Source organism: Sphaerisporangium perillae (genome assembly GCF_023276435.1).
Lineage (GTDB): Bacteria > Actinomycetota > Actinomycetes > Streptosporangiales > Streptosporangiaceae > Sphaerisporangium > Sphaerisporangium perillae.
Map to the genome: position 1 here is coordinate 1 of NZ_JALLPO010000001.1, position 230054 is coordinate 230054.

At 70.8% G+C, this 230054-nt stretch carries 195 protein-coding genes, 3 tRNA genes and 5 pseudogenes (1 of these 203 running past the window's edge); 117 read left to right on the forward strand and 86 right to left on the reverse strand.

Going from position 1 to position 230054, the window contains the following annotated elements:
• Positions 1-743: 743 nt before the first annotated feature.
• Both MYF83_RS00005 and MYF83_RS00010 read right to left on the reverse strand, forming a co-directional pair.
• Positions 744-1784 carry a trypsin-like serine peptidase gene (locus MYF83_RS00005; protein ID WP_248958015.1) on the reverse strand — a complete coding sequence of 347 codons (1041 nt, stop codon included), beginning with the start codon at positions 1782-1784 and terminating at the stop codon, positions 744-746.
• A gap of 350 nt (positions 1785-2134) precedes the next feature.
• Positions 2135-3631 carry a trypsin-like serine peptidase gene (locus MYF83_RS00010; RefSeq protein ID WP_248958016.1) on the reverse strand — a complete coding sequence of 499 codons (1497 nt, stop codon included), beginning with the start codon at positions 3629-3631 and terminating at the stop codon, positions 2135-2137.
• A 289-nt stretch (positions 3632-3920) separates the two neighbouring features.
• Between MYF83_RS00010 and MYF83_RS00015 the strand changes: the two genes are divergently transcribed.
• Positions 3921-4613, forward strand: coding sequence for an SSI family serine proteinase inhibitor (locus tag MYF83_RS00015; protein WP_248958017.1), 693 nt, complete (start codon positions 3921-3923; stop codon positions 4611-4613).
• 136 nt (positions 4614-4749) lie between these two features.
• Here the strand turns inward: MYF83_RS00015 and MYF83_RS00020 are convergent, their stop codons facing one another.
• Complete coding sequence (locus tag MYF83_RS00020) at positions 4750-5097, reverse strand: type II toxin-antitoxin system PemK/MazF family toxin (protein ID WP_248958018.1); 348 nt, start codon at positions 5095-5097, stop codon at positions 4750-4752.
• Positions 5084-5314 carry a ribbon-helix-helix domain-containing protein gene (locus MYF83_RS00025; protein WP_248958019.1) on the reverse strand — a complete coding sequence of 77 codons (231 nt, stop codon included), beginning with the start codon at positions 5312-5314 and terminating at the stop codon, positions 5084-5086. Before MYF83_RS00025 ends, MYF83_RS00020 begins: the two co-directional genes overlap by 14 nt.
• Positions 5315-5400: 86 nt before the next feature.
• On the opposite strand from MYF83_RS00025, the pseudogene MYF83_RS44865 reads away from it, so the two are divergent.
• A pseudogene (locus MYF83_RS44865) lies at positions 5401-5556 on the forward strand (DUF4143 domain-containing protein); the annotation flags it as partial.
• 98 nt (positions 5557-5654) lie between these two features.
• Here MYF83_RS44865 and MYF83_RS00030 read toward each other — a convergent pair.
• Complete coding sequence (locus MYF83_RS00030) at positions 5655-6065, reverse strand: DUF2000 domain-containing protein (protein WP_248958020.1); 411 nt, start codon at positions 6063-6065, stop codon at positions 5655-5657.
• A gap of 97 nt (positions 6066-6162) precedes the next feature.
• Between MYF83_RS00030 and MYF83_RS00035 the strand changes: the two genes are divergently transcribed.
• Positions 6163-7122: an AraC family transcriptional regulator gene (locus tag MYF83_RS00035; protein ID WP_248958021.1), complete on the forward strand. Its 960-nt coding sequence runs from the start codon at positions 6163-6165 to the stop codon at positions 7120-7122.
• Positions 7123-7134: 12 nt separating this feature from the next.
• On the opposite strand, the gene ldt-CoaP is transcribed toward MYF83_RS00035, so the two are convergent.
• Positions 7135-7977: a L,D-transpeptidase gene (gene ldt-CoaP / locus MYF83_RS00040; RefSeq protein WP_248958022.1), complete on the reverse strand. Its 843-nt coding sequence runs from the start codon at positions 7975-7977 to the stop codon at positions 7135-7137.
• 273 nt (positions 7978-8250) lie between these two features.
• Positions 8251-9231: an Ig-like domain-containing protein gene (locus MYF83_RS00045; RefSeq protein WP_248958023.1), complete on the reverse strand. Its 981-nt coding sequence runs from the start codon at positions 9229-9231 to the stop codon at positions 8251-8253.
• 622 nt (positions 9232-9853) lie between these two features.
• On the opposite strand from MYF83_RS00045, the gene MYF83_RS00050 reads away from it, so the two are divergent.
• Positions 9854-10828: a zinc-binding dehydrogenase gene (locus MYF83_RS00050; protein WP_248958024.1), complete on the forward strand. Its 975-nt coding sequence runs from the start codon at positions 9854-9856 to the stop codon at positions 10826-10828.
• A 147-nt stretch (positions 10829-10975) separates the two neighbouring features.
• Here MYF83_RS00050 and MYF83_RS00055 read toward each other — a convergent pair whose 3' ends face one another.
• The 6 genes from MYF83_RS00055 to MYF83_RS00080 form a co-directional block, all read right to left on the reverse strand.
• A complete protein-coding gene (locus MYF83_RS00055; RefSeq protein WP_248958025.1) occupies positions 10976-11752 on the reverse strand; it encodes a PadR family transcriptional regulator in 777 nt (258 codons plus the stop codon).
• A complete protein-coding gene (locus MYF83_RS00060; RefSeq protein ID WP_248958026.1) occupies positions 11749-12543 on the reverse strand; it encodes a DUF4097 family beta strand repeat-containing protein in 795 nt (264 codons plus the stop codon). Before MYF83_RS00060 ends, MYF83_RS00055 begins: the two co-directional genes overlap by 4 nt.
• A 132-nt stretch (positions 12544-12675) precedes the next feature.
• Entirely contained in the window at positions 12676-12858 is a 183-nt protein-coding gene (locus MYF83_RS00065) for a DUF6104 family protein (RefSeq protein WP_248958027.1), read from the reverse strand.
• Positions 12859-12950: 92 nt separating this feature from the next.
• The gene (locus MYF83_RS00070; protein ID WP_248958028.1) at positions 12951-16649 is read right to left on the reverse strand and encodes a multifunctional oxoglutarate decarboxylase/oxoglutarate dehydrogenase thiamine pyrophosphate-binding subunit/dihydrolipoyllysine-residue succinyltransferase subunit; all 3699 of its coding nucleotides are present in this window, start codon (positions 16647-16649) and stop codon (positions 12951-12953) included.
• A gap of 365 nt (positions 16650-17014) precedes the next feature.
• A complete protein-coding gene (locus tag MYF83_RS00075; protein ID WP_248958029.1) occupies positions 17015-17680 on the reverse strand; it encodes a B3/B4 domain-containing protein in 666 nt (221 codons plus the stop codon).
• 162 nt (positions 17681-17842) lie between these two features.
• The gene (locus MYF83_RS00080) at positions 17843-20521 is read right to left on the reverse strand and encodes a glycoside hydrolase family 9 protein (protein WP_308201378.1); all 2679 of its coding nucleotides are present in this window, start codon (positions 20519-20521) and stop codon (positions 17843-17845) included.
• Between the two features lie 416 nt (positions 20522-20937).
• Between MYF83_RS00080 and MYF83_RS00085 the strand changes: the two genes are divergently transcribed.
• From MYF83_RS00085 to MYF83_RS00100, 4 genes are all read left to right on the forward strand, one after another.
• Positions 20938-21516, forward strand: a complete 579-nt coding sequence (locus MYF83_RS00085) for a winged helix-turn-helix domain-containing protein (protein ID WP_248958030.1) — start codon at positions 20938-20940, stop codon at positions 21514-21516.
• Complete coding sequence (locus MYF83_RS00090; RefSeq protein WP_248958031.1) at positions 21513-22814, forward strand: MFS transporter; 1302 nt, start codon at positions 21513-21515, stop codon at positions 22812-22814. The genes MYF83_RS00085 and MYF83_RS00090 overlap by 4 nt, the downstream gene beginning before the upstream one ends.
• A gap of 135 nt (positions 22815-22949) precedes the next feature.
• On the forward strand, positions 22950-24131 hold the full coding sequence (locus MYF83_RS00095) for an MBL fold metallo-hydrolase (RefSeq protein WP_248958032.1): 1182 nt from the start codon (positions 22950-22952) through the stop codon (positions 24129-24131).
• A gap of 178 nt (positions 24132-24309) precedes the next feature.
• Positions 24310-24888: a DUF305 domain-containing protein gene (locus MYF83_RS00100; RefSeq protein WP_248958033.1), complete on the forward strand. Its 579-nt coding sequence runs from the start codon at positions 24310-24312 to the stop codon at positions 24886-24888.
• Positions 24889-25005: 117 nt separating this feature from the next.
• Here MYF83_RS00100 and MYF83_RS00105 read toward each other — a convergent pair whose 3' ends face one another.
• Positions 25006-26064 carry an NAD(P)H-dependent amine dehydrogenase family protein gene (locus tag MYF83_RS00105; RefSeq protein ID WP_248958034.1) on the reverse strand — a complete coding sequence of 353 codons (1059 nt, stop codon included), beginning with the start codon at positions 26062-26064 and terminating at the stop codon, positions 25006-25008.
• A 220-nt stretch (positions 26065-26284) separates the two neighbouring features.
• On the opposite strand from MYF83_RS00105, the gene MYF83_RS00110 reads away from it, so the two are divergent.
• The 7 genes from MYF83_RS00110 to MYF83_RS00140 all read left to right on the forward strand — a co-directional run bounded on the left by MYF83_RS00110 (position 26285) and on the right by MYF83_RS00140 (position 34768).
• On the forward strand, positions 26285-27181 hold the full coding sequence (locus MYF83_RS00110; RefSeq protein ID WP_248958035.1) for an SDR family oxidoreductase: 897 nt from the start codon (positions 26285-26287) through the stop codon (positions 27179-27181).
• A gap of 238 nt (positions 27182-27419) precedes the next feature.
• Positions 27420-28592: an ROK family transcriptional regulator gene (locus MYF83_RS00115; RefSeq protein ID WP_248958372.1), complete on the forward strand. Its 1173-nt coding sequence runs from the start codon at positions 27420-27422 to the stop codon at positions 28590-28592.
• Between the two features lie 117 nt (positions 28593-28709).
• Entirely contained in the window at positions 28710-30218 is a 1509-nt protein-coding gene (locus tag MYF83_RS00120; RefSeq protein WP_248958036.1) for a sugar ABC transporter ATP-binding protein, read from the forward strand.
• The gene (locus MYF83_RS00125; RefSeq protein ID WP_248958037.1) at positions 30215-31339 is read left to right on the forward strand and encodes an ABC transporter permease; all 1125 of its coding nucleotides are present in this window, start codon (positions 30215-30217) and stop codon (positions 31337-31339) included. The genes MYF83_RS00120 and MYF83_RS00125 overlap by 4 nt, the downstream gene beginning before the upstream one ends.
• A gap of 48 nt (positions 31340-31387) precedes the next feature.
• Entirely contained in the window at positions 31388-32446 is a 1059-nt protein-coding gene (locus MYF83_RS00130; RefSeq protein ID WP_248958038.1) for an ABC transporter substrate-binding protein, read from the forward strand.
• Positions 32447-32462: 16 nt separating this feature from the next.
• Positions 32463-33647: a Gfo/Idh/MocA family protein gene (locus tag MYF83_RS00135; RefSeq protein ID WP_248958039.1), complete on the forward strand. Its 1185-nt coding sequence runs from the start codon at positions 32463-32465 to the stop codon at positions 33645-33647.
• Between the two features lie 113 nt (positions 33648-33760).
• Positions 33761-34768: a sugar phosphate isomerase/epimerase family protein gene (locus MYF83_RS00140; RefSeq protein ID WP_248958040.1), complete on the forward strand. Its 1008-nt coding sequence runs from the start codon at positions 33761-33763 to the stop codon at positions 34766-34768.
• Between the two features lie 77 nt (positions 34769-34845).
• On the opposite strand, the gene MYF83_RS00145 is transcribed toward MYF83_RS00140, so the two are convergent.
• Genes MYF83_RS00145 through MYF83_RS00155 form a run of 3 tightly spaced genes read right to left on the reverse strand, consistent with a single transcriptional unit; the run spans position 34846 to position 36644 of the window.
• Positions 34846-35931, reverse strand: a complete 1086-nt coding sequence (locus MYF83_RS00145; RefSeq protein WP_248958041.1) for a Zn-dependent alcohol dehydrogenase — start codon at positions 35929-35931, stop codon at positions 34846-34848.
• 25 nt (positions 35932-35956) lie between these two features.
• Positions 35957-36151 (reverse strand): ferredoxin, encoded by a 195-nt coding sequence (locus MYF83_RS00150; RefSeq protein WP_248958373.1) that lies wholly within the window; start codon positions 36149-36151, stop codon positions 35957-35959.
• Between the two features lie 40 nt (positions 36152-36191).
• Positions 36192-36644, reverse strand: a complete 453-nt coding sequence (locus tag MYF83_RS00155) for a pyridoxamine 5'-phosphate oxidase family protein (protein ID WP_248958042.1) — start codon at positions 36642-36644, stop codon at positions 36192-36194.
• 174 nt (positions 36645-36818) lie between these two features.
• Between MYF83_RS00155 and MYF83_RS00160 the strand changes: the two genes are divergently transcribed.
• Together MYF83_RS00160 and MYF83_RS00165 are read left to right on the forward strand one after the other, a co-directional pair.
• The gene (locus MYF83_RS00160; protein ID WP_248958043.1) at positions 36819-37460 is read left to right on the forward strand and encodes a class I SAM-dependent methyltransferase; all 642 of its coding nucleotides are present in this window, start codon (positions 36819-36821) and stop codon (positions 37458-37460) included.
• Positions 37461-37580: 120 nt separating this feature from the next.
• Positions 37581-38369, forward strand: coding sequence for an SDR family NAD(P)-dependent oxidoreductase (locus tag MYF83_RS00165; protein WP_248958044.1), 789 nt, complete (start codon positions 37581-37583; stop codon positions 38367-38369).
• A gap of 72 nt (positions 38370-38441) precedes the next feature.
• Here the strand turns inward: MYF83_RS00165 and MYF83_RS00170 are convergent, their stop codons facing one another.
• The 5 genes from MYF83_RS00170 to MYF83_RS00190 form a co-directional block, all read right to left on the reverse strand.
• Complete coding sequence (locus tag MYF83_RS00170) at positions 38442-39092, reverse strand: SRPBCC family protein (RefSeq protein ID WP_248958045.1); 651 nt, start codon at positions 39090-39092, stop codon at positions 38442-38444.
• On the reverse strand, positions 39089-39457 hold the full coding sequence (locus MYF83_RS00175) for an ArsR/SmtB family transcription factor (RefSeq protein WP_248958046.1): 369 nt from the start codon (positions 39455-39457) through the stop codon (positions 39089-39091). The genes MYF83_RS00170 and MYF83_RS00175 overlap by 4 nt, the downstream gene beginning before the upstream one ends.
• A 95-nt stretch (positions 39458-39552) precedes the next feature.
• A complete protein-coding gene (locus MYF83_RS00180) occupies positions 39553-40632 on the reverse strand; it encodes a prenyltransferase/squalene oxidase repeat-containing protein (protein WP_248958374.1) in 1080 nt (359 codons plus the stop codon).
• Positions 40633-40700: 68 nt separating this feature from the next.
• A complete protein-coding gene (locus MYF83_RS00185; protein ID WP_248958047.1) occupies positions 40701-41414 on the reverse strand; it encodes a class I SAM-dependent methyltransferase in 714 nt (237 codons plus the stop codon).
• 78 nt (positions 41415-41492) lie between these two features.
• Complete coding sequence (locus MYF83_RS00190; protein ID WP_248958048.1) at positions 41493-42785, reverse strand: glycosyltransferase family 4 protein; 1293 nt, start codon at positions 42783-42785, stop codon at positions 41493-41495.
• A 323-nt stretch (positions 42786-43108) separates the two neighbouring features.
• On the opposite strand from MYF83_RS00190, the gene MYF83_RS00195 reads away from it, so the two are divergent.
• Positions 43109-44134, forward strand: a complete 1026-nt coding sequence (locus MYF83_RS00195) for a GDP-mannose 4,6-dehydratase (RefSeq protein WP_248958049.1) — start codon at positions 43109-43111, stop codon at positions 44132-44134.
• Positions 44135-44180: 46 nt separating this feature from the next.
• Here the strand turns inward: MYF83_RS00195 and MYF83_RS00200 are convergent, their stop codons facing one another.
• Entirely contained in the window at positions 44181-45452 is a 1272-nt protein-coding gene (locus MYF83_RS00200; protein WP_248958050.1) for a mannosyltransferase family protein, read from the reverse strand.
• Positions 45453-45669: 217 nt separating this feature from the next.
• On the opposite strand from MYF83_RS00200, the gene MYF83_RS00205 reads away from it, so the two are divergent.
• Complete coding sequence (locus tag MYF83_RS00205; RefSeq protein WP_248958051.1) at positions 45670-47103, forward strand: serine/threonine-protein kinase; 1434 nt, start codon at positions 45670-45672, stop codon at positions 47101-47103.
• Between the two features lie 27 nt (positions 47104-47130).
• Here MYF83_RS00205 and MYF83_RS00210 read toward each other — a convergent pair whose 3' ends face one another.
• On the reverse strand, positions 47131-47934 hold the full coding sequence (locus MYF83_RS00210; protein WP_248958052.1) for an SAM-dependent methyltransferase: 804 nt from the start codon (positions 47932-47934) through the stop codon (positions 47131-47133).
• A gap of 168 nt (positions 47935-48102) precedes the next feature.
• On the reverse strand, positions 48103-49305 hold the full coding sequence (locus tag MYF83_RS00215; protein WP_248958053.1) for a cytochrome P450: 1203 nt from the start codon (positions 49303-49305) through the stop codon (positions 48103-48105).
• A 280-nt stretch (positions 49306-49585) separates the two neighbouring features.
• On the opposite strand from MYF83_RS00215, the gene MYF83_RS00220 reads away from it, so the two are divergent.
• From MYF83_RS00220 to MYF83_RS00255, 8 genes are all read left to right on the forward strand, one after another.
• Positions 49586-50461 (forward strand): fumarylacetoacetate hydrolase family protein, encoded by an 876-nt coding sequence (locus MYF83_RS00220; RefSeq protein ID WP_248958054.1) that lies wholly within the window; start codon positions 49586-49588, stop codon positions 50459-50461.
• Positions 50458-51771, forward strand: a complete 1314-nt coding sequence (locus tag MYF83_RS00225; protein WP_248958055.1) for an L-fuconate dehydratase — start codon at positions 50458-50460, stop codon at positions 51769-51771. The genes MYF83_RS00220 and MYF83_RS00225 overlap by 4 nt, the downstream gene beginning before the upstream one ends.
• Positions 51768-52514, forward strand: a complete 747-nt coding sequence (locus MYF83_RS00230; protein WP_248958056.1) for an SDR family NAD(P)-dependent oxidoreductase — start codon at positions 51768-51770, stop codon at positions 52512-52514. The genes MYF83_RS00225 and MYF83_RS00230 overlap by 4 nt, the downstream gene beginning before the upstream one ends.
• A 120-nt stretch (positions 52515-52634) precedes the next feature.
• Positions 52635-53690, forward strand: coding sequence for a sugar ABC transporter substrate-binding protein (locus MYF83_RS00235; RefSeq protein ID WP_248958375.1), 1056 nt, complete (start codon positions 52635-52637; stop codon positions 53688-53690).
• On the forward strand, positions 53687-55189 hold the full coding sequence (locus MYF83_RS00240; RefSeq protein ID WP_248958057.1) for a sugar ABC transporter ATP-binding protein: 1503 nt from the start codon (positions 53687-53689) through the stop codon (positions 55187-55189). The genes MYF83_RS00235 and MYF83_RS00240 overlap by 4 nt, the downstream gene beginning before the upstream one ends.
• A complete protein-coding gene (locus MYF83_RS00245) occupies positions 55186-56229 on the forward strand; it encodes an ABC transporter permease (RefSeq protein ID WP_248958058.1) in 1044 nt (347 codons plus the stop codon). Before MYF83_RS00240 ends, MYF83_RS00245 begins: the two co-directional genes overlap by 4 nt.
• 3 nt (positions 56230-56232) lie before the next feature.
• Entirely contained in the window at positions 56233-57216 is a 984-nt protein-coding gene (locus MYF83_RS00250; protein WP_248958059.1) for an aldo/keto reductase, read from the forward strand.
• A gap of 309 nt (positions 57217-57525) precedes the next feature.
• Entirely contained in the window at positions 57526-58113 is a 588-nt protein-coding gene (locus tag MYF83_RS00255; protein ID WP_248958060.1) for a superoxide dismutase family protein, read from the forward strand.
• A 31-nt stretch (positions 58114-58144) separates the two neighbouring features.
• On the opposite strand, the gene MYF83_RS00260 is transcribed toward MYF83_RS00255, so the two are convergent.
• Together MYF83_RS00260 and MYF83_RS43540 are read right to left on the reverse strand one after the other, a co-directional pair.
• Positions 58145-59644, reverse strand: coding sequence for a serine/threonine-protein kinase (locus MYF83_RS00260; protein WP_248958061.1), 1500 nt, complete (start codon positions 59642-59644; stop codon positions 58145-58147).
• Between the two features lie 93 nt (positions 59645-59737).
• Entirely contained in the window at positions 59738-60703 is a 966-nt protein-coding gene (locus tag MYF83_RS43540; protein WP_248958062.1) for an EamA family transporter, read from the reverse strand.
• 73 nt (positions 60704-60776) lie between these two features.
• Between MYF83_RS43540 and MYF83_RS00270 the strand changes: the two genes are divergently transcribed.
• Positions 60777-61838, forward strand: a complete 1062-nt coding sequence (locus MYF83_RS00270) for a LysR family transcriptional regulator (protein ID WP_248958063.1) — start codon at positions 60777-60779, stop codon at positions 61836-61838.
• Here MYF83_RS00270 and MYF83_RS00275 read toward each other — a convergent pair.
• The 3 genes from MYF83_RS00275 to MYF83_RS00285 form a co-directional block, all read right to left on the reverse strand.
• Complete coding sequence (locus MYF83_RS00275; protein ID WP_248958064.1) at positions 61777-63024, reverse strand: RNA polymerase sigma factor; 1248 nt, start codon at positions 63022-63024, stop codon at positions 61777-61779. The genes MYF83_RS00270 and MYF83_RS00275 overlap by 62 nt on opposite strands.
• Before the next feature lies 1 nt (position 63025).
• The gene (locus MYF83_RS00280) at positions 63026-63373 is read right to left on the reverse strand and encodes a YciI family protein (RefSeq protein WP_248958065.1); all 348 of its coding nucleotides are present in this window, start codon (positions 63371-63373) and stop codon (positions 63026-63028) included.
• A gap of 100 nt (positions 63374-63473) precedes the next feature.
• Positions 63474-64385, reverse strand: coding sequence for a LysR family transcriptional regulator (locus MYF83_RS00285; RefSeq protein WP_279338905.1), 912 nt, complete (start codon positions 64383-64385; stop codon positions 63474-63476).
• A gap of 75 nt (positions 64386-64460) precedes the next feature.
• Between MYF83_RS00285 and MYF83_RS00295 the strand changes: the two genes are divergently transcribed.
• A complete protein-coding gene (locus tag MYF83_RS00295; protein ID WP_248958066.1) occupies positions 64461-65309 on the forward strand; it encodes a glutamine amidotransferase-related protein in 849 nt (282 codons plus the stop codon).
• 37 nt (positions 65310-65346) lie between these two features.
• Here MYF83_RS00295 and MYF83_RS00300 read toward each other — a convergent pair whose 3' ends face one another.
• The 4 genes from MYF83_RS00300 to MYF83_RS00315 form a co-directional block, all read right to left on the reverse strand.
• The gene (locus MYF83_RS00300; protein ID WP_248958067.1) at positions 65347-66018 is read right to left on the reverse strand and encodes a FadR/GntR family transcriptional regulator; all 672 of its coding nucleotides are present in this window, start codon (positions 66016-66018) and stop codon (positions 65347-65349) included.
• 63 nt (positions 66019-66081) lie between these two features.
• On the reverse strand, positions 66082-67113 hold the full coding sequence (locus tag MYF83_RS00305) for an MBL fold metallo-hydrolase (RefSeq protein WP_248958068.1): 1032 nt from the start codon (positions 67111-67113) through the stop codon (positions 66082-66084).
• Positions 67110-68270 (reverse strand): steroid 3-ketoacyl-CoA thiolase, encoded by a 1161-nt coding sequence (locus MYF83_RS00310; protein ID WP_248958069.1) that lies wholly within the window; start codon positions 68268-68270, stop codon positions 67110-67112. The genes MYF83_RS00305 and MYF83_RS00310 overlap by 4 nt, the downstream gene beginning before the upstream one ends.
• Positions 68271-68617: 347 nt before the next feature.
• Positions 68618-69292, reverse strand: a complete 675-nt coding sequence (locus MYF83_RS00315; RefSeq protein WP_248958070.1) for a TetR family transcriptional regulator — start codon at positions 69290-69292, stop codon at positions 68618-68620.
• 203 nt (positions 69293-69495) lie between these two features.
• On the opposite strand from MYF83_RS00315, the gene MYF83_RS00320 reads away from it, so the two are divergent.
• The 5 genes from MYF83_RS00320 to MYF83_RS00340 all read left to right on the forward strand — a co-directional run bounded on the left by MYF83_RS00320 (position 69496) and on the right by MYF83_RS00340 (position 74481).
• A complete protein-coding gene (locus MYF83_RS00320; RefSeq protein ID WP_248958071.1) occupies positions 69496-70626 on the forward strand; it encodes an acyl-CoA dehydrogenase family protein in 1131 nt (376 codons plus the stop codon).
• Positions 70626-71780, forward strand: coding sequence for an acyl-CoA dehydrogenase family protein (locus MYF83_RS00325; protein WP_248958072.1), 1155 nt, complete (start codon positions 70626-70628; stop codon positions 71778-71780). Before MYF83_RS00320 ends, MYF83_RS00325 begins: the two co-directional genes overlap by 1 nt.
• 56 nt (positions 71781-71836) lie before the next feature.
• The gene (locus MYF83_RS00330) at positions 71837-72817 is read left to right on the forward strand and encodes a bifunctional MaoC family dehydratase N-terminal/OB-fold nucleic acid binding domain-containing protein (RefSeq protein WP_248958073.1); all 981 of its coding nucleotides are present in this window, start codon (positions 71837-71839) and stop codon (positions 72815-72817) included.
• Positions 72814-73224, forward strand: coding sequence for a MaoC family dehydratase (locus MYF83_RS00335; RefSeq protein WP_279338906.1), 411 nt, complete (start codon positions 72814-72816; stop codon positions 73222-73224). Before MYF83_RS00330 ends, MYF83_RS00335 begins: the two co-directional genes overlap by 4 nt.
• An 84-nt stretch (positions 73225-73308) precedes the next feature.
• Complete coding sequence (locus tag MYF83_RS00340; RefSeq protein ID WP_248958074.1) at positions 73309-74481, forward strand: lipid-transfer protein; 1173 nt, start codon at positions 73309-73311, stop codon at positions 74479-74481.
• 153 nt (positions 74482-74634) lie between these two features.
• Here MYF83_RS00340 and MYF83_RS00345 read toward each other — a convergent pair whose 3' ends face one another.
• On the reverse strand, positions 74635-77178 hold the full coding sequence (locus tag MYF83_RS00345; RefSeq protein WP_248958075.1) for an RNA polymerase sigma factor: 2544 nt from the start codon (positions 77176-77178) through the stop codon (positions 74635-74637).
• Between the two features lie 376 nt (positions 77179-77554).
• Between MYF83_RS00345 and MYF83_RS00350 the strand changes: the two genes are divergently transcribed.
• The 7 genes and pseudogenes from MYF83_RS00350 (at position 77555) to MYF83_RS00380 (ending at position 82897) form a co-directional block, all read left to right on the forward strand.
• Positions 77555-78646 (forward strand): ABC transporter ATP-binding protein, encoded by a 1092-nt coding sequence (locus tag MYF83_RS00350; protein WP_248958076.1) that lies wholly within the window; start codon positions 77555-77557, stop codon positions 78644-78646.
• A complete protein-coding gene (locus MYF83_RS00355) occupies positions 78639-79304 on the forward strand; it encodes an ABC transporter permease (RefSeq protein WP_248958077.1) in 666 nt (221 codons plus the stop codon). Before MYF83_RS00350 ends, MYF83_RS00355 begins: the two co-directional genes overlap by 8 nt.
• Complete coding sequence (locus tag MYF83_RS00360; RefSeq protein WP_248958078.1) at positions 79301-79975, forward strand: ABC transporter permease; 675 nt, start codon at positions 79301-79303, stop codon at positions 79973-79975. The genes MYF83_RS00355 and MYF83_RS00360 overlap by 4 nt, the downstream gene beginning before the upstream one ends.
• 38 nt (positions 79976-80013) lie before the next feature.
• Positions 80014-80934, forward strand: a complete 921-nt coding sequence (locus MYF83_RS00365; protein WP_248958079.1) for an ABC transporter substrate-binding protein — start codon at positions 80014-80016, stop codon at positions 80932-80934.
• A gap of 181 nt (positions 80935-81115) precedes the next feature.
• Positions 81116-81250: pseudogene (locus tag MYF83_RS00370) on the forward strand (ABC transporter ATP-binding protein); the annotation flags it as partial.
• Positions 81251-81303: 53 nt separating this feature from the next.
• Positions 81304-81783 (forward strand): flavin reductase family protein, encoded by a 480-nt coding sequence (locus MYF83_RS00375; protein WP_248958080.1) that lies wholly within the window; start codon positions 81304-81306, stop codon positions 81781-81783.
• A gap of 61 nt (positions 81784-81844) precedes the next feature.
• The gene (locus tag MYF83_RS00380) at positions 81845-82897 is read left to right on the forward strand and encodes a hypothetical protein (protein ID WP_248958081.1); all 1053 of its coding nucleotides are present in this window, start codon (positions 81845-81847) and stop codon (positions 82895-82897) included.
• Here MYF83_RS00380 and MYF83_RS00385 read toward each other — a convergent pair.
• The gene (locus tag MYF83_RS00385; RefSeq protein ID WP_248958082.1) at positions 82887-84350 is read right to left on the reverse strand and encodes an MFS transporter; all 1464 of its coding nucleotides are present in this window, start codon (positions 84348-84350) and stop codon (positions 82887-82889) included. The two genes, MYF83_RS00380 and MYF83_RS00385, sit on opposite strands and share 11 nt — an antisense overlap.
• 63 nt (positions 84351-84413) lie before the next feature.
• On the reverse strand, positions 84414-84911 hold the full coding sequence (locus tag MYF83_RS00390) for a MarR family winged helix-turn-helix transcriptional regulator (RefSeq protein WP_248958083.1): 498 nt from the start codon (positions 84909-84911) through the stop codon (positions 84414-84416).
• Between the two features lie 123 nt (positions 84912-85034).
• On the opposite strand from MYF83_RS00390, the gene MYF83_RS00395 reads away from it, so the two are divergent.
• Both MYF83_RS00395 and MYF83_RS00400 read left to right on the forward strand, forming a co-directional pair.
• Positions 85035-85556: an RrF2 family transcriptional regulator gene (locus tag MYF83_RS00395; RefSeq protein ID WP_248958084.1), complete on the forward strand. Its 522-nt coding sequence runs from the start codon at positions 85035-85037 to the stop codon at positions 85554-85556.
• 186 nt (positions 85557-85742) lie between these two features.
• Positions 85743-86213: a carboxymuconolactone decarboxylase family protein gene (locus MYF83_RS00400; RefSeq protein ID WP_248958085.1), complete on the forward strand. Its 471-nt coding sequence runs from the start codon at positions 85743-85745 to the stop codon at positions 86211-86213.
• A 45-nt stretch (positions 86214-86258) separates the two neighbouring features.
• Here the strand turns inward: MYF83_RS00400 and MYF83_RS00405 are convergent, their stop codons facing one another.
• Positions 86259-86732: a MarR family winged helix-turn-helix transcriptional regulator gene (locus MYF83_RS00405; protein ID WP_248958086.1), complete on the reverse strand. Its 474-nt coding sequence runs from the start codon at positions 86730-86732 to the stop codon at positions 86259-86261.
• Between the two features lie 73 nt (positions 86733-86805).
• Entirely contained in the window at positions 86806-87450 is a 645-nt protein-coding gene (locus MYF83_RS00410) for a TetR/AcrR family transcriptional regulator (RefSeq protein ID WP_248958087.1), read from the reverse strand.
• 128 nt (positions 87451-87578) lie between these two features.
• Between MYF83_RS00410 and MYF83_RS00415 the strand changes: the two genes are divergently transcribed.
• Both MYF83_RS00415 and MYF83_RS00420 read left to right on the forward strand, forming a co-directional pair.
• The gene (locus MYF83_RS00415; RefSeq protein WP_248958088.1) at positions 87579-88988 is read left to right on the forward strand and encodes an MFS transporter; all 1410 of its coding nucleotides are present in this window, start codon (positions 87579-87581) and stop codon (positions 88986-88988) included.
• Positions 88985-89671, forward strand: a complete 687-nt coding sequence (locus MYF83_RS00420; RefSeq protein WP_248958089.1) for an SGNH/GDSL hydrolase family protein — start codon at positions 88985-88987, stop codon at positions 89669-89671. The genes MYF83_RS00415 and MYF83_RS00420 overlap by 4 nt, the downstream gene beginning before the upstream one ends.
• A gap of 60 nt (positions 89672-89731) precedes the next feature.
• Here the strand turns inward: MYF83_RS00420 and MYF83_RS00425 are convergent, their stop codons facing one another.
• From MYF83_RS00425 to MYF83_RS00450, 6 genes are all read right to left on the reverse strand, one after another.
• Positions 89732-91423: a S49 family peptidase gene (locus tag MYF83_RS00425; RefSeq protein WP_248958090.1), complete on the reverse strand. Its 1692-nt coding sequence runs from the start codon at positions 91421-91423 to the stop codon at positions 89732-89734.
• An 82-nt stretch (positions 91424-91505) separates the two neighbouring features.
• On the reverse strand, positions 91506-93728 hold the full coding sequence (gene glgB, locus MYF83_RS00430; protein ID WP_248958091.1) for a 1,4-alpha-glucan branching protein GlgB: 2223 nt from the start codon (positions 93726-93728) through the stop codon (positions 91506-91508).
• 138 nt (positions 93729-93866) lie between these two features.
• Positions 93867-94457, reverse strand: coding sequence for a hypothetical protein (locus MYF83_RS00435; RefSeq protein WP_248958092.1), 591 nt, complete (start codon positions 94455-94457; stop codon positions 93867-93869).
• A gap of 80 nt (positions 94458-94537) precedes the next feature.
• Positions 94538-95968: a maltokinase N-terminal cap-like domain-containing protein gene (locus MYF83_RS00440; RefSeq protein ID WP_248958093.1), complete on the reverse strand. Its 1431-nt coding sequence runs from the start codon at positions 95966-95968 to the stop codon at positions 94538-94540.
• Positions 95965-97677: a maltose alpha-D-glucosyltransferase gene (treS, locus tag MYF83_RS00445; protein ID WP_248958094.1), complete on the reverse strand. Its 1713-nt coding sequence runs from the start codon at positions 97675-97677 to the stop codon at positions 95965-95967. Before treS ends, MYF83_RS00440 begins: the two co-directional genes overlap by 4 nt.
• 52 nt (positions 97678-97729) lie before the next feature.
• Positions 97730-99757 (reverse strand): alpha-1,4-glucan--maltose-1-phosphate maltosyltransferase, encoded by a 2028-nt coding sequence (locus MYF83_RS00450; protein WP_248958095.1) that lies wholly within the window; start codon positions 99755-99757, stop codon positions 97730-97732.
• Positions 99758-100187: 430 nt separating this feature from the next.
• Between MYF83_RS00450 and glgP the strand changes: the two genes are divergently transcribed.
• The 3 genes from glgP to MYF83_RS00465 all read left to right on the forward strand — a co-directional run bounded on the left by glgP (position 100188) and on the right by MYF83_RS00465 (position 106244).
• A complete protein-coding gene (glgP, locus tag MYF83_RS00455) occupies positions 100188-102791 on the forward strand; it encodes an alpha-glucan family phosphorylase (RefSeq protein WP_248958096.1) in 2604 nt (867 codons plus the stop codon).
• Between the two features lie 145 nt (positions 102792-102936).
• Positions 102937-105090 carry an amylo-alpha-1,6-glucosidase gene (locus tag MYF83_RS00460; RefSeq protein ID WP_248958097.1) on the forward strand — a complete coding sequence of 718 codons (2154 nt, stop codon included), beginning with the start codon at positions 102937-102939 and terminating at the stop codon, positions 105088-105090.
• 2 nt (positions 105091-105092) lie between these two features.
• Positions 105093-106244, forward strand: a complete 1152-nt coding sequence (locus MYF83_RS00465; RefSeq protein WP_279338907.1) for a glycosyltransferase family 4 protein — start codon at positions 105093-105095, stop codon at positions 106242-106244.
• A 10-nt stretch (positions 106245-106254) separates the two neighbouring features.
• Here the strand turns inward: MYF83_RS00465 and MYF83_RS00470 are convergent, their stop codons facing one another.
• Genes MYF83_RS00470 through MYF83_RS00480 form a run of 3 tightly spaced genes read right to left on the reverse strand, consistent with a single transcriptional unit; the run spans position 106255 to position 108105 of the window.
• Positions 106255-106992: a DJ-1/PfpI family protein gene (locus MYF83_RS00470; protein WP_248958098.1), complete on the reverse strand. Its 738-nt coding sequence runs from the start codon at positions 106990-106992 to the stop codon at positions 106255-106257.
• Positions 106989-107345, reverse strand: coding sequence for a hypothetical protein (locus MYF83_RS00475; RefSeq protein ID WP_248958099.1), 357 nt, complete (start codon positions 107343-107345; stop codon positions 106989-106991). The genes MYF83_RS00470 and MYF83_RS00475 overlap by 4 nt, the downstream gene beginning before the upstream one ends.
• A gap of 4 nt (positions 107346-107349) precedes the next feature.
• Positions 107350-108105: a hypothetical protein gene (locus MYF83_RS00480; RefSeq protein WP_248958100.1), complete on the reverse strand. Its 756-nt coding sequence runs from the start codon at positions 108103-108105 to the stop codon at positions 107350-107352.
• Between the two features lie 653 nt (positions 108106-108758).
• Between MYF83_RS00480 and MYF83_RS00485 the strand changes: the two genes are divergently transcribed.
• Complete coding sequence (locus tag MYF83_RS00485) at positions 108759-109697, forward strand: GlxA family transcriptional regulator (protein ID WP_248958101.1); 939 nt, start codon at positions 108759-108761, stop codon at positions 109695-109697.
• A 188-nt stretch (positions 109698-109885) separates the two neighbouring features.
• On the opposite strand, the gene MYF83_RS42300 is transcribed toward MYF83_RS00485, so the two are convergent.
• Complete coding sequence (locus MYF83_RS42300) at positions 109886-110017, reverse strand: hypothetical protein (RefSeq protein ID WP_279338908.1); 132 nt, start codon at positions 110015-110017, stop codon at positions 109886-109888.
• A gap of 906 nt (positions 110018-110923) precedes the next feature.
• Between MYF83_RS42300 and MYF83_RS44105 the strand changes: the two are divergent.
• Together MYF83_RS44105 and MYF83_RS00490 are read left to right on the forward strand one after the other, a co-directional pair.
• Positions 110924-111535, forward strand: a pseudogene (locus tag MYF83_RS44105) (DUF222 domain-containing protein); the annotation flags it as partial.
• A 672-nt stretch (positions 111536-112207) separates the two neighbouring features.
• Complete coding sequence (locus tag MYF83_RS00490; RefSeq protein ID WP_248958102.1) at positions 112208-112618, forward strand: HNH endonuclease signature motif containing protein; 411 nt, start codon at positions 112208-112210, stop codon at positions 112616-112618.
• A gap of 261 nt (positions 112619-112879) precedes the next feature.
• Here MYF83_RS00490 and MYF83_RS00495 read toward each other — a convergent pair.
• A pseudogene (locus MYF83_RS00495) lies at positions 112880-113532 on the reverse strand (aldo/keto reductase).
• A gap of 202 nt (positions 113533-113734) precedes the next feature.
• Between MYF83_RS00495 and MYF83_RS00500 the strand changes: the two are divergent.
• From MYF83_RS00500 to MYF83_RS00545, 10 genes are all read left to right on the forward strand, one after another.
• A complete protein-coding gene (locus MYF83_RS00500) occupies positions 113735-114271 on the forward strand; it encodes a hypothetical protein (RefSeq protein ID WP_248958104.1) in 537 nt (178 codons plus the stop codon).
• Positions 114272-114657: 386 nt separating this feature from the next.
• On the forward strand, positions 114658-115677 hold the full coding sequence (locus MYF83_RS43545; protein ID WP_248958105.1) for a DUF6395 domain-containing protein: 1020 nt from the start codon (positions 114658-114660) through the stop codon (positions 115675-115677).
• Entirely contained in the window at positions 115674-116516 is an 843-nt protein-coding gene (locus tag MYF83_RS00510; protein WP_248958106.1) for a M55 family metallopeptidase, read from the forward strand. Before MYF83_RS43545 ends, MYF83_RS00510 begins: the two co-directional genes overlap by 4 nt.
• 112 nt (positions 116517-116628) lie before the next feature.
• Positions 116629-118182 (forward strand): flavin monoamine oxidase family protein, encoded by a 1554-nt coding sequence (locus tag MYF83_RS00515; RefSeq protein WP_248958107.1) that lies wholly within the window; start codon positions 116629-116631, stop codon positions 118180-118182.
• Between the two features lie 3 nt (positions 118183-118185).
• Positions 118186-118710: a YbaK/EbsC family protein gene (locus MYF83_RS00520; protein ID WP_248958108.1), complete on the forward strand. Its 525-nt coding sequence runs from the start codon at positions 118186-118188 to the stop codon at positions 118708-118710.
• Between the two features lie 410 nt (positions 118711-119120).
• Positions 119121-121493, forward strand: coding sequence for a serine/threonine-protein kinase (locus MYF83_RS00525; protein WP_248958109.1), 2373 nt, complete (start codon positions 119121-119123; stop codon positions 121491-121493).
• On the forward strand, positions 121490-123586 hold the full coding sequence (locus tag MYF83_RS00530) for a serine/threonine-protein kinase (RefSeq protein WP_248958110.1): 2097 nt from the start codon (positions 121490-121492) through the stop codon (positions 123584-123586). Before MYF83_RS00525 ends, MYF83_RS00530 begins: the two co-directional genes overlap by 4 nt.
• 45 nt (positions 123587-123631) lie before the next feature.
• Positions 123632-124861 carry a serine/threonine-protein kinase gene (locus MYF83_RS00535; protein WP_248958111.1) on the forward strand — a complete coding sequence of 410 codons (1230 nt, stop codon included), beginning with the start codon at positions 123632-123634 and terminating at the stop codon, positions 124859-124861.
• Positions 124862-125198: 337 nt separating this feature from the next.
• The gene (locus tag MYF83_RS00540) at positions 125199-125978 is read left to right on the forward strand and encodes an electron transfer flavoprotein subunit beta/FixA family protein (RefSeq protein WP_248958112.1); all 780 of its coding nucleotides are present in this window, start codon (positions 125199-125201) and stop codon (positions 125976-125978) included.
• Between the two features lie 12 nt (positions 125979-125990).
• The gene (locus MYF83_RS00545; RefSeq protein WP_248958113.1) at positions 125991-126944 is read left to right on the forward strand and encodes an electron transfer flavoprotein subunit alpha/FixB family protein; all 954 of its coding nucleotides are present in this window, start codon (positions 125991-125993) and stop codon (positions 126942-126944) included.
• A gap of 191 nt (positions 126945-127135) precedes the next feature.
• Here MYF83_RS00545 and MYF83_RS00550 read toward each other — a convergent pair whose 3' ends face one another.
• Both MYF83_RS00550 and MYF83_RS00555 read right to left on the reverse strand, forming a co-directional pair.
• The gene (locus tag MYF83_RS00550) at positions 127136-128347 is read right to left on the reverse strand and encodes an MFS transporter (protein WP_248958114.1); all 1212 of its coding nucleotides are present in this window, start codon (positions 128345-128347) and stop codon (positions 127136-127138) included.
• Between the two features lie 340 nt (positions 128348-128687).
• Positions 128688-129179 (reverse strand): TetR/AcrR family transcriptional regulator, encoded by a 492-nt coding sequence (locus MYF83_RS00555; RefSeq protein ID WP_248958115.1) that lies wholly within the window; start codon positions 129177-129179, stop codon positions 128688-128690.
• Between the two features lie 76 nt (positions 129180-129255).
• Here MYF83_RS00555 and MYF83_RS00560 point away from each other — a divergent pair, with 76 nt between their 5' ends.
• Positions 129256-130416, forward strand: coding sequence for a cysteine desulfurase family protein (locus tag MYF83_RS00560; RefSeq protein WP_248958116.1), 1161 nt, complete (start codon positions 129256-129258; stop codon positions 130414-130416).
• Positions 130417-130463: 47 nt separating this feature from the next.
• Here the strand turns inward: MYF83_RS00560 and rplK are convergent, their stop codons facing one another.
• Positions 130464-130889 carry a 50S ribosomal protein L11 gene (rplK, locus tag MYF83_RS00565; protein ID WP_248958117.1) on the reverse strand — a complete coding sequence of 142 codons (426 nt, stop codon included), beginning with the start codon at positions 130887-130889 and terminating at the stop codon, positions 130464-130466.
• A 54-nt stretch (positions 130890-130943) separates the two neighbouring features.
• Between rplK and MYF83_RS00570 the strand changes: the two genes are divergently transcribed.
• Positions 130944-131888 (forward strand): helix-turn-helix domain-containing protein, encoded by a 945-nt coding sequence (locus tag MYF83_RS00570; RefSeq protein WP_248958118.1) that lies wholly within the window; start codon positions 130944-130946, stop codon positions 131886-131888.
• A gap of 58 nt (positions 131889-131946) precedes the next feature.
• Here the strand turns inward: MYF83_RS00570 and MYF83_RS00575 are convergent, their stop codons facing one another.
• A complete protein-coding gene (locus MYF83_RS00575; RefSeq protein WP_248958119.1) occupies positions 131947-132990 on the reverse strand; it encodes a DUF695 domain-containing protein in 1044 nt (347 codons plus the stop codon).
• Positions 132991-133141: 151 nt separating this feature from the next.
• Here MYF83_RS00575 and mnmA point away from each other — a divergent pair, with 151 nt between their 5' ends.
• Positions 133142-134212, forward strand: coding sequence for a tRNA 2-thiouridine(34) synthase MnmA (mnmA, locus tag MYF83_RS00580; RefSeq protein ID WP_248958120.1), 1071 nt, complete (start codon positions 133142-133144; stop codon positions 134210-134212).
• Positions 134213-134221: 9 nt separating this feature from the next.
• Here the strand turns inward: mnmA and MYF83_RS00585 are convergent, their stop codons facing one another.
• The 3 genes from MYF83_RS00585 to MYF83_RS42310 form a co-directional block, all read right to left on the reverse strand.
• Positions 134222-134857, reverse strand: coding sequence for an MBL fold metallo-hydrolase (locus tag MYF83_RS00585; protein ID WP_248958121.1), 636 nt, complete (start codon positions 134855-134857; stop codon positions 134222-134224).
• The gene (locus tag MYF83_RS00590; protein ID WP_248958122.1) at positions 134854-137064 is read right to left on the reverse strand and encodes a peptidase domain-containing ABC transporter; all 2211 of its coding nucleotides are present in this window, start codon (positions 137062-137064) and stop codon (positions 134854-134856) included. The genes MYF83_RS00585 and MYF83_RS00590 overlap by 4 nt, the downstream gene beginning before the upstream one ends.
• 128 nt (positions 137065-137192) lie before the next feature.
• Complete coding sequence (locus MYF83_RS42310) at positions 137193-137318, reverse strand: hypothetical protein (RefSeq protein WP_279338909.1); 126 nt, start codon at positions 137316-137318, stop codon at positions 137193-137195.
• A 170-nt stretch (positions 137319-137488) separates the two neighbouring features.
• Here MYF83_RS42310 and MYF83_RS00595 point away from each other — a divergent pair, with 170 nt between their 5' ends.
• The 8 genes from MYF83_RS00595 (at position 137489) to MYF83_RS00630 (ending at position 150080) form a co-directional block, all read left to right on the forward strand.
• Positions 137489-138499 (forward strand): methionine synthase, encoded by a 1011-nt coding sequence (locus MYF83_RS00595; RefSeq protein ID WP_248958123.1) that lies wholly within the window; start codon positions 137489-137491, stop codon positions 138497-138499.
• Between the two features lie 128 nt (positions 138500-138627).
• Positions 138628-139080, forward strand: coding sequence for a hypothetical protein (locus tag MYF83_RS00600; RefSeq protein ID WP_248958124.1), 453 nt, complete (start codon positions 138628-138630; stop codon positions 139078-139080).
• A gap of 163 nt (positions 139081-139243) precedes the next feature.
• Complete coding sequence (ligA, locus tag MYF83_RS00605) at positions 139244-141523, forward strand: NAD-dependent DNA ligase LigA (RefSeq protein WP_248958125.1); 2280 nt, start codon at positions 139244-139246, stop codon at positions 141521-141523.
• A gap of 563 nt (positions 141524-142086) precedes the next feature.
• Positions 142087-144153: a putative bifunctional diguanylate cyclase/phosphodiesterase gene (locus tag MYF83_RS00610; RefSeq protein ID WP_248958126.1), complete on the forward strand. Its 2067-nt coding sequence runs from the start codon at positions 142087-142089 to the stop codon at positions 144151-144153.
• Between the two features lie 158 nt (positions 144154-144311).
• Entirely contained in the window at positions 144312-144611 is a 300-nt protein-coding gene (gene gatC, locus MYF83_RS00615) for an Asp-tRNA(Asn)/Glu-tRNA(Gln) amidotransferase subunit GatC (RefSeq protein WP_248958127.1), read from the forward strand.
• Positions 144608-146098 carry an Asp-tRNA(Asn)/Glu-tRNA(Gln) amidotransferase subunit GatA gene (gene gatA / locus MYF83_RS00620; RefSeq protein ID WP_248958128.1) on the forward strand — a complete coding sequence of 497 codons (1491 nt, stop codon included), beginning with the start codon at positions 144608-144610 and terminating at the stop codon, positions 146096-146098. Before gatC ends, gatA begins: the two co-directional genes overlap by 4 nt.
• On the forward strand, positions 146059-147603 hold the full coding sequence (gatB, locus tag MYF83_RS00625) for an Asp-tRNA(Asn)/Glu-tRNA(Gln) amidotransferase subunit GatB (protein WP_279338939.1): 1545 nt from the start codon (positions 146059-146061) through the stop codon (positions 147601-147603). Before gatA ends, gatB begins: the two co-directional genes overlap by 40 nt.
• 218 nt (positions 147604-147821) lie before the next feature.
• Complete coding sequence (locus tag MYF83_RS00630; protein ID WP_248958129.1) at positions 147822-150080, forward strand: VanW family protein; 2259 nt, start codon at positions 147822-147824, stop codon at positions 150078-150080.
• Positions 150081-150128: 48 nt separating this feature from the next.
• Here the strand turns inward: MYF83_RS00630 and MYF83_RS00635 are convergent, their stop codons facing one another.
• Positions 150129-151256, reverse strand: a complete 1128-nt coding sequence (locus MYF83_RS00635) for a PQQ-dependent sugar dehydrogenase (RefSeq protein WP_248958130.1) — start codon at positions 151254-151256, stop codon at positions 150129-150131.
• Between the two features lie 82 nt (positions 151257-151338).
• On the opposite strand from MYF83_RS00635, the gene MYF83_RS00640 reads away from it, so the two are divergent.
• The 5 genes and pseudogenes from MYF83_RS00640 to ilvC all read left to right on the forward strand — a co-directional run bounded on the left by MYF83_RS00640 (position 151339) and on the right by ilvC (position 158894).
• Positions 151339-152247, forward strand: a complete 909-nt coding sequence (locus MYF83_RS00640) for a 2-hydroxyacid dehydrogenase (protein WP_248958131.1) — start codon at positions 151339-151341, stop codon at positions 152245-152247.
• Positions 152248-152499: 252 nt separating this feature from the next.
• On the forward strand, positions 152500-155154 hold the full coding sequence (locus tag MYF83_RS00645; protein WP_248958132.1) for a putative bifunctional diguanylate cyclase/phosphodiesterase: 2655 nt from the start codon (positions 152500-152502) through the stop codon (positions 155152-155154).
• A gap of 350 nt (positions 155155-155504) precedes the next feature.
• Positions 155505-157265, forward strand: a pseudogene (locus tag MYF83_RS00650) (acetolactate synthase large subunit); the annotation flags it as partial.
• Between the two features lie 64 nt (positions 157266-157329).
• Positions 157330-157854 (forward strand): acetolactate synthase small subunit, encoded by a 525-nt coding sequence (ilvN, locus tag MYF83_RS00655; protein WP_248958134.1) that lies wholly within the window; start codon positions 157330-157332, stop codon positions 157852-157854.
• 53 nt (positions 157855-157907) lie between these two features.
• Entirely contained in the window at positions 157908-158894 is a 987-nt protein-coding gene (ilvC, locus tag MYF83_RS00660) for a ketol-acid reductoisomerase (protein WP_248958380.1), read from the forward strand.
• Between the two features lie 185 nt (positions 158895-159079).
• Here ilvC and dacB read toward each other — a convergent pair whose 3' ends face one another.
• A complete protein-coding gene (gene dacB, locus MYF83_RS00665) occupies positions 159080-160645 on the reverse strand; it encodes a D-alanyl-D-alanine carboxypeptidase/D-alanyl-D-alanine endopeptidase (RefSeq protein WP_248958135.1) in 1566 nt (521 codons plus the stop codon).
• A 150-nt stretch (positions 160646-160795) separates the two neighbouring features.
• Positions 160796-161338, reverse strand: coding sequence for an FHA domain-containing protein (locus MYF83_RS00670; RefSeq protein ID WP_248958136.1), 543 nt, complete (start codon positions 161336-161338; stop codon positions 160796-160798).
• Positions 161339-161427: 89 nt separating this feature from the next.
• Between MYF83_RS00670 and MYF83_RS00675 the strand changes: the two genes are divergently transcribed.
• Positions 161428-161946, forward strand: a complete 519-nt coding sequence (locus tag MYF83_RS00675) for a PadR family transcriptional regulator (protein WP_248958137.1) — start codon at positions 161428-161430, stop codon at positions 161944-161946.
• A gap of 124 nt (positions 161947-162070) precedes the next feature.
• Here MYF83_RS00675 and MYF83_RS00680 read toward each other — a convergent pair whose 3' ends face one another.
• Positions 162071-163438: an MFS transporter gene (locus MYF83_RS00680; protein WP_248958138.1), complete on the reverse strand. Its 1368-nt coding sequence runs from the start codon at positions 163436-163438 to the stop codon at positions 162071-162073.
• Between the two features lie 226 nt (positions 163439-163664).
• On the reverse strand, positions 163665-164561 hold the full coding sequence (locus tag MYF83_RS00685) for a hypothetical protein (protein ID WP_248958139.1): 897 nt from the start codon (positions 164559-164561) through the stop codon (positions 163665-163667).
• 243 nt (positions 164562-164804) lie between these two features.
• On the opposite strand from MYF83_RS00685, the gene serA reads away from it, so the two are divergent.
• On the forward strand, positions 164805-166394 hold the full coding sequence (gene serA / locus MYF83_RS00690; protein WP_248958140.1) for a phosphoglycerate dehydrogenase: 1590 nt from the start codon (positions 164805-164807) through the stop codon (positions 166392-166394).
• A gap of 512 nt (positions 166395-166906) precedes the next feature.
• Here the strand turns inward: serA and MYF83_RS00695 are convergent.
• The 4 genes from MYF83_RS00695 to MYF83_RS00710 are packed head-to-tail and all read right to left on the reverse strand — an operon-like array spanning position 166907 to position 170845.
• Complete coding sequence (locus tag MYF83_RS00695) at positions 166907-167839, reverse strand: ROK family protein (protein ID WP_248958141.1); 933 nt, start codon at positions 167837-167839, stop codon at positions 166907-166909.
• Positions 167836-169029 (reverse strand): sugar ABC transporter permease, encoded by a 1194-nt coding sequence (locus MYF83_RS00700; RefSeq protein ID WP_248958142.1) that lies wholly within the window; start codon positions 169027-169029, stop codon positions 167836-167838. Before MYF83_RS00700 ends, MYF83_RS00695 begins: the two co-directional genes overlap by 4 nt.
• Entirely contained in the window at positions 169026-169745 is a 720-nt protein-coding gene (locus MYF83_RS00705) for an ATP-binding cassette domain-containing protein (RefSeq protein ID WP_248958143.1), read from the reverse strand. Before MYF83_RS00705 ends, MYF83_RS00700 begins: the two co-directional genes overlap by 4 nt.
• Complete coding sequence (locus tag MYF83_RS00710) at positions 169745-170845, reverse strand: sugar ABC transporter substrate-binding protein (protein WP_248958144.1); 1101 nt, start codon at positions 170843-170845, stop codon at positions 169745-169747. The genes MYF83_RS00705 and MYF83_RS00710 overlap by 1 nt, the downstream gene beginning before the upstream one ends.
• 186 nt (positions 170846-171031) lie before the next feature.
• Here MYF83_RS00710 and MYF83_RS00715 point away from each other — a divergent pair, with 186 nt between their 5' ends.
• The 3 genes from MYF83_RS00715 (at position 171032) to MYF83_RS00725 (ending at position 174664) form a co-directional block, all read left to right on the forward strand.
• Positions 171032-172189: an ROK family protein gene (locus MYF83_RS00715; RefSeq protein WP_248958145.1), complete on the forward strand. Its 1158-nt coding sequence runs from the start codon at positions 171032-171034 to the stop codon at positions 172187-172189.
• A gap of 81 nt (positions 172190-172270) precedes the next feature.
• Complete coding sequence (locus MYF83_RS00720) at positions 172271-173335, forward strand: 3-isopropylmalate dehydrogenase (protein WP_248958146.1); 1065 nt, start codon at positions 172271-172273, stop codon at positions 173333-173335.
• Positions 173336-173566: 231 nt separating this feature from the next.
• Entirely contained in the window at positions 173567-174664 is a 1098-nt protein-coding gene (locus MYF83_RS00725) for a branched-chain amino acid aminotransferase (protein ID WP_248958147.1), read from the forward strand.
• Positions 174665-174719: 55 nt separating this feature from the next.
• On the opposite strand, the gene MYF83_RS00730 is transcribed toward MYF83_RS00725, so the two are convergent.
• Positions 174720-175370: an O-methyltransferase gene (locus MYF83_RS00730; protein ID WP_248958148.1), complete on the reverse strand. Its 651-nt coding sequence runs from the start codon at positions 175368-175370 to the stop codon at positions 174720-174722.
• Positions 175371-175691: 321 nt separating this feature from the next.
• On the opposite strand from MYF83_RS00730, the gene cimA reads away from it, so the two are divergent.
• Entirely contained in the window at positions 175692-177266 is a 1575-nt protein-coding gene (cimA, locus tag MYF83_RS00735; protein ID WP_248958149.1) for a citramalate synthase, read from the forward strand.
• Between the two features lie 303 nt (positions 177267-177569).
• Here cimA and MYF83_RS00740 read toward each other — a convergent pair whose 3' ends face one another.
• Positions 177570-177773: a DUF397 domain-containing protein gene (locus MYF83_RS00740; protein ID WP_248958150.1), complete on the reverse strand. Its 204-nt coding sequence runs from the start codon at positions 177771-177773 to the stop codon at positions 177570-177572.
• Positions 177766-178587, reverse strand: coding sequence for a helix-turn-helix domain-containing protein (locus tag MYF83_RS00745; RefSeq protein ID WP_248958151.1), 822 nt, complete (start codon positions 178585-178587; stop codon positions 177766-177768). The genes MYF83_RS00740 and MYF83_RS00745 overlap by 8 nt, the downstream gene beginning before the upstream one ends.
• Positions 178588-178765: 178 nt before the next feature.
• On the opposite strand from MYF83_RS00745, the gene MYF83_RS00750 reads away from it, so the two are divergent.
• Complete coding sequence (locus tag MYF83_RS00750) at positions 178766-179293, forward strand: ATP-binding protein (RefSeq protein WP_248958152.1); 528 nt, start codon at positions 178766-178768, stop codon at positions 179291-179293.
• Positions 179294-179624: 331 nt separating this feature from the next.
• Here the strand turns inward: MYF83_RS00750 and MYF83_RS00755 are convergent, their stop codons facing one another.
• The 4 genes from MYF83_RS00755 to MYF83_RS00770 are packed head-to-tail and all read right to left on the reverse strand — an operon-like array spanning position 179625 to position 183389.
• Complete coding sequence (locus MYF83_RS00755; protein WP_248958153.1) at positions 179625-180821, reverse strand: ABC transporter permease; 1197 nt, start codon at positions 180819-180821, stop codon at positions 179625-179627.
• Positions 180818-181630 carry an ABC transporter ATP-binding protein gene (locus tag MYF83_RS00760; protein WP_248958154.1) on the reverse strand — a complete coding sequence of 271 codons (813 nt, stop codon included), beginning with the start codon at positions 181628-181630 and terminating at the stop codon, positions 180818-180820. The genes MYF83_RS00755 and MYF83_RS00760 overlap by 4 nt, the downstream gene beginning before the upstream one ends.
• Positions 181627-182772: a peptidoglycan-binding protein gene (locus MYF83_RS00765; protein WP_248958155.1), complete on the reverse strand. Its 1146-nt coding sequence runs from the start codon at positions 182770-182772 to the stop codon at positions 181627-181629. Before MYF83_RS00765 ends, MYF83_RS00760 begins: the two co-directional genes overlap by 4 nt.
• Positions 182769-183389 (reverse strand): hypothetical protein, encoded by a 621-nt coding sequence (locus MYF83_RS00770; protein ID WP_248958156.1) that lies wholly within the window; start codon positions 183387-183389, stop codon positions 182769-182771. Before MYF83_RS00770 ends, MYF83_RS00765 begins: the two co-directional genes overlap by 4 nt.
• Before the next feature lie 215 nt (positions 183390-183604).
• Between MYF83_RS00770 and MYF83_RS00775 the strand changes: the two genes are divergently transcribed.
• Together MYF83_RS00775 and MYF83_RS00780 are read left to right on the forward strand one after the other, a co-directional pair.
• A complete protein-coding gene (locus MYF83_RS00775) occupies positions 183605-184258 on the forward strand; it encodes a response regulator transcription factor (RefSeq protein ID WP_248958157.1) in 654 nt (217 codons plus the stop codon).
• A gap of 115 nt (positions 184259-184373) precedes the next feature.
• Positions 184374-185675: a sensor histidine kinase gene (locus tag MYF83_RS00780; RefSeq protein WP_248958158.1), complete on the forward strand. Its 1302-nt coding sequence runs from the start codon at positions 184374-184376 to the stop codon at positions 185673-185675.
• 110 nt (positions 185676-185785) lie between these two features.
• Here the strand turns inward: MYF83_RS00780 and MYF83_RS00785 are convergent, their stop codons facing one another.
• Together MYF83_RS00785 and MYF83_RS00790 are read right to left on the reverse strand one after the other, a co-directional pair.
• Positions 185786-187489 carry a heparinase II/III domain-containing protein gene (locus MYF83_RS00785; RefSeq protein ID WP_248958159.1) on the reverse strand — a complete coding sequence of 568 codons (1704 nt, stop codon included), beginning with the start codon at positions 187487-187489 and terminating at the stop codon, positions 185786-185788.
• A 358-nt stretch (positions 187490-187847) separates the two neighbouring features.
• On the reverse strand, positions 187848-188249 hold the full coding sequence (locus MYF83_RS00790) for an antibiotic biosynthesis monooxygenase family protein (RefSeq protein WP_248958160.1): 402 nt from the start codon (positions 188247-188249) through the stop codon (positions 187848-187850).
• Between the two features lie 132 nt (positions 188250-188381).
• Here MYF83_RS00790 and MYF83_RS00795 point away from each other — a divergent pair, with 132 nt between their 5' ends.
• The gene (locus tag MYF83_RS00795; RefSeq protein WP_248958161.1) at positions 188382-189158 is read left to right on the forward strand and encodes a fumarylacetoacetate hydrolase family protein; all 777 of its coding nucleotides are present in this window, start codon (positions 188382-188384) and stop codon (positions 189156-189158) included.
• A gap of 34 nt (positions 189159-189192) precedes the next feature.
• Positions 189193-190560 carry a glutamate--tRNA ligase gene (gltX, locus tag MYF83_RS00800; protein ID WP_308201385.1) on the forward strand — a complete coding sequence of 456 codons (1368 nt, stop codon included), beginning with the start codon at positions 189193-189195 and terminating at the stop codon, positions 190558-190560.
• A 249-nt stretch (positions 190561-190809) separates the two neighbouring features.
• On the opposite strand, the gene MYF83_RS00805 is transcribed toward gltX, so the two are convergent.
• The gene (locus MYF83_RS00805) at positions 190810-192804 is read right to left on the reverse strand and encodes a M3 family metallopeptidase (RefSeq protein ID WP_248958162.1); all 1995 of its coding nucleotides are present in this window, start codon (positions 192802-192804) and stop codon (positions 190810-190812) included.
• A gap of 217 nt (positions 192805-193021) precedes the next feature.
• Between MYF83_RS00805 and MYF83_RS00810 the strand changes: the two genes are divergently transcribed.
• The 3 genes from MYF83_RS00810 (at position 193022) to MYF83_RS00820 (ending at position 193596) form a co-directional block, all read left to right on the forward strand.
• Positions 193022-193093, forward strand: a tRNA-Gln gene (locus MYF83_RS00810).
• Positions 193094-193413: 320 nt separating this feature from the next.
• Positions 193414-193489: transfer RNA gene (locus MYF83_RS00815), tRNA-Glu, on the forward strand.
• 34 nt (positions 193490-193523) lie between these two features.
• Positions 193524-193596: transfer RNA gene (locus MYF83_RS00820), tRNA-Glu, on the forward strand.
• 140 nt (positions 193597-193736) lie between these two features.
• Here the strand turns inward: MYF83_RS00820 and MYF83_RS00825 are convergent.
• Together MYF83_RS00825 and MYF83_RS00830 are read right to left on the reverse strand one after the other, a co-directional pair.
• On the reverse strand, positions 193737-195377 hold the full coding sequence (locus tag MYF83_RS00825) for a hypothetical protein (protein ID WP_248958163.1): 1641 nt from the start codon (positions 195375-195377) through the stop codon (positions 193737-193739).
• A 178-nt stretch (positions 195378-195555) separates the two neighbouring features.
• Complete coding sequence (locus MYF83_RS00830; protein WP_248958164.1) at positions 195556-196272, reverse strand: IclR family transcriptional regulator; 717 nt, start codon at positions 196270-196272, stop codon at positions 195556-195558.
• Between the two features lie 138 nt (positions 196273-196410).
• On the opposite strand from MYF83_RS00830, the gene leuC reads away from it, so the two are divergent.
• From leuC to MYF83_RS00850, 4 genes are all read left to right on the forward strand, one after another.
• Positions 196411-197787: a 3-isopropylmalate dehydratase large subunit gene (leuC, locus tag MYF83_RS00835; protein WP_248958165.1), complete on the forward strand. Its 1377-nt coding sequence runs from the start codon at positions 196411-196413 to the stop codon at positions 197785-197787.
• Between the two features lie 12 nt (positions 197788-197799).
• A complete protein-coding gene (gene leuD / locus MYF83_RS00840; protein WP_248958166.1) occupies positions 197800-198387 on the forward strand; it encodes a 3-isopropylmalate dehydratase small subunit in 588 nt (195 codons plus the stop codon).
• Positions 198366-198626: an SCO5555 family protein gene (locus tag MYF83_RS00845; protein WP_248958167.1), complete on the forward strand. Its 261-nt coding sequence runs from the start codon at positions 198366-198368 to the stop codon at positions 198624-198626. The genes leuD and MYF83_RS00845 overlap by 22 nt, the downstream gene beginning before the upstream one ends.
• Positions 198627-198792: 166 nt before the next feature.
• Entirely contained in the window at positions 198793-199092 is a 300-nt protein-coding gene (locus MYF83_RS00850; RefSeq protein ID WP_248958168.1) for an HU family DNA-binding protein, read from the forward strand.
• Positions 199093-199194: 102 nt separating this feature from the next.
• Here MYF83_RS00850 and MYF83_RS00855 read toward each other — a convergent pair whose 3' ends face one another.
• Positions 199195-199398 (reverse strand): hypothetical protein, encoded by a 204-nt coding sequence (locus tag MYF83_RS00855; protein ID WP_248958169.1) that lies wholly within the window; start codon positions 199396-199398, stop codon positions 199195-199197.
• Positions 199399-199465: 67 nt separating this feature from the next.
• Between MYF83_RS00855 and MYF83_RS00860 the strand changes: the two genes are divergently transcribed.
• Positions 199466-200698, forward strand: coding sequence for an MFS transporter (locus tag MYF83_RS00860; protein ID WP_248958170.1), 1233 nt, complete (start codon positions 199466-199468; stop codon positions 200696-200698).
• 42 nt (positions 200699-200740) lie between these two features.
• Here the strand turns inward: MYF83_RS00860 and MYF83_RS00865 are convergent, their stop codons facing one another.
• Positions 200741-201496, reverse strand: a complete 756-nt coding sequence (locus MYF83_RS00865) for a TetR/AcrR family transcriptional regulator (RefSeq protein ID WP_248958171.1) — start codon at positions 201494-201496, stop codon at positions 200741-200743.
• A 237-nt stretch (positions 201497-201733) separates the two neighbouring features.
• Here MYF83_RS00865 and MYF83_RS00870 point away from each other — a divergent pair, with 237 nt between their 5' ends.
• Positions 201734-203443, forward strand: a complete 1710-nt coding sequence (locus MYF83_RS00870; RefSeq protein ID WP_248958172.1) for an MFS transporter — start codon at positions 201734-201736, stop codon at positions 203441-203443.
• Between the two features lie 78 nt (positions 203444-203521).
• Here the strand turns inward: MYF83_RS00870 and cofC are convergent, their stop codons facing one another.
• Entirely contained in the window at positions 203522-204205 is a 684-nt protein-coding gene (gene cofC, locus MYF83_RS00875; RefSeq protein ID WP_248958173.1) for a 2-phospho-L-lactate guanylyltransferase, read from the reverse strand.
• Positions 204206-204282: 77 nt separating this feature from the next.
• On the opposite strand from cofC, the gene MYF83_RS00880 reads away from it, so the two are divergent.
• The 4 genes from MYF83_RS00880 to MYF83_RS00895 are packed head-to-tail and all read left to right on the forward strand — an operon-like array spanning position 204283 to position 208455.
• Positions 204283-205002 (forward strand): lysophospholipid acyltransferase family protein, encoded by a 720-nt coding sequence (locus MYF83_RS00880; RefSeq protein WP_248958174.1) that lies wholly within the window; start codon positions 204283-204285, stop codon positions 205000-205002.
• Positions 205003-205041: 39 nt separating this feature from the next.
• Positions 205042-206049, forward strand: a complete 1008-nt coding sequence (locus tag MYF83_RS00885; RefSeq protein WP_248958175.1) for an NAD(P)H-dependent glycerol-3-phosphate dehydrogenase — start codon at positions 205042-205044, stop codon at positions 206047-206049.
• Positions 206050-206063: 14 nt separating this feature from the next.
• A complete protein-coding gene (locus tag MYF83_RS00890; RefSeq protein WP_248958382.1) occupies positions 206064-207299 on the forward strand; it encodes a trans-sulfuration enzyme family protein in 1236 nt (411 codons plus the stop codon).
• Between the two features lie 40 nt (positions 207300-207339).
• Positions 207340-208455, forward strand: coding sequence for a D-alanine--D-alanine ligase family protein (locus tag MYF83_RS00895; RefSeq protein WP_248958176.1), 1116 nt, complete (start codon positions 207340-207342; stop codon positions 208453-208455).
• A gap of 13 nt (positions 208456-208468) precedes the next feature.
• Here MYF83_RS00895 and MYF83_RS00900 read toward each other — a convergent pair whose 3' ends face one another.
• Positions 208469-208918: a DUF3515 family protein gene (locus MYF83_RS00900; RefSeq protein ID WP_248958177.1), complete on the reverse strand. Its 450-nt coding sequence runs from the start codon at positions 208916-208918 to the stop codon at positions 208469-208471.
• Positions 208919-208955: 37 nt separating this feature from the next.
• A complete protein-coding gene (locus MYF83_RS00905) occupies positions 208956-209189 on the reverse strand; it encodes an Lrp/AsnC family transcriptional regulator (protein ID WP_248958178.1) in 234 nt (77 codons plus the stop codon).
• A gap of 72 nt (positions 209190-209261) precedes the next feature.
• Between MYF83_RS00905 and MYF83_RS00910 the strand changes: the two genes are divergently transcribed.
• The 3 genes from MYF83_RS00910 to thiD all read left to right on the forward strand — a co-directional run bounded on the left by MYF83_RS00910 (position 209262) and on the right by thiD (position 212966).
• Positions 209262-210227, forward strand: coding sequence for a thiamine-phosphate kinase (locus tag MYF83_RS00910; protein WP_248958179.1), 966 nt, complete (start codon positions 209262-209264; stop codon positions 210225-210227).
• A gap of 1035 nt (positions 210228-211262) precedes the next feature.
• On the forward strand, positions 211263-212039 hold the full coding sequence (locus MYF83_RS43550) for a cellulose binding domain-containing protein (RefSeq protein WP_248958180.1): 777 nt from the start codon (positions 211263-211265) through the stop codon (positions 212037-212039).
• Between the two features lie 141 nt (positions 212040-212180).
• Positions 212181-212966, forward strand: coding sequence for a bifunctional hydroxymethylpyrimidine kinase/phosphomethylpyrimidine kinase (gene thiD, locus MYF83_RS00920; RefSeq protein WP_248958181.1), 786 nt, complete (start codon positions 212181-212183; stop codon positions 212964-212966).
• Positions 212967-213020: 54 nt separating this feature from the next.
• On the opposite strand, the gene rpmB is transcribed toward thiD, so the two are convergent.
• A complete protein-coding gene (gene rpmB, locus MYF83_RS00925) occupies positions 213021-213206 on the reverse strand; it encodes a 50S ribosomal protein L28 (RefSeq protein ID WP_248958383.1) in 186 nt (61 codons plus the stop codon).
• A gap of 258 nt (positions 213207-213464) precedes the next feature.
• On the opposite strand from rpmB, the gene MYF83_RS00930 reads away from it, so the two are divergent.
• From MYF83_RS00930 to tatA, 13 genes are all read left to right on the forward strand, one after another.
• The gene (locus tag MYF83_RS00930) at positions 213465-215078 is read left to right on the forward strand and encodes a DAK2 domain-containing protein (protein ID WP_248958182.1); all 1614 of its coding nucleotides are present in this window, start codon (positions 213465-213467) and stop codon (positions 215076-215078) included.
• Positions 215079-215190: 112 nt separating this feature from the next.
• Entirely contained in the window at positions 215191-217389 is a 2199-nt protein-coding gene (gene recG / locus MYF83_RS00935) for an ATP-dependent DNA helicase RecG (protein ID WP_248958183.1), read from the forward strand.
• Between the two features lie 546 nt (positions 217390-217935).
• A complete protein-coding gene (rsmD, locus tag MYF83_RS00940; protein WP_248958184.1) occupies positions 217936-218505 on the forward strand; it encodes a 16S rRNA (guanine(966)-N(2))-methyltransferase RsmD in 570 nt (189 codons plus the stop codon).
• A gap of 15 nt (positions 218506-218520) precedes the next feature.
• On the forward strand, positions 218521-218997 hold the full coding sequence (gene coaD / locus MYF83_RS00945) for a pantetheine-phosphate adenylyltransferase (RefSeq protein WP_248958185.1): 477 nt from the start codon (positions 218521-218523) through the stop codon (positions 218995-218997).
• A 48-nt stretch (positions 218998-219045) separates the two neighbouring features.
• Positions 219046-219618, forward strand: coding sequence for a YceD family protein (locus tag MYF83_RS00950; RefSeq protein ID WP_248958186.1), 573 nt, complete (start codon positions 219046-219048; stop codon positions 219616-219618).
• A gap of 1 nt (position 219619) precedes the next feature.
• A complete protein-coding gene (gene rpmF / locus MYF83_RS00955; RefSeq protein ID WP_248958187.1) occupies positions 219620-219799 on the forward strand; it encodes a 50S ribosomal protein L32 in 180 nt (59 codons plus the stop codon).
• Between the two features lie 268 nt (positions 219800-220067).
• The gene (gene rnc / locus MYF83_RS00960) at positions 220068-220781 is read left to right on the forward strand and encodes a ribonuclease III (RefSeq protein WP_248958384.1); all 714 of its coding nucleotides are present in this window, start codon (positions 220068-220070) and stop codon (positions 220779-220781) included.
• Between the two features lie 3 nt (positions 220782-220784).
• On the forward strand, positions 220785-221690 hold the full coding sequence (gene mutM, locus MYF83_RS00965; RefSeq protein WP_248958188.1) for a bifunctional DNA-formamidopyrimidine glycosylase/DNA-(apurinic or apyrimidinic site) lyase: 906 nt from the start codon (positions 220785-220787) through the stop codon (positions 221688-221690).
• A complete protein-coding gene (locus MYF83_RS00970) occupies positions 221687-221986 on the forward strand; it encodes an acylphosphatase (protein WP_248958189.1) in 300 nt (99 codons plus the stop codon). The genes mutM and MYF83_RS00970 overlap by 4 nt, the downstream gene beginning before the upstream one ends.
• Before the next feature lie 189 nt (positions 221987-222175).
• Positions 222176-222370 (forward strand): hypothetical protein, encoded by a 195-nt coding sequence (locus MYF83_RS00975; protein ID WP_248958190.1) that lies wholly within the window; start codon positions 222176-222178, stop codon positions 222368-222370.
• Between the two features lie 239 nt (positions 222371-222609).
• Positions 222610-226302 (forward strand): chromosome segregation protein SMC, encoded by a 3693-nt coding sequence (gene smc / locus MYF83_RS00980; protein ID WP_248958191.1) that lies wholly within the window; start codon positions 222610-222612, stop codon positions 226300-226302.
• A gap of 113 nt (positions 226303-226415) precedes the next feature.
• Complete coding sequence (ftsY, locus tag MYF83_RS00985) at positions 226416-227597, forward strand: signal recognition particle-docking protein FtsY (protein WP_248958192.1); 1182 nt, start codon at positions 226416-226418, stop codon at positions 227595-227597.
• A 187-nt stretch (positions 227598-227784) separates the two neighbouring features.
• A complete protein-coding gene (tatA, locus tag MYF83_RS00990) occupies positions 227785-228072 on the forward strand; it encodes a Sec-independent protein translocase subunit TatA (RefSeq protein WP_248958193.1) in 288 nt (95 codons plus the stop codon).
• A gap of 125 nt (positions 228073-228197) precedes the next feature.
• On the opposite strand, the gene MYF83_RS00995 is transcribed toward tatA, so the two are convergent.
• Both MYF83_RS00995 and MYF83_RS01000 read right to left on the reverse strand, forming a co-directional pair.
• Entirely contained in the window at positions 228198-229007 is an 810-nt protein-coding gene (locus MYF83_RS00995; protein WP_248958194.1) for an ABC transporter ATP-binding protein, read from the reverse strand.
• Positions 229004-230054: the 3' portion of a FecCD family ABC transporter permease gene (locus MYF83_RS01000; protein WP_248958195.1), read on the reverse strand. The gene runs 74 nt beyond the window's last position; 1051 of the gene's 1125 nt are visible here — the last part of the coding sequence; its start codon lies beyond the right edge, outside the window; its stop codon occupies positions 229004-229006. The genes MYF83_RS00995 and MYF83_RS01000 overlap by 4 nt, the downstream gene beginning before the upstream one ends.

Sequence of the window (230054 nt, forward strand, 5' to 3'; positions counted from 1 at the left end):
TCCAGAAGTCGGTGATCTTGTTGGCCTCGGAGGAGGAGGCCAGCGACACGGTCTTCTTGACCGGGGCGGTCGCGGCGTTGGCCGAGGTGACCAGGGTGGCACCGATCATGCTGGTGGCGGCGATGGCCCCACCGAGCGGGAGAACGAGACGCTTGACTCGGGTGTTCAAGGAAACTCCTTGGGCTGGCGTGGAACGCATCTTGCGCCCCATGCGTCAGTAAAGGGAATGCCATGAACATACAGAGGAGATCTTGTTCGCGGTAACCAAGAACGCGGGCATTTTTGGGGATCCGTCCCCGCGTGATCATTCTGTGACCGCCCTGTCGGCGCACATCTGCCGTCAAGATGGCGCAAATCGCCATCATCTGCGCAGCTCACGGCACAGGTGAGGCCAGTGGTACAGGTGTGACGAGCGTCAACCGATCGGCGACTCGAGGGCAGCCTGTGTGACGCAGATCACACTGATTGCAGGGAGCCAAACGGGCGCATGGCTACGTCTAACGGCCTCGCAGCTACCGTTAATCCGGCAAATCGGACACGCGGACGAGGGGGCGAAGCCTGGAACGGGGCAACTTCGGGAAGCCTTCCGGCGGGAACGGGCCAAATCGCGAAGGTTGTCGCCAGACCGTGTCCGCGTACTTACGAGGGGCCCCGGTGTCGCAGCGCCAGGAGGTTCGGTGCAATGCCAGAGGGGCCCGGCATCGCGCCGGGCCCCTCTCGGACATACAGGTTCTAGCGCCGGCTCAACCGGTCTTCTGCCGGGCCGCGTAGGAGTACACGAGATAGGTCGCCGTGTTGAAATACGGAGACGACACACCGTCGTAGCGGCCGTCGCCGTCCAGGTCCCAGGTAATGCTGTTCACGCCGTTGAGGTAACCGATGCGGCGCGACTGGCTGTACTTGATCACCCAAGGACCGCCGCTGGCTCCGGCCGTGAACGCGCATCCCCTGAAGAGCACGCCGCCGTCCAGCTCCCACTTCGGCGTGGAGATCTTCTTGGTGGCGCGGTTCAGGCACGACTCCATCGTCCGGCCGGTGTACGGACGGGTGCCGTCGGGGTGCGGGCCGGCCGGGTAGCCGAAGGCGTACGCGGCGACGGTGTAGCCCCTGTTCCAGGCGAAGCCCTGGCCGCCGACCTGGCTCTCCAGCCGCCCGGTGTCGACGGTCTTGTAGACCGGCTCGCCCTTGGCGTCCTTCTTGGGGGTGCCGTTCGCGTCCTTGTCGGCTTCCCAGCGGTAGCCCCGATGGACGGTGACGAAGGCGTAGTCGTAGTCGAAGTCGCCGGTCGCGGCGTAGGTCTCGTGGAGGTTCAGCGTGTCCCCGACGTAGATGCCGTACGGTGTCGCGCCGTCGCTGGCATAGGAAGGGATGAAGATCCAGTACTGGACGGGCTTGCCGTTCCTGACGTCGTACGCGCAGTGCCCGGCGGTGGCGACGACGTTGCCGTACTTCGAGTGCACGGACGAGGCGGAGCACCAGTACTCGGACTCGCCGTTGCGGAAGAACACCTTGCCCACCGTCAACGGCAGGTTCACGTTCTTGGAATTCACCGTCTTCGGGGCCGTCTTCGGCGGGATCACACCCGTGAGGGCGGTCGTCTTGCTGTTCGGGCTCTTGGTCGTGCTGCCGGCCTTGGTCGCGGCGGGTGCTACGGCGGCGGCGGTGCTGCTGGAGCTGGCGCTGGAAGTCCCGTCGGCGCCCGCGGCGGCGGTCTGCGGCGCGTAGCTGCTGGCGTGCTTCAGCCGCTCGGGCGTCCACCAGTCGACGACCTTCTGCATGTCCACGTCGCTCTGCGCCAGGGGAACGGACGTGATGCCCGCAGGCGCGGTGCGGGTTTCCGCATGCGCTCCGACGGACCCCGGGCCCGCGGAGAGGACCACACTCGCGGTCGCTAGGGCGCCGCAGAATGTGAGCGCGAACCGCTTCGCTCGGGGTGGCATTTCGTACCTTCCAGTGATGAGAAGTGAACGGACAACAGTGAAGGGCGATTTTTCCAGATCAACAGGCTGACGGCACTGTACTTGGCTGACCTGGAGTCACTTCGTTATGGGGGTGGTCGGTCGGGGGAGTGGACAGAGTGCGCCCGTAGGGGGCCGGATATACGGCCCGGCCCCCTACGTTGCCCTGCCGGCCGTCAGCTGGTCGTAAGCTTCCCGGTCCACAGGTTGGCGGCGTACTTGTAGATGCCGTAGGTGTCGCTGTTGAAGTACGGCGTCGTGATGTGGTCGTAGCGGCCGTTGCCGTCGGTGTCGAGGGTGAGGCTCACGACACCGTTGAGGTAACCGGTGCGCTTCGCGCTCTTGTACTCGATCAGGAACGGACCGCCGGTCGCGCCCGGGGTGAAGGCGCACTTGATGGCGAGCTGCTCCTCGGCCTTGTACTTGGCCACGACGGGGGCGGCGGCCGTCTGGCCGTAGCACCACTTCATGGTCTCGCCGGTGTAGGCCTTGTTGCCGTCGAGGTGCGAGGCGGTGGGGTAGCCGAAGCTGAACTGCTTCGCCTTCGTGCTCCGGTTCCAGGTGAAGCCCTGGCCACCGACGTTATCGCCAAGACGGCCAAGGCTGGTGAAGGTCTTCACGTAGAACTTCGTGATGTAGTACTCGGCGTCGCTGCCCGGCTTGACCCACTGCTTCACGAAGAAGCGTGTGATGAGGAAGTTCCCTGCGGAGTCCCTGTAGGAAGTTCCCTTGCCGACGTACTTGGGATCGTTCGCCTGCGACTCTGTGACGTTCTCGGTGGTGGTGTACGCCTTGGCGCCAGACTTTTTGACGTCCTGGCCTTCGGCCTGGTCGTACTCGTCCTTGGTGACTTCCTTAGGAGCGAAGACGGCTCCCTTGTAGTCAGGACCGACGATCTCTTGAGCCACCGCCTCCTTGGTGTAACCGACACCGCCGTGGCCTAGCCAGTCGAGGTAGTCCGCTTTGGAGACCTTCGTGTCGACGGCGTACTTCTGTGCCTTGGACGCGTCGAAGGTCTTCTTGTCGACCTCCTTCTCGCCGGTCTGCTTGACACCGTCATACACGTTGACGAAGGCGTAGTCGTAGTCGTAGTCCTCGTAGACCGTGAAGTCATCGTGGAGGTTGACCTTCGAGCCGACGTAGACCCCCCACGGTGCTTTGCCCTGGTAATACCCAGGGATGAAGACGAAGTCGTCGACATACTTGTTTTTGTCGGTGTCGTAGACGCAGTGGCCGGCGGTGGCAACCAGGTTGCGGTACTTCGACTGCACCGAGGTGCCGGAACACCAGTACGGCTTGCCATCGACCTGGAAGAACACCTTGCCCACATTGGTGGGGAGATTGACGTTCTTCGACTTGCCGGCGGACTGGCTTCCAGCGCCGGTCGGGGCGATCGAACCGGCCTTCCCGTCGGCTGAGGCCTTGCTGGTGCTCGTCCTCAGTTTCGCGGAGACCGAGGAGTCCTCGGCGTAGTGCTTCGCCGACTTGAGCTTGCCGGGTGTCCAGGACCCCGCGATGGCCTTCGCGTTGGTCCCGGAGGTCAGCGTGCCCGACTTCACAGGAGCCGGCTTCGCCTGCGCGCTGGCGGTGGTGGTGAGGGTCGCACCGATCATGCCGGTGGCGATGAGGGCACCACCGAGAGGGAGGATCAGGCGCTTTGCTCGGGTGTTCATTGAGCTCCTTCTATGTCATGGGATGCCCGGGAAGGACCCATGCGTACGTAAAGAGACAACGGAGACCGTACTCCGGCGATCTTGGCCATTGACCCCCAAACGGGACAAAACGACATCTCTGTTACCGGCTTGTTATGAAACCGGTGGAACCGGAGAGATACCTGATGCGTCGAATCTCGCTCTCGATCATGGGTCCGCCGGGCCCGCGATCCAGAGCCCGGCGCGTGATCGACGACCAAAGAGCGGGAGGACGACGACCGCCCACGCCATGCGAAATCGGGGGATTCACATGCGACGTCTCATCAAGGGCCTGACCTGCGCTGCCCTGCTCCTCGGCACGGCCGCTGCCATGCCACCCACGCCCGCGGCCAGGGCCGACGCCGACGGAGGTGCGCCCGCCATCCCCCGCCCCCTCCCCGGAGCCCCGGGCGTCCCCTGGTTCCCGATCTTGGGCACAGACCGCTGGCACCCGATCAGGGGAACCGGCCCCTGGAACCCGACCAGGGAAACCGGCCCCTGGAACCCGACCAGGGAAGCCGGCCCTTGGGTCTCCACCAAGGAGGGGAACTCCGGGACCTCCGCGAAGGAGGCCGGCTCCGAGAGCTCTGCCAAGGAGGCCGGCTCCAAGCGCTCCGCCAAGAGTGGTGACTCCTGGACCTCGGTCAAGGGGGTGAGCCGCGTCCTCCTGCTCACGATCGCGCACGGCGAATCGCCCACGCCCACAGATCGGGTCGCTCTCCTGCAGTGCTCCCCGCCCGGAGGCACGCATTCGAAGGCGGCGGATGCCTGCAAGCAACTGGAACGCGTCTCGGCGAACCTCAACGACCTGAACGTGTCCCCCGACGCCAGGTGCACCAAGGAGTACGACCCGGTAACCGTCTACGGCGCCGGGCTGTGGGACAGCGGCCGCCTGTCCTACGAGCGAACCTTCGGCAACCGCTGCGAACTCCGCGCCACCACCGGAGCCGTCTTCGGCTTCTAACGCCGGTAAGCGTCTTGGACCGGTGGCTGGGGAAGCACTGCATGACCCGAAGCAGCATTCCCGAGGTTCCAGACGTGTGGCCAGGGGCGTGCCGGAGGTGCTTTTGGGTGATGTCCGGATGCCGGGTCCGATGTCATTAGAGGCCGAAGTGGATGCGGAGGGCGGCGTCTAGTTTGGCGAGGGTAGAGGGGGAGAGGCTGCCGATGCGGGCGCCGAGTCGGTGTACGGCGACTGCTCGGAGTTGTTCGGCCTGGGCCTTGGAGTCGGTGGGAAGTCCGCATTCGTCGGCACGGAGCAACACTTGGAATGAGTAAATGCGGTCGACGTTGGAGGTGATGGGGACCACGGTCACCACGCCGCGTCCGTTACGGGTAGCGGCACGGTTGGCGGCGTCGTTGCTCACCAGAACGGCGGGACGGGTCTTGTTGGCCTCGGAGCCTTTCACCGGGTCGAAATCGACCCAGTAGAGATCACCGCGCCGCATCGGTCAGGCCGTCACCGGAAATCGATTCCCACGACTCGGCGTCTTCGCTTGTCCCCCACTCGGCGAAGGCGGCGGCGTAGGTGTCTTCGAGGCTGACCGTACGGAGCAGGTTGATCGCGTTGTGCAGGGCCGCGGACCGCGACGGGGCATCGCCGCGCTGGACGGCTTCGTCCAGGAAGACGACGTCCTCTTCAGGCAGGCTCACACTCACTTTCATACTTCGATGCTACCAGCGGTACTACCTGATGTCGGGTTGAGAGTGACTACTCGTCGGTTAGTTCCTGCTCGCCGGGGGATGGGCACGAGATCGACTTCTTGGTGGAGTCCGCTGACGGACGCGTCGCGGCTGTCGAGATCAAAGCCGCGTCCTCGGTCTCGCGAGCTGATCTCAAGCACATGTTGTGGCTTCGTGGGCGCCTTGGGGATCTCCGGGCCTATCTGCCTGGTGAGGGCGGGTGACGGGTACGACGTGTCATTGCGTCTCGGGGGCGGTGGGTGTCTTTCGCCTCCGTCGTTCCAGGGCCTGGAGTAGGCGGGAACCGGCGGTCATCTCGAGGTCAGGGGTGGAGCGGTAGGCCTTTGAGGGTTTTGTCGATGAGGTTGCGGGGGCCGTAGACGGCCAGGCCGACCAGGGGGAGGTCGTCGGCGGGGACTGCTGTCACGGCGGCGCGGTTGTCGTCGTCGTTGCCGGTCTTGAACATTTCTTCTATGTAGACCGCTGTGGGGATGCCCCGGGTGAGGGCGCGGGTGTGGACGCGGGTGAGCCCTTCGGCGTCGGCCGCGTAGATGAGCACTGGCTGGCGGAACATCGCGAGGTAGGCGTTGCCGGAACCGTCCGCGTACGGCTCGCCGATGACGTCCTCGGCTCCACCGGCGACGGCGCTCGCCAGGAACGCGGTCACGTTGAGCTTCTGCCAGACGGCCAGGTCCTCCCGGACGACGATGCCGATCTTCGTGTCGAAACGCATGATGGCAGCTTGGCGCGGTACGGGCCGCCGGGTCTTGTACGGCGGTGCGGGCTCTTGGAACTCTGGGTTCGCGGGCGGGGAGGAGGAGAATGGGGGGATGGCAGGGGACTGGTCGCGTTATTGGCGGGCGGAGGACCGGCCGTTGGAGGCGATGTACGCGCACTTCGAGCGGCACGTCTACCACCGGCACAGCCACGAGACGTACTCCTTCGGCGTCACCGAGGAGGGCGCGCAGAGCTTCACCTGCCGAGGGGAGGCCCATACGAGCGCGGCCGGCATGGTGATGGTCTTCAACCCCGAGGATCCGCATGACGGGCACGCGACCGACGAGTCCGGCTTCACGTACCGCATGGTGCATATCGGGCCCGCGCTGGTGGCGGAGGTGCTGGGGGAGGCGGCCGGGCGGCGGGCCGGGTTGCCGCTGTTCACCGACCCCGTTCTGAAGGATCCCGGGCTGGCCGGCGGGGTGCGGCGGTTGCACGGCGCTCTGCTCGGTGGGGCTACGGCGCTGCGCCGGGACGAGCTGCTCGACGGTGTGGTGGTGGCCATGGCACGGCGCGCGAGCATACGCCTGCCGGAGGGTGAGCCGGTGCCGTGGATGGGCGCGGGCGGCATCCTGGATGTGGGGCGCGAGTGGGGATCTCCCGGAGCCGGCCGCGGATCTGGCGCCGGTCGCGGATCGGGTCCTGTGGGGACGAACCACCGGCCGGCCGGTGCCGGCCGTGCGGCGGGACACGTGAGAACGGCGCAGGTCGTGCGGGAATTGCTGCACGACGCGGACGACGGAAGCATCTCGGCGGGTGAGCTGGCCACCGCCGCCGGACGTAGCCGCTTCACCGTGTACCGGTCGTTCCGGGAGGTGTACGGCATGGCGCCCAGCGACTACCAGCGGCAGCTGAGGCTCCGCACCGCGCGCCGGCTCCTCATCGAAGGTCACTCATTGGCGGATGTCGCGGCCATGACCGGGTTCACCGATCAAAGCCATCTCACCCGATGGTTCACCCGCTACTTCGGGGTCACCCCAGGCGCGTACCGCCGAGCCGTGGCGGCGCGCTGACATTCGCGCCCGTCACTCGCTGATGATGATGAGGGTGCCGAGGGGGAGGTGGGAGACGGCGTCCAGGCCGTCTTTGGGGAGGCGGACGCAGCCGTGGGAGACGGCCTGGCCGAAGATGCTCTTGTCGGGCCAGCCGTGCAGGCCGATGGTGCCCGGGCCGCCTTCGAAGGTCTGCAGCTTCTCCGAGTGCGCGCCGAGCGGCAGGATCACCGGGCTGTAGTCGACGCCGGACGGTGAGAGGGAGGCGAGCAGGAAGGTGCGGCCGACCGGGGTGGGCGTCTCCTTGGTGCCGATGCCCACCGGCCACGATCCCGTCTCCTGCCCGTCCTTGAGCACGGTGAGCCGCCGGGATGAGAGGTCGATGCGCACCTGGTAGGGGCTGCGGGTCTGCTTGGTCTTGCCGTCGCCGGTGTGGATCCAGCCGGTCGACCCGTTGGGCCTGCTGGGCAGGAGGACCCGCATCCAGTCCGGGCGGGCCTCGACCACGGGCAGCCAGGTGGGGGCGTCGAGCTGGGTGGCCGGGACCACCGCGATCGGCGCGCCGCCGGGGTCGGCGTACACGACCTTGGCGGCCTGCGGGTGCACTACGAGCCCGTCGTTGGCGGCAAAGGGCTGGGGATCGCGTTGCGCCTTGCGGATGGTGGTCCACGTCGTCGAGCGGGGGAGGGCGGCGAGCTGCTTCGCGGTCAGCTGCACCGGGGCGACTGGCTTGGCCGACGGGGCCGGCGGCGTGGCGAGCTCGCGGTCGAACTTCCAGTTGGTGAAGAGGACGAGTGTCGCCAAGCCGACCAGGACCGTGGCCGCCACCGCGGCGATGATGACAGTGGTACGAGTGGATCGACGGCGAACGTACATGGGACCCCCTGGAGTACTGGCTACTGCTCTTCGTGATCGGTGGAACGAAGGGACCGGGGCGGGGGGTTGGGGCCCGTCGGCCCGGCTGGGAGGTGTGGGGGTAGTGCTCGCGCTAGGTGCCGACGGCTCGGCCGTCGGGGTAGGGCAGGACCGGAGGGGTGGAGGCCCGAGGGCCCGACCGGATGGACCGGGCGGGCCCTCTGAGTTCCCGGGACGGTGGAGGGCCCGACCGGATGGACCGGGCGGGCCCTCTTGAGTTCCCGGGACGGTGGATCAACCCGTCACGGCGAAATGCTGGACCGGCCTGTGCACAGGCTTGTGGTAGTGCTTCTTGACCTGGTGCGGCTTCTCGTAGTGGTGCTCGTGCTCCGGGACCCACCGGTTGCGACGGGCGTCCCAGTGGGAGGAGTTGGAGTGGTGGCCGCCGCCCGCGTCGTAGAAGCCCTCGACGTGACGGCGGATGCCCCTGTCGATCAGGGTCGTGAAGTCCCTGTTGTGGTGGTGCCACCACTTCTCGCAACGGCGGCGCAGGTCGTCCCTGTCCTGGCGGTTCATGTTGTCGCCGGACGAGGAGTCCTGGTCGTCCTCGAAGTTGTGCTTGAATCGACGGCAGCGGTGACCGAGGTCCTCATCGTCACGGTTGTGGTCGGTGAACTTCTCGTCGTCGCCGTCATCGTCATTCTCGTCATCCTGGACATCGTCCTGCTTCTTCACCTCCTTCGCCTTCTTGGGCTCTGCCTTCTTCTTCTCCTCTTCTTGATGCTTCTTCCAGTCGTCTTCCTTCTTCTTGTGCCACCACTCTTCCTTCTTCTTGTCCTCCTCCTTCTTCATGTCGTCTCCATCGACCCTTACGGCCGTCGAGGAGGTGCTGGTGGCGAAGGAGGTGTTGCCCACGTAGGTGGCGGTGATGTTGTGCGTGCCCTCGTCCAGCAGGACGGTGAGGGTGGCCCGGCCGGCCCCTTCGAGCGGGACGGTGCCCAGGTCCCGGGTGCCGTCACGGAAGACGACGTTGCCCGTGGGAAGGATGTTGGTGCCGGTCCCCGCCACCGTGGCGGTGAGGGTGACCGGGTTGCCCCTGCGGGCCGGATTCTGCGACACGGTCAGTGTCGTGGTCGTCGTGATGGCTACCCGTGCGGTGACGGCGAACCCGTGCTTCACGGGCGCGGCCGGAAGCAGGGATGCCGCCTTCGTGCCGAGGTCCTGCGGGGCCGCGATCGCGCTCGCACTGCCAGGTGCCGCGGCGAGTGCGCCCATCGCGAGAGCGCCCGTGAGAGCTGCCGTCAGCCATGAACGACCGACATTACGTTGTAGAGAGCGTGGGTGACCGACGTCTATCATAAAGCGGTCCTTTTCTTTTTGCAGTTCAAAGTAAAGGAGCACCTCGATGCTGGCGCGCCTGCATGTCCGACCCTACTCATGGTCGACCTCAATACCGTTGTCCGACATGCGGGAGATTCGCGCTAGCAGCGAGGTAATGGTAAAAAATAGAAGGCCACTACTCTGCCATTTTTCCTGATAAATCGGGCGGCATCTCGCACTCCCCGCACGTCGGAACCCCTACGGCGTCGGGGAAAGCGTCGTTGAGTAAAAATCGGGCGACCTGGTTCAGCGAATCAGCGAGTCCGCTCGAATTTCTCGTGGTGCCCGCGTGTCCGGCCGGGCGCCGTGCGGCGATTTGGTGGGGATCGCGGTGTTATTCCGATAACCGCCGCAGGCATGGCGATCGCGCTGAAGTGAATGCGATGAGGCCGAGGACTGCTATCCGGGAATTCGCGGCGGGTCGCGGCGGTTCCTTCCGCGGGACCGGCCAGGGCGACCGCCCGCCTAAGGGGCGGCCTCAAGAGAGCGGGCCGCGGCGCGGGGATAGGGTTCGGCCATGTTCGCCGTAACGTGCACACGTACCGACCCCGACAACCCTCTCGCCGGGCTCACGCTCGGCGAGCACCCCGAGCCGAAGCTGCCCGAGGGGTGGACGACGGTGACCGTCAGGGCCACCGCGCTGAACCACCATGATCTGTGGACCCTCAAGGGCGTCGGCATCCGCCAGGACCGGCTCCCGATCGTCCTCGGGTGCGACGCCGCCGGCGTGGACGAGGACGGGAACGAGGTCATCGTCCACTCGGTGATCGGCACTCCGGTCAACGGGGACGAGACCCTGGACCCCAAGCGCTCGTTGCTGTCGGAGGTGCACGACGGCACGTTCGCCGAGCGGGTCGCGGTGCCGCGCGGGAACCTGGTGCCCAAGCCCGCCGCGCTGTCGTTCGAAGAGGCCGCGTGCCTGCCGACGGCGTGGCTGACCGCCTACCGGATGCTGTTCGACAAGGCGGGGCTGCAGCCGGGATCCACCGTGCTGGTGCAGGGAGCGGGTGGCGGGGTGGCCACCGCCCTCATCGCCCTCGGCCGCGCCGGCGGCTACCGTGTATGGGCGACGAGCCGTTCGGAGGAGAAGCGGGCCAGGGCGCTGGAGCTCGGCGCGGACCAGGTGTTCACGCCCGGAGCCCGCCTTCCCGAGCGGGTGGACGCCGTGATGGAGACCGTGGGGCAGGCCACCTGGGACCACTCCCTGAAATCGCTGCGCCCGGGCGGACGCGTCGTGGTCTCCGGCGCGACGAGCGGCGCGGTCCCCCCGGCCGACCTCAACCGGGTGTTCTTCCTCCAGCTCTCGGTGGTCGGCTCCACGATGGGGACGCGCGACCAGCTCGGGCGGCTCGCCACGTTCCTGGAGCAGACCGGCGTACGCCCGACGGTGGACCGGGTGCTGCCGCTGGGACAGGCCGAGGCGGGGTTCGCCGCACTCGAGCAGGGCGAGGTCTTCGGGAAGATCGTCTTCACGCTGCCCGCGGGCGGCTGACCGGCCTTCGGGCTGGGTCCTCTGAACGGGGGGTGGCGGGGGACGGGGCCTCCGCCACCGGCTGGACGGCTTCCGGCTCCTCGTCCCATGGTGCGCGCGGCTGCGGACCCAGTCGGAGCAGCGGGGGGCGGAAGCCGTACAGGATCATCATCGGAGTGCGGAGCGGATCCGGGTGGCGGCTTCGTACAGAGCGTCCTGGGCCGTGGCCAGGGCCTCTTCGCTCACCGATGAGGCCGCCGCCGCGCCGCGGATCTCCTCGACGAACTCCGCCAGCATCTGCCCGAGCTGGGCGTCGCGGTCCTGGGAACCGTGGCCCTGCCAGGTGCCTCCCCAGACGCCGCGCAGCCAGTCCTGCTTCCAGCGCTGGGACTCCTCCTTCCACACCCGCTTCTGGCGCTCGAACTCCAGCTTCTGCTCCTTCCAGGTCTGCTTCTGCTCGCGCCAGGCCTGGCGGTAGTCCTCCTTTGCGGCGCGGATGTCGTCCTTCGCGGCACGGACGTCGTCCCTGGCCTGGTGATGCTCCTCGCGGCCGCCCTGGCGCACCTCGCGGGCCATCTGGGTCAGCTCGTCGCGCAGGGACCGCACGGTGTCGCGGACGTCCTCCTTGACCTCGCGGGCGATGTCGCGGACCGACTGGGAGATCTCCTGCTCCAGCTCGGCCAGTTCGTCCATGCGGGCCGAAAGCTCGGCGCGGCCCTTGTCGGTGATGGTGAAGACCTTCTTGCCGTCCACGACCTCGTGGGTGACCAGGCCCTCCTCCTCCAGGCGGGCCAGCCGGGGGTAGATCGTGCCGGGAGAGGGCGAGTAGACGCCGAGGAAGCGGTCCTGCAGGAGGCGGATCACCTCGTAACCGTGTCTCGGGCTCTCCTCCAGCAGCTTGAGCAGGTACAGCCGGAGGCGTCCATGGGCGAAGACGGGGCTCACTGGTCTCTCCTCAGAAGCGTCACATCGGCCGACACAGTGGTGGCCGACAGGGAGGCCATCCCCCCGCCGAGCCGGCCGGACACCGATTTCGCGCCCGGGCGGCTGGAGTTGCCGAGGCCGGAGAACGCGGTGTGCAGCCTGCCCGATGTCGAGCGCAGGGAGACGTCGGTGTCGACCGACTGTGGCAGCCGTATGACGATGGATCCGGAAATGCTGTGCAGGGTGACGTGGCCGGTCGGCGGCAGCTCCAGGTCGGCCGTGATGCGGCCGGACACCGTGTTGGCGCGCAGGCGGCGCGGTGTCCCGCCGGCGACCGTCAGCTCGCCCGCCACGCTGGTGAACGTCAGGTCGCCCGCCAGGCCGCGGCTCTCGACCGCGCCGGACACCGTCTCGGCCTCGATCTCGCCGCTGACCCCGTCGAGCACGATCTCACCGGACACGCTCTTGACGTTCGTGCGCCGCTCGAAGCCGGCGACCACCGCGGAGGCGGAGATGACGCCCGCCTGGACCGGGCAGTCCTTGGGGACGGTGAGGGTCAGCGTGGTGTCGCGCCGGCCCGGCCGCAGCCAGCCGAGGATGCCGTCCCAGGTCAGGTCCTTGTACGCCACCGTCAGGCGGCCGTTCTCGTCATGCTCCACCATGAGCGGAGGTGTCCCGATGTCGCTCACCTCGAGGCTGGGCGGGCCGTCGCTCGCCAGCACGGCCAGGCGGCCGGCGACGATGCGGACGTTCAACTCGCTCACCGCCTCGAAGATCAGTGTCTCAGGCTTCTCGATGGTCCATTTGGGCATGGTCTCGCCCTTCGACGGCTCTGCACGGTCATCTGTATAAGACACGATATATCGCGTCGGCCAAAAGTCAAGATGTATCGCGTTGCGCCGTGGGAGGCCCGGGGAGACGCGGACCGGCAGGTGTGCGGGTGGTCAGTCGTCCTCGTCCTCGTCGTCGAGGCGGGCGAGCCAGGTGGCGAGCCGTTCGACGGGGATCTCGAACTCGGGGTTCAGGTCGACGAACTCGCGTAGCCGCTCGGCGAGCCACGTGATGCCGACCTCCTCCTCGCCGCGCCGCTCGACCAGCTCTTCGATACCCCTATCGGTGAAATACATCACATCTCCATGGCATAAGCGGATATATGGGGAAGTCCCCCACAGGACGATCTGCGGGGGACTTCCACATGCTGACGGTGACCGGCGTCCCGTTAGCCGAGGCTCTGCGTGACGATCTGCTCGAGCTCGGCATCGTGGGAGGCGTGTGAACCGGTCGCCGGGGAGGAGTTGGCCGGACGCGACACCCGGCGGAGCCGCCGGCCGTCGAGCAGGCCGGGGTCCTCGGTGAACTTCAGGGCGAGGTACGGCCACGGACCCATGTTGATCGGCTCGTCCTGGGCCCAGACCAGCTCGGTGTCGGCGCCGTAGCGGGAGAGCTCGGTGCGCAGCTCCTCGGCCGGGAACGGGTAGAGCCGTTCCAGCCGCACGATCGCCACATCCCCGCGCTCCTGCTTGTCACGGGCGCCCGCCAGGTCGTAGTAGACCCTGCCGGAGCAGAGCACCACGCGCCGGACGTTCGACGGAGTGACGGTGGAGTCGCCGATCACCGGACGGAACGCGCCGGAGGTGAACTCGGCCGACGCCGAGGCCGCCGCCTTGAGGCGCAGCAGCGACTTCGGCGTGAAGACGACCAGCGGCCGGTGGCGGTTCGACAGCACCTGCCAGCGGAGCAGGTGGAAGTAGTTCGCCGGGGTGCTCGGCTGCGCCACCGTCATGTTGTCCTGCGCGCATATCTGCAGGAACCGCTCGATGCGGGCCGAGGAGTGGTCGGGACCCTGGCCCTCGTAGCCGTGCGGCAGCAGCAGCACGATCGAGGAGCGCTGGCCCCACTTCTGCTCACCCGAGGAGATGAACTCGTCGATGATCGACTGAGCGCCGTTGGCGAAGTCGCCGAACTGCGCCTCCCAGGCCACCAAGGCGTCCGGGCGCACGACGCTGTAGCCGTACTCGAAGCCCATGGCCGCGAACTCCGACAGCAGGGAGTCGTAGACGTAGAACTTCGTGGTGCCCTGGTTGAAGGACTTCAGCGGCGTGTGGTCCTCGCCGGTGACCCGGTCGACCAGCACGGCGTGCCGCTGGCCGAAGGTGCCGCGGCGGGAGTCCTGCCCGACGAGGCGGACGGGACGGCCGTCGATCAGCAGGGAGCCGAAGGCCAGGGTCTCGCCCATGGCCCAGTCGATGGCGTCCTCGCTGACCATCTGACCGCGGCGCTGGAGCACCGGGGCCAGACGCGGGTGGACCGTGAAGCCCTCGGGCATCGTGAGCTGCGTCTCGACGACCCGCTTGATCGTCTCCTCGGAGATGCCCGTCGAGGTGTCGTCGTGCGACCACGGCACCACCTCGCCGACGGCGGGCTTGACGACCGCGCCCGGCTCCAGGGGCTTCTTGCCGGCCTCGCGGGTCTCGGTGAAGGCCCGCTCGAGCTGCTCCTGGTAGTCGCGGAGGGCCTGCTCGGCCTCCTCCACCGTGATGTCGCCCCGGCCGATCAGCGCCTCGGTGTACAGCTTGCGGATCGACCGCTTGGCGTCGATCAGGTCGTACATCAGGGGCTGGGTGAAGCTCGGGTTGTCGGTCTCGTTGTGGCCGCGGCGGCGGTAGCAGACGAGGTCGATGACGACGTCCTTGCGGAACGTCTGGCGGTACTCGTAGGCGAGCCGGCCCACGCGGACGACGGCCTCGGGGTCGTCGCCGTTGACGTGGAAGATCGGCGCCTGGATCATGCGGGCGACGTCGGTGGCGTACACGCTCGACCGCGACGAGGCGGGAGAGGTGGTGAAGCCGACCTGGTTGTTGACCACGACGTGCACCGTGCCGCCGGTGCGGTAGCCCCGCAGCTGCGACAGGTGGAGCGTCTCGGCCACCACGCCCTGCCCGGCGAAGGCCGCGTCACCGTGCACGAGCACCGGGAGGACGGTGAAGCCCTCCTCGCCGCGCTCCAGGAGGTCCTGCTTGGCGCGGACGACGCCTTCGAGGACCGGGTCGACGGCCTCGAGGTGGGACGGGTTGGCCACGACCGACGCGGCGATCTTCTTGCCGGTCGGCGTGGTGAAGTCGCCGGAGGCGCCGAGGTGGTACTTCACGTCACCCGAGCCGTGGGCGCTGCGCGGGTCCATGTTGCCCTCGAACTCGCCGAACACCTGGGCGTAGGACTTGCCGACGATGTTGGCGAGGACGTTCAGCCGGCCGCGGTGGGCCATGCCGATCACGACCTCGTCGAGCGCCTCCTCGGCCGCGGAGCTGATCACCGAGTCGAGCAGCGGGATCAGCGACTCGCCGCCCTCGAGGGAGAAGCGCTTCTGCCCGACGTACTTGGTCTGCAGGAACGTCTCGAACGCCTCGGAGGTGTTGAGCCGGCGGAGGATGTGCAGCTGCTCCTCGCGGCTCGGCCGGAGGTGGGGCTTCTCGACCTTGTTCTGGATCCAGGCCCGCTCTTCGGGGTTCTGGATGTGCATGTACTCGATGCCGACCGTGCGGCAGTAGGAGTCGCGCAGCACGCCGAGGATGTCGCGCAGCTTCATCAGCGGCTTGCCGCCGAACCCGCCGGTGGCGAACTCGCGCTCGAGATCCCACAGCGTCAGCCCGTGCGACTTGATGTCGAGGTCGGGGTGCTTGCGCTGGTTGTACTCGAGCGGGTCGGTGTCGGCCATGAGGTGGCCGCGCACGCGGTAGGCGTGGATCAGCTCGATGACGCGGGCCGACTTGGCCACGTCGTCGTCGTGGGTCGCCGAGATGTCCTGGACCCAGCGGATCGGCTCGTACGGGATGCGCAGCGACTGGAAGATCTCGTCGTAGAACCCGTCCTGGCCGAGCAGGAGCTGGTGGATGCGGCGCAGGAAGTCGCCCGACTGCGCGCCCTGGATGATGCGGTGGTCATAGGTGCTGGTCAGCGTCATGACCTTGCTCACCGCGAGGCGGTTGAGCGTCTCGGGGGAGGCGCCCTGGTATTCGGCGGGGTACTCCATCGCGCCGACACCGATGATCGTGCCCTGGCCCTGCATCAGGCGGGGGACCGAATGGACGGTGCCGATGGTGCCGGGGTTGGTCAGGCTGATCGTGGTGCCCGCGAAGTCGTCGACGCCGAGCTTGCCGGCCCGTGCCTTGCGGACGATCTCCTCGTACGCCGTCCAGAACTGGCGGAAGTCCATCGACTCGGCGCCCTTGATCGACGGCACGAGGAGCTGGCGGGTGCCGTCGCTCTTCTGCACGTCGATGGCGAGACCGAGGCCGACGTGCTCGGGCTTGACCAGGGTCGGCTTGCCGTCGACCTCGGTGTAGGAGTGGTTCATGTCCGGCATCGCGGCGAGCGCCTTGACGATCGCGTAGCCGATGATGTGGGTGAACGACACCTTGCCGCCGCGACCGCGCGACAGATGGTTGTTGATGACGATGCGGTTGTCGATGAGCAGCTTCGCCGGGACCACGCGGACGCTCGTGGCGGTGGGGACCGCCAGGCTGAGGTCCATGTTGGCCGCGGTGCGCGCGGCGGCGCCGCGCAACCGAACCTGCTCTGCCGCCGACGGGGCCGCCGCGGCGGGCTTGGCCTTGTCGGCCTGCGAGCTCGGAGCCGGAGTCGTCGTGGGGGTCTTGGGAGCGGCCTTCGCCGGTGCGACCGGCTTCGCCGGCGGTGCGGTGGTGGTCCGGGGAGCGGCGTCGGCCGTCGCGCCGTTGGACCCCGCAGGCGCCGCCGTGCGGCTCGTACCGGAATCGGGGTTGTAGTCAGCGAAGAAGTTCCACCAGGCACGGTCGACAGACTCCGGGTCCTGGAGGTACTTCTGGTACAGCTCGTCGACAAGCCACTCGTTTTGGCCAAAGTTGGTCAATGGGTTTGTCCGCGACGACTCAGACGACACGGCGGAAATCGCCCTCTTCCGCAGATCGGCGTTGTTGATTAGAGAACCTGTCCAAGGCTACTCGCCCAAATTAGTGGCGTGTGCGCTCTCGGGGTCGGCTCACGGACCCGATCATCCCAGGACCGTTCAAACTGGTCACGCTCGGGTAGCCAGTCCGGGGGGTGAGGGCATGCTTACCCCAAGGGCCGGTTCCTCTCGCGTCACCGGGTATGAGTGTGCCACCCCGGGACAGGACGAGGTCAGGCGGGGCCATGAGTCTCGGCCCGCGGCGCACCAGGGCGCGTCAGACGGATCTCACTGCGACTCGACGCGCACCAGGGCGCGTCAGACGGATCTCACTGCGACTCGACGCGCACCAGGGCGCGTCAGGCGGAGCCCACGAGCCGCGACTCGATGCGCACGCCGGGGCTGATCTCGCGAAGCAGCCCCGCGAGCTCGTCTCCCGCCGCCGACAGCTCCTCCAGCGACATCGGCGCGAGCCTCTCCAGCAGGAACAGCGCGTCGACGGTGCTCTCGGTGATGCGGGTGCGCACGCACTGGCGCCAGTTCCACCTGCGGCAGGTGATGCCACGGTCGTCCCGCCAGACCACCTCGCCGATCTCGGGGTGGTCGATGACCTGCAGGCCCTTCTCGACGGCGTCGAACGGCTCCTCGCCGCTCGCCCGCACGAGCCGGGCCGTCCCCTCGTAGTGGGACAGGTCCTCGCCGCCGATCGGCAGCACGTGGCGGATGCTGACCGCGTTGTACGCGTCCACCACCAGGTTGATCTCGGGAGGCGGCATCCGGCGCACGAGGGCGTCGACCGACGGGCGGGTTCGCTGCGGCTTGGCGCCGAACGCGCGGTAGGCGTCCTGCCAGGCGAGGATGTTCGCGTGGTCGGACGGCGCGGGCTCCGCCGCGGCCTCGGCCAGCCAGGCCCGCGAGCGCTCGTCGGACGGCCCGTTGGCGAGGCCGTACGCGCCGATGGCCAGCACGCGGAAGTCCGGACGCAGGAGGGTGACCGCCTCGTCGACCCAGATGGCACCGATCATGCGCATACCTTAGCCCGCGGCCCAGGCGCGCATGGCCGGCCCCGCGACGGCCTCAGGTCGGCGCGACCGGTGGCGTCCAGGGCCTGGTAGCGCCGGGCGTCGATGCCGGCGGGCCGCCACCGTGGGAGGCGGCGGCCCGCCGGCCGTCGTGGTGAGTGGAGATCAGGCGCAGGCGGCGCCGTTGAGGGTGAACAGCTCGGGGGCCGGATTGGCGCCCGGGGCGCTCTTGCCGGTGAAGCCGAACGTGATCGACTGCCCCGGCTTGATCTTGGCGTTGTAGCCCAGGTTCTTCGCGGTGACCGTCGCGCCGCTCTGGGTGAGGGCGGCGTTCCAGGCCTGGCCGGCCTTCTGGCCGCCGAGGAACGCCCACTTCAGGGACCAGCCGTCGATCGTCGTGGCGCCCGTGTTCTTCACGGTGACCTGGGTGGTGAACCCGTCGGGCCACTGCGCGTGCGTCGCGTACGTGACGTGGCACTTCCCGGGCGCCTTGACGGTGCCGTCGCCCTGGTCGGCCACGAACGCCGAGACCCACGCCAGCGGCGAGTTCCAGTTGATCGTCAGCTCGTTGGTGGCCCAGGAGTTGATGTCGTCGATGTAGCAGAACTGCGGCTTGCAGCCCTGCAGCTTCTCCTGCGCGACCGGGTCCTGGACGCCGGAGTTCGGGCCGCCCGCCAGGGTGCCCTTGGGCGGGTTCGGCAGGGAGGTGTCGAGCTGGTGGGAGTACCAGCGGCTGTGCTGGTTGTGGGAGGCGACCTCGCCGTAGCCGGTGACGTACGACTGGTTCAGCGCGTTGCGGCCGAAGATGTAGTCGAGGCCCTGCAGCACGCCGTCCCGGTACTTGCGGATGCCGGTGAGGTCGTAGGCGGCGGCCATGACCACCATGTTGTTCAGCACCAGGTTGTTGGAGCCCCAGTCGTAGGCCGGCGGGTTGTACGGCACCCCGTACGGGTGCGCGGCGAGCGTGGCGAGGTACTTCTCGGCCCCCTCGACGACGGACCGCCGCACCTGGTCACGGCCGGGCAGGGCGTTCGGCACGGTCGCGAGGTCCAGGCGGCCGAGCTGGGCCACGTGGCCCCAGTCGAAGCCGCGCGGCCCCCAGATGTCGGCGGTGTGCTGCGGCGAGGCCAGCACGAAGTCCTTGAACTCCTTCTCACCGGTGGTGATGTAGAGCTCGGCGGCGGCCCAGTAGAACTCGTCGCTGACGTCGGCGTCGTCGTAGGTCCCGCCGCCGGTGCCGTCGGAGGGGGAGGCGAGCCTGTTCGGGTCGGCCTTGGCCGCGGCCCACGCCTTGCGGGCGGCGGTCAGGTTCTTCGCCGCGAACGCCGGGTCGTACGGGGCGAACAGCCGGGCGGCCTGGGCGGCGGTGGCGGCCAGGTTGAGCGTCGCGGCCGTGGTCACCGGGTGCAGCATGCGCTTCTGCGCGTCCAGGTGCGGGAGCAGCGGAAGGCCGGTCCAGTTCTCGTCGTGGATCTTGTGGTGGGCCATCCCCGCGTACGGCTTGCCGTCGGGCACCTGCATCTTCAGCAGGAACTCCTGCTCCCAGCGCGCCTCGTCCAGGATGTCGGGGACGCCGTTTCCGCTCTCGGGCAGCGCGAGCGCGCCGTCGCCCATCGGCCTGGCCGTCGCGGCGTTCTTGGTGCGCTCGAACTCGCTCATGAGCTGGGCGACCGAGATGCCGCCGTTGACGACGTACTTGCCGTGGTCGCCCGCGTCGTACCAGCCGCCGGAGACGTCCAGGGAGTACTCGCAGACCCCCGGCTGGCAGGGCACGTTCGTGTCGCCCTGGTTCGGCGCGACCCCGACGTGGCCGGCGGGCCGGGCGTAGCCGGGACGCAGCGTGTCGAGGATCTCGATGCCGCTGCGCTGCGGGTAGTAGAACTTCAGCGCGTCCGAGCGGAGCGTCTCGTAGGCGGCGGCGCCGATGTCGAACGGGCGGCTGGTCTCGCCGTCCGCCGACAGCGTGTAGCCGGCGCCCGCCTTGCTATAGGAGCCGAAGTCGATGGAGTGGACGTTCTGTCCCGAGCTGTCGTCCACGCCGCGCGGCGTGGTCCGGCCGGAGGCGACGACCTTGCCGGCGGCGTCCTTCAGCTCCCAGGGCAGCGCGTCGGTCGCCTCGGTCACCACGGTGGCGTTCTTCGGGCCCTTGGGCAGATAGGCGACCTGGTTGACGCGGACGCGCGGTCCGGTGTCGGGCTTGTACACGTCGGGCTCGGCGCCGCCCTTGAGGCTGACGTCGTCCACGCAGAGCCGCCACGGGGTGGCGCTGCCGCCGAGCTGGAACACCACCTGCCCGTTGGTCAGGTCGACGGGCGAGGTGAAGGCGTAGGAGTAGGTGGCGCCGTCCGGGGTGAGCTCGGGGTTGGCGGTCAGGTACGCCGTGTACGGGTCGACGGGCAGCTGGACCAGCACCCGGCCGACCTTGGCCGGGTCGGCGGAGCCGTAGAGGCTGAACGCGTAGGTCTCGCCCTTGACCAGGGGGATGTCGTTCTGGCCGATGATGGCGTCCCACGGGTTCACAGTGCCGCCGGGGATGTCGGCGCAGAGCCGCCCGCCGCTGGTGCCGAAGGTGATGCCGTCGGTGTGCCACCAGGGGTCGCTGCCGCTGTCGAAGGTCCCGTTGACGATCTGCTCGGGGCCCTCCGGGTCGGCGGCCGAGGTGGCGGCCCGGGCGGTGGCGGGTGCGGTATTCGTGCCGGAGGCGGATGTCGTATTCGCGCCGGAGGCGGGTGTCGTATTGGTGCCGGACGCGCGCGCGGCCGGAGCGGACAGGGCGGACGCGGCCAGCGTGGCCGCCGCGGTGAGGGCCAGTGAGGCCGCCCATTGTCGGGATGGTCTGATCACGCGGTTTCCCCAGGTGTCAAAGATCGGAGCGCCTGCGGGAGCAGATGTGGGAGCGCTCCCAGAGCGACGGTTCACGCATGGTTCCAACGCATGTGAGGGCCGTCAATGGACCGGTGCCTCGCACCGCGACGGTCGCGAGCCCTCGCGGTGCCCCGCGCCCGTCGCCTAGGTGTGCCGATTACCCGCGGCGCTCGCCTCACGCCTCGTCCCTGGCGGTCCCGGGTTCCCTCTCCGCCATGAAACTTTCATCGTTCGGGGCTCGCGGCGGGGGTGCGGCCGGGGGTGCGTGCGTCGGGGGCGTCGAGGGCGTGCCGGGGCGCGGCGGGCTTGGTGACGGGCTCGGTGATCGGGCGGGAGGTGTGGGAATCTGCAAACAGGACTTTGCAAATGAGACTTTGCAAAGTTATGTTTGCATTATGAGCGAACCGTCTGGCGTCTACCACGTAAGCGACTCCCGGGTGCTGAAGGCCGTGGCCCACCCGCTCCGAGTGCGGCTGCTCGGCGCGCTCCGTCTCGACGGGCCCGCCACGGCCACCGAACTGGCCGCGAAGTTCGGCGAGAGTTCCGGCTCGACCAGCTACCACCTGCGGCAGCTCGCGCGATACGGCTTCGTCGAGGAGGACCCCGAGCAGCGCGACGCGCGGGAGCGGCGGTGGCGGTCGGTCCACCGCTACACCTCCTGGAACGAGCTGGAGATCGGCGACACCCCTGAAGGCCGGGAGGCGGCAGGGTTCATGCGGAACCGGCAGATCGAGGTCCTGCTCTCCGACCGCGAGGCGTTCGAGCGCGACCGCGAGTCCTGGGGCCCGGAATGGATCGAGGCCGCCGGAATGTCCGACGACATCGCCCGCCTCACGCCCGCGTCCGTCACGCTCCTGTACGAACGCATCTCGGCCATGATCCACGAGATGGAGGCCGCCGACGCGGCGAGCCCGCAGGCCGAGCGGGTGTCGATCCACCTCGCGGCCTTCCCGACCAAGGGATACGGCCGGTGAGCGCCGCCCGCCCGTCCGGGCCGTCCAACCGCGTCGATGCCTCCCCGGGTGGTTTCCCGGGGCTCTCTCCTCGCGCGGCGCTGCGGCGCTACGCGCTGGTCAGTTTCCTGACCTGGTTCCCGCCCGGCCTCATGATGGCGTCGATGGTCTTGCTGATGACCTCTCGTGGCCTCGATCTCGCCGAGGTGGGCGTCGTGACGGCCGTCTACGCGGTCGTCGTCGTGATCCTGGAGCTTCCCACCGGTGGCCTCGCCGACGTCGCCGGCCGGCGCACGGTGCTCGCCGCCTCGGCACTGGTCAGCGTCGTGGCGCTGAGCCTGCTGGCCGTGGCCGGCTCATTCTGGGTGTTCGTCCTGGTCTCGGTGCTCAAAGGCATCGCCCGGGCGCTGTCCAGCGGGCCCGCGCAGGCGTGGTACGTCGACACGCTGCACGCCGTCGAGGGTCCCGAGGCCGACCTCAAGCCCGGCCTGGCAAGAGGAGAGGCCATGGGCTCGGGGGCCCTCTGCCTGGCCACGCTCGCCGGCGGATTCATGCCGCTGGTCGTTCCCGGCGGCCTTGCCGCTCCGATGATCGCCGCCGCGGTGGCCGCGGCCGTGCTCTTCGCCGTCGTGCTCGTCGCGATGCCCGAGCCGCCCCGGCCGCGCCCCTCGATCAGGTCGGTCCTGCGGGACGTGCCGGTGACCGTCGGCTCGGGGCTGCAGCTGGGCCTCCGGCACCTCGGGCTCCGCCGCCTGCTGTTCGTCGCCTTCACCATCGGGATGGGGCTCAGCGCCATCGAGATGCTGACGCCGGGCCGGCTCGCCTCGCTGACCGGCACGGCCGAGTCCGGCAGCTCGGTGTACGCCGTCGTCGCGGCGGCCGGGTTCGGGGCGAGCGGCCTAGGGTCCTGGATGGCTCCCCGGGTAGCCCGGCTGCTGCGCGGGCCGATCGCGGCGGCGGTCGCCGGCACGATGGTCGGTGCCGTCGCGTTCGCGTCCCTCGCGGCCTCGGTGGTGCTTTTCGGGCCACTGGGTGTCGTGGCGGCCTGCGCCGCCTACGTGGTGATGTTCGCGGCCGTCTCCGTGGCCGAGATCATGCGCGTGGAGATGATGCACCGGCGGGTCGGTTCTTCGCGGCGCGCCACGCTGATGTCGGTGGATTCGCTGCAGCTCCAGCTGGGCGGCGTGGCCAGTGCGCTCGGCCTCGGGCTGCTGGCGTCCCGAGCCGGTACGGCCGCCGCCTGGTGGGTGGCGGCCGGCGTGCTGCTGCTCTCGGCCGTGCTGTACGTGCGGCTCCCGCCGGCCAGGATCGAGCCGTAGCGGAAGCGGGAGCGAAGGCGCTGACCACCCGCCTGTACAAGCCGCGACGCACCCCCGCGTAGAACAAGGTTCGGTAGTCGGGGCAGAATCGTGGCGTCGAAGGCCGTGGCGTCGAAGGCCGAAGGGAGCGCGGGGATGAGCGAGCAGGGGGCAGGACCGGCCGTAGAGGGCACGGGGTCGGCCGTCCAGGCGGCTGGGTCGGCCGTCCAGGGACCACGAGATGCGGCGGCCGAGCCGGGGAGGCGGGTCACTCCCGCCAACGAGGAGCAGCGAGAAGCCTGGATGGGCGGCGCGGTGCCGCCGGTGGAGCAGGTACGTCCTGGGCTGTGGTCGATCCCGGTGCCGATCCCGATCAACCCGCTCAGGTATGTCCTGGTGTACGCCCTCGAGCTGTCCGACGGGGTCGCGATCATCGACGCGGGCTGGAACACCGAGGAGGCGTACGCCGCCCTCGACGGCGGGCTGGCCGTGGCCGGGTTCGCGATGACCGACGTACGCGCGGTGCTGGTGACCCACATCCACCCCGACCACTACGGCCTCGCGGGACGGGTGCGCGAGGCGTCGGGCGCGTGGATCGGCCTGCACCCGGCCGATGCCGGGCTGCTGCACGAACGCTACGACGAGTCGAGGATCAACGCGCTGGTCGAGCGCGAGCGGGCCATGCTGGCGAGCAGTGGCGTGCCACCGCTCAGCTTGGACGAGCTGGCCGGGGCCTCGATGATGATCCGGCACCACGTGACGATGGCCGGGCCGGACCGGCTGATCGAGGACGGCACCACGCTCGACCTGCCCGGATGGGAGGACGTGCGGGCCATCTGGACCCCCGGCCACTCTCCGGGACACCTGTGCTTCGTCTCGCCATCGAGGCGCGTGCTGTTCACCGGAGACCACGTGCTCCCCAGGATCACGCCGACCGTGGCCGTCCATCCGCAGTCGGGTCCGGACCCGCTCGCCGACTTCCTCGACGCCCTGGCCAAGGTCAGGGATCTGGACGTGGACGAGGTGCTGCCCGCGCACGAGTTCCGCTTCCTGGAGCTCGCGGAGCGGGTGGACTACATGACGGCCCACCACCACCAGAGGCTCGCGGAGATCGAGGCGGCCGTGGCGAGCGGCGAGGGAGCCGCCTGCTGGGACATCACCACGCACCTCACGTGGTCACGGCCGTGGGACACCATCCTGCCGTTCATGCGCAGGGCGGCCACGAACGAGACCCTCGCCCACCTGGTGTACCTCGAGGCGCGGGGCCGCGCCCGCCGAGTCCCGGGCGAGCCCGGCGAGCCGGACCTCTGGTACCCGAAGGGCGACCAAGCACACTGACCCTGCCCCATACCCCTGGCCGCCGGCGATGACCGGGCTCTGCCTGACCGGCTAGCCGGTGGTAATCAAGGTGAACGCCACCGGCCAGACGTTCGTATCTCGGTACGAACGGGGCGCGGGCCCGCCGTGCCCGTGCCGAGCCGGCGTGGACGTCGTGTCAGGGCAAGGTGGAGTGCCGATGGGCAGATCGTTGAACATTCCGGCGGCCGCCCTCGTCGCGGCGCTGGCGCTGGCGCTGGTGGGGCTCACCGGTTGCGCCTCGGCGCCGGATCGCGCCGTCTCGGTCGCGGCCACCTACGACCTCCCGTACAACCTGACCGACGTGCTGTTCTCGCGGGAGATGATCCTGCACTACCGGCAGTCGATCACGATGGCGCGGCTCGTCCCGGAACGGAGCAAGGACGCGTTCGTGAAGAGCCTGGCCGAGAAGATCATCACCGAGGAGACCGCCCAGATCGACGTGATGGCGGGCTCGCTGAAGGCATGGGAGTTCGCGGTGCCGGACGCGGACAATCCGCCTGTGCACCAGATGGCCGGGATGCTGTCCCCGGCCCAGCTCCTGCTGCTCAAGGGCAGGTCCGGCCCTGAGTTCGACCGCCTCTGGCTCACCACGCTCGCCCGGCACACCGACTACGGCGTACGCCTCGCCGAGAAGGCCCGCGACGAGGGCAAGGACCGCGCGACCGTCGAACTCGCCCGGAAGATCGCCGCAGAGCAAAAGTCCCAACTCGCGGAACTCATCAAGCACCTGTCGTGACCTGAATCGTCAAGGGTGACCGGGTAGGGCTTTGGGATCTGGCGGCGGGCAGAATCCGACGAGCCGTGTTAGCGGTGTCGAGCTGTGCCGCGGGGTTCAGGGGAACACAGGGGCTGGTCAGGCGAGGCGGGTGGTGCCTCGGCCGGTGGTCAGGGGGAGGTCCAGGAGGGTGCGGATGCCCGGGGGGGCCGCGCAGACCGAGGCGATGGCGTTGACCGCGTGCGCGGCGGCGCCCGCCAGCCCGTGGGACACCTCGTCGACCTTCAGCATGAGCTGGGGGCGGCCCTCGATGTGGATGGCGAAGCCCGGCTCGGGCCACCGGCGGACCTTGGCGGCGTCGGCCTTGTACACGCATTCCACCGTCATGAACGGCCGCCCCCGGATGAGCCCGGAGAAGATCCACCGTGAGGCGCAGACGGTGCCCGGCCGGACGACCCCCGCCATGATCTCGAACTCCTCGGTGGCCAGTTCGTACTCGTCGGTCTCCTCCACCTCGTCCAGCTTGACGCCGAGCGCGCAGGCGACGAGTTGGACGCTCTCGGAGAAGAGCGCTCGCTGCACGGACCGGAAGGGGCGCACGGCCATGCCGTAGTCCTTGGGGGCGCGGCCGAACCCGATCAGGTCCATGACTATCTGCCGCGAGGGGTGCCCGAGGTAGTCGGAGGACTCGCGCACGTAGATGTGGTCGAGCCGTGTCGACAGCCCGGTCAGGGCCAGTGGCAGCAGGTCGCTCATGAACCCCGGGTTGATGCCGGTGCCGTACACCGAGGTGCCTCCCGCCCGGCAGGCCTCCTCCAGGGGCTCGACGACGCCCGCCCCGTACACCTGCGGGTAGACGAAGCCGGTGGTGGTGATGACGTTCTTGCCAGAGGCGAGGAGCGCGCACACCGTCTGCAGGTCGGCGCTGTAGTCTCCGCCGAAGTAGGCGGCGGGCAGCGGCATGTGCAGGACGCAGTCGGCTTCGGTGGCCAGGACGCGGTCGACGTCGTCGGCGCAGAGCACGCCGGTCTCGGGCAGCCCGACCAGGGGCCCGGCGTCCAGCCCGACCTTGTCCGGGTCGTACACGAGCACGCCGGCCAGTTCGAACTCGGGCCGGGTGATGATGCTGCGAAGCGCATAGCTGCCAACGGCACCCGTGGCCCACTGGATCACGCGGATGGGCGGCTGTGCGGGCATGCGCGGCCTCCAGCCCGGGGGGTCTCGGACGGGGCCGTGCGGAGATAGGGGTCGACGCTGACCCTCGCCCATGCAGGGCAGAAACTATAGCAGAATCTGCCTCATCTGATCACTATCCGCTACTTGCTCCGGCGTGTTGCCGGGCGGGTCTGGGGCGTGAGCGCGTCGCGCGATATTCTCGGCTCACTAGAATCTTGTTCTCCTGGAAGGGTTGGGCGACATGTCCGAACTCAGGTTCGACGGGAAGGTCGCGGTCGTCACCGGCGCCGGACACGGCCTCGGCCGGTCGCACGCGCTCCTGTTCGCCGAACGCGGTGCGAGGGTCGTCGTCAACGACCTCGGCGGCGCGCTCGACGGCACCGGAGCGTCCACGGGGCCCGCGGCCGAGGTCGTCGAGCTGATCGTCAAGAACGGCGGCGAGGCGATCTCCAACGCCGGCAACGTGGCGACCCCCGAGGGCGCCGAGGCGATCGTCCAGGCCGCCCGGGACGCGTTCGGCCGGGTGGACATCGTCGTCAACAACGCCGGCATCCTGCGCGACAAGTCGTTCGGCAAGATGACGGTGGAGGAGTTCGACGCCGTGCTGGCCGTGCACGTCCGCGGGTCGTTCCTGGTCAGCCGGGCGGCGTTCCCGCACATGAAGGAACAGGGGTACGGCCGTATCGTCAACACCTCCTCGCCCGCCGGCCTGTTCGGCAACTTCGGCCAGGCGAACTACTCCACGGCGAAGATGGGGCTGGTCGGCCTGACCAAGACCCTCGCCATCGAGGGGGCGCGCGCCGGGATCAAGGCCAACGCGATCGCGCCGATCGCCTGGACGCGGATGACCGAGGCGCTGCTTCCCGCCGAGTTCGAGCAGAAGTTCACCCCCGACCGGGTGAGCCCGGTGGTGGCGTTCCTCGCGCACGAGAGCTGCGAGACCACGGGTGAGGTGTTCAGCGTGGGCGCCGGCCGCGTGGCCCGCGTCTTCGTGGCCGAGGGCCCGGGGTGGCGGACGGACGATCTGACGATCGAGGCGATCCGCGACAACTGGGAGGCCATCCTCGCCGAGGAGCCCTACCTCCGGCCGACGACGCTGGGCGAGCAGGCCGGCGCTTCCATGAAGGCCATGTTCTAGAGGCCCGCCCTCTCATCGCGCCCGTCTCGTTCAGAGACGCGCGCCTCTTGCCGCGGCCGCGCCGTCACGGGCGAACCTCCTGTGACGGCGCGGCTTTCTCGTGGCGGTGACCTGGGTCACTCGCTTTCGTTGATAACGGCGAAAGTTATGAATTGTCATCAAAAAGGCCTTCCCGGCGCGGCGGAAGTGAACTAGCTTCGGCGTCACACCACTCCGCACCGGAGGCGCTGTGAAACGCATGCCCGTACGGCCCGACAACGTTCATCAGGCGACCCTGCTGCGCCTGCTGCGCGACGGCGGCCGGTCGCGCGCGGAGCTCGGGGACGTCGTCGAGCTCTCCCGCTCCAAGCTCAACCTCGAGCTGGACCGTCTCATCGAGATGGGCATGGTCGAGCCGGCCGGGCTGGCGGCCTCGCGCGGCGGCAGGCGGTCGGGCATGGTCCGGCTGTCGCCCCACATGAGGTTCGCCGCCATCGACATAGGCGCCACCTCGGTGGACGTCGCGGTCACCGACGGCGAGCTGGAGATCCTGGGCCACCTCAGCGAGCCGTGCGACGTCCGCGAGGGCCCGGTCGCGGTGCTGGGCCGGGCGATGGAGCTCCTCGGCAAGCTGCGCGAGGAGGGACTGTTCACCCAGCTCCACGGCGCGGGCATCGGCGTGCCCGGCCCGGTGAGCTTCCGCGAGGGCGTGCCGGTCGCGCCGCCGATCATGCCCGGCTGGGACCGCTACCCGGTCAAGGAGGCCGTCAGCCAGGAGCTCGGCTGCCCCGCCATGGTCGACAACGACGTGAACCTCATGGCTCTGGGGGAGCTGCACGCCGGCCTGGCGAGGCAGGTCGACGACTTCCTGCTCATCAAGATCGGCACGGGCATCGGCTGCGGCATCGTCGTCGACGGCAAGATCTACCGGGGCGTGTCGGGAAGCGCCGGGGACATCGGGCACATGCGGGTCGACGATCAGGGGCCGACCTGCACGTGCGGCAACACCGGCTGCCTGGAGGCGTACTTCGGCGGCGCGGCGCTCGCCAGGGAGGCGGTCAGGATCGCTCCGCGGTCGCCGTACCTGGCGGAGCGGCTGGCCTCGGGCGGGAAGCTGTCCGCCGAGGACGTGGCCGCCGCCGCGATCCTCGGGGACCCGGCCGCGATCCAGCTCATCCGGGACGGCGGGCGCCAGGCGGGACAGGTGCTCGCCGGCCTCGTCAGCTTCTTCAACCCCGGCCTGGTGATCATCGCGGGAGGGGTGGCCCGCCTGGGGCACGTACTGCTCGCCGAGATCAGGAGCGTCGTCTACCGCAGGTCTCTGCCGCTGGCCACCGGGAACCTGCCCATCGTGCTCTCGGAGCTCGGCGACACCGCCGGGGTCATCGGGGGCACCCGGCTCATCAGCGACCACGTCTTCACCGCTTCCTAGTCCCCCGTCCGCCTAACCTCCCCGTCCGCGTCCCCTGGCCGCACGTCCGTGATCCGCCGTCCGGCGGCCCCCCGCCGGCCGTTCCCCCGTACCGCACCCGCACTCCCCGGAGGCCCCGTGAGCGACCTGCTCGTCATGCGAGGGATCGTGAAGCAGTTCCCCGGCGTCCGCGCCTTGGACGGCGTCGATCTGGACGTCCGCGCAGGTGAGGTGCACTGCCTGCTCGGGCAGAACGGCGCGGGCAAGTCCACACTGATCAAGATCCTGGCCGGGGCCCACCAGCCGGACGAGGGCACCGTGACGTTCGGCGGCGAGCCGGTCCGGTTCGCCGGGCCCATCGCGGCCATCAGGGCCGGCATCTCGACCATCTACCAGGAGCTCGACCTGGTCGACGGGCTCTCGGTCGCCGAGAACATCTTCCTCGGCCACGAGCACGCGGCCCTCGGCTTCACCCGCAGGGGGCAGATGAACAGGGCCGCCGCCGAGTTGCTCGGCCGCCTCGGGCACGGCGAGATGCGTCCGACGATCGAGGTCGGACGGCTTCCCGCGGCCGGAAAGCAGATCGTCAGCATGGCGCGGGCCCTGTCCCACGACGCGCGGCTGATCGTCATGGACGAGCCGTCGGCGGCCCTCGCGCACGACGAGGTGGGCAACCTGTTCCGGATCATCCGGGAGCTGACCGCGCAGGGAGTGGCCGTCGTCTACATCTCCCACCGGCTGGAGGAGATCCGTGAGATCGGCGACCGGGTCACGGTCCTCAAGGACGGCAGGACCGCCGCCGTCGGGCTCGCGGCCCGTGAGACGCCCACCTCCACGGTCGTGTCGCTGATGACCGGCAGGGACGTGGAGTACGTCTTCCCGCCGCGCCCGGAGCCCGGATCGCACGACAACCGTCCTGAGGTGCTGAGGGTCGAGGGCCTGACGCTGCCCGGACGCTTCGCGGACGTCTCGCTCACCGTCAGGGAGGGCGAGATCGTCGGCCTCGCCGGGCTGGTCGGCTCAGGCCGGTCGGAGATCGTCGAGACCGTCTACGGCGCCCGCAAGCCGGCCTCGGGCCGGGTGGTGCTCGCCGGCGAACCGGTGCGCCCCGGCAGCACCTCCAGCGCCGTACGGCGGGGCATGGGGCTGGCGCCCGAGGAGCGCAAGTCGCAGGCCCTGCTGATGGACGAGAGCGTCGCGCGCAACATCACGATCGCCGGCCTCGGCAGGTACGCCCGGTTCGGCTGGATGGACCGCAAGGGCGAGAACGCCGCGGCCACGCGCCTGGTCGAGACGCTCGACATCCGCCCCGCGGACCCGCGCCGCCCGGTCAGGACCCTCTCGGGGGGCAACCAGCAGAAGGCCGTGTTCGCCCGGTGGCTCGTCGAGGACCGCAAGCTGCTGCTCCTCGACGAGCCGACCCGGGGCGTCGACGTGGGCGCGAGGGCCGAGCTGTACGCCGTGATCCGGCGGCTCGCGGACCAGGGCGTGGGCGTGCTGCTGGTGTCCAGCGAGGTCCCCGAGGTGCTCGGCCTGGCCGACCGGGTCCTCGTCCTTCGCGAGGGCAAGGTCATCCACGAGTCGGACGCGCGCGATCTCGACGAACCACGAGTCCTAGACATGATCATGGAAGGGAGCGCGTTGTGACGGACGCACGCGCCTCGGACGGCGGCACCCCGGCGGACGCACGCGCTGCGGGCGGCGACACCCCGATGGACGTCCCCGCCCCGGGCGGTACTCCGCAGGGCGGAACACCGCCGGCCGACGAGCGGGCCCGCGTCGAGCGGCAGGCGCGAGCGGCCCGCCCGGCGGGTCCCAGTGTGCTGAGCAGGGTGGGGCAGGCGCGCCACCTCGGCCTGGTCGTGGCGCTGGCCCTGCTGGCGGTGGTGGGCCTGGTGACCACCCCGGAGAGCTTCGCCACCTCCTCCAACTTCGTGAGCATCCTCGCGCTGGCCTCGACGATCGGGGTCATCACGGTCGGCATGACCTTCGTCATCATCGGCGGTGGCATCGACCTGTCGGTCGGCGCGATCATGGCCCTCGCCTCGGTCTGGGCGACGACGCTCGCCACCCAGTCGTACGGGCCGGTCGTGATGGCCGTCTGCGCGATCCTGGTCGGCACGGGCGCCGGGCTGGTCAACGGCTTCCTGATCTCCTACGGGCGGATGGTGCCGTTCATCGCGACCCTCGCCATGCTGGTGGCGGCGCGCGGCCTCGCGCAGCGCATGTCCGACCGCAAGACCCAGCTCGTCCAAGCCGACAACAGCGCCATCGTGGACCTGTCGACCACCCGGGTGCTCGGGCTGCCGCTGCTGATCTACATCTTCGCGCTGGTGGTCGCCGTCGGATGGCTCGTGCTCAACCGCACGACCTTCGGGCGGCGCACCTACGCGGTGGGCGGCAACCCGGAGGCCGCCAGGCTCGCCGGAATCAACGTGCGGCGTCACACGATGATGCTGTACGCGCTCTCCGGCCTGTGCTGCGGCATCGCCGCGGTAATCATCATGGCCCGTACGACCACGGGCTCCAGCACCCACGGCGATCTGTACGAGCTCGACGCGATCGCCGCGGTGATCATCGGGGGAACCCTTCTCACCGGTGGCCGGGGAACCATCATCGGCTCGATCCTCGGGCTGCTGATCTTCACGGTCATCACCAACCTGTTCATCCTCAACGGCCTCAACACCAGCGATCAGCTCATCGCCAAGGGCCTGATCATCGTGATCGCGGTGCTCCTGCAGCGGCGAAGCCTGGAAACCCGCACCTAGGGCTCGCCGGCCGGACCGCAACCCCCCGAACAGAAGGAGATACTCACCATGGACAAGCGCGTCGCCCGACGAGGGTTCCTCGTCAGCGGAGCCGTCGTCGGAGCCGGGGCCCTCGTCAGCGCCTGTACCGGCAACGAGCCCGCGGCGTCCCCCAGCTCCGCCGCCCCGCAGGCGGCCACGGCCGGCACCGACAACGACAAGCCGGGCACGAAGGTCGTCATCGGCTTCTCCGCCCCCGCCGCCGACCACGGCTGGATCGCGGCCATCGCCAAGAACGCCGAAGCCCAGGCCAAGCAGTACTCCGATGTCGAGTTCAAGCCGGTCGAGCCGACCAACGACATCAACCAGCAGATCTCGGCCGTCGAGTCGCTGATCGCGGCCAAGGTCAACGCCCTGGTGATCCTGCCCAACGACGGCGAGCAGCTCAACCAGGTCGCCCGCAAGGCGATGGACGCCGGCATCCCGGTCATCAACCTCGACCGGGTCTTCCCCGACAAGCTGTCGTACCGGACGTGGGTCGGCGGGGACAACTACGGCATGGGCGTGGCCGCCGGCTCCTACATCGGCAAGACCCTGAAGGACAAGGGCGTCTCCAACCCGGTGATCCTGGAGATCCAGGGCATCGCGACGCTGCCGCTGACCCAGGACCGCAGCAAGGGCTTCGCCGACGCCCTGAAGACCTACGGCTTCACCGTCACCGCCAAGCAGGACGCCAAGTTCACCGTCGAGTCGGGCACGCAGGTGGCCAGCAACCTGCTCCAGGCGCACAAGAAGATCGACGCCATCTGGAACCACGACGACGACCAGGGCATCGGCGTGCTCGCCGCCGTCAAGGAGGCCGGCCGCAGTGAGTTCTTCATGGTCGGCGGCGCCGGGTCGGCCAACGCCATGCGCGACATCGCGGCCGACAGCGGCGTGCTGAAGGCCACCGTGACCTACAGCCCGACCATGGCCTCCTCCGCGATCAAGCTCGCCCGCCTGATCGCCCAGGGCAAGGGGCTCAGCGACCTGGTCGAGCAGCAGGTGCCGCAGTCGATCACGCTGGCGTCCGAGACCATCACCAAGGAGAACGCGCAGAAGTATCTGCCGCTCGGCTTCGAATCCTAGAATCGGGGGTTGTTTCGTGAGTGACACCAGGGCCGCACTCGGGGTCGGCATGGTCGGGTACGCGTTCATGGGGCGCGTGCACTCCCAGGCGTGGCGCAGCGTCGGCGCGTTCTTCGACCTGCCGGTCACGCCGGTCATGGCGGCGCTGTCCGGCCGGAGCAGGGACCGTACGGCCGCCGCGGCCGCGGCCCTCGGCTGGGCCGCGGTCGAGAACGACTGGAAGGACCTCATCGAGCGGGACGACGTCGCCATCGTCGACATCTGCACGCCCGGTGACTCGCACGCCGAGATCGCCATCGCCGCGCTGGAGGCGGGCAAGCACGTGCTGTGCGAGAAGCCGCTGGCCAACACCGTCGCCGAGGCGGAGGCCATGGTCGCGGCGGCGGAGCGGGCCTCGGCGCGCGGCGTGCGGAGCATGGTGGCGTTCAACTACCGGCGGGTCCCGGCGGTCGCGCTCGCGCGGCGGTTCGTCGCCGAGGGACGCCTGGGGGAGCTGCGGCACGTCCGCGCCCAGTACCTCCAGGACTGGATCGTGGATCCCGAGTTCCCCCTGGTGTGGCGGTTGCAGAAGGACAAGGCGGGGTCGGGCGCGCTCGGCGACATCGGCTCGCACATCGTGGACACCGCCCAGTTCGTCACCGGGCAGACGCTGACCGGCGTGTCGGCCATCACCGAGACGTTCGTCAAGCGGCGTCCGCAGGCCGAGGAGTCGGCGGGGCTCGCCGCGGGCGCCGCCGGTGACGCCGGTCCCACGGGGACCGTCACCGTCGACGACGCCGCCCTGTTCATCGGCCGGCTCTCCGGCGGGGCCCTGGCCTCCTTCGAGGCGACCCGCTTCGCCGCCGGACGCAAGAACGCCATGCGCATCGAGATCAACGGTTCGCTCGGGAGCCTGGCCTTCGACTTCGAGTCGATGAACGAGCTGTGGTTCCACGACCACACCCTTCCGGCCGAGGAGGCCGGGTTCCGGCGCATCCTCGTCACCGAGCCGGGCCACCCGTACGCCGGGGCCTGGTGGCCGCCCGGGCACGGGCTCGGGTACGAGCACACGTTCACCCACGAGGTGAAGGACTTCCTCGAGGCGATCGGCACGGGCACCGACCCGGCCCCGTCGTTCGCCGACGGGCTGCGGGTCCAGCGGGTGCTCGCCGCCGTCGAGGAGAGCGCCGCCGGTGACAGCCGGTGGACCCCCATCCCCTAGCCCGATGCCCCCCGCGGGCGGATCCTGGTCGGGGGCCCCGCCGGCCGCCCTGGCGAGCGGACCCGCGAGCGCCCGCACGCACAGAACTCCTGCACGCATAGAAGGAGAACGGAATGACGCGACCGATCACCTTGTTCACCGGCCAGTGGGCGGACCTGCCCTTCGAGGAGGTGTGCCGCCTGGCCGGCGAGTGGGGGTACGACGGCCTGGAGATCGCCTGCTGGGGTGATCACTTCGAGGTCGACAAGGCGCTGTCGGACGAGTCCTACATCCCCCGCAAGCTGGAAGTGCTCGACAAGCACGGCCTGAAGGTGTGGACCATCTCCAACCACCTCGTCGGGCAGGCCGTCTGCGACAGCCCGATCGACGAGCGCCACAGGGGGATCCTTCCCGCCCGCATCTGGGGCTCGGGAGACCCCGAGGAGGTGCGCCGGCGGGCGGCGGAGGAGATGAAGGACACCGCCCGCGCGGCCGCCAAGCTCGGCGTCGGCACGGTGGTCGGGTTCACCGGCTCGTCCATCTGGCACACCGTCGCGATGTTCCCGCCCGTCCCGCCGTCCATGATCGACGCGGGCTACCAGGACTTCGCCGACCGGTGGAACCCGATCTTGGACGTCTTCGACGAGGTGGGCGTGCGCTTCGCCCACGAGGTGCACCCGAGCGAGATCGCCTACGACTACCACACCACCGTGCGCACCCTGGAGGCCATCGGGCACCGCCCGGCCTTCGGCCTCAACTGGGATCCCTCGCACATGGTGTGGCAGCAGGTCGACCCGGTGAACTTCATCCTCGACTTCGCCGACCGCGTTTACCACGTGGACTGCAAGGACGCGAAGGTCCGCGCCGCCGACGGACGGCGGGGACGGCTGTCCTCCCACCTGCCCTGGGCCGACCTGCGCCGGGGCTGGGACTTCGTCTCCACCGGCAGGGGGGACGTGCCCTGGGAGGACTGCTTCCGCGCGCTCAACTCCATCGGCTACGACGGCCCCATCTCGATCGAGTGGGAGGACGCCGGCATGGACCGCCTCGCCGGCGCCCCCGAGGCCCTGACCTTCGTCAAGGCCCTCAACGCCATCACCCCTCCGAAGGCCTCCTTCGACGCCGCCTTCTCCTCCGAATGACGCGAGCCTCCCGCGGACCCCTTCCTGCGAAGACGCCGTCTCCGTAGGAAGGGGTCGCCGATCTCGGGGCCTTCGGGTCAGTCGAAGACGACGATCTGGCGCAGGACCTCGCCGGACCGCAGGGCCGCGACGGCGTCGTTGAGGTCGGCGAGCTTGATCCGGGAGCTGATCATGCTCTCCAGGTCGAGCTTGCCGGCCTTCCAGAGGTTGGCGAAGAACGGGAAGTCCCGGCGCACGTCACTGCCCCCGTACAGCGAGCTGAGCAGGTTCTTGCCCTCGAACAGCAGGCTGAAGGCCGACAGCGGGACGATGTCGTCCATGGCGCCCGCGCCGACCACGATGACGTCGCCGCCCCGGCGGGTGGCCCGCCAGGCGGACATGATGGACGCCGACTTGCCGACCACCTCGAAGCCGTAGTCGAACCCCTGGCCGCCCGTCAGCGAGCCGATGACCTCCATCAGCTGGTCGGGGGTGCAGGCGTCGGTCGCGCCGACCTTCTTGGCCAGGGCGTGTTTGGACTCCAGCGGGTCGACCGCCAGGATGGTCGTCGCGCCGGACACCCGGGCCCCCTGGATGACCGACAGGCCCACGCCGCCGCACCCGATCACGGCCACGGTCGAGCCGGGCCTGACCTTCGCCGTGTTGATCGCCGCGCCGACGCCGGTGGTGATGCCACAGCCGATCAGCGCCGCGACCTCGTACGGCACCTCGGGGTCGACCTTGATCGCGCCCTGCCAGGGGACCACGATCTCCTCGGCCCACGTGCCGCAGCCCGCCATGCCGAACGCCGGCGTCTCGCCGCCGTAGCGGAACCGCGCCAGCGTGAAGCTCTCCATGACGTAGGTCATGCAGAGGAACGGCTGGCCGACGATGCAGTTCGGGCAGGTGCCGCAGGCCGGCGTCCAGTTGAGGATGACGTGGTCGCCGGGCTTGACGGTGGTGACGTGGTCGCCGACCTCCACGACCTCGCCCGCGCCCTCGTGCCCGGGGATCACCGGCAGGGGCATGGGGAGCACGCCCGACAGCACCGAAAGGTCCGAGTGGCAGACACCGGTCGCCTTGATCTTCACGCGGACGTCCGTCGGCCCCACGGGGGTGAGGGTGAAGTCGTCGCGGATGTCGAGCTTGTCATCGCCGACGGCGTGCAGCAGGGCGGCGCGCATAGGGGGGGACCTCCTTGAACGGCGCCTACTCCTCTTCGAGGGAGAGGGCGGCTTTGGGGCAGGATCGGACCGCGTGGCGCACGCGGTCGAGCATCTCCGGCGGGGGCTCGGGCAGCAGGACATGCAGGTTGTCGTCGTCGTCCACGTCGAAGACCTCGGGCGCCAGGCCCATGCAGACCGCGTTGGCCTCGCAGACGTCGTAGTCGACCTTTATCTTCATCATCGAAGCCCTTCTCCCTGATGTACGGCCTGTTCCGAGCCTAGGCCGAAGCGGGGGTCGAGAGCTTGCGGTGGTCCCACGAAACCACCCGTGTCGGCTCGACGATGTAGGCGACGCGCTTGCGGCCCGTGTGCTCGACGTACCCGCGCACTTCCGGCGTCACGTCCGCGTCGGCGAGGCCCGTCATCCGCTTGGTGATCTCCAGGCCGATGTCGAGGACGGCCTTCGGCTCGTCGATCAGGCGCGCGGTGCCGTACAGCAGGATGCCCCGCAGCTCGGAGTAGTCGTCGCCGGCCTCGATGAGGCACGTCACCCTGGGGTCCCGGTCGATGTTCCGCGTCTTCTGGGCCTTGCCGTACGTCCAGAAGGCCAGGCGGCCCTCGACGAGCCCGTAGAACATCGTCACCATGTGCGGTGTCCCGTCGGGGTTGATCGTGCCCAGCTGGAGCTTGCGGGACTCCCGCAGGAACGCGGCCACCTCGTCGTCGGACATCACTATGCGAGCACGCTGGTTCACCCGCAAAGTAGAACACGTTCCACCAGGTGGGGCAAGGGCCGTACGGAATATTGTTCGGGCCGCATGGATCACGGAACCGGGGCACGGTTCACAGGTGAGCGGCGTTGATAGATAGGGTGCACCAGCATTGCCGTACACAAGGGAAAAATCATGAATCACGTGTCCTTGCCGGCGGACCTGCGTCACGCGGCTGAGCGCGCGAAGGGGTTCATGCCGTCGGACGAAGGCAAAGCCCTGTTCGACACCGCGTGCGTGTACGGACCTCTCGGCCCCATCTGCGAGATAGGTACCTACTGTGGCAAGTCGGCGATCTACCTCGGCGCCGCGGCCCGGGAGGTCGATTCCGTCGTCTTCACCGTTGACCACCACCGCGGCTCGGAGGAGATCCAGCCCGGCTGGGCCCACCACGACCCCACCCTGATGGACCCGCGCTTCGGCAAGATGGACTCCCTGCCGTTCTTCCGCGCCGCCATCGCCTCCGCGGGACTGGAGGACCACGTCATCGCGATCGTAGGACGGTCCGAGACGGTGGCGCGTTACTGGCACACGCCCCTGGCGATGCTCTTCATCGACGGGGGCCACTCCGAGGGGCCCGTCACCAAGGACTACGAGGGATGGGCGCCGCACGTCATGGTGGGCGGGGCCCTGGTCTTCCACGACATCTATCCCGACCCCGCCAAGGGAGGACAGGCCCCGTTCAACGTCTTCCGGCGCGCCCTGGCCTCGGGGGACTTCAAGGAGGTCGCGACCGAGGGTTCCCTGCGGGTCCTGGAGCGCGTCGCCGCCCTCTAGCGCGGCGGTGAGACGCCGGGGGAACGATGAGTTCTCCGGCGCGGTGCGTCTTATGAGTGAGCCTCGTGACGTGCCGGCGACACGAGGCGCCGCACCGCGAACGGAAGAACGGGAAACCTCATGTCGCTCGAGAACAAGAACGCCATCATTTACGGAGCCGGTGGGTCGATCGGCGGCGCGGTCGCGAGGACCTTCGCCCGCAGGGGCGCGCGGGTCTTCCTGACCGGCCGGACCCCCGAGAGCCTGGAGAAGGTCGCCGGCGAGATCACCGCCGCGGGCGGGCGGGCCGAGGTGGCCGTGGTCGACGCCCTGGACGAGAAGGCCGTCGAAGCCCACGCCCAGGCCGTGGCCGACCAGGCCGGCAGCCTGGACGTCTCCATCAACCTGGTCACGCGGGGCGACGTGCAGGGCACGCCGCTCACCGACATGACCACCGCGGACTTCCTGCGCCCGGTCGTCACCGGGCTCACCACGAACTTCGTCACCGCCCGGACCGCGGCCCGGCACATGGCAGCGCAGGGGTCGGGCGTCATCTTGACGCTGAACAGCGGCTCGGCGCAGGCGAGCCCGATGATGGGCGGCACCGGGCCGGCCGACGCCACCATGGACACCCTCGTGCGCAACCTGGCCATCGAGATGGGGCCGCGCGGCGTCCGCGTCGTGGGCATCTGGACGGCGGGCCTCCCCGAGACCTTGTCCCGCGAGAAGCTCGCCGCGGTCAACCCCGGTCTCGCCCTCGACGAAGCGGCTTTCCAGGGCCTGCTGGCTCAGCTGGACCAGATGCGCATGCTGCGCCGCTCGCCGACGCTCTCCCAGATCGCCGGCACCGCCGCGTTCCTCGCCTCCGAAGACGCCGGCGCCATTACCGGGACCTTCGTCAACGCCACCGGCGGCATCTTCCCGGGCTGACCCGCCGGCGGCAGGCGGTGGGGCGTGGGAGGCCCCGTCCGCCGGCCCGCCGGTGGCACGCGGTGGAGGGGGTCAGGACTCGTCCGGCTCGGCGGGAGGAGCGGCGGTATAGGCGGCGATGGTGCGCTCCGCCGCGGCGCGCGCCACGGCCTCGTCCGTGCCGGCCGCCGCGTCCGCGTCGCCCCACCGCTCGCCGCTCAGCGTCATGAACAGCCTGCCCTCGTCGGAGGCGGCCCAGGCGGCGCCCGCCTCGAGGTCGACGGCCTGACCGCTCGACAGGTGGAGGGCGAGGCCCATGAGCCCCATCTCCCAGCCGATGCCCACCGCGCCGGGGCCGAACTCCCCCCAGTGGGCGCCAACGATGGCCGTGTGCTCCAGTTCGAACCGCGCCCGGCCGTCCGGCTCGGGGGACAGCCGGACCTCGATCCAGCTGGTGTCCCCGCCGAACTCCCAGGTGGCGGCGAAGCTCTTCGGCGGGTCGCAGCGCTCGACGACGCCGCCGGCGTTGCCCTCGAACTGGTAGCGGCCGTGCAGGCGCAGGTCGCCGGAGATGGGCAGGAACCACCGGGCGATGCGCTCGGCGTCGGTGCAGGCGTCCCACAGGTCCTCGACGGTGGTGTCGTAGGTCTGGCTGATGGTCACGCTGCGCGCCTCGCCCGCTTCGAGCGTGCGCGAGCCGACCTGCCGCCGTACGGCGTTGATCTGCTGAGTAACGTCGATCATGGAGTTTCCCTCTGGTTGGGTTCTTCGCCTGGGTCGCGGAGCCGGCGTTCGCGCTTGCCGCGGGCCAGCTCTGTCGCCAGCGCGTCCAGATGCGGAGTCCAGAAGCGCCGGAAGCGGTCGAGCCATGCGTCGATGTCGCGCAGCGGGTCCAGGTTCACCGCGTAGAGACGCCGGGTGCCCTCGGGGCGCACCGTCGCGAAACCGCCGTCGCGCAGCACCCGCAGATGCTGCGACACGGCGGGCTGGGAGATGCCGAACTCCTCCTGGATGATCGCGGACACCGCGCCGGAGGTCTTCTCCCCGTCCGCGAGCAGTTCCAGGATCCTCCGGCGGACCGGATCGCCTAGTACATCGAACGCGTGCACGAGAAATTTGTATCAATGCCAGCTTATATAAGTCAACCCTTTAGAAGGTTCTCGCGGTTGTCGGCGGACCGGATGCCGGTGCCGCGCGGCCGCGGCTACGTACGGCTGGAGGCGGGGGAGCAGCCGCAGGCGTCGGGGTCGATCACCGGGACGGTGGAGCGGCCTGCGTCGCGGAAGAGGGCGGACGCCGGGGTGGCGCCCGAGAGGGCGTCGGCGGCGAGGATGACGGCGGCGGCGGTGTACGCCGACTGCTCGTTCGGGAACCACGCCTGGTTGGCGAACTGCCATCCGGTCCAGTAGGAGCCGTCCGCGTGGCGCAGGTGCTGCATGTCGCGGTAGACCGTCAGGGCGCGCTCGCGGTCCCCGATCGCGTCGAGGGCGAGCGCCAGCTCGCAGGACTCCGCGCCGGTCACCCACGGCTGGTCCGACACGCAGCGGATGCCGAGCCCGGGGACGACGAAGGTGTCCCACTCCTCCTCCAGCCGCAGGCGCGCGTCCGGCCCGCGCACCGCGCCGCCGAGGACGGGGTAGTACCAGTCCATCGAGAAGCGGCTCTTGTCGGCGAAGGCCTCAGGGTGCGCGGCCAGCACGTGACCGAGCCGGTCGGCGGCCAGCTCCCAGTCCGGTTGCGGCTCGCCCAGGTGCTCGCCGAGCAGGACCCCGCAGCGGAGCCCCTGGTAGACCGACGAGCAGCCGGTCAGCAGGGCGTACTCGGCGGGCTCGCCGGCCGCCGAGCGCTCCCAGACGATCTCGCCGCGCGCGGTCTGCAGGTCGACAACGAAGTCCAGCGCCTTCCTGACGACCGGCCACATGGCGCGGGTGAAGTCCTCGTCACCGGTCATCAGCAGCTCGTGCCGCACTCCCACGGCGACGTACGCGGCGTGGTTGCTCTCCCCGTTGGCCTCGGCGGCCGCGCCGCGCACCATCTTCATCGGCCAGGAGCCGTCGTCCCGCTGGAGCCGCGCGAGCCAGTCGTAGCCCTTCCTGGCCTCAGCGCCGAGCCCGGCGGCCGACATGGCCATCAGGCACTCGACGTGGTTCCACGCGTCGACGTGTCCCTCCGGCCACGGCACGCCCCCGTCGGGCTCCTGGACGGCCGCGATGCTGTGCGCGGTCGCGAGGATCTGCTCCGCCGTGATGATTCCCGGCACGGCCGGGACGCGGCCTCGACGCATGGGGGTCCGGTGAGTGGAGGAGGAGCGGTCAGGGGACTTCCCGTTCGCCTCCGTCGCGACCGGTTCGGTCATGCGGGTTTCCGGACGTAGACCACCACGCTCTTCCCGATCAGAGGGTTGAGCAGGGCTTCCGCGATGCGGGTGGCCGGGGGGCGCTTCATGATGTCCCACACGAGCAGCTCGTGGTAGGCCTTGGCCAGCGGGTGGTCGTCGTCGTTCACGCCGACCGCGCACTTGATCCACCAGTACGGCGAGTGCAGGCCGTGGGCGTGATGGTGGGGGCCGACCGAAAGGCCGGTCGCCTTCAGCTTGGCGGTCAGCTCCGCCAGCGTGTAGATGCGCACGTGCCCGCCGGGCGCCGTGTGGTAGGCCTCGGACAGCGCCCAGCAGATGCGCTCGGGCAGGAAGCTCGGCACGGTGATCGCCGCCTGGCCGCCCGGCTTGAGCACCCGGTGGATCTCGCGCATCGCCGCCATGTCGTCGGGGATGTGCTCCAGCACCTCCGCCGCGATCACCCGGTCGAAGGACGCGTCGGGGAAGGGCATGGCGAGCGCGTCGCCGGTCACGGTCTCGGCGGTGGCCTCCGGCGGCACCTCACCCGCCTTGTCCATGGCGGCGAACATGTTGGCCACGCTCTCGAGCTCCGCCGCGTCCTGGTCGAACGCCACCACGTCGGCGCCGCGCCGCAGCACCTCGAACGCGTGGCGGCCGCCGCCGCAGCCCAGGTCCAGCACGCGGACCCCAGGCCCGACCGGAAGCTTCCCGAAGTCGACGGTCAGCACTTGCCGCTCCCCTTTCGCCAGCCGCGGGCACTCATCGCTCCGCCTTCGTCCGTGCCCGGCACACGCCTTCGCCGGGGCTCATCGGGCCGCCTTCGCCCTGGCGCGGGCCTCGATGGCCTCGCGGTACGCCTCGGCGGTCCGCTTGGCGACGACGTGCCAGGTGTACCGCTCCATTACGCGGTCGTATCCGGCCCGGCCCACCCGCTCCCGCTCCTCCGGCGAGTCGTGCAGCCGGCGCAGGACGGAGGCCAGCTCCTCGGGGTCGCCGGGGGCGACCTGGACGGCGGCGTCGCCGACGACCTCGGGGAGCGCTCCGGTACGGCTGGCGACGAGCGGCGTGCCGCAGGCCATGTGCTCGACGGCGGGCAGCGAGAAGCCCTCGTACAGCGACGGGACCACCGAGATCTCGGAGGTCGCGATCAGCTCGCCCAGCTCGTCGTCGGAGATGCCGTGCACGAACTTCACCCGGTCACCGAGGGCCAGCTCCTGGACGAGCTTCTCGGTCGGGCCACCGGCCGTGGGCTTGCTGACCACGGTGAGGTTGACGTCGCGCTCGGTGGCGAGCTTGGCGACCGCGCGCAGCAGGGTGGCGACGCCCTTCATGGGGGAGTCGGCGCTCGCGACGGCGACGATCGACCCCTTGCGCTTGGGCAGGTGCGGGCGCGGGTGGAAGTAGCGGGTGTCGACGCCGAGCGGGATGAGCCGCATGCTGCTCTGCGGCACGTTGAAGTCGCGGTGGATGTCGGCGAGGCTGGACTCGCTGACCGTGAGGATCGGCTTCAGGCGGGGCGCGACGATGCTCTGCATGCGCACGAATCCGTACCAGCGGCGCATCGACAGCTGCTTGCGGAGTGGCGCGGCCTTCAGCTCGATGCGCCGGTCCACGCTGATCGGGTGGTGGATGGTGCCGACGACCGGGAAGAGCTTCTGGATGCCGAGCACTCCGTAGCCGAGCGTCTGGTTGTCCTGCACGACGTCGAAGTCGCCCTGCCGCTTCTTCAGCTCGCGCAGCGCGCGCAGGCTGAAGGTCAGCGGCTCGGGGAAGCCCGCCGTCCACATCGTCGCGACTTCGAGCACGTCGATCCAGTCGCGGTACTCGCTGAGCCCGGGGGTGCGGAAGGGGTCCTCGTCGCGGTAGAGGTCCAGGCTCGGCACCTCGGTGAGCACGACCCCCTCGTCCAGCTCGGGGTAGGGCGGTCCGGAGAAGACCTCGACGTAGTGCCCGAGTGCGACCAGCTCGCGGCTGAGGTGGCGCAGGTAGACGCCCTGGCCGCCGCAGGTGGGCTTGCTCCGGTACGACAGGAGGGCCACCCGCAGCCTGCCCTCGGGGGATTCCCCTGCCTGGCCTCGCTCGTCGTCTGGAACCTCCACGGACACCCCTTTCGAGAGCGGTGCTCGGCAGTCGCCCACACCGGCATATACCGCGAAGCCGATCTTAGCCGCGAAGCCTACCATCTGGGTGTAGGCCCGTATCCAATCTGGAATTGTGCCTCACATCACCCTCACACCGTGCGAGCTGCGACGTTAGCTCGACCGAGCGTCACTCGGTAGAACGCGTTCTACCCGGATGGCGGGCAAGATCCTCAGCGCCCCATAGCGCTTGACGGGTCCCATGGCGGTACATTCGCGTCTTACAGCTCAAAGTTCGGGCTAAGCCGTACAAGCTGCCGAGCCCGAAGAACAAGGAGGACCCGTTGGCCAGGCGTGCGCTGATCACTGGCATCACCGGGCAGGACGGCTCCTACCTCGCCGAGCACCTGCTCGACCAGGGATATGACGTCTGGGGCCTGGTACGCGGCCAGGCCAACCCCCGGGTCGCACGCGTCCGCCGGCTCCTCCAGGACGTCCAGCTCGTACGAGGCGACCTCCTCGACCAGGGTTCGCTGATCAGCGCGGTGGAACGCGTCCAGCCCGACGAGGTCTACAACCTGGGCGCCATCTCCTTCGTGCCGATGTCCTGGGAGCAGGCCGAGCTCACGGCCGAGGTGACCGGCATGGGCGTGCTGCGCATGCTCGAGGCGATCAGGGTCTGCTCCGGGATCACCTCCTCGCGGGCGGCCGGCTCGGGCCAGATCCGGTTCTACCAGGCCTCGTCGTCGGAGATGTTCGGCCAGGTGCGCGAGACGCCGCAGAACGAGCGGACCCCGTTCCACCCCCGCTCGCCGTACGGCGTGGCCAAGGCCTACGGGCACTTCCTCACCCAGAACTACCGCGAGTCCTACGGGATGTTCGCCGTCTCCGGCATCCTGTTCAACCACGAGTCGCCCCGGCGCGGCGCCGAGTTCGTCACCCGCAAGGTGACGCTGGGGGTCGCGAGGATCAAGCTCGGCCTCGCCTCCGAGCTGCGGCTCGGCAACCTCGAGGCCCGTCGCGACTGGGGGTACGCGGGCGACTACGTCCAGGCCATGCGGCTGATGCTCCAGGCCGGGACACCCGAGGACTATGTCATCGGCACCGGGCACACGCAGTCGGTCCGCGAGCTGGTGATCGCGGCGTTCGAGGCGGCGCAGCTCGACTGGGAGAGCTACGTGGTCGGCGACCAGGCCCTGCACCGGCCCGCCGAGGTGGACCTGCTCTGCGCCGACCCGAAGAAGGCCCGCGTCCAGCTCGGCTGGGAGCCCACCGTGGCCTTCGAGGAGCTCGTCGCCATGATGGTCGAGTCCGACCTCAAGCTCCTGTCCGAAGGCGCCGACCCCGAGCAGGACTCCTCCTGGCCGTAGGCCCTGACCGCGGGGACGGCCGGTCGCGGTTCGCGTAGGCGCCGGCTCAGCCGATCCACGCGCCTGTGGTGAAGTTGCCGACGTTGATGGCCATGACGGGGACCATGACCGCCATGCTCACGTACCACACCCAGGGTCGCCGGACGCCGGCCACGCCGAGTGCCACCCACAGCGGGAACCAGGTCAAGGACGCGCGGCCGATGGACAGGTAGAACGACGACAGGGTGAGGAACGACAGCACCTGAGGGGCGATGTAGGCCAGCTCGGGCCAGCGGCGGCGTACCGCCAGGCAGATCGCCAGGACCAGCAGCACCGCGGCGGCGATCATCTCCTCGTAGTAGGACATGGTGAGCGTCGGGACGTCGTCGGACATGTTCCAGGTGTTGAGGAAGGCCTCCCACGGCCAGACGGCGTGCCGGCCCCAGAACCGGTCCTGGACGGTGTTGTAGGCCAGCCAGTCCCCGGTGCGGGTCCACTGGAAGACGGTGTACAGCACTATCGGCACGCCGGGCAGGGCCAGCCAGGGGAGGGCGCGCCAGCCGCCTGGCGCTTTGCGGCCGTTGGCGGCCACCAGGAACATGATCAGCAGGCCGAGGGCCAGGAACAGGCCGGAGATGCGCACCACGGTCGCCGCCGTGGCGCACAGCGCGGCGTCGTCCCACCGGCCGTTGCGGGCCAGCAGCCAGGCGCAGATCGCGAGCGCCAGGAACAGCGATTCGGAGTATCCGGTGTAGAGGAAGGCCGCGAAGGGGCTGAGGAACAGCGCCGCCACGGCGAACCGGCCGCTGCCCTTGGCGTAGGACTCGGCCAGCCGCGACAGCGCCACCGCGACGACCGCGCAGGCCACCAGGGAGATGATCACGGTGGCCAGGCGGCCGTCATGCACGACCGGCTTCATGAGCTTGATCAGCATCGCCATGCCGGGGAAGAACGCGGGCAGCTTGGCGCTGTCCTGCATGCCGGGCGGGCCGTCGTAACCGAACTCGGCGATGGCGATGAAGTTCTCGGCGTCCCAGCGCGTGAGCCGGTTCAGGAACGGGTCGGTGGTACGCCCCGGAGCGGCCAGGTAGGTGTAGATCAGGAAACCGACGTGGGAGCAGAACCAGATGAGCAGCGCCTGCCGGTCGCCGGCGTCGCTCAGGAACCGGGGCGTCCAGCGGCGCCTCCCGATGATCCCGCTCGGCTCGTCCGGGGATGGAGCCGGTGCGCCGGCGCCGGGGTCGGCCGTGGCGGTGGCCGTGGAGTCGCCTGGCCCGTCGGGCTCCTGGCCGGGGGTGGCGGTCTCGGCTCGCTCGTGAGGGGAGGTGTGTTCCAGCACGAACACACCCTCATATAGCGGTCAAAGTACTGGCAAGCGACCGCGCCTCATGCGATCGGGCCGTCCCGCAGGCCTCGGACGGCCACTCGTGCGACCTGGTGCGTGTCACCTGCGCGATGACCGGCCGGCTCCGGCCATCGAGTGGGCGGCGAAACTTTCCCTGCCGAAATATCGTCATCGATCCCCAAAATGGTGATGATCCGGGAGGATGTCTCCGATGGACGGGCAGCCTTCACTACACGAACCCACCGTGACCCACCGGCGGACGATCGGGCCCTATGTTCCCGTTCGCCGCCTCGGCGAGGGCGGCATGGGCATCGTGTACCTCGCCCACGACGCCTCGGGGCGCAAGGTCGCGGTGAAGGTCATGCGCCCGGAGCTGGCGTCCGATGAGGAGTTCCGCGGCAGGTTCCGCAAGGAGGCCGAGGCCGCGAAGCGGGTCGCCCCGTTCTGTACCGCTCCCGTCCTCGACGTGGGGCAGGACGGTGAGCAGCACTACCTGGTGACCGAGTACGTCGAGGGTCCCGACCTGTCGTCGGTGGTCGACGCGCAGGGGCCGCTGACCGGGTCGAACCTGGAAGCCCTCGCGGTCGGCGTCGCCACGGCCCTCGGCGCCATCCACCGGGTGGGGGTGATCCACCGTGACCTCAAGCCCTCCAACATCGTGCTCGCGCCCGTCGGCCCCCGGGTCATCGACTTCGGCATCGCACAGCTGGCGGACACGGTCGCCGAGCACGTGGGGCTGGTGATCGGCACGCCGAGCTACATGTCCCCCGAGCAGGCACGCGGGGAGCCGGTCACCGCCGCCGCCGACGTGTTCGCGTGGGGATGCGTGATCGCCTACGCCGGTACCGGCCGTCCGCCCTTCGGGCGCGGGCCGGCGTCGGAGGTCCTCTACCGGGTCGCCCACCACGTGCCCCGGCTGGACGAGCTGGACGAGCGCCTGAGACCGCTGGTCGAGCAGGCCCTCGACAAGGACCCGGCCAGGAGGCCGACCGCGCAGCAGCTCCTCGACCGGCTCGTGGGCCGGGAGGAGGTGGCCGTCGAGGCCGCCACCCGGATCGTCAGCGAGATCTGGACCACGCCGGCCGCCGCCGAGTTCGCGGGGACGGGCTCCGCGGGGACGGGCTCCGGGGGGACGCGCTCCGCGATGAAGCGCGGCTGGCGCCGGTTCGGGCCGCCGGTCGCCGCCGCCGGGGTCGCCGTCGCCGTCACCGCGGCGGTCCTGATCGTGGTGCTCGACCGAGAGCGGACGACGGCCGCCACCGGTCCGGTCGCCGTCCGCGACGGCCAGGTCGACGGCGACCCGATCCGGGTGACGATCGACGGGGTACAGCGACGGGGGACCTCCGTCAGCGTGCGATGGACGATCAAGCTGACCGGCACCGGAGGGAACTGGTACCCGAGGGACCTGTTCGGGAACGACGTCTCCGGGGCGAGCCTGCTGGACCCGCCCAGCGGGTCGAAGTTCTCCCCGGCGCGCAAGAACGACGCGTGCCTGTGCAGCGCGGTCCCGAACCAGTGGTACAGGCCCGGTGACATCCTGTCCCTGTACGCCTCCTACACGGGAGTGCCGGACGGCATCGAGACGGTCAGTGTCGACATCCCGGGGCTCGGCCTGTTCCCGGACCTCCCCGTCTCCACGGCGTGAGCGGACGGGACGCCCGCCGGGGAGGGGTCAGCGCTTGCGGCCGACGCCGGCGAGCACCCACATCTTCTCGGGGTCGACGGTCCGGGCGATCGGCGGACGCCATTCGGGCGCGATGACCAGGCCGGGCTCCACGAGGTCGAATCCCTCGAAGAACCGCGTCACCTCGGCGTGGGAGCGGGCGACGAAGGGCGCTCCGGCGCTGGTCGACACCTTGACCAGCTCGGCCGTCTCGTCGGGGTGGGGGTCAGGGGTCACGCTGGAGACGGCCAGGTAGCTCCCCGGGGCCATGACCTCGCGCAGGCGGGCCACGACCTCGTAGGGCCCTTCGGCGTCGGGGATGAAGTGCACAACGGCCACCAGCAGCACGGCCACCGGCCGGTCGAAGTCGATCAGCCGCCGCACGTCGGGGTGGTCCAGCACCTCGTCGATCCGCCGCACGTCGCCGCGGACGAAGGCCACGTCGCCGCTGGTGGCGACCAGGGCGTCGCCGTGCGCGACGACGATCGGGTCGTAGTCGACGTAGACGACCTTGGACTCCGGTGCGATCTCCGTGGCGACCTGGTGGACGTTCTGCTGGGTCGGCAGGCCGGAGCCGAGGTCAAGGAACTGGCGGATGCCGGCCTCGGCGGCGAGGTAGCGCACCGCGCGGCCGAGGAACGCCCGGTTCTGGCGGGCCATGATCCGCATCTCGGGGGCGAGGGAGAAGACCGTCTCGGCGGCGGCGCGGTCGGCGGCGTAGTTGTCCTTGCCGCCCAGCGCGTAGTCGTAGATGCGCGCGGCGCTCGGAACGTTGGGGTCGACGCCCTGCGGTGCCGGACGGTGGTCTGACATCGTTTCTCCTCTACCGCCGCCCCCATCCGACATGAGCCTGACATATGGGTTGATCGGCGCCCTGGTGGGGCGATCATAGCGGCGGCGCACGCCGCCGGGCGCGGCGCCGGCACGATCGTGCCGGGCCGGGGCCGGACGCCCCGGCGTGCGCCGTGCCCGGTGCCGGGGTCAGACCCCCACGGGAAGGTTCTTGATGCCGTTGATGAAGTACGACCTCAGCCGCTTGGCCTCGCCCGCCTGGCGGAGGTCGGGCATGCGCTGCGCGATCACCTCGAAGAGCACCCGAAGCTCGAGCTTCGCCAGGTGGTTGCCCAGGCAGAAGTGGGCCCCGCCGCCGCCGAAGCCGATGTGGGGGTTCGGGTCGCGGGCGATGTCGAAGCTCGACGGCGCCGCGAACACGCCCTCGTCCCGGTTGGCCGAGGAGTAGAACACCACGACCTTGTCGCCTTCCTTGATGTCCTTGCCGCCCAAGGTGGTGTCGCGGGTCGCCGTGCGGCGGAAGAGGTTGACCGGCGACACCCACCGGACGATCTCGTCCGAGGCGGTGCGCGCGAGGGAGGGGTCGCGGACGAGGCCCTCCCACTGCTCGGGGTGCTCGAACAGGGTCAGCATGCCGCCGGAGGCGGCGTTGCGCGTCGTCTCGTTCCCGGCGACGACCAGGAGCAGGATGAAGAGGTCGAACTCGTCCTCGCTGAGCACCTCGCCGTTGTCCCCAGGCTGGAGCAGCTTGGTGACGATGTCGTCGCGCGGCTCCTCACGGCGGCGCGCGGCGAGCTGGTTGGCGTAGGAGTAGACCTCCGCCGCCGCGGCCTGCCCCTCCTCGGGGGTGGTGGCGTAGTCGGGGTCCTCGCTGCCGATCATCCGGTTGGACCACTGGAAGATCTTGTCGCGGTCCTCCACGGGCGCGCCGAGCAGCTCGCAGATCACGTACAGGGGGAGGGGCGCCGCGATGTCGGTGACGAAGTCGACGCTCCCCTTGGCCATGGCCTGGTCGACCAGGCCGTGGCAGATGTCGCGGATGTGGTCCTCCAGCACGCCGATCTGGCGCGGAGTGAACCCGCGGTTGACCAGGGAGCGCCTGCGAGTGTGCTCGGGGGGATCCTGGTTGAGCATCATCATCCGCTGGAGCTCGCGCTGCTCCTCGGGCATCTCGTTGAACAGCGCCAGCTTCTTGCTGGAGGAGAACAGATCCGAGTGGCGCGAGATGTGCACGACGTCCTCGTGCTTGGTGACCGCCCAGAAGCCCGGCCAGTCGCGTTCCTGGTCGCCCTCGTGCCAGAAGACCGGATCGTTGGCCCGCAACCACCGGAGCTGCTCGTGCGGAACGCCATCCCGCGCGTAGTGATCCTGGTCGACGAGATTGATTTCCATATGACCACCCGGGGGAGTTGATCAAGCGCTTGGTTGGAGACGTTTCTGAAACGTGTTCTATTACGGGCGCAGGGGCACGTCAAGACGCGCTCAGGGTGTCATACCCCTCCCTCCCGTCGCCGCCCGCGCGCGGGCGTCACATTACGAGATGGCGATCGACTTGTCGTCTTGCAATCCAGGCATCCGATGAATGAAGACATATACCACGCAGAGGCTTGACGTCGGCCCATCCCCGCGTAGTCTTCTCTCTCAACACATCCGATGAATATGAGGAAGACGCGTGAAGCTGCTGCGAGTCGGACCCCCCGGAGAGGAACGTCCCGCCGTCCTGGACGGGGACGGACGCCCGCGCGACCTGCGAAGCCTGCTCGGGCAGGGCGCGGACCTCGACGGAGTCTTCTTCGCCACGGGACAGATCGAACGTGTGGCAGGCGCGATCCAGGCGGGCGAGCTGCCCCTCCTCGACGGCACGGCCGACGGCGGCGTCACCGGGCGCGTCGGGGCGCCGATCGCCCGCCCCGGGAAGGTCGTCTGCATCGGCCTCAACTACCGCGACCACGCGGCGGAGACCGGAGCGGCCCTCCCCGCGGAGCCCATCATCTTCATGAAGGCCCCAAACACCGTGGTCGGGCCGAACGACGAGGTCCTCATCCCGCGTGGCAGCGTGAAGACCGACTGGGAGGTCGAGCTGGCGGTCGTCATCGGCAGGACCGCCCGCTACCTCGACTCCCACGAGGAAGCGCTCGCCTGCGTCGCCGGGTACGCCATCTCCAACGACGTCTCCGAGCGGGAGTTCCAGCTCGAGCGCGGCGGCCAGTGGGACAAGGGCAAGTCGTGCGAGACCTTCAACCCGCTCGGCCCGTGGCTCGTCACCGCCGATGAGGTGCCGGACCCGCAGAGCCTGGGCCTGCGGCTCTGGGTCAACGGCCAGGCCCGGCAGGACGGCGGCACCGCGAACATGATCTTCACGGTCGCCGAGATCGTGCGCTACCTGAGCCACTTCATGGTGCTGGAGCCCGGTGACCTCGTGAACACCGGCACGCCCGCGGGCGTCGCGCTCGGCATGCCGGACCAGCCCTACCTGCGGAAGGGCGACGTCCTCGAGCTGGAGATCGACGGTCTGGGCCGCCAGCGCCAGATGGTGGGACAGGCATGAACGGCCTGCCGCTGATCACCGCGCTGGAGACCCACGACATCCGGTTCCCGACCTCACGGGAGCTGGACGGCTCCGACGCGATGAACCCCGACCCTGACTACTCGGCCGCGTACGTGGTGCTCAGGACCGACGGCGGCATCGACGGGCACGGGTTCGCCTTCACGATCGGCCGGGGCAACGACGTGCAGACCGCGGCGATCAAGGCTCTCGCGCCGTTCGTCGTGGGCAGGCGGCCGGACGATCTCGGCGCCCTGTACAAGGAGATGGTCCACGACTCCCAGCTGCGCTGGCTCGGCCCGGAGAAGGGCGTCATGCACATGGCGATCTCCGCGGTCGTCAACGCGCTGTGGGACCTCAAGGCCAAGATCGAGGGCAAGCCGCTCTGGCTTCTGCTGGGCGAGATGGCCCCCGAGGAGATCGTCTCGCTGGTCGACTTCCGCTACATCAGCGACGCGCTCACCCCCGGCGAGGCGCTCGAGCTCCTGCGCCAAGCCGAGCCCGGCAGGAAGGAGCGGATCGCCCACCTGAACGCCCACGGCTACGCCGCCTACACCACCTCCCCGGGCTGGCTCGGGTACGACGACGACAAGCTCCGCCGCCTCTGCGAGGAGGCGATCGACCTGGGCTTCACCCAGATCAAGCTGAAGGTCGGAGCCGACCTGCAGGACGACCGGCGTCGGATGCGCATCGCCCGCGAGGTCTGCGGCCCCGGCTACCGCATCGCCATCGACGCCAACCAGCGCTGGGACGTGGGCGCGGCGATCAGCTGGGTCAACGCGCTCAAGGAGTACGACCCGTACTGGATCGAGGAGCCGACCAGCCCCGACGACGTGCTCGGCCACGCCACCGTCGCCCGCGCCCTCGCGCCCATCAAGGTCGCCACCGGGGAGCACGTCCAGAACCGGGTGATCTTCAAGCAGATGCTGCAGGCCGGCTCGCTGTCGGTCGTGCAGCTCGACTCCGCCCGCGTGGGCGGCGTCAACGAGAACATCGCGATCCTGCTCCTCGCCGCCAAGTTCGGCGTGCCCGTCTGCCCGCACGCCGGCGGCGTCGGGCTGTGCGAGCTGGTGCAGCACCTGGCGATGTTCGACTACGTGGCGGTAAGCGGCAGCCTGCAGGACCGGGTGATCGAGTACGTCGACCACCTGCACGAGCACTTCGTGGACCCCGTGGTCGTCAGGAACGGCCGCTACCAGGCGCCGCAGGCCCCCGGGTTCAGTGCGGCCATGCGCCCGGAGTCCATCGAGGCGTACGCCTTCCCCGGCGGTCCCGTCTGGAGCGAAACCGGCATTCGAGGAGGTGCCCGATGAGCGAGTTCGAGGGTCTTGCCGCGCTGGTCACCGGCGGCGGCTCCGGGATAGGCCTCGCGACGGCCCGGCTGCTCGCCGAGCGCGGCGCCCGCGTCGCCTGCCTCGACGTCAACCCGCCCGGCGAGCCCTTCGCCGGCGTCAAGGCCGACGTCACCGACGACGCCGCGGTCCGCGCGGCCGTCGCCGAGGCCGCCGAGCGCCTCGGCGGCCTCGACATCCTGGTCAACAACGCCGGCATCGGCGCGGCCGGCACCGTCGAGCGCAACGGCGACGAGGAATGGCGCCATGTCCTCGACGTCAACGTCCTCGGCATCGTGCGGGTGACCCGGGCCGCGCTCCCGCACCTGCGCGCGTCCGGCCACGCGGCCATCGTCAACACCTGCTCGATCGCCGCGACGGCCGGCCTGCCCGACCGCGCGCTCTACAGCGCGTCCAAGGGCGCGATCCTCTCGCTCACGCTGGCCATGGCGGCCGACCACATCGGCGAGGGCATCCGCGTCAACTGCGTCAACCCGGGCACCGCCGACACCCCCTGGGTGCAGCGGCTGCTCGAAGCGGCGCCCAACCCGGACGCCGAACGCCGCGCGCTGGAGCGGCGCCAGCCCATGGGCCGGCTCGTGAGCGCCGAGGAGGTCGCCGCCGCGATCGCCTACCTGGCCAGTCCTCTCGCCGCGAGCACCACGGGCACCGTGCTGGCCGTCGACGGCGGCATGCACGGCCTCCGCCTCCGTCCCACCCCGTAGCCCCCCGCCCGGCTTCCGTCCCTCCGAGCCGGCCACCCGCCCCCATCCCCAGGCGCCGCACCGTTCTCCCTGAGGCGCCACACCCCCCGCATTTCCCGTGAATCGAGGCGACAAGTGAGAATGCGATCGTCGGCCACCATCGGCGTGGCACTGTCCGCGTTAACCCTGACGCTCGCCGCGTGCGGGTCGTCGACACCGTCGAGCCCTTCGGCCTCGGCCCAAGGCGGCTCCGCGGCGGCGGGGGGCAAGATCGGCATCGACTTCCCCCGCACGGACAGCGACTTCTGGAACTCCTACAACAAGTACGTCCCCAAGCTGGCGGGTGAGCTCGGCGTCGACCTGATGCCGCCCACCAACTCCCAGAACGACGTGGCCAAGCTGGTGTCCAACACGCAGGCGCTGGTCAGCCAGGGCGCGAAGGCCATCGTGATGGCCCCGCAGGACACCGGCGCGATCGCGACCACCCTCGACCAGCTCGCCGGCAAGAACATCCCCGTCGTCACCGTGGACACCCGGCCCGACAAGGGCAAGACGTTCATGGTCGTCCGCGCCGACAACCGCGCCTACGGCGAGAAGGCCTGCGAGTTCCTCGGCGAGCAGCTGAAGGGCAAGGGCAAGGTCGTGGAGTTCCAGGGATCGCTGTCGTCGGTCAACGGCCGCGACCGCTCCGAGGCGTTCGCCGAGTGCATGAAGGCGAACTATCCCGGCATCACGGTCTTCGCCGAGCCGACCGAATGGGAGGGCACCAAGGCGTCGGCCGCGCTGCAGACCCGGCTCACCCAGCACCCCGACATCAACGGCATCTACATGCAGGCCGGCGGCGTGTTCCTCGCCCCCACCCTCCAGCTGCTGAAGTCCAAGAACCTGCTGGTGCCGCCGACCGACCCCAAGCACATCTTCATCATCTCCAACGACGGCATCCCGCAGGAGTTCCAGGCCATCCGGGACGGCCAGATCGACGCCACGGTGTCCCAGCCCGCCGACCTGTACGCCAAGTGGGCGCTGTCGTACGCCAAGGCGGCCCTTGAAGGCAAGACCTTCGCCCCCGGCAAGACCGACCACGACAGCACCATCGTCGACGTCGGCGGCGGCCGCCTCGAGGACCAGCTCCCCGCCCCGCTGGTCACCAAGGAGAACGTGGACGACCCCAACCTCTGGGGCAACCAGGTCGGATGATGTCACCACCCGCCACCCCGGCCGTCGAGGCGCGGGGCATCACCAAGCGCTTCGGGCCGACGACCGCGCTCGACGGCGCGGGGATCGTCATCGGCGAAGGCGAGACCCACGCCCTCGTCGGCCGCAACGGGGCGGGCAAGTCGACGCTCGTGTCCATCCTCACCGGACTCCAGCGTCCCGACGAGGGCCAGGTGCTCTTCGCCGGCCGTCCCGCCCCGGCGCTCGCCGACCGCGACGGCTGGCGGCGGCGCGTCGCCTGCGTCTACCAGAAGTCCACGATCATCCCCACGCTCACCGTCGCGGAGAACCTGTTCCTCAACCGCCAGGCGGGCCGGGGGCCGATCAACTGGCGGTCGCTGCGGGCGCGGGCGCGCGACCTGCTCGACGAGTACGGCGTCGACGTCGACGGCGGGCGCCTCGCGGGAGACCTCGGCGTCGAGCAGCGCCAGCTCCTGGAGATCGCCCGGGCGCTGTCGTTCGGCGCGCGGTTCATCATCCTGGACGAGCCGACCGCGCAGCTCGACGGCCCGGCCATCGAGCGGCTCTTCGAGCGGATGCGGGCGCTGCGGGCGCAGGGCGTGACCATGATGTTCATCTCGCACCACCTGGAAGAGGTGTACCAGGTCTGCCAGTCGGTCACGGTGTTCCGCGACGCCCGCCACGTCCTCACGAGCGAGGTCGCCGACCTGCCGCACGACGAGCTGGTCGCCGCCATGACAGGGGAGGCCGCCGCCGGCTACCAGGCCCGGTCGCGCGCCTCCAGGAGCTCCGCGCCGATCGTCCTGAGCGCCGAGAAGCTGTCGCTGGCCGGCCGGTACCAGGACGTGGACCTCGCCGTGCGCGCCGGAGAGATCGTCGGGCTCGCCGGGTCCGGCAGCAGCGGCAAGGTGAGCCTCGCCGAGACGCTGGTCGGCCTGCACGCCGCCGACAGCGGCACGGTCACCGTCAACGGCGCCCGGCCCCGTCCCGGGGACGTCACCTCGGCGCTGCGCGCGGGGCTCGGCTTCGTCCCCCAGGACCGGCACAAGGAGGGCTTCGTGCCGCTGCTCTCGATCGCCGAGAACGCGACCCTGCCGATCGCCCACAAGCTCGGCCGGTTCGGCGCGGTGTCCCCGGCCAGGCGCCGAGCGCGGGCCGAGCGGATGATCGAGGAGCTGGACATCAAGACCACCGGACCGTCCCAGCCCGTCGGGGACCTCTCCGGGGGCAACGCGCAGAAGGTCGTCATGGCGCGGGCGCTCGCCGACGACCCCGGGGCGCTGGTCGTGATCGACCCCACCTCGGGGGTCGACGTGCGCGCCAAGCAGGCGCTGCTCGGCGCCGTCGAGGACGCCGCCGAACGCGGTGCCGGAGCGGTGCTCGTCTCCGACGAGCTGGACGATCTTCGCATCTGCGACCGGGTCGTCGTGATGTTCCATGGACGGGTCGTCAAGGAAGTGCCACGGGGCTGGGCGGACGCCGAGCTCGTGGCGGTCATGGAAGGTGTCGACGCACGATGACGGAAACGACCGTGACCTCTCCCGGCACCCCCGGCGGGCCTCCCGGCACGGCGGGCGGGACCGGGCGGGGACCGTCCGGGCTCCGGCTCGCGCGGTTCCGCGACCTCGCCCTGGTTCCGGCCATCCTGCTGCTGGTCGTCGTCGGCGCGCTGATCGAGCCGGCCTTCCTCAGCGGCGACAACCTGACCAACGTGCTGCAACAGCAGACCGAGCTGTCGCTCCTCGTGCTCGCCGAGGCGGTGATCCTCATCGCCGGGAAGTTCGACCTCTCGCTGGAGTCCACCGTGGGCCTCGCGCCCGCGTTGGGTGTCGCGCTGGTCATCCCGGCCGCCTCCAACGGCCTCGGCACCGACTGGCCGGCGGCCCTGGGCATCCCCATCTGCCTGCTGATCGGCGTGCTCGTCGGCGCGTTCAACGGGCTGCTGATCCTGCGGTTCAAGCTGTCGGCGTTCATCGTGACGCTGGGCATGCTGATCGTGCTGCGCGGCCTGCAGATCGGCTTCACCGGCGGTCAGAACCTGTTCGCGCTGCCCGATTCCTTCCTCTACCTCGGCAACGCCCGGTGGGTGGGGCTCCCGGCGTCGGTCTGGATCTGCGGGCTCGCGTACGCGATCGGCATCGTGGCCCTGGGGTACTTCCGGCACGGGCGCTCGGTGTACGCGATCGGCGGCAACGTCGACGCGGCACGCGCCGCCGGAGTGCGCACCGACCGGGTGCTCTGGACGGTCTTCATGATCGGCGGACTGCTGGCCGCCCTGGCGGGCCTGCTGATGACGGGCCGGCTCGGCTCGGTCGCGGCGTCCCAGGGCAACGGCATGATCTTCACGGTCTTCGCGGCCGCGGTCATCGGCGGGGTCAGCCTCGACGGCGGCAAGGGAACGCTGTTCGGCGCGCTGTGCGGCGTGCTCGTCCTCGGGCTGATCAACAACATCCTGACGCTGGCCGGCGTCTCGGCGCAGTGGATCCAGGCCATCTACGGTGGCATCATCCTCATCGCGCTCATGCTCGCCCGCGTCACCAGTGGGAAGGCGCAGGATTAGCGCATGACGACGGACGAAGGAGAAGCCATGCCGAGCCGGACCGTGGGGCGGGGCGCGCGGGTGACCAGGCTTGGATTCGGCGCGGCGCCGATCGGCAACCTGTTCTCGGCGATCAGCGACGAGCAGGCCAGGGAGACGGTCGACGCGGCCTGGGCGGCCGGCATCCGCTACTTCGACACCGCCCCGCACTACGGGCTCGGGCTGTCCGAGCGCCGCCTCGGCGCCGCCCTCCTGGACCGGCCCCGCGACTCCTACACCCTCTCCACCAAGATCGGCCGCCTGCTCGGCCCCGCCACGCGGCCGGGACGCGACGACCAGGGGTTCGACGTGCCCGCGACCCATCGCCGGGTCTGGGACTTCTCCCGGGACGGCGTGCGCCGGTCGATCGAGGAGAGCCTCGAACGCCTCGGCCACGACACGATCGACATCGTGCTGATCCACGACGCCGACGACCACTGGGCGCCGGCCGTCGGCGAGGCCTACCCGGCGCTCGCCGAGCTGCGCGACCAGGGCGTGGTCAAGGCGATCGGCGCCGGCATGAACCAGTGGGAGATGCTCGCCGGCTTCGTCAAGGAGACCGACGTCGACCTGGTCATGCTCGCCGGGCGCTACACCCTGCTGGACCAGTCGGGCGCGGCCGGACTTCTGCCGCTCTGCCAGGAGCGCGGCGTCTCGGTCCTGGTGGCCGGGGTCTTCAACAGCGGCCTGCTCGCCACGCACGAGGCGACCGGCACCTACGAGTACGCACCCGCGCCCGGCGCGCTGGTCCAGCGCGCACGGCGCATCGCGGCGGTGTGCGAGCGGTACGGCGTCACGCTCCCGCAGGCGGCCCTGGCATTCCCCCTGCGGCACCCGGCGGTGACGGCCGTGGTCGCCGGCGCCCGCTCGGCGCAGGAGGTCGAGCGCAACGCAGCCCTGGCCGCCACCCCCGTCCCCGACGCCCTGTGGACCGCCCTCGCCGAGGAGTCGTTGATCGCCCCTGCTTAGCCGGATCGTCCGGCTTTCATCGCTTTTGTTGGCTTTCTGTGCCGTCGAAACAACGCACCCTATGGGAAGCCATTTCTCGCCATTGGTCGTCGACGGATCCGCCTTTGCGGCAAGGATTCCCGCACTATGCTGAATCGCGGGCGGCGCAGGGGTTTTGGCCACTTGGATGGCGGGTCGACCTGGGGTTATTTGTGGTTAGTAGAGGTAATTGCCCACTCTTAGCGGGATATTGGACCGCTTTACTCTGAAGTCGGGTATATCGGCGAATGCGGCGGAAAGGCCGTCCGAACAGGGTGAGGGAGAAGTCCAATGATGGCGGTGCGCGCGGGAGTGGTCGCGATGGTGATGCCGTTGACGTTGCTGAGCGCGGGGGCCGTGTCCGCGGAGCGGCAGTCGCGACCGATGAGCCGTGACACGGACGCGGTCCTCGCGCTCGGCCGGTTCGGCGTCTACGGCCCCGGGCAGGCGGCCATCACCTACGATCCGAAGCTCGTCCCCACGGATGCCGCGGCCGCCGTCGCCTACGTGCCGGCCGCCGGCGGGGGCGGGAGCGTGCAGCTCCGCGCGCAAGGCCTGCTGCCCAACCGCGCGTACGGCGCGCACGTGCACACCAAGTCCTGCGGCGCGAAGGGCGACGACGCCGGCCCGCACTACCAGCACGTCCAGGACCCCGTGACCCCCTCCACCAACCCCAAGTACGCCAACCCGCGCAACGAGGTCTGGCTCGACTTCACGACCGACGCCCGCGGCAACGGCTTCTCGCGCTCCGCGCTGGAGCACGGGTTCGGCGACCGGCACCCGCGCTCGGTCATCATCCACACCGAGCACACCCACACCGACCAGGGTCACGCCGGCCAGGCGGGCGCGCGGCTGGCCTGCATCAACGTCGACTTCTGACCGCGGGTTCCGTTCGCGAGGGCCGGCCGGATCAGGTGATCCGGGCGGCCGTTCCCGCGTACCGTGGTGCGGCGTCCCCGGTCCCGGTGACGCGGAAAGCCAGCCGGTCGGTGCCCTGCGGAGAGAGCAGGACCGTTCCCGGATGGCACTGGTCGCCGCGCACCTGGTCGAGCCGGTAGGCCGTTGCCGCGCCCTTGGGGGCGAAGAGGGTCAGCCGGCCCGTGCAGTGCAGGTCGGCGCCCCACTTCATGGTCCCCGCCGTCGTGGTCTCCGCGAAGCGGATCTCCACGGGGAACACCCGCCCGGCCGTCGGATGCTCGGCGCTGCCGGTCCACCTGCCCGCGTACGAGAACGGCGTGGCGGGTTCCCCGGCGCCGGACCCCGGCCACCACCACGCGGCCGCGGTGACCGCTCCGGCCACCAGGAGGGCCAGCCCCGCCAGTCCGGCCATCCTCGCTCGCCGTCGCCGCGCCGGCCGATGGGAGGGGTCCGCCATCTCGTCACCGGCGTCCTCGTCCCGGCCCGAAGCGACGGTGACCGGAACGCCACCGCCGGCCGGGGCACCATCGGTGACCGGCGCGAAGGTGAGGGTGGCCGGGGCGTCGTCGTGGCCGGGGTAGCGGTCGAACGGGAGCGTCGCCGGGGCTTCCGGCTCACGGGTGAGCGGCCGGGCGGCCAGGATGGCCCCGGTCTCCAGCACGGCGCCGGACGCGGGGACGGCCGCGGGCCCTCTGCCGATGAGGTGCCGCAGCGCCTCCTCGGCGCTCGGACGGCCGGCGGGGTCGGGGTCCAGGCAGGCGACCACGATCTCGCGCAGCGGCCCCGTGAGCGGGTCCAGGTCGGCCTGCCCGAACAGGATGCGGCCGAGGATCGCCTCGAAGGAGTCCGCGGCGTAGGCGTGCCGCCCGCTGGCCGTGAAGGCGACCGTGAGCCCCCACCCGAACATGTCCGCCGACGGCCCGGCGCGCTCGCCCTTGAGCTGCTCGGGCGAGATGTACGCCGGAGTCCCGACGGGAACCCTGCCCGTCGTGGTCGCGGTGTCCATCAGCCGGGAGATGCCGAAGTCGATGACGCGGGGCCCGTCCAGGCCGAGCAGGACGTTCCCCGGCTTGAAGTCGCGGTGGACGACACCCGCCTCGTGGATGGCCGCCAGCGCGGTCGCGGTGCCCACGGCGATGCGGTCGAGCGAGCCTCCGGTGCGCGGCCCCTGGGTCGTGACGTGTTCCTGCAGCGAGACGCCGTCGACGTACTCGCTGACGATGTAGGGGCGGTCGCCGTCGAGGTCGGCGTCCAGCACCTGGACGGTGCAGAAGGGCGCCACCCGCCGCACCGCCTCGACCTCGTCGGTGAACCGGCGGCGGGCCTTCTCCTCGTCGAGCCGCGAGTGCATCAGCTTCACCGCCACGCGGGCGCCGCCGGGCGACTCCCCGAGGTACACGATTCCCTGGCCGCCCCGGCCGAGGCGGCCGACCAGACGGTAGCCGCCGAGCTGCCGGGGGTCTTCCGCGCGAAGGGGGACGGGGGTGGACATGTGCCCATGCCTACCACGGCCGCGCCCGTCCCGTGGGACGTTGATCGGCGGGACGGGGACGCGCCGCCGTCTCGCCCGGTGGCGGCCGCGAGGTCAGGGCCGGGCGCGGTCGGTCAAGGGCCGGAGCGGGCCGGCCGGCGCCGGGCGGGGGCCGGTCAGGGGCGAGCGCGGTTCGGCGAGGGGCGGGGGCGGGTCCGCGGGCTTCTGCCGCGTCCGTACGGCCAGCGTCGCGAGACCGGCCAGGACGACCGCGCCGCCGAGCAGTTCCCCGGTGCTCAGCTGCTCGCCCAGCCACACGCGCGCCGTGGCCATGCCGACAATGGGCACGAGCAGGGTGAACGGCGCCACGGTGGCGGTGGGGTAGCGGCGCAGCAGCCCGTTCCAGGCGCCGAAGCCCACGAACGTGGAGAGCACGACGACGTACGCCAGCGCGGCGAGGGAGCCGAGGTGGAAGGTGGTGAACGCGGTACGGATCCGGTCCGGGCCCTCGATCAGGCCGGAGAGCGCGAGCAGCGGCAGTGGCGGCACCAGGCTCGACCAGACGAGCAGCCCCGGGCCGGCCGGCGCCTTCGCCCGCCGGATGCACACATTGGCCACACCCCAGCAGGCGGCGGCGCCGAGGGCGAGCAGCAGGGGCGGTAGCGGCACGTGGGCGCCCCTGCCGAAGGCGATGACCACGATCCCGGCCGAGGCCACCGCGATGCCGAGGAGCTGCCGGCGGCCCGGCCGCTCGCCGAGGGCCATCGCGGCGAAGCACACCGTGAAGATCACCTGAGCCTGGAGCACCAGGGAGCTGAGCCCGGCAGGCAAGCCGAGGTGCATGGCGGTGAAGAGCAGGCCGAACTGCCCCGCGCCGAGGAACAGTCCCACGGCGACGATCCAGCGGGCGGGGATCGCCGGACGCGGGACCAGGAACACCGCCGGGAGGGCCACCAGGGTGAACCGCAGCGCGGCGAAGAGCAGCGGCGGGAAGTGTTCGAGGCCGATCTCGATGACGACGAAGTTGACGCCCCAGATCACGGCGACGGCAACGGCGAGGAACGCATGGAGGGGACGCACGCGACGAGTCTCGACGGAGGCCGATCGTGCAGTCCAGCTATTTCTTCTACCCCACTACCGGTAGATTCTCTACATGATCGAGGTACGACGGCTGCGCATCCTCCAGGAGCTCGACGCCCAGGGCACGGTCGCGGGGGCGGCCCGCGCCCTGCACCTGACGCCGTCGGCGGTCTCGCAGCAGCTCGCCGTCCTCGCCAAGGAGGCGGGCGCGGAGCTGCTCGAACGGGACGGGCGGCGCGTGCGGCTGACCGGGGCGGGACACGTGCTGCTGGCCCACGCCCACGCGGTGATCGCGCAGCTCGAGGCGGCGCGGTCCGATCTCGCCGCGCACGCCGAGGGCCGCATAGGTCTCGAACGGGCCGGCGGCTTCCCCTCGGCGATCCGCCACCTCCTCGCCCCGGCCGCGGCCGCGCTGCGCGAGACCCACCCCGGGTGGCGCACCGAGATCTCCGAGGTGGAGACGGAGGTCGCCCTGCCCCTCCTGGCCCAGGGCGACCTGGACCTGATCGTCGTGATGTCCTCCTCGCGCCTGCCCCGCCACGAGGACCCCCGCGTCCGCCTCGTGGAGCTGCTCACCGACCCCTTCGACGCGGCCCTCCCCTCCTGCCACCCTCTGGCCCGCGGCCACGCCGGACCTCCAGGCGTGCCGCCGTCTCCCGCCGCCCCGGCCCCCGACGCGATGACGCGGGACGAGCTCGATCTGGCCGCGCTGGCGGAGGACGACTGGGTGGTGTCCGGACCGGGGACCGCCTGCCGCGAGGTGCTGGAGGCGGCATGCCGGGGATCGGGCTTCCAGCCCCGAATCGCGCACTGCGCCACCGACTTCAACGCCGTCCTGGCTCTGGTCGGCTGCGGCCTCGGCGTGACCCTCGTACCGCGCATGATCGGCGCCGGGGACGCCCCAGGGGTGTGCGTGCGCCCGCTGCGAGGCCCGTCCGTCCCGTCCCGCCGCCTGTACGCCGCCCTGCGCCGCGGCACCGGCAGCACCCCGCTGCTGGCCGCGCTCCAGCGGCAGGCCGCCCGCCTGGGACGATCACCGGGGTCCCCTGCCGGACCTGAGACGGGTGCGGCGGTCAGTCCCCGAGCCGCGCGAGGCGTTCGGCGAGGAAGTCGCGTTCGAGGGCGTTCTCGGTGAGCAGCAGGGCCTCCTCGTAGGCCGTGCGGGCCTCGGCCGTGCGCCCGAGACGGCGCAGGAAGTCGGCGCGGGAGGCGGCGAGGTAGCCGTAACCGGCGAGCTGTGGTTCGGCGGCGAGCGCGTCGAGTTCCGCGAGCCCCCGGACGGGACCGGCGGCGAATCCCACGGCGACGGCCCGGTTGAGCGCCACCACCGGCGACGGCCAGATCCGTACGAGCAGGTCGTAGAGCGCCACCACCTCGCTCCAGTCGGTGGCGTCCCACGTCGGCGCCTCCGAGTGGACGGCCGCGATGGCGGCCATCAGCACGAAGCGGCCCGGCGGGCGCCGCCGTAGCGCCTCCTGGACGAGCGGGACCCCCTCGCCGATCGCGGTCCGGTCCCAGCTCGAACGGTCCTGCTCGGCGAGCGGCAGCAGGCGGCCGTCCCGTGCCACCCGGGTGGCGCTCCTGGCGTCGGTCAGCAGGATCAGCGCTAGGAGACCGGCGACGTCCGCGTCGTCCGGCAGCAGCGTCCGCAGCATGCGCGCGAGGTCGAGCGAGAGCTCCACGAGGTCGCGGCGGACCAGGGAGTCGCCCGCCGGGGCGGTGTGCCCGGTCGTGAACAGCAGGTGCACGACGGTGAGCACCGCGTCGATGCGCGCGGGCAGCGCCTCGGCCGGTGGCAAGCGATACGGGATGCGGGCGGCGGCGATCTTCTTCTTGGCCCTGGTGATGCGGGCCGCCATAGTGGGCTCGCTGACCAGGAAGGCGCGCGCGACCTCGGCCGTGGTCAGCCCGCACAGCAGGCGCAGTGTCAGGGCGACCCGCGCCTGCGGCGCTATCGCGGGGTGGCAGCAGGTGAAGATCAGCCGCAGCCGGTCGTCCGCCACCTCGTGCCCGCCCGTCTCGTCCGTCTCGTCCGAGGCTGTCTCGATCCGGTCGTCCAGCAGGAGGGGCAGGGACCTGCGCATCGTCGCGTCCCGGCGCAGCAGGTCGAGGGCACGGTTCTTCGCCACCGTCGTCAGCCAGGCCCCCGGGCTGGCCGGGACGCCGCGCGTCCCCCAGGTCGTCAGCGCCTTCGCGTACGCGTCCTGGACGCACTCTTCGGCCAGGTCGAGGTCGCGCGTGACGCGCACCGTCGCGGCGAGCACGAAGGCCCACTCACGACGGTGCGCGTCCGCGACCGCGGCGGCCACGGCCGGCGTCATGTCACTCGAAGATCTGCACCGGACGGACCTCGACGCCCCCGTACGGCGCCGGGACCTGCTTGCCCACGGCGATCGCCTCGTCGAGGTCGGCCGCCTCGATGAGGTAGTAGTCGCAGATGACCTCCTTGGTCTCGACGAACGGCCCGTCGGTGACCAGGAAGTCGCCGGAGGAGTCCTTGCGGATGGAGGTGGCGGTGGAGGTCGGGTGCAGCGCGTCACCACCGAGCAGCGCGGCCGCGTTGTTCTCGCCGAACGCGGTGTGCTCCTTGTAGGTCCGGTCGAAGTCCTCCGGGCCGGCCCCGGTCCAGGAGGCTTCGTCCTCGTAGATGAGAACCAGGTACTTCGCCATCATGCGGTCCTTTCGTCCTGTGCCCGGCCTGCGTCCGGGCTTGGTACTCCTACCGACGCGCGCCACCCGCCCAGATCGACAGAGCACGCGAAGATTTTCGCTACATGCTCCCCAGGGCCTTCACGAGCGCCGTCGCGGCCGGGGCGATATGGCGGCCGTGGAGGAGTTCGGTCCGGTGGACCAGGCGCGGCAGGGCCACCGGCACGGCCACGACCGAACCGGCGACGACGCAGTGGCCCGTGCCGGGGCCGGCCAGAAGGGCCGTTTCGGGGACGACCGCCAGGCCGTGGCCGGAGGCGACCAGCGCGAAGAGGGATGCCGTGTCGGTTCCCGCGTAGTCCAGGGAGACACGCAGGCCGTCGGAGCCCACCGCCGCGCGCAGGTAGGCGAGCGGCGCGGCCACGTCGGGCGCGTCGATCCAGCGGGCGTCCACCAGATCGTGCAGCCGCAGGGCACTCCGTGTGGCCAGGGGATGCCCGGCGGGCAGCAGCACCATGACGGGTCCCTCGGCGATCCCCATGGTGGTCAGCGCGCCGAGGTCGGACAGGTGGAGCGGGTCGCTGGGCGCGGTCACCCCGTCGACGAGCGCGAGATGCAGTTCTCCGGCCATGACGGCGGCGACGATGGCCTGGCGGCCCGCGACGCGCAGGGTGAGGTCCAGGTTCGGCGTGGTGCGGCGCATCCGTGCCAGGGCGCCGGCGAGCCGGTGCGGCACGGCCAGGGGCGAGGCGCCGACCGTCAGGCGGCCGGGCGGCTCTCCGGCGACCGCGGCCACGTCGGCGCGCGCGGCGTCCAGCCGGAGCAGGATCGGCGCCGCGTGCTCCAGCAGTCGCTCGCCGGCCTCGGTCGGGCCGACCGGCCGCCGGTGCAGCAGCGCCACGCCGAGATCGGACTCGAGCGCCGCCACGTGCTGGGACACCGCCGACTGCGTGTAGCCCAGCTCGCGGGCCGCCGCGGAGAACGACGCGCATCTGATGACGGCGACGAACGTGCGCAGGAGATGGGGGTCCATTCGATAAGTGTCTCTTATGCGGGAATGGGGAATCATCGTTGGCGCTTAACGGGCTGTAGGCGTGACGATGTCCTCATGTCACAGATCTCGCCGGAACCGGAGACCCCCGCCCCCGCTCCGGCCGCCGCCGTACCGGCCCCTGCCCCGTTCCTTGGCTCGCACGTCGCCCGCATCGCGATCGTCGGCGACCGTTCCGCGCATGTGCGGGCGCATGGGCGCATCCCCGTGCTGCTGGACGCGCTGCGCGAGCGGCACCGGCTCGACCTGGACGCGTACTGGATCCCGAGCCGTGACGCGGAGGACGAGCACGCGCTGGGCGGTTTTGACGGCGTCTGGCTGGTGCCCGGCAGCCCGTACCGCAGCGAGGCCGGTGCGGTCGCGGCCGTCCGGGCGGCGCGGGAGGGCGGCGTGCCCTTCCTCGGCACGTGCGGAGGGTTCCAGCACGCCCTGCTGGAGTTCGCCCGGGACGTCTGCGGCATGACGGGCGCGCGGCACGAGGAGAACCGCGAGGAGGACATGCCGCCGCCCGCGGGAGAGGGGCGCGGTGCCGGGTCCACCCCGGACGGATACACGCCGCTCATCGTGCCGCTGGCGTGCTCCCTCGCCGGGCACGAGAGCGCGGTGCGGATCACGCCCGGGTCGCTGGCCGAGCGGGTACTCGGGACGAACCGGACGATCGAGCGGTACAACTGCTCGTACGGGCTCGACCCGCTCCACCTGGGCACGCTGCGCGCGCACGGCATGCGCTTCACCGGCTACGACGACGAGGGAGAGGCGCGCATCGCCGAGCTGCCCGGCCATCCCTTCTTCCTCTGCACGCTCTTCCAGCCCGAACTGGCGGGCGACGGCACCCGTCCCCACCCGATCATCCGCGCCTTCGCCGCCGCGGCGACCGAGCACGCCCGGACGCTCGTGGCCACCTGACCGGCATGCTCGCCGAGCCGGGACAAAGGCGGCCGGGTCACAGGGCGCGGCGGAGCCATTCCTCGACGCCGGCGACGTGGACGGTGGCCCAGGCGCGGGCGACGTCGGGCTGGCGGGCGGCGATCGCCTCGTATATCGCGGCGTGCTGCTCCCTGGTCTTGGTGGTGGCCCCCTCCTGGGTGAGGCCGCGCCAGATGCGGGCGCGGGTGGTGGGGCCGGACAGGCTCTCGATGAGCGAGCAGAGCACGGTGTTGCCGGAGCCCTTGGCGATGTGCTGGTGGAACTCCAGGTCGTTGGCGACGAGTTGCTCGATGCTCGGTTCGTCGGGGAGGGCGTCGAAGATGGCCCGCAGCTCCTCGACCTGCCGCTCGCCCATCGCGACCGCCGCCATGGCCGTGGCGGCGGGTTCGAGGATGCGGCGGACCTGGAAGAACTCCAGCACGGTGTCGTCGCGGTGGAAGTCGACCACGAAGGAGAGGGCGTCGAGCAGGAGGTGCGGCTCCAGGCTGGTGACGTAGGTGCCGTCGCCCTGCCGCACGTCCAGCACGTTGATCAGGGCCAGCGCGCGGACGGCCTCGCGGAGCGAGTTGCGGGACAGGCCGAGCCGCTCGGCGAGGTCGGCCTCCTTGGGGAGCCTCGCGCCGGGGCCGAGCTCACCCGAGACGATCATTCCCTTGATCTTGTCGATCGCCGCGTCCGTGACCGCCACGGAGTCACCCACCTCTGGAGTTCAACCCACGCCCAGACATCCGATGTCTATGAGTGTATGGGGTCAATATGACGTGACTGTGAACCGTACGGGATCGCCGGGAGCGCCAGATGTGCGGTGGACCTCGTCACGGACCTCCAATGTCCGCAGGTGTGCCGCGGCCTCTGCGGCCGCCATGCCGCGCTGCGCCGGGCCGAGGTCGGACCATGGCCGGTTCCAGGTCATCCGCTCGGCGACCTCCCAGATCGTCAACGGCTCTCCAGGGAGCCCGGCCATCAGGTCGCGCAGCCGGAGGAGCTTGTCCTCGTGGTGGTCGCGGATCTCAGCCGCGCGGGCCGCCGCGTCGGGGAAGGTCCACTCGTGGGCGGGGAGGGCTTCGGTGTCTCCCAGTTCGGCCACCCGCGTGAGCGACGCCAGGAAGTCGCCGAGCGGGTCGACGTCCTGCCTGTCGTACGGATAAATGCCGATATGGGGAGTGATGCCGGGCAGCACGTGGTCGCCGGTGAACAGCCGGTCGGCGTCCTCCAGGTGCAGGCACACGTGCCCCGGCGTGTGCCCGGGCGTCCAGACCGTGCGCAGCACGCGGCCCGGCAGGTCGACCAGGTCCCCGTCCCGCAGCTCCAGATCGGGCTGCGCGGGCGCGTCCGGCCGGGCGGAGCGCTGGACGGCGTCCGCGTCGGACCCGGCGCCCGCGCGCCGCATCATCTCGGCCTGGAAGTCGCGGTGCGAGCCGTCGGGCAGGCCCCGGATGAGCCGTACGAGCGCGGCGTCCGCCTCGTGCATGGCGATCCAGGCACCCGACGCCTCGCGCACCTGCCCGGCGAGCCCGGCGTGGTCGGGATGGTGGTGGGTGACGACCACCCCGCGGACCGAGCGGACGTCCACGCCGACGGCGGCCAGCCCGTCCCGGAGCGCCGCCCAGGCGTCCTCGTGGTTCCAACCTGCGTCCACGAGCACCGGCCCGGCGGGGGACTCGATGGCGTACACCAGCGTGTACCCGAGCGGATTGCCGGGGATCGGGACCGGGACGCTCCACACCCCGCCGCCCAGGTCGGCGGGCCGCTGCGCGCTGTAGAGCCTGCGTCCGGTCTTCACGTGCGCTCGAGAACGGTGGCGGTGGCCAGGGCGCCTCCGGCGCACATCGAGACCAGGGCGGTCGAGGAGTCCGACCTCTCCAGCTCGTGCAGGGCCGTTGTGATCAGGCGCGAGCCGGTCGCGCCCACCGGGTGGCCGAGCGCGATGGCGCCGCCGTTGACGTTGAGGTGGTCCATCTCAGGATGATGCACCGACGCCCACGACAGCACCACGGCCGCGAACGCCTCGTTCACCTCGAACCGGTCGATGTCGCCGGCCGTCATGCCCGACATGGCCAGGACCTTGGCCGTGGCGTCCACGGGCCCGTCCAGGTGGTAGTACGGCTCGGAGCCCACGAGCGCCTGGGCGAGGATGCGGGCGCGCGGCCGCAGCCCGTGCCGGGTCGCGGCCTCCTCGCTCATCAGCAGCACGGCCGCCGCGCCGTCGGAGATCTGGGAGGAGGTGCCCGCCGTGTGCAGGGCGTTCTCGCCGAGCACCGGCTTGAGCCGCGCCAGCCCCTCGGCCGTGGTCTCACGCAGGCCCTGGTCCCTGGTGACCGTGTGGGTCTCGCCGGTCGGCTGCCCGTCCTCGCCCAGCACGGGCGCCGTCACGGGGATGATCTCGCGATCGAACCGGCCGTCGGCCCAGGCCTTCGCGGCGAGCTGCTGGGAGCGGGCGCCGAACCGGTCGAGCTGTTCCCGCGTGAGCCCGCGCCGCCGGGCGATGCGCTCGGCGGCGGTGAACTGGTCGGGCAGGTCGATGGACCAGTCGTCCGGCCGGGGGTTGGCGGGCAGCACGTTGCTGCCGAGCGGCTGGCGGCTCATGACCTCGACCCCGCAGGCGATGCCGGCGTCGATCACGCCGGCCTGGATCAGGGCGGCGACCAGGTGCACGGCCTGCTGGGAGGAGCCGCACTGGGCGTCCACCGTCGTCACCCCGGTCTGGTACGGCAGGCCGGCGTAGAGCCACGCGTGGCGGCCGATGTGCCCGCCCTGCTCGCCCGCCTGGGTCACGCACCCGGCGAACACCTGCCCGACGATCGCCGGGTCGATGCCCGACCTCTCCACGACGCCCTTCAGGGCCGCCGCGAGCAGCGCCTGAGGTTTGATCCCCGCCAGCCGGCCGTTGCGCTTGCCTATGGGTGTGCGTACGGCCTCGACGATCACCGGCGTGCCCATGCGGGGCCTCCTCAACGTTCGAACATTGTTCTGGTCGAGACTGTAACTTGTTCTATTTTGGTACGGAAGCCTTGCGGAGGCCCCGGCCGTGGGACGCCCCGAATACCTCGCGCGTCACGGCGCGGGGATGTCCGTTTCAGTCCGAGTCGATGGGGATGTTGCCCGTCAGACGCGCGGGTCGTAGTGCGGATTGGCGACGAAGGCGTCGAAGCTCTTGGTCTCGGGGTTGTACGACCAGGCTCCCCGGATGAATCTCCGATGTCTGACCCCCGGGCGGAGCCGGCGCGATCGCGGGCAGGCGAAGCGTCACGCTGTGCCGGGCACGGCGGGCCGGCGGCCAGAACGCGTCAGCCGTTGAAGCCGGCCAGCAGGCGCCCGGCGGCGATTTCGATGCGGCGCTGGATCTGCTCGTAGGTGCGCCGGCCGCGGAGCATCTCGAGCAGCTCCTGCACCCACACGCTCGCCAGCGAGCCCGCCAGGGCGAACTGCTCCTCCGAGGCCGACTCCGCCGTCAGGCCGTTGCCCGAGACGCGCAGAAGCAGGACGGCAATGCGGTCGCCGAACGGGACCTGAACCTCCGCCATGATGAGGGAACGGATCAGCGCGTCGGCCAGCTCGGGCTCGCGCATCAGGCCGCGGGTCGCCCGCATGAGCACGTCGACCGCCCGGCCGTCCGGGGTCTCGGCGCTGGGCGGGCGCCGCTCGATGCTGCTCTCGAGAAGGTCGATCTCCTCCCCGACGACGGCCACCAGGAGGTCCATCTTGGAGGGGAAGTAGCGATAGAGCGTTCCCAGGGCCACCCCGGCACGCTCGGCGACGGTCCTCATCTGCATGGCCTCGACGCCGCCTCGTGATGCGAGCGCGGCCGCGGCCTGGACGATGCGCTTGCGCCGTTGGTGCTGGCTGCGCGTGCGGACCCCGGAGGAGACCCGGGCCGCCGGAGGCGGGTGCACCGCGTGGTCACCGCCGTCGGCGCCGATGACGGCGGGGACGGCTGCGGTGCCGGCATGCGAATGGCGCATGAGAACACGTTACCGGATTAAGCGCAGGTAGGGCTTGTTACTCGTCAGTCACAAAGAACGCCTGTCTTGCATGACATTTGTGTTGCACGCAGATGTCCGGTGGGCGTCGCGTCAGATCACTCTGGACACAGATTAGAATCTGTTCTAGTTTGCGGCTGACCGGTCTCCACTGGGGCTCGGCCGGGCTCATGGAAGGCGCCGTGATGGATTTCGACCTTGACGAGACGCAGGCGGAGCTGAAGAAGCTGGCCGCGGGCCTGTTCGGCCGGGAGGCCGGCCACGACCGCCTCGTGGACCACGAGAAGAGCGGCCGCCCGTACGACGCCGCGCTCTGGGCGGCGGTGGCGCGAGCCGGGCTGATCGGGGTGTGCCTGCCGGAGGAGGCGGGCGGCGCCGGGCTCGGCGCGGTGGAGATGGCCGTGATCCTCCGGGAGGCGGGGGCGCGGGTGATCCCGGTCCCGCTCCAGGACGGCCTGGTGGCGGCGATGGTCATCGGGCGGTACGGCTCCGCCGGGCAGCGCGCGATGCTGGCCCGCCTGGGCGAGGGCGAGATCGTGCTGACCTCGGCGCCACTGGAACCCGGCCGCGACCTCGGCGCTCCACCGGGGACGACGGCCCGGCGCACCGGCGAGGGCGGACCCGGCGGGGCGGAGACGGGTGACGCGGCCGGGGACGGCGGCGGATGGGTGCTCTCTGGAAGCAAGACCATGGTGTCCTACGCCGCCGAGTCCGCGGCGATCGTGGTGCCCGCGTCGACCCCGCAGGGAGTCGGCCTCTTCCTGGTCAGGCCCGAGGCGGCGACGCTGCGGCCGGTGCCCGCCGCGACGGGAGAGCCCGTCTCGGCCCTGATCCTGGACGGCACCCCGGCCGAGCCGCTCGGCGAGCCGGACGGCCGGGCCTTCGCCACCCTGCGGCTGCTGACTCTGGTGGCCCTCACGGCGAGCGCCTCCGGCGTGCTGGCGGGGGCGCTGGAGCTGACCACCCAGTACATCAAGACCCGCAAGCAGTTCGACCGCGCGCTGGCGGAGTTCCAGGCGGTGACGATGCAGATCGCCGACGTCTACATCGCCGGGCGGGCGCTCGACGTGGCGGTCTGGTCGGGCGCCTGGCGCGTCGACCAGGGACTGGACGACGCCGAGCTGGACCTGGCCGTCGCCGCCCACACGGTCACCGACGCCGCGCTCGCCGCCCTGTACACCTGCCAGCACCTGCACGGCGGCATCGGCCTGGACATCACCTACCCACTGCACCGCTACTTCGCCTGGGGCAAGCACCGGGCGCACCTCCTCGGTGGCGTGGAGGCCCGGCTCGACACGATGGGAGCGCTCGTCTGATGCTCATCGACCTGACGCCCGAGCAGAAGCGGCTCCGCGACGAACTGCGCGAGTACTTCGCCACCTGCCTGACCGCCGAGGACCGGGGGAAGATCGCCCTGGACCCGTTCGGCGAGGCGTACATGGAGCACTGCCGCCGGCTCGGCCGGGACGGCAAGCTCGGCCTCGGCTGGCCGAAGGAGTACGGCGGGGGCGGCTACGGCCCGCTGGAGCAGCAGATCTTCGCCAACGAGATCGCCCGCGCCGAGGTGCCGTACCCACTGATCACGGTGCAGACCGTGGGGCCGACCCTGATGCAGTACGGCACCGACGAGCAGAAGGACTTCTTCCTGCCCCGCATCCTCGCCGGGGACTGCCACTTCGCCGTCGGGTACAGCGAGCCGGGCGCCGGCACCGACCTGGCCTCGCTGCGCACGACGGCGATCAGGGACGGCGACCACTACGTCGTCAACGGGCAGAAGATCTTCACTTCGGGCGCGCACTACGCCCACTACGTCTGGATGGCCGTCCGCACCGACCCGGAGGCCAAGAAGCACCGCGGCATCTCGATGATGATCGTCGACACCCGGGATCCGGGGTTCTCCTGGACGTCGATCGTGACCATAGACGGGCGCCATCACACCAACTCGACGTACTACTCCGACATCAAGGTGCCGGTGAGCATGCTGGTCGGCGAGGAGGGCAAAGGCTGGGACATCATCGTCAGCCAGCTCAACCACGAGCGGGTCACGCTCGGCCCGGCCGGCAACATCGCCCGCTTGTACGACCGGTTCGCCGCCTGGGCGCGGGCTACCGGCGCGATCGAGGAGCCCGCGGTACGCCGGGCCCTCGGGCGCGTGTACGTCTACTTCCGCACCAACGAGCTGCTCAACTGGCAGGTCGCGGCGAACATGGACCTCGGCTGGCTCGGGGCGCCCGACGCCTCCGCCACCAAGGTCTACGGCTCGGAGCGCATGCAGGACGTCGGCCGGATCATCGGGGAGACGCTGGCACGCTTCGGCGACCCGTCGGACCCGGAGACCGCCGCCTTCGTCGAGCAGCTCGACCGGTCGGTCAAGGGGGCGATCGTGCTGACCTTCGGCGGCGGGGTCAACGAGGTCCAGCGCGAGCTCATCGGGATGCTCGGCCTGTCACTCCCGCGCCCGCCCCGATGACGCGGCGGCAGCGCCGCCGAGCACGGGCCGCATCGGGCACGGACTGAGGAGAGAGATTGTCGACGACGGCTGAACCGGGCGTCGCGGAGCCGGCCGCGACGGGCGTCCACGAGCGGTTCACCGCCCTGGCCGAACGGCAGATCGAGCTGGGCGAGGTGCGCGGCGCCGCCGCCGCCGATCCGGTGAACCTGCCGATGATCCGGCACTGGACCGCCGCGATGGGGGACGCCAACCCGGTGTACACCGACGCGGCGTTCGCGGGCGCGAGCGTGCACGGGGAGATCGTCGCACCGCCCGCGATGGCGCAGGTGTGGACGATGCCCGGGCTGGGCGGCGGCAAGGGCGGGACGAGCCCGGTGGACGAGCTGATGGTGGCACTCGACGAGGACGGCTTCACCGGAGTGGTCGCCACCAACTGCGAGCAGACCTATCACCGGTACGCGCGGCTGGGGGAGCGGCTGGTCCCCGCCACGCGGATGACCGGCCTCGCCGGGCCGAAGACCACGGCGCTCGGAGTGGGATATTTCGTGACCTGGCTGGTCACCTGGTACTCCGAGGACGAACCAGTCGCGGAAATGATGTTCCGGGTATTGAAGTTTCGTCCCCGGGAGGAGAAAGCCGCGCCCGAGGAGCGCACGCGATACCCCCTCAGGCCGGCCGTCAACAGGGACACGGCGTTCTTCTGGGAAGGTGTTCAGGAAGGCGAACTACGGATCCAGAAATGCGGTGACTGTGGTGAGCTGCGGCACCCGCCCGGACCGGTCTGCCCCTCGTGCCGGTCGGCCAACCGGGTGTACGCCGTGGCGAGCGGGCTCGGCGAGGTCTACAGCTTCGTCGTGCACCACAACCCTCCGGTACCGGGGATCGAGACGCCTTTCGTGGTGGCCGTAATTGCATTACCCGAAGGAATACGCGTTGTCGGAAATGTCGTGGAATGTTCACCGGAAAAGGTGGGTATCGGTATGCCGGTACGCGTGGAATACCGAGAGATGGACGACGAGCTGACCTTGCCGATGTGGGTACCCCGGGAGTCATGATGCGCACCCTGACGGAAGACGACATCGAGTGCGGAACCGTGCTCCCCCCGTTGCACATCGAGCTGACCCCGACGACGGTCATCTCCACGGCCCTGGCCACCATGGACTTCACGCCGGTCCACCACGACACCGAGCGTGCGCAGGCCCAGAGCTCCAAGGACATCTTCCTGAACATCCTGACGACCATGGGGCTGGTGGAGCGCTACGTCACCGACTGGGCCGGGCCGGAGGCCCTGATCCGCGGCATCAACGTCCGGCTCGGCGTCCCCGCGTACGCCGGGGACACGCTCACGCTCAGCGGGACGGTCATCTCCCGCGAGGACGGCGAGGTGACGGTCCAGGTCCGCGGCGCGGTCAGCCTCGGCGACCACGCCACCGGCACCGTCCGCTTCTGCCTCCCCTGTTGACGCCGCCCCGGCCGCTCCGCCGCCCTCCTCGGACCCGCGCCCGCGCTCCCCGCTGAGGCGTCCGCCGTCAGAAAGGCCCATCACGTGCACTCGCTCTCCGGTCATACGGCCGTCGCGGGCATCGGCGCCACCGAGTTCTCCAAGGCCTCCGGCCGTACGGAGCTCCAGCTGGCCGCCGAGGCCGTCTTCGCCGCCCTGGACGACGCCGGACTGGCGCCCTCCGAGGTGGACGGCCTGGTGACCTACACCCAGGACGGCAACCAGGAGATCGCGGTCGCCCGCGAGGTCGGCATCGGCGACCTGTCCTTCTTCTCCCGGGTCGACTACGGGGGAGGCGCGGCCTGCGGCACGGTGCTCCACGCCGCCATGGCGGTCGCCACCGGCGCCGCCTCCACGGTGGTCTGCTACCGGGCCTTCAACGAGCGGTCCGGACGCCGGTTCGGCCAGCCGGACGCCCGGCTCGGCGGCGAGCCGTCGTCGCACGGCATGGAGATGAGCTGGCACGTCCCGTTCGGGTTGATGACCCCGGCCGCGTGGGTCGCGATGTTCGCCCGGCGGTACATGCACGCCTACGGGGCGACGTCGGAGGACTTCGGCCGCGTCGCGGTGGCCATGCGCCGGCACGCGGCGGTCAACCCGGCGGCCTGGTTCTACCAGCGGCCGATCACCTTGGAGGAGCACCAGGCGTCCAAGTGGATCGTGGAGCCGCTGCACCTGCTCGACTGCTGCCAGGAGAGCGACGGGGCCGTGGCGCTGGTCGTCACCTCCGCGGAGCGGGCCAGGGACCTGCGGCGGTCGCCGGCCGTCATCACCGCCGCGGCGCAGGGGTCGGGGGCCGGGCAGATGATGATGACGAGCTTCTACCGGGACGACATGAGCGGCCTGCAGGAGATGGGGGTCGTGGCACGCGGCCTCTGGGAGATGTCGGGAATGTCACCACGGGACATCCAGGCCGCCATCCTCTACGACCACTTCACGCCGTTCGTGCTGAGCCAGCTGGAGGAGCTGGGCTTCTGCGGCAGGGGAGAGGCCAGGGACTTCATGGCCGGCGGCGGCATCGAGATCGACGGCCACCTGCCGGTGAACCCGCACGGCGGCCAGCTCGGCGAGGCGTACATCCACGGCATGAACGGCATCGCCGAAGCCGTGCGCCAGATCAGGGGGACCTCCGTCAACCAGGTCGAAGGCACCCAGAACGTCCTGGTCACCGCCGGCACCGGCGTCCCGACGAGCGGCCTCATCCTCTCCCGCGAGTGACCCCTAGCGCTTCAGCCCCTCCGGCGAGTTCCCCCCAGCGCTTCAGCCCCCCAGCGAGTGACCCCCAGCGCTTCGGCCTCTCCCGTGACCGACCGCGTGACCGCGATCGACCGCGTGACGCTTCCGCGACGTCGGGCTGTGCGGCCGTGCCGGTCAGGGGGTGACGATCGTGGGGACCGCGAAGAAGACGAGCATCGCGATCGCGACACAGAGGACGAACCCGACAAGCTCCCAGAGCCAGTCGTAGTGGTGCTCGCCGAGCTTGATCGGCTTGAGCCGGTCGTGCCGGCGTGGCCGCGACACCCCGCCCCGGACCGACCCACCGGCCGGCTGCGCGCCACCGGCCACCTCCGCCGCCTCGACCGCCGTACCGGACCCCGCCTCGACCGCCGTACCGGACCCCGGCTCGCCCGTTGTGCCCGGTGCCTGCTCGACCGCCGTACCGGACGCCGCCTTGACCGCCGTACCGTACCCCGGCTCGACCGTCGCTCGGGGCACCGATTCGGACGCTTCGGGGATCGCGCGTGACATCGCGGGTGCCGGCTTGGACGCTTCCGGTCCGGCGGCTGTGGATGCCGGTCCGGAGGATGGGGGTGCGCTTTCGGGCGGTGCCTTGGGCATCGCCGGTGTGCTCGTGGAGGTCACTTCTCCAGTGGCGGGCGCGGTCGCCGCCTTGCCGGAAGCCGATGGCTCCTCGCGCGTCTCCGGTCCGGTGACCGCGGGCCGCTCGCCGGAGGCCGTACGCCCGCGCAAGGGCGGCACGGCCGGTATGGGGCTGGTGTCGTCGACCATGAGGGCGTCCCACCCCCAGCCTGCGTGACCCGGACCGTCCTGAACCGGGATGGCCGGAAGCGGGCCGCCGTGGCCCATGTCGCCCGGGCCGCCGTCGACGTCCCGGAAGGACGTGGGCGACGGCGGGACCTCGCGGGAGGGGAAGGGGGACGGCGGGAAGTCAAAGGCGGGAGAGGCGAAGGCAGGGACGTCCCGGATGGGAGTAGCGGGGGCCGGGTGCTCGCCAGGGGGAGAGGCGGGCGGCGGGAACTGGCGGACGAGAGACGAGGAGGCCGTGAGCTCTCGGGCTGGGGAGGCCGGGGGCGGGGTCTGCTCGGGCGTGGCGGGGAGGCGGACACGGGTGAGCGCGCCGCGTGCGACGGCGAGCAGCCTGGCGAGGGCCGAGGCTCTCTGCGTGCCCTGCGCCGAAGCCGTCTGGGTGCCCGGTAGCGAAGTCGTCTGGGTGCCCTGTGCCGAAGCCGTCTGCGTGTCCTGTGGCGAAGTTGTCCGGGAGCCCTGCTTCGCGCCCTCCTTCTCGGAGGGCTTGTCGGAGGCGGGCGTGGCCTGCGTCCCCATGGTGGCCCAGCCGGTGAGCTCCTGCTCGGTGACCTGCCCCGTGGGGCGGGCCGGCGGACCGGCGCTGAAGGTGCGCTGGAGGTTGGGCCACTGCCCGGTGGACAGGGCCTTGCTGAACGGCGACGCCTTCTCCTCGGCCGCGCCGCCCCTGCCGGCCCCGCGCCCCTTGCCGGCGGCACGTCCCTTGCCGGACGCGTGACCCGTGTCGCCGGCACCGGCACCGGCGACAAGGCGACCGAGCGTCCCAGACGCGCCGCCCTTGCCGGCCCCGCGCCCCTTGCCGGCGGCACGTCCCTTGCCGGACGCGTGACCTGTGCCCTCGGCGCCGGTGCCGGGGGCAGGGGGACCGACCATCCCGGACGTACCGGGCGATCCCGCAGTGCCGAACGATCCCGCAGTGCTGGGTGAACCGGACGATCCCGCGGTGCCGGGCGAACCAGGCGTGCCGAACGATTCCGCGGTGCCGGGCGTACCGGACCTGCCGGGCGAACCAAAGGTGCCGGGTGAGCCGAAGGTGGTGCCGGGGGTGGGGCTTGTGGTTCTGCGGGCCGCGCCTCGTACCTTCGGCATGGGCTCGGTGGTGGCCTCGTGCTTGGACCTGCGGCGGGGCTCGGGAGGCGTGAGCTCCTGGGCGGGGAAGACGCCGGTGTTGGTGAACGGGTTCGGCTCGGCGAGGGGCAGCGGCCAGCGCGGGGTGGTGGGCCACCGCTTCTCGTCCGGCCGTGTGGAGGCCCCGGCCGGGATCGGCTCCTCGGGGATGGCGCTGAGGATCCGCGCGCGCAGGGTGACGGGTGGCTTGCGCCAGGGGAGCCGGCCGAGCGCTTCCTCGGCGGGTGCGATGGCGAGCGCGTCGTACACCTCGACCACCCGCGCCGGGAGCACCGCCGTGCGGGCGGAGGTGATGGTCGCGGCGATGGAGCGGCTGAAGCGGTGGCGGGCGCTGATCACGAGCTGCTCGGCGGTGTCGGCGGCGACGTCCAGGACCCAGGCCAGCTCGACCGTGTCGAGCCCGCAGACCGCGGAGAGCAGGAGCACCTCGCGCTGGTGGGGGCGCACCTCGCGTACGACCCGCTCGACCAGCGCGGTGGCGGGGTCGACGGCGGGATCGACCGAGGGGAAGACGTAGGCGACGTCGCGCCGGTAGATCTCCCGGCGGGCGAGCGCGTAGAGCGCGGCGCGCGGTGGCTCGATGGCCGGGACGCCGGTGAGGACGGACACTAGTGCGTCGGCGGCGGAGGCGGTGTCACCGAGCTGGTCGTGGCAGTACGCGAACAGCCCGGCGGCGTGACGGTCGTAGAGCTCGGCGACCAGCTCGCCCCGAGGGCGCCGGTCGGTGAGCGATTGGGTCACAGCCGGTCCTCCGGAATCTCGTGCGGGTACGGGGGGTTGGTGTGACGGAGGAGGAGAGGGAGCTCGGGAGCCAATCATGCCAAGGCTCGCGAGGGGCCGCACTAATCGATGCCACTTTGATAGATATCGCGAAAGTACCAGGAAGAAGCCGCCGGACAGCGGGTATTCGCCCATTTCTGAAATGCCGACAAGTCGGCATAACGGCGGTGCTGGGGCGGTTCGGCCGAGATCCCCATAGGGTGTGTGGGGAAAGATCAAGTGGACCCGCGGTCGGACCGTCACCTACCGTGGGGGCTGCCGAGCGGGTGGTAGCCGCGCGCAGCCGACTCGACGATTCCGGGCCATACGGTCCCGGCCGAGAAGCACGAGGTCGTGCGTGATCACTTTTGAAGGCGTCACCAAGCGCTACGGCGACGGAACGGTAGCCGTCGACAATCTCAGCCTCCAGGTGCCGACCGGGGCGATAACCGTCTTCGTCGGGCCGTCCGGATGCGGCAAGACCACCTCGCTGCGGATGATCAATCGCATGATCGACGCGACGGAGGGACGCATCCTGCTCGACGACAAGGACATCCGCCAGATCGACCCGCCGACCCTGCGCCGGGGCATCGGCTACGTGATCCAGCAGGCCGGTCTCTTCCCACATCGCAAGATCGTGGACAACGTCGCCACCGTGCCGTACCTGCTCGGGTGGGACAAGAAGAAGGCGCGGGCGCGCGCGATGGAGCTGCTGGAACGCGTCGGGCTGGACACCAAGCTGGCCGGGCGGTACCCGTTCCAGCTCTCCGGTGGCCAGCAGCAGCGCGTCGGCGTCGCGAGGGCCCTCGCCGCCGACCCCCCGGTGCTGCTGATGGACGAGCCGTTCAGCGCCGTGGACCCCGTCGTACGCACCAGCCTGCAGGACGAGCTGCTCCGCCTCCAGTCCGAGCTGCACAAGACGATCGTGTTCGTCACGCACGACATCGACGAGGCGATCAAACTGGGTGACACGGTCGCGGTGCTCCGCGTCGGCGGTCACCTCGCGCAGATCGCCGACCCCTCGACCTTGCTCGCCGAGCCCGCGGACGACTTCGTCGAGGGCTTCCTCGGCAAGGACCGCGGCATCCGGCGGCTGTCGTTCGTGCCGGCCGGCGGCGTGGCGGTGCGTGCCGAGCGGGACGTGCCGGGCTGGTCGGTGGTGCTCGACGGCGACGACCGGCCCCTCGGCTGGCGCGCCGGCGGCTCCACCGGACCCACCGACACGCAAGCGGCCGGTAAGGACGGGTTGCTGCCGTTCGGGACGTTCGACCTCGAGAAGGACTCCCTGCGCGCCGCCCTGGACGCGGCGCTGCTGGCGCCGTCGGGCTGCGCGATCGCGGTGGACGGCGACGGCAGGTTCGCCGGCGTCGTCACCAGGGAGGCGCTGGACGAGGCGCTCCTGCGCGCCAGCGGGGCGGCGGGGCCGACGGGGGCGGGGTCGCATGGGTGACGGCGAGCCGCTGGTCCGCTGGGCCTGGATCGGCCGCAACTGGCCGAGCATCCAGCAACTCCTCGTGGACCACGTGATCATGGCGCTGCTCCCGGTGCTGCTGGGGCTGCTCATCGCGTTGCCGCTTGGCCTGGCCAGCGCCCGCTGGCGCGTCCTCTACCAGCCGACGGTCGGCCTGATGAACGTCGTCTACTCCCTGCCGTCCCTCGCGGTGTTCATCGTGCTGATCCCCGTCACCGGCCTGGCCGAGCGGGCGACGGTGATCATCCCGCTCACCTTCTACTCCCTCGCGGTGCTGATCCCCGCGGTGGTGGACGGGCTCGAGGCCGTGCCAGACCACGTGCGCCAGTCCGCCGTCGCCATGGGGTTCGGGCCGATGCGGCGGCTGCTCCAGGTCGACCTGCCCATCGCGGTGCCGGTGGTGCTCGCGGGCCTGCGGGTGGCGACCGTGTCCAGCATCAGCCTGGTCAGCGTCGGCGCGCTGATCGGGCGTGGCGGGCTCGGGTACCTGTTCATCGACGGATGGCAGCGCCAGTTCTACACGCCCATCGTCGTGGGCATCGTGCTGGTGGTGGCGCTCGCCGTGCTCGCCGACGGCCTGCTCGTCCTCGCGCAGCGCCTGCTCACGCCGTGGGCCCGGGCGAGGAGGGCCGCGTGAACTGGCTGATCGACTTCTTCGGGAACCCCGCGAACTGGTCCGGCCCCGGGGGCATCCCGGCCCGGCTGCTGGAGCACGTCGAGTTCTCCCTGGTGGCCCTGATCCTGTCCATGATCATCGCGATCCCGCTGGGCCTGCTGATCGGGCACACCGGGCGGGGCGCCGTGCTGGTCGTGGTCACCGCGAACGCGGCCCGCGCGCTGCCGACCCTCGGCCTGGTGGTGCTGATCGTGCTGCTCGTCGGGGTCGGCACGACCTGGCCGGTGCTGATCCCGCTGGTCGCCCTGGCGATCCCGCCGATCCTGGTCAACACCTACGAGGGCATCCGGGGCGTCGACGAGGACCTGCGCGACGCCGCGTACGGCATGGGCCTGCGCGGCGGCCAGGTGCTCATGAAGGTGCTGGTCCCGGTGGCGTTGCCGCTGATCCTGCTCGGCCTGCGCGTCGCGGCGATCCAGGTGGTGGCGACGGCCACCGTCGCCGCGTACGTCGGCCTGGGCGGGCTCGGCCGCTACATCATCGACGGGCTGGCGACCAAGGACTTCCCCAGCACGATCGGGGGAGCGGTCCTCGTGGCCGTGCTGGCACTGATCGTGCAACTGGCCTTCTCGCTGCTGCAGCGCGTGATGGTCTCTCCCGGCGTGAGCCGCAGAGCGGCCAAGGCCCGTTAGTCTGTATTACCCCCCGATAAAGAAGGGAATATGCACGTATGAGGCGGATCATCACCACCGCGGCGGTCGCACTGACCGCGGTGTTCACCCTAGGCGCGTGCGGCGGCGGAGACCCGCTCACCACCACCAGCAGCGCGAGCGCGGCCCCCAGTGCGTCCGGCTCCGGCGGCGCCACCAAGGTCGTCGTCGGCTCGGCCAACTTCCCGGAGAACGTCCTGCTCGCCTCGATCTACTCCCAGGCCCTGCAGGCCAAGGGCGTCCAGGTGGAGGAGAAGTTCAACATCGGCAGCCGTGAGGTCCTCTACGACCAGGTCAAGTCCGGCGACCTGACGGTGCTGCCCGAGTACAACGGGGCTCTGCTCAGCTTCATCGACCCCAAGACCACCGCCGCGAGCAAGGACGACGTCAACGCCGCGCTGAAGTCGAAGCTCCCCGCCGAGCTGGAGATCCTGGACTCCTCCCCGGCCGAGGACAATGACTCCCTCACCGTCTCCAAGGAGACCGCCACCAAGAACAACCTGACGACCATCGAGGACCTCGCCAAGGTGGCCAAGGACTTCGTGGTCGGCGGCCCGCCGGAGTTCAAGAAGCGCCGCGAGGCGCAGTTCAAGGACGTCTACGGCCTGACCTTCAAGGAGTGGAAGCCGACCGGTGACACCACGGCGGACGCCATCAAGAGCGGCGCCGTCCAGGTGGGCAACGTATTCACGACCGACCCGAAGATCCTGATCAACGGCCTGGTGCCGCTGCAGGACCCGAAGAACGTCTTCGGCGCCCAGAACGTCACGCCGCTGGTCAACAAGGCCGGCGTCGACGACACCGCGCGCACGACGCTGAACGCCATCTCGGCCAAGCTCGACACCACCGCCCTGACGGACCTGATGAAGCGCGTCGCGGTCGACAAGGACGACCCGCCCGCCGTCGCCAAGGACTGGCTCACCCAGAACGGCCTGCTCTAGCCCGATCCGAGCCGGTAACCGGCGATTGAGAGGTCTCCCGGGGCACGTCCCCGGGGGACCTCTCGCGTTATGCGCCGGCCGACCGCCTGCGGAGTCCCGCGCGCCGTCTCGGCCCAGGGCACCGTCAAGGCCAGCCCCGGCTCGGTCAACGTCCCCGTGGTCTGCGGCGGCCAGGTGGTAAGAGGTGGCCATCGACCTGCCGGACGAGCGCGACCAGCTCACCACCCGCTCCCTGCCCCGCTTCACCGAACTGCGGGCCCACGTCTACGAGCTCATCCAGCAGGCCAAGCGCGGCCATCGCCCTGCCCTTCCCTGAAGCGCCGAGTCCGGTGCGGCCGCCGGTGGCGGATGCTGGTAGGAGTGGTGGCCATGAACGAGTTCACGGAGGCGATGCGGCAGCTCGTCGCGGGGGTGGCCGTGGTCACCGTGCATGACGAGCGCGACGACATCGGCACGACGGTCACGACCTTCGCCTCCCTGTCGGCGGACCCGCCGATGGTGATGCTGAGCCTCACCTCCTCCGGCTACCTGTGCGAGGTCCTGCTCCGCCAGGACCGGTGGGCGGCGAGTCTGCTGTCCGGGACCCAGGCCGTGGTCGCCAGCCGGTTCGCCACCCCTGGGCGTCCCAGCGCCCGCCTGCTCCTCGCCGGGACTCCGCACCATCGCGGCGCGCAGACCGGGGCGTTCGTCATCGACGGCGGCGTGGCCGCCCTGGAGGCCGAGACCGCCCGGGTGATCCCCGGCGGCGACCACACCCTCTTCCTCGCCCAGGTGCTCCGTGTCGACTACGTCGACCCGGCACTCCCGCCCCTGGTGAGGATGCGCGGCCGTTACCGTGCGGTCAACTGACGGTGCCGTCAAGCTAAGGAGATCAACACCGGGGTAGGTCGTCTTCCGGGATGATCCCGTCATGCGATGGGTTGTAGCGCTTCTCGCCATCATGATCGCGGCTCTGTGCTTCGGTGCCTGGGAGTTGCTGTCCGACTCGTGCCCGCCCGAGGCGTGTGACAGCGGTCCGACGGTTGCCCTCAGCGTCCCCCTTCCCGTGGATTCCGCTCACTGGACGATGTCTCGCCACCGCCTTGATCAGCTTTCTGAGGACGCGACTGATTCGCCCGACATCGTGAAGCGGTTCGCCCGCGACGACATCTGGACGTTCAGCACGAGCGGCGGCGGTCTGGAGGTGACCCGCTGGGATGGGACACGCCGGCGGAGAATGACCCCGCCGCTCCCGGACGCCCTCCTGATCGAGGACATCACCGGTACGGGCTCCGACGACATCTGGATCTCAGGGTCGGACGTACGGCTGGGAGCGCCAGGCGATCGAACCGGTCCGGACGGGATACTGGCCCACTGGAACGGACGCGTATGGGAACGCGTCCCCGCCACCGCGAACGTGATCGATGTCGCCTCCGTGGCGAGGAACGACGTCTGGGCCCTCTTCGACGGAAAGATCATGCACGGGGACGGTCATACGTGGACTCCGGCCTCCGTGCCTGAGGTGCCGATGCCCGGCTCTCTTCACGGAGAAGCCCCCGAGAGCCTGTTGAGCGACATCATCGCGCTCGCCGCGAACGACGTGTGGGCGGTCGGCACGGTCACCACCTCCTTCTGCTGCGACAACTGGATCCACCACCGTGAGGTCGTCATGCACTGGGACGGGCACGCCTGGAACCTTCTCGACCTCGGTATTCGTGGCCTTCACTTCAGCCAGGCGGTCCCGGACGGGCACGGCGGACTGTGGATCGCCACCCGGCGTGACGGCGAACCCTGGACGCCCATCGCCATCCACTACCGCGGCGGACACTGGACCAAGAGCACGCTTCCACGGCCGGACGGGTACCAGAGTGTGCAAGCCGACCAGATCACGATTACGGACAAAGGAAGGATCTTGCTGAGCGCCACCGCGTATGCCGCCAAGGACGGGATTCCCACGACCGTGGAGTACAGCCTCACCTCGTAATCTCGACCCGCTTCTCTGGCCGGGTATCCGGCTTCGTGACGGCCCGCCGCCCGGGCCGGCGCAGCACGGTGGACGCGACGGCGAAGGCCGCGACCAGGAGCCCGGTGGCGATGGCGAACGCCAGGTGGTAGCCGCCGGTCAGCGCCTCGGCCTGGCTCCTGCCCTGCTCGACGAGGTCCCCGGTGCGGGAGGCCGCCAGCGTGGAGAGCACGGCCACACCCACCGCCATGCCGATCTGCTGAGTCGTGTTGAACAGCCCGGAGGCGAGCCCGGCGTCGTCGTCGCCCGCGCCGGACATGGCGAGCGTGGTCAGTGCCGGGAGGGCGAGCCCGAAGCCGGCGGTGAGCAGCATCGACGGCAGCAGATCGGTGAGGTAGTTCGCTTGCACGGGCACGCGGGCGAGCAGCCCGAGGACCCCCATCAGGAGCAGCAGTCCCGCCAGCAGGACGTTGCGCTCGCCGAAGCGGGCGTTGAGCCGCGCGGAGACGCCCAGTGAGACCGCCCCGATGACCGCCGCCGCCGGGAGCATCGCCACGCCGGTCGCGGCGGCCCCGTACCCGAGCACCTTCTGCAGGTACAGGGCGACGAGGATCTGGAAGGAGAAGCAGGCGGCGACCACCAGGATCTGGACCAGGTTGGCTCCCGAGACGTCCCGTGACCGGAAGATCCGCAGCGGCATGAGCGGGGTCCGCGCGGTGGCCTGCCGGACGACGAACGCGACGAGCAGCGCGACGGCGAGGGCGCCGTACCCGAGCGTGAACGCCGAGGTCCAGCCGTGCTCCTCGACCTTGACCACGGTGTAGATGCCCACCATCAGCCCGGCCGTGACCAGGAGGGCGCCGATGACGTCGGCGCCGGCGGCGACGCCGAGCCCGCGGTCGGCGGGCAGGACGGGCACGGCGACCGCGAGCGCCGCGAGCCCGATCGGCAGGTTGATGAAGAAGATCCAGTGCCAGCTGAGGGCGTCGGTCAGGACGCCCCCGAGCACCTGGCCGATCGAGGCGCCGGCGGCGCCGGTGAAGCTGAAGACGGCGATCGCCTTCGCGCGCTCCCTCGGCTCGGTGAACAGCGTCACCAGGATCCCCAGGCTGACGGCCGAGGCCATGGCGCTGCCCACGCCTTGCAGGAACCGGGCGGCGATCAACGTGGCCGGGGTGGTGGCGACGCCCGCCAGCACCGAGGCGGCGGTGAACAGGGCGCTGCCGCCCAGGAACAGGCGCTTGCGGCCGATCAGGTCGCCGAGCCGTCCGGCGAGCAGTAGCAGGCTGCCGAACGCGATCAGGTAGGCGTTGACGACCCAGCTGAGGCCGGCGGGGGAGAAGCCGAGGTCGGCCTGGATCGCCGGCATCGCGACGGTCACGATGCTGCCGTCGAGGATGGTCATCAGCATCGCCGAGGCGATCACCCCGAGGGCGATCCAGCGCGATCGGGGCACGGCGGAGGTTGCGGACATGGGCACTCCTGTCAGAAAGGCGACAGGAGGAACCGTAGCAGATGGTTTTTTAGTAGACGATCCCTAACGGATCTGATTTCCCCGCTGTCGTGCCCGCCGCACCGGCTGGGGGTTCTCCACCGGAGTGGACAGTGGCCCGGTGACCAGGAGGTTCATGGCCCGCAGCAAGATCTCGCGCTCGCCTTGGGGAATCGCCGCCAATGCCTGCTCGTGGACGCGGTCCACGATCTCCTGGCTCCGCGCGGCGACCCGCGCCCCCTCCTCGGTGACCGCGATGATGCGGGCCCGCCGGTCCTTGCTCGATGGGCGGCGCTCGGCGAGGCCGGCCTCCTCCAGGGCGTCGACCGTCACGACCATCGTGGTCTTGTCCATGTCGCCGATCTCCGCGAGCTCGATCTGCGTGCGCTCCTCTTCCAGGGCGTGGACCAGCACGCAGTGCATGCGCGCGGTCAGGCCGATCTCGGCGAGCGCCGCCGACATCTGGGTCCGCAGCACATGGCCGGCGTGGTCCAGCAGGAACGACAGGTCCGGTGCGGTGCGGGCGGGCGCCATGGCGGTCATGCCTGACAGCATAACAATTCGGTCCGTGACGGATTATCCGCTGGAAGACCCATTCCGGAAGACCCCTTCCTGTGGGCGCCCCGAGGAGGGTGAACCTGGAGGTATAATATCTAGTTTGTGCGGATGAGTGAAGGCGTCGAATGGGCGGTCCACTGCTGCCTGACGCTGGCATGGCTCGATGAAGACCGGCCCGTGCCGACGGCGAGGCTGGCGGCGAGCTACGAGCTGCCGCCGGCGTATCTCAACAAGCAGCTCCAGGCCATGGTGAGGGCCGGGATCCTCGCCTCGACCCCAGGGGTGAAGGGCGGCTTCCGGCTGGCCCGACCGCTCGAGAAGATCACGCTCATGGACGTCGTCACGGCCATCGAGGGTCCGGACGAGGCCTTCCAGTGCACGGAGATCCGTCAGCGCGGCGCGGGGGTGGAGTCTCCCGCCCGGGGGTTCCGCGTGCCCTGCGCGGTCACGACCGCGATGCGCAAGGCCGAGATGGCCTGGCGGCGGGCGCTGGCGGCGCAGACCCTCGCCGACGTGCGGGCGGCGGCCGACCGCCACGCGCCCCAGGCGGGCGAGAGCCTCCGGCGCTGGTACGCGCGCGGCTCGTCCTCGTCCCCCCCTTCTTCCCCCTCCTCGCCCTCGTCCGCCTGATCGTTCCGACGATGAGGCCTCCGCCTCGGCCTGGAAGCAGAAACTGGAGATCCAATGTCTAGATTATGAGCCCCGGCCGCCCCATGGCCGCAGGCCGTGGATTCCCGACGAGTCAGACGAACACCGACTTCACGTACGGCGGTCGCCGTACCCCCAAGCCGTACCTCATGAAAACGGAGAAAAGCGATGCAGTCACGGATGGACAACTTCGCCAAGGTCGCCGCCAAGGGCTACCGCGCGATGCTCGACGTGGGTGCCTACGTGGCGCGCAGCGGCATCCCGCACGCGACCCTGGAGCTGGTCAAGATCCGCGCCAGCCAGATCAACGGGTGCGGGTTCTGCCTGGACATGCACGGCCACGACGCCAAGAAGGCCGGTGAGACCGACGAGCGGCTGTTCACGGTCGCGGCCTGGCGCGAGGCGCCCTACTTCACCCCGGAGGAGCGGGCGGCCCTGGCGCTGACCGAGGCGGCGACCCGGATCGCAGACAACCCGCACGGGGTGCCGGACGAGGTCTGGGACGAGGCCGCCGACCACTACGACGAGGAGCAGCTCGCCGCGCTGGTGATGGCCATCGCCGAGATCAATGCCTGGAACCGCGTCAACGTCACCATCCGCGGTGTCGCCGGCTCCCACCGCCGCCCCGCCTCCGCCTGACCGGTGTATGGCGGGTGACCCGGTGATGGTTCGGCGGACGCCGTCTCAGTCGAGTCCGCCGAACCAGCCGGGGACGTCGAGGCGGAAGAAATCGGGCGGGGTCATCGCGCGCAGGCCGGATTCGATGGCGCGGAGGTGTTCCTCGCCGAGGGTCTCCGACCAGCGAGCCCGGATGTCGTCGAAGATGCGGGCCGACCGCACGAGGCTGTCCACGCCTCGCTCCGTGAGCCGCACGATCTTGCGTCGGGCGTCCTCGGGGTCGGTATCGCGCTCGATGTACCCCATGCGCTCCAGCGTGTCGATCGTCTTGCCGGCGGCCTGCTTGGAGACCCCCAGCCGGCGCCCGAGTTCGACGGCCGTGGTGCCGCGCGTGCCGATGGCCTGCATGACGAACCCGTGCATCGGCCGCATATCGGGATGTCCCTGGCGGGCCAGCTCGGCGTGGACCTCGTCGATGATGGTGCGGAACCCCAGGAACAGCCGGAGGGGCAGCTCGAAGCCCGGCGGGTTCGTTGACACGATGGGCGACCTCGCTCAGTGCGGACAACCGTGTTGACCATCGTACGCGCGGTGACCGGGACGAAGGCCGCGCTCAGGCCGGTACGGGGAGGATGGACGGGTCGGTGGCGACGGAGCGCAGCCGGGCGAGCATGATGGTCCGGGTCCTGGTGATGGCGCCGGGGTCGTCGTGGAGGAGCGCGTCGCCCCCACCGGCGCGCGCGTAGGCGTCCAGCTCGAAAGCCAGCCCCTCGACGTCGGTGTCCTCGGCGATCTCGCCGAGAACCTTCGCCTCGAGGATGTCGTCGGCGTTCTTCTTCCGCCAGCGGCGTAGGTGCGCGGCGATCTCGTCGCGCACCCGCCCGGGCCGGGTGTCGAACTCGGCGGTCGCGGCGTAGAAGAAGCACCCGCCGGCGAAGACCGGCCGAGACATGTAGCCGAGCCGGCGCTCGCACATCAGCCACACCCGTCGCAGGCCGGGTGGCACCTGTTCGGCGGGCCGCACGACCTCGGCGATGAAGATCGCCGCGGCGGCGCGGACGGTGGCGAGCTGGAGCTCCTCCTTGGAGCCGAAGTGGGTGAAGACGCCGCTCTTGCTGACCTTCAACTCGGTGGCCAGCCGCCCGATGGACAGGCCTTCCAGCCCGTCGACCGAGGCGATGTTCACGGCCCGCTGGAGGATCAGCCGCCGGGTCTGCTCCCCGCGCAGCAACCGGCCGTCGGTCTGTGTGCCGATCATCTTCACCGCCTTCGCCCTGTCCAGCCAAACTATACGACCATTCGTGCAGAAAGTTTGCCGAAGCGGTTGACAGAATGCTCGGCACTGAAAGAGTGTACGACCGTTCGTATAGTTTGATTGGAGCCCAGATGCCCCGCACGACGTCCGCGCCACCGGGAGGCGCCGCGCTCCCGCTGCTCGCCTCAGGGGCGACCTTCCTGGCGATGCTCGACGCGACGGTGACCAATCTCGCGATCGCCGACCTGCGGCACGATTTCACCTCCGCGTCCGTGGCCGGCTTGACCTGGGTCATCACCCTCTACGCCGTGCTGTTCGCGGCACTGCTCGCACCGGCGGGCCGGCTCGCCGACATCGTGGGCCGCCGCCTGCTGTTCCGGAGCGGTGTCGCCGTCTTCACCGGCGCGTCGCTTCTCTGCGCGCTAGCCCCCAGCCTGCCGATGCTCCTGGCGGCCCGGGCCCTCCAAGGGGCGGGTGCGGCCGCGATGATCCCCGCCTCGCTCGCCGTCCTGCTCCACGACACCCCCGCGGACCGCAGGGCCCGCGCGATCGGTCTGTGGACCGCGTCGGGGGCCATGGCCGCCGCCGTCGGCCCCAGCGTGGGCGGGGTGCTGGTGGACCTGCTGCACTGGCGGTCGCTCTTCTTCATCAACATCCCGGTCGGCCTGGCCATCATCGTCTGGGCCCGGGTCATCCCCGCCGGCGAGCGGACGCACGGGCGGCTGCCGGACCTGTTCGGCACGGCGCTGCTGGCCGGCGGCATCGGGGCGATCGCCCTCGGCGTGACGCAGGGACCGTCCTGGCACTGGGACGACGCCCGGACGATCGGCCTGCTCGCCGGAGGCACCGCCGGCACCGCGCTCGCCCTTTGGCGGTCCACCACGCACCCTGTTCCCGCCGTCGAGACGTCTTTGTGGCGCAGCCGGACGTTCGCCGTCGCCAACATCGCCTCGGCGCTCTACGGCGCCGCGCTGTACCCGTGGCTGCTCGTCGGCGTGCTGTACCTGACACAGGTCTGGCATTACTCGGAGCTGCGGGCGGGTCTGGCCGTGAGTCCGGGGGCGCTGACGGCCACGATCGCCGCGCTGGCCCTCGGCCGGTTCGGCGGCCGGTTCGGTCCGCGCGCCGGCGTCGTCGGGGGTGCCGCCGTGATGGCCGGCTCCGCGATCTGGATCGTCCTGGCACTCCCGGTGACCCCGCAGTTCCTGACGTTCTGGCTGCCCGTAGGACTCGTCGGCGGTGCCGGAATGGGGGCCCTCACCTACGGTGCGGCGAGCGCCGCCGCGTTGTCGGTAACGCCGCTGCGGTTCGCGGGGGCGACCGGGCTCAACACGACGGCCCGGCAGCTCGGCGGCGCCTTGGGCGTCGCGGCGCTCGCGGCGATCCTGCCCGCCCGGACCGGACTACAGGGCTTCACCAACGTCTACCTGTTCTGCGCGCTGGTCTCGGCCGCGGCCGCCGTCATCGGGATGGCGATCACGCTCCGCGCCGCTCCCGCCGCCGTGCCGGCGTCCACCCGGAAAGAGGAGGTCACGGCGTGAACGAGGCCATCGACCCGCACTGCCTGAGCGACGAACACGCGGCCGGGCTGCTGGCGCGAGCACCCTGGGAGCGCGTTGTGGGGATAGGGGACAGCGTCATCGAGGGGATCAGGGAGCCGGTGGACGGCTACCGCGACGAGAGCTGGATGGACCGGCTCGTCCGGATCCTGCGCCTGGTGCGGCCGACCCTCGACCACCTCAACCTCGGCAGGCGGGGCCTGCTCGCGGCGCAGGTGCGCGAGTCGCAGCTGGCACGGGCACTGGAGTTCCGCCCGGACCTGGCGGTCGTGGCCTTCGGCGGCAACGACACCTTCGGGCGCGACTTCGACGAGGCGGGGGTGGCGGCGGAGCTGGAGGCGGTCGTCTCGGCGCTGCGCTCCGCCCGCTGCCAGGTCGTCACCATCGGGCTCCTCGACATCACCCTGTCCGGGGTGGTGCCGGAGAAGTACGCGAAGACCTGGAGCACGCGGCTCGGCCGGCTGAACGCGCTGACGGCGGAAGTGGCCTCCAGGTTCGGCGCGATCCATGTCGACAACACCGGTCATCCGGTCGCCGCCGACCCGGGGATCTACAGCTCGGACGGCATCCATCTCAACGCGCGAGGCCACGCCATCGCGGCGGCCGGCACCCTGCGCCGCCTCGCCGCCGCGATCGACGCTCCCGCTGCGAGCAGGGCGAACTGACGGCGCCCTCACCGGTCCGCGCGGCGTGGTCGACGCGGACCGGCGGGGAACCGGCGTGGTTCAGCGGATGGTCCACCAGCCGGGGAGCATGAGGGGGCCGTACGCCGGGAGGCCGAGTTCGGAGGCCAGCCGGGCGAGGGGCCCCCACGCTTCCAGGCGCACCCGGCTGAGCGCGGCGGCCTTGTCCTCGCTGGAGTCGGGCGGGCGGAGCCGCTCCAGCGGATGCATGCGCGGATAGGTGCGCACCGTCGCGTTCTTGGGCAGGCCGGCCCTGCTCCTGGCGATCGCCAGCGCGTCCTCCAGGCCGCCGAGCTCGTCGACCAGGCCGCTGCCGAAGGCGTCGGCGCCGGTCCAGACGCGGCCGCGCGCCAGCTCGTGGGCCCGGTCGCGGCCGAGGCCCCGGCCGTCGGCGACCTTGCCCACGAAGTCGTCGTAGATGCGGTCGAGCCAGGCGTTGACCCGCTCCCACTGCGGCTCGGAGAAGCCCCGGCTCGGCGAGAACATCCCCGAGTTGGCGCCCACGTCGACCGACTCGGAGGTGACGCCGACGCGGCCGAGGAGCTCGCCCACCGACGGCTTGCCGCCGAACACGCCGATGGAGCCGGTGAGCGTGCCGGGCTGGGCGACGATCACGTCGGCGGCCATCGAGACGAAGTAGCCGCCCGACGCGGCGAGGTCGCCCATCGAGATGATCACCGACTTGCCCGCCTTGCGGGTGAGCACGACCTCCCGCCAGATGGTGTCCGAGGCGACGTACGACCCGCCGGGGCTGTCGACGCGGAAGACGATCGCCCGGACGTTCTCATCCCGGCGGGCGGCCCGGAAGGCGGCCGCGATCGTGTCGGAGCCCATGGCGCCCCCGCCGCCGAGCGGGCTGCGCCCGCTGCGGCCGAGGCGGATCTGGCCATTGCCGTGGATCAACGCGACGACCTGCTCGCCCGGGTGCGGCAGCTTTCTGGCGATGGCGCCCTTGGCGTACCGCGAGACGAACAGCAGCACGTCGTCCTCGCCGCGGACCTCGTCGTACACCTCGTCCCGGTAGGCGAGCCGGTCGACCAGCCCCGCCTCGACCGCCTCGGTCCCGATGAACGGGCCCTGGTCGATGAGCTCGCGGACGCGCTCCGGCGCCAGGCCGCGTCCCTCGGCGATGCCGGAGACGATCTGCTCGATGACCGACTCGGCGATGCGGGCGGCGGACTCCCGGTGCGCCTCGGTCATGTGGTCCTGGGTGAACATGTTGGCCGCGGTCTTGTACTCGTGCCGCTGGCCGATCTGGTACTCGACGCCGATCTTCGCGAGCGCGTTCTTCACGAAGCGCTGCTCCAGCGAGATGCCCGTCAGGCCGACGTCGCCGGAGGGCTGCAGGTAGACCTTCTCGAAGGCGCTGGCCAGGTAGTAGGGCACGGTTCCCGCGCCGAACTCGCCGAACGTCTCGGCGAAGGCCACCGTCAGCTTGCCCGCAGCCCGCAGCTGGACGACGGCCGTGCGCAGCTCCTGCACCATGGCGAGCCCGATGGGGCGTCCGCCGATCTTGACGACGAGGGCCTTGACGCGAGGGTCCTTGCGCGCCCGCCGCAGCCCTTCGAGCACGTCGGCCAGGCGGGTCTTGCGCATGGAGAGGATGGCGCTGAGCGGGTCGGACGGGGGCCCCTCGGAGAGCCCTTCGGTGAGGTCGAGTTCGAGAACGAGGGGAGCCGTGCGCCGCTGCCGGAACCGGTCGACGGTGTCCATGATCGCCTTTGTCGCGTCCATAGCGACACCCTAGGCGACGTTTCCAGTACGGAGGCGCACGCTTTCCTCTCGGCTCAGATCGGCTCGGCTCAGATCGGCTCGCTCACAGCGGAGGCCGGTCGCCGGCGTCCTGCGGAACTGCCGTCGTGCCCGCGTCGGCGGCGGGCGCCTCCGGGGTTCCGGCGTAGCGCAGGTAGAGGGCGCCGAGCGGCGGCACGCGCAGGCGGGTGGAGCAGGGAAGCCCGTGCCAGGGCTCTTCGACGGCCTCGATGGAGCCGAGGTTGCCGACGCCGCTGCCGTAGTAGGTGTACGCGTCGGTGTTGAGCACCTCGTCCCAGCGCCCTCCGGCGGGCAGGCCGAGCCGGTACCCCTCGTGCGGCTGCCCGGAGAAGTTGGCCACGCAGGCCACCATCGACCCGTCGGCGCCGTGGCGCAGGAACGAGAAGACGTTGCCGGAGGCGTCGTCGGCGTCGATCCACTGGAATCCGGCGGGCGTGTGGTCCTGGGAGTACAGCGCGGGCGTCTCGGCGTACAGCCGGTTGAGGTCGCGGACCAGCCGCTGGACGCCCTGGTGGGGCTCGAAGTCCAGCACCCACCAGTCCAGGCCCCGCTCCTCCGACCACTCGGAGCCCTGGCCGAACTCGCTGCCCATGAACAGCAGCTTCTTGCCGGGATGGGCCCACATGAAGGCGAACAGGGCGCGCAGGTTGGCGAAACGCTGCCATTCGTCCCCCGGCATCTTGCCGAGCAGGGAGCCCTTGCCGTGCACCACCTCGTCGTGCGAGAGCGGCAGCACGAAGTGCTCGGAATAGGCGTACATCAGCGAGAACGTCATCTGGTGGTGGTGGTACTGCCGGAACACCGGCTCGTGGTGCAGGTAGGCCAGGGTGTCGTGCATCCAGCCCATGTTCCACTTGAACCCGAAGCCGAGCCCGCCGAGGTGCACCGGACGGGAGACGCCGGGCCACGCGGTCGACTCCTCGGCGATGGTGATGATGCCGGGCGCCTCGCGGTAGGCCACGGAGTTCATCTCCTTGAGGAACTCCACGGCGTCGAGGTTCTCCCTTCCGCCGTAGACGTTCGGCGTCCACTCGCCCTCACGCCGGGAGTAGTCGAGGTACAGCATCGAGGCGACCGCGTCCACGCGCAGGCCGTCGATGTGGAAGTCCTTGAGCCAGTAGACCGCGTTGGCGACCAGGAAGTTGCGGACCTCCCGGCGGCCGAAGTCGAAGATGTAGGTGCCCCATTCGGGGTGCGTGCCGCGCCTGGGGTCGGCGTGCTCGTACAGGGGCGTCCCGTCGAAGCGGGCGAGCGCCCACTCGTCCATGGGGAAGTGGGCGGGCACCCAGTCGAGCAGCACGCCGATGCCGGCCTGGTGCAGCCGGTCGACGAGGTGGCGGAACTCGTCCGGGCCGCCGAAGCGGGAGGTGGGGGCGTAGTAGGAGGTGACCTGGTAACCCCAGGAGCCGCCGAACGGGTGCTCGGCGACCGGCAGGAGCTCCACGTGGGTGAAGCCCATGTTCGTGACGTACTCCACGAGCTGGGACGCCAGCTCCTCGTAGCTCAGGCCGGGACGCCACGAGCCGAGGTGCACCTCATAGGTGCTCATCGGGGAGGCGATCGCGTCGCGCTCGGCGCGCCGGCGCATCCACGCCTCGTCCTGCCAGTCGTACCTGGACACATCGACGATGGACGCGGTCGCCGGCGGCCGTTCGGTGCGGCGGGCCATCGGGTCGGCCTTGGAGCGCCACACCGAGTCGGCGCCGAGGATCGAGAACTTGTAGTGCTCCCCCTCGCCGATGCCGGGGATGAACAGCTCCCATACTCCCGACCGGCCGAGGGAGCGCATCGGGTGCGCGGCGCCGTTCCAGTGGTTGAAGCCGCCCTCCACGCGCACGCCGCGTGCGTTCGGCGCCCACACGGCGAAGGCGGTGCCGTCCTCGTCGTCGTGCCGGGTGACGCGGGACCCGAGGACCTCCCACAGGCGCTCGTGCCGCCCCTCGCTGATGAGGTGCAGGTCGACCTCGCCGAGCGTGGGCCAGTGCCGGTACGGATCGCCCGTCTCGTACGGCTCCGCGCCCTCGTAGGTGACCCGCAGCCGATAGGGCGGGATCTTGTCCACGCCGGGCAACGTCACGGTGAACACACCGTGGGCCTCGTGCCGCATCTCGTGGAGGCCGTCCTCGAGCACCAGCTCGACCTTCTCGGCCAGTGGCTTGAGCGCCCGTACGGTCAGGCCGTCAGGGGAAGGGTGCGCGCCCAGGATCGCGTGTGGATCATGGTGGGCGCCGCCGGCCAGCCGGTTCAAGTCCAGATCCGCGTTCATCGAATCGCTCACCGCTCCTCGGCACCGTGATTGTGGTTATGAGCTAACCCTGCCCCAGATCCTCCCGCCAACCCATGATGTCGGCCGGATCACACCATGGGGACGGCAAATGCGTGGTTCGGCGGTCACAGGGCCGTGTCACCACCTCAGCACGCGGACGCCTCCGGAGGACATGTCGACGACGATGCGCCCGATGTCGAGCTCCTCGCCGTTCGGGAACCACACGAACAGTTGCAGGCATCGGCGGGTCTCGCAGCCGAACCGCCGGAAGATCAGGGAGCGTACCCGAAGGTCCGCGGCCGATGTCAGTGGCCTGTGCGCAGCCTCGGCGTAGGCCCTGCGCACGATGGCCGCGAGCGGGGGGTCGGCGAGCAGGAACTCCGTCGCGCGCGCCTGCTCCGACCGGGTGGGGGCCGGCGGATGCCCGCCGTCGCGGGGATCGGGGGTGCTCGAAGGAAGGTCCGCGGGAGACGGAACCTCGGTCCCCCCGCCGCGACGGGCGCGGTTCCCCTCGCGGCTCCGGGAACTCGCCTCGTCCTCGTACCCCGGGTCGTCCACCTCCGGCCGGCCCGCCTGGGTCGGCCCGCCGAGCCCGGCGCCGGCCGTCCGCGGGCGCGACGCTCCGCTCCCGTCCTCGCCCGCCCAGAGCAGCGCCACCACGCCCGTGCACAGCACCGCGGTCAGGGTGGCGCCGCCCACGATGGTGATCGCGAGCCGCCTCAGCCCCATCAGCCCACTCTCTCACTTTCCGTGAATCCCCGATCACGGATCGTATCGGAGAGAGCGGCCCGGTGTGGTGCCGGCCGGTGTCAGCCGGCGGGGTGGGTGAAGGCGGCGAGCGGGATGGGCAGCCAGGCCGGGCGGTTGCGCGACTCGTAGACCACCTCGTAGGCGGCCTTGCTGAGCTCGAGCGCTCGGAGCAGTACGGCGTCGTCGCCGTGGATGCGCCCGCTGCCGGCCGAGTATCCGGCGATGAACGCGGCCCGGTTGCGCTGGGACCATTCGGCGGCCCGGGGTTCGAGCGCCTCAGCGTCCGGATGGCCGGCGAGCAGGTGGCGGGCCGCGTAGTCGAACGACCGGAGCATGCCCGCGACGTCCCGGAGCGGGGAGTCCAGGGCCCGGCGCTCCAGGAGCGGCTGGCCGGGCTCACCCTCGAAGTCGAGCACGACCCACTCGCTCGGGGTGCGCATGACCTGGCCGAGGTGGTAGTCGCCGTGGACCCGCTGAACGGTGATGGGCCTCCCCGTGTCGGCCAGCCTGTCGAAGGCCTCATGGGCGATGCCCGCGTGAGCGGCGAGATCGGGGACCTCGGAGATGGCCGCCTCCAGGCGGCGCCTGAACCCCTCGACCATCCGCTTGACCTCCGGCGCCTCCACCGTGCTCGTCGGGAAGGCGGCGGCCAGCTCCTTGTGCAGGTGGGCGGTGGCCATGCCGAGACGGTGCGACTCGGCGGCGAAGTCGCCTCCGGCGTCGCCCGCGGCCGTGCCGGGCAGCGACCCGTAGAGGTCGCGCACGCTGGTGAGGGCGAGGGCCCAGCCGTCGCTCGCGGTGCGCAGGAACTCCTGGGTGAACGCGAGCGTGGTGTTCTGGCCGTCGATGTCGGCCTCGATCCACCCGTACGGTTTCGCGATGTTCGGCGAGCCGCGCTCGGCGAGGGCGGACACCACTTCCAGCTCGGGGTTCACCCCGGGGATGATCTTACGGAAGAGCTTGCAGATGTAGGCGTCGCCGAACACCAGCGAGGTGTTGGACTGCTCCCCGCCGAGCACCAGGCTGCGCGGGGAGGTGTCGATCTCGGCGCCCGGCATGCGGCGGAAGCGGAGCGCGCCGATGTCGGCGTCCTCGGCGATGGAGAAGAGCAGGACGCTGGTGACGTCGGCGTCGTGGACGGCGTCATAGGCGAAGCCGTCGGGGGTCTCCCCGATCGCGACGTGCTGCAGCCGCTGGGGCAGCTCGGGGCGGAAGCCCAGCAGGAGCTGGTAGCGGTCCGTGCGTGAGTCCTGCCTGACCGTGATGACGATGTGGCGCACGGACACGCCGGCCTCGGCCGGCGGTCTCGCCGTGCCGTCCGTGGTGCCGCGGGACCCCGCCACATCGCTGTGGAAGGATTCCGCGGGACCACGAAGGGGGAGCGGCGTGGTGGCCTCGACGGCCAGGTCGGTGATCGCACGGCCCTTGCCGGCGAACCACCGCTGATGGGTGATCCAGCCGGCAAGTAGCGCTTCGAGAGTATGTCTCACGTCTCCTCGGCTGCTGCGCTCGTGGGCGGAAGGGTGAACCAATAGAACCCATGCCCGGGGAGCGTCAAAAGATACGGAAGTTCGCCAATCGGTGGAAAGGGAACTCCACCCGTGCACTCCACCGGGGTGGCTCCCTCGAACCGGCGCAGGTCGAGCTCCACCGGCTGAGGGAAGCGCGACAGGTTGTTGACGCAGAGCACCCGGTCGTCGCCGAGCTCGCGGACGAAGGCGAGAACGCTGGGGTTGGAGGAGTTGAGCTCGGTGAACTCGCCCAGCCCGAAGACGTGGTGCCGCTTGCGGATCTCGATCATCTTCTTGGTGAAGTGGAGGAGCGATCCGGGGTTCTTCTGCTGCGCCTCGACGTTGAGCGCCTGGTACCCGTAGATCGGGTCCATGATCACCGGCAGGTAGAGGCGGCCGGGGTCGCAGTCGGAGAAGCCCGCGTTGCGGTCCGGCGTCCACTGCATGGGGGTGCGGACGCCGTCGCGGTCGCCGAGCCAGATGTTGTCGCCCATGCCGATCTCGTCGCCGTAGTAGATCACCGGGCTCCCGGGCAGGCTCATGAGCAGGGCGGTGAACAGCTCGATCTGGTTGCGGTCGTTCTCCAGCAGGGGGGCCAGCCGGCGGCGGATGCCGACGTTGGCCCGCATGCGCGGGTCCTTGGCGTACTCGGTGTACATGTAGTCGCGCTCTTCGTCGGTCACCATCTCGAGCGTGAGCTCGTCGTGGTTGCGCAGGAAGATGCCCCACTGGCAGTTCTCGGGGATCTTGGGCGTCTGGGCCATGATCTCGGAGATCGGGTAGCGCGTCTCCCGGCGGACGGCCATGAAGATGCGCGGCATCAGGGGGAAGTGGAACGCCATGTGGCACTCGTCGCCGCCGGTCACCGGGTCGCCGAAGTACTCGACGACGTCGGCCGGCCACTGGTTGGCCTCGGCTAGCAGCACGCGGTCGGGGTAGAGCTGGTCGACCTCCTTCCTGATGCGCTTCAGGTAGGCGTGGGTCTGCGGGAGGTTCTCGCAGTTGGTGCCCTCCTGCTCGAACAGGTAGGGCACGGCGTCCAGCCGGAAGCCGTCGATGCCGAGGTCCAGCCAGAAGTTCAGCACCTCGACCATGGCGTCCTGAACGGCCGGGTTCTCGTAGTTGAGGTCCGGCTGGTGGTGGAAGAACCGGTGCCAGTAGTACTCGCCGCGGACCGGGTCGTAGGTCCAGTTGGAGGTCTCGGTGTCGATGAAGATGATGCGGGCGTCCTTGTACTGCTCGCCGTCCTGCGACCAGACGTAGAAGTCGCCGAACGGCCCGGTCGGGTCGTGCCGGGACGCCTGGAACCACGGGTGCTGGTCGCTGGTGTGGTTCATGACCAGGTCCGCGATGACGCGCATACCTCTTTTGTGGGCCTCGTCGACGAGCTTGATGAAGTCTCCCAGGTCGCCGAAGTCCGGGAGAATCTTCATAAAGTCGGAAATGTCGTATCCGCCGTCTTTGAGGGGGGATTCGTAAAGTGGCAGGAGCCACAGGCAGTCGACGCCGAGCCACTGGAGATAATCCAGCTTGTTGATGAGGCCGCGGATGTCTCCGGTCCCGTCGCCGTTGGAATCCGCGAATCCCCGGATGAGGACCTCGTAGAAGACGGCGCGCTTGTACCAATGAGGGTCGCGCGGCTTTTCGTGTGTGAAGGTGTTCGGGACGGGCTGAGGCGTCAAGCTCACCTGTGGACTCCCCGCTGTGCTGATGCGCGCTTTCCGCCGTTGTGGCCAGGCGTTACGGCTGGCTCGCCGGCGTCGCTCGCAGTGAGAGGACGTGGGCTGGGTTGCTGTGCGGATCGAGGCGCACGTAATTGGCATGCCGCCAGTGGTACGACTCGCCCGAGAGCTCATCGTCCACGACGAATTCGGCGCCCCAATCGAGGCCGAGGCCCGGCATGTCCAGCCAGACCGTCGCCTCGTGGGTGTTGTGTGGATCGAGGTTGACCACCACCAGAACCACATCGCCTAGGCCGTGCCGTCGTGTGGACGCGTCATAGGCACCGGGCAGCCGCTTGGAGAAGCAGATCATGTCCGGGTGGTCGATGTTGTGGAACCGTAGGTTACGCAGTTCCTGGACCGCCGGGTGTGCTCTTCGGAACAAATTGAGGGTCGTAATGAACGGAGCCAGGCTCCGGCCCTCGCGCTCGGCGGTGGCCCAGTCGCGCGGCCTCAGCTCGAATTTCTCGCTATTGAGATATTCCTCGCTTCCCGGTCGTACCGGGGTGTTCTCGGCAAGCTCGTAGCCCGCGTACACGCCCCAGGCAGGGGACGCCATCGCCGCCAGGACGGCTCGGATTTTGAACGCCGGCATGCCGCCGTTCTGGAGGTATTCGTGAAGGATGTCCGGAGTATTCACGAAAAGGTTGGGTCGCAGGTAATGCGCGGTTTCGTGAGACAGCTCCGAGAGGTAGCCCTCGAGGTCGGCCTTGGAGTTCTTCCAGGTGTAGTAGGTGTAGGACTGATGGAAGCCGACCTTGGCGAGGGCGCGCAGCATCGGGGGGCGGGTGAAGGCCTCCGACAGGAACAGCACGTCCGGGTCGATGGTCTTTACCTCGGCCAGCAGCCGTTCCCAGAACGCCACCGGCTTGGTGTGCGGGTTGTCGACCCGGAAGATCCGCACGCCGTGGTCCATCCAGTGCCGGACGACCCGCAGGACCTCGGCGTAGACGCCCTCGGGGTCCTTGTCGAAGTTCAGCGGGTAGATGTCCTGATATTTCTTCGGCGGGTTCTCGGCGTAGGCGATGGACCCGTCGGCCCTGATCGTGAACCACTCCGGATGCTCCTTGACCCAGGGATGGTCGGGGGAGCACTGCAGGGCCAGGTCGAGCGCCACCTCCAGGCCCAGCTCGCGGGCCCGCGCCACGAAGGCGTCGAACTCCTCGATCGTGCCGAGGTCGGGGTGGATGGCGTCGTGGCCGCCGTCCTCGGAGCCGATCGCCCAGGGGGAGCCGACGTCGTACGGCTCGGGGTGCAGGGTGTTGTTACGACCCTTGCGGAACGTCTCGCCGATCGGGTGGATCGGCGGCAGGTAGACGACGTCGAAGCCCATGCGGGCGACGGCCGGCAGCCGCTCGGCAGCAGTCCGGAAATTTCCGGACTTGGGGATCGTGCCCTCCTCGACGAGGGCGCCTTCGGAGCGGGGGAACAGCTCGTACCAAGAGCCGTACAGCGCCCGCCTCCGGTCCACTCTGACGCGGTGCCTCGGCCCGCGCGTGACCAGCTCACGCAGCGGGTGGACGGCCAGCGCGGCGGCCGTCTCGGGCAGCTGCGCCATCGCCAGCCTGGCCCGCGGATCGAGATCGTCGTCGCGCAGCCGGTCGGCCACCTCTTGCAGGATCGCGCGGTGGGCGCACTTGTCGCAGCCCGCCTGCCGCACGGCCTTCGCGGCGCGCTCGAAGATGCGCGCGCCCTCCTCGCACATGAGATCGGCGTCGATGCCACGAGGGATCTTGATCCCGGCGTCGTGCAGCCACGTGGCGACCGGGTCGCTCCAGGCCTCGACGCGGAACTGCCACTCGCCCTCCGAGGGCAGCGTCACCTCCACGGCCCAGCGGTCGGTGCCGGGAGCGGTCTCGCGCATGAGCTGCAGGCGCCCGCGTTCACCTTTGGGGTCGGTCAGCACGACCCCGGCGGCCACCGCGTCGTGTCCCTCGCGGAACACGGTGGCGCTGATCTCGAAGGTCTCGCCGGCCGCCGCCTTCGCGGGCCATTGCCCGCAATCGACAACAGGGTAAATGTCCTGTATTGGGATTCGTCCGATCATCGCGTCTCAAGGTAGCGGCGACGCGCCGGGCGCCACCGGGAGTTGTGAGGGCAGGTAATGATCTTGCTTTCAAGTAGGTGGTTCCGGCGGGATCGCCGGGGTGTGGGCGGGCATGGTGGTGTTCACCCCGAAGTGACGGACTCTCTCCGGGGCTGGAGGTGTGGTGAGGCTCTTACATGGGACTGCCCCCATAGTCGCTCTTCAAGCCTGCTTGAGGGAAGTCAGGGGATACTTGGGGTGGGTTGTGTCCCTTAACGTCATCCTGAGGGCATCACCCGGACATGATCAAGTTGAGATCACCGTGACGAGTCGTCTTTAGTGAGGTTTGAGCTGCTTGGGTAGCGGTGAGAGCGAAACGCATGAGATCTGGTAGGCGCACAAGAGTGTTTCGGTCGCGCGTCGTGGCGCTGAGTAACTAGGGTCTGGCCCCGTGAGAGCTATCCGCAGGTTCACCGTCCGTACCGTCCTTCCCGTGGAGCTGGCCGCCCTTGGCGAGCTGGTCCACAATTTGCGCTGGTCATGGCACCCCGAGACCATGGACCTGTTCGCCGAGGTGGATCCCGACACGTGGCAACGGGTCGGGCACGACCCGGTGGCGCTGCTCGGGGCGGTGGAGGCCGACCGGCTGGCCGAGCTGGCCCGTGATCGCAGGTTCCTCCGCAGGCTGGCCGACGCCGCGGACGACTTGCGGGAGTACATGACCGCGCCGCGCTGGTACCAAACCCTGCCCGACGCGCCGGCGGCCATCGGTTACTTCTCGCCCGAGTACGGCATCGCCGCCGCGCTCCCGCAGTACTCCGGGGGCCTCGGCATCCTCGCCGGCGACCACCTGAAGGCCGCGAGCGACCTGGGCGTGCCGATCCTCGGTGTCGGTCTGCTCTACCGGCATGGCTACTTCAGCCAGTCGCTGTCGCCCGAGGGCTGGCAGCAGGAGCACTACCCGAGCCTGGACCCCGGCGGCCTGCCGTTGAGCCTGCTCAAGGAGGAGGACGGCACGCCGTCCCGGGTGGCCATCGCGCTCCCCGGCGGCCGCGCGCTGCACGCGCAGATCTGGGTGGCCCAGGTGGGCCGCGTCCCGCTGCTGCTGCTCGACTCCGACGTGTCGGAGAACGACAACGCCGCGCGCGACGTCACCGACCGGCTCTACGGCGGCGGCACCGACCACCGGCTCATGCAGGAACTGCTGCTCGGCATCGGCGGCGTGCGGGCACTGCGGGCGTACTGCCGGATCACCGGCCGCACCCAGCCGGAGGTGTTCCACACCAACGAGGGCCACGCGGGCTTCCTCGGGCTCGAGCGCATCCGTGAGCTGACCGAGCACCGGCTGTCCTTCGACGAGGCGCTGGAGGCCGTCCGCGCGGGCACGGTCTTCACCACGCACACGCCGGTGCCCGCCGGCATCGACCGGTTCCCCGCCGAGATGATCGAGAAGCAGTTCGGCGGCGACAACGCCTGGCCGACCGTGCCCGTGGAGCGCATCCTCGCGCTGGGCGCCGAGCCCGGCACGCCGGAGGCCGCCGTCGGCGAGTCGGTCTTCAACATGGCCGTCATGGGCATGCGGCTCGCTCAGCGGGTCAACGGCGTCTCCAAGTTGCACGGCGCGGTCAGCCGCGAGATGTTCAAGGGCCTGTGGCCCGGGTTCGACCTCGACGAGATCCCGATCGGCTCGATCACCAATGGCGTGCACGCCCCGACGTGGGTCGCGCGCGAGGTGATGGAGCTGGCGGGCAAGGAGCTGCCCTCGCTGATCGAGAAGGCCCAAGGCTGGGAAGGGGTGCAGAAGCTCTCCGACGAGGACATCTGGGCCATCCGGGGACGGCTCCGCCGCCGGCTGGTCGAGGCGGCCCGCGACAGGCTCAGGGTTTCCTGGCGGGAGCGTGGCGCCTCCACCGCCGAGCTGGGGTGGATCGACGAGGCCCTGGACCCGGACGTGCTGACCATCGGCTTCGCCCGGCGGGTGCCCTCCTACAAGCGGCTGACGCTCATGCTGAAGGACCCCGACCGGCTGAAGGAGCTGCTGCTCGACCCCGAGCGGCCTGTCCAGATCGTCATCGCGGGCAAGGCGCACCCGGCCGACGAGGGCGGCAAGAGGCTGATCCAGCAGATCGTGAAGTTCGCCGACCGCGAGGACGTGCGCCACCGCATCGTCTTCCTGCCCGACTACGACATGGCCCTCGGCCAGGAGATGGTCCAGGGCTGCGACGTATGGATGAACAACCCGCTGCGTCCCCTGGAGGCCTGCGGCACCTCGGGCATGAAGGCCGCGCTCAACGGCGGGCTCAACTTGTCCATCAGGGACGGCTGGTGGGACGAGTGGTACGACGGCGACAACGGCTGGGCGATCCCCACGGCCGACGGCGTGGAGGACCCCGACCGCCGTGACGAGCTGGAGGCCTCCGCGCTGTACGACCTGATCGAGCGGGAGGTCGCCGACCGGTTCTACGACCGTCCTGGCGACGCGCACCCGCGGCGCTGGCTCGACATGGTCAAGCACACGCTCAGCTCGCTCGGGCCAAAGGTCCTGGCCGGCCGCATGCTGCGCGACTACGTCGTCGACCTGTACACCCCGGCCGCCAAGTCGGCGCGGGAGCTGTCCAAGGGCGAGCACGCCAAGGCGCGCGAGTTCGCGGCCTGGAAACTGCGGGTCACCCGCGCCTGGCCTGGGGTGCGCGTCGAGCACATCGAGACGTCGGGCATCGGCGACACTCCCGAGCTGGGGGCGGCGATGGAGGTGCACGCGACGATCGCGCTGGGCGAGCTGTCGCCCGACGACGTGAGCGTGCAGGCGGCGTACGGCAAGGTGGGCGTGCACGACGAGCTGCTCGAGCCGTCGTACGTCACGCTCTCGGCCGAGGCGCTCGGCGACGACGGCAAGGCCACCTACACCGGGATCGTGCCCCTCGACCGCACGGGCGCGTTCGGGTACACCGTCCGGGTGGTGCCCTCGCATCCGCTGATGTCGTCCCCGGCCGAGCTGGGGCTGATCGCCGTCCCCGAGGAGCCCGTCGGCATGACCAACGGCACGCTGCGCTAGAGGAACTCCCTCTGCGCCGTACCCTGCAGGGACGAATAACTACAAATCCGTCAAATCAGCATATAGACCTCGAATGTACTGGCCTCGAGTGGGCAGGGCTGACGGGAGGCGACGCGATTTCAGCCATGAAGGAGCGTGACCCGTCATGGAAGGCTGGACGTTCGAGGGACAGCCGGGGGAACTGGGCGACACCACGATCACCATGGTCGAGGGCGGCTCCTTCTGCGTCTGCCAGCAGAACGGCGACATCCTGCCCGGCGGGGCCGAAGGCGTGTACTACGCCGACACGCGCCTGGTGTCCCGCTGGGAGCTGCGCATCGACGACGCGCCCCTGGAGAGCCTGAAGGTACTGCCGGCGGAGCCCTACCACGCCACCTTTCTCAGCCGGATCCCTCCCCGGCCGGGGAGGGCCGACAGCACGATGCTCGTGATCAGGGACCGCTACGTCGGCGGGGGCCTGCGCGAGGACGTCACCCTGCGCAACCTCGCCGACGAGAGCGCGGGGTGCCTGGTCACCCTCCTCGTCGCCTCCGACGTGGCCGACCTGTTCGAGGTGAAGGCCCACCGCATCACCTACGCCACCGACATCGAGACCGCCACGGATCGCGGCGGTTTGCGGATCGTCTCCGCCAGCCGCTCCCGCGGGGCCAGGGTGACCGCGGACTGGGGGGAAGGCGAGATGGTCGCCGTCCCCGGCCTGCTGACGTTCAGGGTCGTCGTCCCCGCGCGCGACGAATGGCGGGCGACCTTGGAGCTGGACCCCATCCTGGACGGGGAGGAGGTGCCCGCCTGGTTCTCCCGCCGGCATCCGGTCGAGCGCGCCGAGCCCGCCATGCGCCTGGCCGAATGGGAGCGCGGCAGCCCGGCGATCACCACCACCAACATCACGCTCGCCCAGACCCTCCGCAGGTCCAGGACCGACCTCGGGAGCCTGCGCCTGTTCCGCCCCGACCTTCCCGACGCACTGCCGTCCATCGCCGCCGGCGCCCCCTGGTTCATGACCCTGTTCGGCAGGGACTCCCTGATCACGTCGTGGATGACCCTCCCGCTCGACCAGACGCTGGCCCTCGGCACCCTCCACCGCCTCTCCGAGACCCAGGGGACCAAGGTCAACCTGCTGAGCGAGGAGGAGCCCGGCAAGATCCTGCACGAGCTGCGGTACGGCGTGGAGCCCGGGATACCGTCTTCCGGCGGCGGCCGGCCGTACTACGGGTCGGTCGACTCCACCCCGCTGTTCGTCATGCTCCTCGGCGAACTGCGCCGCTGGGGCATGGACCCCGGCGAGATGCGCCGGCTGCTGCTCTACGCCGACGCGGCGCTGGCCTGGATCGAGGACTACGGCATGCGCGACGGGTTCCTCAGCTACCGGCGCAAGACCGACCGCGGCCTGGTCAACCAGGGATGGAAGGACTCCTTCGACGGCGTCACCTACGCCGACGGCAGCCTGGCCCGGCCCCCCATCGCCCTCGCCGAGGCGCAGGGGTACACCTACGCGGCCTACCTCGCGCGCGCCCACCTCGCCCACGAGACCGGCGAGGCCGACGTCGAGCGGCGCTACGAGAAGCAGGCGGCCGAGCTGCGCGGGGCGTTCAACGAGCGGTTCTGGATGCCGGAGCGCGGCTACTACGCGATGGGCCTGGACGGCGACGGGCGCAGGATCGACGCGCTCGCCTCCAACATGGGGCACTGCATGTGGACCGGCATCGTCGACGAGGACAAGGCGGCCTCCGTAGCCGAGCACCTGCTCTCGCCCGCCATGTTCAGCGGGTACGGCGTGCGCACCCTGGCCTCGACAATGGGCGCCTACAACCCGATGAGCTACCACAACGGGTCGGTCTGGCCGCACGACAACGCGCTCGTCGCCGCCGGGCTGATGCGGTACGGCTTCGTCGAGGAGGCCCAGCGGATCGCCGAGGGCCTGCTGGACGCGGCGCACGAGTGCGCCGGACGGCTCCCCGAGCTGTTCTGCGGCTTCGACCGCGACGAGTTCCCGACCCCCATCCCGTACCCGACCTCGTGCGCGCCGCAAGCATGGGCCGCCGCCTCGCCGCTCAGCCTCATGCGGACGCTGTTGCGGTTCGAGCCGTGGCTTCCCTACGGCAAGATCTGGGTGGCGCCGGTCCTGCCCGAGCGGTACGGCCGGATCCGCATGACCAACCTGCCCTTCGGCTCCGGCAGGTGCACGGTCGAGGTCAAAGAGCGCGGCGGCCCCGCCGTCATCACCGGCCTTCCCCCCGGCGTCACGGTGTACGACGTGCCACGCCCGCCCACCGCCACCTGGGTCCCGGACGCGGAATGACCATGCGACGGCAGCCTCACGGCAAGGGCTGGAACCCCGGCCTCGGTACCCGGCGCCGGTCGACCACGGCCAAGCACTCGCGTGGCGACGGGAGCCCCTGCCAGCTGCGCATCGCGATGGTGGCGCCGCCCTGGACGCAGGTGCCGCCCACCGGGTACGGCGGCATCGAGGCCATGCTCGCCGACCTGGTCCGCGGCCTGCGGCGGCTCGGTGACGAGGTGACGCTCATCGGGGCGGGCGCCACCACCACGGGCGCCCCCTTCCTGCGCACCTACCGGCGCCCCCCCTTCGAACGCATCGGCGAGGCCATGCCGGAACTGGTGCACGCGGCCCTGGCGGCCCGGCTGGCCGCCGGGGTGGACGCCGACATCGTCCACGACCACACCCTCGCGGGAGCCCTCACCGCCGCGACCAGAGCCGGCCCGACCGTGATCACCTGCCACGGCGCGGTCGACGGTGAGCTGGGGGAGTACTACCGCGCCCTCGGCGACGCGGTCTCCCTCGTGTCGATCTCCCTCGCCCAGCGGGCCCTCGCCCCAGACCTCAACTGGGTCGGGCAGGTGTACAACGGCGTCCACGCGCCGTCGTACCCGTTCGTGGAGCGCAAGGAGGACTGGGTCCTGTGGCTCGGCCGGTTCAGCAGGCACAAGGGGGCCCACCTCGCCATCGACGCGGCCCGAGCGGCCGGCCGGAGCATCGTCCTGGCCGGCAAGCTCATCGAGCCGGAGGAACACGCCTACTTCCACGAACACGTCATGCCGAGACTCGGGTCCGACGCGCGCTACGAGGGGGAGGCGAGCGTCGCCCGCAAGCACGAGCTCCTCGGCGCGGCACGGTGCCTGGTCTTCCCCATCACCTGGCCGGAGCCCTTCGGCATGGTGATGATCGAGGCCATGGCGTGCGGCACGCCGGTCGTCGCGCTCGGCCTCGGATCGGTGCCCGAGGTCGTCGTGGACGGGGTCACCGGTCTCATCCGGCACTCCCCGTACGAACTCCCCGCCGCCATCGAGGCCGCCGGCGCCCTGAACCCCCGCGACAGCCGCAACCACGTCGAACGGACCTTCAGCGTGGACGCCATGGCGGAGGGCTACCGGCGGATCTACCGAGAGCTCGTCACGCACGCCACCGCCCTCCCAGGCTCACACGCCCGCTGAACGCGGCGGCTCACGCGGGGGTGGTCTGGCGGGCACGCCCCCATCCTCGGGTGGCGAGATCCTCCGCGATGGCGGTCATCGAGGCGTTGAGAGCGCCGCTGAACACGCGCGCCTGGGCGGTCAGCTCGGGCCCGGCGCCCTCCGGAGACCCCGCCGTGAAAGGCGGCCGGGGATCGTATTCCATGATGAGCTGGGTGAACCGGGCGACGTCCTCGCCGAGAAGTTCGGCGAGCACCACCAGCCCGAAGTCCAGACCGGCCGTCACACCGCCGCCCGTGATGCGGTTGCGGTCGACGACCACGCGTTCGCTGACGTTCTCCGCCCCGAACAAGGCCAGGACGTCCCGTCCTGTCCAGTGGGTCGCCGCCCGATAGCCCCGGAGGAGCCCCGCGGCGCCCAGGATCAGCGAGCCGCCGCACACCGAGGTGACGTACTTGGCGCGGGCGCCGCGGTCTTCGAGGAAGGCCAGGACCTCCTCGTCCGCCGCCACCTCGTCCTGGGCGAGCCCTCCTGGCACGAACAGCACGTCCAGCTCGGCGGGGCAGTCCGCGAGAGTGGCCGTGGGCAGCACGGCCACGCCGGTGTCGGAGACCACGGGGTCCATCGTCTTCCAGACCAGGTGCACGTCCATCGTGCGGGCGAGGGCGGTATGCGGCGCGAAGAGGTCGAGCAGGGTCAGGCCCGGGTACAGCAGCATCGCCACCTGCGGGCGGGGCTGGGCGGCGCGGGCGCTACCGACGTCGGTCATGGGGATCCTTCCGGCTCGGCCGCGAGATCATCGCGGAGTGGCGTGGTGTGCGTTTCGTCTTGGGCAGGTGGAGAGACCCCGGCAGGGGTGGCGTTCAGGCGCCGATCGGCGGCGGCGAGCCGGCGCAGTGCCAGCAGGCCGCCGATACCGGGAATGAGGGCCAGGGCCTTCGCCATGCCGTCCGCCGCCGGCGCGCGGAGGGTCGCGGCGACGACGAAGAGGTAGGCGCAGCCGTGCGAAGGGCCCAGCAAGGAGGAGATCTGCGGGACGTGGGCGGTGGCCACGTTCAGCAGCAGAAGGACGAGGGTGACGGCTTCGGCGCGCGCGGCGAGCCGGAGCGGGCGTGAACGCACGAGGTCAGGCTCCTGTGGTGGATCCAGGCCGGACGATCATCAAAATGGTGACCGCCGCCCAGAGGACGTTGAACACGCCGGTGTACATGGCCAGCCGAACCCCGGCCCGCCCCCGAACGGCGAACCCGCTGGATGGGCCGTCGGGTGTGTCACCGGAAGTGCCGTCGGGTGTGCCCTGGGCGGTGCGGTCGGAGGTACGGCTGGATGGGACGTCGGAGGTACGGTCGGAGGTGCCGTGGGAGGTGCGGTCGGAGGTGCCGTGGGAGGTGCGGTCGGAGGTGCCGTGGGAGGTGCGGTGGGGTGTGCCGTCGGCGGCCCCCGCTTTCTGGTCCGCTGGTCGGCCCACTGCCCGGCCCACTGCCCGGTCCGCTGCCCGGTCCTCGTGCTGCGGGACGACGGAAGCCTCGTCCCGGTGCCGTAGGACGGCGAGTGCCTGCTCCTGGCGGGGGAGGACGGCGAAGGCCAGGACACCGGCGGCCGCGGCGGTCAGCAGGATCGATGCGATCAGCCAGGCGTCACCGAGCACCCCGAGAGCGCTCGCGGTGGCGAAGCCGAAGACCGGCACGGCGATGCCGGCTCCGGCGTAGACGCGGCAGATCCGATGCAGGGTCCGCAGCGAGGCCGGCGCGGCCGGGTGTTCAGCGGCGGAGGCCGCCTGGATGCGGCGCAGGGCCGGCGGGAACATGCTGGCGGCTACCGCGACCGGCCCCACCGCCAGGATGGCCGCCAGCACGTGCAACGACAGAAGGATCTTCGTCATGGCGTGCCGGTGCCCCTCACGCGGACAACAGGACGTCGCCGCCCGTGCCCGCGGCCTTTCTGCCGGTTCTCACCTTTGGCCTAAGGATGACTTCGGACGAGGTGGTACGGCCGTGGGGTGCAGGGACCATGGATGCTTTCCGTTTCATGCAGGCAGGATGTGCGGACGCCGTCGACGCTAATGATCGCGGCGCCGAGGAAACAGTGGCATTAATGCCTAAGACCCACGGAATATCGCCAACCGTTTCTGCGGCGTATCGGCGAACCTTGGGAGTGGTAGTCGGGACCTTGGGTGGCATGGTGGGGCACCGTGTGTCTCGCCAACCTGTGTGATCGGCCGACGACCTTGCGTGTGGGGGCGACTCTTTGGCCAGCGTGGTGAGCGCCGCGGACGGGGTCTCGCCCACCCTCTGCGACGTGGCGACGATCTTAAGGATGTGGTGGGAACCGCGCATGGCCTGGGTGATTGCGCATGGGGCTCGGCAACATGGTGTGGTGTGCCGATGATCGCGCGGGTCTCGGAGCGCGCGTGTGGGAGCTTGATGCAGCGGCGTTCGGTCAAGGCGTTCAGGTACTACGTCGCGGTCGCGATCACGGCAGTGGGGGAAGCCGGGTGGTGTTGGCGGTAATCAGCTGCCGTCGTATGTTTCCGCCATGCATACAGTGGCCGTGCTCGCCCTGGACAACGTCATCCCCTTCGACCTGTCCACGCCGCTGGAGGTCTTCGGCCGCACCCGGCTGCCCGGCGAGCGTCCCGGATACCGGGTGCGCGTCTGCGCCCCTGCATCGCACGTCGAGGCCGGGCTCTTCACCCTCCAGGCCCGCGCGGGGTTGGAGGCCCTGGCCGACGCCGACACCATCATCGTGCCCGGCACCGCCACTCCCTTCGCGCCCGTCCCCGATCCCGTGCTGGACGCGCTGCGCATCGCGGGAGCCGCGGGCACCCGGGTGGCGTCCATCTGCGCGGGCACCTTCACCCTGGCCCAGGCCGGGCTGCTCGACGGGCTGCGCGCGACCACCCACTGGCTCGTCGCCCCTGAGCTCGCGCGGCGATACCCCCGCATCGGCGTCGATCCGGACGTCCTGTACGTCGACAACGGCCAGATCCTCACCTCGGCCGGCGCCGCCGCAGGGCTCGACCTGTGCCTGCACATGATCCGTCGCGACTACGGATCGGCCGTCGCCGCCGACGCCGCGCGCCTGTCCGTCATGCCCTTGGAAAGGGAGGGGGGCCAGGCCCAGTTCATCGTGCACGAACAGCCGCCCGCGCCCCAGGGCTCCGCTCTGGATCCTCTGCTGCGCTGGCTGGAGGACAACGCCGGCCGCGAACTCACCCTCGACGAGATCGCCCGCCACGCCGGCATGAGCACCAGAACCCTGCTGCGCCGCTTCCGGGAGCAGATGGGCACCACACCCTTGCAGTGGCTGCACCGCGCCCGCGTCCGCCAGGCGCAGCACCTCCTGGAGACCACCGGGCACTCCGTCGAACGCATCGCCGCCCAGGTCGGATTCGGTTCTCCCACGGCCTTCCGCGACCGCTTCAAACGCATCACCGGCGTCACCCCTCAGTCCTACCGCCACGCCTTCCAGTAGACGGCCTGAGAAGCGCCGGAGATGGGCCCCGTCCGTGGCACAGGTCTCTTTTGCAAGCGCGACCTTCGTGCCCGGGCACCCTGCTTTCATGCGGATTGTGTGGATCTGAACGGCAGCTTCTGCGGACCCGTTGCGCGGAAAGGGTCGCCATCCAGAAGCCAGAAGCCAGAAGCCTTCGCTTGAGCCCTTCAAGAACGGCGTAGCAGCCGGATCAGGACGATAACGGCAAGAACGAACAGGACCGCTCCCAGGAATGCCGCGCCGCCGATGATCAGCTCGTATGCGCGCGGGATGAGTGGGCTGTTCGTCTCCTCGGACACGGTGTGCTCCTTGGTAAAGGGCGAGCCATCCGATGGTACGTGGACGTCCGCTGGAGCGTCGTGAGCGGCACTTCAGGAGGTCCGTGAGCTGGGCGTCTCGGCGTATGGGCGAACCTGACGACTATGGCGACCATGGCACGTAGTCATTGGTTTGTGTCGAAACCTCGCGGTCGCCGAGTGTGAACTTCCTGGCGAGCCCTTCAGGCAGGAAATATCCGTAATGGATGCCATTTAACATCGCGAATTGTCGGATTCCGGAACATTGCACCCGAGATGACGTTTCCTGGGGGGCTCGCAAACTCGTAGCCACCCTGACGCCTCCCGCTGCGCCCCTACCGTCACTACCACGACCAGGTCATCCGCTGCCAGATGCCGCCGATGCTCCCTATTCCGGCCAATTAGGTCAGCTGTGGCGAGGAGCCTTGAATTGTTCATCTCGGGCATTTAACGCCGGTGGAATCGGGTTGCGAGTTACCTCGGCGTGTGAAATTATTCGTACAGGCTTTCGAATGACATTGGAGGTGCGGCGTGGCTGATTCTGCAAGGCGTGATTGGTCACGTCCGCCAGGGCGCGGTGTGCTGGGTCCGGCGTGGTGGGCGGCGGTGGTCGCACGTTCCAGCGCTTGCTCTAGTGACGGCTCGGCTGCCCGAGACATCGATCCGCTGGTCGATCCGCTGGTCGAGCCGGGGGTTGATCCGCTCAGCGACGCGCATGACGCCCAAGCCCGTGACGTCCCTCCGCGTCCTCCTGTCGGTCTCAAGCATGCGAGTGCGGGTGCGGGTGCTGATGGCGCTGCTACCGGGGCTGGTGCGGGCGGCCGGGCGTCGTGGGTGTTGGTGGGACGGGTGCGGGAGGTCGCCGAGGAGTTGGCGGTGGCTGGGGTGCCGGAGTCGCCGGCGGTGTGCATGGCCGAGGTGGAGGATCTTTCGTTCGCACGTGATCGGCTGACCTCGGCGATCGCGGCGCGGGTGGGGCGGGTGCATGGGTCGGGTGAGGCCAGGAGCCGGGGGCATGCCTCGACCAAGACGTGGTTGCGGTCGGAGTGCGGGATGAGCATGGCCGGGGCGGGGCGTGTGGTCGGTTTGGCGGTGGAGCTGGCGCGTCTGCCGCTGGTGCGCGAGCGGTTCGCGGCGGGGACCCTGACCGAGGGGTTGGTGTCGGCGATCTGTGGTGCCGTCGCGCCGTTGACCGATGATCAGGCCCAGCTGTCCGAGCCGATCCTGGTCCGTCTGGCCGATCAGGCGAGCCCGGTGGAGGTGGCCCGGGCGGGTCGTTACCTGCGCGAGGTGCTCTCCCCTGACGAGGCGGCGCAGGAGGCCGACGCCGACTACGCGGCGCGGTTCCTCATCGTGCGCCCGACCGATTCGGGTGGGGTGGAGGGGGAGTTTCGGTTGCCGCGTGAGGCCGCCGGCCGGTTGCGGGCGCTGCTGGACGCCTACGCCAAGCCTCGGGCCGAAGGCGATGATCGCCCGCTGCGGGTGCGAAACGCTGATGCGTTGATCGCGCTTTTGGAGAAGAAGATCACCACTGAGCTGCTGGTCCTGGTCAACGCCGGTTCCCTCCCCGACGACCCTCCCGAGCCGACGTGCGCGGAGCACGGCACTCCCACAGCCCCCGATGCCGTCGCCTCGACCGAACCGACTCCAACATCCATGAAAGTCGTCAGGCCCTCTCGTTTCTCCCGGGGAGATGCGGGGTGTGTGGAAGGTGGCGGGGCTGTCGTGCCGCCTGCCGAGGCAGCGGGTCTCGTGGGTGCTGTCGGGTCTTCTCGGGTCTTGGTGGGTGGTGCCGCCGGGTGTGTGGGAGGTGGCGAGCCTGTCGTACCGCCTGTGGGCGCTGGGGGTTCCGTGGAGGCTGTGGGGTCTTCTCGGTTCTCGAGTGGTGATGCCGCCGGACGTGTGGAAGGTGGCGGGCTCGTCGTGCCGCCTGTCGAGGCTGCGGGTTCCGTGGAAGCTGTCGGGTCTTTTCGGTTCTCGGGGGGTGATGTCGGGCGTGTGGGAGGTGGCGGGGCTGTCGTGCCGCCTGTCGAGGCAGCGGGATCCGTGGACGCTGTCAGGTCACTCCGGTTCTCGCAGGGTGTGGGAGGTGGCGGGTCTGTCGGGTCGGCTTCTGGGGGTGCGCAGGCTGCACGAGTCGGCGGGGCTGTTGGTGATGGGTGCGGGAGGTGCGGGCATAGGGCGGATCGGTGGTTGCCTGGTCTCTTGGCGGCTACCGGGCAGTTGTTGCCGGTCGGGGATGTCCAGCGGCTGGCCCGCACTTCCACCTTGGTGCGGATCGTGATGGACGCCCAGGGGCAGGTGCTGGACATGGGTCGCAAGGTACGGCTCGCCACTCCTGCCCAGCGGCGGTCGGTGGTCGCGCGATATGCCACCTGCTGGGTGGACGGTTGCCCGCTCCCCGCCACCATGTGCCAGCTCGACCACGCCGACGGCTGGGCAGAAGGTGGACCGACCGACCTGGCCAACCTCGGACCGGCCTGCCAGTTCCACAACCGCGACCGTTACCGCCACCCCGACCGCTACCAACGCCGTCGTGTCGGTAAAGACCGCTGGAGCTACACCTATCTCGGCCGTACCCCCCGCCCACACCAGCGGACATGAGGTCCAAGCGGGTTGCGAACGCTGCAGTTCGCCAGCGGACATGATGTCCAGCGGGTCGTGAGCACCCCAGTTCCACTAGCGAACCGGCTGGGCTGGGTGATTGGCCGATTTCGGCGTGCCATCGCATGGGGGGCTGTTGTCGGTGGGCTCGCGACGGAACGTTCGGTTCGCGACGGATGACGGATCGTTCGGGACGTGACGGATCGTTCGGCAACGTGATCGTTCGGCAACGTGACAGATCGTTCGAGTCGTGACGGAGGGTCAGGCGAGCTTGTCCAGGGTGGTGATGTCGTCGCTGGTCAGGTGCAGGTGGGCAGCAGCCAGGTTCTCCTCCAGGTGGGCGAGGGAGGAAGTGCCAGGGATGGCGAGGGTGACCGGTGAGCGGCGGAGGAGCCAGGCGAGTGCCACTTGTGCTCGGGTGGCGCCGTACCGGTCGGCGATCTCATCGAGCGTTGTGAGCTGTTCGACGGTCGGGGCCATCCCGGGCGGGGCCTGCGAGAGGTCCAGGGCGGGGCGTAGCATCCCGGCGGCGAGGGGGAAATAGGGACGAACGCGATACCGGCGTCCTCGCACACGGACAGGACATCCGCGCTGGATCGGTCGAAGATGTGGAAGCGGTTCTGCACCGCCACCACGGGGGCGATCTCCAGGGCCTCGGCGAGCCGGCCTGTCGTCACGCCGCTGAGCCCGAGGTGGTGGATGAGCCCGCGCCGCCGCAGCTCGGCGAGCGTGCCGAACGACTCGGCGAAGGGCGTGTCGCCGGGGAACATGAGCCCGTCCCCGCCCGCCCGCAGGTACACCAGGTCGAGGCGGTCCTTGCCCAGCCGGACGAGGTTCTCTTCGACCTGTTCGCGGAGCTGCGCCGGTTCGCCGGCGGCGTTCCAGCTCTGCCACTCGTCTCGGACCACGCCCACCTTGGTGGCGATGACCAGGTCGCCGGGATAGGGGAGTGGCCTCTCGGGCCCGTCGCGGGCCGGCTGCCTCGTCCGTGAGCCGATCTCGCATCCTGTGAAGAGCCTCTGGGCGGCGCAGTCAGGCTTCCCTGTCAGGAAGCGTGATGGAACAGGAATCTTCGCGATTCGGGTAGATCATGGTTTGCCGTTAAAGTGACCGGCCATGGCGCGGTTCGTGATGCGTGTCCTGGCACCCCTGCGGGTTCGGCGCGCCGTACTCGGCCGGTTCGATGCCCGTTATGTCACGCGGGCCGATCACCGGCAGGACGTCCGGGATGCCCTCTGGGAGGTCCAGGCGGTCAAGCGTGAGATCGAGGCCCTGCGGCGCGAGGTCGAGCAGCTCCGCAAGGAGATCAGGCGCGGGACTTCCGCGTCCCCTGGCGCGGCCGCCGCCACGAAGGCCGAGGAGGCGCTTCGGCTCGCCACGGAGACCGCGTCGGCGGTGGATCATCTGCTCCAGGAGGAGATCCGGCTCTGGCAGGCGATCGACGGCATCCGCGAGGACGGCGCCGCTCCGATCGGTGAAGGCGCCGCTCCGGTGGATCAAGGCGCCGCTCCGGTCGATCAAGGCGTTGCTCCGGCTGCCGGAGATGCGGCTCCCTCTGACGCCGCTCCCCGTGGTGCCGCTCCCCGTGGTGCCGCTCCGAAGCGTGGCGGCAGAGCCGGGAGGGCCGCTCCCGGCGATGAGGCGGCTTCGTGAGGGCGAGCTGGGCATTCGAGGAGGGCCTCTGGCGGCTGCGCCTCCGGCTGGACGCCGGTGAGGAACTTGCCGGAACCGTCACCGATGGGCAGCGGGTCGAACTGGCCACTGACACGTGCCACGTGCGTCTGCCGCGTAGCACAGGCCCTACCGCTACCGGCCGCACCGCTACCGGCTCTGCCGCTATCGGCCGCACAGGAACCGGCTCTGCCGCTATCGGCCGCACCGCTACCGGCTCTGCCGCTATCGGCCGCACAGGAACCGGCTCTGCCGCTATCGGCCGCACCGCTACCGGCTCTGCCGTTAACGGCTCCGCTGCCGGTCTCGACTCGGTTCATCCCGATCTGCTGGCGCTCGCGGCCTGGACCGTCGCCGCGCCGTGGGCGGTGGGCCGCGTCGTCTTCGACCGGCCGATCTCTCCTGACCTGGCCGAGGCGTTCCACAGCGGCTGGGGGATCGAGGCGGGGCCCGTCGGTGGGACGCCCCGGTCGGGCACGCGGCTGGCGATCTCCTACAGCGGCGGCGCCGATTCGGCCGCCGTGGCCGCGATGCTGCCGGACGCGCCGCTGATCCACTTCCGCAGGGTGAGCCATCCCCGGATCCCGAACCGGTGGACGCACTACAGGTCGGACGTGCTGGCGGCGCTCGCGGAGAAGACCGGCAGGGACGTGACGCCCGTCGAGTCGGATCTTGAGTTCCTGCTGCGGTCCCCGCGCCCGGGGTACCCCGAGCATCACGCCGTCATGGTGGGCGCCATCCTGCTCGCCGATGCCATGGACCTGGGGGGCGTGGCCCTGGGCTACGAGATCGGCTCGCGGTGGCTGGGCGGTGGCCGGTACGTCCACCGGTTCACGCCGGACAACCCGATGTGGTCCGGGCACGGGCCGTGGGGCCGGCTCTTCGCCGCCGCGGGACTGCCGCTGGTGCTGCCGGTAGGCGGGATCAGCGAGGCGATGACCATGCGGCTCGCGCTCGGGTCCGAGCTGCGCGACCAGGTACGCTGGTGCTTGCGCGGCGACGGCAGCGGGCCGTGTGGCCGGTGCGGGAAATGCCTGTACAAGGAGCTCATCCAGGCTGCCGTCGAGCGGCGTCCGATGCGTACGACGATCACCGCCGACCGTCCGGTCGCCCGCAAGTGGCAGCAGCCCCCGCCCTACGGGGGCCAGGAGATGATCGAGTACGGCTGCGCCCACGTCCCGGGCATCGAGGACACCCCCTTCGCCCGTGCGGCCGAGTACCTCAAGGCCACGCCGGAGTCCACGCGGTGGCTGGAGCGGTGCTACCCTCCCGCCGTCGAGGAGATCCCCGCGCGGTGGCGGGGCACGATCGAGACGATCATGGCCCGCGAGTTCGGCTTCATGGAGGCCGGCGACGTCAAGCGGGTAGAGAGCTGGGGAGGGCGATGAAGGTCTATGTGTCGGTCGACATGGAGGGTGTGACCGGGCTCACCGACCCCGAGGAGATGCACACCGGAGGCCGCGGCTACGAGCGCGGTTGCGAGCTGATGACGGCGGACGCCAACGCGGTGATCGCGGGGGCCTTCGAGGCCGGCGCCTCGACGGTGACCGTGAACGACGCCCACGGCTCGACCAAGAACCTCCGCGTCGACCTGCTCGACCCGAGGGCCTCGCTGATCCGGGGACCGGGCAAGCCGATGCGCATGGCGCAGGGGCTGACCGCCGACTTCCAGGCCGCCTGCTTCGCCGGCTACCACGCTCGCGCCGGGGTCCAGCACGGTGTGCTCAACCACACGTGGATGGGCAAGGAGATCCAGAACGTCTACCTCAACGGCGAGGTCTGCGGCGAGACGCGGCTGGTGGCCGGGGTCGCCGGGTTCCTCGGAGTGCCGGTGGCGCTGGTCACCGGTGACGAGGCGGTGTGCGAGGAGGCGCGGGAGCTCCTCGGCGACGTGGAGACCGTCGCGGTCAAGAAGGGCATCGACAGGTTCGCCGCCGAGCTGCTGCCGCCCAGCGTCGCCCAGGCGCTGATCAGGGAGGCCGCGGCCCGGGCGATCAACCGGCTGAGCGACTTCCGGCCGTACGTGATCGCCCCGCCGTTCACGCTGGGGATCGAGTGGAACTCCACGGCCATCGCCGCGGGTTGCTCCCTCATCCCGGGCGTCCGGCAGGCGGGCCCGCGGCACATCGAGTTCACCACCGAGGACTTCAGGGACATCATGGCGCTGCTCGGCCTCTTCGCGATGATCGCGGGTCAGGTGGCGTGCAGCAGCGGCGTGTACGGCTGAGCCTGTGCGAAACGATGGCTTACCGGGGCAAGATGGCTTACCGGGGCAAAGGGATGGCCTGACGCGGCGGTCGCTGCTGGTCGGCATCGGCGCGGCCGGTGGCGCGGGCGCGATGTACGCCGCGATGGGGGCGCTGGGACTGGCCCCGGCGAAGGGCACGCCGCCCGTGCCGGTCGTCGGCGGGACGGCCGCCCCCTCGCCGTACGTCCCGCCGCAGCGTTCGGACTTCGCCCTGCGCGGCGGGCGCCCCGCGTCGGTGCTCGTGCTCGGCGCGGGCGTGGCCGGCCTGGCGTGCGCGTACGAGCTGGGCAAGGCGGGGTACGACTGCACGGTGCTGGAGGCCCGCGACCGGGTGGGCGGGCGCAGCCTCACCTTGCGCGGGGGCGACACCGTGACCGAGCTGCCCGTCCAGGGCGCGGCCGGCTCGGCGTCCCCGGGGGACACGCAGCGGGTGACCTTCGGGGAGGGCACGTACTTCAACGCGGGTCCCGCCCGCATCGCCCAGTGGATGGTGACGCTCGACTACTGCCGCGAGCTGGGCGTCCCGCTGGAGGTGTTCGTCAACTCAAACTCGGCCGCCTACGTGCTCACGGCCGGGATGAAGGCCCCCGTGCGGGTCCGGACGGCACGCGCCGACGCCTACGGGTACATCTCCGAGCTGCTGGCCAAGGCGGCCGACGCCGGGGCGCTGGACGCCCGCCTGACCGGCGCCGACAAGGAGCGACTGCTGGACTTCCTGTCCGCCTTCGGGGAGATCGGCCCGTCCCACGACTACACCGGGGGCGAGCGGCGCGGCTACCGGGTGAACCCGGGCATCGGGCAGGGGTCCGAGCTCGGCGCCCCTCCCTCGCTCACCGAGGTCCTGAGCCAGGGCCTCGGCCGGGTGCTGACCATGGACGCGGGCTACGAGCAGGCGATGCCGATGTTCCAGCCGGTGGGCGGGATGGACGCCATCGTCCACGCGCTGGCGCGGCAGGTGGGCGCCGATCGGATCAGGACCGGCACGCGCGTCACGAAGATCACGAACACCCCGGACGGGGTCGAGGTGGCGGTCGAGGGCGGCGCGCCGCTGAGGGCCGAGTACTGCGTCGCGGCCCTTCCTCCGCATCTGCTCGCCCGCATCCCGGGCAATCTCGGCGCCGACGTCCAGGCCGCCCTGGCCACTCCGGTCCCGCTGGCGGCGGGCAAGCTCGGCCTTGAGTACGGCCGGCGCTGGTGGGAGATCGAGGACCGCGTGTACGGCGGCGCCACGGAGACCGACCTGGACGTCGGCCACATCTGGTACCCCTCCCACGGCTTCCACGGCCCGCGCGGCCTGGTCGTGGGCTACTACAACACCGGCGAGGACGCCGATTCCTACAGCGAGATGACCCACGCGCGGCGCCTGCGCCGGGCCATCGCGCAGGGGCGCAGGGTCCACGGCGCGAAGTACGGCGCCGATCTGCTGGCGAGCGCCTCGGTCTCCTGGCGGCGGCAGCCGCACATCGAGGGCGCTTGGGTGCGCTGGCCGTCGATGGGCGGGTTGAGGCTGCTCCAGCGCCCGGCCGGGCGGGTCTACTTCGCGGGGGATTGGCTCACCCATCTGATCGCCTGGCAGGCGGGGGCCTTCGAGTCGGCCCGTAAGGTGGTCACCGAACTCCACCATCGCGTGCTGAAGGAGGCATGACCCATGAAGCTGGGCACGCTCGAGTGGGTGCCCGCCGGGGAACGGCCGGACCTGCTCGCCGACCCGGTCGCCCGCGCGGTCCAGACGATGACCGACGAGGTGGCGGTGGCGCCGATCGACCCCGCGCTGGCCGACACCGCCGCCTTCTGCGAGCGGTACGCCGTGGCGCTGGACGATTCGGCCAACTGCGTGATCGTGGCGGCCAAGCGGGGCGGTGAGACGCGGTACGCGGCGGTCATGGTGCTCGCGACGATGCGCGCCGATGTCAACGGGGTGATCCGCCGCCACCTGGACGCGCGCAAGGCCTCCTTCGCCCCGCAGCCGGACGCCGTCGAGCTGTCCGGCATGGAGTTCGGCGGCATCACTCCTCTCGGGCTCCCCGAGGACTGGCCCGTGCTGGTGGACGCCGAGGTCGCGCGGCGGCCGTACGTGGTCATCGGCAGCGGAATCCGGGGCTCCAAGCTGGCGCTCGCGGGCGAGGCCCTCACCCGTCTCAAGACCGCTGAAGTGGTCTCTCTCGCCCAGTGACCGGCCCTGGTCACAAGAGTTTCCCGTTTTGGGAAACCGATGGGCCTGGTTCAGCCGTTGTACTACCGGGAATGTCGCCTCTTGGTTCCTCTCATGGGCGGGGTTTAAGCCGGTATGGTGCTACGTGCCGTCAAGGGCTGCGAGTGCGCGGAGCGTGCTCGTGGCCACGCCGGGCTCAAGGGAGAGACCGGCGGCCGCGCGGGGGAGGTCGGCCGCCGGACGGCTGGCAATGGGGGTTGCCCGCCGCGAGGGCGTGCGGGTCCGCACCATGCGGATCCGTCGGTGTGCCATGCCATGATTCGCCGACCGGACCTTTCCGGTATGGGCATTGCACAAAGTGAGCGAACCGTGACAATTGGAGCAAGGCGCTTCCCTCCGGACATCAACGCCGGGGCACCGCCGGAGATCAGATGAATCAGGACGACCGATTGGGCCCCTACCGGCTGCTCCGGCGGCTCGGTGAAGGCGGCATGGGCGTGGTCCATCTCGCGCTCGACTCCCAGGGCAGGCAGGTCGCCGTCAAGGTGCTGCGTGCCGAGGTCACCGGAGACGACGTCGCGCGCCGCAGGCTCGCGCGCGAGGTCGAGACCATGCGGCGGGTGCGCAGCAGCCACATCGCCGAGGTGCTCGACGCCGACGTGACCGGCAGCCGTCCCTACATCGTGACCCGATACGTCCCGGGCAGCCCCCTGGACGACACGGTCAAGCAGGACGGGCCGCTGGAGGTCGGCCCGCTGCTCCGCCTCGCCCACGGCGTCGCCGAGGCGCTTGCCGCGGTGCACGCGGCCGGGGTCATCCACCGCGACCTCAAGCCCGGCAACGTGCTCATGCTCGACGGCGAGCCCGTCCTCATCGACTTCGGCATCGCCCAGGCCGTCGACGCCACCCGGCTCACCCAGACCGGCATGTTCATCGGCACCCCCGGCTACCTCGCCCCCGAGATCATCGAGGGGCACGAGGCGGGGCCCGAGGTCGACGTGCACGCCTGGGCGGGCACGATGCTGTACGCCGCCACCGGTCTGCCGCCGTTCGGCAAGGGCACGCTGGAGATGGTCTTCTACAACATCACCGCGGGCAAGGCCAACGTCGACGCCGCCCACGCCATCCTGCGTCCCCTGCTGCGCGCCGCGTTCCAGCGCGACCCGTCCAGGCGGCCCACCGCCGCCGAGCTGGCCGGGCAGCTCTCCCGGCTCGTGCCGCCGCGTACGGGGCAGGGCCGCGCGAGCGTGCCGGACGACATCCGCACCGAGCCTGACATGTCGGGCATGCCGGTCACGGGGACGTCGCTGTCCCGCCCCGACCTGCGCGCCGAGCCGCCCGGAGCCGGGCGCTCCCCGGCCCTCGACCCGCGCCTCGGCGCCGTCCCGTTCGTCCCGCCCGTCCAGCCCGAGACCCTCCCGGGCACGGCCGCGTCCGGCCCGCTTCCCGGGGCCGCCGCGGCCGCCGGCTCGGGTTCCGGCTCCGGCAAGGTGGGCGATCCGGGCGCCGCGTCCGGGGAGGAGTTCGTCTCCCTGCTCAGCGACGCGCCGCCGCCCCCCTCGGTGGGCGACCCCTGGCCCACGGTGCGAGTGACCGGCGAGGACCTCCGCAACGCGGGCATCGCCTTCGACCGCGCGGCGCGCACCCCCGCCTCCGGCGTCACCCCCGGCGCCTCCGGCGAGCGGGCGGCCGAGGGCGAGGTGCCCACCCGCTACGCCCCGCCGGCCCCGTCCCGTCCCTGGGATGCCGGCCGGCCCGGCCCGCTCGACCAGGGCGAGGTGCCGACGCGGCGCGTACGGCCCGAAGAGCTGAGCGAGCTCGACGGCAAGGCCAAGCCCTACGGCGCCACCCCCGCCACCCCGCCCGGCCGCCCCGGTTCCCCGGGTCCGCATGCTTCCCCGGGTTCGCATGGTTCGCACGGTTTCCCTGGACAGGATCCGCGCGGGTCCGCCCCGTTCCCGGGAACGGGCTCGCAGGGGTCCTCAGGGTTCCCGGCCGCGGGCTCATCGGCTTCTCAGGGCGCGCATGGGCCGGTGCGGCCGTACCACCAGGCGCTGTTCGAGCAGGCGCCCGACATCTTCGAGCAGACCCCGCACGTGCGTCAGGTGGCGGCGGCGCAGTCTTCGTACGTGCCGACCGTGCACCTGCCCCCGGAGGCCACGCCGGACTTCGGGTACCAAGGTCAGGGCGCCGGCGACATGCTGCGGCGCTCCCCGGTGTACACCGTGGCGAGCGTGCTGGCGCTGATCATCGTGGTCGGCGCGGCGGTCGTCCTGCCGGTCCTGGTGGCGGTGCTCGTGGTCCCCGCCGCCGTGCTTCTCAGGGCGGCGGACATCGCCCAGCCGGCGTTCGCCACCAGGCGCCCGGCACGGGACGCCGCGACCGACGTGCTGCGCGTGCTCGGGCGGCCCGGGGCGCTGCTCAAGTCCATCGGCATCACGATCGCCCTGGTGCCGTACGCCCTCATCCTCGGCGTGCCGGTGACGCTGGTGCTCACGTTCCTGATCGACAGCGTGCCACCGGGCACGGCGCTGAGCTGGGGGGTCGCCGTCTCCCTGTGGATCATCTGCGCGGGGCCGGGTGTCGAGGGGCCGGCCCGCCAGATGAGCAGGACGCTCGCCTCCGCGTTCCCGTCCAAGAACGCGGCCATGGCGCTCGCCTGGGTGCTCGGGGTGGTGGCCACGCTCGTGGCCGTCTATGCCGTGAGCACGCTCATCATGCCCGTTGGGGAGGCAGTCTGGAGTCCGGTGAACGTGGACACCTGGCTACAACGGTTGGAAGGCCTTCGGAGCAAGGCAGGATGACGGGGGAAACGGTGCCGGAGACGCTGGACAGACTCGGTCCTTACCGGCTGTTGCGCCGGCTCGGCGAGGGCGGGATGGGCGTGGTCCATCTCGGCCTCGACGGGGAGGGCAGGGAGGTCGCCGTCAAGGTCCTCCACCCGCATGTCGCGGCCGACCTGAAGGCGCGTGACCGGCTCACGCGTGAGGTCGAGACGATGCGCCGGGTGCGCAGCGCGCGCGTCGCCGAGGTGCTCGACGCCGAGCTCACCGCGGCCACGCCGTACATCGTCACGCGGTTCGCCCCCGGGCGCACGCTGGAGGAGACCGTCCTGACCGACGGCCCGCTGTCCGACCGCGAGGTCGTACGGCTGGCGCGGGGCCTGTCGGAGGCCCTGATCGCCATCCACGCCGCCGACGTCATCCACCGCGACTTCAAGCCGGCCAACGTCATGCTGGTCAACGGCGACCCGCTGGTCATCGACTTCGGCATCGCGCACCTGGTGAACGCGACCCGGCTCACCCAGACCGGCATGTTCGTCGGCACGCCCGGCTACCTGGCGCCCGAGATCATCAGGGACGACGAGATCACTCAGGCGGCCGACGTGCACGCCCTGGCCGCCACGGTGTTCTTCGGGGCGACGGGCAAGCCGCCGTTCGGGTCGGGCTCGTTCGAGTCCGTCTGCTACAACATCATGGAGGGCCGGGCCAACCTCGACCAGGCGCCGCCGTGGCTGCGCGGCTGGCTGCGCGCCGCCTTCGCGGTGAACGCCGGAGCCCGGCCGAACGCCCAGGGCCTGCTGGCGATGGCCAGGTCCCTCGATCCCCGCGTGACCGCCTTCCAGGAGACCGCGGCGCAGCCCGGGCACACCCGCAGGCTCGACAGCGCTCAGGCCAACGGGCGGATGCCCGACGGCACCCGCGTGCTCGGCGGGGCGGCGCCCGATCACCCCGCGAGCGGGTCCGCCCCCGACGCCACCCATGTGCTCAACGGCGGCGACCGCACGCCGGTGCTCAACGGCTCGGCGCAGGAGGAGCTTCCGCCGACCAAGCGCACCAAGCCGGCCTCCGAGGACAGCTACTCCGACCTGCTGCCGCCCGTGCGGTACGCCGAGCCCGAGCGCAGGCGCACCCGTGCCGACAGGCCGCCGCCCGGCCCGCCGGCCGCGTTCGCGCCGCCCCCGCCCGCCCCGGGCTACTCCCCGGCGCCGTACGCTCCTCCGGGGCAGTACGCTCCGGTGCCCTACCCCGACCAGCGGGTGGCCGGGCCGCCCCCGCCGGCCTATCCCGGGCCCACCCGCGGCACCGTGCCTCCGCCGCCCACGGCGGGCCAGTACCCGCCCGCCCAGGGACACGGCCCCTACGCTCCCGGCCAGGGCGGCGCGTACCCGCCCGACCGGGCACGCGGGCCGCACGCGCCCGAGCAGGAGCGCGGGCCCGAGCCCGACCGTCCCCGTTACCGCGCGGGGCACCCGGTGCTCGCCGCCCTGCTGCTGGCCGTGGCGGTCGCGAGCGCGCGCCTGCTTCCCGTGCTGATCAGCGTTCTGATGGTCGTCGTGGTGCTCTGCCTGCGCGTCGGGGAGCATCTCTGGAGCGATCTGGCGCAGCGCCGCTCGATCCGGGGCAGCAGCGCGAGCGACCCGCTGCTTGCCGTGCTCGGCACGCCGTGGGCGCTGATCAGAGCCACCCTCATGACGTTGGTGGTCACGCCCTTGGCCGTGATGTTCGCCATGTGCGTCTGGGGCGGGCTGCACTTCCTTGGGGGAATGACCACCGACTCCGCCGCCGCCTACGGGGCGTCGGCGTTCGTCCTGGGCCTGTTCCTGCTGCCGGGCGGCGGCGCGCCCCGCAAGGCGGTGGCGCGCACCCTGACGGCGGTGATCCGCAGTCCGGGCGCCGGGTTGATCCTGACGATCATCGTCGGCACGTTGGCGTTCTTCACGGTGGTGACCGCCATGTCCGCCGTCCCGTCGTGGATCCCCTGGCAGGCGCCGTCCAAGGCGATCGACGCCCTGGGGGAGCAGGCCAGGAGCAGCGCGACGGGGCTCATCGGCGGTCTGGTCGAAGATCTGATGAGAAACCTCGGAGTGGGCTTCCTGGCCTTCTGGGGCAGATGATCTCGGTAAGGCCGTCGACGGGCCGGGCGGGCCGGGAGGAGGGGCATGAGCGTTCCGGCGGCGGATCAGCTCGGGCCGTACCGCCTGCTGTCACGGCTGGGTGCGGGCGGCTTCGGCGAGGTGCACCTGGCGCTCGACCCCGAAGGCCACACGGTCGCGATCAAGGTGCTCCATCCGCACGTGGCGGCGGACGAGGCGGCGCTGGCCCGGCTCGCCCGCGAGGTCGACACGATGCGCAGGGTGCGCGGGCCGCATGTCGCCGAGGTGCTCGACGCCTCGCTCACCGGTCCCCGTCCCTACCTCGTCACCAGGTACGTCCAGGGCCGCTCCCTCGGAACCGTCCTCGCGGCGGGCACGGCGCTGCGCGGTGAGGAGCTCGTACGCCTTGCGCGCGGGCTGGCCGAGGCGCTGGCGACCATCCACGCGGCGGGAGTGGTGCACCGCGACCTGAAACCGGCGAACGTCATCCTGGCCGACGGCGAACCGCACGTCATCGACTTCGGCATCGCGTGCGCGCTGGACTCCGCGTCGGTGACCGCGTCGGGCGCCGTGCTCGGCACTCCTGGATACCTCGCGCCGGAGGTGCTGGAGGGCGGGGAGGCGGGCCCCGCCGCCGACGTCTTCGCCTGGGGCGCGACGATGGCCTACGCCGCCTCGGGACGCCAGCCGTACGGGTCGGGACCGGCGCCCGCGGTCGCCTACCGCGTCGTCCATCACGATCCCGACCTGGCCGAGGTGCCGTCCTGGCTGCTCCCGCTGATAGAGCAGTGCCTGCGGCACGACCCGGCGGCCAGGCCGACGACGGCCGAGCTCTGCGCCAGGCTGGGGGCGGCCGCTCCGCCGCCGCCGCCGCTCGCGGCCGAGCGGCGGCGCGCCACGGACTCCGTGGAGCCGCCGACGCAGGTGTGGCGGCGGCCCGGGCGGCGGGAGGCGGCCGGCGCGGTCGACGACGCGCGGGCCCGCCATCGTGACAAGGTGCGCCGGCGCTGGGTGGTCGGTTCGGGGGTCGTCGCCGGCTTGGTGGCCGCCGCCGTCCGGCAGTATGTTCCGGAGATGTCGCTGCTGGTCCTCGCGGCCTACGGCGTCGGCGTGCTGGTGGACGCGGGCATGGGCCTGGCCGCCAGGGCACGGTCTCGCGTGGTGTTCGACCTGGTCAGCGGGGCGGGTGCCGTCGGTTTGTACGCGGCGTTGATCGCGGTTTTCAGTCCCTTCACGCTGCTGCTGGCCCTCGCCACCGTGATGGTCGTCCTGGTGATGGTCGCCTTCGCCGGCTGAGGCCATGGGGCGCATGAGCGTCTGGAATTAAGTTCGGTATGGTGGGGGACATCAACGCCGTGCGAGCGCCGCAGGCCGTACAGGTACGATATTGCCGCTAAGCTACTAGTGAGTAACATAATCTGGAGGGTAAGGGATGGACTTCCGACACGGAAACCGTCCCGGGCCACCCAACGTCACGGCGCCCGTGGGCGCATGACAGTCTGAAGGCGGCTCTCGGTGCCGGTCACCGGAGCAGCCGTACGACGTGCGCGTACCCCGCGCGTACGTGCCGAGGAATTCGGCGCCAACCCAGCGATGCGGTGGCGCCTGTGAAACGGGAGGTCGGCCACCGGCCATGAACATCGTCGTCTGCGTGAAGCAGGTCCCCGACACGGCGACCGAGCGCAAGCTGAGTTCCAAGGACAACACGCTCGACCGTGACGCCGCGGACGGTGTCATCAACGAGCTGTGTGAATACGCCGTCGAAGAGGCGCTCAAGATCAAAGAGGCCCACGGCGGCGAGGTGACCGTACTCACCATGGGGCCGAGCAAGGCCTCGGACACGATCCGCAAGGCTCTGGCCATGGGCGCCGACAAGGCCGTCCACCTGGTCGACGACGCTCTGCACGGCTCGGACGCGCTCTCCACCTCCTACGCCCTGGCCCAGACGCTGAAGAAGATCGGGTACGACCTGGTCATCCTCGGCTCGGAGTCCACGGACGCGCGCACCGGCGTGCTGGCCGCCATGCTGGCCGAGCGCCTCGGCACGCCCCAGCTCACGCTGGCCCGCAAGGTCGACATCGAGGGATCCTCCGTCACGATCGAGCGGGTCACCGACTACGGCTACGACAAGGTCCAGGCCTCGCTGCCCGCCGTCGTCTCCGTGGTCGAGAAGATCAACGAGCCGCGTTACCCCTCCTTCAAGGGGATCATGGCCGCGAAGAAGAAGCCGGTGCAGACCCTCGGCGTCGCCGACGCCGAGATCGACACCGCCCAGGTCGGCCTGGGAGGCGCCTGGAGCGAGGTGACGGAGTTCGCCGTCGCCCCGCCGCGCGCGGCCGGCACCATCGTCAAGGACGAGGGCGACGGCGGCTCCAAGGCCGCCGACTTCCTCGCGTCGAAGAAGTTCATCTGAGGGGCGCGACCGATGGCTGAGATTCTGGTTCTCGTCGAGCACGTCGACGGTGAGGTCAAGAAGGTCACCCTGGAGCTGCTGACGCTGGCGCGCTCGCTGGGTTCGCCGTCCGCAGTCTGGGCCGGTCCCGGCTACTCCGCCGAGGCCAAGGCCAGGCTCGGCGAGTACGGCGCGGAGAGGGTCTACGTCGCCGACTCCGCCGAGATCGTCGACCACGTCGTGGCGCCGAAGGCCGAGCTGCTCGCCCAGCTCGTGTCCTCCGCCACCCCCGCGGCGGTCCTGGTGGCCGCCACCGCCGAGGGCAAGGAGATCGCCGGGCGTCTGGCGATCAAGACCGACTCCGGCGTCATCACCGACGCGGTGGGCCTTGGTGACGGCTTCGTCGCCGAGCAGTCCATCTTCGGCGGCGGCGTCAACGTCAAGTCGCGCGTGAGCAAGGGCACCCCGATCGTCGCGGTCCGCCCGAACTCCACCGCCCCCGAGGCCTCCGCCGGAGCGGCGGCCGAGGAGCAGGTGGCGGTGTCGCTGTCCGACGCGGCCAAGGCGACCAAGGTCGTCGAGCGCGTCAAGCAGGAGAAGGGCGCCCGGCCCGAGCTCACCGAGGCCGCGATCGTGGTCTCCGGTGGCCGCGGCGTCGGCTCGGCCGAGAACTTCTCCATCATCGAGAAGCTGGCCGACTCCCTCGGCGCCGCCGTCGGCGCCTCGCGCGCCGCGACCGACGCCGGATGGTACCCGCACCAGTTCCAGGTCGGGCAGACCGGCAAGACGGTGTCGCCGCAGCTGTACATCGCGGCGGGCATCTCCGGCGCCATCCAGCACCGGGCCGGCATGCAGACCGCCAAGACGATCATCGCGATCAACAAGGACCCCGAGGCGCCGATCTTCGAGCTGGCCGACTTCGGCGTGGTGGGCGATCTGAACCAGATCGTCCCGCAGCTCACCGAAGAGGTCGGCAAGCGCAAGTAGACCTCGCACGGGCGTTCACCGGAACGGCGCCGCACCCCGCTCCGCAGCGGGTGCGGCGCCGTTCCGCGTTTTCCGGCCCCTGGCGGCCCCGGATCGTCCGTGCCTCATAGCCAGCCCGGGTAGACGCCGATATCACGGCAAGCGGATGACTCCCGTGCCCCGGCGACATGACATCCGTCAGGCCGTACCGATCAGGCGGCGGTCTTCAGGGGCACGGGAGGCTGCAGCTCGCGGATCTCCGCGCCGGCCGTGTGCGGCTTCGGCAGGAAGTGGGCGGCCGCCGCGATGAGGACACCGAGGACGACCGCGATGCCGAGCGCGACCCTGAGCGTGGCGGCATGGGACAGGAACCCGATCACGACCGGGCCGAGGAGCAGGCCCGCGTACCCCATCGCCCCGGTCTGGGCGATGGCCGGCCCGGGACTGCCGGTCGCCGTGCCCGCGAGCGAGATCGCCATCGGGGACACCGTGGCGACGGTGAGGCCGATGAGGGCCATCCCGGCGACGGCGACCACGGGCGACGAGGTCGTGATCACCAGCGTGAAGGTGGCCGCCGTACCGAGGCCGGAGGCCATGATCAGGCGCCGGGCGCCGGCCCGCGAGCGCAGCCGGTCGCCGGCGAGCCGGGCGATGAGCATGCCGCCCTCGAAGATCGGGTACCCGAGGGCGGCGACCGCCTCGGGGGCGCCGATGGTGTCCCGCAGGAACAGGCCGTTCCAGTCGGCGACGGCGCCCTCGACCATGAACGCCCCGAACGCGATCGCGCCGAGCAGGTACACCATCGCAGGCATCCTGCGCCGCGCCCCGCCGGAGGCCGCGTCACGCGAGGCCTGCTCGGCGGAGGTCCGGTCGGGCAGGAATCCGCGGCTGAGCACGTACGCCACCGGCGCCGAGACCAGGGCGACCAGCGCCAGGTTGGCCGTGAAGGAGACGCCGAAGGAGATGGCGGCGGTGCCGAGAAGCCCGGCCGACATGGCGCCCACGCACCATCCGGCGTGCATGCCGTTCATCAGTGGGCGGCCGTAGGCGCGCTCGACCGTCGAGCCCTGGGCGTTCATCGCGACGTCGACCGCTCCGAACGCCATGCCGAACAGCGCCGCGGCCCCGATCAGCCACGGGAGCGAGGGGGCGAAGGCGACGCCGAGGAGCGACGTCGCGCAGAGAGGGGCTCCGACCCGCAGGACGGCGCGGCTGCCCGTCCGTGCCATCACACCCCGCATGGACTGCATGGTCACCAGCGCCCCGAGACCCCACGCCAGGAGCACGACACCGACCGATGCTTCGGATATGCCCAGCTTGTCGGTCAGCGCGGGGATGCGCACAGTGAACGTGCCGCACATCAGGCCGGCGAGGACGAAGGTGAGGATCGCCCGGGAACGGGCCACCCTCAGAACGCGGGTCATCACGGTTTCCTTTCAAATGTTCTGTACACAGGTGTGGACGGTGTCGCACCGCAGGCGTGGGCCGCCTTCGGGCGTCGGCCGGCATGGGCAGGCAGCCGGCCGGACATGGGGACGGGCATGGGCATGGGAAGGCCGACCCGGAGAACGCGCGACGGCGGGGGAGGCCGCCCGGCGAGGGAATGGTCACCACGGCCGGACGTCGCCCGCTCAGAAGCGGGACCCTGGGGTCACCGGCGCCAAGAACGGAGCGAAGACTCGAAGATCACGGGTCCGGGGACCCGGCCTCAGGCACAACCAGGAAGCCGTACCCTTCGGCACGACTCGGGGCTCAGGTTCGGGGTCATGGGTTCGGGAGCAGGGCGAGGAGGCGGCGGTGGAGTTCCTCGTACTGGGCCTCGTCGTAGAACCCGGGGTCGTGGGTCGCCACTTCCCACAGACCCTCGCAGGCCAGCCGGACGATCTGGGCCGCCATCCGGTCGGGCTCGGTCTCCATGCCCTCGCGATGCCAGCGGGCCATCGCCTCGCGCAGCGGGGCGAGGAGCTGGGGATCCCCGGCCGCGCCGGTGACGACGGCCCACCGTCTCAGCCGGCCGCTGCGGACCGCGGCCAAGGTGGCCGCCAGATAGGCGCGGGTGTACGAACTCTCACCTTGGGAGGCGACCAGCTCGTCGAAGTCCGCGACCAGGCGCTCGATCAGACCTTTGATCAGTGCTTCTTTGGTGCTGAAGTGGTAGAGAAGACCGCCTTTGCTCACGCCGGCGCGCTCGGCCACGGCCGACAGCGTGAGGCACCCGGCCCCCTGGTCGGCCAGCAGCTCCTCCGCCGCGTTCAAAAGCTCGTCTTTTCTCACATCGTAACTATACCGGCTGGACGGTACAGTTCTCAAGCTGGGTACTCTGGACTACGCCATGGCTTACCTAGACCACGCGGCGACCACGCCGATGCTCCCTGAGGCCGTCGAGGCGATGACCGCGCAACTCGTGCGCGTCGGGAACGCCTCGTCCCTTCACGCCGCCGGACGCCGCACCCGCAGGGTCGTCGAGGAGTCGCGCGAGACCATCGCCGGCGCCCTCGGCGCACGACCGAGCGAGGTCGTCTTCACCTCCGGGGGCACCGAGGCCGACAACCTCGCCATCAAGGGGCTCTTCTGGGCGCGCCAGGCGTCCTGCGGAGCCGACCGGATCCTGATCAGCGCCGTCGAGCACCACGCCGCCCTCGACCCGGCCCACTGGCTGGCCGACCGGCAGGGCGCGTCCGTCGAGCCGCTGGACGTCGACGAGTACGGCCGCGTCCACCCCGACACGCTGCGCGCCGCCATCGAGAAGGCTCCTGATCGCGTCGCCCTGGTCAGCGTGATGTGGGCCAACAACGAGGTCGGCACCATCCAGCCGATCCCCGAGCTGGCCGCGCTCGCCCGGGAGTACGGCATCCCGTTCCACAGCGACGCGGTCCAGGCCGTGGGACAGCTGCCGGTGTCGTTCTCCGGGTCCGGCGTGGAGGCCATGACCCTGTCGGGGCACAAGGTCGGCGGGCCGATGGGCGTCGGAGCCCTGCTGCTGGCCAGGGGTGTGGACCCGGTCCCGGTGCTCCACGGCGGCGGCCAGGAGCGCGACGTGCGCTCGGGCACCCTGGACGCGCCGGCGATCGCCGGTTTCGCGGCGGCCGTGCGGACCGCGGTCGAGCGCCAGGAGGAGAACGCCGCCCGGCTGCGCGCTCTGCGCGACCAGCTGATCGCCAGGATGCGTGAGGCGGTGCCGGACGTGGTCCTCAACGGCCATCCCGACGACCGCCTCCCCGGCAACGCCCACTTCTCCTTCCCCGGCTGCGAGGGCGACGCGCTGCTGATGCTGCTCGACGCCAAGGGAGTCGAGTGCTCGACGGGCTCGGCCTGCTCCGCGGGCGTCGCCCAGCCTTCCCACGTGCTGCTCGCCATGGGCGCCGACGCCGTACGGGCACGGGGGTCGCTGCGCTTCACCCTCGGCCACACCTCGACCGAGGCCGACATCGACGAGCTGATGCGGGTCATCGGCCCCGCCGCCGACCGCGCCCGCCGGGCCGGCCTCACCTAGCCGTACCGACCTGGCCGTACCGATCCAGGGCCGGTGGGCCGTGGGGTTCAGTCCTTGATCTGGAGGCCCATTGAGCGGGCCGTGCCGGCGATGATCTTTTCGGCCTGGTCGAGGTCGGTGGTGTTGAGGTCGGGGAGCTTGGTGCGGGCGACCTCCCGCAACTGCTCCCGGCTGATCGTCGCGGCGGTGTGGTGGCCGGGGCGGGGACTGCCGCCGTCCAGGCCGGCGGCTCTGCGCAGGAGCGAGGCCGTGGTGGGCATCTTGGTGACGAGGTCGAACGACCGGTCCTCGTACACCGTGACCTCGGCAGGCACCACGAACCCGCGCTGCGCCTCCGTGGCGGCGTTGTACCGCCGGCAGAAGTCCATGAGGTTGATCCCCAGCGGGCCGAGGTCCTTGCCGACGGTCGCGGGCCCGGCCTCACCGGCTTTGAGCTGTATCTTCACGACCCTGGTGATCTTGTGCTTAGCCATGCCGGAAACGGTAAACTGTCCAGTTACTGGAGACTCAACGGAATAATCGTCACCATGGCCACGCAACACGAGAGGTACACGATCGGGCGGCTCTCCAAGCTGTCCGGGCTCCCGGTGAAGACGATCCGGTTCTACTCGGACGCCGGGGTCCTCCCCGAGCGCGACCGCACGGCGGGCGGCTACCGCGTGTACGGCGAGGAAGACCTGGCCCGGCTGGAGCTCATCCGCACCCTCCGCGAGATCGGCGTCGACCTGGCCACGATCCGCTCACTCGGCGAGCGCGATCTGCGGCAGGTGCTCACCCTCCAGCTGCGCACCGTGGAGACCCAGCTGAAGGCGCTCCAGCGCACCCGCGCCGTCCTGCGCGCCACGCTGGAGCGAGGCGAGCCCTCGGAGACGGACCTGCGCAGGCTCAACACGCTCGGCCGCCTCGGAGCGGCCGAGCGCGAGGCGCTGATGGACGCGTTCGTGTCCGAGGTCGGCGGGGGGAACCGCGCCCGCGAGCAGTGGCTCACCGGGCTGCGGGAGGCCATGGTGCCCGACCTTCCCTCCGAGCCCACCGTCGAACAGCTCGACGCGTGGCTGGAACTGGCCGAGCTGCTGTCCGACGAGGACTACCGGGCCGTCCTGCGCCGGGACGATTCCGGGTTCTGGGAGCGGTGGGCGAAGGCCGGAGGGGACGACCTGGCGGACTGGCAGCAGATCAACGAGGAGATCGCCGGCACGGTGCTCACCGCCATCGACCAAGGGGTGCAGCCGGATTCCGCGGCCGCCGGCCCGGTCCTCGACCATGTCGTCGCCCTCCTCGGCAGGATGCACGGCGCGGTGGACGCCGGCCCGGAGTTCCGGCGCTCGCTGGTCCGCGCGTACGACGAACACGACCCGCGCGCCGTACGCCACTGGGAGCTGGTGGCCGTGATCCAGCACACGCCCTGGCCGCCGCCGCAGACCATCGCCCACGGCTGGATCGCCGACGCACTGCGCGCGAGCCTTCGCTGACGCCCGTACGGACCGGACGCCCGGCTCGGGCCGGTCCGGTCCGGCTGGACCGCCGGGGTCAGGTCAGGAAAGGCGAGATGGAGATCCAGCCCGGGTCGTCGTCGACCTCGACCGTGGGGTGGCCTTCCTTCCAGCCCGCGACCAGCTCGCCGACCGTCGCGGCCGCGTTCGCGGCCGGGTCGGCGTAGATGTGCACCATGCGGGCGCCCTCGGAGCTGACGAGGACGGCGAGCAGCGCGGTGCCGCCGAGCCGGTCGACCAGGCCGGCCAGGTGCTCCTCGAACTCCCGGAGCGCCACCGCGGACTCCCCGGCCGGCAGGCCGTCCTCGTCGGACTCGGCGTACGGCAGCGTGATCGCGATGTGCTGGTCGAGGAGGGGGTGGTCGACCGGGCGCAGGGGATGGCGGGCGGTGACGATCAGGCGCGCCCCGCCGGCGGTCTGGCCCTCCATCAGCGCCCACTGCTCCTGCTGGTACTCCGAGGCGAGGTCGGCCACCACGGCGGGCAGGTGGACGGCGGCCACGGCGTCGATGGGCGGAGCGGTGGCGGCGGTGATGTCCCCGACCCAGCGGGCGACCTCGTCCTCGCCGAGCAGTGTGTCCAGGGCCAGCACGGCGGCCTCGGTGCGCGTCTCGTCGTCCAGGTCGGGAAATATCGGATGGTAGGCGGCGACGTCGATGCGGGGCGACCCGCTGGGCACCCGAAGCCCCAGCATCAGCAGGTCCAGGGCGAACTCCCGCCCCGCCACCTGCAGCGAGAGGTTCGCGGCGTCCGGGACGGCCGGCCGGGACGGGTGGAACTCCCACATCATGTCGGACGCCGGCGCGGCGAGCGCCCAGCGGTGGGCCAGCGGACGTAGCTCCGGGTTGCCCGCCGAGGACACGATCAGGGCGTGCAGTGCCGACCGGCCCGTCGTGACGCCCCACACCAGGTCGGGGCTCAGTGCCTCGACCGCGGGGGAGATCTCCTCCGCCAGCCCCGCGGTGTCGTCGGCCGCCAGCAGGGAGTCGACCCTCGGCCGTGCCTGCGCCCACCATGTCCAGAAGCCGGCGATCGCGTCGGCTGGCCCACCCGGCTCGTCTTTCCGCCCGAACAGTCGCATGGCCCTCGATCCTCCCAGGTGTCGGGCGCGAACGCGAACCCCGCGGCCGTGTGGCGGGTGCTCCTGCCGAGGGGTGACGGCGCCGGTACCGGGTCCGCGGAGGGCGTTGATAGCGGCCGGGGGGCGCGGGGCGGGTAACCTCGGGAGTGTTATGAGTCTTCGTGTGCTTGCCGCCATGTCCGGCGGCGTCGACTCCGCGGTGGCGGCCGCCCGCATCGCCGAGGCCGGCCATGACGTGACGGGCGTCCATCTCGCGCTGTCCGCCAACCCTCAGTCCTACCGTACGGGCGCGCGAGGCTGCTGCACGCTGGAGGACTCCCGGGACGCCCGGCGCGCCGCCGACGTCATCGGCATCCCCTTCTACGTGTGGGACATGGCCGAGCGGTTCCACCGCGACGTCGTCGAGGACTTCGTCAGCGAGTACGCCGCCGGGCGCACGCCCAACCCCTGCCTGCGCTGCAACGAGAAGATCAAGTTCGAGGCGGTGCTCGACCGGGCGCTCGCGCTCGGGTTCGACGCGGTGGCGACCGGCCACCACGCCCGCCTGACCGGCGGGGTGCTGCGCAGGAGCGTCGACGCGGGCAAGGACCAGTCGTACGTCCTCGGGGTCCTCACCCGCGAGCAGCTCTCGCACGCGATCTTCCCGCTGGGCGGCTCCACGAAGGCCGAAGTGCGCGAGGAGGCCGCCGTCCGAGGGCTGGCGGTGGCCGACAAGCCCGACAGCCACGACATCTGCTTCATCGCCGACGGCGACACGCGCGGCTTCCTGGCCGAGCGGCTGGGCGCGGAGCGCGGCCCGATCGTCGACGAGTCCGGCGCCGTCCTCGGCACGCACGAGGGCGCGTACGGCTTCACCGTGGGCCAGCGCAAGGGTCTGCACATCGATCGGCCGACGCCCGACGGCCGTCCCCGGTACGTCCTGTCGATCGAGCCGGTGTCCAACACCGTGACGGTGGGCCCGCGCTCCTCCCTGGCGGTGAACTCGATCGTGGCCGAGCGTCCGGTCTGGAACGGCCCGGTCGCCGAGCCGTACGAGCCGCTGGCCTGCCACGTGCAGCTCCGCGCGCACGGCGAGGTGTACGGCTGCCGCGCCCAGCTCTCCGGCGGGGTGCTGAACATCGAGCTGGACAGCCCGGCGACGGGCGTGGCGGCGGGCCAGGCGGCCGTCCTGTACAGCGGCGACACCGTCATCGGCTCCGCCACCATCGCCTCGTCCTCCTGACGGCCGCGGTCAGCCGCTCAGGTCGACGCTCTCGCCGATCTTGAGACGCCGGAAGTCGGCCTTCTGGGCCTCGGCCCGGCGGCCGAGGATGTTGTCGACCAGCATGAGCCCGATGTCGTTGTACAGGCCGTCGTGGATGGAGTAGGCCCGCCTGGGCGCCACCTCCAGCAGGTAGTCGACCATCTCGGAGGCCTTCATCCACGGGCCGCTGGTCGGCGTGAGCAGCGTGCCGACGGGCGTGCCGGGCACGGTGAACGCGTCGCCGGGGTGGAAGACCTCGCCGTCGATCAGGAATCCCACGTTCTGCACGGGGGGCACGTCGAAGGCGATCCGCGCGTGCTCGCGGCCGGCGACCCCCACCTCGAAGCCCGCGGCCGTGAACGAGTCGCCCTCCCCGACGACGTTGACCTTGGTGCTCAGGCCTTCGAGCTGCCGGGCGGCCGCGGCGCAGGTCCAGATCCCCACGTCCGGCCGCAGGTTGGCGAGGCGCTTGGCGTCCAGGTGGTCGAAGTGCTCGTGGGTGATGAGGACGGCGTCGGCTCCTTCGAGCGCGGACTCCTCGGTGAGACCGCCGGGGTCGATGACCAGGACGGTGCCGTCCTTCTCCAGGCGCACGCACGCGTGACCATGTTTGGTGAGCTTCATCTCTCCATGATGGACCTGGCGGGGCGCTGACCCTCGACCAGAGTCGCGTACTCGCCACCGAGGGCCAGGAGCTCCTCGTGACCGCCGCGTTCGGCGATCCGGCCGTCGCGCAGGACGACGACGAGGTCGGCGTCCCTGATCGTGCTGAGCCGGTGGGCGATCACGATGCGGGTCTGCCGCAGTCCCGACAGGCGCGACTCGATCATGGCCTCGGTGGCGGTGTCGAGGTGGCTGGTGGCCTCGTCCAGCACGAGCAGCCGGGGCCCGGCGAGCAGCGCTCTGGCGAGGGCCAGCCGCTGGCGCTGGCCGCCGGACAGGCCGTGGCCCTCCGACAGCGGGGTGTCGTACCCCAGTGGCAGCCGGGCGATCTCCTCGTGGACGCAGGCCAGCCGGGCCGCGGCGACCACGCGCTCCAGGGGCGCGCCGGGGTCGGCGAGGGCGATGTTCTCCCTGATCGTTCCGGTGAACAGCGACGGTTCCTGGGTGACGACCCCGAAGCGGCGCCGCAGCTCGGGCATCCTCCAGGCCGGCACGGCCACGCCGTCGTAGCGCACCTCGCCCTCCACAGGTGTGTACAACCCGAGCAGGATCCTCGCGAGCGTGCTCTTCCCCGACCCGGAACGGCCCACGAGGGCGATCTTCTGCCCCGGGCGGGCGGTGAGGGAGATCTCCCGTAGCGTCCAGACGCCCCTGGGGTCGTACCGGAACCCCACTCCGCGTAGCTCGACGGCGCCCCGCGGATCCACGACCACGGGCTCGCGCGGATCATCCATGCCCCTCGCCGCCGCCCCCACGGCCGCGCGGGGGAGCCCGGCCTCGGCCTCCGGCTCGCTGTCCAGGATGTCGGCCAGCCTGCCGATCGCGGCGCTCGCGACCTGGAGCCGCTGCAGGGCGCTCATCAGGGAGTTCAGCGGCGTCACCGTCGCGACCGCGATGGCGTTGAGCGCGAGCAGCGTGCCGAGCGTCATGCCGTGGTCGAGCACCCGCCAGGCACCCACCCAAAGGAGTGCCATGGGCGTCAGCACGTGGACGGCGTTCTGCGCGGCGACCACCGTGCCGACGGCCGTGTCCGCCCGGGCGGTGGCGTCGAGCTGGACTCCGAAGAGGGTGGACCAGCGGTCCAGGGCGCGCGGTTCGGCGCTCATCGCCTTGAGCGACTCGATGCCCTTGATCGCCTCGATGAGCCGCCCCTGGGCGTCCGCCTGGGCGCCGAGCCGGCGCTGGACCAGGGCGCTCGTCCGGCGCCTGCTGCCGAACAGCAATAGCGCGTGCGCCGCGACGGCGGCCAGCAGACAGCCGCCCAGCACGGGATCTCCGGCAGTCACCAGGGCGATGTAGGCGGCGGTGAGCGGGCCGTCCAGGAGCGCGGGCAGCACCTGCCCGGTCGCGAGCTCGCGGATCGCGGTGACGCCCTCGGCGCGCGTCACCAGGTCGCCGGTGCCCCGCTGGGCGAAGAAGCGGTACGGCAGCGAGAACAGGTGACGCATGGTCTCGGTGGTGAGGTCCCGATCGGCCCGGACCTGGAGCGCCGACAGCATGCGGACCCGCAGCAGGCCGAGGACCAGCTGGGCCGCAACGGCGACGGCGACGCCCGCGCCGAGCAGGGGGAGGAGGTCCGTCGTGCCCGAGGGCAGGACGCGGTCGACGATCAGACCCGAGCCGAGCGGAAGTACCAGCCCGAGCGCCTGGAGCAGCAGCGAGGCCAGCACGACCGAGATCACCAGCCCTCGCGAGCGCCGCAGGATCCCCGCGGGCATCCGCCGGCGCCACGGGCGCGCAGGGAGATCGAGGCGCCGCGGGCGGAAGCCCGCCCCGGGGGTGGGCACCAGGACGACGCCGCTGAAACCGGCCGCGAACTCCTCGGCGCTCAGCAGGTGCCTTCCCCGTGCGGGATCGACGATCTCCACGCCGCCGCGCCGGCATCGCTCGACCACCACGAAGTGCTTGGACTCCCAGTGCGCGATGGCCGGCAGGGTCACCTCGCCCACGCGTCCGGGCGCGATCCGGAGCGCCTGGGTGGAAAGCCCGTACTCCCGGGCCGCGGTCACCAGGGCGCGGGCGGTCATCCCGTCGCGCGAGATGCCGATCCGCTCGGTGACCTCGTGGATGGTGGTCCGCAGCCCGTAGTGGTGCAGCACCATCGTCAGGCAGGCCGCTCCGCAGTCGGTCAGCGTGTTCTGCCGGACGACGCGCAGACGGCGGCTCACGGCTCTCCTCTCCGCGCCCTCGGCAGGCTCCGTCCGCGGGCCTGGAGCGGCGGCCCCGCCCCAGGCCCGGTCAATCGTGAACGGATAACCGGCCCCCGGGCATCAGGTCCCAGGTCGCCGGGGTTTCCTCACCCGGAAACGCAGATGCCGGGCGGGTCGATGTAGATGCCGACCTCTACCTTGACCTGGCCGCCGCTGAGCTCGTCGAGCTCGGCGTCGTCGAGCACCTGCCCGGCCTTCTGCTGATCGTTCAAGCTCACCCCTCCTTTCGATGCCACTGGAAATACCAGCTCCAGGAATAGGCGGGCGCTCTTGGAATCGGCTTGGAGGAGGCTGGACGGGACGGGGCGGCCGGGCACGTCGTGCCTCTTCCCAGGCCGCTCGGTGCCAGAGGGCTGCCTGGCGGTCCCTAAGCTTGCGGTTCGTGAGCGAGTTTCCGTGGAACGCGGCGAGTGCGACCGGTGTGGGTTCCCACCCCGGCGAGGATCATGTCGAGGCGCTGCGCATGGTGTTCGGCGAGCTGCCCGACCTGCCGTACCTCCCGGAGCTGCCCGCTCGCGGCGTCGGCGCCGACACGGTCGGGCGCACGGCGTCGCTGCTGGTGGACATGCCGGTGGAGGTGCAGCCCTCCGGCTGGCGCTTCGCCGACCGGCCGGGCCGTGACGTGCGCCGGGCGAGGGACCACCTGGCGCGCGACCTGGACGCGCTGGAGGAGATCGCGCAAGGCTTCGAGGGCCGGCTGAAGATCCAGGTCTGCGGGCCGTGGACGCTTGCGGGCGCCGTCGAGCTGCGCTACGGGGACAAGACGCTCGCCGACCTGGGTGCCGTACGCGATCTCGCCGACTCCCTGGCCGAGGGGCTGGCGGTGCACCTGGCCGCCGTGCGCGCGCGGGTGCCGGGCGCCGAGGTGATCCTGCAACTGGACGAGCCGGGCCTGCCGGGGGTGCTCGCGGGCACCGTGCCGACCGCCTCGGGGTTCGGGCGGCTCCCCCCCGTGGAGCCCCCGGTCGCGGCCGAGCGGCTCCGCGCCGTGCTGCCCGCCGGGACGTTCACCATCGTGCACTGCTGCGCGCAGGATGTGCCGTTCGAGGTGCTGCGCAACGCGGGCGCGGGCGCGATCTCCCTGGACGCGAGCCTGCTGCGCCGCCGGGACGAGGAGCGCATCGGCGAGGCGATCGAGGCGGGGACGGCGCTGTTCATGGGGGTGGTCCCTGGCACGGACAGCAGGCTGGCGGACCTCGGCGTGACCGCCAAGCCGGCCGTCGAGCTGTGGCGGCGGCTCGGCTTCGCGCCTTCCCGGCTCGCCGAGCAGGTGGTGCTGACCCCGTCCTGCGGCCTCGCGGGGGCCTCGCCCGCGTACGCCCGCGCGGCGCTGGCCCGGTGCCGGGAGGCGGCGCGCGTATTGAGCGAGGACCCGGAGCACACCTCCCGCTGACCCGAGCACTCCGCCCGCTGCCGCGGTCCCGGACAGCTGGTCCCAAGTGGGATCAAGCCGCTTGCAAGGCCGGGGGCCTATCTCTTGATGTGCACGACAACGACCGCACATCCAGGAGAAGGAAAGTCATGCGTAGCGGACTTCGCGTACTGCTCGGGCTCACCACCGCCGCCACTCTGGGACTCGGCCTTCCCGCCGCGTCGGCCTCCGCCGCCGTCGCGTCAGGGGCCACCCAGGCGTCCGCGGCCGAGAAGTGGTCATGGGGTCCCACGGCCTCCTCGGACACCAAGGGGTGGGCGGGCGGCCAGATCCGCACCACCTCCTCCGGGCTGCGGATCACCGGCGACCTGTACGACGCCGGCGGCGCGCGCACGTGCTCGTGGTTGAAGATCAAGTGGCTGACGGACCACGGCAGGTACCGCACCGCGACCTTCAAGAACTGCTCGCAGTCGACGCCCCGCTCGTTCCGGGTCAACGCCGGCTACATGCTGAGCTCGACGGCCAAGGTCTGCCGGGGCACCGCCACGAGGATCACCGGCAAGTGCTCGCACTGGGAAGGTGTCTGGGCGCAGGGCGGCTGATCGACCTAGGGGTGCGAAGAAGGGTCCGTTTCGTACGGAAATGTCGGTGGTGGATGGCATGGTGGAAGTAACGATTCCCCAGGTAGGCCGTCTATGCGGGGGCGCGAACACTCGCCACAGCCCGTAGCGTTCTCCTTGGGGCTGAACGACGAGGGGAGACGGCATGGCTGCCGAGGTGGAGGGCGTGCCGGTGGGCGCACTGGAGCGCCACGCCGAGCTGGCCGAGCTGGCCGATGAGGCCAACTGGCGCTACTACGTGCTCGACCAGCCGACCGTGAGCGACGGCGAGTACGACGCGTGGATGCGCGAGCTGCGCGAGCTGGAAGAGGCGCATCCCACTCTGCGCACGCCCGACTCCCCGACGCAGAAGGTCGGCGCGCCGATCTCCACCGAGTTCACCTCCGTACGGCACCTCCGGCGGCTCGAAAGCCTAGACAACGCCTTCAACGAGGCCGACCTGGCGGGCTGGCAGGCGAGGGCCGAGCGGCTCCTCGAGGCCGACCCCGGCCCCTACCTGTGCGAGCTGAAGATCGACGGACTCGCGATCGCCCTGGTGTACGAGAAGGGCCGGCTGGTCAGGGGGGCGACGCGCGGCGACGGCCGCATGGGCGACGACGTGACCGCCAACGTCCGCACGATCGCCGGCATCCCGCACCGGCTCACCGGCGACGGCGTGCCCGACGTGCTGGAGGTGCGCGGGGAGGTGTTCCTGCCGGTCGAGGGCTTCGAGAAGCTGAACGAGCAGCTCGTCGCGGCCGGCAAGCCGCCGTTCGCCAACCCCCGCAACTCCGCGGCGGGCTCGCTGCGCCAGAAGGACCCCCGCATCACCGCGCAGCGCGCGCTCAGGATGATCGCGCACGGCGTCGGCACCTGGGAGGGCGGCACCCCGCCGCCCCCGACCCAGTCGGCCGTGTACGAACGGCTCAGGGAGTTCGGGCTGCCGGTCAGCGACCTGTACAAGGTCGTCGAGAGCCTCACCGAGATCAACGAATTCATCGAGTACTACCGGGAGCACCGCCACGACCCCGCGTACGAGATCGACGGCGTCGTGGTCAAGGTCGACCGCGTCGAGTCGCAGCGCCAGCTCGGCTCCACCTCCCGTGCTCCCCGGTGGGCCATCGCCTTCAAGTACCCGCCCGAAGAGGTCAACACCAAGCTCCTGGACATCCAGGTCGGTGTGGGGCGCACGGGCCGGGTGACCCCGTACGGGGTGATGAAGCCGGTCGTCGTCGCCGGGTCCACGGTGGAGCGGGCGACCCTGCACAACGCCTCGGAGGTCGCGCGCAAGGGCGTGCTCATCGGCGACACCGTGGTCCTGCGCAAGGCGGGCGACGTCATCCCCGAGATCGTCGGGCCGGTGGTCGCTCTGCGCGACGGCAGCGAGCGCGAGTTCGTCATGCCGACCCACTGCCCCGAGTGCGGCACCGAGCTGCGGCGCATGAAGGAGGCGGACGTCGACATCCGCTGCCCGAACGCCCGGTCCTGCCCGGCGCAACTGCGCGAGCGCATCTTCTTCGCCGCCGGGCGCGGGGCGTTCGACATCGAGGGTCTCGGGTACGTCGCCGCCACCGCGCTGACGGCCCCGCTGCCGCCGCAGGAGCCGCCGGTGCGCACCGAGGCCGACCTGTTCGACCTCACGATCGAGCGACTGCTGCCGATCAAGTCGGTCGTCCGCGACCAGGACACCGGCCTGCCGAAGACCGACCCGGAGACCGGCGAGCCCAAGATCGTCACGTTCTTCGCCAACATGAGCGGCGAGCCGAGCAAGAACGCCGAGCACATGATGAAGGAGCTGGAGAAGGCCAAGTCACAGCCCCTCTGGCGCGTCCTGGTCGCCCTGTCCATCCGGCACGTCGGCCCCACGGCTGCGCAGGCCCTGGCCACCGCGTTCCTGTCCCTGGACCGCATCTTCGGCGCCTCGGAGGAGGAACTGGCCGCCGTGGAGGGGGTCGGCCCGACGATCGCGGCCTCCATCCAAGAGTGGTACGCCGAAGACTGGCACCGCGAGATCGTCGAGCGCTGGCGCCTCGCGGGTGTCCGCATGGAGGACGAGCCCCCGGCCGTGGAGGGCCCGCAGACGCTCGCGGGGCTCACGCTGGTGGTCACCGGCACACTGGCCGGCTTCACCCGGGACGAGGCCGGCGAGGCCATCCAGAGCCGCGGCGGCAAGGTGACGAGCTCGGTCTCCAAGAAGACCGACTTCGTGGTCGCGGGGGAGAACGCCGGGTCCAAGTACGACAAGGCGCTCAAGCTCGGCGTCCCCATCCTCGACGAGGCGGGCTTCAACACCCTGCTCACCCAGGGCCCCGACGCCGTCCGCCCCACGGAAGCCGCCGAGGAACCGGAGACCGCCGAAAAGGCACCGAAGTCCGAGAAGTCCGAAAAGGTGCAGAAGACCGAAGCCGCCGAGGTCGAGGAGGCTCAGACGGCCGAAGCCGTGTGAGCCTCCACCCCCTCACCCGCCGTACGGCGGCGCCGGCCCCGCCGCCCCACATCTCGCCGCCGCGGCGCCGACTCAACGCCCCCCACCCGAGCGAAGACCCCCACCCGGAGGAGCGGGTGGGGTCGGCAGACGGGGACCGGCGTGGGACCGAAGGCCGGAGTCGTGTGGCAGGCAAGGCGCGGTGTGGGGGGAAGCGGCGAGGGGCGGGTCGGCGAGCGGGTGGGAGCGGGGGCGAGCGGTGTGGGCTGGCACGCCGGGAAGCTGTGGCATGTCGGGAGTTGGTCGGGTAGGCCGGGACTCTCTGGACTCTGTGGATTTCGGGAGCTGGATGGCGGGGCGGACCCCTGGGGGTGAGGCGGGGGGTTGGGGTGGCAGGTGGGGGAGGGATTGGAGGGGGTAGAAGAAGATTTTGCTGGGTTTTGGTCATCCGTGATCTTGGCTTGTCGCGAAGTACAACCGTCGGATGCCCGAAATTACCGGTGACGGAACGTGCCCAACCGGTTTCGCGAAGTGGCCCAGAGGTCGTACCCTCCCATAGTGACCTCTTGGGGGTTTACTTGCTTATGACGGATCCATCCGATACCCGGGACACCGCGCCGCGGCCCTTCTCCCCGCTGTGGACCTACCTGACGGGGGTCGTCGCCACGGGGCTCGCGGCGCTGCTCGTCGCCGAGATCCGGCTGGGCTTCAGCGACCTCGCCGATCTGACCCGCACCTCGCTGTTCTGGGTGCTCGTCGTTCTCGTCGTCCTCGGGGAGCTCCGGCCGATCGTGGTCTCCAGCTCGCGGCTGGCCGGGGGCACGGCCACCTCGACACTGTTCACCTTCGCCGTCCTGCTGTACCACGGGCTGTCGGTGGCCGTGCTGATCCACGCGCTGGCGCTGGTCGTCAGCGGCCTGTCCCATCGCAGGGCCTGGCACCGGACGCTGTTCAACGTCTCGCAGGTGACCCTCGCCTCGACGGCGGCGGCGGTGGTGCTCAGCGCGTTCGGCCACCATCCCCATCCCGCCACGCCATGGGTGCCGGAGGGCACCGACATCATGGCGGTCACGCTGGCGGCCGTCGCGTACTTCGTGATGCGCGGCATCCTGGTGTGCGGGGCCGTGGCCCTGCACGAGCGCCGGTCGCTGCTCCGGGTGATCCGCACGACCATCGGATACCAGAGCCTGGTCTACGCCGCGCTCCTCGGCCTCGCCCCGCTCGTCGTGGTGGTCATGAGCCGCTCCCCGGCGCTGGTCCCCCTCTTCGTGGCGCCGCTCGCCACGATGTACTTCACCGCCTCGCTGTCAATGCGCCGCGACCACCAGGCCATGCACGACGGGCTGACCGCCCTGCCCAACCGCAAGCTGCTGATCCTGCGCACCGAGGAGGCGCTGGCCGAGGCCCGCGACGACGTCCGGGTGGGACTGCTCCTGCTCGACCTCGACCGGTTCAAGGAGGTCAACGACACCCTCGGGCATCCTGTGGGGGACCGGCTGCTGCAGATCGTCGCCCACCGCCTCACCCACAGCGTGCGGCCGGGGGACGTGGTGGCGCGGCTCGGGGGCGACGAGTTCGCCGTCCTCCTGCCGACCGTGCGGGACGCGGCCGCCGCCCGGGAGGTCGCCGCGCGGCTGCGGGCGGCGCTCACCGAGCCGGTACGGCTCGAAGGCATGACGTTCGACCTCGACGCGTCGGTCGGCATCGCGCTCTATCCCGACCACGCGCCCGACTTCGAGCTGCTCCTCCAGCGGTCCGACGTCGCGATGTACCTCGCCAAGGAGGGCCGCACCGGTGTGGAGATCTACCTCGCCGAGAAGGACCGCAACTCGCCCGAGCGGCTCAACCTGCTCGGCGACCTGCGCCGGGCCATCGGCGGCAGCGAGCTGGAGCTGCACTACCAGCCCAAGGTGAGCCTCGCCTCGGGCATGGTGGAGGGCGTGGAGGCCCTGCTGCGGTGGTGGCATCCCGAGCGGGGCCCGATCTCCCCGGCCGACTTCATCCCCCTGGCCGAGCAGTCCTACCTGATGCGCCAGATCACCCAGCACGTCATCGACGCCGCGCTCGAGCAGGCCGCCCGCTGGTGGCACTCCGGGATCGAGGTGCCGGTCTCGATCAACGTGTCGGCCCGCGACCTGCTCGACTCGTCGCTGCCCGACCTGCTGGAGGCCGGGCTCGACCGTCTCGGCCTTCCGCCGCGCGCGATCCAGCTCGAGGTCACCGAACGCATCCTGATGACCGACCAGGCATACACCGCCGATTCGGTCCACGCGCTGGTGGAGCTGGGCATCCCGCTCGCCCTGGACGACTTCGGGACCGGGTACTCCTCGCTGGTGCGCCTCCAGCGGCTGCCGGTGTGCGAGGTGAAGATCGACGGCTCGTTCGTCCAGCGGCTGGGCAAGACGGTGGACGACGAGCGCATCGTCCGCTCGATCGTCGACCTGGTGCGCTCACTCGGCCTGCGGTCGGTGGCCGAGGGCGTGGAGACCGAAGAGGTGGCCCAGCGCCTGCGCGATATGGGCTGTGACGCCGGCCAGGGGTGGCGGTTCGCCGAGCCGATGCCGGCGAGCGAGATGACCGTGTGGCTGCGCGAGCGGGTGAGCGCGCCGTCCTACGGCAGGTGCTCGTCCGCCGAGGTCACGGCCCTGTAGACGCCACTCGGCATGCCGGCGCCGGCCACGCGGGGGCCACCGGGTGGAGCATGGGCGGTCATGGCGGGGAGAACCCTGGTTAACGGTTCGGCCACCCTGGGTCACGCGCCCTAGGATGACACTGTCCAATTGCCATCCATGAAACGGGTTAACGACTCATGTCCGCCATAACCCGCGACGAGGTCGCTCACCTCGCCCGGCTGTCCCGGCTGGCGCTGGCCGACGACGAGCTCGACCACTACGCCACGCAGCTCGATGACATCATCGCCGCCGTCGCGCGCGTCGCCGAGGTCGCCACCGACGACATCCCGCCGTCGTCGCACGCGCTGCCGCTCACCAACGTCTACCGTCCCGACGAGGCGCGGCGGAGCCTGACCCCGCAGCAGGCCCTGGCGGCCGCGCCGGCCGTCGAGGACGACCGTTTCCGCGTCCCGCGCATCCTCGGGGAGGAGGCATGAGTCTCACCCGCAAGACCGCCGCGGAGCTGGGCGCCCTGATCGCCTCCGGCGAGGTCTCGGCCGTCGAGGTCACGCAGGCCCACCTCGACCGCGTCGCCGAGGTCGACCCGCGGGTCAACGCCTTCCTGCACGTGGCGGCCGAGTCGGCGCTGGAGCAGGCCCGTTCCGTGGACGCGAGGCGCGCCGCCGGCGAGGAGCTCGGCCCGCTCGCGGGCGTGCCGATCGCCCACAAGGACGTCTTCACCACCAAGGACATGCCGACCACGGCCGGATCCAAGATCCTCGAGGGCTACCGCCCGCCGTACGACGCGACGGTCACCGCGCGGCTGCGCGAGGCCGGGCTGGTCATCCTCGGCAAGACCAACCTCGACGAGTTCGCGATGGGCTCCTCGACGGAGAACTCCGCGTACGGCCCGACGCGCAACCCGTGGGACCTCGACCGCATCCCGGGCGGTTCCTCGGGCGGTTCGAGCGCGGCCGTCGCCTCCTACCAGGCTCCGCTGTCCACCGGCACCGACACGGGCGGCTCGATCCGCCAGCCCGCGGCCGTCACCGGCATCGTCGGGATGAAGCCCACCTACGGGGGCTCCTCGCGGTACGGGCTGATCGCCTTCGCCTCGTCGCTGGACACCCCGGGCCCGTTCGCGCGCAACGTCCTGGACGCGGCGCTGCTGCACGAGGCCTTCTCGGGTCATGACGTCATGGACTCCACCTCGATCCACGAGGAGGTGCCGCCGGTCGTCGAGGCCGCCCGCCGCGGGGACGTGGCCGGGCTGCGCGTCGGCGTGGTCAAGGAGTTCGGCGGCGAGGGCTACCAGCCGGGCGTGATCAACCGGTTCCGCGAGGCCGTCGACCTGCTGGAGTCCCTGGGCGCCAAGGTGGTCGAGGTCTCCTGCCCGAGCTTCACCTACGCGCTCCCGGCGTACTACCTCATCGCCCCGTCCGAGGCCTCGTCCAACCTGGCCAGGTTCGACGGCATGCGCTACGGCCTGCGCGTCGGCGACGACGGCACCCGCAGCGCCGAGGAGGTCATGGCGCTGACCAGGGCCGCCGGGTTCGGGCCCGAGGTCAAGCGGCGCATCATGCTCGGCACCTACGCCCTCTCCAGCGGCTACTACGACGCCTACTACGGCTCGGCGCAGAAGGTCCGCACCCTCATCGCGCGCGACTTCGAGGCGGCCTTCCACCAGGTGGACGTCCTGGTCTCGCCCACGACGCCGACCACGGCGTTCCCGATCGGCGAGCGCGCCGACGACCCGATGGCGATGTACCTCGCCGACCTGTGCACGATCCCCGCCAACCTGGCGGGCAACGCCGCGATCTCGGTGCCCTGTGGTCTCGCGGAGGAGGACGGCCTGCCGGTCGGCCTGCAGATCATGGCTCCCGTGCTGGGCGACGACCGTTGCTACCGGGTGGGCGCCGCCGTTGAGAAGGCCTTTGAGGACCGCTGGGGCGGCCCGCTGCTGAAGGAGGCTCCGTCCCTGTGACCACCACTCACACGGTCATGCCGTACGACGAGGCGCTGGAGCGCTTCGAGCCGGTGCTCGGCCTTGAGACCCACGTCGAGATGGGCACGACGACCAAGATGTTCTGCGGGTGCTCGACCACTTTCGGCGCCCCGCCGAACACCCACGTGTGCCCGGTCTGCCTGGCGCTGCCGGGCTCGCTGCCGGTGGCGAACGACAAGGCGATCGAGTCGACGATCCGCATCGGCCTGGCGCTGAACTGCACGATCGCCGAATGGTGCCGCTTCGCCCGGAAGAATTACTTCTATCCGGACATGCCGAAGAACTACCAGATCAGCCAGTACGACGAGCCGCTGTGCACCAACGGCTACCTCGACGTCGAAGTGGGCGGCAAGACGGTCCGGATCGAGATCGAGCGGGTCCACCTGGAGGAGGACACCGGCAAGTCCACGCACGTGGGCGGCGCGACCGGCCGCATCCACGGCGCCGACTACTCGATCGTCGACTACAACCGCGCGGGCATCCCGCTGGTGGAGATCGTCACCAAGCCGATCCCGGGCACCGACCGGCTCGCGCCCGAGGTCGCCAAGGCTTATGTCACCGAGCTGCGCGAGCTGCTGCGCACGCTGGGGGTGTCCGACGTCCGCATGGAGGAGGGCTCCCTGCGGTGCGACGTCAACGTCTCCCTCATGCCGCGCGGGTCGAGCGAGTGGGGCACCCGCACCGAGACCAAGAACGTCAACTCGCTGCGGAGCGTCGAGCGGGCGGTGCGCGGCGAGATCGAGCGTCAGGCGGCGATCCTCGCCGACGGCGGCCGCATCGTGCAGGAGACCCGCCACTTCCACGAGGACACCGGCGCCACCACGTCCGGTCGCTCCAAGGAGGAGGCGCAGGACTACCGCTACTTCCCCGAGCCCGACCTGCTGCCGATCGCGCCGAGCCCCGAGTGGGTCGCCGAGCTGAAGTCGGAGCTGCCCGAGCTGCCGACCGCGCGGCGCAGGCGGCTGCAGGCCGAGTGGGGCGTCTCCGACCTGGACATGGCGGCGATGCACAACGCCGACGCCATCGACCTGGTGGAGGCGACGGTCGCGGCCGGAGTGCCGGCGGCCGACGCGCGCAAGTGGTGGATGGGCGAGCTGGCGCGGCGCGCCAACGAGTCCGGCACGCCGCTCGCCGACCTCGCGATCACGCCCGAGCAGATCGCCCGGGTCGTCGAGCTGGTGTCCTCCGGCGCGCTGAACGACAAGCTGGCCCGCCAGGTGCTCGAGGGCGTGCTGGCCGGCGAGGGGTCTCCCGACGAGGTCGTCGAGAAGCGGGGCCTGCGCATCGTCAGCGACGAGGGCGAGCTGTCCTCGATCATCGACCAGGTGCTGGCCTCGAACGCCGACGCGGCGGACAAGGTGCGCTCCGGCAAGATCGCCGCGGTGGGCGCGCTCGTCGGCGGCGTGATGAAGGCCAGCCGGGGCAAGGCCGACGCCGGGCGTGCCCGCGAGCTGATCCTGGAGAAGCTGGGCGTCTCGGAGTAGACATCCGGCCGGGCGCACGCGCACGGGCCTCGCGGATCTTCCGCGAGGCCCACCCGCGTTATGCAGGGACAATGTCTCTTCCGTACTTAGTACGGGTTTCGCGTATAAGTTCTCCATACCTGGGACTGGATTCATCTACCGATGTAGAAGAATTTGCGAGTGTTGTTGGTTTAGGGTGATACGGGGGAATCGGTACGGACCCGGGAGGAGACGAGGGCGTGCGGAACGCCGGAGCGTCCATCGACCCGCCGCCCGACCCGTTCGCGGCGGTGCGCCCGGACTCGCCCGTCGCGCTCCCTGTCGACCGGCAGTACTCCAAGGACGACCAGGATCAGGCACGCGGACGCCCGTCAGGTGCCCGCAAGAAGCTCCCGCGCGGCGTCTCCCCTCTGCCACCGGGCGTGTCGCCCGACATCTTCGCCTCGACCCCGCCACCCGGTAACGGCGGCCCGTCCAGCCCTGCGGTGACCCTGCCTCCTCCCGTCGGCCCGCCCGAGCCGTGGCCGATGACGGGGAGCGTGCGGGTACGCAGGCCCGATGGCGAGCCGAGGGCCGAGTCACTGGCCGCCGCCGAGACCGAGCCGGCCGAGGGCCGCGGCAGGTTACGGGTCCCCTTGATGGTCTTCGGCGCGATCAGCCTGCTGTTCCTCCTCGCCTACGGCGTGCCGGCCACGTACATGTGGGGCAAGGTGCTGCCGGGAACGCACGTCGGAGACGTGCGCATCGGCGGCCTCAACGCGACCCAGGCCATCGACCGCCTGCACCGCCGCTACGACGGCAACGACCAGGAGGCCGTCGGCCTCATGCTGGACGGGCGGCGCGTGGCGGTGCTCGACCCGCGCGACGCCGGGCTGACCATCGACGTCGAGGCCACGGTCGCCGACGCGGAGACCGGGTTCCCCGGCCCGTTCGCCGTCTGGCAGGCCCTCACCGGGGACCGTGACCTGCCGCTGCGCGTCTCCTTGAACCAGGTCAAGCTCACCGAGCGGGTCGGCAAGATCGCCAAGGAGATCGACCGGCCGGCCCGCGAAGGTGCGATCGTCTACAAGGGCACCACGCCGGAACTCCTCACCCCGAGGGAGGGCGTCGTCCTCGACCAGGCGGCGACAGGGAGCGCGATCAGGCGCGCCTTCGTCAACGCCCCGGCCTCCGTCACGCTGCCGGTGGCCCCAGTACGGCCGAAAGCGACCGCGGAGGAGTTCGACAAGGCCCTGGTGACGGCCCGCCACGCCGTCGCCGAGCCGATCACCCTGGTCAACGGCGGCAGGCGGGTGCGCCTGTCCCCGAAGGTCATCGCGGCCAACCTGACGTTCACGGCCGACGATTACGGCTGGGTGCGCCCGGTGTTCGACGCGCGCAAGGCGGTCGCCGGCCTGGAGACCAAGCTGGTCGGGGTCGCGGAGGCGCCCCGCGAGGCGGGTTTCGTCATCGAGAACCAGGTCCCGAAGCTGGTCCACGCCAGGACGGGCAAGGGCGTCGACACCGACCGGCTCGCCGAGGCGGTCGGCAAGGTGATCACCGCCGGCGGGAGCCGCACGATCCCGGTGTCCCTGGCCATCACCGAGCCCACGCTCAGCGACCAGGAGGCCATGCAGCTCGGCGTGGCCGAGAAGGTCAGCGAGTTCGCCACCTCCTACACGTGCTGCGCCGCCAGGGTCACCAACATCCACAAGGCCGCCGATCTGGTGGACGGAATGCTCGTGCGGCCCGGCCAGACCTTCTCGCTGAACGAGGTCATCGGCGACCCGGACGCCTCGCGCGGGTTCGTCCCGGCGCAGTCCATCGAGGACGACCGCCTCGTCGTCGCCATGGGCGGCGGGCTCTCGCAGTTCGCGACGACGATGTACAACGCGGCCTTCCTCGCGGGCATGGAGGACGTCGAGCACACCCCTTATCCGTTCCACGTCGCGAGCTACCCGGCCGGGCGTGACGCGACGCTGTCGTATCCCGAGACGGACCTGCGGTGGCGGAACGACACCGAGTACGGCGTCCTGATCAAGGCCTCGTACACCGGCACCTCGGTGACGGTGGCCCTGTGGAGCACCCAGAAGTACGACCGGATCGACGCCGACACCTCTGAGCACTCCAGCCCCACCCAGCCGGAGACCGTGACCGACAGCGAGCCGGGCTGCCTTCCCATGCAAGGGACGCCCGGATTCACGGTCACGGTCACGCGGGTCTTCCTCAAGGACGGCAAGGTCTTCAAGAAGGACCGCGCGAGGACCACGGAGTACGCGCCCGCGCCGAAGGTGATCTGCCAGCAGGCGCGGTCAGCGGTCAAGCAGGACCAGCGGCCCGGCAACGGCGCCGTGCAGCCGCAACCTCCGGGCCAGGCCCTCGACGTGAGCGCCTCCACCAAGCAACGCCGCAAGAACGCCAAGAAGGCCGTCAAGTCGAACAACGGCAACGGCAACGGCAAGACCAAGACCAAGACCAAGAGCAACAACGGCAACGGCAACGGCAACGGCAAGCATTAGTGCTCCGGACGAGGGTCTGACACCTCCGGCCATGAGGCCGGACGGCTTCTATTTCACCGGGATGACCAGGATGCGGTCGTCGCCGGACTTGGGAGAGCCGCGGCCGTCCTTGTTGCTGGTGCTGACGTAGACGGTGGAGCCGTCGGGAGAGGTGGTCACGGCCCGGAGGCGGCCGAACTCGCCCTCGTAGCGGGAGATGGGCTTGCCCGTGCGGCCGTCGCCGGTGAGCGGGATCTGCCACAGGCGTGTCCCGCGCAGCGCCGCCACCCACAGGGAGCCGTTCGCGTAGGCCATGCCTGACGGGGACGCCTCGTCGGTGGACCAGGTGAGCAGGGGATCGGCGAAGGTGTCGCCGCCGCCGAAGCCCTCGACCTCGGGCCAGCCGTAGTTCCTGCCCTTCTTGATGAGGTTGACCTCGTCGTAGGTGTTCTGGCCGAACTCCGAGGCGTACATCCGCCCGGCGGAGTCCCAGGCGATGCCCTGGACGTTGCGGTGGCCGTAGCTCCAGATCACGTTCTGGAACGGGTTACCGGGGGCGGCCTTGCCGTCGACGGTCATGCGCAGGATCTTGCCGCCCAGCGAGCCGGCGGCCTGGGCGAGGGGTCGGTCACCGGTCTCGCCGGTCGTGGCGTACAGGTACCGGTCGGGGCCGAACGCGAGCCGCCCGCCGTTGTGGATGCCGCCCTTCGGGATGCCGCTGAGGATGGTCACCGGGTCGGTCAGGCGGTCGTCGTAGCGGTAGCGGACGATGCGGTTCTCGGTCGCCGCCGTGAAGTACACGAAGACGTAGTGGTCCTGCGCGAACCGGGGGGAGACCGCGACGCCGAGCAGGCCGCCCTCCCCGCTCGGGGACACGCCGTCGATGACGCCCACCTGGCTCAACTTCCCGGACGGGGTGACCCGCAGGAGCCGCGCGGAGTCGCGCTCGGTGACCAGCGCGTCGCCGCCGGGCAGGAAGGCGATGGCCCACGGCACGGTCAGGCCCTCGACGAGCGTCCGGGGGGTGCCGGGAGCGGCGGCTTCGGGGACGGCGCCGGCCGGCAGAGGAGACGAGCCGTCGCCGTCCCTGCGCTCCGCCGTCCCAGGGGTGCATCCCGCCGCCAGCACGACCGCGGCGATCGCGGCGATGGCGGTGTGGCGTCCCCCGCCGGTGGGGCGGGGCGATCGGTTGGACATGGTGGACCTCCTCGATGACTCCATACTGATGCCCGAGCCGGAAGGTTCCGGCCCGTCGAGGGGATCGTTAGGGTTGACGCTCATGAAGATTTGGGCTCCCTCGCAGGCCATCGTCGAAGTCTTGACCGATCTCCCCGACGTGGAATGCGTCCTGTACGACGGCCGCGCGCAGCCGCCGAAGGGGGCCGAGGAGGTCGAGGTGTGGATCCCCCCGCTCATCCCGCCGCGCCTGACCCGCGACCTGCTCGGGCGGATGTCCGGGCTCCGCCTCCTGCAGACGGTGACGGCGGGCGTGGAGGCCTACCGGCCCCACCTGCCGGAGGGCGTCGTCCTGTGCAACGCGCGCGGGGTCCACGACGCGGGCACCGCCGAGTGGGCCGTCGGCGCGATGATCGCGGTGCTGCGCGACTTCCCGGCGTTCGGGGCGGCACAGGAGCGCGGCGAGTGGACCTACCGCCACACCGGGGTGCTGGCCGACTCCACCGTGCTGATCATCGGGTACGGCTCCATCGGCGAGGCTCTGGAGCGCCGGCTGGGCGGGTTCGAGGTGGAGGTCGTCCGGGTGGCGCGTACGGCGCGCGAGGGCGTGCACGGCGAGGAGGATCTGCCGGAGCTGCTGCCCGAGGCGGACGTGGTGGTGCTGCTCGTGCCCTCGACGTCCGGCACGGCGGGCATGGTGGACGCGGGGTTCCTCGCCCGGATGAAGGACGGCGCGGTGCTGGTGAACGCGGCGAGGGGCCCGGTGGTCGACACCGACGCCCTCGTCGCCGAGCTTCGCGAGGGCCGGCTCAGGGCCGCACTGGACGTGACCGATCCTGAGCCCCTTCCGAAGGACCACCCGCTGTGGACGGCGCCGGGGGTCTTCATCACGCCGCACGTGGCCGGCAGCACCCCCGCGTCGCTGCGGCGGATGAGCAAGCTCATGCGATCTCAGATGCTGAGATACCTGTCCGGAGAACCGCTGAACAACGTGATCACGGGGTCGTACTGATCGGCTTGACTGTGATTTCTGACTCGTAACGATAGGAAAGCAAACCCAAGCCGTGGCTGCCTCGTGACCTCCGATGCGTACGGTGAATCTCATCGCGCCACCGTTCGGTAAGCACCCAGGCGGTTATCAGATCGGTGACGACTGAGCGGTTGTCGCCTCATGCGCCGCCGGGCGGGCGCGACACTGGCGAAGTGACAGGGATGAGCCGCATGGGCGACGACGTTGAACGGCCTTCGTGACCCAAGGGTCCCGTTGACCGCCGCCGCCGGGCTCGGCGCGGTGGTCTTGGCGGCTGCCCTTCTCGCCGACATGTCCTCCACGGTCGTCACGGCGGTCGCCGGAGTGGTGGCCGGGCTCATCGCGGCCGCCTCCCTCCTGGTCGCCTCCGTGCGCGTCAAGCCCGGCTCGGACCACCGTTCGTCGGCCTGGCGCTGGCTCGCCGCCGGCGCGATCACCTGGCTGGCCGGGGTGGGCCTGCGGCCGCTCGCGGAGGGCACGCCGTTCGTGCTGACCTTCGCCGACGTCCTGCTGCTCGTGGGCACCGTGCTGCTCGCCATCGGCTGCGGCCGCACGGCCAGGCGCCCCGCGTACGGCAGGTCGCTGCTCCATTACGTCACCAGCGCCTACATCAGCGCCGCGTCGCTGTTCACGATCTCCTGGATCGCGCTGCTGGCGCCGCTGTACGCCAGGGCGGACGAGCCGAGCACGCTGGCCGCGCCCGTGGTGTGCCTGCTCGCGACGTGCGCCGTCGCGCCGGCCGTGCTGGCCTCGCGGTCCGCCGGGCGGCGGGTCGGGATGGCGGCGCTGGCCGTGCTCGCGGCCATCACGGTGGAGGAGCTCGCCACGGCGGTCGCGCGGCTGACCGTGGGCGGCACTCCTCCCTTGCTGGCCGGGGTGCTGGCCCCGATCGCGTTGCTGCTGCTCGCCGCCATGCCCTGGGTGAGCCGTGCCTGCGCCCGTCCGGTGCGGGCGGCCTCCTCGGCGATCGTGGACGGGGCGCCGCTCGCCCTGGCCGCCGTCGCCACCGTCGTCCTGGTCGTGCGCGTGCTCGCGGGACGGCCCGAGCAGCCGATGGCGGTGCTGCCGGTCGTCGTCGGCTCGGTGGTGGTCGTGCTGCTCGCCAAGGTGTTCGTGCTGGCGGTGGAGACCGCCGGCATGCGCGGCGGCCTCGACTCCAGCGAGCGCCGCCTGGTCCACCTCGCCGAGAGCGCCGGGGACGTGGTCCTCGTCTGCGACCACGACGGGCTGGTACGCGAGATGGGGGCGGGGGTCGAGTCGCTGTACGGCTACCGCCCCGAGGATCTCGTCGGAAGCTCGATCTTCGACTACGTGCACCCCGAGGACGTGCCCGGCGTCCAGGCCGCGCTGCGGGTGATGGCGGCCGACGAGGACGCCACCCTCGACCGCCAGAGCGCGTGCCGGCTCGCCTGCCGGGTACGCGCGGCGGACGGCACCTGGCGTCCCGCCGAGTCCGTCGCCACCCGGCATCCCTCCGAGGGGGAGGATCTCGTCCTCGTCTCCACGCGGGATGTCAGCGACCAGGTGGCGCTGCGCAACCAGGTCGCGCATCTGACCTTCCACGACGGCGTGACCGGCCTGCCCAACCGCGCCTACTTCGAGGAGCGCACCCGCGAGGTGCTGGCGCGCCGGGGAGGCGGCACCACGGCGGTGGTCTTCGTCGACCTCGACGGGTTCACCGGCGTGAACGACTCCGTGGGCCACGCCGGCGGTGACTACCTGCTCAGCCAGGCGGCACGGCGGCTGCGTGCGGCCGTGAACGCCGACGACACCCTCGCCCGCTGGGGCGGCGACGAGTTCGCCGTGCTGCTGGAGTCGGGCGGCTCGGGCGGTTCTTCTGGCGCGTCGGCGAGTTCCGGCACGGCGGACGCGCAGTCCGCGATCGACCTCGCCGAGCGGCTGGTGCGCGCGGTGTCCTCCGAGCCGTTCCGCGTGGCCGACCGCGACATCGCGCTGACCGCCAGCGTCGGCGTGGCGTTCGCCGAGGACGGCGTCCCGTCCGGCGACCTGATCCGCAACGCCGACGTGGCGACGACCCGGGCCAAGGAGCTCGGCGGGCGGCGGGTCGAGGTGTTCGCCGCGCACATGCACGCCGACGTCGTACGCCGCCTGGAGCTGGCCGCCGACCTGCAGCGGGCGCTGCTGGCCGACCAGTTCGCCGTGGAGTACCAGCCGGTGGTCGATCTCGCGACCTCGCGGGTGACGGCCGTGGAGGCGCTCGTGCGCTGGTGCCGGGGGAGCACGCTCGTGCCGCCGCAGCAGTTCCTCGGCGCGGCCGAGGACACCGGGCTGATCGTCCCGCTCGGCGAGTGGATCCTGCGCGAGGCCTGCCGCGAGGTGGCGGCCTGGCGGGCGTCGTCCTGGGACATCGGGCTGTCGCTGAACCTGTCCAGCCGCCAGATCACCGCGCCCCGGTTCGTGGAGACCGTCGAGGCGGCCCTCGCCGAGAGTGGCCTGCCCGCGAGCGCCCTCACCCTCGAAGTGATCGAGGAGATGCTCGTCGAGGACGCCGAGGAGATCATCAACCGGCTCTCCGAGCTGCGCGCGCTGGGCGTACGGCTGGCGATCGACGACTTCGGCACCGGGTACGCCTCCCTGGCGTTCCTCGGCCGGCTCCCGGTCGACATGATCAAGATAGATCCGTCGTTCGTGTCGGGCCTCGGCCGTGACGAGACGCGGACGCTGCTGACCCGCACGATCGTGCGGCTCGGCCATGACCTCGGCCTGATCGTGGTGGCCGAGGGCATCGAACGCCCCGAGCAGCTGGAGCTGCTGCGCGAGATGGGCTGTACGCGCGGCCAGGGCTACCTCGTGGCGCGGCCGATGGCCGCGCGCGGCGTCGACTCGCTGATGCGCACGAGCCTGTCGCCGCTACAGAACACCGCCTGACCCGGCGTCCGCGCGGCCGCTCGGCATGTGGTGCGCCGGTCCGGCCCCCGGTGCCGGGCCCCGGGATCCCCGTGCCGGGCGCCGATTGCCGCTCGGACTCCGATATCCCATATGGTGAGACATGTGTCCGGGGATTTGACACGTCGGATGTGTCAGGGGCTATCGTTGCGGCATGCGTATCACTGGGGACTCGATTGCCGGGCTCATGCGGGCCTGGCTTGACGGTGTAGTACTTCGCCGGCGCGCGGGTCGCTGACGAAGAGTCCCCAGCCTGCGCGCAGCCCCAGCACCGCCTCGATGGCGGGGCGGGGCATTTTTTATGGCCACACCCCAGCTCAGCCACGCAAGGAAACGAGCCGATGACCGAAGAGATGACAGGTGCGCAGGCCCTCGTCAGGGCACTGGAGCAGGTCGGGGTCGACACGGTGTTCGGGATCCCCGGCGGTGCGATCCTCCCCGCCTACGACCCGCTCTACGACTCCACCAAGGTCAGGCACGTGCTCGTACGCCACGAGCAGGGCGCCGGCCATGCCGCCGAGGGGTACGCCCAGGCGACCGGCCGCGTCGGGGTCTGCATGGCCACGAGCGGCCCTGGCGCGACCAACCTGGTGACCGCGATCGCGGACGCGTACATGGACTCGGTGCCGATCGTGGCGATCACCGGCCAGGTCGCGGCGCCGCTCATCGGCACGGACGCCTTCCAGGAAGCCGACATCTCCGGCATCACCATGCCGATCACCAAGCACAACTTCCTGGTGACCGATGCCGACGACATCCCGCGCATCATCGCCGAGGCGTTCCACATCGCCTCCACCGGCCGTCCCGGCCCCGTCCTGGTCGACATCTCCAAGGACGCGCTGCAGGCGACCACCGTCTTCTCCTGGCCGCCGACCATGCGCCTTCCGGGCTACCGCCCGGTCACCCGGCCGCACTCCAAGCAGATCAGGGAGGCCGCGCGCCTCATGGTCGAGGCGAAGCGCCCGGTGCTGTACGTCGGCGGCGGTGTGCACAAGGCGCGGGCCTCTGCCGAGCTGGCCCAGCTTGCGGAGCTCACCGGCATCCCGGTGGTCACCACGCTGACGGCCAGGGGCACCTTCCCCGACAGCCACGCCCAGCACCTGGGCATGCCCGGCATGCACGGCACGGTCGCGGCCGTGGGGGCCCTCCAGCGCAGCGACCTGATCATCGCGCTCGGCACCCGGTTCGACGACCGGGTGACCGGCAGGCTGGACACCTTCGCCCCGCTCGCCAAGATCATCCACGCCGACATCGACCCGGCCGAGATCTCCAAGAACCGCCACGCGGACGTCCCGATCGTGGGCGACTGCCGTGAGGTGCTGACCGATCTGGTCGGCGCCGTCAAGCACGAGCACGCCGAGGGCCACGTCGGCGACTACACCGCCTGGTGGACGGTGCTCAACGGCTACAAGAGCACCTACCCCCTCGGCTACGACATCCCCGACGACGGCTCCCTGTCGCCGCAGTACGTCATCGAGCGGCTCAGCGAGATCGTCGGGCCCGAGGCCTACTACCTGGCGGGCGTCGGCCAGCACCAGATGTGGGCCGCCCAGTTCATCGGCTACGAGAACCCGGGCTCGTTCATCAACTCGGGCGGCGCGGGCACGATGGGCTTCGCGGTCCCGGCGGCGATGGGCGCCAAGATGGGCGTCCCCGACGCCACGGTGTGGGCCATCGACGGTGACGGCTGCTTCCAGATGACCAACCAGGAGCTCGCCACCTGCGCCCTCGAAGGCGTGCCGATCAAGGTGGCCGTCATCAACAACGGCAACCTCGGCATGGTCAGGCAGTGGCAGACGCTGTTCTACAACCAGCGCTACTCCAGCACCGACCTGCAGTCGCCCCGCCGCATCCCCGACTTCGTCAAGCTGGCCGAGGCGTACGGATGCGTCGGCCTGCGGTGCGAGCGGCCCGAGGACGTCGACGCGACGATCCGCAAGGCCATGGAGATCAACGACGTGCCCGTGGTGGTCGACTTCGTCGTCCACAAGGACGCCATGGTCTGGCCCATGGTCGCCGCCGGAACCGGCAACGACGAGATCAAGATCGCGCGGGACATGGCTCCCGTGTGGGACAACGAGGAGGAGTCGTGAGCCGCCCGAGGCGCTCCGGCGGCCATGGCCGCGGACGATCCACCGGTTTCGCAGGAGGGAACGCATGAGCCGCCACACGCTGTCGGTTCTCGTCGAGAACAAGCCGGGTGTCCTGGCCCGGGTCGCCTCGCTGTTCAGCAGGCGCGGTTTCAACATCGACTCGCTGGCGGTCGGGCCGACGGAGCACGACGACGTGTCCCGCATGACCATCGTCGTCAACGTCGCCGAGCTCCCGCTGGAGCAGGTCACCAAGCAGCTCAACAAGCTGGTCAACGTGATCAAGATCGTGGAGCTCGATTCCTCCCAGTCCGTGCAGCGGGAGCTGACGCTGATCAAGGTCAGGGCCGACGCCGACACGCGTTCCAACGTGCTGGAGCTCGTGCAGCTGTTCCGCGCCCGCTGCGTGGACGTCGCCACGGACGCGGTGACCATCGAGGTCACCGGCACGCCGGACAAGCTCGACGCCTTCATCAGGGTGCTGGAGCCGTTCGGCATCAAGGAGCTCGTCCAGTCGGGCATGGTGGCCATCGGCCGCGGCGCCCGTTCCATCACCGACCGCTCGCTCAGGGCCCTGGACCGCAGCGCGTGAGCCCTGCGGGCGCGAGCCGTACGAAAATCACGAAAGGCAAGCTAGTGACTGAGATCTTCTACGACGACGAAGCCGACCTGTCGGTCATCCAAGGTCGGCACGTGGCCGTGCTGGGGTACGGCAGCCAGGGCCATGCCCACGCGCTGTCGCTCCGCGACTCCGGCGTGGACGTCCGGGTGGGCCTGCCCGAGGGCTCCAAGAGCCGCGAGAAGGCCGAGAACGACGGCCTGCGCGTCGTCACCCCGGGGGAGGCGGCCGAGGAGGCCGACCTCATCATGATCCTCGCGCCCGACCACATCCAGCGTCACCTGTACGCCGAGCACGTCGCGCCGAACCTCGTCGAGGGCGACGCGCTGTTCTTCGGCCACGGCCTCAACATCCGCTACGGCCTCATCGAGGCGCCCGAGGGCGTCGACGTGGCCATGGTGGCGCCGAAGGGCCCGGGCCACCTGGTCCGCCGTCAGTTCACCGCCGGCCGCGGCGTCCCGGTGCTGGTCGCCGTAGAGCGTGACGCGACCGGCAACGCCTGGCCGCTCACGCTGTCGTACGCCAAGGCCATCGGCGGCACCCGCGCCGGCGCGCTGAAGACGACCTTCACCGAGGAGACCGAGACCGACCTGTTCGGCGAGCAGGCCGTCCTGTGCGGCGGCGTGTCCGAGCTGATCAAGACCGGCTTCGAGACGCTGGTCGAGGCGGGCTACCAGCCCGAGGTCGCCTACTTCGAGTGCCTGCACGAGATGAAGCTGATCGTCGACCTCATGTACGAGGGCGGCATCTCCAAGATGTACTGGTCGGTGTCCGACACCGCCGAGTACGGCGGCTACTCGCGCGGCCCGCGCATCGTCACCTCCGAGACCAAGAAGGAGATGCAGCGCATCCTCGGCGAGATCAAGTCGGGTGAGTTCGCCCGCGAGCTGGTCGACGAGTTCGACAGCGGCCAGAGCAACTTCCGCAAGTACCGCGAGGAGCTGGCCCAGCACCCGATCGAGCAGACCGGCGCCAAGCTGCGCCCGATGATGAGCTGGCTCAAGGAGAAGTAACCCTTCCTCCCGAGCACCCGGCTCCCGCGGCGAGACCGTCCGCGGGCGGGCCGGGCCGGGCCGGGCCGGGCCGGGTGGGTGCCACCCTGTGGCCGTGAACGCGAACCGGCTCCGTCCCCTTTCTGTGCGGGGACGGAGCCGGTCGTCGTTCCGGAGGGCGGCGGCGCCTCACGGCACCGTCCGCGTCAGCACTGGGCGGGCTTGACCCAGGAGCACTCCAGGCCCAGGTCTTCTCCCGCCGGGGGCGCGCTCCTGAGCTGGGCGGTGGCGTCCACCGGGGTGTCCCGCTTGAACTGCGCGAGCCTGACCGCGATGGCGTCCTCGACGGTGGTCTTCGGGTTGCCGGTCAGGTAGTTGTTGGTCAGGATGGAGAACACCAGCGGCTCGCCGTCGGCGCTGGTCACATAGCCCGACAGCCCGGTGACGCTGGTCAGCGAGCCGGTCTTGGCGTGCACGTTGTCGGCCGCCGCGGTGCCCCGCATGCGGCTGCGCAGGGTGCCGCCGGTGAACCGGTCGGCGTTGCCGGCGATCGGCAGGGCGTCGTACCAGGTCGTGAACCACGGCTTGGCGCGCAGGGTGATGAGGTACGCCGTCAGCTCGCCCGGGGTCACGCCGTCGAGCCGGGACAGGCCCGAGCCGTCGCGCAGCCGCACGTTCTTGATCCCGTTGGCCTTGGCGAACGCGGTGGTGACCGCGAGCCCGGCGTCCCAGGTGCCCTTGCCGGAGACCTTCCGGCCCATCGCCTTGGTGAGGATCTCGGCGTGCATGTTGTTGCTGAGCTTCAGGAACGGCACCAGCAGCTCGCCGAGCGGCATGGACTGGCGCTCGGCGACGCTCTTGGCCTCCGCCGGCGTCGCGCCCCGGCCGGTCGCGCCGAGCACGCGCACCCCGTGATTGGCGAGCGCCTTCCTGAACAGCGAGGCGGCGTACCCGGTGGGGTCGTTGACGGCGACCCACTCGTCGTAGGTGCCGGCCACCGTGCCGGTGATCACGACCGTGTTGGTGCCGTGCACGCGGTTCACCAGGACGTCGGTCTCGGCGCCGGTGGTGGCGTGGTTCTCGATCTTGATGTAGTCGGTCTCCGGCGTGGTGGTCACCTTGGCGGGCGCGCCCGCCTTGTCGCCGGGGGCGACGGAGACGATCACCGAGCCGGCGTCGTAGTCGGTGTCGGGTGAGGCGGTCAGCGCCGAGATCTGGCCGGCGTAGTAGTAGGGCTCGTCGTCCCACGCCCAGTCGGTGCCGAGCCGGACGTCGTCGAACCAGGTGTCGTCGGCGACCAGTTCGCCGGTGACGAGCTTGACGCCCGCGCCGGCGACCTTGGCGGCGAGCGCGTCGTAGTCCGCCGCGAGCATGGTCGGGTCGCCGGTCCCCCTGAGGTAGAGATCGCCGACCACGGTCGAGCCCGCGCGCCGTCCCGAGCTCAGCACGCCGGTGGTGAAGCGGTAGTCCAGGCCGAGGGTGTCGGTGGCGGCCGCGGAGGTGAGCAGCTTGGTGTTGGAGGCCGGGAGGAAGATCTTCCCGGCGTCCTGCGCGTACAGCTGCTCGCCGGTCGCGGCGCTCTTGACGACCACGCCGGAGCGGGCGACGGCCAGGTTGGAGGCGTTGAGGATCTTGTCGAGGTCCTGGGTGAGGTCGGCCACGCCGGGGGCCGGGTCGGCCGCGCTCGCCGGAGTGCCGTTGGCCGCCTGCGTCAGCGTCGCCGCCATGAGGGCGGTCGCCAGCAGCGTGGTCAGTTGTCTGCGTTTTTGCAAGGGGTGCCTCCAGAGGGCTGGGCCTGGGGGGATCATCGACAACACCGCTGCCGCAGACAATACGAAAACCTACGTATGTCCACAGGAACTTACGTTTCCCAGCATTCCAGGCAGGCCGCTGCGGCCTCCGTGCGGTGCCGCCGAAGTGTCCTAGGCGACCGGGGCGGCGACCAAGAAGGCGCACTCGCCGAAGGAGATCTCGTCGCCCTCGCGGACGCGGGCCGGGCCGACCAGGCGCCAGCCGTTCAGCCGGGTGCCGTTGAGCGAGCCGAGGTCCACCAGGAGCCAGGTCTCGCTGTCGCGGCGCAGCTCGGCGTGCACGCGCGAGACCGTGAGGTCGGTCAGGATCAGGTCGCACTCGGAGCCCCGGCCCACGACGTACCGGGTGCGGCTGTCGACCGGCAGGGCGAGCCGGGGCAGGCGGGGGCGGCGCCAGGCGGTCTCGATGCGCGTTGTGAGGTCGGACACCGAGGCCACGGCGTCGGTCAGCCTGCGCCGCCACCTGCTGGACGGAGGCAGGTCGGAGACCAGGTCGGTCAGCTCGACACGGCTGCGCGCGCGCAGCGCGCGATCAACCCGTCCGAGGAAGGTGTCGTGCGAGATCTGCCCCTCGACGGCGTGATCGCGGAGCTCGCTGATCGCGCGATCACGGTCCCCGTCGGAGGCGCGCACAGGCGGGTGCGTCGAGCTCATGTCCCGAGTATCAGGCTGGCAACGGCAAGGTGTCCAGAATATGCGGGATCTGTTGCGGAGGACATACTGAGTATGCATACTCAGTATGCATGTCGATCCGCCATGGCCTGCTCGCCCTCCTGACCCAGGGGCCGCGCTACGGCTACCAGCTACGCGTGGAGTTCGAGGCGTCCACGGGGGCGACCTGGCCGCTCAACATCGGCCAGGTCTACACGACGCTCTCCCGCATGGAGCGCGACGGTCTCGTGGCCCCGGGCGAGCAGGACGACCAGGGCCGGGTCGTCCACGCCATCACCGAGAAGGGCCGGTCGGAGCTGTCGCGATGGTTCGCCACCCCCGTCGCCCAGGCCGACCGGCCCCGCGACGAGCTGGCCATCAAGCTCGCCATGGCCGTCACCGCGCCCGGCGTGGACGTCCGCCAGGTCGTCCAGGCACAGCGCACCGCCACCATGCGCACCTTGCAGGAGCTGACGCGCACCAAGCGCGCCGAGGCGGGGGCCGCGCAGCGGCTCGTCATCGATTCCATGATCTTCCAGGCCGAGGCCGAGCAACGCTGGCTCGACCACTGCGAGGCCGTCCTCGCCAACTCCCAGGAGACCCCCAGATGACCACCGAACCGGTACTCCGGTTGACCGCCGTGTCCCGCGTGCACGGCGAAGGCCCGCAGGCCGTTCACCCCCTCCAGGAGGTGAGCGCAGCGGGCGGCGGTGTTCGCGCGGACGAGGATCACGCTCACGCGCCGGGTGACGCGACCTGCGGCGTCGTGACCTCGGCGAGGTGGTCGGCGGTGAGGCGGTACTTCAGGGTCATCAGGATGCCGATGCCGACGATGATCGCCGGGATGATGGCCTGGGACAGGATGATGGCGGTGAGCGCGCTGCCGGGCTGAGTGACGGGGTGCTCGGGGTCGGAGGAGATGAACCCCCCGGCGGCGAGCACCGCGCCGACCACCAGGGCTCCCAGGGCGGCGACCGCGCTTTCCACGGCCGTCCACAGGCCGGTGAACACCCCGCCCCTGCGCTTGCCGCTGCGGGCGGAGTCGTGGGCGATCACGTCGGCCAGCATGGAGAACTGCAGGAGCTGCAGGCCGGCGTACCCGACGCCGATGACCAGCGTCGCCAGGTGGGCGTAGAGCGCGCCGAAGACCGGGGTGAGGGAGGCCGCCAGGCCTCCGATGAGGAACAGCGAGCTGGAGAGGATCATCGCGCCGCGCTTGTCCATCTTGCGGGCCACCCACACCCACAGCGGCATGGTGACCAGCATGGGGCCGACCAGGGCGGCGAACAGGGTGCTGGTGGCGTCGGGGTCGCCGACGATGTACGAGGCGAAGTACGGCGCGCCCGCCAGCATCACGCCCGCCGCCAGCGTCTGCGCGCTGGACAGGCCGAGCAGCCACAGGAACGGGCGGCTGGCGCGGGCGGCCGCGAGCTGGGTCCGCAGGTTCGCCTCGGGCTCGACCGCACCCGTCATCGGGGCCCTGGCCGTGCCCAGGAAGGACGCCAGCATGGCCACCAGCAGCAGGCCCGCGAAGGCGATGCCCATCGTCCGGTAGCCCTCCAGCGAGTGCGCCGCGATGGCCGGGGCGATGATGCCGCTCAGCGCCACGGCGAGCGCGACGAAGATCATGCGCCACTGCAGCAGCGAGGTGCGCTCGTGGTAGTCGCCGGTCATCTCGGCGGGCATCGCCTTGTACGGCACCTCGTACAGCGCGTACCCGGTGGCGGCGAGCAGGAAGAACGCGCCGACGAAGAGGGCGGCGGGCGTGCCGGTCAGCGCGGGGCCGGAGAAAGTGAGAGCGAAGGCCACCGGCAGGACCACGGTCCCGGCGAGCATCCACGGCCGCCGCGGGCCCCAGCGGGACTCCGTTCGGTCCGACCACTGGCCCACCAGCGGGTTGATGACCAGGTCCCATGCCTTCGGCGCGAAGACCACGAGGCCGGCCAGCCACGCCGGCACCGCGAGGATGTTGGTCATGTAGAACAGCAGGAGCAGGCCGGGGATGGCGCTGAACGTGGCGGTGCAGAAAGATCCCACACCGTAGCCGAGTCGGACGCTGCGCGAGACGGCCTTGGCCGGAGTCGCCGTGGTCGAGGGAACCATTGCGCCATTACAAACCAGCAAGCGCTTGGCCGCCAGCCCTTCCGGGACGCAGCTCGGTGACGATCTCCCGCGGCCGCCACCCAGCCGCGCCGCAGGCCCCTCTTTCCCGGGCTGGGACGGTGGTGCGGGTCCGGGGCCGGTAGTCAGGGACTGGAGTCAGGAGGCGGGTGGCGGAGCGGGTTTCACGGGGTGGCCGGGAGGCTGGCGGGCCGGATCCCGGTCCGGTTCAGGAGTCAGAGACGTCGGCGCATACGACGTGCGCGCCCAGTTCGATCATGCGGCGTTCGGTGTTGGCGTCCGCCACGCGCGCCATGAGCACCGGCGCCTCGCTGGCCGCGAGCTGCGGCAGCCGGGCGCGGACCATGCGGTGCAGATCGCGGACGATGTCCTCGGCCGCCCGGGTGTGCACCTTGACGTGCAGCATGATCCCCGAGGAGCCCGAGACCGTGCGGGCCTCGGAGATCCACACATGGTGCACCAGCGGGAAGTCGCGGAGCAGCTCGGAGATCGCCACGCGCAGCGCCGGGAGGATCGGGTGGACGCAGCGCTTGTACCCGGGGTCCACCTGCTGCATCGGGCCCGACAGGTGGGGCCGCGGCGCCGGGATCCATGCCCGCGAGGGCGCGTCCGCCGTGTCCTGCGGCACGGGTGCGGTCAGTGTCTCGTTCCGCCCGAAAGGCGGCGCGCTGGGCACCGTGGTGCGCGACACCGAGGCCATGGCGCCGGTGGCGTAGGCGGTCGGCAACGCGCTGGACAGGGCCGGCGCCTGTCGGCCGCTGCGCGTGGAGGCGAGGTAGCGCTGCAGGTCCTCGATCGGCACGGCCGCCGCCGCCGGCCCCGCCGCGTCGATGACGATCTCTCGCACACCGGTGACGCGCTGGATGTCGAGGATGGTGTCGGCGTCGCAGGCCGACAGCGAGTGGTTGCCGCGGTGCCGCGCGTAGGTGCCCGGGCCGGTGTAGCCGAGGAGCACGCGCTCGCCGGCCTGCGTCGTGCCGAGCACGACGGAACGGTCGGGCCGCACGGCCACCAGGATGCCCCATTCGGCAAGAGCCGCCAGTAGCCGGTGCGGGCTGCCGTGCTGCGCGAGCACTTCTCCGAGAGCGGGGTTCCCGATGCTCATACGACAAACGATAGGTAGTGGGACACGGCTTATCAGCCTAATCGTCAAGAAATGTTGTGAGCAATACCAAGATGGCGGCTTGCGCGTTAAATCCGGGAGACGTGGGTATGGGGCGCCGTCTCAGATGCCGGAAGCGGCGGGGGCGGGGCGCCGTCTCGGATGCCGGGCGCTCGTGAGTGCTTTCACAAGCACGGATACACTCGAACCTTGTCCGTGCATCCGCACTTCCCAAAGGACCCACCAGTGAACAAGCCCGTCGTCCTGGTCGCAGAGGAGCTCTCGGAAGCAGGTCTCGCCGTGCTCGGGGCGGACTTCGAGGTCCGTCACACCGACGGCGCCGACCGCTCGCAGTTCCTGCCCGCACTCGCCGAGGTGGACGCGCTCATAGTGCGCAGCGCCACCCAGGTGGACGCAGAGGCGCTGTCCCACGCGCCTCGCCTGCGCGTCGTCGCCCGAGCCGGGGTCGGCCTGGACAACGTCGACGTGGAGTCCGCCACCAAGGCCGGTGTCATGGTCGTCAACGCGCCGACTTCGAACATCACCAGTGCCGCCGAGCACACCATCGCGCTGATCCTGGCCAGCGCCCGCAACGTGGCCCAGGGCCACGGCGCGCTCAAGGCCGGCGAGTGGAAGCGATCGAAGTACACCGGCATCGAGCTCGACGAGAAGGTGATCGGCATCCTCGGCCTCGGCCGCATCGGCCAGCTCGTGGCCCAGCGCCTCGCGCCCTTCGGCGTCGAGCTGATCGCCTACGACCCCTACCTCCAGCCGGCCCGCGCGGCGCAGATGGGCGTGCGCCTGGTCTCCCTGGAGGAGCTGCTCAAGCAGGCCGACTTCATCACCGTGCACCTGCCGAAGTCCAAGGAGACCGTCGGTCTCATCGGCGACAAGGAGCTGCACGCGGTCAAGCCGTCGGTCCGCATCGTCAACGTCGCCCGTGGCGGCATCGTGGACGAGGCCGCGCTGTACTCCGCTCTGAAGGAGGGCAGGGTCGCCGGCGCCGGCATCGACGTCTTCGCCAAGGAGCCCTGCACCGACAGCCCGCTGTTCGAGCTGGACAACGTCGTGGTCACCCCGCACCTGGGGGCCTCCACGCACGAGGCGCAGGAGAAGGCCGGCACCCAGGTCGCCCGCAGCGTCAAGCTCGCGCTGGCCGGTGAGTTCGTGCCGGACGCGGTGAACGTCCAGGGCGGCGCCGTGGCCGAGGACGTCAAGCCCGGCCTCCCGCTCGCCGAGAAGCTCGGCCGGGTCTTCACCGCCCTCGCCGGGGAGGTGGCCACCCGCCTCGACGTCGAGATCCGCGGCGAGATCGCCGCCCACGACGTGCGGGTGCTGGAGCTGGCCGCGCTCAAGGGCGTGTTCACCGACGTGGTCGAGGACGCCGTGACCTACGTCAACGCCCCGCTGGTCGCCAAGGACCGCGGCGTGACGGTCGAGCTGGTCACCAGCGACGAGAGCCCCGACTGGCGCAACGTCGTCACCGTCAGGGGCGTGCTCGCCGACGGCCGCACGGTCTCGGTGTCGGGCACGCTGTCCGGCCCCCGCCAGATCACCAAGATCGTGGAGGTCAACGGCTTCCAGATGGAGATCGAGCCGACCGACCACCTGGCCTTCTTCACCTACGCCGACCGGCCGGGCATCGTGGGCATCGTCGGCAAGATCCTCGGCGAGCGCGAGGTGAACATCGCCTCGATGCAGGTGGCCCGGGACGCCAAGGGCGGCAGGGCGCTGATCGCGCTGACCGTCGACTCCGCGATCCCCGCCGACGTCACCGAGCAGATCGCGCAGGAGATCGGCGCCGAGGCCGGCCGCACGGTCGACCTCACCGACTGATCCCTCGCCTCGCCTCGGCTCGCGCCGGGCAGGCCAAGGCCCGCCGTCCCACTGGGGGCGGCGGGCCTCTGTCGTTCTCTGTCGTCTCACATAGCGAGATACTAGGTCGTCCTACAAGACAGGTCGGCTACCGGCAGGTAACGTGGACCGTGATGACGCGCCAGGTGCTCGTACTCATTACCTGCCGCGGCGGGGCCTGATCAGGGCAGGCCGGCGACCCGCCGCGGTGCTTCGGCGTTCGTCCGGCCGTGAGACCCGGCCTCCTGCTCCCGACCCGCGATCCGGATCAGGGAGAGGAACCCGGTGCGGATTCGCAGACCCGGAATCCGCCTGACCCGTCCGAACCGTGTGCGCCTGAACGCATGCCCTCAAGCGAGCGAGACCTTGCCATGTACGACATGTATCCCTGGAACCGTCCCTCCGACGAGCACCGCCATGAGGACGAGACGCCCGACCCCGTGCAGACGGCGCTCGACCGCCGCGACAACGGCGGCGTGCCGACCCACTAGCCATCAAGCTCCTCCCGGCCGGCTCGCGTCTTCCTGTGCCGGCCGGTCGCCCGCGGTCAGGGCCAGCGCCAGCGCGCCGAACAGCGGCGCGTCGTCGACGAACCTGGCCGCCGTGATCTCGGGCGGGAACGGGACAGTCCGGCGGATCTCGGCCGTCAGCCGGGGCAGGATGTGGCGCGACGAGCCCATCAACCCTCCGCCGATCACCACGCGTTCGGGGTCGAGCACCACGCACGCGTTGGCCACCGCCATCGCGAGTGCCGCGACGGCCTTGTCCAGCAGCGCGCGCACCGCCGGGTCGCCGTCGGCCTCGAAGAGCGAGGCGGCGCTCATCGGCCGTCCCATGAGTGCCGTCCCCTGCTGCGCCAGCGCGTGCCCGGAGACGATCTCCTCCAGCGGCGCGTGGCCTTCGGCGAACGCGGGCTCGCCCGGCTCGCTGAGCAGGTATCCGATCTCGCCCGCCGCGCCGTGCGCCCCCGGCACCACCGTCCCGTCGACCACGAGCGCCGCCGCGAGGCCGGTGCCGAGGTTGAGGTAGAGCCCCGTGCCGACGCCGCGGAGCGCGCCCCAGCGCAGTTCCGCCGCGGCCGCCGCGTTGACGTCGTTGTCGATCGCGACCGGCGTGTCGCCGAACTCCTCGCGGAGCAGCCGGGGGAGCTCCAGGCCCTCCCAGCCGGGCACGGTCGGCGCGAGCCGCACGGTCTCGCCCCTGACCACGCCGAACGTGGACACCCCGACCGCCTGGAGCGTTCCCGACCGGTCCGCCAGCTCACTGGCGGCGTCGAGCGACCTCCGCAGCACCTGCTGGGCGCCCTCGCCGCCCCGGGTCGGCAGCCGCATCTTGCGCAGCGGCCGGTCGACACTGTCCGCCGAGGCGGTGGCGAGGGCGACCTTGGTGCCGCCGAAGTCGATGCCGAGCACGAACCGCCGGCTCACGGGGTGCTTCCACGGCGGGCCAGCGAGTCGATGGCCACGGCGAGGGCGAGCACGCTCGCGGTGACCATGTAGCGCACCGAGGAGTCGACGTTCAGCAGCAGCATGCCGTTGGTGATCGACTGGATCACCAGGATGCCGAGCAGCGCCGCGTACGTCCGCCCCCGGCCGCCGAACAGGGACGTGCCTCCGATGACGGCCGCCGCGATGGCCATCAGCAGCATGTCGCTGCCGCCGGAACTCTGGTTGACCGCCGACAGGCGGCTGGCCGCGAGGATGCCGCCGAACGCGGCGAGGCTCCCGGAGAGCACGAAGGCGAGCACGCGGATGCGGGTCACGTTGATGCCCGCGCGCCGGGCCGCCTCGGCGTTGCCGCCCACGGCGTACATCCAGCGCCCGAAGGTGGTGTGCCGCAGCACCAGGTCGAGGAGCACGACGAGCGCCGCGAAGATGACCAGCAGCAACGGCACGCCCCGGTCGGCCTGCAGGACGGCGACCGCCGCCGCGAGCACCACGGCGAGGAAGCCGGCCCGTACCACCGCCCAGTAGGCGGGCCCGACGGGCAGGTCGGCGGCGAGCCGGAGCCGCCGGCCGAGCAGCAGGGAGCCGCCGTAGGCGCCGACCAGCGCCACCGCGAGTGTCCAGGCGAGCCACGGCGGCAGCCACGTGTCGCTCAGTTTCGCGACGAATCCGTCGAAGGGCAGGTTGATGGTGCCGCCCTCGCCGAGCAGGAATAGCAGCAGCCCCTGCCATCCGATCAGCCCGGCCAGCGTGACCACGAAGGACGGCATCCGGATCCGGGTGAACAGCAGGCCGTGCAGCAGCCCGATCGCCGCGCCCGCCGCGACCGCCACCACGATGGCGAGCAGCGGGTTCCAGCCGTGCCGGACGTTCATGATGGTCATGATGACCGCGCACAGGCCGCTCACCGAGCCGGCGGCCAGGTCGATCTCGCCGAGCAGCAGCACCATGATGATGCCCAGCGAGATCGTGCCGGTGGCCGCCATCTGCAGGGCCAGGTTGGTCAGGTTCTCCGGTGACAGGAAGTGCTCGTTCAGCGACCCGAAGACGACGGCGATCGCGATCAGCCCGCCGACGACGGGCCAGGCGCCGAGGTCGCCGCGCCGCATCCGTTCCACGGCCTGCTTCGGGCTGTACGGCTTGCGCGTGGGGTGCACGGTCGTCGCGCTCATGCGGCGGCTCCGGTGATGGCGGCCACGATGGACTCCTGCGAGGCGTCGGCCGTGCGGAACTCTCCGGCGTTGCGCCCGAGGCGCAGCACCACGACGCGGTCGCTGACGGCCCGTACGTCGGCGAGGTTGTGGGAGATGAGCAGGACGGCCAGCCCGCGGTCGCGCAGCCGCCGGATCAGGCCGAGGACCTGGGCGGTCTGCTCGACGCCGAGGGCGGCGGTGGGCTCGTCGAGAATGACGAGCTTGGGCTCGCCGATCAGGGCACGGGCGATCGCCACCGACTGCCGCTGGCCGCCCGACAGCATGGCGACCGGCACCCGGATGTCACGGATGCGCACGTCGAGCTGGGTGAGCAGGTCGCGGGTCGCCCGTTCCATGCGGATGTGGCTGAGCACCGACCAGCGCCGCCGCTCGGAGCCGAGGAACAGGTTGGCCACCACGTCGAGGTTCTCGCAGAGGGCGAGGTCCTGGTAGACGGTGGAGATGCCCAGGGCCTGCGCGTCGTGCGGGTTGCCGATGCGGACCGGCCGCTCGTCTATGGTGATCTCCCCGCTGTCCGGTGAGATGACGCCGGAGATGGCCTTGACCAGGGTGGACTTGCCCGCTCCGTTGTCGCCGACCAGGGCCACCACTTCGCCGGGGCGCAGGTCCAGGCTCACCCCTTCGAGCGCCTGGACCGCGCCGTACCGCTTGGAGATGTCTTCGGCGCGGATCACTAGCTGATGCCCGCCTTGGCGCACGCGGCGGCCACCTCGCCCTTGCAGATGTCGGCCGCGGTGTAGAAGCCGTCCTTCACGATGGTGTCCTTCACCTTGTCCGCGGTGACCGCGAGCGGGTCGAGGAGGAAGGAGGGGATGGCGGCGGTGCCGTTGTCGACGGTGGTGGCGGCCGCGGGCTTCTCGCCCCTGCCCACCGCGACCGCCAGCTCGGCCGACTTCTCCGCCTCGCTCCTGATGTCGAGGTAGATGGTCATGTACTGCTCGCCGGTGAGGATGCGCTGGACCGCCGCCAGTTCGGCGTCCTGGCCGGTGATGGGAAGCGTCGGCTTGTACCCGGCGCGCTTCATCGCGGCGATCGCGCCGCCGGCCATGCCGTCGTTCGCGGACACCACGCCGACGATCTTGTCGCGGCCGAGGGCGGTGATGGCCTGCTCCATCTCCTGCTGGGCCTTGTCGGGGCTCCAGTCCGGGGTGTCGAACTCCCGGCCGATCTTGACCTTGCCGTCGAGGACGTTGTGGGCGCCCTTCTTGTAGTCGGCCGAGCTGGGGTCGGTCGGCGAGCCGTTGATCATGACGATCTGGCCCTTGTCGGTGGTGCCCCTGGCGTTGAGCGCGTCCAGCAGCGCCTGGCCCTGCATCTCGCCGACCCGCACGTTGTTGAACGACACGAAGTAGTCGTAGCCGATGCCGGAGATCAGCCGGTCGTAGGCGATGACCGGGACCTTCTTCTGCTTGGCCTGGTTGACCAGCGGCGCGACCGCGGCGGCGTCCACGGCGTCGAGCACGAGCACGTCGGCGCCCTGGGTGAGGGCGGCCTCGACCTGCTGTTGCTGCTTGGCGGCGTCCTGGTCGGCGTTGGAGTAGAGCAGCTTGCAGTCGGGGCAGAGAGCCTTCACCTTGGCCTCGAACAGCGGCCTGTCGAAAGCCTCGTACCGGGTGGTCTTGGACTCGGGGAGGAAGAGCGCGATCGTCGGTGACTTCCCGGCCGCGCCTGCGCCGGTCTGCCCGCCGGTGGCGGTGGCCTTGTCGGTGGAGCCGCCGCAGCCGGTGGCCAGTACGGCTATCGCGAAGGGAACCGCGAACCATTTCGCTCGCATGCTTGCCTCTCAGGGGGTTCGGGGGAGGTTACTCCAGGTGCATGGCAGCATGCTCGATCCTGCGTGCCCATTTGGCAAGGTCTCTTACAAAGTTCCTTCGAGGCCTTGCCGCGGCGAACCGTGTGCCAGTCTGGGGGCGTGGTGAGCATCGGCGGTACGGCCAGCACGACAGCGGTGCTGCGCGTCATGAATGAGCGTGCGGTCTTCGCGGAGATCTTCAAGCTGGGGAAGGTGTCCCGGCCCGAGCTCGCGCAGGCCACCGGGCTGTCCAAGCCGACGATCTCCATGGCCCTCACCGATCTCGAACGCGCCCGCCTGGTACGGCCCGTCGGCCTGCGCACCGGCAGCACCGGGCGCGCCGCCCTGCTGTACGAGATCCGGCCCCAGGCCGGCTGGGTGCTCGCCGTCGACGTGGGAAGGGAGTTCGTCCGGCTGGCCCTCGCCGATCTCGTCGGCGACATCGCCGCCCGCAGGGACGAGCACCGCAAGGGCGGCGAGACCCCGGACGAGCTCGTCGCCTGGCTCGGCGGCCTGACCCGCGAACTGGTCGACGAGGCGGGGGCGGCACTCGGAGACATCACGCTGACGGTCTTCGGCACGCCCGGCATCCACGACAAGGAGACCGGCTCGCTCCAGCTCGCCCCGAACCTCCCTGGCTGGGATCGGCCGGGAGCGATCGAACTGCTGGCGGGCGTCGCCGCCGACGCGCCGTACGTCGTGGAGAACGACGTCGACCTCGCCGCCGTGGGAGAGGGCGCCTACGGCCTCGGGCAGGGCGTCGACCACTTCGCCCTGGTCTGGATCGGCACCGGCATCGGCATGGGCGTCGTCATCGACGGCAAGCTCTACCGCGGCGCGCAGGGCGCCGCCGGAGAGATCTCCTACCTGCCGGTCGGCGAGGGCGATCCGCTGGTCAACCGCGGCCGGGGCATGCTGGAGTCCGTGGCGTCCGCCGACGGCGTGGTCGCGCTCGCCACCCGGCTCGGCATGAAGGGCGTGACCAGCGCGAAGGACGTCTTCGACGCCGCCCGCGCGGCCGACCCGGTCGCCTGCCGGGTCGTCGCCACCGAGGCCGACCACATCGCGCACGCCCTGGCCGGCGTCATCGCCGTGCTCGACCCCCAGCTCGTCGTGCTGGGCGGCGGCATCGGCGTCCAGGCAGGCGACCTGCTGATCGGCCCGGTCACCGACTGCCTGCGCGACCTGGTGGCGCTGCGCGTCCCGATGATCAAAGCGTCCACCCTCGGCACGGAGGCGGTGCTGCTCGGCGCGATGGCCGTGGGCCTGACCACGGCCCGCGACCTGGTCTTCGAGCGGGCCGTCGCCCAGGTTCCTCCCGATTGACGACCACGGGTTCCGTGCGAATCGTGTCCGATCGGTGAGATGTCGTGTTCGACCACCGAGACGGACCGGTAGGGTACGAGCATGCGGGAATCTCACGACATTCGTCTCGCCGTCATCCCGGGAGACGGCATCGGCAGTGAAGTGGTCGCCGAAGGGCTCAAGGTCCTCGACGCCGTCGGGCTCAAGGTGGAGACCACCACCTACGACCTCGGCGCCAAGCGCTACCACGCCACCGGCGAGACCCTTCCCGACGAGACCCTCGCCGAGCTGCGCGGATACGACGCGATCCTGCTGGGCGCGGTCGGCGACCCGAGCGTGCCGCCCGGCGTCCTCGAGCGCGACCTGCTGCTCAAGCTCCGCTTCGAGTTCGACCACTACGTCAACCTGCGCCCGGTCAAGCTCTTCCCCGGTGTCGAGACCCCCCTCGCCAAGGCCCGCCCCGAGGACATCGACATGATCGTCGTGCGTGAGGGCACCGAGGGCCCCTACGCCGGAGCCGGCGGCACCTTGCGGCGCGGCACCTCGCAGGAGATCGCCACCCAGGAGAGCCTCAACACCGCCTTCGGCGTCGAGCGCGTCGTGCGCTTCGCGTTCGACAAGGCCATGACCAGGCCCCGCCGGAAGCTGACGCTGGTCCACAAGACCAACGTCCTGACCTACGCGGGCGACCTGTGGGCACGCGTCGTCGAGCGCGTCTCCGCCGAGTATCCCGAGGTCACCACCGACTACTGCCATGTCGACGCGGCCTCGATGTTCTTCGTGTCGCAGCCGCAGCGGTTCGACGTGGTCGTCACCGACAACCTGTTCGGCGACATCCTCACCGACCTCGGCGCCGCCATCGCCGGCGGCATCGGCCTGGCCGCCAGCGGCAACGTCAACCCCGCGCGTCCAGGGTCCGACTCCTGGGCGCCGAGCATGTTCGAGCCCGTCCACGGCAGCGCCCCCGACATCGCCGGGCGGGGCAAGGCCGACCCGACGGCCACGATCCTGTCCGTCGCCATGCTCCTCGACCACCTCGGCCTCGCCGAGGAGGCCGCCCGGGTCGAGCAGGCCGTGGCCACCGACCTCGTCGAGCGGCAGGTCGACTGGATCTCCCGCACCACCCGCGAGGTCGGCGACGACATCACCGCACGAGTAACCGGCTGAGGGGCCGCCCGACGCCGACCGACGCGCATGGTGGCCCCCGTGACGGGCCGCCGTGCGCGTTTTCGCGTTCCAGGAGCCGCCGGCACCCGTCAGGCGCCATAGGAGGTCGGGCAAGGGGGAGGCCGAACGGCCAGACTCCCGTATGTCCAGATGATGCAGTAGTTTCCCGTTACCTGGTCCGTCGCAGAATGGATGCAGGCGAGACCGACAGAGAAGAGAAGGATCTTCGACATGACCACCGCTCAGCAGCTCAGCTTCGACGTGCAGCTCTCCGACGCCGCTCGCACTCCGGCCGAGCGCGAGCGGGTACTGGCGGATCCCGGTTTCGGGCAGACCTTCACCGATCACATGATCTCGGTCGACTACACCGAGGGACGCGGCTGGCACGACGCCCGCCTCCTGCCGTACGGGCCGCTCACGCTGGACCCGGCCACCGCCGTCTTCCACTACGCGCAGGAGCTGTTCGAGGGGCTCAAGGCCTACCGGCAGGAGGGCGGTTCGATCGTCACCTTCCGGCCCTTCGCCAACGCGGGGCGCTTCAACAGGTCGGCCGCCCGCATGGCGATGCCCGAGCTGCCCGAGGAGGCCTTCGTCGAGTCGCTGGAGCTGCTCGTCCAGACCGACCGCGAGTGGGTGCCGACCGCGGAGGGCCACAGCCTCTACCTGCGCCCGTTCATGATCGCGACTCAGTCGGGGCTGGGCGTCAACTACCCCTCGAGGACCTTCAAGTACATGGTGATCGCCTCGCCCGCCGCCGCGTACTTCTCGGGGGGCGTCAAGCCCGTCTCGGTCTGGCTCTCCCAGGACTACACCCGCGCGGCGCCCGGCGGCACCGGCTTCGCCAAGTGCGGCGGCAACTACGCCGCCGCGTTCGTGGCGCAGCGACAGGCTGTCGAGAACGGCTGTGACCAGGTCGTCTGGCTCGACGCCTTCGAGCACCGCTACGTCGAGGAGATGGGCGGGATGAACCTGTTCTTCGTGTTCGGTGACCGCCTGCTCACCCCCGACCTGACCGGGACGCTCCTTCCCGGCGTCACCCGCGACTCCCTGCTCACCATGGCCGCCGACCTCGGGCTGACCGCCGAGGAGGGCAAGATCTCCATCGACGAGTGGCGGGCCGGCTGCGAGTCCGGCGAGCTGACCGAGGTCTTCGCCTGCGGCACGGCCGCGGTGATCACCCCGGTGGGTTCGGTCAAGGGCGTGGAGGGCGGCTGGACGATCGGTGACGGCACCGCCGGCAAGCTCACGCTCCGGCTGCGCGACGAGCTGATGGGCATCCAGTACGGCACCCGCCCCGACCCGCACAACTGGGTCCACAAGATCTGCTGATCACGCGTTCAGAGCCCGGTCGAGCCTGCCTGGCCGGCCGGGCTCCTGCTCGCCGTCAACGTTTGCGGATGAGGGTCAGGCCGTCGGCGATGGGCAGGAGGGTGCTGGTCACGCGGTCGTCCGCCCTGACCAGGTCGTTGAACCCGCGCATCGTCGCGGCCTCCCCGTCGGTGTAGTCGGCGACGGTGCCGTGGCGCAGCGTGTTGTCGACCAGGATGATGCCGCCGGGGGCGAGCCGCGACATGACGGCCTCGTAGTAGACCGGATAGCCGGCCTTGTCGGCGTCGATGAACGCGAGGTCCACCTCGGGCCGCACGGGGAACTCCCGCAGGGTCTCCGCCGCCGGGCCGAGCCGCAGCTCGATGAGACCGGCGACCCCCGCCCTCTCCCAGTACCTGCGGGCGATCGACGTCCATTCCGCGCTGACGTCGAAGCAGGTCAGCCTGCCGCCGGCGGGCAGCCCGCGGGCGATGCAGATCGACGAGTAGCCGGTGAACGTGCCGATCTCGACGGCGTTCCGCGCGCCGCTGATCTGCGTGATCATCGTCAGGAGGGTGCCCTGCTCGGGGGATATCTGCATCTCGGCGTCGTCACCCGCGGCCTTGAGCGTCTCCTCGGCCAGGTCCCTGAGGACGTCGTCGGGGGCCGTCGTGTGCTCGGCGGTGTACCGGGCGACGTCGGCGGTGATGAACGAGAAAGCCTTCATGGCGTCATTGTCGTCCCAATGAGGGCCGCGAACCCGTGGATCGGCCGGTACCGGCCACCTCAGGATCTCAGTGACGGCTCGTTGCCACGCTGTCCCGAAATCTGAGATCAATGTGCCACATGGTGGCGGCGTGTGGCAGACTACGTTGCACCATGTTCTACGGTCTGCTCATTATCAGCAGGCGCGCTGGCTGAAAAGGGACACCGCCAGCGCGCAGACCTCTCACGTCCGTGAGGGGTCTTTTTGTTTGGGCCAGGTTCCGGCCCCCAGGCGGAAACCGCGCGCGGCGAACGTAGAAGAACCCCGCGAAGGAGACAAACCATGGCCGACGACCGCTTCCATGTGTACGACACGACGCTGCGCGACGGCGCGCAACAGGAGGGGCTCTCCCTCACCGTCGCCGACAAGCTCGCCGTCGCGCGCCACCTGGACGACCTGGGCGTCGGCTTCATCGAAGGGGGCTGGCCGGGGGCCAACCCCAAGGACACAGAGTTCTTCCGGCGGGCTCAGACCGAGCTCGACCTGAAGCACGCGCAGCTCGCCGCGTTCGGCGCGACCCGCCGGGCCGGAGTGAAGGCAGCCGACGACCCATTGGTGGCCGCTCTGCGCGAATCCGGCGCGCCGGTCGTGACGCTTGTCGCCAAGAGTCACGACCGGCACGTGGAGCTGGCCCTTCGTACGACCCTCCAGGAGAACCTCGCGATGATCCGCGACACGGTCTCCCACCTTCGTGCGGAGGGACAGCGGGTCTTCCTCGACGCCGAGCACTTCTTCGACGGATACAGGTCCAACCCGGCGTACGCGCTGGAGGTCCTGCGCACCGCCGCCGAGGCCGGGGCGTCGGTGATCGCCCTGTGCGACACCAACGGCGGCATGCTCCCCGACGAGCTGGCCGACGTCGTGAACGAGGCCGTGGGGACCGGCGCGCGCATCGGCATCCACTGCCACGACGACACCGGCTGCGCGGTCGCCAACTCCCTGGCGGCCGTCAAGGCGGGCGCCACCCACGTACAGGGCTGCGCCAACGGCTACGGCGAGCGGTCCGGCAACGCCAACCTGTTCACCGTCGTCGCCAACCTCCAGCTCAAGAGGGGCTTCGACCTCGTGCCGCGGGAGTCCCTGGCCGATATGACCCGCATCGCCCACGCGATCACCGAGGTCACCAACGTCACCCCGAACTCCCACCAGCCCTACGTCGGCGTCTCGGCGTTCGCCCACAAGGCCGGGCTGCACGCCAGCGCGATCAAGGTCGACCCGAACCTCTACCAGCACATCGACCCGTCCCAGGTCGGCAACGACATGCGCATGCTCGTCTCGGACATGGCCGGGCGCGCGTCGGTGGAGCTCAAGGGCAAGGCGCTCGGATACGACCTGACCTCGGCGCAGTCGCGCGAGCTGGTCGACCGGGTGAAGGACCTGGAGTCCCAGGGACACACCTTCGAGGCCGCCGACGCCTCCTTCGAGCTGCTGCTCCGCGACACCGTCACCGGCGAGCGCCGCAGGCACTTCACCGTCGAGTCCTGGCGGGTCATCGTCGAGCGCCGGCCCGGCGGGGACGTGGTAAGCGAGGCGACGGTCAAGCTGCACGCCAAGGACGAGCGCATCGTCGCCACCGGCGAGGGCAACGGCCCCGTCAACGCCCTCGACCGGGCCGTGCGCCTGGCGCTGGAGAAGCTCTACCCGGAACTCGCCGAGGTCGAGCTGATCGACTTCAAGGTCCGCATCCTGGAGGGCACCCACGGCACCGACGCCATCACCCGCGTCCTGATCACCTCCAGCGACGCCAGCGGCGAGTGGGCCACGGTCGGCGTCGGCGAGAACATCATCGAAGCCTCCTGGCAGGCCCTCGAACAGGCCGTCACTTTCGGCCTCCTCCGCGCCGGCCACCAGGCCTGACCGGCCCGACGCCGTCGGCCCCGGCCCCGGCGCCGGCCACCAGGCCTGACCGTCCCGACGCCGTCGGACGCGGCCCCGGCCATCCCGTCCGACCTGGTCCATCCTCCCCGCCTGGATGGTCTTGCCTTGATCGGCGCCGGTATGGCGGGTCGTGGGGCGGTGGGATCGGCGCCGTTCACGGTCGGCAACCGGTCCTTGCCCAGGGAGCCGGTCGTTCAGCAGAAGAGCCCTCGCCGCAGCGAGGGCTCTCATTTCCGGCTCGGCGTCTGGCCGGACAGCGGTCGTAGGCGTTGCCGCCTGCACTCACACGCCGAGGGCGCCGTCCTTGACCTCGCTCAGGAACGCCGACCACTCGCCAGGCGTGAAGACGAGCGCCGGACCGGCCAGGTTCTTGCTGTCGCGCACGGCGACGATGCCCGGCAGATTCGACGCCACCTCAACACAGTTCCCGCCGTCGCCACCGCTGTAGCTGCTCTTACGCCACAGAGCATCCCGAAGATCATCCATCGTGATCCACCACCTCATGTATGAGCTTGAGCGACTGTTTGTACGGTACGGCCTCCGAACTGAGCGCGTCATACCTACGGAGCAGCCTGACGATCGTCGGGCGATCCTCCACGATGCGGCCGTTGGGCTGCCCTTCCACGTATGCGGCATACGACGAACCGTTCCGCTCCGCGACGATGAAGCCGCCGAGTAGCCCGCAGAGCGCCTGAGCCGTCTGGGGGACGACCTGAATCGTCACCTGGGGGCGCTGGGCCACCTCCAGGAGGTGTTTCAACTGCTCTCTGCGAACTTCCGCATCCCCGATCGGCCTATGAAGCACGGCTTCGTCGATCAGCGCAACGACGAACGGGGGGTCGTCGCGGTCGAGGACCGACTGTCTTTGCATGCGGCCGGCGATGCGCTCGTCCACCTCATCGCCGCTGATGCCGGGCTCGGCCGCGAACAGCTCCCGTGCGTATGCCTCTGTCTGGAGGAGACCAGGGATCAGCATTGGCTCCCAGCCCTTGAGGGCTGTGGCGTCCTGTTCCTCTTCCAGCCATGGCCTGAAGTGCTCCGGCGCCCTGTGCCAGGTGGTGGCGACGTGCAGCCTGGTCATGGTGCCGTCCAGGCCGAAGGCTCGGTCGCACAGTTCCGCGAAGCGCTGTGACGGGGCGCGCTTGAGCGACTCGATCATGGCGACCATGGACTCCGAGAACCCGATGCGTTCGGCGAGCTGCTTCTGGGTGAGGTTCGCGGCGGTCCGGTAACGCCGCAGTTCGAAGACAAACAGGGCACGTGGTGACTCATGGGGATCAATTTCGCTAACCGGGGTCATTTGCACCTCCCATTTTGAACAGGGGATATGGGAGTGGCGCCTCACCCCCTGAGTCACCCCTACTGTGCCTAGGGTGTGAGCCGATTTCGCCACCGATCGTAGTCGCTCGTTGACAATCTGGTAAGGCGAAGTCTTCAGGACGCGTGAACCTTCCCGGCGGACGAAAAGGTGTTTGCGCATGGCGGCAGGTCGCCTATTGGGCGTTACCGAACTCCTCGGTTCTCCCGAGTCGGTCTCGCGGGCACGCGAATATGTCAGGCGGAAACTGGGCGACGCCCATCCCGCCATTGACGACGTGACACTGCTGGTCTCCGAAGTCGTCACCAACGCCGTCCTTCATTCGGATTCCAAGAACGGCGGGAAGGTGACCCTGGCCATCGCGGACTGCCATGACTTCGTCCACGTCGACGTGGTGGACGAGGGCGGTGAGTGCTCTCCACGCCTGTGCGGGGACCTGCTCGCCGAAGGGGGGCGAGGGTTGGTGCTCGTCGACCTGATCTCTCATCAATGGAGCGTTCGCGAGGACGACACCGGGCGAACCGTCTGGTTCGACGTGAAATACAAGTGCGGGAGTGACGGCACGACGAGGCACGGTTCCTCGTCCCCGGACAATCCCCATCCGAGCGGGGGCGGCGGCGCGGGAGAATCACCGGCAACGGAGCCGGACGATTCACTTCCCCCCGGTCCGCGCTGTCGCCCCACTTGATACGACCCGGCGTGCGAGTGAATGAGGGGCCGGAATGTTCTGACGCGGGCGCGCCGGTGCCCGGCATGGGGAATTCCCTTCCCCGGATGCCGGGCACAGTCTGGCCCTTTCCCCATTGTGATCACGAATGCAAGCTCATCGGAGCCGCGTGCGACTCCCTCGATCATGCGATACCCCGATTGGGAGGGGTTTGTCGGATTCAAAACGGGCTGGCAATTAACGTCAGAACGGCACGAATCGGGTGGTCGATCTGCCGATTGGAGCGGTCGATCTTGCAGGGGTGATCCATTGGGCGGTTCGGGTTTCGGGCGGCTCAAAGGGCTCCAACGGATTAGACGGTTCGGAGGGCCTCGGTGGGTTGCATGCGGGCTGCGCGTAGTGCGGGGAGCAGGCCGGCGACGGCGCCGATGGCGACGGCGGCGCCGAGCCCGCCGCCCCAGGCGAGCGGGGGGACCACCGTGGCCCATTCCTTGACATTGGCGTAGATCGCTGTGGCGATCACGCCCATCGCGACTCCGGCGGCACCGCCGAGCGCGGCGAGCAGGATCGCCTCGGACAGGAACTGAAGGCGGATGTGGCCCTTGGTCGCGCCGAGGGAGCGCCGCAGCCCGATCTCGGAACGGCGTTCGAGGACCGAGATGACCATGGTGTTGGCCACCCCGATGCCGCCGACGAGCAAGGCCACCGCCCCGAGCCCGAGGAACAGCCCGCTCAGCGCGGACTGCGCCGCGGCGCGGGCCACCAGAGCGGCCGACGGCCGGCTGACGCTGACCTCGCCGGCGTTCTGCGGGTTGGCCGTCGCGGCCAGCACCTTGTAGACGGCCTCGACCTGATCGGTCTGGGCCCGTACGTAGACCATGGACGGATGGCCGTCGAAGTGCAGGTACTTGCGCGCGGCCGGGTAGCCGACCAGCACCGAGGAGTCGATCTCGGGGGTCAGGGTCGCTGGGTTGAGGATCCCCGCGACGTAGAACCACATGCCGCCGACCCAGATGCGCATCCCCGGGTGGATACGGGCGATGCCGAGGCGGCTTGCGGCGGCCGAGCCGAGCACGGCGACCGGTCGGCCGGCGGTGGCGGCGTTGAGGTAGCCGCCCTGGGCGAGACTCGTGCGCACGGCGGCGGGCAGGTCCAGGCTTGCGGCCCTGACCGTCAGGGCGTTGGTGTTGAAGCTCGGGATGTAGGGGCTGCGGTAGGCGTTGCTCTTGGTCTTGCCGGTGTGCTGGACCGTTTCCACCGGTCCGATCCGGGCGATCATCGCGGGAGCGTCGAGGGGGAGCGTGGCGTCCCCGCCCATCATGGTCTGTCCCGGGGTGACGGTCAGCAGGTTGGTGCCCAGCTTGTCGATCTCGGCCAGCAGCCCGGCCTGGGAGGAGGCGGACAACCCGAGCACCGCGACCATCGCCGCCACTCCGATGGCGATGCCCAGCGCCGACAGTGCGGCCCGCGTCCGCCGGGTGCGCAGCCCCACGCTCGCGGTGCGGGCCAGGTCGGCCGGATGCAGCCGCCGAGGAGCCGTGGTGATCATGGCAGCCGCCTTTCGACGGGCAGTGGCCGCTGCGGCTCGAAGGGCGACGGTCGTTGCGGCTCGACGGGCAGTGGCCGCTCCGGCACGGTGACGTCGGCGACGATACGGCCGTCGAGGACCTCGATGCGGCGCGGCAGCCGGGCGGCCAGTTCCCGGTCGTGGGTGATCATGATGATGGTGGCGCCCTCGGTGTTGAGCTCGGTGAGCAGGGTGAAGATCGCGGTGCCCGAGACGCTGTCGAGGTTGCCGGTGGGCTCGTCGGCCAGCACGATGGCCGGGTTGCCGACCAGGGCGCGGGCGATCGCGACGCGCTGGCGTTCACCGCCCGATAGTTGCGACGGGCGGTGGTCGAGCCGGTGGCCGAGCCCGACCCGGCCCAGCGCCGTGGCCGCGGCGGCCACTCGCGCGCCGTTCCTGGCGCCCGAGTACAGCAGCCCGTCGGCGACGTTCTCCAGAGCGGTGGCGTGCTCGGCCAGGAAGAACTGCTGGAACACGAACCCGATGCGGGTTGCCCGCAATCCCGCGAGGGCCCGGTCCGACATCGTGGCGACGTCTTCGCCAACGATCCGCACGGTCCCGGAGGTGGGACGGTCCAGCGTGCCCATCACCTGCAGCAGCGTCGACTTCCCCGAGCCTGAGGGGCCCACGATCGCCACCAGCTCGCCCTGGCGGATGGTGAAGCTCGCCTTGTCCAGCGCCACCACCGGCGTCGCTCCGGGGTAGATCTTGGTCACCTCGTCCAGTCGCAGGACCGGCTCGCCGGTGTGCCTGTCACCGGCCGCCCTCATCTCCACCCGCGCGCCGGTCATGTGGCCGGCACCACGATGTTCTGGCCGGCCGCCAGGCCGTCACCGGCGATCTCGACCTTGCCCGCGCTGTCGTCGAACAGCCCGAGCCGCACCGGGATCAGGCGATGGGCGCCGCCGGCCTCGACGACCTCGACCGCGTATCCGCCGCCGGCCAGCGCCAGCAGCGCGTTCACCGGTGCCGACAGGACGTTCTTCACGGTCTCCGACACGATGGACACCTGGACCGGCGCCTGATCGAGCTTCCCTGTCTCTTTCGGCTTGGACGGGGTGATCTGGACGTCGATGGTCGTGCTGTTGTCCACCTTGGTCGCGACCTTGCCCACCGAGGAGACCACGCCCGGCGTGGTCCTGCCGTTGGGCAGCGAGATGGTCACCTTGTCACCGGCCGCGACCTGGGACTGCTGGTTCGCGCTCAGCGCGACGGTGACCTGCCGCCGGGTCGAGGAGGCGTGCACAACCACCATTCCCGGCGCCACCGAGGCGCCGCGCACCGCGGTGACCTTGGTGATCCTGATCGTCCTGGCCGGTACGAACACCGCCTGGCCGAGCGTCAGCTCCCCGGTCTCTTCCAGGCCCACCTCGTCCTGCAGCTTCTCGAGGGCGTAGTAGGTCTGCCGGCCGAAATAGGCCGAATCGGGGTCCAGGTCGTCCTTGGCGGCATACCCCAGGGCGACCAGCGCGGCGTTCAGCTGCCGGACATCGGCGCCCTCCATCCCCCACGACAGGTCCCGGTAGACCGGCACCGCGCCGTACAGCAGGATCACCGGCTTACCGTCGACCCGGTACAGCGCCTTGCCCTGACCGGCCACCTGGCCCACCGCGGGCAGCCTCGTGACCGTGCCATCGGCCTTGTTGACCACCTGATGGTCACCCGCGTAGCCCAGCTTCCCGTTCTCCAGGGTCCGGGCGGACAGGGTTCCCTTGGTCACCTGCGCCAGCCCCGTCGAGGGCGTGCCGGCGACCGGCGCGGGCATGGCGCGGGAACCGAACGGATCGGTGACGACGACTCCCACGCCCGCCGCGACCACGACCGCCACGACGACCGCCGACACCCGTCCGGCCCTCCCACGGCGCGGGTTCCGGCCCTTCCCGCTCGGCGGCCCGACATCCGTGTCTTCGACCGGCGTACGCGTGGTACTCATGACCCGCCTCCGGGCACCTGCCTGTTGGGGGTCATGTTCCTGAGGTTCTGCGGCTGGTACTTCGCGCAGGTGGCCTCCGCCTTCTTGAACTGTGGCGAGGTGGGGTCGGCGCCGCTGCCCTCAAGGATCGCGAAGCCGCCGTCGGGGCCGGGGTCGGGGAACTTCGGCACGCCGTTCTCACGCATGCACTTGGCGTACTTGAGCTTGTCGGCGGAGGACCATGATTCCTGCGGACCCGTCCCATGGACGCCCTCATCGGGGGTCGGCATGTATTTCTTGCACTGTTTCTCCGCCGTCTTGAACTGCGGGGAGTTGCCGAGCGCGGCGGGAATGCCCACTCCGGGCTTGGGATCCGGGAAGCCCGGCACGCCGTTCTCACGCATGCACTTTGCGAAGACCACCGGGTCGCCCTTCCCCGTGGCGGCCGGTGTGGCGGCGGACGTCGAATCGGCCCCGGCCGCCACGGACGCCACGGTCCTGCCCGGCTGTTCGCTCCTCGCGCACGCCCCGGCGACCAGGGCGACGGTCGTCAGCAGGACGGCCGTCGCACCGGCCCGGCGCGCCCGCCCCTTCCCGTGCGTATCCCGATCGGGGCCACGACCTGTGGTGCTTCGCATATCGCTCTCCATCACTCGCTGGACTTCCGGCAGGCGCCATTTCTACGGGGGCAGCGGTTTCGACAAGGTTTCGCCGCACCGCGGGCCTCGTCGGCTGAGCCCCGACATGCGGCCCGCCGGGTGAAACGTCGCGGAAACCACGGGTGGAAGATGCTGGGAGAGGTCGTCAGGGTGGTGTCGTCGGATGTGCGGATCGAGGAGGAGGGGGGCGGCGGATGCGAGTGCTCGTGGTGGAGGACGACGAGGAGATGGCCCAGACGGTGGCCGTCGGCCTGCGCCGGGCGCAAATGGCCGTCGACGTGGCGTTCGACGGCCCGGGCGGGCTGGAACGCGCACTGCACAACGACTACGACGTGATCGTGCTCGACCGGGACCTGCCCGGGATGCACGGCGACACCGTGTGCGCCGAGCTGATCACGGCCGGATGCCGGAGCCGGGTGCTGATGCTGACCGCCGCGGCGACGACGGATGATCTGGTCGACGGCCTCAGCCTGGGAGCCGACGACTACCTCCCCAAGCCGTTCGACTTCCCCGCCCTGGTCGCGCGGATCACCGCGCTGGCGCGCCGCGCCCACCCGATCGTGCCGCCGGTGCTCCGCCACGGTGACCTCGTGGTCGACACCGCGCGGCGCAAGGCCGGCCGGGGAGACCGGCGGCTGGAGCTCGCGCCCAAGGAGTTCGGCGTCCTGGAGCTGCTCCTGGCCTCCAAGGGCCGGGCCGTCTCGGCCGAGGAACTGCTCGAACGGGTCTGGGACGAGGCCGCCGACCCCTTCACCAACGCCGTGAAGATCACGATCAGCCGGCTGCGGGCCAAGCTCGGCGATCCGCCGATCATCGAGACCGTGGCCAAGAGCGGCTATCGGATCTGAGGCCCCATGCCCGCCGTCAGCCGTCAGCCGTGCCCGCCGTCACCCGCCACGAACAGGAGCCGAGAAGCCCATGTCGGGTAAGCGCCCGGTTCGCCGGCCGTATCTGAGGACGCCCATGTCTGTCATCACCTGGCTCGCCGGCCGCATCGCCCGTCCGCACCTGCCGCGTCGCACCGTCCGGCTGCGGATGACCCTGCTGTACGGAGGGCTGTTCCTGGTCTCCGGGGCCGCCCTGCTGGCGGTCACCTACGTCCTGATGCGCCACGCCGTCAGCGGTCCCATCAAGGCCGCCGGCTTCATACTCGCCCCTGGTACCGAGGCCGGCCGCACGCCGTCCCCGAACCCTGAGGGTCCCTTCCTGGCGCCGCCTGACCTGCTCGGCGGGCAGTCCGCCTTCAACATTCTGTCGGCCAAGGCGGCGGCGGCTCTGGAACGCCAGCAGTCCGCCGTCCTCCAGCAGCTCCTCATCCAGTCCGGGATCGCGCTCGCACTCATGTCGCTGATCGCGCTCGTGCTGGGCTGGATCGTCGCGGGCCGCATCCTGCGCCCGCTACGGACGATCACGGCCGCCGCGCGGGACATCTCGGCGACCAGCCTGCACCAGCGCCTGGCCCTCGACGGCCCCGGCGACGAGCTCAAGGAGCTGGGCGACACCTTCGACGGCCTGCTGAGCAGGCTCGAGGCCTCCTTTCAGGCCCAGCGCCAGTTCGTCGCCAACGCCTCACACGAACTGCGCACGCCCCTGGCCCGCCAGCGGGCGCTCGGCCAGGTCGCCCTGTCCGACCCCGACGCGACGGCTGCGTCCCTGCGGGAGGCCCACGAACGGATCATCGCTGCGGGCGCCCAGCAGGAACGGCTCATTGAGGCGCTCCTCACCCTGACCCGCGGCCAGGCGGGCATCGACGCCCGCCACCCCTTCGACCTCGCCCGGCTCACCCGCGAGGTCGTCGACGCGCGGAGATCGGAGGCCGGTTTCCGGGACGTGACGATCCGGCCGTCGATCTCCGCGGCCACGGCGGCCGGTCACCGGCCCCTCGCCGAACGTCTCGTCGTCAACCTCGTGGACAACGCGCTGCGGCACAACACGCCCGGCGGCCGGGTGGAGGTCACCACCCGGGCCGTGGACGGTCACGCCGTCCTCACCGTCGCCAACACCGGTCCCGTCGTGCCGCCGGAAGCCGTCGAGCAGATCTTCGAGCCGTTCCAGCGACTCGGCACGGCCCGCACGGGGCGCGGCGAGGGCCTCGGGCTCGGGCTGTCCATCGTGCGGGCCATCGCGACCGCCCACGACGCGACCGTCACCACCACGGCCAGGCCGGAGGGCGGCCTGACCGTGGTGGTCACCTTCCCGGCCATGAGCACCCACGCACCGCTCACCTCGCCCCGGCTGGAGCAGGTCACCGCACGGACGCGGTAGTCCGCGCCGGCCCGCCGGGCGGTCACCCTCGGGGCCGGCTCGCCCCGCTCGCGATAGACGAGAGCGGGAATCCGTGAGAGGTCCCGATCGTGGGACGAGGCCCCGATCGGTCAGGAAAGGGTTCCCGAGGCGCTCGCGCGGAAGGCGGTCTTGCCTTCGGAGGTCTCGACGGTGACGCGGGAGCCGGAGCAGGTGACGTCGGGCTTGTCGGTGCCGGGGACGACGACGGTGAGCAGCGATCCGGCGGCGGGGGAGACGACCACCGAGGCGGGCACCTTGCTCATGTAGGAGGGAGAGATCCAGCCCTGGTAGGGGTTGGTCGCGCCGCGCACCACCGACTGGCCCGAGATCGGCTTGCACGATGGCATGGCGAGCTGGACGAGCGTGGCCTTCCAGCCCGACTTGTCCTTCACCACGACGCGCCCGCCGCTGGTGGACACCGGGGTCAGCGCCGCGTCCAGGTGCCAGTAGCTGCGGGCCTTCGCGCCGGAGGGCACGGTGTCGAGCACGGCCATCAGGTCGTCGCCGTGGTTGACCAGCACCGCGCGGTTCCGGCTCACGCCGTAGGCCTTGTCGGTGAGCTTGTACGCCTGCCGGTCGTCCTTGATCGAGGAGTGGACGAGCGATGTCGCCGTACGCCCCCGGAACGGTCTGCCCACGACGGCAGGCACGTTGTGCGCCTCGGGGGACATCGTCCAGTAGCGGTAGGCGGTCCGCTCATAGGAGTGGAACCCGGCCTCCACCAGCACGTCGTGCCCCTGCGCGTAGTACGTCACGCCCATGTGGTCCTCGTGCCCGTGGAACTTCAGGGCGGGGCCGAACCTGATCGAATAGTACGCCGACTCGGGCTTGTCCCACGCGGTGCGGCCGAAGACGTACCCGGCCTTGAACACCTGCACGGTCTTCTTCGAGTGCTTGTACCCGAACGGCTTGACGTCGGCGCCGCCGTCACCGATCGGCACCATGAAGCCGCTGGGCTCGGTGGCGTGGGTGATGTACCCCTCCAGTGACTCCCAGCGCTTCTCGATCTCGGAAGGCACCTTGCGGCCGCAGTCGGAGATGGCCTCCATGCCGACCTTAAGCCGCTCGTGCACGTAGATGCCGTAGCGCGGGGCCTGCTCCTGGAGCGCGCCCTGGGAGTCGATGTCGAGCTTCACCGATCCGGTCATGCGGCGGATGGCGAGGTCGGTCCACTCCTTGTGGCCGGTGCGGCAGCCGATGCGGAGCAGCGCGATGTCCTGGTCCATGCCGTGGTTGTGGCCCTTCTCGTACAGGGCCGGGTTCGACAGCATCTTGGCGTGGTCCACCAGGCTGGAGGTGAGCCAGGACGCCTTGACGTGCCGGCTGAGGCAGACCAGCACGGGGGCGCGCAGCGCGATCGGGTGCTCGTCCCAGGCGTACGAGCTGGCGCCCGAGCCGCCCCGGGGGTTGCTCTCCACCCAGCTCTTGACGAGTTCGGTGGCGCGGCCGAGCAGCTTCTCGTCCCCGGAGGTCTCGTAGTCGGCGACCAGCCGGCCGACCCAGCGCAGGGAGGAGAAGACCATGTCCCAGGAGCGGTTCTTGTACGGGCTCCAGCGCCAGTTGATCGTCTTGCCGATCTTGACGGGCGGGAGGTCGAGGAACTGCACCTCGCCCGACATGACCTGTGCCGAGGTGGGCGTGGCGGGCAGCCAGTCGCCCTGGCACTCGGCCGTGCGCTTGGCGGCGGCCGGGGCTTCGAGGCCGCCGGCGCTCGCCGGCGCGGCCTGGAGGATCCCGCCCCCGGTCAGGAGGAGGGTGATGAGAAGACCGAGGGCTCGTGTCCGGCGGCGCACGCCAGTTCCTTCCGTACCAAAGATGGGGGCGGATCATGCTGTCGGAATCACATCGAATCGGTCAAGCCGCAGGAGTCTCTTCGGTCACATCGTTAACAAGCAGATGCGCGGGGCCCAGGGTTCTCCCAGGTGCGGTTCATGAAAAGGTGCCTCCAGGGCCGATAGCGGCCGGTTTCCGACCTGAATGACGAGCACGCTGAGGACATGGCGAACACGAGCCCTCGACGCTGTACGGCCCACCTCCGTGACTGGGCCGCCCGCCTCATCCGCGCCACGGACGCCTGAGCGCGCTCCGGCTCAGGGTTCTCGGGGCGGCTTCCCGGGAGGCGGCGCCGCCCCGCCCGGCGCGACCGGGGCTTCAGGCCTGCTTGCGGCCGGCGCTCTGCACGACCTCGAAGGACCACAGCTCCGAGCCGGTCGCGGCCGGTCCCTGCCCGTGACCGTGCCCCTGACCATGCCCGGGACCGGCCGCCTGGCCGTGACCGTGGCCTTCGGCGGCGCCCTGGGCGGCGGCGTCGCCGGCGGCCCGCGCGTGGCCCGCCTGGAAGGCCTGGCTCTCCTGCCAGCGCTGGAAGTCCTCCTCGCTGCGCCAGCGGGTGTACACCAGGTAGCGGTCGGTGCCCTCCATCGGCCGGAGAAGCTCGAACCACTCGAAGCCGTCGGAGGACTCCACCATGCCGGCGCGGCCCGCGAACCGGCGTTCCAGCTCCTCGCGCATCTCGGCGGGTACGGCGAGCGCGTTGATCTTCACAACTGACATGTCCACTCCTGTTCGGCGAATCCGTACGGTCATTCGGCCGCCGTGGAGGGCTACGGCGCCGGCAACGCCACCCTATGATCCGCGGTCGCCCGTCCGTCGTCGCGGGTCGCGTGGCGGCACTAGCCTTGTGGGGTGCGTATCGCAAGGTTCTCCACAGGTGAAGGTGTCGCGTTCGGCGTGGTCGAAGGCGCTCAGGGTGAGGAGTTCATCTCCAGGATCGGCGGGCATCCGTTCGGCGAGATCCAGTTCACCGGCGAGCGCTACCCGCTTCAGGAAGTGCGGCTCGTGACGCCGATGCTGCCGAGCAAGGTCATCGCCATCGGCAAGAACTATGCCGAGCACGCCCGCGAGATGGGCGGCGAGGCTCCGGCCGAGCCGCTGATCTTCAGCAAGCCGTCCACGTCGGTGATCGGCCACGGCGAGGCGATCTCCTACCCGCACAAGCTGTCGGAGCGCGTCGACTACGAGGGCGAGCTGGCCGTGGTGATCGGCCGCCTGTGCCGCGAGGTGCCGGTCGAGCGCGCCCGCGACGTCATCTTCGGGTACACCTGCGCCAACGACGTCACCGCCCGCGACCTGCAGAGCAAGGACGGGCAGTGGACCCGGGCCAAGGGCTTCGACACCTTCTGCCCGCTCGGCCCCTGGATCCAGACCGACCTGGACCCCGCCGACCTGGCCATCACGACGACCGTGAACGGCGAGCTGAAGCAGAGCGCGCGCACCTCCCAGCTCATCCACGACATCCCCAAACTGATCGCCTACATCACCGACGTCATGACCCTCATCCCGGGCGACGTGATCCTCACCGGCACGCCGGAGGGTGTCGGCCCGCTGCAGGACGGGGACGAGGTCAGCGTGGGCATCGAAGGCATCGGCACTCTCACCAACCGGGTGGTTCCCCGTGACTGATCACAAGGAGGGCTCGGCGGAGCCCACGCTGCGGGTGCGCTTCGCGCCCTCGCCGACCGGCATGTTCCATGTGGGCGGCGCCCGCTCCGCGCTGTTCAACTGGGCGCTCGCCGAGCAGTCGGGCGGCCGGTTCGTGCTCCGCGTCGAGGACACCGACGCCGCCCGCAACCGGCCCGAGTGGACCGAGGGCATCATCTCGGCCCTCGCCTGGATCGGCATCAACGGCGACTCGCCGCACTTCGAGGGACCCTACTTCCAGTCGGTGTACGAGGAGCAGCACCGCGCCGCCGTCGCCAAGCTCGTCGCGGACGGCAAGGCCTACCACTGCGCCTGCACGCGTGACGACGTGAAGGCGCGCACCGGCTCCGAGCACCAGGGGTACGACGGGTTCTGCCGCGACCGGGGCCTCGCCGAGGGAGCCGTGCGCTTCCGCACGCCCGACGAGGGCGTCACCGTGGTCGACGACCTGGTCCGCGGCCGGGTGGAGTTCCCCAACCAGGCCATGGAGGACTTCGTCATCGCCCGCAGCGACGGCTCGCCGCTGTTCGTCCTGGCCAACGTGGTGGACGACATCGAGATGCGCATCACGCACGTGGTCCGCGCAGAGGAGCACCTGTCCAACACCCCCAAGCAGCAGCTGCTCTGGGAGGCCGTCGGCGTCGCGCCGCCGGTGTGGGCGCACGTCCCCGTCATCGTCAACGAGAAGCGGCAGAAGCTCTCCAAGCGCCGCGACAAGGTGGCGCTGGAGTCCTACCGCGAGGAGGGCTACCTCCCCGAGGCGATGGTCAACTACCTCATGCTGCTCGGCTGGGGGCCGGGAGGCGACCGCGAGATCATGCCGTGGTCGGAGATGGTGCCGCTGTTCAAGCTCTCCGACGTCAACCCCTCCCCGGCGTTCTTCGACGAGAAGAAGCTGCGGGCGTTCAACGGCGAGTACATCCGGGCGCTGCCGGTCGAGGTCTTCATCAGGCGCTGCGAGCCCTGGCTCGACCCCAGCTGGGGGCGCGAGACCTTCGCCAAGGTCGCGCCGCTGGCCCAGACGCGCATCGCCGTGCTGTCGGAGATCACGGCCAACGTCGACTTCCTCTTCCTGGAGGAGCCCGTCTTCGACCAGGCGAGCTGGGACAAGGCGATGAAGCCGGGGGCCGAGAACATCCTGTCCGGCTACCTCGAGCGGCTGGATTCGGTGTCCTTCGACCCCGAATCCTTGAAGGCCGCCCTGGAGGAGGTCGGGGCCGAGCACGGTCTCAAGCTCGGCAAGGCCCAGGCCCCGGTCCGCGTCGCGATCACCGGCCGGACGGTGGGGCTCCCGCTGTTCGAGTCGATCGAGGTGCTGGGCCGCGAGCGTGCCCTGGAGCGTCTGCGCAACGCCCTGGCCCGGCTGCAGAAGGCCGAGGGCTGACCCGCCGGAGTACGGCAGGGAGCACCAGGAGCAGGCTGGTCAGGGCCGCCGCGCTCATCGACGGCCAGACACCGGTGACACCGCGCCGGGCGGAGCGGCCGTTCCCGCACGCGCGGTGTCGATCATCGACGCGGGGCGCGCCGAACTGCCGCGCCGTCGCCCGGGCCTCCAGCGTCGCCGAACGCGACTGGCTCACGCGGACCATCGCCGACCTCGAAGGCCGATCGGTGGGGGGCGGGTAGGGCCGGGTCAGAGGAGGCCGCGGCGTTCCAGGAGGGGCTCGATGCGGGGGTCGCGGCCGCGGAAGTTGCGGAAGGCGGTCATCGCGTCGATGCTGCCGCCCTTGGACAGCAGCTCCCGGCGGAAGGTGTCGCCGTTCTCGCGGGTGAGGCCGCCGTTCTCCTTGAACCACTCCACGGTGTCGGCGTCCAGGACCTCGCTCCAGATGTAGGAGTAGTAGCCCGCGCTGTAGCCGCCCGCCCAGATGTGCGCGAAGTACGTGCTGCGGTAGCGCGGCGGGACGAGCGGCAGGTCCACGTTGGCGTTCCGCAGCGCCCGGCTCTCGAACTCCTGGGCGTCTTCCGGCTCCTCGTCCAGGGTGTGCCACGCCCAGTCGAGCAGGGTGGCCGCGAGGTACTCCACCGTCGCGTAGCCCTGGTTGAACTTGCGCGCCTCCAGCATGCGGTCGACCAGGTCCTGCGGCATCGGCTCGCCGGTCTCGTGGTGCCGGGCGTAGTTGGCCAGCACCTCGGGCCAGGTCGCCCACATCTCGTTGACCTGGGAGGGGTACTCGACGAAGTCGCGCGGCACCGCGGTGCCCGAGAAGCGCGGGAACCGGACGGCCGAGAACAGCCCGTGCAGGGCGTGCCCGAACTCGTGGAACATCGTGTTGACCTGGTCCCAGGTCATGAGGGTCGGCTCGCCGGCCGGGGGCTTGACGATGTTGAGGTTGTTGACCACCACCGGCCGGGTGTCCTCCAGCACCGACTGCCTGACCAGGCTGTTCATCCACGCGCCGCCGCGCTTGGACGCCCGGGCGTAGAAGTCGCCGAGGAACAGGCCGAGCGGCGAGCCGTCCTCCTCGGAAACCTCGAAGACCCGCACGTCGGGGTGGTACCCCACGAGGTCGGAGCGCTCGGTGAAGGTGATGCCGTACAGCTCGCGCGCCGCGTGGAAGACGCCGTCGCGCAGGACCCGGTTCAGCTCGAAGTACGGGCGCATCTGGCGGCTGTCGATGGCGTAGCGCGCCTCGCGGACCTTCTCGGAGTAGAACGACCAGTCCCAGGCCTCGAGGTCGAAGCCGGCCTCCTCGCGCAGCTCCTCGGCCTCCCTGTGGGCGTTCGCCACGGCCGCCGGGGTCAGCTTGGCCAGCATCTCGGTGACGGCGCGGGTGTCGGGGGCCGTCTGGTCGGCGACGACGTACTCGGCGTGGCTGGCATAGCCGAGCAGCGCCGCCCGCTCGGCGCGCAGCTTGGCCATGCGCACCACCAGTTCGGAGTTCTCCGCGAGGCCCCGCTCGGTGGAGGCACGGTGGATGCGCTCGCGCAGCGCGCGGTCGGTGAGCTCCGCCAGGGCCGGCTGACCGGTGGGGAGCACCAGCGTGAGGACGTACTTGCCGTCGAGCCCGCGGGACTTCGCGGTCTCGGCCGCCGCCTTGATGCCGTCCTCGGACAGCCCGTCCAGCTCGGCGACGTCCTCGACCACGATCGCCGCGGCGTTCGTGGCGGCGAGCAGGTTCTGCTCGAACCGCGTGGACAGCGTGGACAGCTCCTCGTTCAGGGCCTTCAGCCGCTCCTGGTCCTGCGGCTCCAGCTCGGCGCCGGCCCGGACGAAGTCGGTGATGTAGCGGTCGAGCAGCCAGCGCTCCTCGACGTCCAGATCGTCGGCCTGGAGGGCCTTGATGCGGGCGAAGAGCCGCCTGTCGAGGTGGATCGCGTCGCTGTGCTTGGTGAGCTCGGGGGTGACGTCCTTCTGGATCTCCTGCACGGTGGGGTTGGTGTCGGAGGACGCCTGGTTGAAGAACACCGTGGAGACGCGGGTCAGCAACTGCCCGGACCGTTCTAGCGCGGCCACAGTGTTGTCGAAGGTCGGCGGCTCGGCGCTGCCGGCGATGGCCTCCACCTCCGCGAGATGCTCGGCCATGCCCCGCTCGAAGGCGGGGGCGTAGTGCTCCTCACGGATCTGCGCGAACGGCGGCAACCGGTAGGGCAGAGCACTAGGGGCGAAGAAGGGGTTCTCGGTCAACGCGCAAGCTCCTCACGTGGCAAAGGGTCTTCCCTTGCAGCGTTACACAGCTCAGCCGTGCTCGGCACCACGAGGGCGGATCCTGTGGATACGGCACCGGATCAGGGGCCGACCAGGGGAACCGGGTGCTCTGGCAATCGTTTTGGTCTTGGCCCCCAAGCTGGGCTATTCTTTCGTCAGTCGCGAGCGAGCCTGGCAGCAAGCGGGCCGCGAGCAATGGGGTATGGGGTAATTGGCAGCCCGGCTGATTCTGGTTCAGCTAGTCTAGGTTCGAGTCCTGGTACCCCAGCAGGTTTCCTGCACAGCGCCTATGCCTTCACCAAGGCATAGGCGTTTTCGTTTTCCGGGGACCGGCGGCTTTGGGGCGGACGGTCTTGTCGACGGACGCCCCGCGGACGGACGGCCCGGGGGACGGGCGGCCGTAGGACCGCAGGACGGACGGCCCCGGAGACGGGAACCCCTATGGGTGGCCCGCGGACGGGCGGTCCCGAGCCGCCTCCGTCCCGGGGCCGGCGCAACCGGTTTGGCCGTGCTCTCAAGGGTGCGGTAGAGTTACGGCCGTTGCCGGGGCGTCCGCAGGGGCGCTTCCGTCGATTCAGATAGCTGCAGGGTCCCGTCGTCTAGTGGCCTAGGACGCCGCCCTCTCAAGGCGGTAACGCCGGTTCGAATCCGGTCGGGACTACCAACCTGCAGAGATATGACCCAGGTCATGTCAGCCTGGCTCCGTCGTCTAGTGGCCTAGGACGCCGCCCTCTCAAGGCGGTAGCGCCGGTTCGAATCCGGTCGGGGCTACAGATCGCGAACCCTCGGAAGTACACCTTCCGGGGGTTTTTCACATTCCGGCCCCTCCGCTTCACGCGGGCCGCGCCCGTACGGCCCGGCCGGCGGTGTGCCGGCCGGACAGTACGGGCCGTACGGGCCGCGTGACTCCGTTACTCGCCGGCCGAGGACGTCCGGGAGCGGGCCTTGAACAGGGCGCGCTTGGCGGCCTTGGCGACCTGCTTGTCGGGGTGGGCGTCGCCGATGGCCTCCAGGAGCTCCTCGACGTGCGGGTGGGGCACCTTCCAGATCACCTCGAGCAGGCTGCTTAGCACCGGCGCCGGGCCGATGTCGTGCAGGCTGCTGACGAACTCGGGCCGGCCGAGGCCCGCCGAGATCGTCCACATGTCCAGGATGAGCCAGTGGGTGTCGCTCTGGCTCGGCTCCGGCGCGTCCTCGACGCCGAGCTGGGCGAGGTGCGTCGCGGCGTACGGGCGCAGCGACGGCTCGTTGAGGGCCTCCCGCCAGGCGGGCACGGCGACGGGCCCGAGCGACCCCACCAGGCTCGCGGCCTGGACGCGGATCAGCGCGTCCGCCTCGTCCTCCGCGGCGGCCTCCAGCAGCTCCTCAGCGGCCGTGGCGGGCTCGCGCAGCCGCATCCAGGCGGCGAACTCGGCGTCCGCCTCCTCCTCGGGGAGGTCGGCGCTGAGCGACAGCAGGTCGAGCGCGGTCATCGCGTCGATCGCGGGCCGCGCGTCCACCTCGATGTCGTCGTCGTCCAGCAGGTGGACGACGCCCTCGGTGCCGAGCGCCGTGAGCCGTACCCGGTCGTCGGACACGGTGATCATGCCGAAGCCGGAGAGCCACTCGAGGACGGGGGCCAGCGGGTCGCCGGCCTCCTCCCAGGCGGTGGTCCCGAGGTCGTCGAACTCGGCGGCGGCCTCGGACAGCTCTTCGCCCAGTTCGTCCAGCGGGCGCTCGCCGCCGGCGATCAGCAGCCTGACCAGCAGCGCCCGGGTGAGACCGGAGAGCGCGAGGGTGAGGTCGTCGTCCTCCAGCTCGGGGTCGCCGTAGTCGACGGAGTGGAGCCCGAGCATCCAGGCGTCCAGGACGTCGTCGTCGTTCTCGAACGGCCAGGCGGCGGTGTCCTCGTCGACGCTGACGGTGTCCTCGCCGTCGGGCGTGAGGAACTCCAGGTCGACCGCGAGGTTCCACAGGTTCCACAGGGCCGGGACGGCGTGGGCGAGCGGCTTCTCGTCCGGCTCGGGCAGCCCCACGACGGCCAGGGCCTGCTGGATCTCGTCGTCGGTCAGCAGGCTGTCCTCGCCGACCCGGCGGGACTTGCCCACCCAGACGGCCAGGTCGCGGGCCTTGGCGATCAGCGGCACCTCGCGGGCCGCGGCGGCCAGCTCGGTGTCGGGGCGCAGGCGGATGGTGGGCAGATCGGCGAGCTCGTCGGCGAAGGGCTCGAAGTCGCCGAGGCCCTCGACCTCTTCCTCGTCGAGATCCTCTTCCTCCTCGTCCCAGTCGCGCTCGCCGAGGACCTCCTCCATCGCTTCGACGAAGTCGTCTTCGACCGCGTCGAGCTCGTCGAGCAGGTCGCCCACGTCGTCGGACCCCTCGGCCAGCCGGCCGGTATCGGCGAGGAAGGTGAGATAGGCGCGCACGGCCGGGATCATGCCGTCGGCCGCCGCGTCTGGATCCTCGACGGCCTGGGGCATGCGTTCGACCAGCACAGGGCGCAGGTCTTCACGCTTCCACAGGTGGACGTCGTCGCGAGCGATCAGGCGGTGCCAGAGAGCGGCGGGTCCCACCAGGTCTGGATCACTGTCCGGTGCGTTGTCGGATGCCCAGAGAATGAACTCTTGAAGGAGGGGACGCAGCTCCGTCGCGGCTGCCTCGATGCGATCTGTCACTCCGCCAGGCTAGTGCTTGGCGGCTGCCGTCTCTAATCAGTTCGCACGGGTCGGAGGCGACACAGTGAGAAGGAGGTCAGTTCGCCCGGCGCATGGCCTCGGTGATGCGCTCCGCTGCGGCCACCACGGGGGCGGCGTGCATGCGGCCCGGCGTGCGGGTGAGGCGCTCTATCGGGCCCGAGACCGAGACGGCCGCGATGACCTTGCCGGCCGTGCCGCGGATGGGGGCGGAGACGCTGGCGACGCCCTGTTCGCGCTCTCCGACGCTGTGGGCCCAGCTGCGCCTGCGCACGCTGGCCAGGGTGGCGGCGGTGAACTTGGCGCCGCGCAGGCCGCGGTGGAGGCGGTCGGGCTCCTCCCAGGCCAGCAGGATCTGCGCGGCCGAGCCGGCGGTCATGGGGAGTGAGCTGCCGACCGGCACCGTGTCGCGCAGGCCGCTGGCGCGCTCGGCGGCGGCCACGCACACGCGCTCGTCGCCCTGCCTCCGGTAGAGCTGCGCGCTCTCGCCGGTCAGGTCGCGGAGCTGGGTGAGGACGGGGGAGGCGACGGCGAGGAGGCGGTCCTCGCCCGCCGCGGTGGACAGTTCGGAGAGCCGGGGGCCGAGGATGAAGCGGCCCTGCGTGTCGCGGGAGACGATGCGGTGGTGCTCCAGGGCGACGGCCAGGCGGTGGGCGGTGGGACGCGCCAAGCCTGTGGCCTGGACGAGCTGTGCCAGGGACGCGGGGCCCGCTTCTAGAGCGTTGAGTACGAGCACGGCCTTGTCCAGTACGCCGACTCCGCTAGAGTTGTCCATACCCCGATACTGCCGTCTCGCTATCCGAGATGCAACTGGCTTCTTCGGGAGGGGCGGGTAGGCTGTCCATATCCCGAAATTACCGTCTTATCATATGAGACGTTCCCCGGGGACTAGACGCAAGGAGGCGTTCAGGACATGGGTCGCACACTGGCCGAGAAAGTATGGGAGCAGCACGTCGTCCGCCGTGCCGACGGCGAGCCCGACCTGCTCTACATCGACCTTCACCTCATCCACGAGGTGACCAGCCCGCAGGCGTTCGACGGCCTGCGCCTGGCGGGGCGCAAGGTGCGCCGGCCCGACCTGACCATCGCCACCGAGGACCACAACGTCCCGACCGTGCTCGGCCCGATCGCCGACCCGGTGTCCAAGGCGCAGGTGGAGACCCTCCGCAAGAACGCCGCCGAGTTCGGCATCCGCCTGCATCCGATGGGCGACGCCGGCCAGGGCGTGGTGCACATCATCGGCCCGCAGTTCGGCCTCACCCAGCCCGGCATGACGGTGGTGTGCGGCGACTCCCACACCTCCACCCACGGCGCCTTCGGGGCGCTCGCCTTCGGCATCGGCACCTCCGAGGTCGAGCACGTGCTGGCCACCCAGACCCTCCCGGCCTACCGGCCGAAGACGATGGCCATCGAGGTCTCCGGCGCGCTGCCGTACGGCGTCACCGCCAAGGACCTGATCCTCGCCATCATCGCCAAGATCGGCACCGGCGGCGGCCAGGGCCACATCGTGGAGTACCGGGGCCAGGCCATCCGCGACCTGTCGATGGAAGGGCGGATGACCGTCTGCAACATGTCCATCGAGGCGGGCGCCCGGGCCGGCATGATCGCCCCGGACGAGACGACCTTCGAGTACCTCAAGGGCCGCCAGCACGCTCCCTCCGGCGAGGCGTGGGACGCCGCCGTCGAGTACTGGCGCTCGCTCAGGACCGACGACGACGCCGTCTTCGACACGGTGGTCGAGATCGACGCCTCCACGCTCACGCCGTTCGTCACCTGGGGCACCAACCCGGGCCAGGGCGCTCCGCTCAGCGGCGCCGTCCCCGCCCCCGAGGAGACCTCCGACCCGGCCGCGGCCCAGCGCGCCCTCGAGTACATGGATCTTCGCGCCGGCACCCCGCTCACCGAGATCCAGGTGGACACCGTCTTCGTCGGCTCGTGCACCAACGGCCGCCTGGAGGACCTGCGCGCCGTCGCGGACGTGCTGCGCGGGCGCACGGTCGCGACCCGCACGCTCATCGTGCCCGGTTCGATGCGGGTCAAGGCCGAGGCCGAGGCCGAAGGGCTGGACGAGGTGTTCAAGGCCGCGGGCGCCGAGTGGCGTGAGGCCGGCTGCTCGATGTGTCTCGGCATGAACCCCGACATCCTCGCCCCCGGCGAGCGCAGCGCGTCCACCTCCAACCGCAACTTCGAGGGTCGTCAGGGCAAGGGCGGGCGCACCCACCTCGTGTCACCGGCGGTCGCCGCCGCCACCGCCGTCACCGGCCGTCTCACCGCGCCCGCCGACCTGTAAGGAGCTCGCGACATGGAAGCCTTCACCACGCACACCGGCCGGGCCGTGCCGCTGCGCCGCAGCAACGTGGACACCGACCAGATCATCCCGGCCGTCTGGCTCAAGCAGGTCAGCCGCACGGGCTTCGAGAGGGGTCTGTTCGCCGCCTGGCGCGAGGACCCCGGTTTCGTGCTGAACGACCCTGTCTACCAGGGCGCCTCGATCCTGGTGGCCGGGCCGGACTTCGGCACCGGCTCTTCACGCGAGCACGCCGTATGGGCGCTCCAGCAGTACGGCTTCCGGGCCGTCATCGCGGCCCGGTTCGGCGACATCTTCCGCAACAACTCCACCAAGATGGGGCTGCTCCCGGTCGTCCTGCCCGACGCCACCGTGGAGGCGCTGCAGGCGGCGGTGGAGGCCGACCCCTCCGCCGAGGTGACCGTCGACCTGGTGGAACGCCAGGTGCGCTGGGGCGGCGAGTCGGCCGGGTTCGAGATCGACGACTACACCCGCTGGCGGCTCCTTTCGGGCCTGGACGACATCGGACTGACCCTGCGTCACGCCGATGACGTCGCGGAGTACGAGAATGGTCGGCAGCCATGGCTGCCGACGACCGTTTGACAGATCCCGCGACGCCCGAAGACGAGCTGGCGCGGCGGTTGCGCGACGTTTACCGTCGCGTGGCCGCCGCGAGCATGTCCCCCGAGGAGAAGGAACGGACCGCTAGACGGTTCGTAGCGATTTGTGACCTTGCGAAGCGTGATGTCGATCATGCTTGCAGCCGCTTGGACGCCTTTCTCGCCGACCTGGAAGCCGAATCCGACACGCCGCGTGAGCGAAACATCGCGGAATGTGATTGAGTCCTGGCCGCGTGTCCTTTAATTTCAAGCGGGTAAGGGGTTTCTGACCGTTGACTGGTGGGTGCGTGCCGAAACCCCGCACCTGGCAACACCGGGTGAGACGGGGCCGCGCACTGCCGGCCGCGATGTTCATCCTCAGACAGCGGTAACAGGGGGAGCAAGCTAGATGAACAAGCGAGAACTCGTGGACGCGATCGCAGATCGGGTCGGCGACAGGAAGACGGCCACCGAGGCCGTGAACGCCATAATCGAGGCCATCCAGCACGCTGTCTCGAACGGAGAGAAAGTCTCTATCACGGGCTTCGGCGCCTTCGAGATGGCACACAAGCCGGCCCGTCAGGCTAGGAACCCTTCGACCGGTGAGCCCATCAAGGTCTCCGAGAGCTGGGGGCCCAAGTTCCGGCCCGGCGCCGACTTCAAGGATCAGGTCAACGCGGCAGGGAAGAAGGCCGCCAAGAAGAAGTGACCGTCGTACCGGCGTACCCGACGCCCGGAAACCCTTCCAGGGTTCCGGGCGTCGCCGTTGGCGGCGACCTGCGCGGGCGCCCGGCCCGCGCGGACGGCGGGCTCAGCCAGGCAGGGGGAAGGTCGACAGGGTGATCACCGTGATGGCGTCGTCCGTGACCTGGATGTTCACCCGCTGACCGCTGCGCAGCAGCCGGAGCGGGCCCGCGTCGAAGGCGTCGGAACCGAAGGGGATCTCGGTGCCGTCGTCGAGGAAGACCGAACCCGAGCGGGTTTCCGGATCGAAGATCCGCACCGTGGCCTGCACGTCGGTCAGCTTATCGCGCGGGAAACCGTTTGACCGGTCCTCGGAGCGCCCGCCATGGTGGCTTCTCGTGGTCATAACGGACAAGCCGCAAAGTCTGTGGCGCACCAGGCCGTATGTGCTGTTCGTGGGCGCGGACGCGATCAGCCAGGTCGGGACCCAGATCAGCCTGGTGGCCCTTCCGCTGGTCGCCGTGCTGACGCTGCACGCGGGGCCCTTCCAGGTCGGCATGCTGACCGCCGCCGAGATGGTGGCGTTCCTGCTGATCGGGCTGCCCGCCGGGGTGTGGGTCGACCGGCTCCCACGCAGGCGGATCCTCGTCACGGCGGACGTGGTCCGTGCGGTGGCGCTCGGGAGCATCCCCGCGGCGGCCGTGGCCGGTGTCCTGTCCCTGCCTCAGTTGTACGTGGTGGCGCTGGTCACCGGCGTGTGCACGGTGTTCTTCGACGTCGCCCACATGAGCTACCTGCCGTCGCTCGTCGGCAGGCGGGACCTCGCCCGGGGGAACGGGACGATCGAGACCATCCGGTCGACCGCGTCGCTCACCGGGCCCGGCGCCGGCGGGTGGCTCGCACAGCTCGTCACCGCGCCGGTCGCCCTGCTGGTGGACGCGGTCAGCTATGCCGTGTCCGCCGTGCTGCTCGGAGCGATCGGAACCGCGAAGGAGCCGAAGCCCGACGCCTCCGAGACCAGGAGCCTGGTCAGGGAGGTCGCAGAAGGGGTGCGGTTCGTCGCGGGCCATCGGGTGCTGCGGGTGATCGCGCTGGTGGGCGCGCTCAACATGCTCGGGTACGGCGCGTGGGTGTCCGCGCAGGCCCTGTTCCTGCTGAACGAGCTACGCCTGGCCCCGGGCTTCTACGGCGTGGTGATCTCGGCGGGCGCCGTGGGCGGCCTGCTCGGCGCCGTGGCCGCCCCGCGCGCGCTCGGCCGCTGGGGGACGGGCCGGACGCTGTACGCGTCGGCGGCGGCGGCGTTCCCCATGGCGCTGATCGCGCCGCTGGCCGCCCCGGGCTGGCGAGTCGTGCTCTTCCCGCTCGGCATGGCCCTCGGCGGCCTCGCCGGGACGATCTTCAGCATCGCGCAGCTCAGCTACCGGCAGGCGATCTGCCCCGAGCGTCTTCTCGGCCGGATGAACGCCTCCATGCGCTTCCTCATGTGGAGCGCCATGCCGTTCGGCGGCGTGCTCGGCGGGCTGGTGGGGGAGTGGCAGGGAGTCAGGGGCGCTCTGTGGGCGGCGAGCGCGACCGTCGCGCTGGCGCACGTGCCCGTGCTCGTCTCGCGCGGGCGGATCATCCGCCTGTGAGGCCGGTGCCCGCGGGCTCGCGGAGGCGGCGCCCCCGGGGGATCACCCGCTCGCGGGACCGGCGTCCTTGGGCTCGATGTAGGAGGCCAGGCCGCGGACGATGATGTCGAGCCCGAGCTCGAACCTGGCGTCGTTGCCGTCGTCGAACATCATGCCCGACAGGGTCACCAGGTTGGGGAACCGCTCGGGTGGGAGGGCGTCGAAGTATCCCTTGATGGTGTCGCGCATCTCGTCCCAGTTGCCCGCCTTGGTGTTGCGGCGACGCTCCTCCCACATGCTCTCCTCGAACGCGAACCCCTCGAGGAACGTGGAGAGCACGTCGCCCGCGGTGGCCGCCACCCGGTCGGGCATCCCGGCGGCGCGGAAGATCGCGAGCAGCCGCTCGACGTGGGGCAGCAGCTCGGGGGTGAAGGGCACGTGCGCCATGGAGATGCGGGCCATGTCGCGGTGGCGGAGCAGCCGCGCCCGGCCCTGGCGGGCGTACTCCTTGATCTGCTCCTGCCAGTGCTCGGGATCCGGATCGGGCAGCTCCTGGTCGTCGAACAGCCGGCTGTACATGTGCTCGAGGAGCTCGTCCTTGCTCGCCACGTGGGCGTAGAGGGCCGAGACGGCCACTCCGAGCTCGGCCGCGACCTGGCGCATGCTGAGCCCGTCGTACCCCTCGCGGTCGAGCACGGTGAACGCGGCGTCGACGATGCGCTCGCGCGTGAGCGGCACGCGGGCGGGGGCGTCCCGCTTGCGCGACCGTTCCCACGGTGGCGCGGGCATCGTCTGGTCGTCGCGCCGTGACCGGCTCATCGTCACCGCCCTTGCTCGTGATCCGTCCCGACGGAGTCTAGTTGCCCGGTGAACGGTGCTCGGTAGGCCGAACACCAGACTTTTTCGCGATATATCTTGTCTAGCGGCTAGATGCGACATATCTTGAGAACGCCGAACTTGAGTATGAACATCGTTCGATGATAGAACAGCGCTCGCTTATTGAGAACACTGTTCTGAAGACGTGGGCGACGCTCACCACCCCCTTGAGGAGTCCGCATGACGACGATCGGCACCCCCCGGCAGGAAGCACCACCCGAGGCGCCGCCGTACCGATGGCGCTGGGCGGCCCTGTTCGTCATCCTCGCCGCCGAGGTGATGGACCTGCTCGACGCCATGGTCACCAACATCGCGTCCCCCACCATCCGTGCCGAGCTGGGCGGGAGCGCCGCCGTCATCCAGTGGCTCGGCGCCGCCTACACGCTCTCCATGGCCGTCGGCCTGATCACCGGCGGCAGGCTGGGCGACATCTTCGGCCGCAAGAGGATGTTCCTCATCGGCGCCATCGGCTTCACCGTGGGATCGCTGTTCTGTGCGATCGCCCAGGGCCCCGAACTGCTGATCGGGGCACGGGTCGTCCAGGGACTGTTCGGCGCCGTCATGCTGCCGCAGGGCCTCGGCATGATCAAGGAGATGTTCCCGCCCAAGGAGATGCAGGCGGCGTTCGGCATGTTCGGGCCCATCATGGGCCTGTCATCGGTCGGCGGCCCGATCCTCGCCGGCTGGCTGATCACCGCCGACTTCTTCGGCACGGGCTGGCGCATGATCTTCCTGATCAACCTGCCGCTGGGTCTGGCCGCCGTGCTCTGCGGGCTGCGGTTCCTGCCCGAGTGGCGCTCGTCCCACCCGCTGAAGCTGGACTTCGGCGGCATGGTCCTGGCCTCGGTGGCCGGCTTCCTGATCATCTTCCCGCTGGTGCAGGGCCGCGAGCACGACTGGCCGCTGTGGTCCTTCCTGATGATCGGCGCGTCCGTCGTGGTGTTCGCCGTCTTCGGCTGGTACGAGTCGCGCAAGGCCAAGGCCGGCGGAGACCCGCTGATCGTGCCGAGCCTGTTCCGCAAGCGCGCCTTCACCGGCGGCCTGGTCACCGGCCTGGTCTTCTTCTCCGGCATGATCGGCTTCTCGCTGGTGTTCAACCTCTACACCCAGATCGGCCTCGGGTACTCCACCCTGAAGGCCGGCCTGGCGATGGTGCCCTGGTCGCTCGGCATGGTCGTCGGCTTCGGGATCGCCCAGCCGCTGCAGAAGTACGGCCGCAAGCTGCTGCACGGCGGCACGTTGCTCATGGCCTTCGGCGTCCTCGCGATCCTGGTGACGCTGAACATCAGCGGCATCGGCGTCACCCCGTGGCAGCTCACCCCCGCGCTGCTCGTGACCGGTGTCGGCATGGGCATGCTGATGGCGCCGTTCTTCGACATCGTGCTCGCCGGCGTCGAGCAGCACGAGACCGGCTCGGCCTCGGGCACGCTGACGGCCATCCAGCAGCTCGGCAGCGCCTTCGGCGTGGCGCTGCTCGGCACGGTGTTCTTCGGGATGCTGGGCGGCAGCGTCGCCACCGCCACCGACGACGTCGCTCCCAAACTGCGCTCGGAGCTGGCCGCCGTCCAGGTGACCGGCCCGGCGCAGGACCGTATCGTCACCGGGCTGCGCGACTGCGGGCACGACCGCGCGGTCGCCAAGGACCAGGCCGAGGTTCCCGCCTCCTGCACGCGCCTCGAGTCCGACGCCCGGGCCGCGGCGACCTCCCCGCAGGCCGGCGCCGCGATCCAGAAGGCCGTCGTCACGGCCGGAGCCGACGCGGGCAAGGAGGGGTTCGGCATCGCGATGAAGATGATCCTCTGGGTCGTGACGGGGATGCTGCTGCTGACCTTCCTCGTCGCCTTCCTGCTGCCGGAGCACGCCCGCGAGGACGAGGCGGCCGGCCACTGAAGGACGTCCCGTGGATCTCCGCCTAGAGGTGGAGGCCCACGGGACATCTCGGTGGACCTGGCCCGGGGCGCGGGCGGGTCAGGAAGGAGTCCTCCACGTGGAGGACTCCTTCAGCGTTCTCACCACCGCCGCCGTGTGCGGGCCGACGCCGAGCGCCAGCGCCTCTGTGAGGTCCGCCGGGGTGTCGACGTCGCGGCGCACCGAAGGGATGCCGTCCGGCGTCAGCTCCTTCGCGCCGCCGCCGAGGTGCCTGGCCCGCGACTCGCCGCCGAACCTCGGCCTGAACGCCACGCCGGGCCGTACTCCGTAGAACGTGGTCCCGACCTCGGCCGCGTCCGGCACGAACGACTGGTCGAAGTCGCGGGCCGCGCCCAGCGCCACGTCCAGCTCGCCGGGCCGCAGGGCGGGCAGGTCGGCCTGGAGCGCGCCGATCGGCCCCCCGGGCGCGAGCCGCAGGGCCTCCGCACCGCCGAACCGGAGCGCGGCGTTCAGCCCGGCCTCCGGATCGGGCACCACGTGCGCCCCGAGCGCGGCGAGGGCCTCGGCGGGCACGGGGTCGCCCGTGACGACCACGACCCTGGCGACCCTCGGGCAGGCCAGCGCGGCCGCGACCGTGTCGCAGGCGATCGCCACCGCGAGCGCGGCCCGGTGCGGCCCGGCCGCGGCGGCCAGGCGGGTCTTGGCGGCGATGAGGGTCTTCACCGGCACCACGAGGGTCCAGCCGGGTCCCGGGTCGAGCTCGTCACGTTCCGTACCACGCATGACCTAAGCATCCCGCCTCGACATCTGGCGGAGCCAACCGGGAGACTGATGGCGCACAGGCATGACTGGAGGAGTCGATGAGCCGCCCCGGACGTCCGCCCATCTTTTGGGAAGCCCTCGTCACGGTGATCGTGAAGACGGTGCTGCTGCTCTTCACGAAGCGTGACTGGCGGGGCCGCGCCAACGTTCCCCGCACCGGCGGCGTGATCATCGCGGCCAACCATCTGTCGTGGAGCGACCCGCTGCTGTTCGCCCACTTCGCCTACAACAACGGCCGCTGGCCGGTCTACCTGGCCAAGTCCGGGGTCTTCGACATCCCCGTCATCGGGACGATCGTCAGGAAGTGCAGGCAGATCCCGGTGTACCGCGGGAGCACCGACGCCGCGCGCTCGCTCAAGGAAGCCGAGCAGGCGCTCAGGGAGGGCTCCTGCGTCATCTTCTACCCCGAGGGCACCATCACCCGCGACCCCGAGTTCTGGCCCATGGCCGCGAAGACGGGCGTCGCCCGGCTGGCGCTCGCCACCGGCGTGCCCGTCATCCCCGTCGCCCACTGGGGCGCCCAGGAGCTCCTGCCGTACGGCCAGAAGAAGCCGCGGCTGTTCCCCCGCAAGACCTTCCGGGTGCTCGCCGGGCCGCCGGTCGATCTGTCCAAGTACGAGGGCCTGCCGATGCGCGGCCAGGTGCTCAAGGACGCGACCGCCGACATCATGGCCGCCATCACCGCCCAGCTGGCCGAGCTGCGGGGCGAGAAGGCGCCGGACGCCCCCTTCGACGAGGCCGAAAGCCGCGCAGGGTGACCGCAGCGGCGGGCCGAGGAGTGGGCGTACGGTGAGTAGATGACCAAGGCCGTCGTTTTCGGAACCGGTTCGTGGGGCACGACCTTCGCGATGATCCTGGCGGAGGCCGGCACGTCGACGACGCTGTGGGGACGCCGCGCCGAGGTGGTCGAGGCCATCGACCGCAGACACGAGAACCCCGAGTATCTCCCGGGCGTGCGGTTGCCCTCGTCGCTGCGCGCCACCACTGACCCGGTGGCCGCCATGGAGGGCGCCGACTTCGTCGTGCTGGCGGTCCCGTCCCAGACGCTGCGCGGCAACCTGGCCGCCTGGAGCCCGCACATTCCCGAGGACGCGGTGCTGGTCAGCCTGATGAAGGGCATCGAGCGGCTCACCTCCAAGCGCATGAGCGAGGTCATCTGCGAGGTGGCCGGCGTTCCCGCCGAGCGGGTCGCCGTCGTGTCGGGGCCGAACCTCGTCGGGGAGCTGATCCGGCGCGAGCCGGCCGCGACGGTGGTCGCCAGCGTGGACGACAAGGTCCTCGGGCGGCTGCAGGAGGCGTGCCACCTGCCCTGGTTCAGGGCCTACACCAACTCCGACGTGGTGGGGGTCGAGCTGGGCGGGGCCGTGAAGAACGTCATCGCCCTCGCCGTGGGCGTGGCCGCGGGCATGGGGCTCGGCGACAACGTCAGGGCGACGCTCATGACGCGCGGCCTGGCGGAGATCGCCCGGCTGGGCGCGGCGCTCGGCGCCGACCCGCACACCTTCGCCGGTCTCGCAGGCATGGGGGACCTGGTGGCGACCTGTACGTCCCCATTGTCGCGGAACCGCACTTTCGGGGAGAATCTCGGCCGAGGCATGACCCTGGCCGAGACCATCGCCGCCACCAAGCAGACCGCCGAGGGGGTCAAATCCTGCGAGTCGGTTCTGGCCCTGGCGAGGAAGCACGACGTGGAGATGCCGATCACCGAGGTCGTGGTGGGCGTCGTCCATGACGGAATGACCCCCAGCGAGGCCGCGATGCTGCTGATGTCGCGGACTCCCAAGCCCGAACGGTACGGCGTGTGACATCTTCCCGACGTATGCGCAGGAGGCTCGGCGAGAACACCAGGGCCGTCCATCTGCCCCCCGTGCCGCTCTCGCGCCAGCTCCCGATCGGGCTGCCCGTGTGGCGCACCGCCGCGTGGAGCTTCGACAGCTCCGCCGAGTACGCCGATGTGCTGGGCGACCGGGTGCCGGGGTTCGCCTACAGCAGGATCGACAACCCGACCGTGGCGGCGTTCGCCTCGGGCATCGCCTCGCTGGAGGGCGCGGCGGCCCCCGAGGACGTCGCGGGCCAGGCGTTCGCGTCCGGCATGGCGGCGGTCAGCGCGGTGTTCATGACGTTCCTGCGCGCGGGGGCCCACGTGGTCGCGCCGGCCCCGGTCTACGGCGGCGCCTACTCCCTGCTGTCGAACGTGCTGTCGCGTTTCGGGGTCTCCGTCGACTTCGTGGACTACTCCGACCTGCGCCGCGTCCACGCCACCGTCCGCTCCTCGACGAAGATCATCTATGCGGAGACGCTGAGCAACCCCACCATGGCGGTCGCCGACATCCGCGGGCTCTACCGCATCGCGCGGGACGCGGGGGCGCTGCTGGTGGTCGACTCGACCTTCGCGACCCCCGTGGTGTGCCGCCCCCTCGAGCACGGCGCCGACCTGGTCGTCCACTCCGCCACCAAGTTCATCGGCGGGCACGACGACTGCACGGGCGGAGCGGTGGTGGGACGTCCCGACCTGATCTCCAAGATCCGCGAGGTGCGCATCGACACCGGGGCCGCCCTCGCCCCGGACGAGGCCTTCCTGCTGCGCCGCGGCCTCGCGACGCTCCCGCTGCGGGTGCGCCGCATGTGCGCGACCGCGATGGTCTTCGCCGCCTCCGTGGCCAAGCATCCGGCGGTGCGCCGCGTCGACTACCCCGGCCTGGCCGGCCACCCCGGGCACCAGCTCGCCCGCCAGCTCTTCGACGCGGGCCCCGAGGGCACCCGGTACGGCGCGTGCGTCACCGTCACCCCGCACGGCGGCTACGAGGCCGGCGTCGCGCTGGCGGACACCGTACGGCTCGCGCGCATCGCGACCTCGATCGGCGGCACCCACACCAAGGTCGCCCACGTGGCCTCCACGACCCACCGCCAGCTCGACGAGGCGGCCCTGACGGCCTCCGGCATCGACGCGGGGGCGGTGCGCTTCTCCATCGGCCTGGAGGACGCCGAGGACCTCATCGCGGACGTCACGGAGGCGCTCGACGCGCTCCGCTCGGACACCACGAGCCGCACCTGACAAGCGGGGACGACAGGGGCGCAAGGTAGATTCGGGCATCATGAACGAGCAGCAGGAATCCCGGCCTCGCGTACGGGTGGCGGTGGTCTTCGGGGGCCGCAACTCCGAGCACGCGGTGTCCCTGATGGGGGCGGGCAGCGTACTCGCGGCCATCGACCGGACCAAGTACGACGTCGTCCCGATCGGCATCGCGCCGGACGGGCGGTGGGTGCTGGCCCCGGACGACCAGAGGTTCGAGATCGAGGGAGAACAGCTGCCCAGCGTGAACGACACCGGCACGGCGCTCGCGCTGGCCTCCGGCGGCGGATCGCTCGTGGCGCTGGACGCCGGGACGATCCCTGAGTCGCTCGGGCAGGTCGACGTCGTGTTCCCCATGCTGCACGGCCCGTTCGGCGAGGACGGCACCATCCAGGGCCTGCTGGAGATGGCCGGCGTCCGCTACGTCGGTTCCGGCGTGCTCGCCAGCGCCGTCGGCATGGACAAGGCCTACATGAAGGCGGTGCTCGCCGCGGCCGGGCTTCCCGTCGGCCCGCATGTCGTCGTGCGCGACCGCGACTGGCGCCTCGACCGGGGGCGGGTGCTCAAGGACATCGAGGGGCTCGGCCTGCCGGTCTTCGTCAAGCCCGCCCGGGCGGGGTCCAGCCAGGGCATCACCCGCGTGGACGACCTCGACGAGCTGGAGCGCGCGGTCGAGCTGGCCCGCGGGCACGACCCGAAGGTGCTGGTCGAGGCGGCCATCGAGGGGCGCGAGATCGAGTGCGCGGTGCTGGAGTCGCCGGGCGACGAGCCGCCCGCCGCGAGCCTGCCCGGCGAGGTCGTCGTCAACGACCAGCACGAGTTCTTCGACTTCGCCGCCAAGTACATCGGGTCGGACATGACGCTCTCCGTGCCCGCCGACATCCCAGAGGCCGTGAGCGAGGAACTGCGCGAGATGGCCGTGCGCGCGTTCGAGGCGCTCGGCTGCGAGGGGCTCTCCCGCGTGGACTTCTTCTACACGCCCTCGGGCGGGCTGGTCCTCAACGAGATCAACACCATGCCCGGGTTCACGGCGATGTCCGTGGCGCCGCAGCTCTGGGCCGCCTCGGGGGTTCCCTACACCGAGCTGGTGGACCGGATGATCCAGCTCGCGCTGAACCGTCCCGCGGGCCTGCGGTGACGGGCACGGCCGCTCAGGTGGTCCCGGCCGTTCCGATGGTGGGGAACGCCGCCTTGATCGGGGCGGCGAGGTCGATCAGCACGTCCGCGGTCTGGTGCCGGGGAGAGATCGTCACCTCGACGTAGCCGTCGCGGATGATCGCCGTGAACAGCGCCGGCCTGGCCGGATCGGCGAACCACGGCACGCCGTTGATCTCCGGCACCTGCTGGAGGGGGTCCAGAGCGGCGGGCCGCGGCACGCCGCAGCGGAGCGCGATCTCTCCCTCGCCCCACACCGCCACGTACGGCGAGGAGGGTTCGGACGGGACGCGCTCCGCGCCGTCGAGCGTGCGGGGCAGCCGGTCGTTCAGGGTGGTGCAGGCGGTCGCCGTGGCTCCTTGCGGGCTGGGCGGATCGACCCTCACCGCTCCACCGCATCCGGCCAGCAGCGCCATGGCGGCCAAGGCCGCGAGGACCCGCACCATGGCTTCCCCCGTGAGTTGTCGGCACTCAGATGTGCACTCAGATGTGCACGATCGGACAGGTAAGGGTACGCGTGATCCCCTCAACGGCCTGAATCTGGGCCACGACGAGCTTGCCGAGGTCGTCCACGTTGTCGGCCTCCGCGCGGACGATCACGTCGTACGGGCCCGTGACGTCCTCGGCCCGGGTGACCCCCTGGATGCCCGCGATCGCGGTCGCGACCTCGGCCGCCTTGCCGACTTCTGTCTGGATAAGGATGTAGGCCTGCACCATCACGTCCTCCCGCGGGGGCGAAACTGGTTTGTTTCAGTGCCGTTACTCGATCAGTCCGAATCGCCACCGTACATGCAACAGACCTGGAGGTGTGCTATCACAGCCGCAGATCTTGGTGAATTCGGGATCATTGCCCGTATTGTCGGACGCTTGCCACAATTTCCGGCGGTATTGCTCGGTCCCGGCGATGACGCCGCGGTCCTTCGTGCCCCCGATGGTCGGGTCGTCGTGACGACGGATCTCCTACTTGAGGGTAGGCACTTCCGTCGCGATTGGTCCAGCGCGTACGACATCGGCAGGAAGGCGGCGGCGCAGAACCTCTCTGACGTCGTCGCGATGGGCGCCGACCCCACGGCCCTTCTCGTCGGGCTCGGGCTGCCGGCCGACACGCCGGCGGACTGGCTGGACGGCCTCACCGACGGCTTCGGGGACGAATGCGCGCTGGTCGGCGCGAGCGTCGCGGGAGGCGACATCGCGAAGTCCGCCCAGATCGTGCTCGGCGTCACCGCGCTCGGCGACCTCGGCGGGCGCGCCCCGGTCACGCGCGGCGGGGCGCAGCCCGGGAACGTGGTCGCCGTGGCCGGCAGGCTCGGCCTCGCGGCCGGCGGGCTCGCCCTGTTCCACGCGGGCCGGCAGGAGTCCTTCCCGGAGCTGGCGGACGCGCACCGGCGCCCGCAGCCGCCGTACCGATGCGGTCCGGGGGCCGCCACCCTCGGCGCCACGGCCATGGTCGACGTCAGCGACGGGCTGCTGCAGGACCTCGGCCACATAGCCGAGGCGAGCGGGGTCCGCCTGGAGGTCGAGGCGGACGCCCTGCCGGTGCCGGAGCCGCTGGCCGCCGCCGCGGCCGAGCTGGGGGAGGACCCGCTCCGGTGGATGCTGACGGGCGGGGATGACCACGCGCTGGCCGCCGCCTTCCCGGCCGGCGTACGGCTACCGGAGGAGTGGCGGATCATCGGCCGCGTCGTCGAAGGGAAGGGTGCGCAGGTCAGGGGCCGTCCGGAGCTTCGAGGTGGCTGGGATCACTTCCGTGGATAAGGTGAAAATTGTGACAAAGAAGTATTGAAGGTGTTATGAAGTGGGGCGCTGTGGTTTCTAAGAGGAAGGCGCTTCATGGGACGGGGACGCCACACGTCACCCCGAGGTCAGGGGTCCGACCCTGACAGGTCGGGCGAACGCAGGCCTTCGGAATGGCACGACGACGAGCGCGGAACCCAGGAGTGGCTGGCCGTCGGCGACGACCCCGAATGGGCCGCCCCACCCCCACCCGGCCTCCCAGAGCGGCCCGCCCAATCCAGCACCCCCGGCTGGCCCGACGCACCCGGCCCCGGCACCCCCGGCTGGCCGGGCGCCCCGGGGAACAGTGCCCCGGAGTGGCCCGCCACGTCAGGCCCGGGTACCCCTGAGTGGCCTGCCACGTCAGGCCCCGGTACCCCTGAGTGGTCCGCTCCCGCGGACCTGGGCACTCCCGGCTGGCCCGACGCGCCCGGTCCCGGCACCCCCGGCTGGCCCGACGCGCCGGGAGTGAGCGGCTCGGAGTGGCCGGACGCGCCGGGCCTCGGTGCCCCCGGGTGGCCCGCCACGCCGGACTCGGCTGATCCCGGATGGCCCGCCACGCCGGACCCGGGTACCCCCGGGTGGCCCGACGCGTCGCTGTCCTCCGAGGGGGCGCAGCAGGGGGGCCACCCGGGCCCCGAGCCGAGCGCTTCCAGCGCCTGGGATGCCGTGCCCACCCCCGCCTGGCCGAGTGCGTGGGACGACCCTTCCCCGGCCTTCCCCCACGCGGACGACGACCTTCTCCGCCTCGGCGCGGGCCCCGGTGGCGACGACGACCGCCCCGCGTCCGGCTTTGGATCCGGGCCCGGCGAGGACGCTCTTCGGTCCGCCCTGGCATCCGGTGCCGGCGAAGGACCTGGAATCGGAGCCGGTCGCGGGGATGGCCCGCCCGGATCCGATCCGGGGCTCGAGGCAGACGATGACCCGTTCCGGTCCGGTCCGAAGAGGCGGCGGAGGAGGCAGCGTGCCGACCGGCCGCGGTTCTGGCGGGGACGCCGCCTGGCGGCGCTGTCCGCCGTGGCCGTGGTGACGGCCATCGGCACCGCCGTGATCGGCGTCAAGCTGTCCTCCGGCGAGCTCTCCTTGACCGAGGCCCCGGACTGCCCCACAGGACAGGTATGCGCGGCCATCGCCCCCGGGAAGCCCTCAACGCAGGGCGACGCCCCCGGGCCGACGGAAGAGGTTCCGGACGCGACGGCACCCTCCGACGGCGAGTCCGGCACCCCCAGCACGTCCGAGCAGGCCGAGCCGTCGTCGAGCGCGAGCCGTACGCCCGGGCGGCGGACACCGGCCCCGTCGAGCCGCCCGACGCCCCGGCGAACACGGACGACCCCCACGCCCGAGCCGAGCCGGTCGCCCAGCGACACCCCCGAACCCACCCTGACGGACGAGGACACGGAGATCACCACCCCCGAGGCGTCCCCGGAGGCCGACCAGGCCGATCCCGTGGTCGCGCCCGGCCGGGTGGCCGTCGACTTCGGCGTGTCCGAGGTCACCGGCACCGGGTACACCGGCCGGCTGACGATCACCAACACCGGCTCCGCCCTGGACGGATGGAGCGTCCGGGTGCCGGTCGGCGGCGACGTCACCGACGTCACGGGAGCCGAGTGGACCCAAGAGGGGGACGTACTGGCCCTGACCTCCACCGGCACCCTCGCCGAGGGCGAGCAGGCCGTGATCTCGTTCACCGCCGACGGCGACTCCGCCGTCCCGGAGACCTGCGAGCTCAACGGCGGCCGCTGCCGGCTCCAGGCGGACGGCGCCCTCTCATCCCAGGTGGATCCCGGACAGTGACCGTCGTATGGCCTTCTTCCGCCGGGTCGGGTGCCGTCGCGTCCGGCGCCGGGGCGGTGGCGCCGGCGCCGCCGTGCGGCGGGGAGGCTGCCGCATGGTGGTGGACGCCGAACGGGAGCACGCGCCTGGTTTGATGGACGGGTGACTCCTCCCCGTGTGCTGACGATCGCAGGCTCCGACTCAGGTGGAGGCGCCGGCATCCAGGCCGATCTGAAGACCATGCTGGCGCTCGGCGTCCACGGCATGAGCGTGATCGCCGCGGTGACCGCGCAGAACTCCGTCGGAGTCCAGGGCTATTGGGAGCTTCCCGTTGAGGCGGTGCGCGCCCAGCTCGACTCGGTGCTGGGCGACATCGGCGCCCAGGCGGTCAAGACGGGCATGCTCGCCTCGCCGGAACTGGTCGCGGTGGTCGCGGAGGTGCTGGCCGATGTGGACGCGCCGGTGGTGGTCGACCCGGTGGGCGTCTCCAAGCACGGCGACCCGCTCCTCGCCCCCGAAGCCGTTCACACGATGACGTCCCGCCTGCTGCCGGTGGCCACGGTGGTGACGCCGAACCTGTGGGAGGTGGAGCAGCTCACCTCCGTCAAGGTCGAGGACGAGGCCGGCCTGCGCCCGGCGGCCGAGGCGATCCTGGCGCTCGGTCCGGCGTGGGCGCTGATCAAGGGCGGTCACCTGCCGGGCCGGCCGGTCGACCTGCTCACCGATGGCGTGAAGGAGTACCGCTTCTCGGCCGAGCGGCACGATAACCGTCACACCCATGGGACGGGATGCACGCTGGCCTCCGCCGTAGCCTCCTACCTCGCCATGGGGGAGGACGTTCCAGGCGCGGTGGCGAAGGCCAAGGAGTACGTCACGGGCGCGATCGCCCACGGTTTCCCGCTCGGCGCCGGCATCGGCCCGGTCGACCACGCGTGGCGCTGGCGCTGAGGGAACGCAGAACAGCCCGCCGCCAGGAGGCGACGGGCTGTTGGAAGCGCGGGGCTAGCGGGTGATCTTGCCGGCCTTGATGCAGGAGGTGCACACGTTCAACCGCTTCGGCGTGCTGCCCACCATGGCGCGCACACGCTGGATGTTGGGGTTCCAGCGGCGGCGGGTGCGGCGGTGCGAGTGCGAGATGTTGTTGCCGAAAGTCGGCCCCTTGCCGCAAACGTCGCAGACGGAAGCCACGGTCATCGCTCCTTAGATCAGTCAATAGGCCCGAAACCGAGGTAGAAGCGGTGGTCGGGCATGCCGGGACAACCGGCTGGCCACACGAGGGTATCCGATGTTGCCCGGTGCTCGCCAAACGGGGGAACAGGCGAACGGGGATAATCTCGTAACACCAACCGTAGCGCATCAACGGAGGCGGCGCGGTCCCCCCGCGTGCGAACCACCGTGCGACGTGCCGCGCGGAGGGTGGACACGCCGCGCGCAGGAGGGAGCCACATGCCTTCGGAGGCCACCGAGGCCGGAGCATCCCTCCAGACCCTCGATCCGCCCGCCGTGCGCCGCTGGTCCCGGGTGTGCGCCGACGCGCTCGGCAGGGCCCGGACGGAGATCGACGCGCTCAACGTCTTCCCGGTCCCCGATGGCGACACCGGGACGAACCTGCATCTCACCATGCTGTCGGCCGCCGACGCCCTGGACGGGCTCCCTGGGGACGCCGACGCGGAGATCACGTGGCACACCCTCGCCCACGGGGCGCTGATCGGCGCCCGGGGGAACTCCGGGGTGATCGTCAGCCAGGCGCTGCGCGGGATGGCCGAGGTGCTCAAGCTCGCCAAGGGGGGAGGCCGTGACCTGCGCGAAGGGCTGGTCAGGGCGGCCGAGATGGCGAGGAGCGCGGTGGCGCGGCCCGTCGAGGGCACCGTCCTCAGCGTGCTGAGCGCGGCGGCGCGGGCGGTGCAGGACGCACCGGACGAGCTGGCGGAGGTGGCGAGGAGGGCCGCGTCGGCCGCCCGGACGGCTCTCGGCCGCACGACCGGGCAGCTGGACGTGCTGGCGCGCAACGGGGTGGTGGACGCCGGTGCCGCGGGGCTGACCGTCATCCTGGAGAGCCTCGCGGCCGTGATCACCGACACCTACGTCGGCCGGTACGACGTGCCCGCGCCGGCCGCGAGGTTCGTGCCGGACGGCCCTGAGGACGCGGCCGGTCAGGACGCCCCGGGGTATGAGGTGATGTACCTCCTGGAGGCCGATGAGAGCGCCGTGGCGGCGTTACGCGAGGAGCTCGACCGCCTCGGCGACTCCCTGGTGGTCGTCGGCGGCGACGGCCTGTGGAACGTTCATGTGCACGTCGACGACGCGGGGGCCGCCATCGAGGCCGGCATGCGGGCCGGTCGGCCGTACCGCGTCAAGGTCGTCTACCTGCAGGCGCCGGTGCGCGCGGCCCGTCAGGGGGACGGCCGTGGCGTCGTGGCCGTGGCGGCGGGCGACGGCATCGCAGGGCTCTTCCAGGAGGCCGGGGCCGTGGTCGTGCCCCGCGAGCCCGGTTCCAGCCCTCAGCTGGCGGCCGTGCTGGAGGCGATCAGGCAGGCGGGGACCGAGGTCGCGGTGCTGCCCAACGACCTCGGCGTCAACGCGGTGGCCATGGCCGCGGCGGCGATCGCCCGCGAGGAGGGCATCGTCGTCAGCGTGCTGCCCACCAAGGCGACCGTCCAGGGGCTGGCCGCGCTCGCCGTGCACGACCCGCTGCGCCGTTTCGACGACGACGTGGTGGCGATGACCGACGCCGCCGGCCACACCCGGCACGGCCACGTGTGGGTGGCCGACAGGGAGGCCGTGACGAGCGCGGGAATGTGCCGCCCGGGGGACGTGCTGGGCGTCATCGACAGTGACGTCGCGCTGATCGGGACGGACGTCGACGCCATGGCCGTGAAGATCACTTCCCGCATGCTCTCGGTCAGCAGCGAGATGGTCACCCTCATCGTGGGCGCCGACGCGGGCGACCGACCGGCCCGAGCCGTCCAGGACCACCTGGACTCGGTACGGCCCGACGTGGAGGTGGTCGTCTACGAGGGCGGCCAGGGCGGCTACCCCCTGCTCGTCGGCGTCGAATGAGTCCGCTCGCACGGCCCCCGGGAGACGCTCGCCCGGTGATCTTCCGGGGCGAGAGGGGTTCGGGTGGGGAGTTGGGCTTTCCTGTCGGCGTTGAGCGGTAGAACTTGATGACGTGACGCGTTTCGACGAGCCGCTCATCAAGGCGCTGGACCCCAAGACGGCCAAGCCGCTCGAGAGCTCGCTCAACATCACCACCGTCGGCGAGCTGCTCCGCCACTACCCCCGGCGGTACGCCGAGCGGGGGGAGCTGACCGCGCTCGACGCCCTGGAGGTCGACGAGCACGTCACGGTCGTGGGCGAGGTGTCGCGCCTGATGCGCAAGCCCATGCGCAACCGCTCGGGCACCTGGCTGGAGGTCGAGGTCGTCGACGGCAGGCGCAACACGATCTATCTGTCGTTCTTCGGCAAGGTCTCCCACGTGGTCGAGACCCGGCTCAAGCCGGGCACCCGGGCGATGTTCTCCGGCAAGGTCGGGCGGTTCGGGCGCGGCGAGCGGGCCAAGTGGCAGCTGAACCATCCCGAGTTCGAGCCGTTCGAGGAGACCGAGTCCTCGGCGGCCGAGTTCGCCGCCGCGCCGGTGCCGATCTACCCGGCGGCGAGCGGCATCACCTCCTGGGTGATCCGCAGGGCGATCGGCGTCGTGCTCGACACGCTCGGCCCGATTCCCGACCCGCTCCCCGCCGACCTGCGCGCCCGCCACCGGCTGTCCGGCCTCGCCGAAGCGCTGGAGGCCGTGCACCGGCCACGCGACCAGGGCGACATCTCGCGGGCCCGCATGAGGTTGAAGTTCGACGAGGCGTTCGTGCTCCAGGCCGTGCTCGCCCAGCGGCGCCAGGCCGCCGCCGCCTGGCCCGCCGCTCCCCGCCCCCGCCGCGGCGACGGGCTGCTCGCCGACTTCGACGGTCGGCTGCCGTTCCAGCTCACCGAGGGGCAGATCGAGGTCGGCGAGGAGGTCGCGGCCGAGCTGGCGCTCGCCCATCCGATGCACCGCCTGCTCCAGGGCGAGGTGGGCGCGGGCAAGACCGTGGTGGCGCTGCGGGCGATGCTCCAGGTCGTCGACGCCGGAGGCCAGGCGGCGCTACTCGCCCCGACCGAGGTCCTGGCGCAGCAGCACCACAGGTCCATCACGCGCATGCTCGGCGACCTCGGTACGGGCGGCATGTTCGGGGGCACCGCGGTGACGCTGCTCACCGGTTCGATGGGGGCCGCGGGGCGGCGCGCGGCGCTGCTCGACGCGGCGTCCGGGGCGGCCGGCATCGTCGTCGGCACCCACGCCCTGCTCCAGGAGCACGTCCAGTTCGCCGACCTCGGCCTTGTGGTCGTGGACGAGCAGCACCGCTTCGGCGTCGAGCAGCGCGACGCGCTGCGCGAGAAGGCCGGGGGCGGGCGCCCGCACGTGCTGGTGATGACGGCGACGCCGATCCCGCGCACGGTCGCCATGACGGTCTTCGGCGACCTGGAGGTGTCGACGCTCAGCCAGCTCCCGTCCGGCCGGGCGCCGATCACGACCCACGTCGTGCCGGCGGCCGACAAGCCGCACTTCCTGGAGCGCACCTGGGAGCGCATCCGCGAGGAGGTCGGCCTCGGCCGCCAGGCGTACATCGTGTGCCCCCGCATCGGCGACCTCGAGGGCGACGAGGGCGACCTCGGCGACCTGGCCGAGGCGGCGGAGGCAGAGGAGGCCGCCGCCGAGCGCAGGCCGCCTCTGGCCGTCATGGAGGTCGCTCCCATGCTCGCGGGCGGCCCGCTGGCCGGGCTGCGGGTGGAGGTGCTGCACGGCCGCCTGCCTCCTGAGGAGAAGGACGCGGTGATGCGGGCCTTCACGCGCGGCGAGGTCGACGTGCTGGTGGCCACCACCGTGATCGAGGTCGGGGTGGACGTGCCCAACGCCTCGGTGATGGTCATCATGGACGCCGACCGGTTCGGCGTCTCCCAGCTCCACCAGCTCCGCGGGCGGGTGGGCCGGGGCGGCCTGCCCGGCCTGTGCCTGCTGGTCACCGACTTCCCCGCGGGCACTCCCGCGCGCGACCGGCTCGACGCGGTGGCGGCCACCCTCGACGGCTTCGAGCTGTCGCGGGTGGACCTCGAGCAGCGGCGCGAGGGCGACGTGCTCGGCGCGGCCCAGTCCGGGCGCAGGTCGTCGCTGAAGATGCTGCGGCTGCTCCGCGACGAGGAGGTCATCAGGGACGCCCGCGAAGAGGCGGCCCGCCTGCTCTCCGGCGACCCGGAGCTGGCGGAGCACCCGGAGCTCAGGGCCGAGATCGACAGGCTCCTCGGCGACGAGCGCGCCGAGTTCCTGGAAAAAGCCTGAGACCGCCGAGCGGAGCGAGGCCGAGCAAGCATGGCTCGGGGCGCGGCGGTGGTCTGAGGAGGAGGGAGGGTGAGGTACGAGCCCGGACGACGACGAAGACCGCCGCCTCAAAGGCGCCACGAGCCCGCCGAGCGGAGCGAGGCAAAGGAACACGGCTCGGGGCGCGGCGGTGGTCTGAGGAGGAGGGAGGGTGAGGTACGAGCCCGGACGACGACGAAGACCGCCGCCTCAAGGGCGCTCCGAGCCCGCCGAGCGGAGCGAGGCCGACAAACACAGAAAATGACCCAGGGCCCAGCCTTGGGACGGCCTCCCCCCGAATGCCGTCCCCGGCTGGGCCCACCCTCGGGTCAGGTGCCGAGGGCACCGGCGCGCGGAAGGGCTCACGATCACGCCGGTCGGCCTTCCCCTGGGTCACCATGAAGGCCGCAGAACTCATCATGTGGGCTCGGGCGGCTGTGGGGAACGACCCTTGCGCATTCGTCGACGACACTTGGGCACTCTTGACCTCGGTGCCTGGCCGGCGCGGGCGGCGGCGAGAATGGGCGGGTGACCCGAGTCATCGCAGGAACCGCCGGTGGGCGCCGGATCGCCGTCCCCCCGGGGCGCGGCACCCGGCCGACGAGCGACCGTGCCAGAGAGGGGCTGTTCTCCACCGTGGGCTCCCTTCTAGGGCCGCTGGACGGCGCGCGGGTGCTCGACCTTTACGCCGGGTCGGGCGCGGTGGGCCTGGAGGCCCTCTCGCGGGGGGCGGAGCACGCCCTGCTGGTCGAGTCCGACGTGAAAGCCGTGCGCACGATCAGGGCGAACATCGCCGAGCTGGGCCTGCCGGGGGCCGTCGTCAGCGGTGACAAGGTCGAGCGCCTGGTGGCCGGCGCGTGCGACGAACCCTACGACTTCGTGTTCGCCGATCCTCCGTACGCCGTCAAGGACGAGATGGTCCGGGAGGTGCTGGAGCGTCTCCGTGACAACGGCTGGCTCGCCGCGGACGCCTTGGTCGCGGTGGAGCGGGAGTCACGGGGGAAGGACCTTGTCTGGCCCTCGGGTTTCGCTGAGGAGAGGGTCCGTCGCTATGGCGAAGCGTCCGTTTGGTACGGTCGCGCCGCCGGGAACCAGTGAAACTGGGGGTTTGCCTTGCGTCGCGTCGTCTGTCCGGGATCCTTCGATCCCGTCACCAACGGTCATCTCGACATCATCGGCCGGACTTCCCGGCTGTATGACGAGGTCGTCGTCGCCGTGCTGATCAACGTCGAGAAGAAGAGCCTGTTCACCGTGGACGAGCGCATCGAGACGCTCCAGGCGGTCACCAAGGAGTACGGCAACGTGCGCGTGGAGAAGTTCTACGGGCTGCTCGTCGACTTCTGCAAGCAGCAGGGCATCCCGACGATCGTCAAGGGTCTGCGAGCGGTCAGCGACTTCGACTACGAGTTGCAGATGGCCCAGCTCAACTACCGGATGTCGGGTGTGGAGACGCTGTTCATGTCGACCAACCCGGAGTACTCCTTCCTGTCGTCGAGCAGGCTCAAGGAGATCGCCAGATATGGTGGGGACGTCTCCGGACTCGTGCCTGATCTTGTGCACCGGATGCTGGTCGAACGGCTGCGCGGCTGAGTCCTGGTATTCTTTCTCATCGGCCTTGTACGACGGCGGTGATTCGCCATGCCTCAAGAGAGCAGGAAGACGCTGCGTAGCCTCGACCCCCGAGCCCCATGGGTGATTTCGACCCACGATCTGGGACGGCGGCCGGGATCCATGCGCGAGATCTCCCGTTCTCTGCCGGCTCCGGAGAATCTCACCGTCGGCATGATCGGCGTTCCCAAGGACGCCGAAATCGAGCTGGACATCCGGCTCGAGGCAGTGATGGAAGGCGTGCTCCTCACGGGCACGGCGCGGGCTCCGCTCAGCGGCGAGTGCTCGCGGTGCCTGGATCCGCTGACCTCGGAGATCGAGGTCGGGTTCCAGGAGCTCTTCTTCTACTCGGCGGAAGAAGCCGCCGAGGACGACTCACTCCTCGACGGTGAACTCCTCGATCTCGAGCCGACGTTCCGCGACGCGGTGGTGCTCGCACTGCCGTTGAGCCCGGTCTGCGGTGAAGACTGCCTCGGGTTGTGCGTGGAGTGTGGGGTCAAGCTGGCGGAAGCCGGCCCTGACCACCGGCACGAGAGCATCGACGCCCGCTGGGCGGCGTTGCAGAGCCTGAACATCGAGAACAACAAGACCCAGGAGGGTTGACGTGGCCGTCCCCAAGCGGAAGATGTCGCGGAGCAACACCCGCTCCCGCCGCGCGCAGTGGAAGACCGCCGCGCCGGTGCTCGTGAGCTGCAACCAGTGCCGGTCGCCGAAGCTGCCGCACGTGGCATGCCCGACCTGCGGCACCTACAACCGCCGTCAGGTCATCGAGCCGTCGGCCTGATCACGCCTGCGGTGGCCGGTGAGCCGGCCGGATGCGAGGCATCCGGCCGGGAAGACCGTCCACCGTGCCAAGGCGTGCGGTGGCGGTTCGCCCGCGGCCGTGGTGGGCGCCGGGGTTGCCGCAATCTCCCGGCGTCCACCACGTTTTCGGGCATTACCCGCGTTCCATCCGCCATCGCGACCATGGTCGTGACGTGCTGCGTGACGGCCGGATACACACCGTCCGAGGAGGAGACGTGGCCGCAGGTGGGAAGCCCATCGCCGTAGAGATCGCCAGGGACGAGCTCGAGCGCGTGCTCGCCGTCCGGCTGGACGACCGGCTTCTGGAGCGGGCGCTGACGCACCGCTCGTACGCCTATGAGAACGGTGGCCTGCCCACCAACGAGCGCCTTGAGTTCCTGGGCGACTCGGTGCTGGGCCTGGTGGTCACCGACACCCTGTTCCGCGGGCATCCCGACCTGCCCGAGGGCCAGCTCGCCAAGCTGCGGGCGGCCGTGGTCAACATGCGCGCGCTCGCCGACGTCGCGCGGGCCCTGGACCTGGGCCGCTTCACCCGGCTCGGCCGGGGCGAGGAGGGCACGGGGGGCCGCGACAAGTCCTCGATCCTGGCCGACACCCTGGAGGCGCTGATCGGCGCCGTCTACGTCGACAAGGGGCTCGACGAGGCCTTCCGTGTGGTGCACCTGCTGTTCGACCCGCTGATCAAGCGCTCGGCCTCGCTCGGGGCGGGCCTCGACTGGAAGACCTCGCTGCAGGAGCTCACGGCGTCGGAGATGCTGGGCGTCCCCGAGTACCACGTGGACGAGAGCGGGCCCGACCACGCCAAGTCGTTCACCGCGGTCGTGCGGGTCGGCGGCCAGGAGTACGGCTCGGGCGCCGGGCGCAGCAAGAAGGAAGCCGAGCAGCAGGCCGCGGAGGCCGCCTGGAACGCGATCCGCGCCCGCAGCGATGCGCAGGAGAAACTCGAGAAGGCGGCCACCTGACCGATGCCGGAGCTGCCCGAAGTCGAGGTCGTACGGCGTGGGCTGTCGCGCTGGGTCGCCGGACGCACGATCGCCTACGCCGAGGTGCTGCATCCTCGCGCGATCCGCAGGCACGTGCCGGGAGCCGCCGAGTTCGCCGGCCGGCTGGCCGGGCGCACGCTGGTCTCCGCCGAGCGCCGGGGCAAGTACCTCTGGATGCCCTTGGCGGACGCGCAGAACGGCTCTGGGGCGTCGCCAGGCGCCGGTGAGGGGATCGGCGCCTCGGAGGCCCTGCTCGCCCATCTGGGGATGAGCGGGCAACTGCTGGTGGTCGAGGCGGGGTCGCCGCTCGAGAAGCATCTGCGAGTGCGGCTCGGCTTCGCCGACGGTGGGCCGGAGTTGCGGTTCGTCGACCAGCGCACTTTCGGCCACCTGCTCGTCGCCCCCCTGGTGCCGCTCGCGCGGGCCGTTCCCGAGCCGATCGCGCACATCGCGGCCGATCCGCTGGAGGAGGCGTTCGACGAGGAGATGTTCGCGCTGCGGCTCGGCGCCAGGCAGACCGAGATCAAGCGTGCGCTCCTCGACCAGTCGCTGATCAGCGGCGTCGGGAACATCTACGCCGACGAGGCGCTGTGGCGCGCGGGGCTGCACGGCGGCACGCCGACCCGCGGGCTGAGCAGGCGCAAGATCGACGAGTTGCTGGCCGCGGTGCGCGAGGTGATGCGCGAGGCCCTCGGCCAGGGCGGCACCTCGTTCGATAGCCTGTACGTCAACGTCAACGGTGAGAGTGGCTACTTCGACCGGTCACTCAACGTGTACGGCAGGCAGGGCGAGCCGTGCGCCCGCTGCGGCGGGCCCGTCCTGCGGGAGGCGTTCATGAACAGGTCTTCCTACAGTTGCCCGCGTTGTCAACCCCGGGTGGGGGCATGAGCGACGACGCTGGGGCCGGCGCGAGTGACATTCGTCTCAACGCCTGGGTGCGCGGCCGGGTCCAGGGAGTGGGTTTCCGCTGGTGGACGCGTGCGCGGGCCTTGGAGCTCGGCCTGGTCGGATCGGCGTCGAACCTGGCCGACGGGCGGGTGGAGGTGGTCGCCGAGGGGCCTCGCGAAGCCTGTGAGAAGCTTCTTGCGCAGCTCAGGGGTGGTGACACCCCTGGGCGGGTAGATGTAGTGGTGGAGCGCTGGTCACCGGTTCGCGGTGGTTTTGGTGGATTCGTGGAGCGGTAGGCGCTTCCCTTAAACCCCCTAAATGCGGTATATTTACATGTCGGGAGTGCCCATTGGTGCATTCATGGGGAGCGTTCAACTTGACCGCCTCCATTGCCGGTGCGACTCTTGATAGGAAACACGCGCACCCCTCCCGCGGCAAGAAGTGCGCGAACCAGTTTGGTCACTCAGCGTGGAGGACCCTTAACCATGGCGAAGGCTCTACTCGGCCACGTCGGCGGTCTTGACCCTCGAATGGTCTCGGAAATGCGCCGTCTCCAGCAGCGAATCCGGGATCTGGAGGCAGAGCTCACAAGGCTCCAGGCCCAGAACGACGCTCTCGCGGCCCAGTCGCGGGATGAGGCGTTCTCTCGTCTGCAGGATCGCGAGCCGGCCCTCACCTGAGAGGTTCGGTACGGCACACACTGTCAGGGACGCCCCGCAAAGGCGTCCCTTGTCATTTCTCCTGGTTTCCTGCGCCTCGTCGTTCCCTCCTGGCCCGGCGGCGAACCCTCCGGAGGCGTTTTCCGGCGCCCGGACCTCGCGGTGAGCACACTGGAGGCCGCGTGAGCCGGTAGTGTGCCCGGCAGGGATCGCCCGGAGGCACGCAGGCGATCTCCGAGCAGACGGGGAGGTCGGCGCGCGTGTATCTCAAGAACCTCACGCTGCGCGGCTTCAAGTCCTTCGCCTCCGCCACCGCCCTGCGCTTCGAGCCCGGCATCACCTGCGTGGTCGGTCCCAACGGCTCCGGCAAGTCCAACGTCGTCGACGCCCTCGCCTGGGTCATGGGCGAGCACAGCGCCAAATCCCTGCGCGGCGGCAAGATGGAGGACGTCATCTTCGCCGGCACGTCCTCGCGGCCGCCCCTCGGGCGTGCCGAGGTGACGCTGACCATCGACAACACCGACGGCGCGCTCCCGATCGACTACACCGAGGTCACGATCAGCCGGCTGATGTTCCGGTCGGGCCAGAGCGAGTACGCCATCAACGGCGACACCTGCCGGCTCCTGGACATCCAGGAGCTGCTGTCCGACTCCGGCATCGGCCGCGAGATGCACGTGATCGTCGGCCAGGGCCAGCTCGACACCGTGCTCCACGCGGGCCCAGAGGAGCGCAGAGCCTTCATCGAGGAGGCGGCGGGCGTCCTGAAGCACCGCAAACGCAAAGAGAAGGCGCTGCGGAAGCTCGACGCCATGCAGGCCAACCTCATCCGCGTCCAGGACCTCGCCGCCGAGCTGCGCCGGCAGCTCAAGCCGCTCGGCCGCCAGGCGGAGATCGCCAGGAAGGCCGCGGTGATCCAGGCCGACCTGCGCGACGCGCGGCTGCGCCTGCTCGCCGACGACGTCGTACGGTTGCGCACGCACCTCGACCGGGAGGCGGCCGACGAGGCGGCGGTGCGCGCCCGGCGCGCCCAGGCCGAGGCCGAGCTGGAGCAGGGCCAGGCCCGCGAGGCCGAACTGGAGGCCGCCGAGGGGGCCGCACAGCCGCGCCTGGCCGCCGCGCAGGAGACCTACTACCGCCTGGCCGCGCTCAAGGAGCGGTTCCACAGCGTCGAGACGCTGGCCACCGAGCGGCACCGTCACGCCGTCGAGGCCGCCTCCATCGAGCGCCGCGGGCGCGACCCGGAGGACTACGAGCGCGAGGCGGCCGAGGTGCGCGAGCGCGAGGAGGCGCTCAGGGTCGAGCTGGAGCAGGCCGAGGAGATCCTGGAGCAGGCCGTCTGGCGCCGATCGGAGGCCGAGAGCGCGCTCGCGGTCGAGGAGCGCCGCCTGGCCGCGGCGGCGCGGGAGGCGGCCGACCGGCGCGAGAGCCTGGCGAGGCTGCGTGGCGAGGTGGCCGCCGTGCGCGGGCGTGCCAGGGCCGCCGAGGAGGAGATCGGGCGCCTTACCAAGGCCCTCCAGGAGGCCCGCCAGCGAAGCGAGCGGGCGCAGGAGGAGCACGACGCGCAGGAGCTCAGCGAGCCGGGCGGCGATCCCGCGCTCGCCGAGGAGCTCGCGCTGGCGGAGCAGGGCGTCGAGGAGGCCAAGGCCGCCGCCGAGGAGGCCCGGGCCGCCGTCGAGGAGGCCAGAGCGGCCGTCGACGGCCCGAGAAGGGCCCTCGCCGAGGCGCGCACGGCCGTGACCGCCGCTCGCTCCGCCGACCAGGAGGCCCAGCGGGCCGTCGCCGCCCTGGAAGCCCGCCGGGACGCCCTGGAGATGAGCCTGGCCGGTGGCGCCGACGGCGGGGCGGCGCTGATGGCGTCCGGCCTCACGGGCGTGCTCGGGCCCCTCGCCGCGATGATGACCGTCCAGCCGGGGGCCGAGGTGGCCATCGCGGCCGTGCTCGGCGCCGCCGCGGAGGCGGTCGCGGTGGAGTCGCTGTCGACCGTCGTCGACGCCGTGGAGCTGCTGCGCGCGGACGAGGCCGGCCGGGCCGGGCTGGTCGTCGCGTCCGACACCGCCGTCACCAGGCCGGCCCTCGTGGACGGCGTCCCATGGGCCTGCGATCTTGTGACCGTGTCCGACGCGTTCCGCCCGGCCGTCGAGCACCTGCTGTCCGGCGTGGTCGTCGTCGAGGACGTGACGGTGGCCAGGAAGCTCGTGGAGGAGCGTCCCGACCTGCGGGCCGTCACCTGGTCGGGCGACCTGGTGGGGGCGTACTTCGCGCACGGCGGGTCCGGCGGCGGCACCTCGGTGCTGCAGGTGCGGGCCGCGCTCGACCAGGCGGTCGCCGACCTCGCGCAGGCCCGGGCCACCGCCGAGCACACGGCGGGCGGGCTGGAGGAGGCCGCCGGCGCCGAGCGCGCCGCCCAGCAGGCCGTCGAGACCGCCCAGGCGCGGGCCGCCCAGGCCCAGACCGGGGTCAACACCGCCCAGGCCGGGGTGAACGCCGCGCAGGGCGTGCTCGACCGCGTCCGGGCCGCGCAGCGGGAGGCCGACCAGCGGGTCGCCGTCGTGGCCAGGCGGCTGGCGCAGCTCGACGCCGCCGCCAAGGCGGCCCGCGACGAGTGCGACCGGCTGGCGGGAAGCGTCGCGGCGGCCGAGCAGGCGCGCGACCGCGACCTCGCCGGGGTCGTGGAGCTGGAGGAGCGTCTGGCCGAGGCCGAGTACGCCGACGAGCTGGCGGCCGAGCCGACCACGGAGACCCGCGACGAGCTGGCCGGCGCCTGCGCGGTCACCCGGCAGGCCGAGATGGAGGCCCGCCTCACCGTCCGCACGACCGAGGAGCGGGTCAGGGGCATCGAAGGCCGCGCCGACCAGCTCATGCGGGCGGCCAGGCGCGAACGCGAGGAGCGGGCCGGAGCCGCCGCCCTGCGGGAACGCCGCCGTGCCCAGGCGCAGGTCGCCGAGGCGGTCGTCCGCGGCGCGGGCCGCGCGCTCGGGGTGCTGGAGGCGTCGCTGGCGCTGGCCGACGAGGAGCGCGCGGAGGCCGAACGGGCGCGCGGCGAGATCGACGCCGAGCTCAAGGCGGTGCGCGTCCGCGTCCGCGAGCTGTCGGGCGAGCTGGACAAGCTGGTCAACCGGGTCCATGGCAACGAGGTGGCCCGCACCGAGCAGCGGCTGCGCCTGGAGCAGATGGAGACCCGGGCCATGGAGGAGTACGGCGTCGAGATGGACGCCCTGATCGCCGAGTACGGCCCCGAGCAGCCCGTTCCGGTCGCCGACGGCGAGGGCGAGGGCGAGACCGTGCCCTACGTCCGAGAGGAGCAGGAGAAGCGGGCCAAGGTGGCCGAGCGGCAGATGGCCCAGCTCGGCAAGGTCAACCCGCTGGCGCTGGAGGAGTTCGCGGCGCTGGAGGAGCGGCACACCTTCCTGAACTCCCAGCTGGAGGACCTGCGCAAGACCCGGCGCGACCTGCTGACGGTGGTCAAGGAGGTCGACGAGCGGGTGGAGCAGGTCTTCACGGCCGCCTACGAGGACGTCGCGCGGGAGTTCGAGGCCATCTTCTCCCGGGTCTTCCCCGGCGGCGACGGGCGCCTGCTGCTGACCGACCCCTCCGACATGCTCACCACAGGCGTCGACGTGGAGGCCAGGCCGCCGGGCAAGAAAGTCAAGCGCCTGTCCCTGCTGTCGGGCGGCGAGCGCTCGCTGACCGCCGTGGCGTTCCTCATCTCGATCTTCAAGGCGCGGCCGTCGCCGTTCTACGTGATGGACGAGGTCGAGGCGGCGCTGGACGACACCAACACCCAGCGGCTCCTCACCCTCTTCGAGGAGCTGCGGCAGAGTTCCCAGCTCATCGTCATCACCCACCAGAAGCGCACGATGGAGATCGCCGACGCCCTCTACGGCGTGAGCATGCGCGGGGACGGCGTGACCCAGGTGGTCAGCCAACGCCTCCGCGAACGCGAAACCGCCTGACCCCATCTGGGGGATAAGTGCATCCCGACATACAGCGAAATGTCGGTACAACCGGCGCGCCGTGGGCGAGCCCGGGCGTGAGCATGGTCCCTCGTCTGGAAAACTGACATCTTGTGGATGGGTACCTCGGCATCATCATGATCGTCGTCCTCGTCGCGATCCTTGCGGCGGGTGGCATGTTCCTGCTCTTCCGGCCCCGTGACAGGCACGCTCCACCGCCGGTCCGGCCGCCGGAGGCGCCCACCATTCCGGAGCCGCCGCAAGGGCCGGCCACCGGCGTGCTGGAAGACGACTCGGCCACGACGACCGTCCCGCCGCCGGTCAAGCCGGTCGAACCCATCGCGCCGCCCGCGCCCGCGATCGAGATCCCGCCGCCCTCCGCCGGCCGCATGGTGCGGCTGCGCGCCCGCCTCGCCCGCTCGCAGAGCTCGCTGGGCAAAGGCCTGCTGGAGCTGCTCTCGCGCGACCGCCTGGACGACGACGTCTGGGACGAGATCGAGGACACGCTGATCACCGCCGACGTGGGAGTCTCGCCGACCCGCTCGATGGTCGACGAGCTCCGCACCAAGGTCAAGGTGCTCGGCTCGCGGAGCCACGACGAGGCGCGCGGCCTGCTGCGCGAGCAGTTGCTCGTCCTGATCGGCGCCGACATGGACCGCACTCTGCACACCGCGCCGCACGGCGAGCGGCCCGCCGTCGTGCTCATCGTCGGGGTCAACGGCACCGGCAAGACCACGACCACCGGCAAGCTCGCCCGGGCGCTGATCGGCGACGGCCGTAAGGTCCTGCTGGGCGCCGCCGACACCTTCCGCGCCGCCGCGGCCGACCAGCTCCAGACCTGGGGCGAGCGCGTCGGGGCCGAGGTCGTGCGCAAGGACGAGGGCGCCGACCCGGCCTCCGTGGCCTTCGACGCGGTGTCCAAGGGCATCGACGACAAGGTCGACACGGTGATCGTCGACACCGCGGGCCGCCTGCACACCAAGACCGGCCTGATGGACGAGCTGGGCAAGGTCAAGCGGGTCATCGAGAAGAAGGCCACGGTCGACGAGGTCCTGCTGGTGCTCGACGCCACCACCGGGCAGAACGGCATGCGCCAGGCCCAGGTCTTCGCCGAGGCGGTGAACATCACCGGCATCGTCTTGACCAAGCTCGACGGCACGGCCAAGGGCGGCATCGTGATCTCCGTCCAGCGCGAGCTGGGCGTCCCGGTCAAGCTCGTCGGCCTCGGCGAGGGCCCCGACGACCTCGCCCCCTTCGACCCCGAGGTCTTCATCGACGCCCTCCTCGGCGACTGACTCCCACCCCCCGGCGGCGCCCCTCCGCGCCGCCGGGCCGGTTTCGCGGCACCGACGCAAGCACGGCGCTCGCGTCGGCGCGCGGTCATGAGCGCCCGGGCATGCCCGTACGGCCCGCCGTCGCGGGCACCGGTTCGAGCGCATAGCCTGTGACCAGGGGAAATGGCGACCGAAGGGGGAGCCGGTCATGGGTTCGCTGAGCCCTGTTCACTGGATGATCGTGTTCGTGGTGCTCGTGATGCTCTTCGGCGCGAAGAAGCTGCCGGACACCGCCAAGGCTCTCGGGCAGTCGCTGCGCATTCTGAAGCGAGAGACCACCAAGCTCCACGACGAGGACGACCTCCCGGTCGCCCAGGCGCCGAGCGCGACCGTCTCGCCGGCCGTCGAAGAGCGGCTGCGCGCACTCGAAGAGGAGAACGCCCGGCTCAGGGCCGCGACCGCCGCCCCTCGGCCGGACGACCACGAGACCCGCTGACCGAAGATGGTGCCTTCGGCGCCATTTGACGGACTGCGCGGCGCGACCGGTCGGGCGAGGAAGCCCGGTGGAGAACTGACCGTGCGAGCCGTGACGGCGGGCACACCGAATGCGGCGCGGCCGTCCTAGCGGGGGGTGCTCGTTTCGGTGGGGCGGGGGCGGATCGCTATGGGGACGACCAGTGGGGTGGCGGTGACGGGGTCGGGGATGACCTTGGCCTCCAGGTCGAAGACCTCGTCGAGGACAGGCTCGGTCATCACCTCGTGCGGGGTGCCGGCGGCGACCACGCGGCCGTCGCGCATGGCGATGAGCCGGTCGGAGTGGCGGGCGGCGAGGTTGAGGTCGTGCAGCACCATCACCACCGTGCGTCCGGCCTCGTCGCGCAGGCGGCTCACGAGCTGCAGGACGTCGATCTGATGGGCCAGGTCGAGGAAGGTCGTGGGCTCGTCCAGCAGGAGCAGGTCGGTGCCCTGGGCCAGCGCCATGGAGATCCACGCCCGCTGGCGCTGCCCGCCGGACAGCTCGTCCAGGGGGCGTTCGGCCAGGTCGAGCAGCCCGGTCATGCGCAGGGCGTCCTCGACCGCCGCCTCGTCGCCCGCGGACCACTGGCGGTACCACGCCTGGTGCGGATGGCGTCCCCTGGCCACGAGGTCGGCCACGGTGAGCCCTTCGGGCGCGGCCGGCGCCTGGGGCAGCACTCCGAGGATCTTCGCGACCTCCCTGCTCGGCATCCGGTGGATGTGCCGGCCGTCCAGCAGGACGTGGCCTGACAGCGGCTTGAGCAGGCGGCCCAGGGCGCGCAGCAGGGTGGACTTGCCGCAGCCGTTGGGGCCGATGATCGTGGTCACCGTGCCGGTCTCGATGCCGAGGTCGAGCCCGTCGACGATCAGCCGATCGCCGTAGCCGAGCTTGACGTCGACCGCCTGGAGTCTCAAATGGCACCTCTGGCGCGTCGTGTGCGGACGAGAAGATAGATCAGGTACGGGGCTCCGAGCACCGCCGTGACGATCCCGACGGGCAGCTCGACCGGCGTCAGTGTCCGGGCGGCCAGGTCGGCGCCGGTGACCAGCACGGCCCCGGCGACGGCGGAGACGACCAGCGGCGGCTGCGCGACGCCCGCGAGCCGCAGGGCGATCTGCGGTGCGGCCAGGGCGACGAACGCGATCGGCCCTGCCGCGGCGGTGGCGGCGGACGCGAGCAGGACGGCGCAGAGCAGCAAGGAGCCCCGGGCCAGGTCGATGCGCACGCCGAGCCCGCGGACGGTGTCGTCGCCCAGGCGCAGGACGGCGAGAGTGCGGGTGCCGAGCAGTGTCGCCGGGAGGACCATGGCGAGCGCGAGGGCCGTCGGAACCACGTGCTCCATGCCCCTGGCGTTCAGGGAGCCGCTGATCCAGACCATGGCCCGGGTGGCGTCGTTGACGTCGCCCACGGTCAGCAGCCAGTACTTCAGGTTGGTGAACACCGCGACGACGCCGACGCCCACCAGGACCAGCCGGTAGCCGTCGAGCCCGCGCCGCCATGCGAGCCCGTACACCAGCAGCGCGCCGGCGAGCCCGCCGGCGAGGGCGGCGGCGGGGATCCCGATGGCGGCCAGGACGCCGCCGGCGCCGCCGTACGCGGCCCCGCCCGCCACGGTGGCGGCGACGACGGCCAGGCTCGCGCCGGAGGTGACGCCGAGGATGTCCGGGCCGGCCAGCGGGTTGCGGGCGATGGCCTGGGTGATCGCGCCTGAGACGCCCAGGGCGGCGCCCACGAGCGCGCCGGTGAGCGCGCGCGGCAGGCGCAGCTCCATGATCACGAGCCGGGCCCCACCGGTGCCGCCGCCGAGCACCGCGGCGACGACCTCCGAAAGGCTCATGGGAATGTCGCCGAGCCGCAGGTGCAGGGCCGTGAGCAGGAGCAGCAGCGCGAGCCCGGTCACGGTGACGGCCAGCCCTCGCGGCCGCAGCAGCAGGGACACGCGGCCGATCCGCAGGGGCCGC

Coding starts and splice junctions, on each gene's coding strand:
- MYF83_RS00205 (WP_248958051.1), top strand. CDS start 45,670: ATGGACGGGCAGCCTTCACTACACGAACCCACCGTGACCCACCGGCGG.
- MYF83_RS00100 (WP_248958033.1), top strand. CDS start 24,310: ATGGGCAGATCGTTGAACATTCCGGCGGCCGCCCTCGTCGCGGCGCTG.
- MYF83_RS00540 (WP_248958112.1), top strand. CDS start 125,199: ATGAACATCGTCGTCTGCGTGAAGCAGGTCCCCGACACGGCGACCGAG.
- mnmA (WP_248958120.1), top strand. CDS start 133,142: ATGAGTCTTCGTGTGCTTGCCGCCATGTCCGGCGGCGTCGACTCCGCG.
- MYF83_RS00640 (WP_248958131.1), top strand. CDS start 151,339: ATGAAGATTTGGGCTCCCTCGCAGGCCATCGTCGAAGTCTTGACCGAT.
- MYF83_RS00530 (WP_248958110.1), top strand. CDS start 121,490: ATGACGGGGGAAACGGTGCCGGAGACGCTGGACAGACTCGGTCCTTAC.
- MYF83_RS00270 (WP_248958063.1), top strand. CDS start 60,777: ATGATCGAGGTACGACGGCTGCGCATCCTCCAGGAGCTCGACGCCCAG.
- MYF83_RS00880 (WP_248958174.1), top strand. CDS start 204,283: ATGAGCCGCCCCGGACGTCCGCCCATCTTTTGGGAAGCCCTCGTCACG.
- MYF83_RS00975 (WP_248958190.1), top strand. CDS start 222,176: ATGGCGAAGGCTCTACTCGGCCACGTCGGCGGTCTTGACCCTCGAATG.
- MYF83_RS00255 (WP_248958060.1), top strand. CDS start 57,526: ATGATGGCGGTGCGCGCGGGAGTGGTCGCGATGGTGATGCCGTTGACG.
- MYF83_RS00585 (WP_248958121.1), bottom strand. CDS start 134,857: ATGAAGCTCACCAAACATGGTCACGCGTGCGTGCGCCTGGAGAAGGAC.
- MYF83_RS00315 (WP_248958070.1), bottom strand. CDS start 69,292: ATGCGCCATTCGCATGCCGGCACCGCAGCCGTCCCCGCCGTCATCGGC.
- MYF83_RS00480 (WP_248958100.1), bottom strand. CDS start 108,105: ATGACGAAGATCCTTCTGTCGTTGCACGTGCTGGCGGCCATCCTGGCG.
- MYF83_RS00065 (WP_248958027.1), bottom strand. CDS start 12,858: ATGTATTTCACCGATAGGGGTATCGAAGAGCTGGTCGAGCGGCGCGGC.
- MYF83_RS00365 (WP_248958079.1), top strand. CDS start 80,014: ATGAGGCGGATCATCACCACCGCGGCGGTCGCACTGACCGCGGTGTTC.
- MYF83_RS00780 (WP_248958158.1), top strand. CDS start 184,374: ATGTCTGTCATCACCTGGCTCGCCGGCCGCATCGCCCGTCCGCACCTG.
- MYF83_RS00145 (WP_248958041.1), bottom strand. CDS start 35,931: ATGCGCGCCGCCCTGCTGCACGCCGTCGGCGATGACAAGCTCGACATC.
- MYF83_RS00890 (WP_248958382.1), top strand. CDS start 206,064: ATGCGCAGGAGGCTCGGCGAGAACACCAGGGCCGTCCATCTGCCCCCC.
- MYF83_RS00280 (WP_248958065.1), bottom strand. CDS start 63,373: ATGGCGAAGTACCTGGTTCTCATCTACGAGGACGAAGCCTCCTGGACC.
- MYF83_RS00730 (WP_248958148.1), bottom strand. CDS start 175,370: ATGAAGGCTTTCTCGTTCATCACCGCCGACGTCGCCCGGTACACCGCC.
- MYF83_RS00905 (WP_248958178.1), bottom strand. CDS start 209,189: ATGGTGCAGGCCTACATCCTTATCCAGACAGAAGTCGGCAAGGCGGCC.
- MYF83_RS00115 (WP_248958372.1), top strand. CDS start 27,420: ATGCCCGTACGGCCCGACAACGTTCATCAGGCGACCCTGCTGCGCCTG.
- MYF83_RS00520 (WP_248958108.1), top strand. CDS start 118,186: ATGAAGCTGGGCACGCTCGAGTGGGTGCCCGCCGGGGAACGGCCGGAC.
- MYF83_RS00045 (WP_248958023.1), bottom strand. CDS start 9,231: ATGGGCGCACTCGCCGCGGCACCTGGCAGTGCGAGCGCGATCGCGGCC.
- MYF83_RS00865 (WP_248958171.1), bottom strand. CDS start 201,496: ATGAGCCGGTCACGGCGCGACGACCAGACGATGCCCGCGCCACCGTGG.
- MYF83_RS00375 (WP_248958080.1), top strand. CDS start 81,304: ATGAACGAGTTCACGGAGGCGATGCGGCAGCTCGTCGCGGGGGTGGCC.
- gatC (WP_248958127.1), top strand. CDS start 144,312: ATGTCCGCCATAACCCGCGACGAGGTCGCTCACCTCGCCCGGCTGTCC.
- MYF83_RS00215 (WP_248958053.1), bottom strand. CDS start 49,305: ATGGAAATCAATCTCGTCGACCAGGATCACTACGCGCGGGATGGCGTT.
- MYF83_RS00015 (WP_248958017.1), top strand. CDS start 3,921: ATGCGACGTCTCATCAAGGGCCTGACCTGCGCTGCCCTGCTCCTCGGC.
- MYF83_RS00130 (WP_248958038.1), top strand. CDS start 31,388: ATGGACAAGCGCGTCGCCCGACGAGGGTTCCTCGTCAGCGGAGCCGTC.
- MYF83_RS00320 (WP_248958071.1), top strand. CDS start 69,496: ATGGATTTCGACCTTGACGAGACGCAGGCGGAGCTGAAGAAGCTGGCC.
- leuD (WP_248958166.1), top strand. CDS start 197,800: ATGGAAGCCTTCACCACGCACACCGGCCGGGCCGTGCCGCTGCGCCGC.
- MYF83_RS00170 (WP_248958045.1), bottom strand. CDS start 39,092: ATGATCGACGTTACTCAGCAGATCAACGCCGTACGGCGGCAGGTCGGC.
- MYF83_RS00415 (WP_248958088.1), top strand. CDS start 87,579: ATGCCCCGCACGACGTCCGCGCCACCGGGAGGCGCCGCGCTCCCGCTG.
- MYF83_RS00030 (WP_248958020.1), bottom strand. CDS start 6,065: ATGCGTTTCGACACGAAGATCGGCATCGTCGTCCGGGAGGACCTGGCC.
- MYF83_RS00310 (WP_248958069.1), bottom strand. CDS start 68,270: ATGGGCACGCCGGTGATCGTCGAGGCCGTACGCACACCCATAGGCAAG.
- MYF83_RS00685 (WP_248958139.1), bottom strand. CDS start 164,561: ATGAGCATCGGGAACCCCGCTCTCGGAGAAGTGCTCGCGCAGCACGGC.
- rplK (WP_248958117.1), bottom strand. CDS start 130,889: ATGGCTAAGCACAAGATCACCAGGGTCGTGAAGATACAGCTCAAAGCC.
- leuC (WP_248958165.1), top strand. CDS start 196,411: ATGGGTCGCACACTGGCCGAGAAAGTATGGGAGCAGCACGTCGTCCGC.
- MYF83_RS00025 (WP_248958019.1), bottom strand. CDS start 5,314: ATGAAAGTGAGTGTGAGCCTGCCTGAAGAGGACGTCGTCTTCCTGGAC.
- MYF83_RS00900 (WP_248958177.1), bottom strand. CDS start 208,918: ATGGTGCGGGTCCTCGCGGCCTTGGCCGCCATGGCGCTGCTGGCCGGA.
- MYF83_RS00295 (WP_248958066.1), top strand. CDS start 64,461: ATGTCACAGATCTCGCCGGAACCGGAGACCCCCGCCCCCGCTCCGGCC.
- MYF83_RS00165 (WP_248958044.1), top strand. CDS start 37,581: ATGTCGCTCGAGAACAAGAACGCCATCATTTACGGAGCCGGTGGGTCG.
- MYF83_RS00085 (WP_248958030.1), top strand. CDS start 20,938: ATGAGCGAACCGTCTGGCGTCTACCACGTAAGCGACTCCCGGGTGCTG.
- MYF83_RS00250 (WP_248958059.1), top strand. CDS start 56,233: ATGACGACGGACGAAGGAGAAGCCATGCCGAGCCGGACCGTGGGGCGG.
- MYF83_RS00885 (WP_248958175.1), top strand. CDS start 205,042: ATGACCAAGGCCGTCGTTTTCGGAACCGGTTCGTGGGGCACGACCTTC.
- MYF83_RS00390 (WP_248958083.1), bottom strand. CDS start 84,911: ATGACCGCCATGGCGCCCGCCCGCACCGCACCGGACCTGTCGTTCCTG.
- MYF83_RS00775 (WP_248958157.1), top strand. CDS start 183,605: ATGCGAGTGCTCGTGGTGGAGGACGACGAGGAGATGGCCCAGACGGTG.
- MYF83_RS00570 (WP_248958118.1), top strand. CDS start 130,944: ATGGCCACGCAACACGAGAGGTACACGATCGGGCGGCTCTCCAAGCTG.
- MYF83_RS00140 (WP_248958040.1), top strand. CDS start 33,761: ATGACGCGACCGATCACCTTGTTCACCGGCCAGTGGGCGGACCTGCCC.
- gatA (WP_248958128.1), top strand. CDS start 144,608: ATGAGTCTCACCCGCAAGACCGCCGCGGAGCTGGGCGCCCTGATCGCC.
- MYF83_RS00395 (WP_248958084.1), top strand. CDS start 85,035: ATGAGTGAAGGCGTCGAATGGGCGGTCCACTGCTGCCTGACGCTGGCA.
- MYF83_RS00950 (WP_248958186.1), top strand. CDS start 219,046: ATGCCTCAAGAGAGCAGGAAGACGCTGCGTAGCCTCGACCCCCGAGCC.
- ilvN (WP_248958134.1), top strand. CDS start 157,330: ATGAGCCGCCACACGCTGTCGGTTCTCGTCGAGAACAAGCCGGGTGTC.
- MYF83_RS00245 (WP_248958058.1), top strand. CDS start 55,186: ATGACGGAAACGACCGTGACCTCTCCCGGCACCCCCGGCGGGCCTCCC.
- MYF83_RS00240 (WP_248958057.1), top strand. CDS start 53,687: ATGATGTCACCACCCGCCACCCCGGCCGTCGAGGCGCGGGGCATCACC.
- MYF83_RS00010 (WP_248958016.1), bottom strand. CDS start 3,631: ATGAACACCCGAGCAAAGCGCCTGATCCTCCCTCTCGGTGGTGCCCTC.
- MYF83_RS00740 (WP_248958150.1), bottom strand. CDS start 177,773: ATGGATGATCTTCGGGATGCTCTGTGGCGTAAGAGCAGCTACAGCGGT.
- MYF83_RS00095 (WP_248958032.1), top strand. CDS start 22,950: ATGAGCGAGCAGGGGGCAGGACCGGCCGTAGAGGGCACGGGGTCGGCC.
- MYF83_RS00155 (WP_248958042.1), bottom strand. CDS start 36,644: ATGTCCGACGACGAGGTGGCCGCGTTCCTGCGGGAGTCCCGCAAGCTC.
- MYF83_RS00830 (WP_248958164.1), bottom strand. CDS start 196,272: ATGGACAACTCTAGCGGAGTCGGCGTACTGGACAAGGCCGTGCTCGTA.
- MYF83_RS00560 (WP_248958116.1), top strand. CDS start 129,256: ATGGCTTACCTAGACCACGCGGCGACCACGCCGATGCTCCCTGAGGCC.
- MYF83_RS00635 (WP_248958130.1), bottom strand. CDS start 151,256: ATGTCCAACCGATCGCCCCGCCCCACCGGCGGGGGACGCCACACCGCC.
- MYF83_RS00470 (WP_248958098.1), bottom strand. CDS start 106,992: ATGACCGACGTCGGTAGCGCCCGCGCCGCCCAGCCCCGCCCGCAGGTG.
- MYF83_RS00450 (WP_248958095.1), bottom strand. CDS start 99,757: ATGATCGGACGAATCCCAATACAGGACATTTACCCTGTTGTCGATTGC.
- MYF83_RS00535 (WP_248958111.1), top strand. CDS start 123,632: ATGAGCGTTCCGGCGGCGGATCAGCTCGGGCCGTACCGCCTGCTGTCA.
- MYF83_RS00510 (WP_248958106.1), top strand. CDS start 115,674: ATGAAGGTCTATGTGTCGGTCGACATGGAGGGTGTGACCGGGCTCACC.
- MYF83_RS00435 (WP_248958092.1), bottom strand. CDS start 94,457: ATGGGGCTGAGGCGGCTCGCGATCACCATCGTGGGCGGCGCCACCCTG.
- MYF83_RS00285 (WP_279338905.1), bottom strand. CDS start 64,385: ATGGACCCCCATCTCCTGCGCACGTTCGTCGCCGTCATCAGATGCGCG.
- cimA (WP_248958149.1), top strand. CDS start 175,692: ATGGCCGACGACCGCTTCCATGTGTACGACACGACGCTGCGCGACGGC.
- MYF83_RS00060 (WP_248958026.1), bottom strand. CDS start 12,543: ATGCCCAAATGGACCATCGAGAAGCCTGAGACACTGATCTTCGAGGCG.
- tatA (WP_248958193.1), top strand. CDS start 227,785: ATGGGTTCGCTGAGCCCTGTTCACTGGATGATCGTGTTCGTGGTGCTC.
- MYF83_RS00610 (WP_248958126.1), top strand. CDS start 142,087: ATGACGGATCCATCCGATACCCGGGACACCGCGCCGCGGCCCTTCTCC.
- MYF83_RS00770 (WP_248958156.1), bottom strand. CDS start 183,389: ATGCGAAGCACCACAGGTCGTGGCCCCGATCGGGATACGCACGGGAAG.
- MYF83_RS00790 (WP_248958160.1), bottom strand. CDS start 188,249: ATGTCAGTTGTGAAGATCAACGCGCTCGCCGTACCCGCCGAGATGCGC.
- MYF83_RS00670 (WP_248958136.1), bottom strand. CDS start 161,338: ATGAGCTCGACGCACCCGCCTGTGCGCGCCTCCGACGGGGACCGTGAT.
- MYF83_RS00710 (WP_248958144.1), bottom strand. CDS start 170,845: ATGCGAGCGAAATGGTTCGCGGTTCCCTTCGCGATAGCCGTACTGGCC.
- glgB (WP_248958091.1), bottom strand. CDS start 93,728: ATGAACGCGGATCTGGACTTGAACCGGCTGGCCGGCGGCGCCCACCAT.
- MYF83_RS00895 (WP_248958176.1), top strand. CDS start 207,340: ATGAACGAGCAGCAGGAATCCCGGCCTCGCGTACGGGTGGCGGTGGTC.
- MYF83_RS00260 (WP_248958061.1), bottom strand. CDS start 59,644: ATGTCCACCCCCGTCCCCCTTCGCGCGGAAGACCCCCGGCAGCTCGGC.
- ldt-CoaP (WP_248958022.1), bottom strand. CDS start 7,977: ATGTACGTTCGCCGTCGATCCACTCGTACCACTGTCATCATCGCCGCG.
- MYF83_RS00725 (WP_248958147.1), top strand. CDS start 173,567: ATGACCACCGCTCAGCAGCTCAGCTTCGACGTGCAGCTCTCCGACGCC.
- MYF83_RS00500 (WP_248958104.1), top strand. CDS start 113,735: ATGGCGCGGTTCGTGATGCGTGTCCTGGCACCCCTGCGGGTTCGGCGC.
- MYF83_RS00765 (WP_248958155.1), bottom strand. CDS start 182,772: ATGAGTACCACGCGTACGCCGGTCGAAGACACGGATGTCGGGCCGCCG.
- MYF83_RS00180 (WP_248958374.1), bottom strand. CDS start 40,632: ATGCGTCGAGGCCGCGTCCCGGCCGTGCCGGGAATCATCACGGCGGAG.
- MYF83_RS00465 (WP_279338907.1), top strand. CDS start 105,093: ATGCGACGGCAGCCTCACGGCAAGGGCTGGAACCCCGGCCTCGGTACC.
- MYF83_RS00385 (WP_248958082.1), bottom strand. CDS start 84,350: ATGTCCGCAACCTCCGCCGTGCCCCGATCGCGCTGGATCGCCCTCGGG.
- MYF83_RS00410 (WP_248958087.1), bottom strand. CDS start 87,450: ATGATCGGCACACAGACCGACGGCCGGTTGCTGCGCGGGGAGCAGACC.
- MYF83_RS00460 (WP_248958097.1), top strand. CDS start 102,937: ATGGAAGGCTGGACGTTCGAGGGACAGCCGGGGGAACTGGGCGACACC.
- MYF83_RS00050 (WP_248958024.1), top strand. CDS start 9,854: ATGTTCGCCGTAACGTGCACACGTACCGACCCCGACAACCCTCTCGCC.
- MYF83_RS00845 (WP_248958167.1), top strand. CDS start 198,366: ATGGCTGCCGACGACCGTTTGACAGATCCCGCGACGCCCGAAGACGAG.
- MYF83_RS00105 (WP_248958034.1), bottom strand. CDS start 26,064: ATGCCCGCACAGCCGCCCATCCGCGTGATCCAGTGGGCCACGGGTGCC.
- MYF83_RS00380 (WP_248958081.1), top strand. CDS start 81,845: ATGCGATGGGTTGTAGCGCTTCTCGCCATCATGATCGCGGCTCTGTGC.
- MYF83_RS00720 (WP_248958146.1), top strand. CDS start 172,271: ATGCGGGAATCTCACGACATTCGTCTCGCCGTCATCCCGGGAGACGGC.
- MYF83_RS00850 (WP_248958168.1), top strand. CDS start 198,793: ATGAACAAGCGAGAACTCGTGGACGCGATCGCAGATCGGGTCGGCGAC.
- MYF83_RS00745 (WP_248958151.1), bottom strand. CDS start 178,587: ATGACCCCGGTTAGCGAAATTGATCCCCATGAGTCACCACGTGCCCTG.
- MYF83_RS00575 (WP_248958119.1), bottom strand. CDS start 132,990: ATGCGACTGTTCGGGCGGAAAGACGAGCCGGGTGGGCCAGCCGACGCG.
- MYF83_RS00035 (WP_248958021.1), top strand. CDS start 6,163: ATGGCAGGGGACTGGTCGCGTTATTGGCGGGCGGAGGACCGGCCGTTG.
- MYF83_RS00150 (WP_248958373.1), bottom strand. CDS start 36,151: ATGAAGATAAAGGTCGACTACGACGTCTGCGAGGCCAACGCGGTCTGC.
- MYF83_RS00225 (WP_248958055.1), top strand. CDS start 50,458: ATGAACGGCCTGCCGCTGATCACCGCGCTGGAGACCCACGACATCCGG.
- ligA (WP_248958125.1), top strand. CDS start 139,244: ATGGCTGCCGAGGTGGAGGGCGTGCCGGTGGGCGCACTGGAGCGCCAC.
- MYF83_RS00110 (WP_248958035.1), top strand. CDS start 26,285: ATGTCCGAACTCAGGTTCGACGGGAAGGTCGCGGTCGTCACCGGCGCC.
- MYF83_RS00235 (WP_248958375.1), top strand. CDS start 52,635: ATGCGATCGTCGGCCACCATCGGCGTGGCACTGTCCGCGTTAACCCTG.
- MYF83_RS00675 (WP_248958137.1), top strand. CDS start 161,428: ATGTCGATCCGCCATGGCCTGCTCGCCCTCCTGACCCAGGGGCCGCGC.
- MYF83_RS00075 (WP_248958029.1), bottom strand. CDS start 17,680: ATGATCGGTGCCATCTGGGTCGACGAGGCGGTCACCCTCCTGCGTCCG.
- MYF83_RS00910 (WP_248958179.1), top strand. CDS start 209,262: ATGCAACAGACCTGGAGGTGTGCTATCACAGCCGCAGATCTTGGTGAA.
- MYF83_RS00230 (WP_248958056.1), top strand. CDS start 51,768: ATGAGCGAGTTCGAGGGTCTTGCCGCGCTGGTCACCGGCGGCGGCTCC.
- MYF83_RS00400 (WP_248958085.1), top strand. CDS start 85,743: ATGCAGTCACGGATGGACAACTTCGCCAAGGTCGCCGCCAAGGGCTAC.
- MYF83_RS00325 (WP_248958072.1), top strand. CDS start 70,626: ATGCTCATCGACCTGACGCCCGAGCAGAAGCGGCTCCGCGACGAACTG.
- MYF83_RS00700 (WP_248958142.1), bottom strand. CDS start 169,029: ATGAGCGCGACGACCGTGCACCCCACGCGCAAGCCGTACAGCCCGAAG.
- mutM (WP_248958188.1), top strand. CDS start 220,785: ATGCCGGAGCTGCCCGAAGTCGAGGTCGTACGGCGTGGGCTGTCGCGC.
- MYF83_RS00760 (WP_248958154.1), bottom strand. CDS start 181,630: ATGACCGGCGCGCGGGTGGAGATGAGGGCGGCCGGTGACAGGCACACC.
- MYF83_RS00020 (WP_248958018.1), bottom strand. CDS start 5,097: ATGCGGCGCGGTGATCTCTACTGGGTCGATTTCGACCCGGTGAAAGGC.
- MYF83_RS00335 (WP_279338906.1), top strand. CDS start 72,814: ATGATGCGCACCCTGACGGAAGACGACATCGAGTGCGGAACCGTGCTC.
- MYF83_RS00545 (WP_248958113.1), top strand. CDS start 125,991: ATGGCTGAGATTCTGGTTCTCGTCGAGCACGTCGACGGTGAGGTCAAG.
- MYF83_RS00715 (WP_248958145.1), top strand. CDS start 171,032: ATGAATGAGCGTGCGGTCTTCGCGGAGATCTTCAAGCTGGGGAAGGTG.
- cofC (WP_248958173.1), bottom strand. CDS start 204,205: ATGCGTGGTACGGAACGTGACGAGCTCGACCCGGGACCCGGCTGGACC.
- MYF83_RS00930 (WP_248958182.1), top strand. CDS start 213,465: ATGCCTTCGGAGGCCACCGAGGCCGGAGCATCCCTCCAGACCCTCGAT.
- MYF83_RS00210 (WP_248958052.1), bottom strand. CDS start 47,934: ATGTCAGACCACCGTCCGGCACCGCAGGGCGTCGACCCCAACGTTCCG.
- MYF83_RS00755 (WP_248958153.1), bottom strand. CDS start 180,821: ATGATCACCACGGCTCCTCGGCGGCTGCATCCGGCCGACCTGGCCCGC.
- MYF83_RS00970 (WP_248958189.1), top strand. CDS start 221,687: ATGAGCGACGACGCTGGGGCCGGCGCGAGTGACATTCGTCTCAACGCC.
- MYF83_RS00680 (WP_248958138.1), bottom strand. CDS start 163,438: ATGGTTCCCTCGACCACGGCGACTCCGGCCAAGGCCGTCTCGCGCAGC.
- MYF83_RS00515 (WP_248958107.1), top strand. CDS start 116,629: ATGTACGCCGCGATGGGGGCGCTGGGACTGGCCCCGGCGAAGGGCACG.
- MYF83_RS00275 (WP_248958064.1), bottom strand. CDS start 63,024: ATGACGCCGGCCGTGGCCGCCGCGGTCGCGGACGCGCACCGTCGTGAG.
- MYF83_RS00355 (WP_248958077.1), top strand. CDS start 78,639: ATGGGTGACGGCGAGCCGCTGGTCCGCTGGGCCTGGATCGGCCGCAAC.
- MYF83_RS00750 (WP_248958152.1), top strand. CDS start 178,766: ATGGCGGCAGGTCGCCTATTGGGCGTTACCGAACTCCTCGGTTCTCCC.
- MYF83_RS00425 (WP_248958090.1), bottom strand. CDS start 91,423: ATGGACGCGACAAAGGCGATCATGGACACCGTCGACCGGTTCCGGCAG.
- MYF83_RS00485 (WP_248958101.1), top strand. CDS start 108,759: ATGCATACAGTGGCCGTGCTCGCCCTGGACAACGTCATCCCCTTCGAC.
- MYF83_RS00870 (WP_248958172.1), top strand. CDS start 201,734: ATGACGACGATCGGCACCCCCCGGCAGGAAGCACCACCCGAGGCGCCG.
- MYF83_RS00525 (WP_248958109.1), top strand. CDS start 119,121: ATGAATCAGGACGACCGATTGGGCCCCTACCGGCTGCTCCGGCGGCTC.
- MYF83_RS00160 (WP_248958043.1), top strand. CDS start 36,819: ATGAATCACGTGTCCTTGCCGGCGGACCTGCGTCACGCGGCTGAGCGC.
- MYF83_RS00600 (WP_248958124.1), top strand. CDS start 138,628: ATGCGTAGCGGACTTCGCGTACTGCTCGGGCTCACCACCGCCGCCACT.
- MYF83_RS00550 (WP_248958114.1), bottom strand. CDS start 128,347: ATGACCCGCGTTCTGAGGGTGGCCCGTTCCCGGGCGATCCTCACCTTC.